The 165,996-nt window shown below is 40.8% G+C and carries 186 protein-coding genes, 18 tRNA genes, 1 rRNA gene, 1 pseudogene and 3 other annotated features (1 of these 209 running past the window's edge); of the genes and pseudogenes, 39 read left to right on the forward strand and 167 right to left on the reverse strand.

The window, feature by feature from the left end:
* On the forward strand, nucleotides 1–824 hold the 3' portion of the coding sequence (locus PBAT_RS01975) for a DMT family transporter (protein ID WP_068646053.1). The gene continues 88 nt to the left of window position 1, outside the view; only the last 824 of its 912 coding nucleotides appear in the window; its start codon lies off the left edge, out of view; the stop codon is at nucleotides 822–824.
* Between the two features lie 125 nt (nucleotides 825–949).
* Here the strand turns inward: PBAT_RS01975 and PBAT_RS01980 are convergent, their stop codons facing one another.
* Entirely contained in the window at nucleotides 950–1,318 is a 369-nt protein-coding gene (locus PBAT_RS01980) for a hypothetical protein (protein ID WP_068646054.1), read from the reverse strand.
* Nucleotides 1,319–1,497: 179 nt separating this feature from the next.
* Nucleotides 1,498–2,544: a 2,3-butanediol dehydrogenase gene (locus tag PBAT_RS01985; protein ID WP_068646055.1), complete on the reverse strand. Its 1,047-nt coding sequence runs from the start codon at nucleotides 2,542–2,544 to the stop codon at nucleotides 1,498–1,500.
* A gap of 237 nt (nucleotides 2,545–2,781) precedes the next feature.
* Here PBAT_RS01985 and PBAT_RS01990 point away from each other — a divergent pair, with 237 nt between their 5' ends.
* Complete coding sequence (locus PBAT_RS01990) at nucleotides 2,782–3,810, forward strand: LacI family DNA-binding transcriptional regulator (RefSeq protein ID WP_068646056.1); 1,029 nt, start codon at nucleotides 2,782–2,784, stop codon at nucleotides 3,808–3,810.
* A 151-nt stretch (nucleotides 3,811–3,961) separates the two neighbouring features.
* On the opposite strand, the gene PBAT_RS01995 is transcribed toward PBAT_RS01990, so the two are convergent.
* The 6 genes from PBAT_RS01995 to PBAT_RS02020 all read right to left on the reverse strand — a co-directional run bounded on the left by PBAT_RS01995 (nucleotide 3,962) and on the right by PBAT_RS02020 (nucleotide 11,977).
* A complete protein-coding gene (locus PBAT_RS01995) occupies nucleotides 3,962–6,061 on the reverse strand; it encodes a methyl-accepting chemotaxis protein (protein ID WP_068646057.1) in 2,100 nt (699 codons plus the stop codon).
* A 65-nt stretch (nucleotides 6,062–6,126) separates the two neighbouring features.
* Nucleotides 6,127–7,326, reverse strand: coding sequence for a CynX/NimT family MFS transporter (locus tag PBAT_RS02000; protein WP_338045652.1), 1,200 nt, complete (start codon nucleotides 7,324–7,326; stop codon nucleotides 6,127–6,129).
* A 414-nt stretch (nucleotides 7,327–7,740) separates the two neighbouring features.
* Complete coding sequence (locus PBAT_RS02005; RefSeq protein WP_068646058.1) at nucleotides 7,741–8,562, reverse strand: carbohydrate ABC transporter permease; 822 nt, start codon at nucleotides 8,560–8,562, stop codon at nucleotides 7,741–7,743.
* Nucleotides 8,562–9,428: a carbohydrate ABC transporter permease gene (locus tag PBAT_RS02010; protein WP_068582228.1), complete on the reverse strand. Its 867-nt coding sequence runs from the start codon at nucleotides 9,426–9,428 to the stop codon at nucleotides 8,562–8,564. The genes PBAT_RS02005 and PBAT_RS02010 overlap by 1 nt, the downstream gene beginning before the upstream one ends.
* Nucleotides 9,429–9,499: 71 nt before the next feature.
* Nucleotides 9,500–10,738 carry an ABC transporter substrate-binding protein gene (locus tag PBAT_RS02015; protein ID WP_068646059.1) on the reverse strand — a complete coding sequence of 413 codons (1,239 nt, stop codon included), beginning with the start codon at nucleotides 10,736–10,738 and terminating at the stop codon, nucleotides 9,500–9,502.
* 216 nt (nucleotides 10,739–10,954) lie between these two features.
* A complete protein-coding gene (locus tag PBAT_RS02020; RefSeq protein ID WP_068646060.1) occupies nucleotides 10,955–11,977 on the reverse strand; it encodes a LacI family DNA-binding transcriptional regulator in 1,023 nt (340 codons plus the stop codon).
* 912 nt (nucleotides 11,978–12,889) lie between these two features.
* Here PBAT_RS02020 and PBAT_RS02025 point away from each other — a divergent pair.
* Nucleotides 12,890–15,337 carry a hypothetical protein gene (locus tag PBAT_RS02025; RefSeq protein ID WP_068646061.1) on the forward strand — a complete coding sequence of 816 codons (2,448 nt, stop codon included), beginning with the start codon at nucleotides 12,890–12,892 and terminating at the stop codon, nucleotides 15,335–15,337.
* A 299-nt stretch (nucleotides 15,338–15,636) separates the two neighbouring features.
* Here PBAT_RS02025 and rlmD read toward each other — a convergent pair whose 3' ends face one another.
* The gene (rlmD, locus tag PBAT_RS02030; RefSeq protein WP_068646062.1) at nucleotides 15,637–17,031 is read right to left on the reverse strand and encodes a 23S rRNA (uracil(1939)-C(5))-methyltransferase RlmD; all 1,395 of its coding nucleotides are present in this window, start codon (nucleotides 17,029–17,031) and stop codon (nucleotides 15,637–15,639) included.
* A 367-nt stretch (nucleotides 17,032–17,398) separates the two neighbouring features.
* On the opposite strand from rlmD, the gene PBAT_RS02035 reads away from it, so the two are divergent.
* A complete protein-coding gene (locus tag PBAT_RS02035) occupies nucleotides 17,399–18,376 on the forward strand; it encodes a tRNA dihydrouridine synthase (protein ID WP_068646063.1) in 978 nt (325 codons plus the stop codon).
* A gap of 456 nt (nucleotides 18,377–18,832) precedes the next feature.
* On the opposite strand, the gene PBAT_RS24580 is transcribed toward PBAT_RS02035, so the two are convergent.
* The 4 genes from PBAT_RS24580 to PBAT_RS02060 form a co-directional block, all read right to left on the reverse strand.
* Nucleotides 18,833–22,129, reverse strand: coding sequence for an InlB B-repeat-containing protein (locus PBAT_RS24580; RefSeq protein WP_149466396.1), 3,297 nt, complete (start codon nucleotides 22,127–22,129; stop codon nucleotides 18,833–18,835).
* A gap of 425 nt (nucleotides 22,130–22,554) precedes the next feature.
* Nucleotides 22,555–22,878, reverse strand: a complete 324-nt coding sequence (locus tag PBAT_RS02045) for a hypothetical protein (protein ID WP_149466397.1) — start codon at nucleotides 22,876–22,878, stop codon at nucleotides 22,555–22,557.
* Nucleotides 22,875–23,522, reverse strand: coding sequence for a hypothetical protein (locus tag PBAT_RS02050; protein WP_157091285.1), 648 nt, complete (start codon nucleotides 23,520–23,522; stop codon nucleotides 22,875–22,877). Before PBAT_RS02050 ends, PBAT_RS02045 begins: the two co-directional genes overlap by 4 nt.
* Nucleotides 23,523–24,107: 585 nt before the next feature.
* Nucleotides 24,108–24,683 carry an acyltransferase family protein gene (locus PBAT_RS02060; protein WP_068646067.1) on the reverse strand — a complete coding sequence of 192 codons (576 nt, stop codon included), beginning with the start codon at nucleotides 24,681–24,683 and terminating at the stop codon, nucleotides 24,108–24,110.
* A gap of 481 nt (nucleotides 24,684–25,164) precedes the next feature.
* Here PBAT_RS02060 and PBAT_RS26345 point away from each other — a divergent pair, with 481 nt between their 5' ends.
* Entirely contained in the window at nucleotides 25,165–25,338 is a 174-nt protein-coding gene (locus PBAT_RS26345) for a tyrosine-type recombinase/integrase (RefSeq protein ID WP_420848720.1), read from the forward strand.
* Between the two features lie 462 nt (nucleotides 25,339–25,800).
* On the opposite strand, the gene PBAT_RS02065 is transcribed toward PBAT_RS26345, so the two are convergent.
* Nucleotides 25,801–26,736: an AraC family transcriptional regulator gene (locus PBAT_RS02065; protein WP_084402757.1), complete on the reverse strand. Its 936-nt coding sequence runs from the start codon at nucleotides 26,734–26,736 to the stop codon at nucleotides 25,801–25,803.
* Nucleotides 26,737–26,799: 63 nt separating this feature from the next.
* Between PBAT_RS02065 and PBAT_RS02070 the strand changes: the two genes are divergently transcribed.
* A complete protein-coding gene (locus tag PBAT_RS02070) occupies nucleotides 26,800–28,335 on the forward strand; it encodes a sulfatase family protein (RefSeq protein ID WP_068646069.1) in 1,536 nt (511 codons plus the stop codon).
* A gap of 248 nt (nucleotides 28,336–28,583) precedes the next feature.
* Nucleotides 28,584–28,775, forward strand: a pseudogene (locus PBAT_RS25855) (tyrosine-type recombinase/integrase); the annotation flags it as partial.
* A 279-nt stretch (nucleotides 28,776–29,054) separates the two neighbouring features.
* Here the strand turns inward: PBAT_RS25855 and PBAT_RS02080 are convergent.
* From PBAT_RS02080 to PBAT_RS02095, 5 genes are all read right to left on the reverse strand, one after another.
* The gene (locus PBAT_RS02080) at nucleotides 29,055–29,447 is read right to left on the reverse strand and encodes a replication-relaxation family protein (protein ID WP_248912396.1); all 393 of its coding nucleotides are present in this window, start codon (nucleotides 29,445–29,447) and stop codon (nucleotides 29,055–29,057) included.
* A gap of 200 nt (nucleotides 29,448–29,647) precedes the next feature.
* Nucleotides 29,648–30,874 (reverse strand): FtsK/SpoIIIE domain-containing protein, encoded by a 1,227-nt coding sequence (locus tag PBAT_RS02085; RefSeq protein WP_068646072.1) that lies wholly within the window; start codon nucleotides 30,872–30,874, stop codon nucleotides 29,648–29,650.
* A gap of 152 nt (nucleotides 30,875–31,026) precedes the next feature.
* On the reverse strand, nucleotides 31,027–31,242 hold the full coding sequence (locus tag PBAT_RS25095) for a hypothetical protein (RefSeq protein WP_149466400.1): 216 nt from the start codon (nucleotides 31,240–31,242) through the stop codon (nucleotides 31,027–31,029).
* A 140-nt stretch (nucleotides 31,243–31,382) separates the two neighbouring features.
* Nucleotides 31,383–31,598, reverse strand: a complete 216-nt coding sequence (locus PBAT_RS02090) for a hypothetical protein (RefSeq protein ID WP_068646073.1) — start codon at nucleotides 31,596–31,598, stop codon at nucleotides 31,383–31,385.
* Complete coding sequence (locus tag PBAT_RS02095) at nucleotides 31,591–32,379, reverse strand: ParM/StbA family protein (protein ID WP_068646074.1); 789 nt, start codon at nucleotides 32,377–32,379, stop codon at nucleotides 31,591–31,593. The genes PBAT_RS02090 and PBAT_RS02095 overlap by 8 nt, the downstream gene beginning before the upstream one ends.
* 542 nt (nucleotides 32,380–32,921) lie before the next feature.
* Here PBAT_RS02095 and PBAT_RS02105 point away from each other — a divergent pair.
* Nucleotides 32,922–33,353, forward strand: a complete 432-nt coding sequence (locus tag PBAT_RS02105) for a nuclear transport factor 2 family protein (RefSeq protein WP_149466401.1) — start codon at nucleotides 32,922–32,924, stop codon at nucleotides 33,351–33,353.
* 52 nt (nucleotides 33,354–33,405) lie between these two features.
* On the opposite strand, the gene PBAT_RS02110 is transcribed toward PBAT_RS02105, so the two are convergent.
* The 31 genes from PBAT_RS02110 to PBAT_RS02250 all read right to left on the reverse strand — a co-directional run bounded on the left by PBAT_RS02110 (nucleotide 33,406) and on the right by PBAT_RS02250 (nucleotide 55,460).
* Entirely contained in the window at nucleotides 33,406–33,738 is a 333-nt protein-coding gene (locus tag PBAT_RS02110) for a YolD-like family protein (protein WP_068646077.1), read from the reverse strand.
* A 16-nt stretch (nucleotides 33,739–33,754) separates the two neighbouring features.
* Nucleotides 33,755–33,997 carry a hypothetical protein gene (locus PBAT_RS02115; protein WP_169810074.1) on the reverse strand — a complete coding sequence of 81 codons (243 nt, stop codon included), beginning with the start codon at nucleotides 33,995–33,997 and terminating at the stop codon, nucleotides 33,755–33,757.
* A 253-nt stretch (nucleotides 33,998–34,250) separates the two neighbouring features.
* Nucleotides 34,251–34,967, reverse strand: coding sequence for a C39 family peptidase (locus PBAT_RS02120; RefSeq protein WP_068646079.1), 717 nt, complete (start codon nucleotides 34,965–34,967; stop codon nucleotides 34,251–34,253).
* Entirely contained in the window at nucleotides 34,960–35,367 is a 408-nt protein-coding gene (locus PBAT_RS02125) for a phage holin family protein (RefSeq protein ID WP_246168304.1), read from the reverse strand. Before PBAT_RS02125 ends, PBAT_RS02120 begins: the two co-directional genes overlap by 8 nt.
* Before the next feature lie 108 nt (nucleotides 35,368–35,475).
* The gene (locus PBAT_RS26165; RefSeq protein WP_276326513.1) at nucleotides 35,476–35,610 is read right to left on the reverse strand and encodes a hypothetical protein; all 135 of its coding nucleotides are present in this window, start codon (nucleotides 35,608–35,610) and stop codon (nucleotides 35,476–35,478) included.
* Entirely contained in the window at nucleotides 35,610–35,915 is a 306-nt protein-coding gene (locus PBAT_RS02130; protein WP_068646080.1) for a hypothetical protein, read from the reverse strand. Before PBAT_RS02130 ends, PBAT_RS26165 begins: the two co-directional genes overlap by 1 nt.
* An 11-nt stretch (nucleotides 35,916–35,926) precedes the next feature.
* Nucleotides 35,927–37,453 (reverse strand): hypothetical protein, encoded by a 1,527-nt coding sequence (locus PBAT_RS02135; RefSeq protein WP_068646081.1) that lies wholly within the window; start codon nucleotides 37,451–37,453, stop codon nucleotides 35,927–35,929.
* Nucleotides 37,454–37,455: 2 nt separating this feature from the next.
* Nucleotides 37,456–38,541: a siphovirus ReqiPepy6 Gp37-like family protein gene (locus PBAT_RS02140; RefSeq protein WP_068646082.1), complete on the reverse strand. Its 1,086-nt coding sequence runs from the start codon at nucleotides 38,539–38,541 to the stop codon at nucleotides 37,456–37,458.
* Nucleotides 38,542–38,545: 4 nt separating this feature from the next.
* Nucleotides 38,546–39,403 (reverse strand): phage tail family protein, encoded by an 858-nt coding sequence (locus tag PBAT_RS02145; RefSeq protein ID WP_068646083.1) that lies wholly within the window; start codon nucleotides 39,401–39,403, stop codon nucleotides 38,546–38,548.
* Between the two features lie 11 nt (nucleotides 39,404–39,414).
* Nucleotides 39,415–43,740, reverse strand: a complete 4,326-nt coding sequence (locus tag PBAT_RS02150; RefSeq protein WP_211267812.1) for a phage tail tape measure protein — start codon at nucleotides 43,738–43,740, stop codon at nucleotides 39,415–39,417.
* A 113-nt stretch (nucleotides 43,741–43,853) separates the two neighbouring features.
* Nucleotides 43,854–44,366: a hypothetical protein gene (locus PBAT_RS24590; RefSeq protein ID WP_084402763.1), complete on the reverse strand. Its 513-nt coding sequence runs from the start codon at nucleotides 44,364–44,366 to the stop codon at nucleotides 43,854–43,856.
* A gap of 55 nt (nucleotides 44,367–44,421) precedes the next feature.
* Complete coding sequence (locus PBAT_RS02160; RefSeq protein ID WP_068646085.1) at nucleotides 44,422–45,177, reverse strand: hypothetical protein; 756 nt, start codon at nucleotides 45,175–45,177, stop codon at nucleotides 44,422–44,424.
* Between the two features lie 22 nt (nucleotides 45,178–45,199).
* On the reverse strand, nucleotides 45,200–45,598 hold the full coding sequence (locus tag PBAT_RS02165) for a hypothetical protein (protein WP_068646086.1): 399 nt from the start codon (nucleotides 45,596–45,598) through the stop codon (nucleotides 45,200–45,202).
* A gap of 112 nt (nucleotides 45,599–45,710) precedes the next feature.
* The gene (locus PBAT_RS02170; RefSeq protein WP_246168305.1) at nucleotides 45,711–46,295 is read right to left on the reverse strand and encodes a major tail protein; all 585 of its coding nucleotides are present in this window, start codon (nucleotides 46,293–46,295) and stop codon (nucleotides 45,711–45,713) included.
* A 5-nt stretch (nucleotides 46,296–46,300) separates the two neighbouring features.
* Complete coding sequence (gp17, locus tag PBAT_RS02175; RefSeq protein WP_068646087.1) at nucleotides 46,301–46,666, reverse strand: tail completion protein gp17; 366 nt, start codon at nucleotides 46,664–46,666, stop codon at nucleotides 46,301–46,303.
* Complete coding sequence (locus tag PBAT_RS02180; RefSeq protein ID WP_068646088.1) at nucleotides 46,666–47,052, reverse strand: HK97-gp10 family putative phage morphogenesis protein; 387 nt, start codon at nucleotides 47,050–47,052, stop codon at nucleotides 46,666–46,668. The genes gp17 and PBAT_RS02180 overlap by 1 nt, the downstream gene beginning before the upstream one ends.
* Nucleotides 47,045–47,410 (reverse strand): phage head closure protein, encoded by a 366-nt coding sequence (locus PBAT_RS02185; protein WP_084402765.1) that lies wholly within the window; start codon nucleotides 47,408–47,410, stop codon nucleotides 47,045–47,047. Before PBAT_RS02185 ends, PBAT_RS02180 begins: the two co-directional genes overlap by 8 nt.
* Nucleotides 47,391–47,702 carry a hypothetical protein gene (locus tag PBAT_RS02190; RefSeq protein WP_068646089.1) on the reverse strand — a complete coding sequence of 104 codons (312 nt, stop codon included), beginning with the start codon at nucleotides 47,700–47,702 and terminating at the stop codon, nucleotides 47,391–47,393. The genes PBAT_RS02185 and PBAT_RS02190 overlap by 20 nt, the downstream gene beginning before the upstream one ends.
* 5 nt (nucleotides 47,703–47,707) lie before the next feature.
* On the reverse strand, nucleotides 47,708–47,896 hold the full coding sequence (locus PBAT_RS02195) for a hypothetical protein (protein ID WP_084402766.1): 189 nt from the start codon (nucleotides 47,894–47,896) through the stop codon (nucleotides 47,708–47,710).
* 34 nt (nucleotides 47,897–47,930) lie between these two features.
* A complete protein-coding gene (locus PBAT_RS02200; protein ID WP_169810075.1) occupies nucleotides 47,931–48,965 on the reverse strand; it encodes a phage major capsid protein in 1,035 nt (344 codons plus the stop codon).
* 142 nt (nucleotides 48,966–49,107) lie between these two features.
* Nucleotides 49,108–49,866: a head maturation protease, ClpP-related gene (locus PBAT_RS02205; protein WP_068646092.1), complete on the reverse strand. Its 759-nt coding sequence runs from the start codon at nucleotides 49,864–49,866 to the stop codon at nucleotides 49,108–49,110.
* On the reverse strand, nucleotides 49,859–51,010 hold the full coding sequence (locus PBAT_RS02210; RefSeq protein ID WP_338060037.1) for a phage portal protein: 1,152 nt from the start codon (nucleotides 51,008–51,010) through the stop codon (nucleotides 49,859–49,861). The genes PBAT_RS02205 and PBAT_RS02210 overlap by 8 nt, the downstream gene beginning before the upstream one ends.
* A gap of 7 nt (nucleotides 51,011–51,017) precedes the next feature.
* Entirely contained in the window at nucleotides 51,018–52,694 is a 1,677-nt protein-coding gene (locus PBAT_RS02215) for a terminase TerL endonuclease subunit (RefSeq protein ID WP_068646094.1), read from the reverse strand.
* A gap of 1 nt (nucleotide 52,695) precedes the next feature.
* The gene (locus tag PBAT_RS02220) at nucleotides 52,696–53,025 is read right to left on the reverse strand and encodes a P27 family phage terminase small subunit (protein ID WP_068646095.1); all 330 of its coding nucleotides are present in this window, start codon (nucleotides 53,023–53,025) and stop codon (nucleotides 52,696–52,698) included.
* 104 nt (nucleotides 53,026–53,129) lie between these two features.
* Nucleotides 53,130–53,465: an HNH endonuclease gene (locus PBAT_RS02225; RefSeq protein WP_068646096.1), complete on the reverse strand. Its 336-nt coding sequence runs from the start codon at nucleotides 53,463–53,465 to the stop codon at nucleotides 53,130–53,132.
* 14 nt (nucleotides 53,466–53,479) lie between these two features.
* Nucleotides 53,480–53,827 carry a hypothetical protein gene (locus tag PBAT_RS02230; protein WP_157091288.1) on the reverse strand — a complete coding sequence of 116 codons (348 nt, stop codon included), beginning with the start codon at nucleotides 53,825–53,827 and terminating at the stop codon, nucleotides 53,480–53,482.
* 213 nt (nucleotides 53,828–54,040) lie between these two features.
* Nucleotides 54,041–54,250, reverse strand: a complete 210-nt coding sequence (locus PBAT_RS02235; RefSeq protein ID WP_068646099.1) for a hypothetical protein — start codon at nucleotides 54,248–54,250, stop codon at nucleotides 54,041–54,043.
* Entirely contained in the window at nucleotides 54,243–54,569 is a 327-nt protein-coding gene (locus tag PBAT_RS02240; protein ID WP_068646101.1) for a hypothetical protein, read from the reverse strand. The genes PBAT_RS02235 and PBAT_RS02240 overlap by 8 nt, the downstream gene beginning before the upstream one ends.
* Before the next feature lie 2 nt (nucleotides 54,570–54,571).
* Nucleotides 54,572–54,778: a hypothetical protein gene (locus PBAT_RS25100; RefSeq protein ID WP_157091289.1), complete on the reverse strand. Its 207-nt coding sequence runs from the start codon at nucleotides 54,776–54,778 to the stop codon at nucleotides 54,572–54,574.
* A 111-nt stretch (nucleotides 54,779–54,889) separates the two neighbouring features.
* Nucleotides 54,890–55,186, reverse strand: coding sequence for a hypothetical protein (locus PBAT_RS02245; protein ID WP_068646102.1), 297 nt, complete (start codon nucleotides 55,184–55,186; stop codon nucleotides 54,890–54,892).
* 73 nt (nucleotides 55,187–55,259) lie between these two features.
* Entirely contained in the window at nucleotides 55,260–55,460 is a 201-nt protein-coding gene (locus tag PBAT_RS02250) for a hypothetical protein (RefSeq protein ID WP_149466232.1), read from the reverse strand.
* 772 nt (nucleotides 55,461–56,232) lie between these two features.
* Here PBAT_RS02250 and PBAT_RS02255 point away from each other — a divergent pair.
* On the forward strand, nucleotides 56,233–57,081 hold the full coding sequence (locus PBAT_RS02255) for a hypothetical protein (RefSeq protein WP_068646107.1): 849 nt from the start codon (nucleotides 56,233–56,235) through the stop codon (nucleotides 57,079–57,081).
* A gap of 69 nt (nucleotides 57,082–57,150) precedes the next feature.
* A complete protein-coding gene (locus PBAT_RS02260; protein WP_068646109.1) occupies nucleotides 57,151–57,630 on the forward strand; it encodes a hypothetical protein in 480 nt (159 codons plus the stop codon).
* 57 nt (nucleotides 57,631–57,687) lie between these two features.
* On the opposite strand, the gene PBAT_RS02265 is transcribed toward PBAT_RS02260, so the two are convergent.
* The 27 genes from PBAT_RS02265 to PBAT_RS02365 all read right to left on the reverse strand — a co-directional run bounded on the left by PBAT_RS02265 (nucleotide 57,688) and on the right by PBAT_RS02365 (nucleotide 69,636).
* The gene (locus PBAT_RS02265; RefSeq protein ID WP_068646111.1) at nucleotides 57,688–58,143 is read right to left on the reverse strand and encodes an ArpU family phage packaging/lysis transcriptional regulator; all 456 of its coding nucleotides are present in this window, start codon (nucleotides 58,141–58,143) and stop codon (nucleotides 57,688–57,690) included.
* 4 nt (nucleotides 58,144–58,147) lie between these two features.
* Complete coding sequence (locus PBAT_RS02270; RefSeq protein ID WP_068646113.1) at nucleotides 58,148–58,354, reverse strand: hypothetical protein; 207 nt, start codon at nucleotides 58,352–58,354, stop codon at nucleotides 58,148–58,150.
* Entirely contained in the window at nucleotides 58,351–58,599 is a 249-nt protein-coding gene (locus PBAT_RS02275) for a hypothetical protein (protein ID WP_068646115.1), read from the reverse strand. The genes PBAT_RS02270 and PBAT_RS02275 overlap by 4 nt, the downstream gene beginning before the upstream one ends.
* Nucleotides 58,592–58,762, reverse strand: a complete 171-nt coding sequence (locus PBAT_RS02280) for a DUF6877 family protein (RefSeq protein ID WP_338045679.1) — start codon at nucleotides 58,760–58,762, stop codon at nucleotides 58,592–58,594. The genes PBAT_RS02275 and PBAT_RS02280 overlap by 8 nt, the downstream gene beginning before the upstream one ends.
* Nucleotides 58,755–59,111 (reverse strand): hypothetical protein, encoded by a 357-nt coding sequence (locus tag PBAT_RS02285; RefSeq protein WP_068646120.1) that lies wholly within the window; start codon nucleotides 59,109–59,111, stop codon nucleotides 58,755–58,757. The genes PBAT_RS02280 and PBAT_RS02285 overlap by 8 nt, the downstream gene beginning before the upstream one ends.
* 6 nt (nucleotides 59,112–59,117) lie before the next feature.
* The gene (locus tag PBAT_RS02290) at nucleotides 59,118–59,375 is read right to left on the reverse strand and encodes a hypothetical protein (protein WP_068646122.1); all 258 of its coding nucleotides are present in this window, start codon (nucleotides 59,373–59,375) and stop codon (nucleotides 59,118–59,120) included.
* Entirely contained in the window at nucleotides 59,375–59,536 is a 162-nt protein-coding gene (locus tag PBAT_RS25105) for a hypothetical protein (RefSeq protein ID WP_157091290.1), read from the reverse strand. The genes PBAT_RS02290 and PBAT_RS25105 overlap by 1 nt, the downstream gene beginning before the upstream one ends.
* A 215-nt stretch (nucleotides 59,537–59,751) precedes the next feature.
* Nucleotides 59,752–59,964: a hypothetical protein gene (locus PBAT_RS02295; protein ID WP_068646124.1), complete on the reverse strand. Its 213-nt coding sequence runs from the start codon at nucleotides 59,962–59,964 to the stop codon at nucleotides 59,752–59,754.
* A gap of 103 nt (nucleotides 59,965–60,067) precedes the next feature.
* Nucleotides 60,068–61,015 carry a phosphoadenosine phosphosulfate reductase domain-containing protein gene (locus PBAT_RS24595; protein ID WP_084402768.1) on the reverse strand — a complete coding sequence of 316 codons (948 nt, stop codon included), beginning with the start codon at nucleotides 61,013–61,015 and terminating at the stop codon, nucleotides 60,068–60,070.
* Nucleotides 61,016–61,039: 24 nt separating this feature from the next.
* A complete protein-coding gene (locus tag PBAT_RS02305) occupies nucleotides 61,040–61,297 on the reverse strand; it encodes a hypothetical protein (protein WP_068646126.1) in 258 nt (85 codons plus the stop codon).
* A 179-nt stretch (nucleotides 61,298–61,476) separates the two neighbouring features.
* Entirely contained in the window at nucleotides 61,477–61,800 is a 324-nt protein-coding gene (locus tag PBAT_RS02310; protein WP_246168306.1) for a DNA-entry nuclease, read from the reverse strand.
* A gap of 66 nt (nucleotides 61,801–61,866) precedes the next feature.
* Nucleotides 61,867–62,370, reverse strand: coding sequence for a Holliday junction resolvase RecU (locus tag PBAT_RS02315; RefSeq protein ID WP_068646130.1), 504 nt, complete (start codon nucleotides 62,368–62,370; stop codon nucleotides 61,867–61,869).
* Nucleotides 62,367–62,636 carry a hypothetical protein gene (locus PBAT_RS02320; RefSeq protein WP_068646132.1) on the reverse strand — a complete coding sequence of 90 codons (270 nt, stop codon included), beginning with the start codon at nucleotides 62,634–62,636 and terminating at the stop codon, nucleotides 62,367–62,369. The genes PBAT_RS02315 and PBAT_RS02320 overlap by 4 nt, the downstream gene beginning before the upstream one ends.
* Nucleotides 62,609–62,776: a hypothetical protein gene (locus PBAT_RS25110; RefSeq protein WP_157091291.1), complete on the reverse strand. Its 168-nt coding sequence runs from the start codon at nucleotides 62,774–62,776 to the stop codon at nucleotides 62,609–62,611. Before PBAT_RS25110 ends, PBAT_RS02320 begins: the two co-directional genes overlap by 28 nt.
* Nucleotides 62,769–63,740 carry a Lin1244/Lin1753 domain-containing protein gene (locus PBAT_RS24600; protein WP_084402769.1) on the reverse strand — a complete coding sequence of 324 codons (972 nt, stop codon included), beginning with the start codon at nucleotides 63,738–63,740 and terminating at the stop codon, nucleotides 62,769–62,771. The genes PBAT_RS25110 and PBAT_RS24600 overlap by 8 nt, the downstream gene beginning before the upstream one ends.
* 19 nt (nucleotides 63,741–63,759) lie before the next feature.
* Nucleotides 63,760–64,074 (reverse strand): hypothetical protein, encoded by a 315-nt coding sequence (locus PBAT_RS02330; RefSeq protein ID WP_068646134.1) that lies wholly within the window; start codon nucleotides 64,072–64,074, stop codon nucleotides 63,760–63,762.
* Between the two features lie 11 nt (nucleotides 64,075–64,085).
* Nucleotides 64,086–64,502 (reverse strand): single-stranded DNA-binding protein, encoded by a 417-nt coding sequence (gene ssb / locus PBAT_RS02335; RefSeq protein WP_068646136.1) that lies wholly within the window; start codon nucleotides 64,500–64,502, stop codon nucleotides 64,086–64,088.
* Between the two features lie 15 nt (nucleotides 64,503–64,517).
* Nucleotides 64,518–65,330: a PD-(D/E)XK nuclease-like domain-containing protein gene (locus tag PBAT_RS02340; RefSeq protein ID WP_068646138.1), complete on the reverse strand. Its 813-nt coding sequence runs from the start codon at nucleotides 65,328–65,330 to the stop codon at nucleotides 64,518–64,520.
* Entirely contained in the window at nucleotides 65,311–66,078 is a 768-nt protein-coding gene (locus PBAT_RS02345) for a RecT family recombinase (protein WP_068646140.1), read from the reverse strand. The genes PBAT_RS02340 and PBAT_RS02345 overlap by 20 nt, the downstream gene beginning before the upstream one ends.
* 3 nt (nucleotides 66,079–66,081) lie before the next feature.
* On the reverse strand, nucleotides 66,082–67,710 hold the full coding sequence (locus PBAT_RS02350) for an AAA family ATPase (RefSeq protein WP_068646142.1): 1,629 nt from the start codon (nucleotides 67,708–67,710) through the stop codon (nucleotides 66,082–66,084).
* A gap of 24 nt (nucleotides 67,711–67,734) precedes the next feature.
* Nucleotides 67,735–67,965 carry a hypothetical protein gene (locus PBAT_RS02355; protein WP_068646144.1) on the reverse strand — a complete coding sequence of 77 codons (231 nt, stop codon included), beginning with the start codon at nucleotides 67,963–67,965 and terminating at the stop codon, nucleotides 67,735–67,737.
* Nucleotides 67,931–68,131: a hypothetical protein gene (locus PBAT_RS02360; protein ID WP_149466233.1), complete on the reverse strand. Its 201-nt coding sequence runs from the start codon at nucleotides 68,129–68,131 to the stop codon at nucleotides 67,931–67,933. Before PBAT_RS02360 ends, PBAT_RS02355 begins: the two co-directional genes overlap by 35 nt.
* Nucleotides 68,132–68,224: 93 nt before the next feature.
* On the reverse strand, nucleotides 68,225–68,371 hold the full coding sequence (locus tag PBAT_RS25115) for a hypothetical protein (RefSeq protein WP_157091292.1): 147 nt from the start codon (nucleotides 68,369–68,371) through the stop codon (nucleotides 68,225–68,227).
* Nucleotides 68,372–68,381: 10 nt separating this feature from the next.
* The gene (locus PBAT_RS25515) at nucleotides 68,382–68,534 is read right to left on the reverse strand and encodes a DUF6906 family protein (protein WP_169810076.1); all 153 of its coding nucleotides are present in this window, start codon (nucleotides 68,532–68,534) and stop codon (nucleotides 68,382–68,384) included.
* Nucleotides 68,531–68,698: a hypothetical protein gene (locus PBAT_RS25120; RefSeq protein WP_157091293.1), complete on the reverse strand. Its 168-nt coding sequence runs from the start codon at nucleotides 68,696–68,698 to the stop codon at nucleotides 68,531–68,533. Before PBAT_RS25120 ends, PBAT_RS25515 begins: the two co-directional genes overlap by 4 nt.
* Before the next feature lie 14 nt (nucleotides 68,699–68,712).
* Entirely contained in the window at nucleotides 68,713–68,865 is a 153-nt protein-coding gene (locus PBAT_RS25125; RefSeq protein WP_157091294.1) for a hypothetical protein, read from the reverse strand.
* 15 nt (nucleotides 68,866–68,880) lie between these two features.
* On the reverse strand, nucleotides 68,881–69,636 hold the full coding sequence (locus PBAT_RS02365; protein WP_068646148.1) for an ORF6N domain-containing protein: 756 nt from the start codon (nucleotides 69,634–69,636) through the stop codon (nucleotides 68,881–68,883).
* A gap of 97 nt (nucleotides 69,637–69,733) precedes the next feature.
* On the opposite strand from PBAT_RS02365, the gene PBAT_RS02370 reads away from it, so the two are divergent.
* Nucleotides 69,734–70,006 carry a hypothetical protein gene (locus PBAT_RS02370; protein ID WP_068646150.1) on the forward strand — a complete coding sequence of 91 codons (273 nt, stop codon included), beginning with the start codon at nucleotides 69,734–69,736 and terminating at the stop codon, nucleotides 70,004–70,006.
* A 15-nt stretch (nucleotides 70,007–70,021) separates the two neighbouring features.
* Here the strand turns inward: PBAT_RS02370 and PBAT_RS02375 are convergent, their stop codons facing one another.
* The 5 genes from PBAT_RS02375 to PBAT_RS02390 form a co-directional block, all read right to left on the reverse strand.
* The gene (locus PBAT_RS02375; protein WP_068646152.1) at nucleotides 70,022–70,246 is read right to left on the reverse strand and encodes a hypothetical protein; all 225 of its coding nucleotides are present in this window, start codon (nucleotides 70,244–70,246) and stop codon (nucleotides 70,022–70,024) included.
* 141 nt (nucleotides 70,247–70,387) lie between these two features.
* Nucleotides 70,388–70,615: a hypothetical protein gene (locus PBAT_RS02380; protein WP_068646154.1), complete on the reverse strand. Its 228-nt coding sequence runs from the start codon at nucleotides 70,613–70,615 to the stop codon at nucleotides 70,388–70,390.
* A 106-nt stretch (nucleotides 70,616–70,721) separates the two neighbouring features.
* Nucleotides 70,722–70,871, reverse strand: coding sequence for a hypothetical protein (locus PBAT_RS25130; RefSeq protein ID WP_157091295.1), 150 nt, complete (start codon nucleotides 70,869–70,871; stop codon nucleotides 70,722–70,724).
* The gene (locus tag PBAT_RS02385; RefSeq protein WP_068646156.1) at nucleotides 70,868–71,065 is read right to left on the reverse strand and encodes a helix-turn-helix transcriptional regulator; all 198 of its coding nucleotides are present in this window, start codon (nucleotides 71,063–71,065) and stop codon (nucleotides 70,868–70,870) included. Before PBAT_RS02385 ends, PBAT_RS25130 begins: the two co-directional genes overlap by 4 nt.
* Nucleotides 71,052–71,276 (reverse strand): helix-turn-helix domain-containing protein, encoded by a 225-nt coding sequence (locus PBAT_RS02390; protein WP_068646158.1) that lies wholly within the window; start codon nucleotides 71,274–71,276, stop codon nucleotides 71,052–71,054. Before PBAT_RS02390 ends, PBAT_RS02385 begins: the two co-directional genes overlap by 14 nt.
* A 236-nt stretch (nucleotides 71,277–71,512) precedes the next feature.
* Here PBAT_RS02390 and PBAT_RS02395 point away from each other — a divergent pair, with 236 nt between their 5' ends.
* The 3 genes from PBAT_RS02395 to PBAT_RS02405 are packed head-to-tail and all read left to right on the forward strand — an operon-like array spanning nucleotide 71,513 to nucleotide 73,709.
* Entirely contained in the window at nucleotides 71,513–71,950 is a 438-nt protein-coding gene (locus PBAT_RS02395; protein ID WP_084402771.1) for a helix-turn-helix domain-containing protein, read from the forward strand.
* An 18-nt stretch (nucleotides 71,951–71,968) separates the two neighbouring features.
* Nucleotides 71,969–72,382: an ImmA/IrrE family metallo-endopeptidase gene (locus PBAT_RS02400; protein ID WP_068646160.1), complete on the forward strand. Its 414-nt coding sequence runs from the start codon at nucleotides 71,969–71,971 to the stop codon at nucleotides 72,380–72,382.
* 22 nt (nucleotides 72,383–72,404) lie between these two features.
* Complete coding sequence (locus tag PBAT_RS02405; protein WP_068646163.1) at nucleotides 72,405–73,709, forward strand: site-specific integrase; 1,305 nt, start codon at nucleotides 72,405–72,407, stop codon at nucleotides 73,707–73,709.
* Between the two features lie 89 nt (nucleotides 73,710–73,798).
* Here the strand turns inward: PBAT_RS02405 and groL are convergent, their stop codons facing one another.
* From groL to PBAT_RS02445, 7 genes are all read right to left on the reverse strand, one after another.
* Nucleotides 73,799–75,430: a chaperonin GroEL gene (gene groL, locus PBAT_RS02410; protein ID WP_068646165.1), complete on the reverse strand. Its 1,632-nt coding sequence runs from the start codon at nucleotides 75,428–75,430 to the stop codon at nucleotides 73,799–73,801.
* 53 nt (nucleotides 75,431–75,483) lie between these two features.
* Complete coding sequence (gene groES / locus PBAT_RS02415; protein ID WP_068528071.1) at nucleotides 75,484–75,765, reverse strand: co-chaperone GroES; 282 nt, start codon at nucleotides 75,763–75,765, stop codon at nucleotides 75,484–75,486.
* 389 nt (nucleotides 75,766–76,154) lie between these two features.
* Nucleotides 76,155–76,910 carry a twin-arginine translocase subunit TatC gene (gene tatC, locus PBAT_RS02425; RefSeq protein WP_068646169.1) on the reverse strand — a complete coding sequence of 252 codons (756 nt, stop codon included), beginning with the start codon at nucleotides 76,908–76,910 and terminating at the stop codon, nucleotides 76,155–76,157.
* 91 nt (nucleotides 76,911–77,001) lie between these two features.
* Nucleotides 77,002–77,229 carry a twin-arginine translocase TatA/TatE family subunit gene (locus tag PBAT_RS02430; RefSeq protein ID WP_068646171.1) on the reverse strand — a complete coding sequence of 76 codons (228 nt, stop codon included), beginning with the start codon at nucleotides 77,227–77,229 and terminating at the stop codon, nucleotides 77,002–77,004.
* A gap of 213 nt (nucleotides 77,230–77,442) precedes the next feature.
* On the reverse strand, nucleotides 77,443–77,928 hold the full coding sequence (locus PBAT_RS02435; RefSeq protein ID WP_068582158.1) for a MogA/MoaB family molybdenum cofactor biosynthesis protein: 486 nt from the start codon (nucleotides 77,926–77,928) through the stop codon (nucleotides 77,443–77,445).
* Between the two features lie 36 nt (nucleotides 77,929–77,964).
* On the reverse strand, nucleotides 77,965–78,438 hold the full coding sequence (gene moaC / locus PBAT_RS02440; protein ID WP_068646173.1) for a cyclic pyranopterin monophosphate synthase MoaC: 474 nt from the start codon (nucleotides 78,436–78,438) through the stop codon (nucleotides 77,965–77,967).
* Nucleotides 78,416–79,195: a 5-formyltetrahydrofolate cyclo-ligase gene (locus PBAT_RS02445; RefSeq protein ID WP_084402773.1), complete on the reverse strand. Its 780-nt coding sequence runs from the start codon at nucleotides 79,193–79,195 to the stop codon at nucleotides 78,416–78,418. The genes moaC and PBAT_RS02445 overlap by 23 nt, the downstream gene beginning before the upstream one ends.
* 147 nt (nucleotides 79,196–79,342) lie before the next feature.
* Between PBAT_RS02445 and PBAT_RS02450 the strand changes: the two genes are divergently transcribed.
* On the forward strand, nucleotides 79,343–81,286 hold the full coding sequence (locus PBAT_RS02450) for an ABC-F family ATP-binding cassette domain-containing protein (protein ID WP_068646175.1): 1,944 nt from the start codon (nucleotides 79,343–79,345) through the stop codon (nucleotides 81,284–81,286).
* 555 nt (nucleotides 81,287–81,841) lie between these two features.
* Here PBAT_RS02450 and PBAT_RS02455 read toward each other — a convergent pair.
* The 7 genes from PBAT_RS02455 to PBAT_RS02485 all read right to left on the reverse strand — a co-directional run bounded on the left by PBAT_RS02455 (nucleotide 81,842) and on the right by PBAT_RS02485 (nucleotide 87,910).
* The gene (locus PBAT_RS02455) at nucleotides 81,842–83,389 is read right to left on the reverse strand and encodes a 2-isopropylmalate synthase (protein ID WP_068646177.1); all 1,548 of its coding nucleotides are present in this window, start codon (nucleotides 83,387–83,389) and stop codon (nucleotides 81,842–81,844) included.
* A gap of 184 nt (nucleotides 83,390–83,573) precedes the next feature.
* Nucleotides 83,574–83,845: a binding site (T-box leader), on the reverse strand.
* A 45-nt stretch (nucleotides 83,846–83,890) separates the two neighbouring features.
* Nucleotides 83,891–84,216 (reverse strand) — a binding site (T-box leader).
* Between the two features lie 98 nt (nucleotides 84,217–84,314).
* A complete protein-coding gene (gene tsaD / locus PBAT_RS02460) occupies nucleotides 84,315–85,370 on the reverse strand; it encodes a tRNA (adenosine(37)-N6)-threonylcarbamoyltransferase complex transferase subunit TsaD (protein WP_068646179.1) in 1,056 nt (351 codons plus the stop codon).
* Complete coding sequence (gene rimI, locus PBAT_RS02465; RefSeq protein WP_068646181.1) at nucleotides 85,363–85,884, reverse strand: ribosomal protein S18-alanine N-acetyltransferase; 522 nt, start codon at nucleotides 85,882–85,884, stop codon at nucleotides 85,363–85,365. The genes tsaD and rimI overlap by 8 nt, the downstream gene beginning before the upstream one ends.
* Nucleotides 85,885–85,903: 19 nt before the next feature.
* Nucleotides 85,904–86,704: a tRNA (adenosine(37)-N6)-threonylcarbamoyltransferase complex dimerization subunit type 1 TsaB gene (gene tsaB / locus PBAT_RS02470; RefSeq protein WP_068646183.1), complete on the reverse strand. Its 801-nt coding sequence runs from the start codon at nucleotides 86,702–86,704 to the stop codon at nucleotides 85,904–85,906.
* A complete protein-coding gene (gene tsaE, locus PBAT_RS02475; protein ID WP_068646385.1) occupies nucleotides 86,701–87,189 on the reverse strand; it encodes a tRNA (adenosine(37)-N6)-threonylcarbamoyltransferase complex ATPase subunit type 1 TsaE in 489 nt (162 codons plus the stop codon). Before tsaE ends, tsaB begins: the two co-directional genes overlap by 4 nt.
* Before the next feature lie 271 nt (nucleotides 87,190–87,460).
* Nucleotides 87,461–87,646, reverse strand: a complete 186-nt coding sequence (locus PBAT_RS02480; protein ID WP_068646185.1) for an H-type small acid-soluble spore protein — start codon at nucleotides 87,644–87,646, stop codon at nucleotides 87,461–87,463.
* A 33-nt stretch (nucleotides 87,647–87,679) separates the two neighbouring features.
* The gene (locus PBAT_RS02485; RefSeq protein ID WP_068646187.1) at nucleotides 87,680–87,910 is read right to left on the reverse strand and encodes a hypothetical protein; all 231 of its coding nucleotides are present in this window, start codon (nucleotides 87,908–87,910) and stop codon (nucleotides 87,680–87,682) included.
* Nucleotides 87,911–88,099: 189 nt separating this feature from the next.
* Between PBAT_RS02485 and ku the strand changes: the two genes are divergently transcribed.
* Together ku and ligD are read left to right on the forward strand one after the other, a co-directional pair.
* The gene (gene ku / locus PBAT_RS02490) at nucleotides 88,100–88,996 is read left to right on the forward strand and encodes a non-homologous end joining protein Ku (RefSeq protein WP_068646190.1); all 897 of its coding nucleotides are present in this window, start codon (nucleotides 88,100–88,102) and stop codon (nucleotides 88,994–88,996) included.
* A gap of 25 nt (nucleotides 88,997–89,021) precedes the next feature.
* On the forward strand, nucleotides 89,022–89,915 hold the full coding sequence (gene ligD / locus PBAT_RS02495) for a non-homologous end-joining DNA ligase (RefSeq protein WP_068646192.1): 894 nt from the start codon (nucleotides 89,022–89,024) through the stop codon (nucleotides 89,913–89,915).
* 56 nt (nucleotides 89,916–89,971) lie between these two features.
* Here the strand turns inward: ligD and PBAT_RS02500 are convergent, their stop codons facing one another.
* Both PBAT_RS02500 and cls read right to left on the reverse strand, forming a co-directional pair.
* A complete protein-coding gene (locus tag PBAT_RS02500) occupies nucleotides 89,972–90,814 on the reverse strand; it encodes a YitT family protein (RefSeq protein WP_420848721.1) in 843 nt (280 codons plus the stop codon).
* Between the two features lie 165 nt (nucleotides 90,815–90,979).
* Complete coding sequence (cls, locus tag PBAT_RS02505; protein ID WP_068646194.1) at nucleotides 90,980–92,410, reverse strand: cardiolipin synthase; 1,431 nt, start codon at nucleotides 92,408–92,410, stop codon at nucleotides 90,980–90,982.
* Between the two features lie 231 nt (nucleotides 92,411–92,641).
* Here cls and PBAT_RS02510 point away from each other — a divergent pair, with 231 nt between their 5' ends.
* Nucleotides 92,642–93,628: a M23 family metallopeptidase gene (locus tag PBAT_RS02510; protein ID WP_068646196.1), complete on the forward strand. Its 987-nt coding sequence runs from the start codon at nucleotides 92,642–92,644 to the stop codon at nucleotides 93,626–93,628.
* 179 nt (nucleotides 93,629–93,807) lie between these two features.
* A complete protein-coding gene (locus tag PBAT_RS02515; RefSeq protein ID WP_068646198.1) occupies nucleotides 93,808–94,224 on the forward strand; it encodes a bactofilin family protein in 417 nt (138 codons plus the stop codon).
* A 144-nt stretch (nucleotides 94,225–94,368) separates the two neighbouring features.
* On the opposite strand, the gene PBAT_RS02520 is transcribed toward PBAT_RS02515, so the two are convergent.
* The 9 genes from PBAT_RS02520 to PBAT_RS02560 form a co-directional block, all read right to left on the reverse strand.
* Nucleotides 94,369–95,154 carry an ABC transporter permease gene (locus PBAT_RS02520; RefSeq protein WP_068646200.1) on the reverse strand — a complete coding sequence of 262 codons (786 nt, stop codon included), beginning with the start codon at nucleotides 95,152–95,154 and terminating at the stop codon, nucleotides 94,369–94,371.
* Nucleotides 95,147–96,058: an ABC transporter ATP-binding protein gene (locus PBAT_RS02525; RefSeq protein WP_068646202.1), complete on the reverse strand. Its 912-nt coding sequence runs from the start codon at nucleotides 96,056–96,058 to the stop codon at nucleotides 95,147–95,149. The genes PBAT_RS02520 and PBAT_RS02525 overlap by 8 nt, the downstream gene beginning before the upstream one ends.
* Before the next feature lie 420 nt (nucleotides 96,059–96,478).
* Nucleotides 96,479–96,961 (reverse strand): DUF1854 domain-containing protein, encoded by a 483-nt coding sequence (locus PBAT_RS02530; protein ID WP_068646204.1) that lies wholly within the window; start codon nucleotides 96,959–96,961, stop codon nucleotides 96,479–96,481.
* Nucleotides 96,962–97,015: 54 nt separating this feature from the next.
* Nucleotides 97,016–97,984 (reverse strand): LCP family glycopolymer transferase, encoded by a 969-nt coding sequence (locus PBAT_RS02535; protein WP_068646206.1) that lies wholly within the window; start codon nucleotides 97,982–97,984, stop codon nucleotides 97,016–97,018.
* 166 nt (nucleotides 97,985–98,150) lie between these two features.
* A complete protein-coding gene (locus tag PBAT_RS02540) occupies nucleotides 98,151–98,399 on the reverse strand; it encodes a hypothetical protein (RefSeq protein WP_068646208.1) in 249 nt (82 codons plus the stop codon).
* Nucleotides 98,400–98,453: 54 nt separating this feature from the next.
* A complete protein-coding gene (locus tag PBAT_RS02545) occupies nucleotides 98,454–99,206 on the reverse strand; it encodes a sugar phosphate nucleotidyltransferase (protein ID WP_068646211.1) in 753 nt (250 codons plus the stop codon).
* 199 nt (nucleotides 99,207–99,405) lie between these two features.
* Nucleotides 99,406–100,569 (reverse strand): DUF1972 domain-containing protein, encoded by a 1,164-nt coding sequence (locus PBAT_RS02550; RefSeq protein ID WP_068646213.1) that lies wholly within the window; start codon nucleotides 100,567–100,569, stop codon nucleotides 99,406–99,408.
* 67 nt (nucleotides 100,570–100,636) lie between these two features.
* Nucleotides 100,637–101,335, reverse strand: coding sequence for a sugar transferase (locus tag PBAT_RS02555; protein ID WP_084402775.1), 699 nt, complete (start codon nucleotides 101,333–101,335; stop codon nucleotides 100,637–100,639).
* A 529-nt stretch (nucleotides 101,336–101,864) separates the two neighbouring features.
* On the reverse strand, nucleotides 101,865–102,269 hold the full coding sequence (locus PBAT_RS02560; protein WP_068646215.1) for a hypothetical protein: 405 nt from the start codon (nucleotides 102,267–102,269) through the stop codon (nucleotides 101,865–101,867).
* Nucleotides 102,270–102,472: 203 nt separating this feature from the next.
* Between PBAT_RS02560 and PBAT_RS02565 the strand changes: the two genes are divergently transcribed.
* A complete protein-coding gene (locus tag PBAT_RS02565; RefSeq protein ID WP_068646217.1) occupies nucleotides 102,473–102,841 on the forward strand; it encodes a helix-turn-helix domain-containing protein in 369 nt (122 codons plus the stop codon).
* A gap of 84 nt (nucleotides 102,842–102,925) precedes the next feature.
* Here PBAT_RS02565 and PBAT_RS25135 read toward each other — a convergent pair whose 3' ends face one another.
* The 4 genes from PBAT_RS25135 to PBAT_RS02580 all read right to left on the reverse strand — a co-directional run bounded on the left by PBAT_RS25135 (nucleotide 102,926) and on the right by PBAT_RS02580 (nucleotide 111,371).
* Complete coding sequence (locus PBAT_RS25135; RefSeq protein ID WP_157091297.1) at nucleotides 102,926–103,072, reverse strand: hypothetical protein; 147 nt, start codon at nucleotides 103,070–103,072, stop codon at nucleotides 102,926–102,928.
* A gap of 253 nt (nucleotides 103,073–103,325) precedes the next feature.
* Complete coding sequence (gltB, locus tag PBAT_RS02570) at nucleotides 103,326–107,924, reverse strand: glutamate synthase large subunit (protein WP_068646219.1); 4,599 nt, start codon at nucleotides 107,922–107,924, stop codon at nucleotides 103,326–103,328.
* A 368-nt stretch (nucleotides 107,925–108,292) separates the two neighbouring features.
* On the reverse strand, nucleotides 108,293–110,635 hold the full coding sequence (locus PBAT_RS02575; protein ID WP_068646221.1) for a YhgE/Pip domain-containing protein: 2,343 nt from the start codon (nucleotides 110,633–110,635) through the stop codon (nucleotides 108,293–108,295).
* A gap of 142 nt (nucleotides 110,636–110,777) precedes the next feature.
* Nucleotides 110,778–111,371, reverse strand: a complete 594-nt coding sequence (locus PBAT_RS02580) for a TetR/AcrR family transcriptional regulator (RefSeq protein ID WP_068646223.1) — start codon at nucleotides 111,369–111,371, stop codon at nucleotides 110,778–110,780.
* A gap of 318 nt (nucleotides 111,372–111,689) precedes the next feature.
* On the opposite strand from PBAT_RS02580, the gene PBAT_RS02585 reads away from it, so the two are divergent.
* The gene (locus PBAT_RS02585) at nucleotides 111,690–112,850 is read left to right on the forward strand and encodes an MGDG synthase family glycosyltransferase (protein WP_068646225.1); all 1,161 of its coding nucleotides are present in this window, start codon (nucleotides 111,690–111,692) and stop codon (nucleotides 112,848–112,850) included.
* A 142-nt stretch (nucleotides 112,851–112,992) separates the two neighbouring features.
* On the opposite strand, the gene PBAT_RS02590 is transcribed toward PBAT_RS02585, so the two are convergent.
* Both PBAT_RS02590 and thpR read right to left on the reverse strand, forming a co-directional pair.
* Nucleotides 112,993–113,781, reverse strand: coding sequence for a cell wall hydrolase (locus PBAT_RS02590; protein WP_068646227.1), 789 nt, complete (start codon nucleotides 113,779–113,781; stop codon nucleotides 112,993–112,995).
* A 91-nt stretch (nucleotides 113,782–113,872) separates the two neighbouring features.
* Complete coding sequence (thpR, locus tag PBAT_RS02595; RefSeq protein ID WP_068646229.1) at nucleotides 113,873–114,454, reverse strand: RNA 2',3'-cyclic phosphodiesterase; 582 nt, start codon at nucleotides 114,452–114,454, stop codon at nucleotides 113,873–113,875.
* 400 nt (nucleotides 114,455–114,854) lie between these two features.
* Between thpR and PBAT_RS02600 the strand changes: the two genes are divergently transcribed.
* The gene (locus tag PBAT_RS02600; protein ID WP_068646231.1) at nucleotides 114,855–115,826 is read left to right on the forward strand and encodes a D-2-hydroxyacid dehydrogenase; all 972 of its coding nucleotides are present in this window, start codon (nucleotides 114,855–114,857) and stop codon (nucleotides 115,824–115,826) included.
* 83 nt (nucleotides 115,827–115,909) lie between these two features.
* Here PBAT_RS02600 and PBAT_RS02605 read toward each other — a convergent pair whose 3' ends face one another.
* The 11 genes from PBAT_RS02605 to PBAT_RS02655 all read right to left on the reverse strand — a co-directional run bounded on the left by PBAT_RS02605 (nucleotide 115,910) and on the right by PBAT_RS02655 (nucleotide 127,349).
* Nucleotides 115,910–117,673: an ABC transporter ATP-binding protein gene (locus PBAT_RS02605; RefSeq protein WP_068646233.1), complete on the reverse strand. Its 1,764-nt coding sequence runs from the start codon at nucleotides 117,671–117,673 to the stop codon at nucleotides 115,910–115,912.
* 17 nt (nucleotides 117,674–117,690) lie between these two features.
* On the reverse strand, nucleotides 117,691–118,083 hold the full coding sequence (locus tag PBAT_RS02610; protein ID WP_068646235.1) for a hypothetical protein: 393 nt from the start codon (nucleotides 118,081–118,083) through the stop codon (nucleotides 117,691–117,693).
* A gap of 187 nt (nucleotides 118,084–118,270) precedes the next feature.
* On the reverse strand, nucleotides 118,271–119,680 hold the full coding sequence (locus PBAT_RS02615) for a deoxyguanosinetriphosphate triphosphohydrolase family protein (protein WP_068646237.1): 1,410 nt from the start codon (nucleotides 119,678–119,680) through the stop codon (nucleotides 118,271–118,273).
* Nucleotides 119,681–119,839: 159 nt separating this feature from the next.
* Entirely contained in the window at nucleotides 119,840–120,136 is a 297-nt protein-coding gene (locus PBAT_RS02620) for a hypothetical protein (RefSeq protein WP_068646240.1), read from the reverse strand.
* 106 nt (nucleotides 120,137–120,242) lie between these two features.
* Nucleotides 120,243–121,397, reverse strand: a complete 1,155-nt coding sequence (locus tag PBAT_RS02625; RefSeq protein ID WP_169810077.1) for an anti-sigma factor — start codon at nucleotides 121,395–121,397, stop codon at nucleotides 120,243–120,245.
* A 16-nt stretch (nucleotides 121,398–121,413) separates the two neighbouring features.
* The gene (locus PBAT_RS02630) at nucleotides 121,414–121,923 is read right to left on the reverse strand and encodes a sigma-70 family RNA polymerase sigma factor (RefSeq protein WP_068646242.1); all 510 of its coding nucleotides are present in this window, start codon (nucleotides 121,921–121,923) and stop codon (nucleotides 121,414–121,416) included.
* Between the two features lie 164 nt (nucleotides 121,924–122,087).
* Nucleotides 122,088–122,921, reverse strand: a complete 834-nt coding sequence (locus PBAT_RS02635) for a carbohydrate ABC transporter permease (protein WP_068646244.1) — start codon at nucleotides 122,919–122,921, stop codon at nucleotides 122,088–122,090.
* A gap of 104 nt (nucleotides 122,922–123,025) precedes the next feature.
* Nucleotides 123,026–123,916: a carbohydrate ABC transporter permease gene (locus PBAT_RS02640; protein ID WP_068646246.1), complete on the reverse strand. Its 891-nt coding sequence runs from the start codon at nucleotides 123,914–123,916 to the stop codon at nucleotides 123,026–123,028.
* 91 nt (nucleotides 123,917–124,007) lie between these two features.
* Entirely contained in the window at nucleotides 124,008–125,414 is a 1,407-nt protein-coding gene (locus PBAT_RS02645) for an ABC transporter substrate-binding protein (RefSeq protein ID WP_068646248.1), read from the reverse strand.
* A 289-nt stretch (nucleotides 125,415–125,703) separates the two neighbouring features.
* Nucleotides 125,704–126,855: a transglutaminase domain-containing protein gene (locus tag PBAT_RS02650; protein WP_068646250.1), complete on the reverse strand. Its 1,152-nt coding sequence runs from the start codon at nucleotides 126,853–126,855 to the stop codon at nucleotides 125,704–125,706.
* Nucleotides 126,856–126,896: 41 nt separating this feature from the next.
* Complete coding sequence (locus tag PBAT_RS02655; protein WP_068582047.1) at nucleotides 126,897–127,349, reverse strand: hypothetical protein; 453 nt, start codon at nucleotides 127,347–127,349, stop codon at nucleotides 126,897–126,899.
* Nucleotides 127,350–127,567: 218 nt separating this feature from the next.
* On the opposite strand from PBAT_RS02655, the gene PBAT_RS02660 reads away from it, so the two are divergent.
* Together PBAT_RS02660 and PBAT_RS02665 are read left to right on the forward strand one after the other, a co-directional pair.
* Nucleotides 127,568–128,749, forward strand: a complete 1,182-nt coding sequence (locus tag PBAT_RS02660; protein WP_068646252.1) for an MFS transporter — start codon at nucleotides 127,568–127,570, stop codon at nucleotides 128,747–128,749.
* A gap of 426 nt (nucleotides 128,750–129,175) precedes the next feature.
* Nucleotides 129,176–129,526, forward strand: a complete 351-nt coding sequence (locus PBAT_RS02665; protein ID WP_068646254.1) for a toprim domain-containing protein — start codon at nucleotides 129,176–129,178, stop codon at nucleotides 129,524–129,526.
* 80 nt (nucleotides 129,527–129,606) lie between these two features.
* Here the strand turns inward: PBAT_RS02665 and PBAT_RS02670 are convergent, their stop codons facing one another.
* Complete coding sequence (locus tag PBAT_RS02670) at nucleotides 129,607–130,224, reverse strand: SCO family protein (RefSeq protein WP_068646393.1); 618 nt, start codon at nucleotides 130,222–130,224, stop codon at nucleotides 129,607–129,609.
* Nucleotides 130,225–130,284: 60 nt separating this feature from the next.
* Complete coding sequence (gene cyoE, locus PBAT_RS02675; protein WP_068646256.1) at nucleotides 130,285–131,220, reverse strand: heme o synthase; 936 nt, start codon at nucleotides 131,218–131,220, stop codon at nucleotides 130,285–130,287.
* 213 nt (nucleotides 131,221–131,433) lie between these two features.
* Here cyoE and PBAT_RS02680 point away from each other — a divergent pair, with 213 nt between their 5' ends.
* On the forward strand, nucleotides 131,434–132,423 hold the full coding sequence (locus PBAT_RS02680) for a metal-dependent hydrolase (protein WP_068646258.1): 990 nt from the start codon (nucleotides 131,434–131,436) through the stop codon (nucleotides 132,421–132,423).
* Between the two features lie 176 nt (nucleotides 132,424–132,599).
* Here PBAT_RS02680 and PBAT_RS02685 read toward each other — a convergent pair whose 3' ends face one another.
* Entirely contained in the window at nucleotides 132,600–132,815 is a 216-nt protein-coding gene (locus tag PBAT_RS02685; protein WP_068646259.1) for an alpha/beta-type small acid-soluble spore protein, read from the reverse strand.
* 118 nt (nucleotides 132,816–132,933) lie between these two features.
* Here PBAT_RS02685 and PBAT_RS02690 point away from each other — a divergent pair, with 118 nt between their 5' ends.
* A complete protein-coding gene (locus PBAT_RS02690) occupies nucleotides 132,934–133,119 on the forward strand; it encodes a hypothetical protein (RefSeq protein ID WP_068646261.1) in 186 nt (61 codons plus the stop codon).
* Here PBAT_RS02690 and trpS read toward each other — a convergent pair.
* Nucleotides 133,116–134,111: a tryptophan--tRNA ligase gene (gene trpS, locus PBAT_RS02695; RefSeq protein ID WP_246168307.1), complete on the reverse strand. Its 996-nt coding sequence runs from the start codon at nucleotides 134,109–134,111 to the stop codon at nucleotides 133,116–133,118. The genes PBAT_RS02690 and trpS overlap by 4 nt on opposite strands.
* 50 nt (nucleotides 134,112–134,161) lie before the next feature.
* Nucleotides 134,162–134,414 (reverse strand) — a binding site (T-box leader).
* A 137-nt stretch (nucleotides 134,415–134,551) separates the two neighbouring features.
* Here trpS and PBAT_RS02700 point away from each other — a divergent pair.
* Together PBAT_RS02700 and PBAT_RS02705 are read left to right on the forward strand one after the other, a co-directional pair.
* Entirely contained in the window at nucleotides 134,552–135,523 is a 972-nt protein-coding gene (locus tag PBAT_RS02700) for an aldose 1-epimerase (protein WP_068646266.1), read from the forward strand.
* Between the two features lie 131 nt (nucleotides 135,524–135,654).
* Nucleotides 135,655–135,894, forward strand: a complete 240-nt coding sequence (locus tag PBAT_RS02705) for an alpha/beta-type small acid-soluble spore protein (RefSeq protein WP_068646268.1) — start codon at nucleotides 135,655–135,657, stop codon at nucleotides 135,892–135,894.
* Nucleotides 135,895–135,996: 102 nt separating this feature from the next.
* Here PBAT_RS02705 and PBAT_RS02710 read toward each other — a convergent pair whose 3' ends face one another.
* Nucleotides 135,997–136,401, reverse strand: a complete 405-nt coding sequence (locus PBAT_RS02710; RefSeq protein WP_068646269.1) for an O-methyltransferase — start codon at nucleotides 136,399–136,401, stop codon at nucleotides 135,997–135,999.
* A gap of 252 nt (nucleotides 136,402–136,653) precedes the next feature.
* Nucleotides 136,654–138,456: a M3 family oligoendopeptidase gene (locus PBAT_RS02715; RefSeq protein ID WP_068646271.1), complete on the reverse strand. Its 1,803-nt coding sequence runs from the start codon at nucleotides 138,454–138,456 to the stop codon at nucleotides 136,654–136,656.
* A gap of 125 nt (nucleotides 138,457–138,581) precedes the next feature.
* On the opposite strand from PBAT_RS02715, the gene PBAT_RS24605 reads away from it, so the two are divergent.
* Both PBAT_RS24605 and PBAT_RS02720 read left to right on the forward strand, forming a co-directional pair.
* Nucleotides 138,582–138,752, forward strand: coding sequence for a YycC family protein (locus tag PBAT_RS24605; protein ID WP_084402780.1), 171 nt, complete (start codon nucleotides 138,582–138,584; stop codon nucleotides 138,750–138,752).
* The gene (locus tag PBAT_RS02720) at nucleotides 138,749–138,979 is read left to right on the forward strand and encodes a hypothetical protein (RefSeq protein WP_068646273.1); all 231 of its coding nucleotides are present in this window, start codon (nucleotides 138,749–138,751) and stop codon (nucleotides 138,977–138,979) included. The genes PBAT_RS24605 and PBAT_RS02720 overlap by 4 nt, the downstream gene beginning before the upstream one ends.
* Before the next feature lie 86 nt (nucleotides 138,980–139,065).
* On the opposite strand, the gene PBAT_RS02725 is transcribed toward PBAT_RS02720, so the two are convergent.
* A complete protein-coding gene (locus PBAT_RS02725) occupies nucleotides 139,066–139,773 on the reverse strand; it encodes a DUF2225 domain-containing protein (RefSeq protein WP_276326514.1) in 708 nt (235 codons plus the stop codon).
* A gap of 484 nt (nucleotides 139,774–140,257) precedes the next feature.
* Here PBAT_RS02725 and ylbJ point away from each other — a divergent pair, with 484 nt between their 5' ends.
* Together ylbJ and PBAT_RS02735 are read left to right on the forward strand one after the other, a co-directional pair.
* Nucleotides 140,258–141,511, forward strand: a complete 1,254-nt coding sequence (ylbJ, locus tag PBAT_RS02730; RefSeq protein WP_420848717.1) for a sporulation integral membrane protein YlbJ — start codon at nucleotides 140,258–140,260, stop codon at nucleotides 141,509–141,511.
* 80 nt (nucleotides 141,512–141,591) lie between these two features.
* Nucleotides 141,592–142,398 carry an NAD kinase gene (locus PBAT_RS02735; RefSeq protein WP_068646395.1) on the forward strand — a complete coding sequence of 269 codons (807 nt, stop codon included), beginning with the start codon at nucleotides 141,592–141,594 and terminating at the stop codon, nucleotides 142,396–142,398.
* A gap of 40 nt (nucleotides 142,399–142,438) precedes the next feature.
* Here PBAT_RS02735 and PBAT_RS02740 read toward each other — a convergent pair whose 3' ends face one another.
* Both PBAT_RS02740 and lipA read right to left on the reverse strand, forming a co-directional pair.
* On the reverse strand, nucleotides 142,439–142,750 hold the full coding sequence (locus PBAT_RS02740; RefSeq protein WP_145939455.1) for a YutD family protein: 312 nt from the start codon (nucleotides 142,748–142,750) through the stop codon (nucleotides 142,439–142,441).
* 43 nt (nucleotides 142,751–142,793) lie between these two features.
* Entirely contained in the window at nucleotides 142,794–143,675 is an 882-nt protein-coding gene (gene lipA, locus PBAT_RS02745; protein ID WP_420848718.1) for a lipoyl synthase, read from the reverse strand.
* A gap of 195 nt (nucleotides 143,676–143,870) precedes the next feature.
* Here lipA and PBAT_RS02750 point away from each other — a divergent pair, with 195 nt between their 5' ends.
* Nucleotides 143,871–144,944, forward strand: a complete 1,074-nt coding sequence (locus PBAT_RS02750; protein WP_084402781.1) for a M23 family metallopeptidase — start codon at nucleotides 143,871–143,873, stop codon at nucleotides 144,942–144,944.
* A gap of 117 nt (nucleotides 144,945–145,061) precedes the next feature.
* On the opposite strand, the gene yunB is transcribed toward PBAT_RS02750, so the two are convergent.
* From yunB to PBAT_RS02760, 3 genes are all read right to left on the reverse strand, one after another.
* Nucleotides 145,062–145,868 carry a sporulation protein YunB gene (gene yunB / locus PBAT_RS02755; protein ID WP_068646283.1) on the reverse strand — a complete coding sequence of 269 codons (807 nt, stop codon included), beginning with the start codon at nucleotides 145,866–145,868 and terminating at the stop codon, nucleotides 145,062–145,064.
* 111 nt (nucleotides 145,869–145,979) lie between these two features.
* Nucleotides 145,980–146,090: a response regulator gene (locus tag PBAT_RS24610; protein WP_338045653.1), complete on the reverse strand. Its 111-nt coding sequence runs from the start codon at nucleotides 146,088–146,090 to the stop codon at nucleotides 145,980–145,982.
* A 46-nt stretch (nucleotides 146,091–146,136) separates the two neighbouring features.
* The gene (locus PBAT_RS02760; protein WP_084402783.1) at nucleotides 146,137–147,111 is read right to left on the reverse strand and encodes a formylglycine-generating enzyme family protein; all 975 of its coding nucleotides are present in this window, start codon (nucleotides 147,109–147,111) and stop codon (nucleotides 146,137–146,139) included.
* A 255-nt stretch (nucleotides 147,112–147,366) separates the two neighbouring features.
* On the opposite strand from PBAT_RS02760, the gene PBAT_RS02765 reads away from it, so the two are divergent.
* The 5 genes from PBAT_RS02765 to PBAT_RS02785 are packed head-to-tail and all read left to right on the forward strand — an operon-like array spanning nucleotide 147,367 to nucleotide 152,669.
* The gene (locus tag PBAT_RS02765) at nucleotides 147,367–148,089 is read left to right on the forward strand and encodes a GntR family transcriptional regulator (protein WP_068646285.1); all 723 of its coding nucleotides are present in this window, start codon (nucleotides 147,367–147,369) and stop codon (nucleotides 148,087–148,089) included.
* Between the two features lie 29 nt (nucleotides 148,090–148,118).
* Complete coding sequence (locus tag PBAT_RS02770) at nucleotides 148,119–149,477, forward strand: ABC transporter substrate-binding protein (RefSeq protein ID WP_068646286.1); 1,359 nt, start codon at nucleotides 148,119–148,121, stop codon at nucleotides 149,475–149,477.
* Nucleotides 149,478–149,504: 27 nt separating this feature from the next.
* Nucleotides 149,505–150,398: a carbohydrate ABC transporter permease gene (locus PBAT_RS02775; protein ID WP_068646288.1), complete on the forward strand. Its 894-nt coding sequence runs from the start codon at nucleotides 149,505–149,507 to the stop codon at nucleotides 150,396–150,398.
* Nucleotides 150,399–150,411: 13 nt separating this feature from the next.
* Entirely contained in the window at nucleotides 150,412–151,257 is an 846-nt protein-coding gene (locus PBAT_RS02780; RefSeq protein WP_068646290.1) for a carbohydrate ABC transporter permease, read from the forward strand.
* 50 nt (nucleotides 151,258–151,307) lie between these two features.
* Nucleotides 151,308–152,669 (forward strand): sulfatase family protein, encoded by a 1,362-nt coding sequence (locus tag PBAT_RS02785; protein WP_068646292.1) that lies wholly within the window; start codon nucleotides 151,308–151,310, stop codon nucleotides 152,667–152,669.
* Nucleotides 152,670–152,743: 74 nt separating this feature from the next.
* Here PBAT_RS02785 and PBAT_RS02790 read toward each other — a convergent pair whose 3' ends face one another.
* Both PBAT_RS02790 and PBAT_RS02795 read right to left on the reverse strand, forming a co-directional pair.
* Nucleotides 152,744–153,532, reverse strand: coding sequence for a TrmH family RNA methyltransferase (locus tag PBAT_RS02790; protein WP_068646293.1), 789 nt, complete (start codon nucleotides 153,530–153,532; stop codon nucleotides 152,744–152,746).
* A gap of 31 nt (nucleotides 153,533–153,563) precedes the next feature.
* The gene (locus PBAT_RS02795; RefSeq protein ID WP_068646295.1) at nucleotides 153,564–154,226 is read right to left on the reverse strand and encodes a potassium channel family protein; all 663 of its coding nucleotides are present in this window, start codon (nucleotides 154,224–154,226) and stop codon (nucleotides 153,564–153,566) included.
* Between the two features lie 122 nt (nucleotides 154,227–154,348).
* Here PBAT_RS02795 and PBAT_RS02800 point away from each other — a divergent pair, with 122 nt between their 5' ends.
* Nucleotides 154,349–154,582, forward strand: a complete 234-nt coding sequence (locus PBAT_RS02800; protein WP_068646297.1) for a small acid-soluble spore protein SspI — start codon at nucleotides 154,349–154,351, stop codon at nucleotides 154,580–154,582.
* A 52-nt stretch (nucleotides 154,583–154,634) separates the two neighbouring features.
* Here the strand turns inward: PBAT_RS02800 and PBAT_RS02805 are convergent, their stop codons facing one another.
* The 29 genes from PBAT_RS02805 to PBAT_RS02945 form a co-directional block, all read right to left on the reverse strand.
* Nucleotides 154,635–156,218: a peptide chain release factor 3 gene (locus PBAT_RS02805; RefSeq protein ID WP_068646299.1), complete on the reverse strand. Its 1,584-nt coding sequence runs from the start codon at nucleotides 156,216–156,218 to the stop codon at nucleotides 154,635–154,637.
* 111 nt (nucleotides 156,219–156,329) lie between these two features.
* Entirely contained in the window at nucleotides 156,330–157,874 is a 1,545-nt protein-coding gene (zwf, locus tag PBAT_RS02810) for a glucose-6-phosphate dehydrogenase (RefSeq protein ID WP_068646301.1), read from the reverse strand.
* A gap of 172 nt (nucleotides 157,875–158,046) precedes the next feature.
* Nucleotides 158,047–158,805, reverse strand: coding sequence for a YwmB family TATA-box binding protein (locus tag PBAT_RS02815; protein ID WP_068646303.1), 759 nt, complete (start codon nucleotides 158,803–158,805; stop codon nucleotides 158,047–158,049).
* Between the two features lie 165 nt (nucleotides 158,806–158,970).
* Nucleotides 158,971–159,627 carry a response regulator transcription factor gene (locus tag PBAT_RS02820; RefSeq protein ID WP_068646305.1) on the reverse strand — a complete coding sequence of 219 codons (657 nt, stop codon included), beginning with the start codon at nucleotides 159,625–159,627 and terminating at the stop codon, nucleotides 158,971–158,973.
* Nucleotides 159,599–160,681, reverse strand: a complete 1,083-nt coding sequence (locus PBAT_RS02825; protein ID WP_068646307.1) for a sensor histidine kinase — start codon at nucleotides 160,679–160,681, stop codon at nucleotides 159,599–159,601. Before PBAT_RS02825 ends, PBAT_RS02820 begins: the two co-directional genes overlap by 29 nt.
* 17 nt (nucleotides 160,682–160,698) lie before the next feature.
* Nucleotides 160,699–161,346, reverse strand: coding sequence for a cell wall-active antibiotics response protein LiaF (gene liaF, locus PBAT_RS02830; RefSeq protein ID WP_246168308.1), 648 nt, complete (start codon nucleotides 161,344–161,346; stop codon nucleotides 160,699–160,701).
* Nucleotides 161,347–161,476: 130 nt separating this feature from the next.
* Nucleotides 161,477–162,175: a PspA/IM30 family protein gene (locus PBAT_RS02835; protein ID WP_068646309.1), complete on the reverse strand. Its 699-nt coding sequence runs from the start codon at nucleotides 162,173–162,175 to the stop codon at nucleotides 161,477–161,479.
* 3 nt (nucleotides 162,176–162,178) lie between these two features.
* Nucleotides 162,179–162,616, reverse strand: a complete 438-nt coding sequence (locus tag PBAT_RS02840; protein ID WP_068646311.1) for a PspC domain-containing protein — start codon at nucleotides 162,614–162,616, stop codon at nucleotides 162,179–162,181.
* 4 nt (nucleotides 162,617–162,620) lie between these two features.
* Nucleotides 162,621–163,295 carry a PspA/IM30 family protein gene (locus tag PBAT_RS02845; protein ID WP_068646313.1) on the reverse strand — a complete coding sequence of 225 codons (675 nt, stop codon included), beginning with the start codon at nucleotides 163,293–163,295 and terminating at the stop codon, nucleotides 162,621–162,623.
* A 42-nt stretch (nucleotides 163,296–163,337) separates the two neighbouring features.
* Complete coding sequence (locus PBAT_RS02850) at nucleotides 163,338–163,637, reverse strand: LiaF transmembrane domain-containing protein (RefSeq protein WP_068646315.1); 300 nt, start codon at nucleotides 163,635–163,637, stop codon at nucleotides 163,338–163,340.
* A gap of 397 nt (nucleotides 163,638–164,034) precedes the next feature.
* Nucleotides 164,035–164,116, reverse strand: a tRNA-Leu gene (locus tag PBAT_RS02855).
* A 9-nt stretch (nucleotides 164,117–164,125) separates the two neighbouring features.
* Nucleotides 164,126–164,202 (reverse strand) — tRNA-Arg (locus PBAT_RS02860).
* 18 nt (nucleotides 164,203–164,220) lie between these two features.
* Nucleotides 164,221–164,309, reverse strand: a tRNA-Leu gene (locus PBAT_RS02865).
* A gap of 8 nt (nucleotides 164,310–164,317) precedes the next feature.
* Nucleotides 164,318–164,391: transfer RNA gene (locus PBAT_RS02870), tRNA-Cys, on the reverse strand.
* A gap of 10 nt (nucleotides 164,392–164,401) precedes the next feature.
* A tRNA-Gly gene (locus PBAT_RS02875) sits at nucleotides 164,402–164,476 on the reverse strand.
* 7 nt (nucleotides 164,477–164,483) lie between these two features.
* A tRNA-Gln gene (locus PBAT_RS02880) sits at nucleotides 164,484–164,558 on the reverse strand.
* An 18-nt stretch (nucleotides 164,559–164,576) separates the two neighbouring features.
* Nucleotides 164,577–164,652 (reverse strand) — tRNA-His (locus PBAT_RS02885).
* A gap of 38 nt (nucleotides 164,653–164,690) precedes the next feature.
* A tRNA-His gene (locus PBAT_RS02890) sits at nucleotides 164,691–164,766 on the reverse strand.
* 25 nt (nucleotides 164,767–164,791) lie between these two features.
* Nucleotides 164,792–164,865: transfer RNA gene (locus PBAT_RS02895), tRNA-Trp, on the reverse strand.
* Nucleotides 164,866–164,875: 10 nt separating this feature from the next.
* Nucleotides 164,876–164,960 (reverse strand) — tRNA-Tyr (locus tag PBAT_RS02900).
* A 7-nt stretch (nucleotides 164,961–164,967) separates the two neighbouring features.
* A tRNA-Thr gene (locus PBAT_RS02905) sits at nucleotides 164,968–165,043 on the reverse strand.
* Between the two features lie 27 nt (nucleotides 165,044–165,070).
* Nucleotides 165,071–165,146 (reverse strand) — tRNA-Phe (locus PBAT_RS02910).
* A 16-nt stretch (nucleotides 165,147–165,162) separates the two neighbouring features.
* A tRNA-Asp gene (locus PBAT_RS02915) sits at nucleotides 165,163–165,240 on the reverse strand.
* A gap of 33 nt (nucleotides 165,241–165,273) precedes the next feature.
* Nucleotides 165,274–165,347 (reverse strand) — tRNA-Met (locus PBAT_RS02920).
* Between the two features lie 26 nt (nucleotides 165,348–165,373).
* Nucleotides 165,374–165,449 (reverse strand) — tRNA-Val (locus PBAT_RS02925).
* A 74-nt stretch (nucleotides 165,450–165,523) separates the two neighbouring features.
* Nucleotides 165,524–165,598: transfer RNA gene (locus PBAT_RS02930), tRNA-Glu, on the reverse strand.
* Between the two features lie 10 nt (nucleotides 165,599–165,608).
* Nucleotides 165,609–165,700: transfer RNA gene (locus PBAT_RS02935), tRNA-Ser, on the reverse strand.
* A 3-nt stretch (nucleotides 165,701–165,703) separates the two neighbouring features.
* A tRNA-Asn gene (locus PBAT_RS02940) sits at nucleotides 165,704–165,779 on the reverse strand.
* A gap of 129 nt (nucleotides 165,780–165,908) precedes the next feature.
* Nucleotides 165,909–165,996: ribosomal RNA gene (locus tag PBAT_RS02945) — 23S ribosomal RNA — on the reverse strand; the annotation flags it as partial.

The following is a 165,996-nucleotide window of genomic DNA, read 5'->3' on the forward strand; positions in this document are numbered from 1 at the left end:
CATTCTTCTCAGCAGGACTGCGTTTTTTCCTAGCTGGTACTATTCTGTTCCTATGGATGGTATGGAAACGCAAGGTAAGCTTCTCCCTGCTGTTACGTAAAGAGATGCTATTTACCGGAGCAACATTGACGTTTGGCACCTTTACTACGCTATACTGGGCCGAGCAATATGTATCTTCCGGACTCGCTGCCGTTCTATCCGCTACAGGACCGATGATGATATTAATACTTCAAACGGCTTTCCTTCGTCAAAAAGCTCCCGTACACTCGCTATACGGTTGCATTATTGGCTTCATCGGTGTGTTGCTACTCGTCTTGCCCAATCTTTCGATGGACGTCTCTACATTGTGGCTTATCGGTTGTGTCGCCATACTAATCGGGGAATTCGCTTATGCAACAGGTACACTCTATTCTAAAAAAGTAATCAATAGCATGTCCGAAGTCTCACCGATCGCAATGAATGCAGCCCAAATGATGTATGGCGGAGCGATGATGTTCATTCTATCTTTGTTCACTGAAGATGTGCATCCTGCATTTCTTCTATCATTCCAGACCGCAGGTTCCCTGCTCTACCTAATCGTGATCGGTTCTATGGTCGGACATACCCTGTTCTATTGGCTCGTAGCCAAGACGAATCCGGTCTTCCCTTCCACCTGGCTCTATATTTCTCCTCCGATTGCGGTTGGGGTAGGTGTAATCTTTTATCATGAGACCGTCTCTTTGATCACACTTCTTGGAGTAATCACGATCATTGCTGGAACGGTCCTTGTGAACGCGGGCGCATTGAGGCAGTTGATATTAAAGCGCAGATTCAGAGAGGGTTGATTCAATAGAAATATACAATGACTTATTCTACAGGAAAAAGGCATCCCAACGGTTCAGAGAACCATGAGATGCCTTCAGAGAATAACGTTATCTATTATGCCTTATATAAGGTGATCCTCTATCTATTAAAGATTATTCTTCAAAAATAGTAACGCTTCTTCATAACTCTCCCAATGTGATTCGGTACTATGTAATGCTTCTTTTGCCGTACGCTTCAGCTGCATTTTTGCTATAGCCCCAGATACAATAACCGCAGCCCGCTTCATTCCGAAATCCTTCAATGCTTTTTGATGCTCCACAAGTTTCCCTTGAGATTCAGGCATAAATGCTTTTACTGTTCTCATATCAACGATGACATCAAAACTACCCCCAAGCTCTTGAGAGAACGTCTGCACTTCTTTCGTGACTCTATCGAAATCTTCTGGTTTCGCTCTCGCGTCCCATACAATTTCAATTATTTTAGCCTTACGATCTAGTATTTTAGCTGTCGACATACATATCCTCCTAAAGTTATTTATTCTGTGAATTGCAGATATATTAGTCGAGTATACCAGTAAGGCTTGTTAATGAATAGGACAAAATGCCTATTAATGAAGAATTTAAAAAGGCGAAACCAGTTGTCTGGCTTCGCCTTTTCATGTTGTTTATGTTAAACCGATTTAGAAGCTGTTACTTAAGCTTTCACAAGGTTTTTCACATGATTCTTCTCTTTCAGAAGCGCTTCAAATCCTTCTTCAATAACATCATCAAGCTTAATTCGTTTCGTTACAAGTTTCTCAGCAGAGAAGTAACCCTGATCCATCAAGCTAATAACAGCAGGGAATACGTTGCGATAACCGATAATTCCCTTGATGGTGCGTTCCATCATCACGATGTTATTCGGTTTAATAGATGCTTCTTTCCCGAAAATGCTGACAATCATCAACTCACCACCGACTTTTGTCGAGTTAAGAGCCTGTGTAAGGACAGGAGGCACACCAGTAACTTCATAAGCGACGTCTGCACCGCCATTCGTGCGTTTGTGGATTTCCTCCACCACATCATATTGTTTAGGGTCAATAACGATTGCGCCCAGTTCAGTCGCCTTTTGCTTGCGTTCTTCGGACAGCTCAACAGCATAGATCTCTGCTGCACCGGAAGCTTTCAACGCTTCAATAACGAGCAAGCCGATAGGACCTGCACCAAATACTACAGCTTTATCGCCAACTTTGAGTTTGCTTTGACGAACGGCATGGAGTGCAACGGCAGAAGGTTCTACAAGTGCACCTTGCTCATAAGAGACGCACTCTGGAATCTTGTGAACCATATATTCTTCAGCAGCCACGTATTCGGAGAAGCCTCCGCCACCTCCTGCAAGACCAAGGAAGCCCATTGTCGAACAAAGGTTATAATATCCTCCCTTACAAGCATCACATTTACCGCATGAATATATAGGTTCAACAACGACACGATCACCAACATTCACTTTGGTTACGCCTTCTCCAACCTCTACAACTTTCCCGGAGAATTCATGCCCCATAACGATAGGTGCTTTTTCTCCAGTGATTGGATGTGGTGCACCTTCTGGAATAAAGATTGGGCCTGCTGTATATTCGTGCAAGTCGCTGCCGCAAATACCGCACCATTCGACTTTAATTTTCACTTTACCTGGTAGAGCGATTGGTTCTTCAATGTTCTCTAAGCGCAAATCTTTCAGTCCATGCCATCTTAATGCTTTCATATGTGTCATCTCCCTAGTCATGTAGAATTACGAATAATACGCTAATAATTACGGAAATATTATAATTAATTCGGAAACGTTTCCATGACTATTATGTCACTATATCGACACACAGTCAATGTTATTATCGTATAATTACGCCAACGATCTTCAAATAAGCCAATTATGTTATAATTAATATGTATTTTATGTATACTATTGTGGAAACAATTTCATATCAGTTGGGAAGTGCCAATATTGGGAACTCATAAAGTTACAATAGAAGATGTAGCTACATTAGCGGGGGTTGGGATCGCTACCGTCTCTAGAGCTATTAATAATACGGACGGCATTAGTCCAAAGACAAAGGAAAAAGTGCTGGCTGCTGTCGAGGAGCTTGGATTTATTCCAAATTCATTTGCACAGAACTTAAAGTTTCGTCAGACCAAGCAGATTGCATTAGCTGTTCCTGATATTCGTAATGCCTTTATTCCGGAAATTGCCTATTCAGTCGAACAAGTGGCTAAGCATTATGGCTATCGCGTCGTTCAGATTAATACATTAGGGAATATAAGATCAGAGCTAGAATTACTGCGTGATATAAAGAAACTTCATGTGGATGGTCTTATTATCCTACCTCTTGCTTATCCCAAAACACTCAAAGATCTCATTAATAAAGCCAGTCTTCCCATCTCCATCATCAATTACGGGAAAACATTAGATAACGATGTTAAGGCTGATATTGTAAGTCTCTCCACGCCAGAGGGGAAGCTAGTTATGGAGCATCTGATTAGTATCGGGAGAACAAGAATTGGTTATGCTGGTGCGCCAAAAGAAATCATTGAAGAGCGATTCTTTGCCTATGAGGATGCATTAGATCAAATAGACCGATCATTAGTCTATTTCGGGGATGATTTCTCATTACAGACAGGAGCAAAAGCAGCAGATTATTTCGTTAATCTGACTCATATGCCCGATGCTATCTATGCCGGAAATGATATGGTTGCTGTTGGCTTGTTGAATCGATTCAAGGAATTAGGTATTCGCGTACCAGAAGATATCGCTATCGTCGGAGTCGATAACAATTTATTGTGTACAATCACAACTCCAAAGATCAGTTCAGTATCCATTATGGGTACGGAAGTAGCTAAGGTGGCTACGGAGCTTCTACTAGAGCGTATAGAAGAGCAGAAGAAAGGTGTTTTTGAAAGGGTTCAGTTCGAACCAAGACTGATCGTTAGAGAATCAAGCTTAAGTCGAACCCGCAGCACTCAGCACATTGAATAAAGCGACATGAAGAATAGTATCTTAGATCACATGTATATATGAACTTTTTTTACTTCAATCGATTAAAAAAAGAGGCTACTCAATAGTTTTCACTTTTGAGCAGCCCATTTACGGTATGATATACGATTTCGATCTTTGCTGGATGCTCTAGTCAGAGTTTGAAACGTTCGACAACTTCTTGTAAATCTTGTGCAATTTTGTTCATATGTTGAATAGAGTCGGCTACTCTCTCGAGTTCTGCCTGCTGATCTGTGGCTGAAGCACTTACTTCTTCCGCTGAAGCAGCTGTTTCTTCTGATATAGCCGAAATACTCTGAATAGCCATTATCGCTTGGTTTTTATGTTCCAACATATTAGAGAGTTCAGAGACCAACTTATCAATTGCCGCTGCAATTGCAATAGAGAGCTCATAATTATCTTTAAAAGCCGATTCTGTACTACGTACTGATTCATTTTTTTCCTCTACTAATCCACCATTAGAAGCAATCAATACAACCGTTTGTTTAGAATCTTCTAATATACTTTCCACTGTTTGTTTAATGACTTCCGTTTCACGCTTTGACTGCTCTGCCAGTTTTCTAACTTCCTGCGCTACGACTGCAAAACCTTTGCCATGTTCGCCAGCTCGAGCAGCTTCGATACTGGCATTAAGTGCAAGCAAGTTTGTTTGCTTCGAAATACCTTGAATGGATGTAATGACTTGATTAATATTAGCTATGTTTGATGTTAAAGATTCAATTTGTTTTTGTACCTCTTCATTCATTTCATTGGTTACCACATTATGTTCACGCAAACTTTCAACTTCACGCATTCCTTTTTCTGTCGTTGCTCTTGTTCTGTTCGATAACTCATCAATCTGAGAAAATAGGACGGTTAGTACATCAATTTGATCGGATAAATCAATCATTCGACGATTCGTCTCTTCCGTATCTTCTGATTGCTTAGAAGCTCCTACAGCAATTTCAGCCGTCGCCATTGAGACCTCTTGGCTAGATGCTACAATTTCATCAAATGCTTCATGTACATGGTTAGACGATTTATTGAGGAGTATCGTAGAATTAAATACAGTCTGTATTGCATCATTCGTTTTATCTATCATATTGTTATACGCTAATGCAACAGCACCAATTTCATCTGGTTTGATCCATTTCCCATCCACTTTTTCAGTTAAATCTCCATCGGCTGCTGTTTCCATAGCTTCTCGCAGGAACTTCAATGGCTTTAATTGTTTGAATATAAACCATGCACTGGCGAGAGCCATCACAATTGCCATTAAAATCGCTGATACAATATTTAACCACAGAATTTCATTATACGTTTCTAAGATTTTAGATTTAGGTAAGACCAGTTGAACTGACCATGTCTCATCGATTTCATCTAGCACCATTGGTGCAAAAGCATTAAAAGATTGTTCTCCTAGTTGTTTGGAATCTACATAGGTACTATCTGGCATGTTATTTTCCAGTGTTTTTTTAATAGATGCCCAATCAATAGCGTCTTGCATATTGGTTCCATTTAACTTCTCATTAATACTGTTGACAGTAAGCATTCCTTTTTCAGTAATAATCCCCGCATAACCACCATCAGGCTTAATAGAGCTAGCCAAATCTGTTAAAAACTCAATAGATACATCAGCAGTTAGCACCCCAAAAAAAGTTCCATTAGAGCTGATTAGAGGAACGCCAATTGTGGTCATAGAAACCTTTTTCCCGTTCAAATTATAATCATAAGGTTCTGTTAGAATGGCTCTTCCCTCTTTTTTAGGAATCCAGTACCACGCTGCAGTCTCCGAATCTTCATATCCTTCTAAAGAAGTTACTACTATTTTATTTCCGTCTTTCCATAAATAAGGTATAAACCGCTTATCACGATCTGTAAAATTCGATGATACGGTTGGTTCTATTTCTAACGAACCCTGTTCTAAGATTGCAGACACGCCAAGTAAATTCTCATTATCAGCTAAATTTGTTTCTAATATGCTTAGTACTTCTGTAGCTGATAAGTCACCCTTTGACTGCATCGTTTCTACAATACGCTTCGTTGTCTGTAACATATCGTTTGCTTTCTTGAATCGATCGCTCAACTTTGTAGCAGCAAATTGAGCGTTTTGAAGTGTTGCACTCTCCGAATTCTCTATATTTTGATTATATAAAATGATACTTGTCACTACGGTATACGTAAGAAATAATACTAGAAATAATCCAATAATTAGTGATGATAGCTTCTTTGCAATACTTTTTGATTTGTTCATTATCATATCTCCTAAGGCATCTGTGTATGCATTATTGTGTAGTACCCTGATTTGAATCATAACTCTTATATATATTGATCTCTACCGGACAACATCCCGAACGTCATGACTAATACAGATACAATCATGAGTGTGATGATTGGAACCGTCCACATGTGGGACATATCATACAAATATCCAATAAATATAGGTCCAACTGCTGCGAGTAAATAACCAGTTGATTGTGCCATTCCCGATAACTCGGCAGATTGACCTGCATTCCGAGTACGGATTCCGATATAGCTTAGAGCCAATGGGAAATTCCCTCCCAAGGCAAGACCAATCAAAACAATACTCATAATTAAAATAGGATAAGAAGAACCAAGCAATAGTCCTCCATAACCAACAATCGAGCACATCCCCAACACGCAGGCAATCCATACTTGCGAACGTAGACGTCCAGCAATGATAGGCACTAGGAAACTAGCAGGTAGTCCAATGATTTGTGTCAACGAAAGCAACCACCCCGCTGCCCCTCTACTAATGCCATAATTATGTATGATTTCAGGCAACCAAGACATCGTGATATAAAATAAGCAAGACTGAAATCCCATGAATAAGGCTATTTTCCAAGCAAGAGGTGAACGCCAAGTTCGATTAGCACTAGTACTAACATTCTTCACTTTATTACTATGGGCAGGATTCCCCTTAATAAGTAAAACCCAGACGATGATCGCGATGACTGCTGGTATACCCCATACAATCAAGGCCCCCTGCCACCCAAATTGCAGATCATGTGCTAGAGGAATACTAATTCCTGATGCTAATGAAGCAAATAATCCCATTGAGGATGAATATACACTTGTCATCAGACCGAATTTTTGTGGGAATTTCTCTTTTACAACGACCGGCAACAGAACATTTCCAATGGCTATACCTACCCCAACCAATAGCGTTCCAGAGAAGAGAAACACCGTCATTGAAATGGACCGAATGCATATACCGATTAAAAGAATGACCAATCCTAACAGTAACGTCTTCTCATTGGTTAAACGATGAGCGATTTTAGGAACAAGCGATGACATGACGGCAAAGGATATTAAAGGTATACTCATCAATAAACCTGCGCTCCAATGAGATAACCCAACATCCTCCTGAATGATACCGACTAATGGACCTACGGACGTAATTGCTGGCCGTAAATTAAATGCTACCAGTACGATACCCATGATGAGTAACACGAAATATAACGATTTCTTGTTTCCTTTAGATTGTTGCAACTCCACTAACAAAATCCCCCTTCAATAATCAAACTTTCAAAAATGATTCATAGAAACCTATACCAACACATAACAATAAATCCCAATATAATTCACTCTAATGGGATTCTAGATCTTATAAGGGTAATTATGTCACCTATGGGCTGGCTTACCTTGTGAGATTACATTTATGCTGTCCATATGTACCCGCCAGTGTAAAACTAGTTATAACATATAAGAACAGAGAATAGAAGTACAAACTAAAAACAAAGAAAAAACAAATAAACAAAGCTATCTTTCAATAATATAACGAGCGAAGAAGCCATAAACCCCAACTTGTCGTTGTGCGTTCATGGCTTCATAGGCAACCGTTTCAGATAAGAGAACAACTGTATTTACTTAACAGATGCGAATAATACTCTTCCTTATTTTACGTAGGGTTTATGATTTAATCGCACCCTGAGTAATCCCACCAATAATCCATTTCTGTGCGAACAGATACACGATGACCATCGGCGTTAAAGCAAGTAGATAAGAAGCGAATGCTAGATTGAAGTCAGTACCGAACTGTCCTTGGAACACATATTGCACAAGTGGAAGTGTGTATGAATTCTGATCTCCCAGCAGAATAAGTGGCAACATGAAGTCATTCCAAGTGGACAAGCAAGATAGAATCCCAATCGTTGCGCTGATCGGTGCAAGGAGTGGGAAAATGATTTTCCAATACGTCCCCCAAGTCGAAGCACCATCCATCGTCGCCGCTTCTTCAAGCTCATACGGAATCGAACGGATATAACCAACATATACAAAGATATTAAAGGCAAGGCCATACACGACATAAAGAATAATTAGCCCAACAATGTTATTCATATGAAGGTCCGTCGTTACCTTAACCACAGGCAGCATAATGATCTGGAAAGGAATGAACATCGCGCTGATGAAATAGAAGTACAATACTTTGAAGAATTTGTCCTTCATATTTCGCGCAATGGCATACGCCACCATCGAGTTGGTTAGAAGAATGAATACCACCGAAATCACGGTAATCACCACGCTGTTCTTTAAAGCATTGAAAAAATTGGTCGCTTCGATTGCATTGCGGAAATTCTCAAAATGAAGCCCCGTCGGAAGCGAGAAGATAGAAACCGCCATTTCCTCTGGGTTCTTCAATGCAATGCTGATCGTCATATAGAGCGGAAACAAGATGAGCAGTGAGCCCAACGCAATAAGTATCGTACTGGTCCAATTCGTTGTTTTTCTCATCACATATCCATCTCCCGTTTCTGTAAAAATTTAAGCTGTAGCACCGAGATTACGATGATGACAATAAAGTAAATAACAGCGTTCGCCGATTGGTAGGCAAATTCTCCACCTTGGAACCCGCCAGTATAAATAAGCAGTGCAATGGATTGTGTCGAGCGTCCCGGACCGCCTCCTGTTAGAGCAACGATCTGATCGAATACCATCAGTCCACTCTTCATAGCAAGCACCATATTTATAGTGAAGAAGGAAGCTAGTAAAGGAAAAGTAATACTTATGAATTCTCTGAACTTGCCTGCTCCATCCAGATTCGATGCTTCATACAAATCTTTTGGAATCGTCTGGAGTCCAGCCAAATACAAAATCGTATTAAATGCTATACCCTGCCATACAGCAACTATAACAATCCCGATCCACGCCCAATCAGCGTTACCGAGAATATTTTGCGAGAGAAATTCACTACCCATTTTCGCTCCCCAGGTCGTGAGAACATTAGAGAACAAGTAGTTAAAGATGAAACCAACAATAAGTACGCTGAGAATGTTAGGTAAGAAATATACGCCACGAAAAAAGTTCTTGAATTTGATCTTGGCGTTCAATCCCAAAGCAATAAGCAAGCTTATCACATTAATTAAGATGGTCACGACAATCGCATATTTAAAAGTAAAGATATAGGAATTAATCACATTCTCATCTTTAAAGAGGTTTACAAAGTTCTTAAATCCTACAAAATCGTAGCTCTCGCCAAATCCATCCCAGTTCGTAAATGCATAAAAGATCCCTTGCAACGCAGGGAAGGTATGAAAAGTAAAGAACAGCAACAAAGCAGGTATAGTCATCAGGTAAAAGGCAATGCGGCGTTTAGCCATATGTTGGTTCTCCCTTCTAAAGAAACAGCGGAGACAAGAGCACTTCATACTTATCTCCGCGCATTTCTGTATTATTTACGGTTACTAATTTTATCCCACTCGGTATCGAATTTAGTCAGATACGCGTCAATATCTTTCTTTTGCAAGAATTCTTGAAAAATTGTCTCTACTTTCATACCAGCAGGGATATAGTGATCCGCGAAATCGACCAAATTACCACTTTCGAATGATTCCTTCAGATCAGCCACACTAGCATCGTCTTGTGTCACACCTGTCACAGCTGAGAACGCTTTTTGTTCGGAGATATATTGTTTAATGTTATCTGGTTGAAGCAAGAAGGCTACAAATTTCTTGGCCTCTTCTTTATGCTTCGAGCTCTTAGCAACCGTTAGCAATGTATCCACCCCGGAAACAAGCTTATTCTTCGTTGCATCATTTGTGCTTGGGAATGGGAATACACCTAATTCAATAGCAGGGTTTGCCTTTTGAATTTCTGGAATAGCCCATACGCCTTGTAGGTACATCGCAGACTCGCCTTTAGCAAAAGCAGTGTTACCGTCATTATAATTCTTACCAAACACATCTTTCTGAGCAAAATCCAGTACCTTAAGCTGCTTCTCAGCAACTTCACGATACGTATCCTTGAACGTTACCGTGCCTGCTGCACGCTGTGCGAAGAAATCAAGACCAACGATATTACTTTCTAGAGGATTGAAAATGGAAAGTGTTGTCCAAGCATCCTTTAGAGTGAGATAAAAAGCATTTTGGCCGGAATCCTTAACCTTCTGAGCAACTGCCATGAACTCATCCCATGTTTTCGGAATCGTAAGGTTCAGCTCTTTGAAGATTGCTTTGTTATAAATAACACCGTTCGCATTGGTTGAGAAAGGAACACCATTCATCTCCGTCAACCCAGTCATATTTGTCAGCATTTCTAGATATGCGGGTTGGATATCCTTAATTAATGGATCATTTGTAAAATCTTCGAACAGTCCACTTTTGGAGAGTGTCGAGAACGTATCCGTTGCCCCCATTCCCACTACATCAGGAATATCCTTCTTCGCTACGCGTGTCTTCAGAACTGTTTCTGCATCCGGTGGATTCACTTGGGTTACCTTAATTTCTGGGTTAGCCTCGTTGAACTTGGTAATCAACTTGTCGAAAGTTGCTTTAGCTTCAGCTTTACCCTGGAAGAATTCAACTTCGACCTTGCCGCTTGAAGCTCCTTCAGAATTACCATTATTACCACATGCACTAAGTAAAGAGATCGCTAGTACGCCTGCCAACATAGGTTTAATTACTTTTTTCATCATCTAATCCCCTTTAGAAAATTTATGGTTATAGTTATTATTCCAGCTCGTAGTTATTTCTACTTATTTAATTAATCAAGTCATAGGAGTAAACGTTTACGTTGTATTCATGTGTTAATCTTTCCTCTTATTTCAAGTCCCCTCTCTCAAATACATTACGTTTAATATCGTTTAATATCCATGCAGTAAACGTTTACGTTATATCGATAAAAGGAATCAAGTAAGTCTCCTTACCGTCTGCCTTTCAACAATCCTATGAGGCATAATAGTACTATCGGCCACGCAGTGATTCTCAATCATATCAATTAGTTTCCCAGTAGCTAATTTCCCCATGTCATACAGCCGCTGATCCACCGTTGTTAAAGGCGGCACTGCCATTTCAGCAAGCTTCAGATTATCGTAGCCAATCACAGAAATGTCATCAGGAATCTTGAGACCATGCTTAGCAGCAACAGCCAGAACTGCAACCGCCATTTCATCACTTGCCGCAAAGATAGCCGTAGCCTCCGGCGCATTCTGAATCAGCTTCTCCATAGCTATACATCCCTCATCAAACGTGAAATTTCCATAGACTAGATAATTCTCTTTAAAAGGAATACCATAATCCTGTAACGCTTTCACGTAGCCTTCAACTCTGGGAATTCCAGCCATTGTATCCGTTTCGGTTCCGCTAACCATAGCAATTTCACGGTGACCATGTAAGATCAAATATTGTACCGCATCATACGCGGCCTGCTTATCGTCCACTTTGATATAGGGTACGGAAGCATAATCCGCTTTGGAGGATACCAGCACCACAGGAACTTTCATAGCTTGTAGCACTTCATAATACTCTTCCTTCAGCATTTCACTGGAGAATATAATACCATCTACCTGCTTTTCTCGCAATACATGCAGGTATTTCATCGTACGCTTGCCATCCTCATCCGTATTGCAGACAAAAACACTATAGTTATGGTCATTAGCGTACTCTTCAATACCATGAAGGATGTCCGCTGAGAAATAACTCGATACATTCGGGAACATAACCCCGATCGTCTGCGTTCGTTTATTAATCAGGCCCCGAGCAATTGCATTGGGTTGATATCCTATTTCTTTAATAATCTGTTTTACCTTTTGCTCCGTTTTGTCCGAATAACCAGACAAATTATTAAGCACCCGAGAGACAGTTGCTATAGAGACATTGGCTTTCCTTGCTACATCTTTAATCGTTGGATTATTTGAAGCGTTTGGATTCATGTCGTTTCCTCTTTTACCTGTCATAAACAATAATATATAAGCGATAACTTAGCAAATTGATTACTTACCATCTGAATAAATTTCATAACTCATTAAAACAATGAATTGGATTCATCTAAAAGAATTTATTCAATATAAGCAACTTTAAAGGTAAACGCTTACCTAAAATATAAATCTTGCTGATATTTTTGTCAACTACAGACCACTATTGAAATAACCCTTATGCAAATACTTCCTTCCAATCTAACTGAAAGGATACTTTTCAAATAATACATATCGTCCATTAATTCTCTCAACGGTAAATTCCGAAAATCCAGATCATATTTATTGCTAACCTTAAGTATTTAAAAGTCGAGCCGTTATCCTTCGTCTTCACCTGGTATACGGTATATAAATCTAAATTCAATACGAGTACAGTCTTCATTGTTGTCGAAAATACGAATTGACCCCGCTCCCACACCACCGTACGTGAGACTAAAAACTTAAAATGGCATACTAATTCTCTAACTCCCATTATGTTAATCAATCTGCTCAAATTATAGACAAGGCAATAAAACTACCCTCGGTGTTTACTGAGTCGAGTCCCATTGTTAAAAAAAAGTATAACCGAAGTGTCGTTTTATAGCTTGTTAACATATAAAAGATACGAATAATAAGTATAATCATTCTTTTATATCGATAATTCACCAAATTATTGTAGAAAAATCGTAGTTTAATCTATATAGGTCTAAGAATTGTCTATGTACTCAATTAAATGAAAGCGCTTTATAATTAATATAAGATAATTTTACTAAATTTAATTTCAAGAAAGGAGTATTCTTAGATTCACAATTAATAATACCTTACGGAAGAACAAATTTACCGAGAACAGCAAGCCAACGCCTAGCCAATTGATCCGAAGGAGTGAATTAGATGACTATGTTTAGAAAGATCTTATTATTAATGACGATTACAATTATGGTATTGGCATCCTTATTATTAAGTCCCACCAAAGGAGAAGCTGCTGAAACTATGATTTATCAACCTACCGAAAAAACAACAGGCCTTATAAGAAATCCAGGAATGGGCTGGGTGCTCTATTGCGATGCATTCGGTCAAATGACCGACAGCACAATTCCAGACATCAACAAATGCGTGAATAATCCGACCTTGTTCTGGCAGGCATTTGATAATTCCGGGGCCACAGCAAAAGCGACCACCTTCTACATTCGTGCGCCTTGGTCCTTCTATGAACCTGCAGCCGGGCAATATAGTTGGAATAATACAAGTTCGAATTTTTCTGTTCTAGTGCAAGGTGCACTCGATCGCGGATTAAGGATTGCCTTCCGTGTGTACGTGGATAGCCAGGATTCCTATCAGCAGGCGACTCCGGAATACGTGCGTGTTGCAGGTGCAAAAGGGTATACTAATACGTTCTGGACTCCTTATGTGAACGACCAAGTCTTCTTAAACAAGCTGAACACCTTCATCGCAGCATTCGGAGCAAAATATAACGACCCTACGAAGGTAGATTTTATTGATGCTATGGGTCTAGGCGCTTGGGGAGAAGGCCATAACATGCGTGTCGACAGCACTCAGCCGGGCAATATCAATTCCAGCGTCATGACGATTGCACAATACTACCGTGACGCCTTCCCTAGCATATTGCTCGGAGGTCAACAGGGTGGCCCACTAGCAAGTGCAGCAGAATCTTTAGCCCAATCGAACAAATACGATATTCTTAGACGCGACAGTATCGGAATGGCACAATATTTTACTCAAGCTGACAAGAATTATTATGTAAACAGATTGCTTACTTTTGGTATTCCATTATTCTCAGAGAATGGTTGGAACTACTTCGCACATGACTTTACAGGGTATATGAATCGGAACGGAAATCCTTTCTCCAACATTCGAGATATGCTGGCTTACAGCTTGAACGACGCAAAAGCCGCACGCGCGAACACATTTGATCTGCGCGTTCCTGAGGATGCGATCGAATGGATGAAGAATGTAGATTTGGTGGACGACTTCATCGTCAATGGTGGATATCGATTCGTACCGGTTAACTTTACCGCACCTACATCGATTGTCTCAAATGAATATATTACGGTACAAAGCAATTGGAAAAACACTGCAATTGGAAAACTTCCAAACGATCGAACGGCTTGGAATTATAAGTATAAAGTCGCTTACTCCCTACTGAATAAGTCGACCAAACAGCCGGTATTTACGAGTGTGACCAACATTGATCCATCAGAATGGCTTAAGGGGAACAATTACCAATATGACACGCCTATCAGCTTCGGCAATGTTGCTAACGGTGTTTATGATTTAGCCTATGCGATTGTCGATACCTCGAGAGGGAACGTACCGGCGATCAACCTTGCTGTTACTGACCCGGTTACCTCTACAGGATGGTACCTAATCAATCAAGTCAGCGTCTCTGGCATTCAGTCAGTCGCTCAGAAGCAAGACTTACCGAACTATCGATTCTCGGAAGACTTTAGCAGCGTACAAGGAAACAAGCAGTGGTATTACATGCAAGGTAGCGGTTCGAGCTATACTAACATGACATGGGATGCTGCATCGAACAAGTGGATCGGTGCAAATCAATGGAATCAAATCGGTGTGAATGCACTCATCCATCCAGACAAGAACGATACAGTGGTCGCCTGGAAAGCACCTATGACAGGCAATATTGTTATTAAGGGAAAAGCGGCCAAGCAGAATAACACATGTGGTGATGGTGTACGAGTCAAGATTGTAAAGAACAGTACCCAGGTATGGCCAGCAAGCGACTGGCAAGTAATCGGTGCGGCTGATATTACGGGAAATACACACAACATCTCCACATCAGTCTCCCAAAATGATTACATTTATTTCGTCCTAAACCAGAATGCGAACAATTCATGTGACGGCAGCAGATGGAATCCAACGATTGAATACATGCCATCCATTAACGTTGCACCTCAGGCTGTTGTAACAACAACTATGGGGACAAGTGGCGGTAATATTTCCAATATTAACAATGGGATAATTACAGATGCTTGGAGCAGTGGTAATGGTGTTGCTCTTCCTGGTTATATTACACTTGATTTGGGAACAGCCGCAAAGATGACGAATAGTATTACCCTTGTAACGCACTACGGGATAGGGCAAGGGATTACAAATGTAGATATCGAATATGATAATGGCGGAATATGGGTACCTGCTGCGACACAAGTTCCTATTACATGGAGTTCGAATTCGGATGATGAAGAATTCAGGAACATTCCCTTCACACCTGTTCTAACAAACAAAATCCGAATTAAAGTAAACAGTGGAAACCTACTATGGGGACACGTTGCTTTAAACGAAGTTCAATGGTTGACGTATTAAGTCCTATTTGAATATCCTAACGAGATATTTCCAAAAATAGAATAATGTTTACCTTTGACAGTTGGAATAATCAAAAAGAAAAGAGGCATCGTATGAGTTCTCAAACTCATACGATGCCTCTTTTTACAAAATGTGGACAAACGGAGTTTCCCTTGTATAAAACCCTTGATGCACAAGGGTTTATCGCCTTTATTATATCATGCCGCCCATAACATTAGGTGAGTTTTAGGTCTTATCATATGTTTGGTATGCGGGAACATATTAACCTAGAGTTTGAGCAACTCAAGTTATTCAAAAGACTATATTGTCAGCTCCAGCCAAGCCACACACTCCACATGAACGGTATGAGGGAATAGGTCGACAGGTTGAACGGTTTGAAGCGTGTAACCGAATGGCAACAATTCAGCTACGTCTGTTGCGAATGTGTCAGGATTGCATGATACATAGACGATCCGTTTTGGTTTGGAGCGTCCAATTCGGCGCATCACTTTCCCGCCAGCTCCGCTACGTGGTGGATCGATCAACAGAATATCAGCGAATCCGAAATGATCATGCATCTCATCTAGTCCTCTACGTGCATCACGTGCAAGGAATGTCGTGTTATGCAAATCATTATCGATGGCATTGCGTTTGGCCGATTCAATCGATGTCTCGACAATCTCGATTCCCGCCAATTCCTTCACACGCGCTGCGAACGGTAATGAGAATGTGCCGACACCACAAAATAGGTCGATCATTTTCTCGTCTTCCCTTGGTTTTCCCATTTTGAGCGCAAGATCCACAAGCTTTTGGGCCTGTAAAGGATTTGTCTGGAAGAATGTATCGAACCAAAGACGATAGCGATAGTTTGCCATTTCATCATAAATGAAATCACGACCCGCTAACAGATGCGTATCCTCAGATTGTGTGCGATCCGCCCAATCTGTGTTCACAAGCCAAAGTAGGCTTTTCACATTTGGTAATTTCTTCGTGATCCGCTCGATAAGATTGTCAACTGCAGACGCCAATTCACCATCAGGCGTTTGTGTAGCAAACAATGCCAACATCATTTCGCCAGTAGCAAACGATTCCCGCACCATCAAATGACGAAGAAGCCCCTCATGTGTATCTTTATCATAACCTTTAAGTTCGAACTCTTTCACCCATTCGCCTACTTCCAACATGCCATCGACCATATTCCGGCCTGCAATCAGACACGTTTCCAGTGGAATGATCTTTCGGAAATTCCCTTGTTCATGCATTCCGATATCCCCTTCAGGCGAAAACGTGAACTCCATCTTATTACGGTAATGCCAAGGGTCGTCCATACCTATCGTGTCCAGTACCAGTTCAGAATCTAATCCTTCGCGTTCTAATGCGTTCTTCACATGGTTGGTCTTATGCTTCAATTGACCTTCATACGTCCAGTGTTGCCATACACAACCTCCGCAAAGCTCAAAATGAGGACAAGGCGCATCCGTCCGTTCGGGGCTAGCAGCTACAATCTCTATAGGCATTGCCTTTCTTCTTTTCTTATCGGGATGATCGACGACGACCTGAACTGACTCCCCTATGAGCGTCTGCGGAATCGTCAGCTTCAGCTTTCTAGGATTGGAACCTTTATCACTCTCACGCCAAATCACGGCTTGTCCATTGCCTTTATCATCTAAATAATCAATTTCTGCTAGAAGCGTTTCTTCTTTTATAACAGTCAAGGAATGATTCCCCTTTCAATAGTCAACTCTTGTAGTGAAGGATTATTTCCACAATACTTGCTACCTCTTCAAAACAGACACACCTTGTCATTATAATGAAAATGTGTCTGAATGAAAATGCACTTCTTACAAATTCAACAACATGAAGTGTAGTGGGTGATAGACACAAAAAAACATTTACATTAACTGGTGAAAGTCGCTCACATAATTAATTCAGTGCATTAAACGTAAATAATTGATACTATTTATGATGGGTTACTATAGCAAAAAAAAGTTTTATATGGTAAGCCCATGCTTCCGATGCGACTTTTCAGTTGCGGGATGCTTAGTCAAGATGTACAACTGAAAAGTATAAGGAGAAGATAATATGAGTAACGAACAAAATTTTTGGCTTGATTTACCGAAGCCATTTTTTATATTAGCACCAATGGAAGATGTCACAGATGTTGTATTTCGTCACGTCGTTAGTGAAGCTGCAAAGCCCGACGTATTTTTCACGGAATTCACAAATACAGAAAGTTATTGTCACCCTGAAGGAAAAAACAGTACACGTGGTCGATTAACGTTCACAGAAGATGAGCAACCGATTGTCGCTCATATTTGGGGCAATAAACCTGCATTTTTTGAACAGATGAGTATTGATATGAAAAAACTTGGATTTCGGGGTATCGATTTAAACATGGGATGTCCAGTACAAAATGTCGCAGCTAATGGAAAAGGTTCCGGATTAATAAACCATCCTGAAGTTGCGGCAGAAATCATTCAAGCAGCAAAAGCAGGAGGATTACCGGTTAGTGTTAAAACAAGATTGGGGTACTCTGATATTGAAGAGTGGCGCGATTGGTTAGGACATATATTGAAACAAGATATTGCGAATCTTTCCATTCATCTTCGTACAAAAAAAGAGATGAGTAAAGTAGATGCACACTGGGAACTAATCCCTGAAATAAAAAAATTGCGTGATGAAATTGCTCCAAATACGTTGTTAACCATTAATGGAGATATTCCTGACCGCGCAACAGGATTAAAATTAGTAGAACAATACGGCGTTGATGGTGTCATGATTGGCCGTGGCATTTTCACCAATCCATTTGCTTTTGAAAAAGAACCTAAAGAACATAGCGTGAAGGATTTTCTCAATTTATTACTTTTACATTTGGATCTTCACGATAAATATTCAATGGAAAACGAACCACGTCCATTTAAACCACTTCTTCGCTTTTTCAAAATCTATGTTCGTGGATTCAAGGGCGCAAGCGAACTAAGAAATCAATTAATGGATACGGCGTCAACAGATGAAGTACGTCGTTTAGTGAAACCTGTTTTAGAACAAGGATTAGATTGAAGCATATCCACCTGTACATGATTTAAAAGACTTGCTGTTAAAACAAGTCTTTTAAAATGCACCCTATAGAATAGACACTTGAATGGATACTGACCTTTTTATACAACGTAGACTTCCCTCACATGAGGAAAGCCTACGTTATTTTTGATGATGAATGGAACTTTCCATTTACCGAGTATTCCAGAATCCAAATATTTAGATTTTACGCCGCAATGTTCGCGAAATCAATATGACTACATGAAAAATAATGAGAGACCTCCCAAAAGTTCAATGAACTCATGAAAGGTCTCTGATTTTTGCACTATGTTTTCAAACGGTGTTTCCTCTCAAGGAAACACCTGAAGCAAAAAGATTTATCACCATGATTCGTTAGACAACCCCTAAGAAGTTATTTGGCCTAATCAGTATAAATGATATAAAAGCCCTTCGCTAGAAGGGCTTTTATATTACTCCTCTTTACTTTGTCAGATTCAAAGCTCTGTATATCATTGCGACAAACTCTGCCCGTGTCACGGGTTCATTCGGATTAAATTTGCCGTTATCACCTAGTACAATCTCTAGTTCTGCTAGTGCAGTGATATAAGCATGGCTCCAATGCGTTGAAGGTACGTCTTGGAAAGTACTTGTTCCACCTAGTTCTATCTTAAGGGCAAGCGCAACAATTTTTGCCATCTGAGCACGTGTCACGGGTTCAGTTAGATTAAATCTACCATTTGATCCGTCTACAATTCCTGCTTGTTGTAATAAAGTAATGGCTTTATAGGACGGATGGCTTGGTGATACATCAGAAAAAGCTATCGCCTCACGTGTTGGTTCGAACTCGAAAGCACGCATGAATATCAGGGCCATATGTTGCCGCTGGATTGATTCATTCGGATGGAACGAGCCGTCTGGATACCCCGTAATTATACCTTGACTAGCTAATTCTTCAATCATACCTTGTCCCCAATGTCCCGAAATGTCATCCAAACTCAACGGAAGCTCAGATTTCGATCCATCTGGGGCTGGCTCTGATTCTTGACTCGGCTCCGGTGCTGGGGAATTTCCGCCATTGGTTTCAAAATAAACCGTTGAATTTGGTGGTGGTGTTGGAATAGAACCTCCTCCATTACTTCCAGAGGAACTATTAGCAATCCACTTCGCATACAACGTCATATCCGCTGTGACCATATCCTTCGTGAAGATCCATTGGTTCGTTAATGTTATCTCTTTATACCATCCACCAAATGTATAACCTGACTTCGTTGGTGTACTCGGTTCGGTTGCCGTTTCGTTGTATGATTTATTCTGAGTCGCTACGACACTTCCTCCATTTGACTCAAAAGACAATGTATAATGATTAACATCCCACATTGCATACAACGTGACATTTGCTGTGCTTATATTGAATATATCCTTCGCTGCATAGCTTGTCCCACTTCCATCTGCTTCGCTATTCCAACCCTTAAATGCATATCCCGTTTTCACTAGACTTCCAGTATTATCAGCTACTGTTACACGATTCCCAGTCTCATAGGTTTGACTATCTATGGGTACAAGTCCTCCAGTAGCTCTATTTCCGTCGTAGCTTACTCTATATTTGAGAATGTTGAATGTAATGGTACTCGAGTTACCTGCGGCATCCGTAACAATAAGTATATAGGAGCCTTCATCGCCCACAGACGAGCCATTTATAAAGGAATTGCGATTCAATGTTGCGGTACCTTCATTAAAATTAATTGTTCGTGAGGAACTATAGCTCTCTCCATCGGTTACACCTGTGACGATCGGAGCTGTCATATCCAGAATAATGCTATCTTGAGCTGATCCAACAGTACCTGCATGATCAATAAACTGTACATAAACCGTCTTGTAATCATCTACTGCTGGCAATGTAAATGTATATGTCTTGCCTGCTATATACAATTCATTAGCTGACCACGTCAGATTGTCACCAGAGAATTTTACATACACGACATCAGTCACTCCTACCACGGGTGTGAGCGCAAGATTTACCTCTCGCTCTGTTGTATACGCATCTCCGTTATTAATAACGACAGTACCCGTTGGGGCTACAGTATCTAGTGTAATGATTAATGTGTATGTGGGAGATACATTTCCTGCCCCATCTATTAGCTGTATCGTAACTGCGTTTTCTCCATCGACACTTCCTATATTAATCTCAAAGCTATTACGATAAGCAATCGTCGTTGGTGCTGATCCATTGATTGTATATTGGATAGCAGTAATATCGGTTACACCTGTTGCTGGTGTCACTTCAACTAATACATCCGAAAGATTCGTATAGGAATTGCCACCATTTATAACTACTTTGCCTGTTGGGGCAATACGGTCAAGTGTTACTGCCGTTGTAAGTACCGTTGTGTTTCCAGCTAAGTCCGACAGACGAACCTGCAAAGTTTTCACGCCATCTTCCACTATATCTTTCAGCGTATACGACTGTGTACTTCCACTGTATGCTACCTTTGTTCCGTAGCTCTCACCTACTTCACCGAGCTCCATATAATCTGCATTACTGCTAGTAACCGTTAGAGGTACGACGGTGGAGTTCGTTATGCTTGATCCAGTAGCACTTATTGTACCTGTCGGTGGTGTCGTATCTAAGATAATACTATCCTGAGCTGATCCAACTTGAGCTGGTGGTCCAACATTACCTGCACGATCAATAAAGCGTACATAGACCGTCTTGCTACCATCACCTACTGGCAATGTATAGTTCATACTTGCGCTATATTTTTTTTCATCTGACCATGTAAGATCGTCATTAGAGAACTGTACTCTAGCGACATCCGTCACTCCTGGTCCTAGCGTAAAATCAAGAGTTACCTGTTGACTTGTTGCATACGCAGCTCCAGAGTTAATGGAAACTGTCCCTGTCGGCGAAGTTTTGTCTATTGTAAATTGTACCTTTTCTGATTTATTTTCTACTGTAACAATTAGAGTGTATGAACCTTCTGCTGAAACTGGTAAACCACTCAAAAAAGCGGCTCCATTCAACGTTGCCGTACCAATATTGAATTTTGGAGTAACATTAGATTTATAACTCACTCCGTTCTCAACGCCTGTTATTTCAATATTCTGAATCTCTGAATAGGTAATAATTAAGTGTGGTTTAGCCAAATGACTATTAATCTCTCCAGTATTTATATAATGATCCATATTAGTAATATTTGAAGCTACGGCATCTGCATATGAAAATGCCGATAGAATAAGTGTTGCTTTTGGGGTAGTTTTAAGAGATTCCTCTATAATATAGCGAGTAATATCAATCGGTCCAAGTATCGGTTTATCTATATTTACATTATTAGGAACAGGGATACTTTGTGTTGACCCTATTGTCGGTTCTGGAACAGTGGCGGAATTAACTAACCCTGCAACCCAGGAATGATTGGTACTTGTTGATACTTTTAATGAGAATGGAACTATTGATTGAGTATTAGCATCTGTCACTGGGAAGTAGAGACTAGCGCTTTCAATTTCATATCCGGAAGGGATTGTTGGAAGAGTAAAATTTAATAAAATTTGTGCTTCTGTTTTATTATAGAAATCCATGTATCCTACACTTAGAACACCCTCCCCATCCTCATCAAGAAAATTACCAGAGCTTTCATATACTAACGTTGTGTCCTCTGTTGCATAAATCGACTGTTGATCACCATCTGCTGCAAAAGCATCCTCAGTATTAAAAACTCCTATTATCGAACTTACCGCTACTATTAGCAAACTTACAACCGAAACAAGCTTCTTTCTCACCACACACGCACTTCCTTCCCATACTAGGTAATTTTATCGAGTGGTTCCTCATCCGTCTTCCTACTCAGGATTAATTTAAATAAAAAATACCATATTTATACATTGCAGTAATTACTATACTTCAAAATATCTCCTTGTCATAGTGACTGCTGTCATCAATGTTGTCATGTGACAAAAAGTAAATTTTTGTAAGATTATTATGATGTGAATGTATCAGCGTGAATTTCAGGTCATTGGACAAAGAGAAATGATTCTCCTTCAACAGGAGAATTAAACATAAAAAGACTCCCTCCTGTTTTTAGGAAGTAGTCTTTACTGTAATAAATAGTTTTTAACGTGACTCTCACTATGCGCGAAACACCTACTTGCTCACTCTGCAATTCTAGCGGGATACTTCATTTCAACTTTCAGGTTAAGTTATGATACTAAACGATAATTGCTGTTTGGCTTTGATCCAACTTGTAACATATACATGCTATTACACATGCCGATATCGCCAAGATGGCAGCAGCTACAGGAAGAGAGGTTAATCCGCCATGTTGGACTACCACGCCACCAATCGCGGATCCACCTGCGATTCCTAAGTTAGAGGCTACTGGATTCAATGATGCAGCAAGGTCCTTCGCTTTTGGTGAAGACTGCTTGGCCAAATCAATCAAATAAAGCTGAGCGGGTGCACTCACAATACTCGACATTGCGCCTAGAACAATGAGTACGATCATTCCTAGAATCGAGATCGATGCGGTCAAAGAGGATATAGACCGAAGCTTGTATAAGAAATACGGTTCATTAAGTCCTCGGCAACGATTGGATATAATTCTTCTTTTAATTCTTTGAAATTATCCTTATCACGCCCAGCAACCAAAATATAAGATGTGTTGGCGTTTCTTAATTCTTGTCTCATATGAGTTAGTTGATTGATGTAGTGACAGCTTATAATAGGCTTCATAACGAATTTGGCAACTTGATACAGCTTGAAAGTTAGGTATTGTTCCGTATGAGCCACTTCGTATATTTCATCTACTACTAAATTAACTTTTGTCCGTTTAGATCTATCTGGTATTCGACTTGCTCTAACCTGTAACGAAAGCATCACCTTAGACATCCAGTACGTAGTGGCGATATCTCTTTCTTCTGGAATCAAGAATATAACTTCGGGCATCCTTATAATTATCAATTGGTTCTTGTGCATCTCAATGCTAAGATCAATGTTTTTAGTTGTGTCTTTTTTAAGCATTAATTCCAGAAAGACGTTCTTCTTCAGTACATTCAATCGATTTACGATCCCAATATGCTCCGACTTTAATAGAGATGTAAGCGCTAGCAGCAGTGTATCAGCATGTGCCTTGTCGTCAGGCATCATTGCACGACAGATAAAAGAGGAATCAAGCAAGAATGGTTAGTCAAAGAGACTGGTTTAGGTAGGAATACGATAACGTGGGTTTGTGGTGATCTAGGGTATGTACCCACAGGAACAACTATGAAAAAGGTTTTGGGAGCCGTAAGGAAGGTCGCTCCGCATGCTTCGGCTGTAGATTTTTGGTCATTATAAATAGAATAGGAACGCAACTCTCATGAGGTCGCTCCCAAGCGCACCGTATGTCACTAGAATTTTACATAATATTTGACCTCAACCAAGACTGATAAATATAATTCTTCCTCTAGCTCAGGTCATTTTAGCGTTCTCCTGTAAAACTACCTTCTCGCTGTTCATCATCCCTTTTACGAGATCCAACAGAAAAAAGTGGGTTAAGTACATTGAAAAACTTAATTTACCGATAAGCATTGTGACCTTATTTACTATAAAGTAGAAATCATGCTTACTCAGAATTAACGTGAGTACTATGAATAGTAAACTATAAAAAAAATGCTCAATCGGTATATGTAATTCTGCAAAAGTGATCATTAATATGACACATGCACCGATTCCTAAAAGTGAAATCTTTTTTGAAATAAGAAATTTTGAGAAGTTATTTTTTTAAATTAAGAAGAACAATATGATGCCTAATGCGAAGATTGGGAATTGATTCGGAAACCATGAGTACAAATAAATCTTCCATGTGAACGGATCATTTATTACGTGGATTCGAGATAAAACAACTTTTATTTCCATGCAGATAATGAATGATGCACCTAGAAATAATACTGACTTTTTGAGATCCTTAATTAATCTGAAAAGAAGTGGAACAAACAGATAAAAAGTCATTTCCACCGTAATCGACCAACCACCTGGCACCAAACTGTTTATCCAGTAAGGACTAAAACCATTGCCTATGAATGACAACGTGCCAAAAATGTTACCAATACTAATATCCTTTAAATTCATGAAAAACGGATAAAATAGGAGTCCTATATAGAACATTGGAGCTATCCTGAAAAATCTTCTTATGTAGAAATCCCTAGAACTGTCTCCTAATTTGGATCGGTGATCTAATGATAAAAATAAGGTCAGGGAGCTTAAGATGAAAAACAACTGAACTCCTCTACCACCTTGGTCTGTTATGCTGCGAAACCAGTCTGGTAACCCTATGACATTTTGACCACTATGGAACATAATTACACCTAAATACCGCCCAACCCCTTAGGGCGTCAATGTACCCAAACTTAGACAACAATTCTTCATCCTCTCTTTAAATAGAGCAATTTATTTGATCCACTCAAAGTCATTGTCGAAGCTTAGTTTAACTTGTTTGTAATAAGAGTCGACCCTTGTAACAGTAAAATTGAACAATATCCTCAATAACTTTTTTTCTAAGTCGGCTAAATCACTTTTTTGCAAAGATCCCAATCAAAGATATAACCAGAAGACAATACCAGAATGCTCTTAACAAATTGAAAGAAAAAAGTTACGCAGAGAACACTATTGATGGAGTACACCGCACCAAAAGAATGATTTTAAAAAGGCTATAGAGATGGAAATTATCAAAAATGACCCTACTTCCTATGCTGTTGTGCCACGTACACAAAAGACAGTAGAACAACTTGAGAGTGAGAAAAATTGTTGAATACCTCCAGAAAGCGAATTATCTCTGTTCCTGGGAGCGGCCAAAGATTTTGGATTGGCGTACGATTATGTCACATTCATGTTACTTGCTTACACAGGGATGCGCGCTGGAGAGTTATGTGCGCTCAAGTGGTCAGATATAGATTTCGATGAGCGCACAATCAGTATCGCTAAACACTCTACAATCCAACTAATAACACAATGAAGTATTCACTGCTTACACCCAAGACAAAGAGTTCAGTTAGGACGATAGAGATAGACGACGTGTTGTGCGAGGTCTTAAACAACAATCGTGTGGCACAAAAAGAACTTTAAATGCGGTATCGTAAAACTTAACACAATAAAGCTTTTCTAATTGTAAAGACAAGCGAGAATCATGCAGGGTATCTAGAGCAAATAAAGAAACTCGAAATTCGCATGCACAGATTACTAAAGCTAAGTCATTTTAATACGCATCTCACACCTCACTCAGACATACTCACACCTCATTACTTGCTGAAGTTGAAGTTTCAATCGAGGCCATCATCCAAACACTCATACACTAAGCTCAATCCGATTTCCTTTAGAAATCAGCCCTATATACCTAGGTGAATATGATCTGTCCGTAGAGTACGTGGTCAAGTGGTAGTCATGGAATTATTCAGGCGTATGCTTGACGCAATACACGCTAATTTGCGAGATCATTCAGATCCACAGGCTCGCCAGTTCCGCACCCATTAACATTTAATCGATATTCGCTAGGAGAACACCCGGTATGCTTTTTAAATGCACGCGAAAACGAATATAGGTCTGGATATCCAACAGTCAGCGAGATTTCCGAAACCATCAACGATTGGTCGTAGAGAAGCTTTTTCGCCCGGTCCATCCGCAGCCGTTGTACGTACTGTTGAGGTGACATGCCTATTCTTTGAGTAAACGTCAGCGTAAAATGAGAGCGATGTACGCCGATCATTCTAGCTACACGCTCGATACTCAATTGCTCTGTGTAATGAAATTGAAAAAATTCAACTGCCTCGTTAACCCAATTTTCTTTATGTCCATAGTTTAGGTCTCCGCCTCCTCCTACTTCGCATTCAAGCAACACAAACAATTTGAGCAGCATACTGTTCCGGGACAGAACATGCACCTTTCTTTCCCATAAAGAATCCTCAATCTTGTTAAGCATGGACCTCACTGCCAAATCCATATGGTTTCGGCTATATGGCTTCGCTTTGGATAAGCCGCAGCCTGCAAGAAGTAGTGGAGTTTGCGGTCCATTCAGCGTTAGCCATATCATCTTTAACCTTTCAACTGATAAAACATAGTACCTGTACGTCAAATTGGGCATTAAGCAGAATAAATCTCCCTTCTGAAGATCAACCGCTTCTCCCTCATACTCCAATCGAATCCTTCCGCTCACAATAAAATGCAGCCCGTAGTGTTCAATCTGCTTAGGCCCAACCTCATAATTAGGCTTAGCTACATTACGACCGGCTCTTACCAGCCATATGCCTCCCAGTTTTTCAATGGATGTGGGGATATTGTGCCAAGTATCAGAAAACTCGAGTAAATCTTCCTGCATATTCTCCTCCATTGTGGTGACCCAACATTTTGCTAAGTACATTATGTCATTCCTTTTTCATAAAGAACAAGTTAAAATTTTTGAAATGGAAGGAAGTGTCTAACTTTGAAGAGACCTAACATTTTACTAATTACAAGTGATCAGCAGCATTGGAATACGATTGGCGCCTTTCAACCAGAAATTAATACTCCTAACCTCGATCGGCTCGCTCGCGAAGGAACGGCCTTCTCCCGAGCTTATTGCCCGAATCCTACGTGTACGCCATCAAGAGCTTCGATCATAACCGGTATGTATCCTAGCCAGCACGGCGCATGGACACTTGGCACCAAGCTGCTTGAGGATCAACATACGGTTGGTGAGGATTTTAGCCAGGCTGGATATCGGACTGCCCTAGTTGGCAAGGCACATTTTCAACCATTGAAAGGCACCAAAGAATATCCTTCACTTGAAGCTTATCCAACACTACAGGATCTGGAATTTTGGAAAAACTATAACGAATCATTCTATGGTTTTGACCACGTTGAGCTTGCTCGTAACCATACGAACGAGGCTCATGTAGGCCAGCATTATGCAGCTTGGATGGAGGAAAAAGGTTGCTCTAACTGGCGTGATTATTTCTTAGCTCCGACAGGTACGATGGATTGTGCGCAAACTTACAAATGGCCGATCCCTGAAGAATATCACTATAATACGTGGATTGCGGAACGATCTAACGCTTTATTGGAACAATACAAAGAAAACGATGAAAGCTTCTTCCTATGGTCCAGCTTCTTCGATCCTCATCCGGAATATTTAGTTCCAGAACCATGGGACACGATGTATGACCCCGAAGAATTAACCATTCCAACGATAACTCCGGGCGAGCATGAGAAGAACCCGCCACATTTTGGAATGACACAGGAGGATCAACCAGACTTTTCGGGTTTTAATGAAACCGGCTTTGCAATTCACGGGTACCGTTCCCATCATTACTATGAATATGGAACCAAATTAAAATTGACGGATTACGACAAAAAGAAGCTAGTCGCCGTCTACTATGGCATGATCAGCATGATGGATAATTACATCGGTAAAATTATTAATAAGCTGGATGAGCTGGGTTTGGCGGAAAACACTATTGTCGTGTTCACGACGGATCATGGTCATTTTTTCGGGCAGCATGGGTTGCAAGCTAAAGGCGGATTCCATTACGAGGATTTGATTAAGCTGCCGTTCATCGTGCGTTGGCCGGGTCAAGTGCCTGCAGGCCGTAAATCAAGCGCAATCCAATCGCTTGTCGATTTGGCGCCGACCTTCCTTAAACAGTGCGGAATCAAGATACCGATTACGATGACGGGTGTTGACCAATCTGCTGTCTGGCTCGGACAGAAGGAGAGCGCGCGCGATCATGCGATCTGCGAGTTCAGACACGAGCCAACGACGATTCATCAGAAGACTTATGTGAATGAACGTTATAAAATTACTATCTACTACAATCAAACGTATGGGGAAATATTCGATTTGCAAGAAGATCCTGGCGAAATTAACAACCTATGGGATGCTTCCGAGTATGCCCAGCTTAAATCAAAGCTTCTACTGAAATATGCATGGGCCGAGTTGGGCAAGGAGCCATTAGCGATGCCTCGGATTTATGGTGCTTAAAGTGAAACCAGCCTCATCAGTACGATGCAAGAAAAACTGATTAGGTCCGATAAAAACAGTAAAACCAGTCCGCTTTGTACGGACTGGTTTTATGTGTGTGATAATTATGTGGGCAAATAAACTCCAAATCCCCTTACTACTATAATACTAAACGTTTTTCAAATTAAATAGTAGATCCATTCCCTTACTTGGAAACGTAATGCAGGCATCCAAAAATCAACTTCATCCCAACCCTTTTCTTTCAAACCGCTCTAACACCCCATTTGTTAAGACATACTCATACCTCACTACTTGCAGAAGCAGAAGTGAGCTTGGAACAAATGATGGATAGGCTAGGTCACGGTGATGATGAAGTTACAAAGCTAATCTACCTCCATATAACAAAAACCAAAAAGAAAGAGGCTTCTCAAAAGTTTGGTGAACTAATGAGAAACCTCTAAAAAAATATCATCTAAGTTAACAAATCGTTAACAAATTTAATTACGAAACCCCCAAACCCTTGCTACACCAGGGTTTTTTGGCTTTATTACATCATGCCGCCCATTACGTGTACATTATATTGTCGTTTCCCACGAAGTAATCATGTTTCCCGTAAACCCTTGTATATCAAGGGCTTGCGGGATATTTTTGTTCATAGAAATCATTTTGTTTAATTGTGTTTCCCATAAAGAAATGTCGATCCTGTGGGATGAGTGTGGGATGAAGTCGATTTGAGTCGATTACTTCACTTGTTTCAACATTTCTTCCACACTATTTTGGATCACTCTAAATGGTCGTATCCCAGTCGAGTATTTACCCACACCTATGATCCAAATATAAGGGAACACTTTTTTATCTTTGGGTTGCCACGGCTCACGCTGCCACTCACCTGAATTGAAATATAGTTCATACCTGTCAATCTTAGCTTTCATAACTTTATCTGTATAAACGGTTCGCTGGACCTCGACAAAGAACGGTGTGCCTTTCCATATCATAAAAATGTCAGGCTCCATAAACTTAGATCCGTACTTAGGTTCCACTATGAATTCTTTAGGAATAGAGCTCTTACGTACATCCTTGTAAAATTGAGCTATTAATAGGAAGTGATTTATTTTTTGTGAATCCTTTTTCATGTTTAAAGCATATGGAAAGTAAATGTACTTCCTTCGTTCAGTTGAACACTTAATCAGTCCATCCCTACGCATTCTCTTAAGTACGATGTTAGCTTGAGTTATAGGCTGTTTAGTATGCGAAAAGTGTAACTCAGCCACGTCATCACGAGTTAAGCAACGGAAGCGCTCTAGGTCATTCAGAATGATCTTATCCCTCGCATTCATCCGAGCATCCCCATTTCGATTACATCCTCATGATTGTCAAGCTCCTGTGATTCCTCTGTGATGTCTACACGTTCGTCACTATCAATTCCATCCTTAGACCATTTGAAAGGCGCTAACAACTCCCTAGCATGTTCTACACTCAACAAAGGACCTTGAACCTTGGTGAGTCCGTCAAACTTCATATACATTTCGCCCTTATCGCTGTTTTTAATAGTGGCACACTCTCCGCTATCTATTACAATGCGACTGTTGATTTCGTTACTCTGCCGAAACCCGAAGCGTACCGTTAGATTGTTCTTAAGTTTACCGTCCAGAACTTGTGCGTCCGGTCTCTGCATAGATAGAATCGGATACACTCCTAAAGCTCTGCCTATTGTGCTGATTTCCTCAATGACTTCCATGATCGCTGTTTCTTTCTTTAGTAAAGCCACTTCATCGATGGCAAGAACAATGTAAGGCGGTCTAATGGCTTTGGGGAGCTGATTAACATGTTCGACCTCATGGGATTCAAGTACTTTTTCCCTTCTCATAAGTTCCCTTTGAATGTGCATTACCACTCTTAGGATCTCTCCACTTGTGGTTACAACCTCTTTGGCTACCCCTTTGAAAACATGAAACTCTGACTTTTTAAGATCCGCACAATACAACTCCAAATCGTCAACGGTATTGATTAATGTTGTTAGGACTGAACGTAAACATGCTGATTTTCCGCTCCCTGGTTCGCCTGAAATGATTAGTCCGGGATTAGGAACCATATCGTAAAAGACATACCCCCTACGATCCTTCCCAGCGTAAATCGGTAGTTCCATTCCTTTAACGTGTTCCCGAATGGCTTCAAGATCGTAATTATAATGACTAATCGAATTGATGTAAGCCTTCAAAATGAATGTGCGCGAATCGTCATTCATGTGTAACTCCGCAAACTCGCCGAACGTTTGTTTAAATAGCCACGCCTTCCCATGAACTACAGAAGGATCTACACCGACCGGAAGAGTGAACACCGCTTCTCTCCGATCGAAGTATGTTTTGACCCTTTTGATTTTTGGATAACTCCGAAGCTCCTTCTTTTTATATCCGATGATTTTCAAATATATTTCACCTGTTCTAAATAACCCTTCTAGTTTCCTTCTTATGACGTTTTCAGGTAAACCACGATACACCATATATGCAGATGTCGCACTCCCCACAGCCCCCGCAAGAAATGTTGTTGAACTCGTGATCATTCGCTTCCCTCCTTCACTTCGTTCCTTCGCTCCGCTCTAACATTTCTTTAAAACCTTATCAAATCAATACTTTTTGCTTGTATTACATGAGTACTGATACATGATTAGTTAATCATGTAATTAATAGATTGATACATGAGTAAGTGCATATGTCACCAAATGCCGTTTATATGCCAGATCATCCCCGCGTATCGAAACAAATCACGCCAAGCGGACAAACAGATAGCGGCACAAGCTACATGTGTTGCTATCCTTAAACAAATCACGTAACCACCATGTCCCGCATACTCCATGCGTCTTTCGATCACATGTGATGCAACGCCTACAGCAGCAAGCCCGATAAACGGTGTCCAACTTAATACCAACATTTCATTCACCGACCTTTATGAATTCTTCACAAGGTCCACATAGACGGTAACTATGTTCTTCAATGACTGTTAACTCACGATCCATCTCAATAGCTTCTTGGCATCCTTCACATTTACACATCCCGACCATCTCCTTTTGGTTATACAAATCCCATTAAATCGAAATCAGCACTTACATGCTCTATAGGCTCCTGAATTACAGGCACTTCCCCGCGTAACTGATCAATATCCCTTTGGATTAGTCGCTTGATAAAGCCGGATTGGTTAGGTCTACGTTGTACATACTCATAGAACTCTCGCTGATCAGGGTCCAAGATGTTAAAAGCAACCTGGACTATCTTGATTTCTTTAGCCATATAACTTCCTCGCGATCATGTGGAATGCCCGAACGTTAGCAAATTCAGGAGACCCATCGATTAACGTGGCTCCAGTGAAAAATTGTTTAATGTGGGATGAAAGAACCTCAGCTCCACCGCCACAAAGATAAACCGTATCTCCTGCTTTCCAACCGTTCGCCAATGCTCGAATTGCGATCTGTCGGGCGAATGCTGCAGGTTGAGTTGATCTTACTGTCTCCATACCGCTTCCCAACGTGAAGCTGTGCTTGTCGTTGAACTTCCTATCAATGACCGTACCGAAATTAACAGTGCCACTTCCGATGTCGATTACACGAACAACGCCACCGCCAGGAACCAACAACCCAACACTAACTCCTTCAGCAGCCACCTCACACCGTTTAATTATGATGGTCTTTTTCTTTCCGTTTACCGTCATTTCGTGGCGACCTAATAACATTTCCTTAATCACTTTCTTTTCAATTTCCGTATGGCCACTAATTGGTTGCCCGACAACAATACTATGCTCTGTTCCTTCTGCGTACTGGTGTAGCGCAAGCAGGACCCGTAACCTCGCGTCCGGATGTGCTTTCGTCTCTCCTTTCTGACTTTCCACGAATTCACTTTCCAACAACGCTAAGGATCCAGCAAACCCTCGCAAGCCGTTGTATTCAAATTCGATACCTCCATCACTTTTTAAATTACGTTCCCTGTATTCACCGATCGCTGATAAAAATTTGTGAAACGTATTACCGTCATAAAACTCAGTTTCAAAGTTACCCGCATCAATCGCCGCTATCATCTGGCACCCCTCCTAGTTGTATAACCAGTTGCCTAACCAATCTGTTTTGAAGCTCTTAGTTATGTTTCTAGTTCTATATCTATGGGGTACGGCTTGGACGATATAACCCAATGATTGAATAAATTTTCATAGAGTTGTCCACCCTAGAATTAGGGGTGATCTTATGGGAGTGTATCAATTCAAGAAAAGAACTAGATTAGGTAGATGGTTAGATCATAATAATCTCAGTCAAGAGTGGTTAATTAAAACTATTCCGTTAAATAGAAAGACCGTTTACCAGTTGTGCAACGATACAGACCACGAACCAATTGAAACAACTCAAATTAAGATTATTGGTGGATTGCGAAAACGTGGATATGATGTACGAGTTGTAGATTTTTGGCCATGACTTTTCATGGTAACATTTCCCTACTTCTGATAGACTATGTTCAAATAGTTCTATAGAAGGTTGGTGATGTAATTTGAAATCTTGCCCTTATTGTGCTGAAGAAGTAAAAAACGAAGCTATCAAATGTAAACATTGCGGGAGTATGATTGAATCCGTGCACCAACAACAAGAAGCAGCGACAACGGAAACTTATCCAAAGAAAAAAACACTTAACATCAAGTTTATGGTTGTTGGATTAATAGCCGTTATTGTGGTTCTCGGAATTGTGTTTTTCGGCATGCGTGATACATCCGGGCCTTTAGAAATATCACAGGGTTTTGTTATGGATGTGAAAAAAGGGGATTATTCGAGTGCTAAAAAGTCTTTTTCCACTGATGCTAAAAGTACATACACCGATCTTGATTTAAAACGGCTTAAGGAAAAGTTTAGTTCAGGGGTTGCTTATACAGCTCAAAACAATTTAACCATGACAGGAGACAACGCGGTCCAGATTGTTGAGCACACCGGGATTGATGGCAAAACAACAAGGCATATGATTTACTTAGAAAAAGACTTTTGGGGATGGAAAATCATCAGTTTGAATTAGCAAAATAGACCACCGAGGCATAAGCCAAAGTGGTCTTTTGTGTTCCTTATGACTATGCCTCTGCTGCTATAATATCCTCATACTTGATCCACTCATAGTCATCTTCAAAACTCAACTTAACTTGCTTGCGGTATGTGTCAACTCTAGTTACCATTCCAGTGACTTCCCGATTTTCAAAAGCTCCAAAGACATGGATTGCAATAGGTACATGCTCCCTAATTGATTCGGAAAGTGCTTGCTCTACCATCTCCCACTGCTGTTCGTCGAGTGATGGCTTCTTCCTTCTGTGTACCTCTTGTGCTTGCCGTATGGCCGCTTCTTTGTGTTGTGGGATTATAAAGCGAGAAGACTCATAGACCCCATTTCCTTGCAGTTTCTTGCTCACTATTTACCTCCTCCCACTACGATGTCCAATACGTAATATCATTTTGTATCAAAGGCGGCGATGGCGGTGTTACTCCATCTCGATCTTCATCTTCTAATATAACAATCCCACTTAGTTTAGTTTTATCTTCCCAGTATATGTAGCGTTGTTGTTCGAGTTCGGTCAGTGCTGACGTTAAATCCTTTACGCTTCTACCTGTCTTTATTACTATCTCATCCATTGTAGGTATCCGGTATCGCATGACCTTAAAATTGCACATTATTCTCAATAGTTTTCTTTCCAAGTCTCCCATCATACTCCGCATCTCCTATAAGAACATTTGTTTGTATTATAACCAAACATCAGTTCCATAATCAATGTAATTATTATCCTTCGGCATCTAAACAAAAAAAACACCCCACCGACCAATTAAGGTTGATGAGGGTATTTTACCGATGTTTTCGGATTGCATAACGATGCTTCCGTATATGTTAATGCTAATATAATCTATTTGGGACAAGTTGTAAACATAATTATCCGTTTTGCTTTGCTTGTCCAGAAGCTTCACGCACTGTATCAGCTAACCTTCCGATTTCCTTCTTCTCAGCCACCGTTTTTGCAAATCCATGAGCTAGTTTTAGATAAGCGATAATCCCATCTGCATCTGCTTTTTTCATCTCTGGTTCCTCCTTAACTAATTTGCTAAATATCCAATATTGTTTGGCTTCATTTTTGAATACAGTTTCCTTTGCGGTGACTTTTCCATCATTACGTATACCCTGATTAATCAACCCATCTGAGCCGTATTTCGTGTTGTCGTGGTTTGGATCGTAAACATCAATCCACGCTATCCCTTTTTCTGTATTGATCCCTACAAGTAGAACGTAGTGACCGCCGCCTGTGAAGTGACCTTTACCCATAGATGCAATAACTAATTTTCCAGCACCTAAGGCTTCCTTCACCTCTGCAAGGCTCCCTGTTTGCTTACAAATCAGACCGTATTGTTTGGCGATGCTTCCGAAATAGCCCCACGATGTACCGTTGTCAGGTGTTCGAAACCCCTTAGCGATCGCGTATGTTGCTGCTGTTGTCGGCAACACCGTGTTACCTGACAATGTGCTGATAGCCATAGCTGCACTCGTTGGACCACAAGCGGATGTTCCAATGGTCTGTGTTTTATCATTCCTAATCGAATACAGCACATTTTTCCAACGAGCATCTTCTTGACTGTAATATACTAGTTTACTCATTAGTACCACCCTTCCGCTTAAATATCGCTATGATTTCCCTAATCCAGTTAGGTAATGGCAATCCAAGTCGCCCGTAGTTTTCCGTGACCGATATAAGTTCGTTAGCAAGATAAAAATATATGGATCCTATCATGATCACATCGGTCCCCATCAATACGTCTAGCCTGTGTGCCAGGATAACGACAAGAAGCATCAGTCCCTTCCTAGCCAATCCCCAAAATCCAACTTTACTGCTAAGCCCATTACCTTCCTTAATCGATGCAGCGAGACCTGTGACATAATCGATCACGATCGCAAGAAGGAAAACTGAAATTAATTCTGACCATCCACCTAAAAGATAAGTCCCTACCGATCCTAAAAGAGCTATGCCCCACTTCAATACCAAATCTAATCTTTCCACGTTACCTATCCCCTTTTTAATTAAAATAGCCCCCATATAGTTATGAGGGCAAAATAAAAACACCTTCTAGGGTGCTGTTGATGTTGCGTATAATCGTCCGTAAGCGAACTATCCTATTAAATCAGCTCGCCCCTGTCCGGTAAGGTAGCTATCAATTCCTATTTTCAAATCAGGACGTTTCGTTATTGCTACTGTGTAATCCGTTTTTCCATCTATGATGCTCTGTGCAACTAATTTAGCCATTAAATAACCCCCCCGTTTAGAATTATATCCAATACTGCCTCTTCAACCATCGCGATTTTATCCTTGAGAATTAGGTTGTCCATTAAAATAGATTGGATAAATGGCGTTTGTCTTACCGCGGAATAATGTGAGTATACACCATAGTCATCAAAACTTAGCACAATATAAAAATTGATTTCATCCCCTTCAACAAAATCAATATCTTCGGGTAACTCTACTACGGAAAGACCCTCGTTTGTGATTGTTATTGGTTCTCGTTTAATTTCCAATACCTCTCGATTTTTATTAATTAATGCATATTTCAAATCAATCACTCCTACTTATTATTTTGATAAAGAATAATCTCGGCGACATCTACGTAAGTGTTTGAGTTGACGTTTCCACAGACAGCCTCAGCCTTTATATAAAACATACCACTTAAAGCAGAGACGTTAAATTGATATGTTCTATATTCTTCTGTTACTGTAGGGGTACTGGTAGTAGTTATCGCTGTGTAACTGGTGTTTCTGTCATCCTTACCAATGGTAGCGCCAAACCAAACTCTAGCCCCCGCGTCTCCTGCTGTTCTATATGCAGCGGCTCTCACTGATATCACGTCTACATTTGTTAGATTAATACTTACATCCGTCGCGAAAGAACTAAAACCAACCCCCTGAGCAATAAGGCGTACATACGCCGCTTTAGTGAAATAAGAATTTCCGACACTTCCCACAGACTGTACTATTGGTGTGAAGTCAATTGTTCCGAAAGCAGGATGAAGACTGCCAACTGTGCTACTCCCCGGCAACATGAGGATTAAAGGCTTTTCTATCCCACTAAGTAGTGCCCCCGCGACCCCATCAATAGTGACCCCATTTCGGATATTACTGGGTATAAGCGCTGATAAATCAAGACCCCCTTGTACTACCCCGGAATCCGTACCTAATGTCTTTTCTTTTCTTACATCATTAGCAGATGCCGTACCATATTCACCTCCTTCACCCAATAACTGAAAAGACGTTCCATCCCAAAATAAGGTATACACTCCTATTTTTAAGGTCGCGCTTGTTCCCCCTACTTTTTGGATGGATTTGGCTGCACCGCTAGCGATTGAAGAAACCTTGAGTGTTGCCGCCCCCGTAGAAGCCGCATTGATTTTTGTGGTGAATTTCTGATTTGTAGCTATGACTTCCGCGGTGGTTATACTATAAACATTACCAGCATTTGTAGTTGTTCCTAAATGTGGTATGTGTTTCGCATTATCCGCTTTATGCGCATTAAAGGCTGTTGCCGTAACAAATCCTTGACTCTCCAAAGATGCCATAAACAAATCCCACTGTTGTTGAAATGTGGTTGTATCAACTTGGATCAATGAGTTTACCAACCCACATACAGCACTGTTCATGCGCTCATCTGTTATTTTTGCTTGAGTGACGATAATTGAGTTGGCCACTACTCGTACTTGCGCTAAGCTTAAATCGTAAATATCACCCGACCGCACCAATGCTGGCGGTACAGGGTTGGCATTCGGCACACCTTGCAATACTATTGCTTTAATAGACCTAACAGGTGTGCTTGTGTCTAATCTCAGTACAATTCTATCTATCCTATCCAGTGTTGTAGCTGGTGTTACAGGTAATGCTATGGCCTCATCGTAAACGCTGTATGCATACCCTTTAATCCAAGCGGCTCCAGGGGATATGCTGACGTATGAATTTGTTCCTGTTGCGGTCACCTGTAGGTATTGCCCACCGTTGAAAACACCATTTGTTAACATTCGTGCAAAGTATTCCGCAAACTCTCGGGCGGCATATTCCCGCGGATCGTCAATGGTTGAGTCAAACATTCCTGATTTTTGTGGCACTATCAATCACTCCTTTTTACGTTGCTTCGTAATTGTTTAATAAACTCAGTTATCGTTGGGATCTCATTACCAAGAACAATTTCTAATGTGGATGAGGGCTCATAAACTTCTGTTACCTCTGTGATGCGGCTATCCATCGTAACTCCCCACTTTTTATTTTGGAGTGTAACGATGTCTCCTAGGTCCCAATCTTGTTCATAGATAAAACTTCCAGTGTCGAGGACCTTACCGTTATAGGTCACAATCTGTTTTTGTTCAGCAAGTTTTTGTTTGCCTAGATAATCCAATTCAATTGCATCAACAGCGGATGAGCAATCAAGAAATGTTTCTCTGCGATTAAGCCCCGAACCATTACCTACTATTTGGATGAATCTATCTTCGTCCTCCCCTTTACCCCCTGCATAGCCCACATTCTTATATTGTAGATCAGAGTCCAAATAATCTTGAGACTGGATGTTATCAAATTCATGACTGAATATAACAGGTGGTAAAAGTGATTGCCCTGCGGTTAGATTCCTACCTGTTACCACATCAAAAACCCATTTCTTAGTTAAGAAATCCAACGCCACTTGCCAACCAATATCACAAAACTCAGCTATCTCCTGCTCAACTTTGTCCAATTGTTCAAACCGAGATTGCCACGGCGTGACTTTTCCACGCCCTTTATTTGTGGCAACAGCAAAAAAAGGAATGTTGCGATCTGCATACACTCCGTTTACGATGTGGTTATTAACGTAATGCTTCATTACTGTTTCTGCGTTACCTGATATACGGTCATAGCTATCAGTGACGGTTAAACGTCTGTCAAACACACCTCCAAGCGTAGGACCTTTGATGATGAGTGTTTCAATGCCGTTATCCTCTATGATTTGCCTACTCATGATTAAACCTGACTTGTGCGGTTGATTATTTACGACAATGACGCGTTCTTTTATCAATTGATCCACGCTTTGTTTTCCTAATGCAATGTGCATTTCGAATTCTCCAGGACGGTAAAACCTTCGCTTTAACTGCAAGCTTTCACAGTTGTCTATTTCACCATGTAAATTAAAATTCGTGTCTAATATTCGAACTGATGGAGCTCCCAATTTATCACCCTCCTAAGAACCGATTACTCCAAGACATAGTTACAGTGGCTGGTAATTGGTCTGAGTCTTGACTACTTCCATAACGTAGGATGTTTTCGCCTATTTTGAGTTGAAAAAATGTACTGCCTAAATCGATCCAGTGGAATACATTTTTTTTAGACCCATCGGCGTTTAATATTTCTACTCGTTTGTTTCCGCGTTCTGTAGTTATAAACAAAGTGTCAGTAGCTAACAATTCACAATTAACTTTTATGAATTCTCCTGTCGTCTCGTTAGTTACAATAGGGTTTGTTGCTGGGCCTTTATAGCGGATCTCTACAGGCGTTTCAACGTCTCCTGTGTTATGAAATACACCCCGATAAGACGCAAGGGCAAATCGCGTTGGAAGGCGTAAAGGAAAAGTTAACCCTCCTACCTCAGCACGCAATGCCTTGGTTGCTGTTTCAATATCCCTCCAATATGGATCATTGGCGATAAAGTTGATTACAAACAGATTAGCGTGAACAAAACGTTCCCCGAATACAGGACCTTCAAGAGCTATCGCGTCTATTGCATAGCTCCTGAATGAATTTTCATACACCAGTTTTCCAGGACCAAGTTTAGGGTTAAGGATCCGAGTGAGCTCACGGCGACGTTCATAAAGTTCCTGTTGGCTAATTGAATTAATAAATCCTTGGATTGGGATATCACGGTCATCCAATTGCGCTCCCGCAAAACTGCTACCATCCTGATATGGTGATTTGGTACTCTTTATTTCTGTGGAAACATTCGCCGTTCCGTCTATTTTTTGCAACACAAAAGGCCCGAAGGAGTCGAACACAACCGATTCGCCTCGAGTGTTTGTAAATGTGGCTATTTGCAATTCGACACCTCCTAGAATCCTGCTAACTTTTGTGCTGCTTTTACGCCAGCCTTGGCAACTGCACTTGGTGATGTAACTGGTGTATTAATGGTGATGTTGACGGATGTTTTACTTGCACCACTTGTTGATCCTCCACTAGATGAAGCAGATGTAGCTGCTGTTGCTGATGCTGCCAGTGCCATGGTCTGTAGTACCGCTGATCTAGCTGAATCAATCTGAGAGATCAATCCGGCAATCATAGATGACATTTCATCTACCTTCGGTTTAAAGCCTGCAACCATCTTTTCTCCTAGAGTTTGTCCGGCGGCTTGGTACCCATCACCGAACTTCTCAAGCAACTTCAATATTTCTTCTTGCTGATTCTGTATGATCATTTTTTCTGCCTCGGCTTGTAACGCCTTGGCTTCTAAGAGAGCCGCATAGTGCAATTGGGAATCTAATAATTGTTGATCAAGTGAAGCCTTCTGACTTGCGTAGATGGCGTTAATGTTTAACTGCTGCGCTTCATACTCTTCTGCCATAATCTCTTTCTTGATCACTAACTGATCCTTTATGGCTTGCGTTTCTTCAGAGAGTTTATCTTTTAAAACCTGTTGTTCTTCTTTGAGTGCGTCCTTTTTATCTGCTAGTTCCTCTTGTCTATGTCGCTCGTTTTGCTCGGCAATAACGGTATTCAATTGTTTTTCAAGTTGAGCGCGGTTGAAGTCATCTGGTTCGTATTCAATCTTTGCTTTCAGGCGATCTATCTTCTTCTTGTCGTCTGCATCTAGTTCTTCTCGGCTCTTCTGTTTCTCCGTCTGGTCCATTGCGTCCAGTTGCTTTTGGATTGCTTCCATCTGAGCATTGTAAACGGAATTGATTGCCTTGATTTCAGCATCAGCCGCTTCTTGTGCCGCTTTAGTACGGGCGTCGTAAACGGTTTTAATGCTGTCTAACTGGCTTCTCTTCCATTCCTCATTGGCACTCTGTGAAGCTTTTATACTTTCCTCTGCCGCCGCTTTCTCTGCCTGATATTTAGCCTTCAAAGCATCCTGAATGCCTTTGGATAGGTCGTTAATCGAATCGATCTGTGACTTTCTAACTTCTTCGGCATAGTCCCTTTGTAGCTGCATACGTTCGTTGGTCTGTTGTCTGATCTCTTCGGTGGTTTCTCTTTCAATAACCTTTTTTTCAGCTGCTGTATATTTGGTGTCCGCAAGGACTTTTTGAAGGTAATTCTTGTTAATATAAATCTGTTCGTTGTAAAGTTTGTCCTTTAACTTAAAAGCTTCTTCATCAGATAACTTCTCACGCACCACACGATCCTCGTATGCGGCTTGCAACTGTTGACTGGTGTATTTAACAACATCAATACGAAACTGTTTCTCAGCTTCAATCACACGTTTCTGTGCTTCATAGATTTTATCGTCCATGTCGGCACGTTCATCAGCCGAATTCGCATAAAGCTTTTTAATCCGTTGTAGACGAGCGACTTCTTCAACTTCCGTAAGCTTGCCAGCTTCTTTGGATCGTTCATAATCCTTCAAAGCTTTTTCAAGTGATGCGTCGCCTAAAGCTTTTTTAACGCTGTATATCTTTTCTTCGATGGCCATCTTTTCTTCTGCTGTTTTAACATACTTAGATTTGATTGTTTCTAATGATTTTAATTCCTGTTCATCTGTGAGTTGATCAAGTGCTCTGAGGTGTTCGAGTTGCTTGTAGGCTTCATCAAGAGCTTTGTTTTGATATGCTGCCGCTTTTGGTGTTTTTGTCTTTGGCTTTGTTCCTGTATCTATTTTTACAGGCGCTACATTGACCGTAGGTATTACTATGTCTCCTGGCTTCATGCTGGCGAGAGCTTGTAAGCTTGCAGCCTCCCCGCGTAGGCGAGTGAGTTCGTCGTTCATTCGCCTTACAGCTACTTCAGCAAGCCCACCCGCACCTGTGATAGTCGCGATAGCTATTGCAATTTTTATAGCCGCTTCTTGTTTAACGATAGCCGTATTTTTTTCCTGCACAGCAGCCGTTGCTTTGGCTTGGATACTTGCCCATTCAACCGCAAGTTCTTGTTGCTTGATCAGCACTAATCCTTTTACTGCTTCAATGTTAATACCTGTTGCCGTAGCAAACTGTGGGAACTGATTTAGTAATTCTTTCTGAGCGGCGGTCCAATCGTTTGAACCTTTTTTAGCAGATCCATATGTTTTTATTAGGTTCCCAATGCCGTTGAGTTCTTGATTTCGGATAGCAATTGTTTTAGCTTTATCATTTAATTCGGATGTCGTCTCTTTATTTGCATCTTTAATGGCTTTGGTGTAAATAGCAGTTGCGTCTTTGAGTTCTTTCATGGACTTTGTTGTTAACTTGCCGGAATCATCAACGAACTCTAGCGTAACCCCGAATTCATTAGCTGTTTTTTCTAAATCCTCTAGCTTAACGTCTAATTGATCAGCCGCACCGTATAGAGCACCCATGTTGTTCCCCATTTTAGCCCCATCAGAAGCGGAAGCAACATCAATAAGTTTCTGATACGTTTCAGTTAACTCTTTAATTTTGTCTATCTTTTCTTGTGCGGCTTCTACTTCACTGCGAGATATTCCATTTTCTTGTACTTCCTGTAAATCCAACTGCGCTTGGGCTAAGTCCTCTGCGGCTTGCTTCGACTCTTCCATACTGTGCTGTATCGCAAAGAATGCCGCAGTTACAGCGATTGCGCCTGTGATAATTAAGCCGAACGGTGTTGTCGTCAGCCATATCGCCGCAACAGCAAGGCCTTTAATAACAGGTATGAGCGCCGCAAAGCTAGTGATTAGTTTTCCTGTGACAATTAACAAAGGACCGGCTGCCGCCGCCACTGCAAGCATTGTAAGCACAGTCTTTTGCATTTCAGGATCAAGAGCCGCGAACCATTCAGCACCTTCCTCGACTGATTTTAACATTGGTTCTAAAGCATCAAGAGCAGACATTAATGCAGGTACAAGAGCGTCACCCAATGTTATAGCTGCATCTGTTATTCGATTGCCTAGTATCTTGAGTTGTGACGCTGTTGTTTCGTATCTAGTAGTCGCTTCTTTAGTGAGTGCTGTGTTGTCTTCCCATGCCTTTGAACCGAGTTCTAAGCTAGTTCTAAACAAATCCCCCGCACCAGAAGCACGAAGCAAGGCGTCACGCACACGAATTTCAGATAAGCCCAATGCATCAAGGACTCCAAAGGTATTTTCTCCCGCCTTGGACATTCGACCTAAGCCCTCAATAAATGAGGTCAATGCGCCCGCCGCGTCCTTCTGGAATAACTCTTTAAATTGTTTTGCAGACATGCCAGCTACTGCGGCGAAGTTGTTTAAGTCCTTACCGCCATTCACCGCCGCCTGTGCCATATCTATCATAACCCGCGAGAATGACGACCCACCTGATTCAGCTTCGATACCCACAGAAGACAATGCCCCTGCAAACGAAAGTATCTCAGCTTCTGTCAATCCGACCTGTTTACCCGCCCCTGCAAGCCTTAAAGCCATTTCGGTAATTTCAGCTTCAGTTGTGGCAAGGTTGTTACCGAGCGCTACAATTGTGGACCCAAGCTTATCAAATTCACTTTGCGGCATCTGAGTGATGTTGGCTAATCGAGCTAGTGACGTAGCCGCCTGATCAGCGCTCATATTAGTTGCAACGCCTAGGTCTACCATAGTGCGAGTAAAGCCCATGATGGCTTCGTTTTTGACACCCAATTGACCAGCCGCCGCGCCTACTTCTGCGATTGCCGTTGCACTTGCTGGCATTTGTTTGGACATGTCACGAATACTTGTTTCAAACTGTTTGAATTCTTTTTCCGTTGCATCTACCGTCTTTCTAAAGGATGCCATGGAAGTTTCAAAGTCTATACTGGATTTAACTGATGCAGTACCCGCTGCAACTAAGGGAACTGTCACCCCGAGAGCCAAGCTTTGCCCCGCCGAGGACATTTTCTGACCTGCTGATTCCATTTTCTTGGCAGCCGCATCTAATGCAGTTGAAGCTTTTTGCCATGCTGTCGTTTGTTTGTCTACCTCGACGGTAGTACTTTTCAGTTTGGTGTCCATCTTGCCTAGCTCTGCGGTAGTCTTCTTTAACTCGGTATCCATCTTGTTGTACTGAGCAACTGCCTTGTTCAGCTTGGTTTCAAGGTTTTGGGTCTCTCTTGCATCCTTACCCTTTGCTGTGGCGGCTTCTTCATGCTGTTTTTTAAGACTTAGGATCACCTTCGCTTGGATATCCATCTGTTTATTTAGTCCGTCTGTCTTTGTCTTAAGAACATCTTGAGAGCTTGCATGATCTCCTAACTTAGAAGATGCCGCCTGAAACTCCGATTGTACGACTCTCATCTGCCGCCCGAGTTTAGCCATCGATTGTTCTACGCCCGAATCATCAATCGATAGTTTGGTGACCAGATTGGATACTTCAATTTCATCAGCCATTTTTAATTCTCACCCCCTCGTCACATGTAATTTCTTATGAAGTCATCCGAAGCAGTCGCTTGCTCTTCATCCGCTTTGTCCAAACCGTTATATCGTTTATGTACTGCCCATAAGGAGATCAATTTTCTTAACGTACAACACCAAAAAACCGTCTCTTGCATCTCCAAGAGTACGGTTCCGATATAGTAGAGCCAATCCCAATCCAAGCCTTTATCTGCTTCGGTATTAGTCGCTACTTTGTTTTTATGTTTATCAGGATCAGGCAACGCTAGTTCTAGAGCCTGTAATATCTGTTTTTTTAATGTATCTCTGTTGGTTAGATCGACTAACAATTCTAAGTTTTCAATCGGCACTACCTCTTCATGAGCTAGCCCGAGTTGTAAAATGTGAGGAATATTATCATCGTTAAAGTGGAGTGCTTGCATGGCTTTGTTGATTGATCCGTATGTTTTGTCAAATTCATAGAATGAACTGAGGTCAAATAGCAGATGTTTAGTTCCGTTTAATTCAATTGGGGTTTTCTCGGCTTTCATTATTCAGCCCTCCAAGCATTAAAAAGAGAGTCGATATAATCGACTCCCTGTGGTGTTACCATGTCGTTAAAGGTGATCTCTTCCAAGTGTTATCTGCAATGCAAACATAAATAAAGTTTGCATCCCAACAGATATCGCCAGTCTTGCCAGTGTCGATTGCACTAATGGGAGAGTGTGACTTACGGATTCTAATACTGTTGTCACCAGATATGTCCAATGTTGCCGATGTTTCGAGGATTTGAACGTTTTTCTCCACCCCATCCGCGCTAACAAATACGACTTGGTCTTCCCAAAAGATTGCTGCCGGATCTCCCCCGGGTGTCTTGCCTGTCCATAGCTCGATTGGTTGGATACCATCCCAGTAAAAATGGACTTCATACCATGCCCAATCAGTAGATATTTGTCCAGCTGAAAGCTGTAATACTGCTTCTACCGCGCTATCTTTTGATACCTTAAAGGGGTCAACGTTTTGAACGACAATTGCAAAATTTTTGTAACTTAGATCTGTAGATCCGGACTTTTTCAGCCTACATCTCACTGTGTACTGTCCCGCCTTATTACCAAGAAGATTCTCGATGACTTTACCTGTTGTACCTCCGTAAGTAGCCTTACTGTTGCCCGTTGCATGAAGTACAAATTTAACACATCTTCCACCGGTTGCCCCTACTTGTGTATCGTCATAACTCCCACCAAACCCGCTATTAAGAACTAGGTTCTTAGCTTCGACAATTTGGCGTATTCGCGGGCTTGTAGTAATTTCGTTTCGCGGTGTAACTAACCCTCGGAGTGGGACTGACGTATATCTGCTCATTATTAATCGCCTTCCCTCCTAATTAAGTTGCGATATACGAGATTCCTTCACCACCAACTGATGCATTGATGAATATTAAATTCGCGTTGTTTACAGTGAGAGTTATCGCGCTGTCTGCTTTAAGCTTTGCACCGTACGAAGTTGAGAGCACGCCTGTTCCACCAATAAAAATATCACCGGTGTTTATATCCTTAGCGATGATCGTTACCTCACGACATGGTAAGGTTGGTAGTTGTACGGCGGTACCCGCAGCGGCAACGCTCACTAGTCCATGTTTTAACTGGTGACTGCCTACAGGGGTTACAAAAGGAGCTCCATCCCTGCCCTGTGCGTAGTTATATTTATTAGTTGCTATATCGTAGTACTGTGGAGCTATTGTGCCATCCTTTGTTTTCACTAATGATTCAGTTTCACCTGACATCTTATCCCCTCCCTAAATATTAGGCGGCGTATATAGCCGCCTTGGTTGTTTGATACGGCTTCCCTGCAAGTAGATTAGATAGAGATCGGTTGCAGTGGAGATAGGAAAGCCGTTAAGGGTTTGGGATTTCAGAAGGTACCGTAGTAAACCACGATGCAATCAGAGATGCGCTTGCAACGTCAGCACTATCAGCACGAAATCTCCAATTACCATCGAATAAACGTTTCAAGAAGACACCATTGATCGTTGGTGTTTGGTATGTTGGTGTCCCTTCCTTTGTCTTCGCTTCAGAACTCGGCAAACTAAATTTACCTTTGAGCAACCAAGTGTAAAGGAACGTCCCATCTGACATGCTTATTCTGTAACCTAGTGCAACCTCTGGTGCTTGGTCATCAGCATTATCGACCAACAATCCGTTAGCACTTAGCGTTGATCCTAACAACTCAGCTTGTGTAGCGAATGGAATATCAGCTACTCCAATAGCGACAGCTATTTCGCCAAGCGCATTAGTTGTAAGGATAGGTCCGTCATTCCCAAATAGTGTTGCTGAATTCACTGATGGGGTAACATTTGCAGTTATCGCAGGTAACATTAATTTTGGTGTTCCGTATGTGGCCCCTGTTTTGTCATCTTTAATTAGAAGGGCATAATAAATATCTTGTAAACCGACTGGCGTAGCTATGTTTTGTCTTGGCAAATCAATCAACTCCCATATTTTATAGTTTTGTATCGTAAAACTTTGTGGTACGTTTTTGTTTCTTTTTCGAACAGGTCATTAGAACCGGAACGTGTGAATCCGATTTCTTCCATGGTTTTATTGACCTCTTGAGCGATGGGTCCAGTGTTACCTGGTGTCCATATGTCAACTTGGAAATGGATCTCGCTATTTAGCGCAACATCACTTGCATAAAGTTTGTCAAAGTTGACGAGTTCAAAAAATGTAATGTAAGTAAGCTTTAATGCATCCGGTGATACTTCAGGCCAAACATATTTACCGCCCAACAGCAAAACAAGCGCCGAATTATTTCTCAGCGCTTGCGTTATGGTGGGTTTAAGATCAATTAACATTACTGCATCCCCTTTCTAAATTCTGCCGAAAGGAATTGGGATACGCGACTTTTGTTTTCATGGAAGCTTGGGTAAATGAAGGGACGGGCTGAATGGTTCTTCGTTCCATACTCGTCAAAGTGAGCTCTCCATTTCGTCTTATTGCCTGGACCGATTGTTACAAATCGTAGTCCATCCTCTCGCCTTACAGGGCTAACATTAATGTCATCCCTCATATGGAGATGGTCAATTGAACTAACAGAAACCTTTTCTCGTTGTCCCTCAGCGAAGATTTCCCCACCTTCACGCAATCCTTGATTCTCCAAACGAAAAATGCCTGAATTCATCTTTCTACGGATGGACTCAAGCATTTGATCAACACCTTGTAATTCAACGCCGCTACCCATTGGTTACCTCTATAGCCATTAGGTGTGTTTCTGTTCGGTCATCAAATACATCATCTAACGGTACTGTTATCTCGTAGATCCGATTGTCCTTCAGGTCGAGAAGGCGCATGTCAGAGGTAATCCCTGCTCGGTAACGGATTTTATATCGCACCGTTTTTTCAGCTTGAGCAGCAGCGGCCTCAAAGAATTCACGTCCTCGTAATGGTTCGCGTGAAGCCCATACGGTAGCAACTTCTTCCCATGGCGGGTTGGTTATTGGATACCCCGCTGCATCCTCGGAAAGGCCTTTTTTTTGGATTGTGATTCGTCTGTTCAGCTTTCCGGCATTCAATTTAGGCTTATACCTGTGTGGTTGCATTCGGCTCACCTTCTGCCACGTTAGATTCAAGTGCTTTTCCTAGGTTCAGATTGTTGATTTGAGTCAGGAAGTTCGTATAAAAGTATTCTAGTGCGTCGTTGTAGGCATAGCGCGAACGTTCAAAAACAAGCTCTTTGAATACTTCGTGAGTTTGAATGTCGTAGTCTCCACAAATCCTAGTTAGATCCTCGTTTGAAGCTTTAAGGATTCGTAATAGGTTTTCACCCTCGTCACCATCTAAGTGCATACGGTCCTCAAATTCCTTAACGATTGCTGGAGTGATTTCAGTCATCTAAATCACTCCTTCACTTTTGGGACTTTTTTTACTTCCTCGATATAAATTTCTTCGTATTTATTGTTCTTGGTAGACAATTCGTCAAGACGTGCTTTAGTAGCCTTTTCACCTTGTTTTGGGTAATCATCTCCAACGTTATAAACGTACCCATCATGGTTTTTCTCCCTGAACCTACGTACTACTTTGTACATGATCATCACCTCCTAGAAATAAGACACCCCATAATTAAGGGGTATCTGTAGTTATGTTTAACGTATAGATAGCAACGACTTTATTATCACGAGGTTTACCGAATGCGAACGTCTTTGCAATATGAACGTTGCAATCTTCAAGTGCTAACGTCTCTTTGTATTCAGTAACCTCTACACCGCCTCCGCGGTATGCATCGTAACGATCTTTTACGAACGCCACCACTTCACCAGCAGTTGCGAATACAGAAGGAATAATAGTGAAATCGAATGGCACGTTTGTGATATAAGCTCCTGCGGCATTTCGCGTGGTGAATTTAGCCCGAACTTTCCATGAATCGGAAGGATTAATCAGTAGTACGATTTTTCCATCTACATTCAATGGCTTTCCATTTTGTTTAATTGATAACAATTCACCGATTTCAGCAAATTCTTCAATGATTTTTGCATCATTCGCTAATGTCATTACTCCTGCAGCAACTTTTTTAGCATGACCATTCGTTGGATCAACAGCGGCAGCCAAGTCGCGAATCAAACCAATTGGCTGGTGTTTCACTGGACCAGCTCCGTTGATTACCGCACTTTCAAGTGCAACAGCATATGTCTCGGTGATTTGTGCACGTACGTAAGCCTCGATCCATTTAGGACCAAACTTTTTAAGGTCTTTCGGAAGCACCACAAAGGCTGTAAGTTTAGATTGTGCAATACTTTCTTGTTTGAATGCAGCGTCAAGTTGACCTTTAATGTCACCGAAGATAGGACCCCAAACAGCAGCACCTTCATACTCAGACGTGATGGCCGTTAATGTTATAGTGCCGAGGTTTTGGAAGTTAATAACTGATAGCAAAGGATGCTCAGTAGTTAGGTCCTCATAGATACGCTCAACGATTGTTTCTGGCAATATTAAATCGTCTTTAAATCCTTCAGATTGCACTACTGAGTTGTAAAATTTGCTCTCTTCTGCTGTTAAAACATTTGCGCCACGATTGGCCAGTACCACATTATCAAAATTTGCATTAGCTACTTGATTCGTGATTTGTGTTGTCAGTGATGTTACAAGCGAATCCTGCATCGCTACCCACGCTTTTTCTACTTCTTCCGGCGTTGAAACTTCGTTTTTCACTACGTTTGCATAGTTCAACTTTGCTGTTTCGTAAGCATCTGTGTGTTGGTTTAATTTTATTGTCATTTTCCATGACCTCCATTAATTTTAATTAAAAAAGAACCCTACGCTTTTTCACCGTGTTAAGTGGTGCGGGCGCTGGTTCTTGATTTTGGTTTTTGTGCTGTTCAAATTCAGTTTGTAAACTAGTTAGTTGCGTTTTTAGTTGGGCAATCTCATCATCTTTGTTGCTCGCAGCAGTCGAGGTGGCGAAACCATTTTCAATCGCCTTTTGTGCGCTGAACCATGTTTCGTCATCAACCATTTTACGGATTTCTTCACGACTAACATTTGCTTTAGTCATGTAGATGTCGATGATTCCTTCTTCTAGTTGCTCGAGTACATCTGCTTCTTTTCTCATGTCTCGCTTAGTTCCCCAAACGACAGTAGATGCTTCATGAATCATAATCATAGAACCAAGTCCCATAACCACCTCATCAGCAGCAAGAGGGAATAATGAAGCGGCAGAACAAGCCCAACCATCAACACGAATAGTAACTTTGGCGTTATGTTTTTCTTTATGGTTAATTAAGCGATTGAAGATCGCTATACCGTCTGTTGCATCGCCCCCAGGAGAATTTAGGTGAATCAAAATATCGCCTGTAGTATTTTTCAACGCTTCGTCAATATCGGTAGCTGATATCGAATCCTCCCACCACGAATTACCGATAACACCATAGATTGTTAACTCAGTTGTGTTCGTAGCTTCAATGTGACGTGATTCGAACTTGCGTTCAATCTTTTCTAGTTGATTAACATACGTCTGATTCTTAAACGATTTGAAAAAATCTTGCTTCGTCATATTACGCATTCTCTTCTTCACCCCCTTTCGAAGCTCTTTCATAGTTCTTCGTTAACACATATTCATCCAATGCTGGATTCTCCACTCGTTCATACCCCAACATGAATCGGATATCATTGCCGCTAAAAGTTCCGCTGCCGACTAACTTGTCCACTGCTACAGCGACCTCAAGTGGATTTAATTCAGCTACACCGCGAACTTCGATGCGCTTTCCTTTTAAATATTCCGATTTTTCAATGATTTTAGCGTTTAATTCATCTTTAATTTTCTTGATCAGTGGAGCTGCACAAAATTTGATATAAGCCTTTATAGCCGTTTCGTACTCTGCCATATCCCCATGGATCAAGCTATTTGGGATGCCTAAGATATTCGCTACATCATTGGTTAAATCACGTTTCAACTTCGTCAGTTCATCCACTGACTTGCCGTTGTTTGACCCGTCGTTTACTTCGGTGTACTCGAATCCTTTAAGTTTAGGAACTAGAGCCACTGCGTTTTTCTTGAAAGCCGTAAATAATTTATCAATGAATTTTTGAAGTTTGGCCATGTTTCCTTCGTCTAGTGATTGCGTTGCATCAAGACTAACAACACCGCGGACCTGATTGCTCAGTTTTTGCGATTCCATCATTCGCGTAAATAGGTCTGAGTAGTCCTCAAAAGCACTATTCAAGAATTGTGACAACTTCTCATTGTTGTACGTCAGATATATGACCTCATCCATCCTAAAGGATCGGGTGAACCTATAATTCTTCACAACTACATCCTTGAAGATATCGGGATATACTGCAAATTCCTCACGGTAGTAACTATCAGCAATTAGTAAATTGTTGTCATCTGTCAGTATTACAAGCACTTCATTGTCATCGATCAACCTGTATACGAATCGTTGCCAAAAGTCTGCGGAAGATTGATCTGTGTTAGGTCTGACATTCAATAAATAATCCCAATCGTTCTTAATTCGTTTCTTATCCTGCATGATTCTGAATTCACATTGACTAATCGTTCGACCAATGAAATTGATGTTCGTTTCAAGCGCGATCTTTTTGAGATAATCACGAGTTGAAACTTCGTCAAGCAAGTCAAGATCGTAATTATTGCTTATCTCACTGTTACGTTTCCAAACGCCATCCAGAAAACCCATTCTCTTATTCACCCCCTCTTTAGAAGTTCAATAGTTCAAGCGCTCCTAGTGCGTCCTCTAAAGTGTCCTCGCTCAGCTCTTCAATTCGATACAGTCCGCAAACCAATGCTTGGAAACCATCTGTTTTCCTTCGTATCGGCTCCTTCTTGCCGTACACCTTATTTCCGTCTCTTTTGATTGTTACCAGTACATTATTGGTGTACCAGCGCATTAATGGGTTATCCCCCCACACAAACATACCCTTAGAAAAATACATCTCCACACGAGGTGCTAATAGCCCGTGAATCGCTTCTGGTCTTCGGATCACTTCAACCTCAAAACCAACAGCTTCAAGCATAGGTTTTAGCATTTCCATCCGGTAGTTATCGCCTATAATTTTCGTGATGTAATATTTCAATCTCATGGTGACAAACCAATTGACAATGTGTTCCATATTGATCATTTCCTCATCCAAGACGGTCAACAAGCCTTTGCTTTCCCATTCTCGGATAGGAGCAAACTTTTGCGTCTTCTCTACTTCCCTCATGGAGTAACCGTAGTATTTATCGACGAACTCCTTTCTTGTGTAGGAATGAGAAATGAAAGGTACTTTTCCGTCATGCTTAAATACCAACCCAACTGAAGCAAAGTCCCTGATCTGAGCAAAGTCGATACACCCAATACACTCTTTACCTTCAAGGTTAGGAAGAGGTTGATTCGTGCCGGAGATTTCTTCCCACTTGGCAACCGATCGTTCCAAGTCAGTCAATGGCAAGTTCATCCGTTTAGTCATAAACTCTTCACGGTTGGATGGATCATCTGCTAAATCTTCATATTCTTCTTTAATGGTGTCGAATAAGCCTTGTGCATATTCATTTCGCGGCTCACTTAACATCGGGTTAGAGAGTTCCCAATTGTCCGGATCGTCCACTTCATTCTCATTGTTCAGTTTGCAGATAAAAGGAAAAACAGCGTTGGAACGAGCTTCGCCTTTTAATACCTTCTGAGCTTTTTCCTTGAACTTGTCCAAGAAACCTTCACGCACGTATCCATCCGTACCGATATAAAACTCTCGCGGATTCTTTTTCTTACCTAAACCCGAAATATGAACTCGCACGTCTTTGTTGGTTTCAAAATAGTGAATTTCATCAAACACTACAGCACCGTCACGCAAGCCATCCTTCGTGTTTCCGTTTGAAGTACGGAATTTAAAAATGCTGTCCGTTATTTTGGACAGCACTTGCATTGCTGTAGGTTTAAAATGTTTTAGAAGTGTGGGTTCGCGCTTGATGGTTTTTGCAGCTTCTTCAACAGATGTCTTAGCTTGTTCTTCTGAGTTAGCAATGACGGATATGTTGTACTCTCGTATGCCATGTAGTTCACTTATCAAGAAATGACATACAACCGTAATAAGCCCGTTCTTACCTCCACCTCGCCCCATCATCCAAAGAAATTTACGGTAAAACACCCGACTATTGTCTTTGAAAAACAAAAAAACGAAAGCAATTAAGAACTTTTGGAATGGCTGCAGTGGGAAATACCACTTTTCAGCAAACTTGATACAGTTCTCAATCATTTCGTTATCGAAATATAGATCGTCACGAGATAGCACATCTCGTTCAAGGTAATCAATTAATAGAACACGTTCTTCATTAAACTTAACTTTGCCCTCTCGATAAAGAGCGATATAGCCATCTACATACTTCTGTTTTAACATGCTAGATCAAATCGCTTTTACTTTTATCTGATCCGTTGGTGTTTATTTCACCACTGCCAATAGGAACATCCAAGCCCAAATCTTTACCGAGAGCAATCAACGAACTGTTAACCTTATTCTTTTCGGCGATAGCTGGATTCGGTTTGGTGAATTCCTGAGATCCGTTAATTGTCGTGATCATAATGCCGTGGTCTTTGATAGCGCCATCAAGTGAATAGTAAATTTCAACCAAGTTAATATAGCGGTCAATCTTCTCAAGTTGTACTTTTTTCTTTTTATCGATCCGCTTAAGCAGCTCACTCTTTAACGCTTTGATCTTCTTCTCATCCATCCCTACCCCCCCTATCGCGCAATAACTTCAAAAAAACTCGACAGAACACCCCTCCCCGGTCATTTAGATTTTTCATAATCGTTGAAATATTTTGACGGGGGGTGTTACCATTTTTCATCCATCCATTTTCCTTGACTGTCTTCAGGTACTCGACCATGTACAACGTTGTGATGGTATAAACATAGAGTAATTGTGTTATCCAACACCAATGCCAACTCTGGGTGATCTTCTATCTCCTTGATGTGATGTACATTTAATTCAATGCTCTTACGTTCTCCATCAACCTTTTCTGAGTCTAGATGTATCTGTCCAAGCTTCTTACACTCTTGGCATTCATAGTTGTCTCTCTTCAATGCTTGATGTCTTATACCATCCTTGCCTGTCCATTCTGCTCCATTGTAGAACTTCTTCTTTTGTTCTAGAGTTTTGTATTCAGCCACGCTATCGCCTCATACTACTTTGTTACTTCCCTATTGAATGTAATCTCTCCAATGGATCCTACATACTTGTCTATGTGCTTGATGCATGCGTTGTGTATGCCATCCCCTGTGTCGTCACGTGTTAACCATTCATAGGAGATTGATACCTTACCTTGTATGTCTTCCCCTTTGTATGTAACAACAGGTACGCTGTCTATGTCTTGTACAGTTATGGTTAGTAGTGGATCTTTGGTCTTGCTTCTTGTATATCTCTTCACTCCTTCATTTAGATACAAATCAGCGCTTCCTATTGCATAGCACCACTTGCCACACTCAATACAGGCCAGTCCATCTACTCCAATGCGTATATCCTCACGGCTCACGATAAACCTATGCTTATCAACGCATCTAAACAATATGTCACCCTTCACATTAATCACTCCTCCAACTCCATTATCACTATTGGAATCCCATCGTTATATAAGGTAACCGTTCTAAGTTCTGGCACATATCCCTTCCTTGCATTCCATAGAGACATGTTCTTCCGTGTATCATCCTCTGTGGTGTATATGTTATCCATTGGGATCACCCTTTCGCTATCGCCTGAACTCTAACAACGCTGTTCCAATGTTGATTGTCTTTCCGTTATCCATGTTCACACATTGTACGTTGGATGCTTCTATATACTTTCTGGACATGATCTTATTAACTTCATGCATAGCGCCAGTGCTGTTTGTGTATCCACCTATCCACGCACTTGTAACACTCTCTATATCTTTCAGTCTACGTTGATCAGCATTATCCATTAAGCCCACCTTCTCCCTCAACCTTTAACCTCAACGCATCCATTCGTTCTTTGATCTGCTGTTGTATCTCAGTTTCCTGCCTTGCTGCCTTAGCATGATCAGCATGAGGATTGGCGAACTTCTGTTGCACTCTCCTGATCTTAGCCTGTAACCGCCTTACCCCAATGTCAGAATAGAACGCTGCATACTTGTGATTGCAATGAGTGCAGGCAAAGTATATCTTGTCTACTCCGTTACCTATCCGTTCAGTTGTGAATTGATCTACTGTGAACTGTTGGTTACATCCTGCATCACATGTTGTTGTTTGTGGGTTGCTCATGATCACCCTTCCTTCCCTTGTACCGCTTGCCATTCAATATCCCCTACCTTAAAGCTCATCGAACGATCGAGTAACTTCTTGTGAATCGCAATCCCTTTATCCACACCGATGATGTCGCACTTCATTAGGCATAATAGTAACCTTCTACATATACGATATCTAAGAGTTACTTTGATTCTGACGTTAGCCATTAATTGTTCAGCTTCCACTTCATTTCACCATCCTTTCTTATATCCAGTCACATAAGCGAGTGACTAACGCAGATAGTTTGATCACCTTAATCCTTTCTGCACATGACGTGCTGTGGATTGAACTGATGTCTATTGCTTCATATATCTGAACCTAAACCACCATGCGTCACACTTGCTTAGTAGTTTAGCTATAAGTGTTGGATTTAGCATCTCACGACTTCTCTTGTTGTCTTTAAGCAATGCATCAATCGAATGTTTATTTAAGTAGTCATCAGAGTAAAACATTGGTGTGTCCCCATACATTTTGTAATACTTTTGTTCACTCATGTCTTGCCCTAGTAATTCCCATTGTCTTAGATGTTGTAGATACACTTTTTCGTTAACAGGTTGTATGTTTAGTTTCTTCATCTTCTCCTGTACGTTCATGTCTATCACCATCCTTTATGTAATATAAAAAAAGCACCCACAATGTGAGCGCTTGATGTGTCCTATTTATTCATTATCCAGCATTAAAATTTTTATGTATCACACCTTCTTCACCATCTACCTGTACCTCTTTAACTGTTGTGTATTCATCACTAAAGTCATCACTTAATTTCATAGCTATCTCTAATGCTCTATTTTCATCTTCCGCTCTAACGATTACTGATTCATATTCATCATATGCGTAGTGTTCTCTAATTACTAAATACAATTTCATACGTATCACCTCGCATAGATAATAACATTTGTAATAACAAAAGGCACCAAGTCCATAGACCTGATGCCTTATCTGTTTATGTGGGCAAGGATTTGCACCTTGCATATCATGCACACCTTGATTATGACCCGATGCATGATTACTCCGTCTGAGTCTTGGGCCGAGTTTATTTAGCGTCTACCTATTCCGCCACCACATCTTATATCATCCCCTATTCAATGTATTAGCACAATATATCGATAGGTTGTAGGGAATGGATTGGAATTTCACCAACGGCATATTAAGTCGGTTACAAGCCTCTTCATCACTGGCTTGACCGCTTTAGAGTTGAGATATTCATATCTCTTTGGTGTCCAATCTCATTTACCCACAATTACATTATATATCGCTTATCTCCTAATTCCCTGCCAACTTCCTGCCAATATCCTGCCAAGATTTATGGCGAGGTATCTTCGTACTGCGTATTAACCTTCTTTCTCCATATTGCTCTTTTTTCTTTGCTTGAACTCCAAAGTCGTAAAGAATATACTCAATCAAACTAGACAAACGATCAGAAAACATAAATGAAATTCGGAAATGGTTTCCGATCTATAATTTGATCTCCTTCTCCTTCTTGTATATTAGCAACTATATTATCGAGTTAAACAACTTCGACAAAAAGTTAGCTATTGCTACACTAATTGAATCTATCTTTTTACAAAATCTAGCAATACTAATATACTAATGTTAGTATTTGTAAACAAATGCTAATATTCCCTGGAGGTGGCAAATCATGAAAAAGAACTTTGGCAAGGTTGTTAAGTTATTTGCAGTTCCTTTTTTAGCTCTAAGTGTTGTGATTAGTGGAGCCCCCGTTTATGCAGCTCAAGATAAGACAGATCAAATTGATTCTATGACAGGATCTAGTACAGTTTCTTTCGAATACATTAAAGAGAAAGCGCTTAAAGAAGGCAAGGCATTAGATATCAATAAATACGAAGAAGAGTTAAGTAAATCGATGGAATTGAATCCTACTCAACGCTCTCTACAAAATCAAGATTTACTTAAAGATTATGTTGTTTATAGCGAGACAGTATATCCTAACGGCAATCCAGAAATAGGTAGTAGAGCAGTGTCAGGTGATACAAGAATAACTGACAAATTAACCTATGGTGCACAAACGGTGTATAATGATACGGCTGGAGATCTGCAAGTTTTAGCAAAGAAGGCGTTTGAGTTTGCCGTGGGTATGACCCATCCATATGTGGGTATTTTCCAGTCAGTTCTTGGTCTTGTTGTCAACCCGCCTGAATATACATCATATAACAGTACCATCACACGCTCTCTTCTCGATTACGTAATAATTACCAGGGTAGTCGAAGTGTATAGAAACGGTATCTGGGAACCTATGGCAACTTCAACAAAGAAAAATACATCCGCTCAGTTAAACGTTGTTTATTACAAAGGCACTGTTCGTTACACACCATCAAATTTAAATATAGGCCAAATATCAGGGCAAGCTGCAGAATATTTTTATGATACAGCTAAACTTACATCTTTAGCAAAAAGCACCACCTCTCCATTATATTATTCATATAACTATGGTGCTATTGTTAAAGTAACCCCATATTTCCCATTCTAGAATTTATTTAGAGAGGGCTAGGAGGTGACTCTTGGCTCTCTCTCTTCAAAAAAAGGAAGGTGAAATTTAATGAAAAACAGTCCTTTGCTTAAAACTCTTATTATAGTTATTTGGTCTCTTACACTCATAAGTTGTACCGATTCTAAGAAAGAGATTAATATCAAAAATGCAGCATTTATATATGGAAGCGAAACAGAAAAAATTATAGAGGTATCAATGAAAGGTGAGTATGACACTAAAGATCACAATTTCATCGGATCTCTGGTTATTGGAGATGAAATTAAGCTTGAAAATGTACTCTTTTCTTCTGGAACAGGATTAATCAGCTACATCAAAACATCAAGATCTTATCTTGGCCAAATCTTTTTTGATTATCAAAGTCTGAAATTTACTATTGAAATTACAGATCAGGATCTTTATCACAAACTAACCAAATCAAACAATGATGGAAATAAGAAGATCACTATCACTTCACCTGCTAAAAATATTGAAGAAGCAAAGCGAATTAATAAGGAGCTAAAAGACATAAAGCTTCCTTTTGAGAAATAGTTTGAGTGTCCACCTATTTTCTCATTTCTTCTTCTCCTGTGACACAGTTTGTGTCTACTATTCAATAATTACCTCTAATCTCAAGGCAAAGGCTAATTCGCTCATGGCTTCTTTTTTCAATCTATAGTAAGTCCTTTCGGACAGGTTAAGGTTGAGCCACACATTTAAATCAGACACCTCAGGATCGGTCATGTATCTTTCCGTTATGATTCGTTGTTGTGGATGTTTTAACCAACTAACAGCTAACGTCACGCGGTCATAGGTGTTCTTCGATCTATCTTCTCCGTCTATGTTGTGAATAGCTATATTCTCCGTTTGTTTGGAGACGGTGCGCGCTGAATTTGTGCCACCTTCTTTGAGGTCATAACTTGGAGTCGTGACTGCTTCTCTGCGTATAAATCCCAATCTTTTATATAAAAATGCCGTTTTCAACTCTTTTTCCAGTTTAGTAAAGGTTGCGTCCTCGTCTATGGTCATACCTGGGAAAGCGATTTGAAATACTTCATTATCCATGTGGTCACCCCATTAAATCGAATATGCTCATTTGACCTTCTTTGTCCACATCTCCGGCATCTTGAATCAATCCTTGATCTATCATCCATTGTGGAGCTTCATATCGTTTATCTTCCCATATTGGTTCACCTGATCTGCTACGTGCTGGGTTCTTAGCTTCTGCTTTATCTGTCCAGACCCAAAAGGTTTTAGCTTTTACCGTTTCACTCATGCTCTGGACCCCACGGAGTTGGCTTCTTGGTACCCGTGCACCTTTTTACCACAGATCGGACAGTACTTAGGTGGTATATCCTTGTGTATCACCGTTTTGGATAGCCGAGCACCCTTTTTATCATCAAATGTATAGGGTCTGATTGTGATGTTAATATTCACACTTGTTTGAACCTCTGCATCCCTGCGGTTCTGGCGACTACTCTTGGAATGTTGGTTGGCTAGTTCCTTTAGGCATTTACACATTACCGTTATCCTCCCTTACATACCTTTTCGCGTATCTAAGTTGTTGGGCAATGTATGGATCATCTTGTTTACCACCCATAGCTAACCAGTCGCCTATACGTCGATTTATATCTTGTAAAGGTTCAAAAGGTATTAGGTGAGAAATCTTGAGTAGTTCATCCATTGGATTCAATGTTTGTATCCTCCCTATCTAAGGGATAAAGGGTTGAAATAGCGTGTCTAGCAGTCACATAACAGTTATCAAGATGCTTTGATATTCCATCATGCTTGGAATACTCAATTATCTCTTGCAATGCTTTATTTGCTCTATTCACTTGTTCCCTAAGCTCCGCTATCACATTAGACTGAGTAAGATACTTTTGCTCTGCTCCGTTCCATTGACATGTCCAACGTGCGTTATCTTCTGCGAGTTGTTTTGCTTGTTTGTTTAAATCAATGATTCGATTATCTTTTAATGCGATGATGTGAATGAGTTCCATATCTGCTTGCCAGTCTCTTGGGTCTCTACTCATTAGGGATCAATCCTCACCTTCGTTATGCTCAGCGATTAGGTTTGTTTCAAGGTGTATGTTTGTCCTATCCTCGATGCGCTCAATTACCTTATCCTCGTAATCAACCGTGAAGTGCGTGCCTGACAGTATAATTTGTTCTGCGTAATGATTGATTTCTATTTTGTCGATTAACACTAAGGCGCAATCGGCTTTTGTTTGTCTGAAGAATCTTTGATCCGGTTCAAGGTTGATTACAATGTTTTCAAATGTCTGTCGTTTATCCATTACTCTCTACCCTCCAATTCATTCACTTTATCCGTGAGTTCATTGACCTTATCCGCAAGCTCGTTGCAAAACTTCGCTAAGGCAGCCACGTCTTCACGAGAATTGTGAAAGAATCCTCCATCATTAGACGGTCTGAAACGTTTTGTTATTTTCTTGATCATTTTCTTCTTCCTCTCAGGAATATTTATTGGAATAATTTACGGAATAATTTACAGAGATTTTGACAAGTATCCTTTACACTCCTTTTAGGTAGGGAGAGAGGTTATACTATCCCTTTAATTGCTTTATACGGCTTGGGCCTGTGCGGTCGATTCGAAGGATTACTTATAACCCGCATCCGTGCTGCGCTTTATCTTCGCACTACTACATAACAGCTTTATTTGTCTTTATAGTGCTTGTACAATTCAATAGCATTTACAAGAGCATCTTCTTTGTTATCGTATTCGATAAGACCGCTCTCAGTTGTCTCGTCAGGGAAATGACATAACTCTCCTCTGAACATAGCTTGTGGATGATAAACAGTTCTTGTAGATTTCTTATCCTTAGTTAGATAAGTCTGTTTTTTTGCTCTATATGATTGTGCTGACATTTAACATACCTCCTTCGTATAATGTGTCTTTTGCGCCCTTGACCTTACTTCGTCCCGACCGAATATGCTTAACGTTAGTGGCGGCCGTATCAGGGTTAATCTTTCATAAATTTGCGAAAAATGATGCTCCATTACGTTTGGATACCTGTTTAACGATCTCTTCCCAGCGTGCAATTCTTGCAACTTCTTCCGGATATCTTCTTGCTATTTCAAAGAGCTCCGCTTTACCGGTATTGATGCATGGCATACATCCGACACGTCCCATACCTTCTTTATAGAGTGGGTTAGGTTCAATGCCATGCTTGTCGTGCATCGCAAACACTTCTTCAACTTTCCAGTTCAATAGCGGACGATATATCTCATACCCTTCAGGCGTGCCTTCTCTTTCAGGTAGCTTAGATCGTGCATAACTTTCTTGCGCCCTAACTCCTTGCCAACTGATTATGTGGTGCCCCCCCTCAATCAGAGGTAAGTAGACTTGATCAAAAAATGGTCTAACCTTCAGCTCTACCGTGCAAAACCTAGCCTTTGTTGATGGAAACCTGCCCTTCCACATACATAGATCTAAGAATGGATTTCCTGTGGGGATTAGAGCTTCTAAGACTCTATTAATTGTTTCCTCAGCTTCTTGATTGCTCATTCCATTTATAGCCGGTCTCCATATCCACCCGTATACACCTTTATATTCCTTTAAAGGATCATTAGGCTCAACTTCTGGAGGATCATCTAGTAGTACACCATCTAAGCCTTCTGTTGGTACGCCGGGATCTATAACCCATTTACCAGGTATATCTTTTCGTAATTTATCCGGCCAATAGTTCGTTACATACTGCCTACGGTTTTCTATCTGTTCTGTAAAGCCAGCTTTGATTCTTCGGATCGGTCCAAGTTCCTTTTCTAGGTACTCAATATATTCATATGTTTTCTCATGTTCATTACCTGTATCAGCGAAAACAGGCATTAAATCCACTCCTTGTTCCAGTGCGTACAGCCAAAGAGCCGTACTATCTTTTCCACCTGATAGAGATATAACGTTTATAAGTTTTTGCATGTGTGTCTGTCTCCCTTCCTCTAGCTAAATAATTGATAGGGCTTCACGGGCATTCTCACCTTTATCAAGCGCGATAGAGCTATATAATTTGTCTGCGTCATATACTCCGCCACAATCACCATCTGTATATTTTTCTTCATCCGCATAGAACTCTAGTGCTTTAATCAACGGCTCTACTAGTTGTAGAAGGTATGTGATGTATTCAATTTCCGTAGTGTGTTTGTAGTTAGTTTTATTACGCATTTCTGCATATGCTTTAATCTCTGTTATCTTGTCGTTCATTGTGTAACCTCCCAAGACTCAACGTCGCTAAATTCTATATCTTTTATATATCGACCCATATAATTCCAAGTGAGTGTTCTGGTTATGAAATCTATTGATGTTACCTCGATTGGCTCAGCGTAATTTCTTAGGATAACTTTTATAATTGGTACTTTCATATTGTTCTATCTCCTTATAAGTTAAATAGGGATCGTTTCCCAAGCTTCATCATCGAAGTTTTTGTAATAATCCCATTTTCCTGATTGCCTTAACTTCCACACCGTAGAAGTGATTGATTTAATCGTTTTACCGATCGCCAGTGACATGTTTCGTCTTCCATCAATCTCGTAATATTTGCAGATATATATGAGTTCTGATGTTGTGTAATGTTTTCCGTGATTAAAGTGGAATAAAGGGTTGTATTCCATCCGACCTTGCCTGTCGTAAGTTATCCCATCAATGATGTCTTGCTCATCAGGTTCGTATTGCATTTCATGTTTACCGATGACTACTCCCTCCTCCATTAATTGTATTTATGGGTACACCAGTTCTATTTTTGGGTTGTAAGTGGTCACGGATTTATTGTTTTCCTAACTGATCGCTGATAGGTAATCTAGTACAATACCTTGGTTTTGATATCCACCTTTTTCTATCAACCTTCCAGACTCCTGAAACCACTTGTAAGGGATACTCTTCCTGCCCCCTAACATTTGCTCGTCCCACATCCTAAGAAGGTTTATACGATCAATTAGATAGGTCTCGTTATGAGTTTCGAAGTGTATGAGAGCGAACGATTCACCTTTCCAACTTCGAATGAACTCAATTTGATGCTCTTCAAAGTTGCTGAATGGGAAACTCTTTTCGTTTTTCGTGCTCTTGGCTTCGAAACAGATCGACTTACCTTGCCAGTCGCCCATGAAGTCCACTGTGCTTGGACCAGATGGAAATGCACTGGTGATTCTTTTCCCTTGTCTCAATACTGTCCAAGGAGTAGAAATCTTCTTGATATTCGCTATGCCTTTTGCTGTATATTGATCGTTTGCATAATTTATGAGTTCTTCGAATTTCATCCCGCGATTAGCAAATGTATTCATATCGGCAACCCCATTAATCCATTTGGACGTTTGATGATAAGTTTATTGTTTCTTGCCCGATCAATAAGCAATATCAAGACCTCATCGGGATCTCGTTCAAGTTCCCCTGCGATTTCCCCTATACCTTCACCTTGTAACCACATATCTTCAAACTTTTTAACTTCGTCATCACACCATGTAAAATCCATTTCCTCGCATGCTAGATGTATCTTACGTCTGCTCTTAGCGTTTAGTGGATTTATAATTGCTTGGTTTCTAGCCCCCATGTTTTTCCCTCCTGTTCTAAAGCTCTGTATTGCCTTTCTGCCGACTCTATTACTCTAGTCAACCAATCCTTTGAATCATCGTCCGAAGTGCCTAGGATGATCTCCTGTTTGATTTGGTTGGGTATTGTTGGGTTAGTCATGCTCACGCTCCTTGCTAGCTTGTAGTTCAGCAGCTTCTTGCATAAGCCGATCATATTCATCATCACTTACCGCTGGTGCATCCTTACCATCAGTAATGGGGATGATTGCCTTTTGATTGCCTCGGTAGTTATTTTTAGAAGGTGGTGCTTCCTTTTCCTTTGTCCAAGGTTCATCTATGCCTACCGTTTTCCAACGAGTTAGTATTCCATTAACGTAAGCCATAGATCGTTTCCCTGATAAAACGGCCGTCTTCATCGCTTCCAGGTACCAACGGTCTCCATAGGTTTCAACGAGATCGTCAATGTTGTCTTTAAGCGTGGAACTAATTGTTCCGAATCCTTCTTGTTCAAAAATTCTATAAGGATTAAAAGGAATCTCAGGTACACCGCCTATAGGTTCTTGTGTTTGGTTTTCTTTACTATCTATTTCTATTTCCTTTACTTTACTTTCCTTTACTTTACTTTGTGGTGTTTGTGTTGACTGTCCGTTACATTTATCAGGGTTAATGTAAACATTAACTACGTTACCGTTAACATTAACTACGGTAATGCTATAAGAGACGTTTTTACATTCCTCGGTAGGGTCAACAAGAAGATAATCATCGATGAATGTTATAGACTTTCGGCGCTTCGCTGCTTCGATATATCGCCGTTGAAACCCCTTAGATGTAAGTACGCCGTGAGTTTCAAACACGCTTTGGTTAAAGAACCTCCATTTTATGCACTCATTAACGATGTCTTTAACAAGGTTTATGTCAACATTAACTCGGTTACTGAATACATAATGTTCACGTTCAGTCCATGGGTAAAAGTATCCACTGCGGTATACCTCTCCCATGAGCTTGACGATGATTCCCAAACCTTCCATACCATACTTTGCTAAAGTGACAATCATTTTATCGTCTTGGTCAAAATCAATATCTAGAGGAAAATAATCTAAGCTTTCCTTTAATGGTCGCGCCACTCATACCACCACCTACTCACTAGCTTTTTTGTAATACTTTACTGATCACCGTCACTATAAAGTTTCTAGACCTAATCCCTTCTGGTGTTTCGTCTAACCAGTCATGGCATTTGGAACAAAGGTGTATCAAGTCAGTCACTGTTGTCTTATGTTTTAAATGTGGACGTCCAGTTAGGTGAGCTCTTTCGGTTGCTAGTGCCTTTTCGCACATTTCACACAAGCCATGAGAGCGTTCTTTAAGCTCTGTATCTACTGCTAGGCTAATTTCACCCATTTGCTTCTGTGTCAGCTTCACTCTGGTACTCTTTGGAGATTTAGGAAATCCTATAGTCATCAGTGCACCTCCTAGAATGGTAGATCATCATCTGAGACATCTATTGGTTTTCCATCATCCGAGAATGGATCCTGATTGCTTTTTGATGAGTCACTACTGTTGTCCTTTTTAGATGATTCCAAGAAGCGCACGTTATCAGCTATAACCTCTGTTACATACACTCTCTTACCTTCGTTGTTTTCGTAGTTCCGAACCTGTATGCGACCTTCTACAGCTGTTAGGCGACCCTTCTTTAGATAATTAGCGCAAGTCTCGGCAAGCTGCCTCCACGTAACTATTGGAATGAAATCTGCTTCTTTTTCCTCGCCTGCTTTTGTGAATGGGCGATCTACAGCGAGTGTGAATTGGGTTACAGCTACACCTGATGGTGTGTATTTAAGGTCAGGATCACGTACAAGGCGACCAATTAATATAACTCGATTTAACAATTTGATTCCCTCCTATTAATACAAACTCAATTCTGAAAAGTGTTTGATCGTTTGGATCTTTTTCGTCTGCCGGCAATACTCACATTTCTCACATCTCACAGGTTCAGCAAGCCCTGCCTTGACTGCTTTCACACGTTCTATATTGTTCTTCACGATATTTAAACTTTGTTGGATAACCTCATAATCAAAGTAAATAATTTCATGGTCAGGTGGGTTCTGCTTAGTCACGATGACCATGTGTGGTAGTAACCACTGTTCACGACCTGTTGCAAGCTTCTCAACCTCTGTATATACAGACATTTGTATCGTGTACCCGTAGTGATCTAGGAAGTTTTCATAAGCCTGAGCATCCTTGTTCCACCACTTACCATCTATTTCTTTCAAGGCCTTTAGGTCTGCAAATATACCAACAGCAGGATTGTAGCTATCAAGCATTACCTTCCAAGGTATCCCGAACAATTCAGCAGTTAAGATAACTTCCTTTTCTCCGGCCAATGCCTTCGTGACTAATGGATCATTCTCTAGGACCTCTATCATCGTGTTGCAGTGTTGAAAGTTAGATTTAAGCTGTCCGGCGGTTGCCCCTCTGCTGCTGTATAGATCAGGGTTATCAGCTTTGAATTCATCAAGTGTGCCTTCATTCCAAGCATGTACATAGTGTCCTTCCATGAATGCCATGACTGAGGATCGTTCGTATGTTCCGTTAAGAGTGGCGACCGCCTGAGCTTCACAGCCCCCATATGAGGGCAGGAAACTTTTGAACTGAGATACGGACATGTAGTGACGATTGGCTTCTTGGCTGAAGTAATTACTCTTGGTTAGTTGCATCTGCGACCACCTCGTATTCCACATCGATTGGATTCAGAGGGCTCACTTGCTTGACCTCTTCTTTCTTATTGAAGTCCATTTCAGCAGCATCTTCGAATGCTTGTTTTTGTTCGATGGTGTCAAAGTCTAGTTCAATATTCTTGCAAAGCCTTCTCAGAACAGTTTTCTTATACATTTCTCCAGGTGTTATTCTCCAAGCCTTAGAGAATTCACCGCTATCTCTCGATTTCTGAGAAAAGTTCTCTTTGATGATTTCGATTTCTTTTACACTCATAGTGTCATAATTCATCGATCCATCTTTAAACATGACTATTGCAAAAGCTCCAATTATTTCTCCATCGTTAAAGGGCATAGGTTTAAAGGTTATAGACTGTTGTCCAGCTATAATTTCTTCTGTGAACTCGTCACCTTTTCTAACTACTTTTGCATATATGTCCTTGATCGAATTGATACTGTATAGTTTGGCAAGTTTGACTTCACCTTTGTAATCCGTCCGGAACTCAACCTTGCCGGCGTAAATGATGGCGTAACACTCTTTGTTGAAGAAGTCTAAGCCAAGGAAGGCGCCCTTTAACATCGTTCTAGCTACGGTTGTTGAATCGGCTTTATCTATGTCCTTAACATCCTGTAGTACCGCCATACAGTTTTGGAGGAACCTTGTTTTGTTAAAGTTGGAGGGCATTGCTTCACGTTTACTTTCAAGTAAACCTTCTAGATTTTTATGAATTATAGCTAATTTATCTGACATGGTTTATCCCTCCACAATCTCAATGTTTAAATCTTGACCGTCAATAGTCTCGAGAACAAAATATTGATAATCATCATGCTTAGAGGATTCAATGATCTCTTGTTGTCTGCTTCCAAGGTTCTGCCAACCATCAACGCAGATTACTTTCAATTCCCCTGCTTGGGCCTTAGCAAGCTTGAAGGCAAACTCTAATGACTCTCCTTCTGATAGTCCATCAATTAACGTATCATCAATTCTAATTCGCCCTTGTTCATCTACCGACAATCCTTCGACTGGCAATGATGCTGTTTTAAGCAACTCTTTTGGAAGTTCTCTAGCCTTTTGGATCTTGTTTGTAAGCTCGGCCGATCTAGCTTCTTTAGGTGATAATTTTTCCTTGATGATTTCATTCATGCGTTCCCATTCACGTAAATACTCTTTCATTTCAGCAGCCTGATTCGCCGATTCCTTGAGTGGTTCAACATCGATTAATACAGATTCATCAATGATTTTCTGAGCATTACCTGACTTCTCATTTTCTGAGGTAATCAGATTTGCTTCATGGTCCTCGATCTTTTCAAGGTCCTTCTTTTCATGCTCGTCAATATTTGCTAGAGTGCTTTTCTTATCAACGAGCTGTTCTTTGTACTCGTTAATGAACACGGCTGATTGTTCGCCTTCCTGCTGAATCGATTCCTTGGATGAGTGTTTTTTTGCTTGGTATTGTAATTTCAATCGTTCAATAGCTTGTTCTAATTCAGAATCCAATCTGATAGATTCATCATTGATTCTACGAGAGACATCATCTACTTTTGTTTTCTCGTCATTTATGTTTTCGTCCAATCGTTTAATAGAAGAATTTAATGTTTCGCGCTGCCTACTGTATTCCAACACCTTTGATTCTCTAGCATTAGCAGATCGTTGTTTGATGTCGTCAATTCTGATATTCAAACCATCAATCAGCTTGACAGCTTCATCCAGTTTGTTATTGGACTCTTCTGCATCGGACAGCTTCTTATATAAGGCTTGAAGATTAACGTCTTTCCACTCAGCTCCGTCATAGTTCTGCGGTAGATCACGCTTGATCCCTTCAATATTGGCTCTTAACAGGTTTATTTCTCCGTTGATAGAAGTTCGTTCGGTGAAGTACCCTGTCTCAATCTCCTTCAAAATTTGCAGAATATGCAGCTGGTAATCAGCTTCTGGCATTTCTCCAAACCAACTTTTTATATCCTCGACTGTCCATTCGATTGCAAGCATATTAAGGATAATTTCCGTCTGTTCTTTTGCGCTCTTTTGGACAAACTCAATAGGTCTGAATATATCGCCACTGATCAGTTTCTTAAGGAATGATTCCGTACTACTAACCGCTTTGGAATCGTGTTTCACTTTCAAATAATCGGCTTTCTCAGAACGGATTTTTCTTGTTGTTTGCAAACCATCATCCAGTTCAACGAACAGTTCTGCTTCATCCTCACCATGCTGAATAACCTCTGTTCTACGGCTTTTGTTCGTGAACAACTTTTCTAATCCTTCGACAAGGCTTGTCTTACCTGTTCCCGAATCGCCTGAAACCTTATTAAATTTACCTGGACTAAACATTAGTTCTTTGATACCTAACCAGTTCTTTATCTCAATTCGTTTAATATGCATTTTGACATCCTCCTAATATTTGTGTTATATTGACCGTGAAATATTTCTAAAGTGTTTAATTCTAGTGATCTCGGTTGCCGCCGTGGTCACTTTTTCGTTTTTTAAGGAATTATGGACATCTTTCAAGTTGTCGATTACGACCTGCAGATCATGCCGCATGAAGATAATGATTTCATCCCCAGCACCAACGAATGACCCTTTGCTCGATTGCTGTAGATCCTCAAGCTTTTGTATCGCTTCTTGCAATGCTTTCAAGTGATTCTCCTCCTTTAAGCCGTTTCCGAATTTCGTTATATCTATTGCGTTGGATATCACTTCTAAAAGCGAACCTCGGATGCTTCCCTTCTGTCACTTGACCACCAACCATATTCAGTGCAAGCAAGTCGATGAAGTCACCGGATGCTTTAATCCGAATGCCCATGATCATGGTTCAACTCGACTGCTTGTTGATTTATTTTTCAATACATAGGTGCTAACTGGATAAGCATCATTAAGTAAATCCCTAAGCTTTAAATTATTCTTGATTCCCCAAAGCAATGAAAATTGGTTTAGTCTGCAATGTTGTATGTATCTCTAAGAGGTTTTGAGTCTTGTCCAACACTGCCGTTTCAGATTTCCCGAAGCATACCGAGAAAAAGTTCACTCTCTTATTAAATTTCATAGCTACCCTCCTATAACCAAATGATTTTAGTTTGTTTGGCGTAACGATGTACCAAGTGAAGCTCGTTAGAAGTGGATTTACTTACTAGCCAATCTGCAGGAGTTGCAACGCTTTCTGAGATAATGGATAATTGCCGACGTGTTGGTCTTTTACCGTTTTTCATACTGCTTGTCCCTCCTTACTGTGTAAGAATGTTTCGAGATCAGATATTTCTTTATCTAACCAATCGTTTCCAGCATCTAAAATCTTCTTATCGCGTCTAACCTTGATTAGTTGTTGAAGCCGAGCGTTAGCCTTTACACGATCCATTAGTCTAGCGTCCGTCATGGGTATCATCCTTTCTATTCAGTTTCTTGAAGTAAAACAGCTTCTACAAATGCACGTTTGTACGTCTCGTGTTCAGAAGCTCTCTTGTATCCGTATTTTTCGTTGTAGCTAACTTCTGAGGAATCGACAACGATAACGTCATTATCTTTGGTCATTATTGTGTACATGGGTTATCCCTCCTTTCAGATTAAAGTCCCAATCGCCAATTCCTTAACAATGGTTGTATAGATTTCCTTAAGTCGTGGTTCAGACTCAATCACATCTAAACGGTTGGTATCTTTAATCTTCGTTTTTGTGACTCCCTGCTCCGTAAGGCGTTCATGCAAGTTAGTAAGGCGTACTCCAAGATTACATTTGGCTCGTTCTTCTAGGAGTCGATAACTTTCTCTTCTAACTTCCTGATGGCCTCCCATTCGATTGGCAGATCCATTCAACATTCCGTTTATCTTTGATCTCCAATTCTCATCACGTTTCAGGAAGGTTTCTTTGATGGTTGTAAGCTGTTGTTCTGTTTGCTGTTGGCGTTGTTCGATTTGCTTTAATCCTTGCTCCATGTTGATTAGGAGTTGGAGTTGAGGGCTTAATGCGCTTGTGTCTAATGCTTGTACATCTTTGATGCGATAATAATCATCTACAAGTGATTCGTAAGCTTCCCAAGCCTTATCTGTGTTTAATGATTTAGCGTGAAGCCATGCTCCTTTTTCAGTCCAGAAGTACAAGCAATTGATATTTGGCGAAACGTCATTTTGACGACTTGCTTTAAATGCCCTTAGTTCATCACCTTCAAGCAAGAAAAAATGTTTGTCTTTTGAATACCGACTTTCGTTTCTCTCAAAATTCTTGCTGATAATCTTTGTTTCAGTTCCGAATGATTCAGCAAGTTGAGCAGTGCTTAAAACTCTTTGACCGTTGTGGTTAATAACTTGTAATTGATTCATTTGATTACCTCGCTTTCTGTCGAATATTTCCTATCCCTCTGCTAGAATGAAAGTTGTCTAAGCTTATCAATTCGTATAGAAGGGAGAAATTGCATTAATGGATAAAATTAAAGTTACATTTTCTGATGGCTCAACCAAAACATTTAATGAAGAACAAACGTTTATGGCGATCGATTTTTTCCCAGATAAAGAAAATCCTAATAAAAACTACCCATCTCAATCTGGAACTTACGGCTTATGGAGTCACATTCACGATGGTTTAACCCCAAGTTTTCTAGAAATTCTCGCTAACTCAAAATTCTTTTTTGATGTCAAAAACCCTGAAATCACTTACAGTGCTCAATCGATTGTGAAACTAGAAAACATTTAATCATTTTCGATGTAATCACGATTTTGTGGTTGCATCGATTTCTTTTTCTAATTGCCTTTTCGCTTCGGTAATCACCAACAAATAGGGATTTTCTGCGCTTCGCCATCTTGCTGATCGTTCACAACTTAAAAGATTTTCTCTAACCTCTCCATAAGTTGATACATTGCTTTTGACATCATTCAGCAGGTCCGCCGCTTGATTACTGACAAAGTTATTAAACCTCACTTCTCTTTCATCCATTTTGCTTCACCTCACTTTCTTTTAGTGGTTAATAACTTGCATTCGGTTCGTATGGTTGCTCATTTCAGATAGGTATTTGGTACACATTAGGCGATTTATACAAAGTTTATTTAAATGAATACGATACTCATCTCACATATATCAGAAGCTCACTTCTTGCTGGACCCGTTCAATCATAACGGCATCTCTAATCAGATCATTGAAATTGTTATCTATTTTTGTATAGTGCATCATTTGGAATTTAGCCGTGTTCAACAAGTCGCAAGCTTGGTTAACACTTAATCCATTTTCAGAAAGTAAAAGAATAATTTTTGTCATGAGTTCGGCGTTTTCCACGGCCTTTATTTCATTGTTATTATTATGGTTCATTTGATATCCCCTTTCTTAGCTCGTCCTTTTAAAGGATGATTCCATAGTGCAAATACGAATAATGTGTCGATGGTTAATATTGCAACAATGATCCATAATAGCGTTATCATCTTTTTGTCCGGTAAAGAATGAATTCTATATTTCCTAATCCGTCAAACAATTCGTGTGCTATTTTCCACTTTCCAGTGCCAAGCATGTCATTCACATCATCGATATCGTATGTTTTACAAATCTCCATTACATCACCAAGATTCATTTCCCCACCCCTTTCATCCGCTCTCCCCACGCCTTGAAATCAACTGGATCAATCAGAATCATTCGTTTACTAAGTCGTATACAAGGTAAACCTCCGTTTTCTAATGGCTTTTTTAATAGTTCGCTTACATACTGATTAGAACAACCGAGAACCTCACATATATCCTTTACACGAAGGTACTTACTCGTCCCCATCAACTCCACTTCCCTCTGTCTTATTGGTAGTAAATTCAAGCCCTAGTCCCAATGCGAAACAAGTCTTATCAATAGTTGTTTCATTCCACCGACGGTTGCCATCTAGCAAGTTATGTACATACTGTGGTGTGTACCCAATCATTCTCGCTAAGTCAGAAGGATTTAATTTCTTATCCTTAAGCACTTTTTTTATTGTGTCTGATATGTTCACTGCTCTCACCTCCATGGATAAAATATTAATCCATTTGATTAATTTAATCAAATAGAGTAATTACTCAAATAGAGTCATAATCTAGCATTTAGCTATATTAATCTCGTAGATTAAAGATAATTCTTCCATTTGCTTAATTTATCTCTATTTTAATCAAATAGAGCTTGTTTTTTAATCTATTTGTTGATAATATGTAAATAGAATTAAATAATCATTTAGTTGAAAGGTGAATTCCAGTGGACTCTATAATAAAAAGTATTCGGAAAGAAAGAAAAATGAGTGGAACAGAGGTGGCAGATCGGATTGGTATTTCTGCCCAGTATTATTACGACATTGAAAAGGGAGCTAAGAAGCTAAGTGCGGAAAATGCAGCTAAGTTGTCAGAAGTTTTTGAAGTGACAGTTGATCACTTATTGGGGCTAAATTCTGAAGGTGCAGTTGCAGAGGAACGAAACCCGTACTATACATTAACTCGTAAAGACGATTCTGATATTGCCAAAGAGTTAGAAAACTTAATGGCTGCGCTTGATCATAACAAATCTTTAGCATTTCATGGCGAGACGATGGATATGAGTGAGGAACAGCGTGAACTTCTACGTATATCTCTTGAAAATTCAATGCGCGTAGCCAAACAGATCGCAAAAAAGAAGTTCACTCCGATTAAACATAGATAACTCTTTGGGGGATCATACATGGGTCAAGTACAGCGAGAAGTTTCAAAGTTGCTTCAAAAGCATGGAACAAACAATCCTTGGGAAATTGTTAATCAAAAAGGAATATTACTTTTTTTCGATGAATTAGGAGATATATGGGGTTACTACAATCGATTTGTACGTGTTCCAATGATTCATATTAATAATGAGCTTACAGAATTCAACTCTCGCTTCACTTGCGCTCATGAACTTGGTCATCACCTCTTACATCCAAATGTAAACACTCCATTTTTAAAGAAAAACACATTGTTTTGTGTTAGCAAGATAGAACGCGAAGCAAACCATTTCGCAATCCACTTATTAACCGGTGGGGACAAGCCATATCCCGATGAAACTAAACAACAATTTCTATTGAGGAATGGAATCCCGGTTGATATGCATTGTTTTTATTAAAAATAGAAAGGAGCTTAACCACATGGCATCTTTTCGCCAAAACAACTGCAAGTGCATAAAAACGGAAACAAACAAAAGATGTAAATGTGGCGCTGCGTGGAGTTATCGCATCCGCGCTGGAGTTGATCCCAAGACTGGGAAACGCAAGTTAATTGAGCGAGGTGGATTTCGCACTAAAAAAGAAGCTGAAATTGCAGCAGCAGCGGCAGAATTAGAGGTACACAGTGGGTCGTTTATAGAAGAGAAGAAGATAACTTTCGAAGATTTCGCCAAGGAATGGTACTCCATTTACATGGGCACGGGCAAAGTTAAAATCAGTACAGGCAGGGTGAGACTCCATGAAATCGGTAGGCTTAATCATTTTTTTGCAAAAATACCGTTAAAGGATATAACTCGCAGACAATATCAAAATGCCCTTAATAAGCTAAAAGAAGAAAAGGTTAAGAAAAAAGAAATAACAACAAAGAAAACAGAAGAAACAGTAAAAAAAGCAGATGGCGAAATAGTAAAAGGTTATTCAGAAAATACGATTGACGGAGTACACCGCACTGGGAGAATGATTTTTAAAAAGGCGATAGAAATGGAAATCATCAAAAATGACCCCACTTCCTACGCTGTTGTACCACGTACACAAAAGACTGTAGAGCAACTTGAGAGCGAAAAACAAATTGTTAAATACCTCGAAAAAGAAGAATTATCTACATTCCTAGGAGCAGCCAAAGACTTTGGATTGGAGTACGATTATGTCACCTTCATGTTACTCGCTTATACAGGGATGCGTGCTGGAGAATTGTGTGCACTCAAGTGGTCAGATATAAATTTTGATGATCGCACAATTAGTATCACTAAAACTCTCTACAATCCAACTAATAACACGTTAAAATATACATTACTCACTCCTAAGACAAAGAGTTCAGTTAGGACGATAGAAATAGATAACGTGTTGTGTGAAGTCTTAAACAATCACCGCGTGGCACAAAAAGAACTATACATGCGAAATCGTAAAACTTACCACAACAAAGATTTTATAATCGTTAAGACAAATGAGAATTACGCAGGGTATCCAGAGCAAATAAAAAAGATCGAAATTCGCATGCTCCGGTTACTAAAGCTCTGCGAACTAAACACCGATTTAACGCCGCATTCACTTAGACATACTCACACATCGTTGCTTGCAGAAGTTAAAGTTACACTTGAGGCCATCATGGAAAGGTTAGGTCACCAAGATGACGAAACAACAAGAAATGTATATCTCCATGTCACAAAAACACAAAAGAAAGAGGCTGCACACAAGTTTTCTCAACTCATGCAAAGCCTCTCCCCTTAAACAACTTCATGACCAAAGTGGGATGAATGTGGGATGACACTCCCGCTTAACTATCCGAACCCCGATACATCAAGCTTTTATTGATTGAATTACATCATGCCGCCCATTCCACCCATGCCGCCCATATCAGGCATTCCGCCTGCTTTTTCTGGCTCTGGCTTGTCAGCGATGACAGCTTCAGTAGTCAAGAACATTGCAGCTACAGATGCAGCATTTTGCAATGCGGAACGAGTTACTTTAGCAGGGTCAACGATACCAGCTTCGAACATGTTTACCCACTCATCAGTAGCAGCGTTGTAGCCGATACCGATAGCTTCTTTCTTCAAGCGTTCCACAATAACAGAACCCTCTTGACCAGCGTTAGCTGCGATTGTACGGATTGGTTCTTCAAGAGCGCGTAATACGATGTTTACGCCAGTTCTTTCGTCACCAGTCACGTCTACAGCATTTACTGCGTTATATACGTTCACGAGTGCAGTACCACCACCGGATACGATACCTTCTTCAACCGCAGCGCGAGTTGCGTTCAAGGCATCTTCGATGCGTAGTTTGCGTTCTTTAAGTTCTGTTTCAGTTGCAGCTCCAACTTTGATAACTGCTACACCGCCGGACAATTTAGCCAAGCGCTCTTGCAATTTCTCTTTGTCGAACTCAGAAGTTGTATCTTCCAATTGAGATCTAATTTGGCTTACACGAGCATCGATATCGGATTTGTTACCAGCACCATCAACGACGATTGTGTTTTCTTTCGTTACACGCACTTGACGTGCAGTACCTAATTGCTCAATTGTTGCGGATTTAAGGTCAAGACCAAGTTCTTCCGTAATCACTTGTCCGCCAGTCAATGCAGCAAGATCTTGCAACATTGCTTTACGACGATCACCAAATCCTGGAGCTTTAACAGCAACTGCGTTGAATGTTCCACGCAATTTGTTAACAACTAGCATTGCTAGTGCTTCGCCTTCGATATCTTCAGCGATAATAACAAGTGGCTTAGCTTGTTGAACGATCTTCTCAAGCAATGGCAAGATTTCTTGTGTGCTTGTGATTTTCTTATCTGTGATTAGGATGTATGGATTCTCAAGAACAGCTTCCATTTTGTCCGTATCTGTAATCATGTATGGAGAAATGTAACCGCGGTCGAATTGCATACCTTCCACGACTTCCAATTCAGTAGCGAATCCACGGGATTCTTCAACAGTGATAACACCGTCATTACCCACTTTTTCCATAGCTTCAGCGATCAATTCGCCTACTTCTTCGTCAGCAGCAGAGATCGATGCAACTTGTGCAATAGATTGTTTGCCTTCGATTGGTTTAGCAATGTTCTTAAGTTCGATTACAGCTGCTTTAACAGCCTTCTCGATCCCTTTACGGATAACCATTGGGTTAGCACCTGCAGTAACGTTCTTAAGACCTTCACGAATCATCGCTTGAGCCAGAACTGTTGCTGTAGTTGTACCGTCACCAGCTACGTCATTCGTCTTTGTAGCCACTTCTTTAACGAGCTGTGCACCCATGTTCTCAAAAGCGTCTTCAAGTTCGATTTCCTTAGCAATCGTTACACCATCATTGGTAATAAGCGGGCTACCGAATTTCTTCTCAAGAACGACGTTGCGGCCTTTAGGTCCCAATGTTACTTTTACTGCATTTGCCAAAGCATCAACCCCGCGCAGCATAGAGCGGCGAGCGTCTTCACTAAATCTAATATCTTTTGCCATAGTGATGTATTCCTCCTTAAGGATTATATATTACATACGTTCATTTATGATAATTAACCTACAATCGCATGGATGTCGCTTTCTTTCATAATCAAATATTCTTTACCTTCATATTTGATTTCTGTTCCGGCATATTTAGAGAAAAGAACCTTGTCGCCTTCTTTTACTTCAAGAGCAACACGTGCCCCATCTTTTACCGCACCGCTTCCTACTGCAATAACTTTACCTTCTTGCGGCTTTTCTTTAGCGGAGTCTGGAAGGACGATTCCAAATGCTGTTGTTTCCTCTTGCTCGATTGGTTCTACCAATACGCGGTCACCTAAAGGTTTGATCATGAAAAATAGCCTCCTTATTAATATAGTATGTTGTGATACAGTAACATCTGTCGAAATATGTATTAGCACTCGACATGCCTCAGTGCTAACAACCAATTTTTATGATACTCAACTTGGGCACATTTTTCAAGTCCTTTGATGCCATTTTTCAAAATAAAATGTGTAAGCTCTCATCCATTCTATCCACCCACAGGTTAAATATGCCTCCGATATCATTAGAACATTTCCAAATGATTACTTTTAAAAAGACATAACCTATTCGCTGGATTAGCGTATCTCTTTGTAGTATAGAAAAGATAACCATTGCTAATGTTGCGGCAAACGGCTTTATCATCCCGTAATGGACAATAAAGCCGTTTGGCACTTCATTATTTGATTGTATCCGTAGGTTACCTATATTTCTCTTCAAGCGCCTCATCAGCTGCTAACTGTTTACGATATATAAGTGCTGATACAAACACACTGAACTCATACAGCAATAGGAGTGGAATCGTTACTAAAAAGTCAGAGATGAAATCCGGTGGTGTTATTACTACAGCTATAAATACAAGCACAAAATAAGCCATTTTACGCATTTTGCGTAACCGTAGTGGATTCAAGATTCTAATTTTGGTTAAAAACATTACAACCAGTGGTAGTTCAAAGAGAAGAGCTAACGGGATTACCAGACTAAACATAAAGCTGAAATATTGCGTAATGCCATACGTTTCTTCTAGACCCATGCTAGTGGTCACTGCCGTTGTAAAAGATAACGCCATCGGAAACACAATATAGTATGCAAAGGAAATCCCTGCTAAGAAAAGAATCAACACAAATGGCACATATCGTAATGCCGCTTTACGTTCTTGGTCCCTTAAACCTGGGCCAACAAACGCCCATAATTGATACGCAATCCATGGGATAGATATCACTAGTGATACAACCATGGAAATCTTCATATATATTCCAATAGCATCCCAGAAGGAGAAGGCATGCAGTACAAAATCCTTTGCAGTATCTGCATTCAGTAAATACTCATAAATAGGCTTGGCCAGAAACAACCCCATGATAAGTCCCAGAATAAATACAATTAAAATATAAATAATTCTTTTACGTAGTTCACCTAGATGTTCAAAAATCGACATCTCATCCTGCGCTACTGACATGTATGTCACCTCCGATTTATACGTCTATTTTGGACAGAACAAAATCCCTCCCCAGAGGAAGGGATTATACTGTCAGTAGATTTCTGACGTACTATTCAGGAAGTCGTTTATTGTCCGATTCATTCTGAGAATTGTCAACTTTCTTGACTTCAGTCTTCTGTGGAGCAGAATCATCCATGATGTCACGTGCCCCATTCTTAAATTCGCGGAATGTCCGTCCTACAGCACGTCCTAGTTCAGGTAATTTATTGGGTCCGAACAATAGTAGCGCTAATATAACAAGCAAAATAATACCTGGTGTTCCAATTCCACCTAACATTATAAATTCCTCCTTGTTAGTAAATTTTATAACGATAACAAATGAACTAAGAATGAGAATAGACTTTCGTTCATTCTATATATTTCCTTATGTAGATTCTAAGATGATCTATTCCTTCAATGATAAACAAATATTCAATATACGAATTATACCATAACTTAAATCACATAAAAACAGCAATTTTAGTTGTAAATTCGCCATAATTGATAGGATTTATTGCCGATATTGACCCGTCACCATCAGGAGTGCTTCAGGTAGCTGATCCATAATTGCTGCTAGACATTCGTGTACGCCCTTAGGGGTACCTGGTAGATTCACTATAAGTGTTCTCCCTCTTATGCCACAGATACCACGAAATAACATGGCAGATCGATTACGTTGCATCACAGCTTCTCTCATCGCTTCCGACATCCCTGGTACCTCACGTTCAATAACTTTCCTTGTGGCTTCAGGCGTTACATCTCGGATGGCAAGTTCTGTTCCTCCTGTAGTTAGAACGAGATCCGCCCTGAAATAATCCGTTAGTTCAATAAGTGATGCCATGATTTCATCCTGTTCATCAGGCACGATGCGGTATTCTACGATCTCTCCGCCCAATTCCTCTTCTATTAACTCCCGGATGACCTGGGCACTCGTATCTTCACGCTCACCCCTGGCTCCTTTATCGCTAGCCGTTAAGATCGCTGTTTTCCATACCATGTGATCACCCTCCTCCTTCTCTACTTTATTCTATCTCTACGCTTTAAGCTGATAATCCCCATTCTTTCCACCTGTCTTAGCGTGAAGCAACGTTGGTCCAATGACTATATCCTTTTGCAGAGCTTTACACATGTCATATACCGTAAGAGCAGCAGCAGATACAGACGTCAGTGCTTCCATTTCAACACCTGTCTTTCCGGTCGTCTTAACAGTTGCCTCTATGTATAGTTCATTATGATCATTATCAGTAAAATGAATATTTATGCCCGTAAGTGGTAAGGGATGGCACATTGGAATCCAATCGGATGTTTTCTTCGCAGCCATAATACCTGCTACTTGAGCTACAGCTAGTACATCACCCTTGCTAATTCTACCCGTCTTGATCCTCGTTAGCGTATCTGCATCCATCGTAACTGTTGTGTGAGCAACTGCCGTACGTACGCTCACGTCTTTGTCGGACACATCCACCATACGCGCTCTACCCTGTTCATTGAAATGAGTCAATTCCATGATTACTCTCCTTCTCACAATTCACAATGCCGTTTTCTGTAACCAGAATATCTAGCTTTGCATCATGCCTATCCATAGGTACTTTATTCACGACCTGCATTTCATAGCCAAGTCCCATCAAGATCGGAGCTCTCTTATGATCAACATATGGCTGTAACCGCTCATGCAGTCGATCATAATAACCTCTACCATAACCTAATCTGCCTCCTAGCCTATCATAAGCAAGACCCGGTACTATAATCACCTCTGGCACATACTCATGTCCAAGAGCGCTTGTCCGCAAAGGGTTCGGTTCCTCTATACCATATGATCCTGAAGCCAATTCATCCCAATCTTGAAGAGGATGGATATCCATAGAATAATCATTAGGGTCACATCTTGGAACTAGCACTTGGAGTCCCTGATTCCATCCCCATTGTATTAAAGATCTTGTATTAAGTTCAGATCGAAATGAAATATAGACTAAAAAATTATTAATTCTCATGGATTCTAGCTTTTGAGTCATATGACAAATAGCCTCACTAGACCACTGTTCACGTTGAACATTTGTTAATGCATTACGCGCATTATTCATATTGGATCGTAGGTTTTTTTTGATATCGGATAATGGGTTGTTATTCCAGTTCATTCCCATACTACCGCCTTCTCTATACTTACTTAAACTTGTGATTTGCCTATAGTGTAACACTGTTGGTTTCTTTTCGCCAAGAATGGCCAGAAGTCCTGCTACGAATGTCGCGCATTGTGAGCTTTTCATGTAAAATAGCTATCAAGTAGAAACGGTCGTGCTGTCCTTTTTACAAGAGCAGAACCCGTTTTAGCAGAAATAAAAGGAATCGCGTATCAAGTGAAACTTAAACTTTCTTATATTTTAAATAAGCACAATGATGGAGGTTTCTACCGCATGTTACTTCAAGCTACTGGAATTAGAAAATTATACGGAGTTCATCCGGTTCTCGATGGTATTAATATACAAATCCTTGAGAAAGAGCGCGTCGGACTCGTTGGCGTAAATGGTGCAGGAAAGTCTACCTTCCTACAGATTCTAGCAGGGGAAATATCCCATGATGGAGGTCAGATCTTCAAAGCAAAAGAAACGACCATAGGATATCTAGCCCAAAATAGTGGTCTGCATTCGGATCGGACACTCTGGGAGGAAATGCTAACCGTATTTACACCATTGATTAATGCTGAACAAGAACTGAGATTAATGGAGAAGCAGATTGCTGATCCGATATCGATGGAGAACCCTAAGAAATATCAAGATCTATTAGATCGTTATGCACTGCGTTCCGATTGGTTCAAAGATCATGGTGGTTATGAAATGGAGACCAAAATACGCAGCGTACTTCATGGTATGGGGTTCGGTGATTTCGCACCAGATACACCCATTACGACCCTTAGTGGTGGCCAGAAGACCCGGCTTGCGTTAGCGCGAATCCTTCTGCTTGCACCCGATCTACTTATGCTCGATGAACCTACGAACCACTTGGACATCGCTACGTTGACGTGGTTAGAGGATTACTTACGGTCTTATTCCGGCTCCTTATTAGTCGTATCCCATGACCGCTATTTCTTAGATCGATTAGTAACGACAATCGTTGAGATTGAGCGGCACCAGTCCAAACGTTATACCGGTAATTACAGTCGATATATTGATCTAAAGGCTGCAGAATACGAGTCACAATTGAAACAATATGATAAACAACAAGGCGAAATTGCACGTATGGAAGACTTTGTCCAACGCAATATTGTACGTGCCTCTTCCACAAAGAGAGCGCAGAGTCGCCGCAAATCGCTTGAGAAGATGGATCGCCTAGACAAGCCCCTCGGGGATCTGAAAAAAGCACATTTTTCTTTCGAAGTGGAATATTCGTCAGGCAAAGAAGTGTTACAGGTACGTGAATTATCCGTTGCATTTAATCCTTTAGAACCCTTATTCCAACATGTGTCTTTTGATATGCGTCGTGGTGAAACAGTTGCATTAATTGGCCCCAACGGGATTGGGAAATCGACATTGTTCAAATGTATGCTCGACACACTCGTGCCAGCTGCCGGTAATATCCAGTGGGGCACGAAAGTGAAAATTGGGTATTATGATCAAGAGCAGACTAACTTAAATTCAGCAAATACGGTTCTGGAAGAGTTATGGAGCGAATATTCACATATGGATGAATCCCGTATTCGGACGGTACTTGGGAACTTTCTATTCAGTGGAGAAGATGTCCTTAAGAAAATCTCGTCACTTAGTGGTGGAGAGAAGGCTCGGGTTGCGCTAGCCAAGCTCATGTTGCTCGAAGCCAATATGTTAATCCTTGATGAGCCTACTAACCATTTGGACTTATATAGTAGAGAAGTGCTTGAATCTGCCTTAATCGATTATGAAGGGACTCTTCTTTTCATTTCACATGACCGTTATTTCCTGAACAAGATGGCAGAACGAATTGTAGAACTATCTCCAACAGGGACTGAACAGTTTCTTGGTAACTACGATGATTACACAGAGAAGAAACAAGAGTTGGCCGAAATACAACAAGAAGCCCTTGCAGCAAAAGCTACATCGAAATCGGATTCTAGTTCCGATCTTGGAGACAAACCTGGGGCATCCTCATTTGAAGCGGATAAACTAGCCAAACGTGAAGAACGTAATCGTCAGCGTAGACTGGTTACTTTGGAAGAAGAAATTCACGTTCTAGAGGAAGAGATTCAATCTATTGAAACCAAAATGGCCCTTCCTGAAATTTTTCAAGATTACATGGCTTTGCAAGAACATCAACAGATGGCCGATTTGAAGAAAACAACGCTCGAGGCTGTTTACAGCGAATGGGAAATCCTTGCTGTAGAATAAGCAAAAAATGCTCGTAAATGCAATGATAAAAGAAATACAAAAAAAAGTCATATTCTAATATTTGGAGTTATACACAATGTTATCCCCGTAAAAAGTGCATAACTCCAACTTTCAAATAGCCTTTAGGGCTATTTTTTTGGGCTTTTTTGCGTTTTTTTAGAAAAATACACTTTTATCCACGAAGTTATGCACATTATCCACAATTTTCTTGAAAAAAGTATCCACGGTTTCAAAATTCATTCAAAGCTATATATATTCCTAATTGAAGGGATTTGTACACAATTCGACATGGATATGTGGATAACGTTGTCCACATCTTGACAAGCTAGTTTATCCTTCTATATAGACGGATTTCTTAGTGAATTGCTGTTCCACAATTAATCATTCTCAATCTAATGGTTAGTAGCTCAGCTGTCTCCCCATCGGATCTAAGCAAAATTAGACTGAGCGCAACAAAATACTGCGTGTCTTCGGACACGCAGTAGCTGAAATAATAACCAAGCCTACATCATCGTTAACTATAATTTAAGGTTGTAATTAGAGCTATTAGGCTGACTAGGCTATAGAGATTTCAGAGAGTGCACTGTTACACGCGGCAACATACGCTAATCCCCCAGCCATGACAATATCTTGATGAATGGCCGTACCCCGATAGGTCTTCCCTTCCCATTCCACCATGACGCAAGCCTCAGCATGTGCTTCTTCTCCAGTACTAAGAGAATGCAATTCCAAGTCACCAAAGACGATATCTGCCTCTATCCCTTGACTTATCGCTGTAATCAAAGCTTCCAATGGGCCTTTTCCGGTAGCCATATGTGTAGATTCACGATCTTCATGAAGGTGGCGTAGCGTAACGGAAGCAACACGTTCTTCTGCACTACCCGATTGCACCTGAACTTCCCCGAGCTCAAAATTCTGCATCCTTTTACCTGTCGTCTGACTCACCATCTTCAACAACAGGTCATCACTGACAACTTTTAAACGGTCCGCTGTTTCTTTAAAGACACTGTACAGTACTTCTAACTCTTCTTCTGTCATCTGCATCCCGTACCTTGCGATACGATCTTTCAGAGCATGTCGACCCGAATGTTTACCTAAGATGATCATGTCACGTGGAATACCTAGTGATTCGGGGTTCATAATTTCATACGTACTTCGATCCTTAAGCAGGCCATCTTGATGGATACCAGACTCATGCTGAAAGGCATTACGACCAACGATAGGCTTATTGAATGCCATTGGGAAATGCATAGCACTACTTACCGCCTTGGATGCTCCGTATAGCTTCTCCATCGCAATGCCTGTTGAGTAGTTCAGTACATCTTTTCTCACATCCAAAGCCATAACAAGCTCCTCTAGCGCACAATTCCCGGTTCTCTCTCCTACCCCGTTTACGGTTACTTCGATCTGAGATGCACCATTCTGAATAGCAGCAAGGCTATTCGCTACTGCAAGCCCCAAGTCATTGTGGCAGTGAGCGCTATAGAGAACGCTTGAGCCTCCTCTTGCGCCTTCACGGACTTTACGGAACATATCCCCATACTCTTGTGGGAGTGCGTAACCAACGGTATCTGGGAGATTGATCATGGTTGCTCCTTCTTCAATCACTGCTTCTATCATCTCAATGAGATCATCTATCCCTGTACGTGCTGCATCCATCGCTGTGAATTCAACCTGATCACTGAATTGCTTAGCATAAGCTGTCATCTCCCGGGCCTTAGCCACGGCTTCTTTACGGCTCATACGCAATTGGTACTTCAAGTGAATATCAGATGATGACAGAAAGAGGTGAATTCGGCGACGCTCAGCATCTCTTGTAGCACGAACTGCAGCATCAATATCTCCCTTCACCGCTCTAGCGAACCCACATATCTCTACTTGCTGGAACTGCCGTGAAATGGCCTCTACCGCAGCAAACTCCCCTGGACTAGAGATAGGAAATCCCGGTTCTAACACATCTACACCAAGCTCTACAAGCTTTGCTGCAAGCTGAATTTTCTGGTCTGGTTGAAGACTTGCACCTGGTGCCTGTTCTCCATCACGTAGCGTTGTATCAAATATAATAATCTTTGGTCCAGTTGATATGTTTGTTATGTTAGTCATTTTAAAAAACCTCCTGAAATATTTTTGGAGCGATGCTCCTTGAATTTACTACGAACAAAATTCTTATCGGAGGGATAGGCTCCCCTGTGTAATCACGTTTTCAAAAAATAGCATCGTAAGCATAAAGCACTGCCTTCATTTTCTAAATCCCAGAGAACGAAAAAAAACCTGCCATCTCTTATTTATAAGAGACGACAGGTTTTCACCTTCCGCGGTACCACTCTTGTTGGCGCTATCTCGCTAAGCACCCCACTTTGTTCTTTACATACGGTTGCGCGACCGTACATAAAGAGATCCCTTTAACGGTGGACAACCGAACTCGTGTACACTTCTTTACGAAGTTTCCACAAACTTAACTCCCGGGCGAGATTCAAAGGGGTCTGCCGCTGTGTCACACCAATTCCACAGCTCTCTGAAAGACATTGTCCTTTTACTACTCCCGATCATAGTTTGTGTTGATATATCAATTTGTGTATACAAAAAAGCCCGTCATCTCTTAAATCAAGAGACGACAGGCTGTTCACCCATTCGCGGTACCACTCTTGTTGTCCTTCCTACCCATGTAAACATAGGATTATGGGAAGAACCCCTCAAACGCCTTCAGCCAAAACTAACGTAAAGAAATGGACTAATGGCTTGCCCTCTTACGGAGGCTAACGTAACGGTATACTCCCCAGCGTGCACTTACCAGGCCTGTGACGACTCATTCCTCACAGCATTCCACCGTTCCGCTCCCAAGCGAGTTCAGGTTCCTTCGTCTGCGTTGCACCAACCCGCAGCTCTCTAATATCCCGGATAACCTTACTACTCTTGTTCATCACGTTTATCACAATCTGAAATTTAAATTGATTATATCTACCCTAAATACAATTGTCAATAAGCGAATGCCCACATGACTCTTATCCCAATGAATGTATACCCTCATTTAATCTAGGCTATTACTACCCCAAGCTTCCAAAGAAAGTTGTGGATCTGCCTTCATATCAAGGGATGTGAAATATTGTTCACGCCACTTAAGATAGGCTGCAGCACCGATCATTGCAGCATTATCAGTACAATAGTCAAATGGAGGAATAGAGAGATCTATCCCTTCTTTATCACATTGTCGACTAAGTTCTGCTCGTAGTCCACGGTTAGCAGCAACACCACCACACAACAGAAGTTGCTTCACATCATAGGCTTTCACAGCACGTATCGCTTTGGTCACAAGGACCTCCACGACTGATTCTTGGAACCCACGGGCAATAGCAGCCGGATTCATTTCATCTCCACGCATTTTACGCTGATTAATAACGTTCAATACCGCTGACTTCAAGCCACTGAAGCTGAAATCATAAGATCCTGGTTCTAACCATGCACGGGGAAGAACAATAGACTCCTCTGACTCCAAAGCCATCTTATCGACATGCGGTCCTCCAGGGTAAGGGAAACCAAGTGATCGTGCCACTTTATCATAAGCTTCCCCTACAGCATCATCCCTCGTACGTCCGATCACTTCGAACTGACCTTCTTGCTTCATATATACAAGCTCAGTATGACCACCAGATACCACTAATACCATACATGGATAATGAATTTCTCCAACTAATCGGTTAGCATAAATATGTCCTGCGATATGATGTGTACCAATCAAAGGCTTAGCTAAAGCCACAGAGAGACTTTTCGCAGCTACAACACCTACTAATAGGGCACCTACAAGTCCAGGACCCTGCGTTACTGCAATTGCAGACAAATCACTCATTGTGATTCCTGAAGCAGCTACGGCTTCATCAAGCATGAGGGTAATATTCTCAACATGCTTACGTGAGGCAACCTCTGGTACCACTCCGCCGAAAGCTTTATGTGTCTCAATCTGGCTTGCAATCAGATTGGACATGACTTCATGTCCATCTTTCACGATAGCTACAGCCGTTTCATCACAGCTTGTCTCAATCGCCAAAATATAACAGGGTTGTTCTTCTTCAATCTTGTGTTCACTCATCAATCTCTACGCTTCCTTCCCTACTTCCGTACTCCTCGTATTGTGGCAAATCTGCCCACATGATCATAGCATCCTCATGATTGTCTGAATAATAACCTTTACGGAGTCCTGCCGATACAAATCCCTTTTTCTCATACAATCTTTGGGCAATGGTATTTGACACACGTACTTCCAATGTCATCCGAATCATTCCCATATTAGCAGCCGTCTCTATCAATTCGTCCAAAAGACGCTCACCTAATTTGCGTCCACGATATGCCTTCAATATAGCAATATTCGTCACATGTGCTTCATCAACAATCGTCCACATACCCGCATATCCAATAGGTTTCCCATCGTTCTCCATAACCAAATAACGTGCAAAGAGATTGTTCATTAATTCGTTACGAAAAGCTGTATCTGACCACGGTAGTGTAAATGCCTCATGTTCAATGACCATCACATTAGGGATATCATCTATTGTCATGAGACGAAACGAGAATTCTGCTTGTGCTTCATTGTTCCTCTGTTCCATTAACTTCACCTAACTCCCTTCATGGTTTGCGAAGGAGATTGGCTTCCGCCTCAGCAAGCTGGGTATAATTTGGTACCAGTGAATGCATATCATCTTGTTCGCCAGCAAGAAATTTCTCCGTCCCTAACATCCCAACGTATCGGCCCTCTAAATCGTATGAAACGATATGAAGAGGAAGCGTATCGCCTAGACGTGTACTAAGTCGTTCAGCCGCCTCTTTATGTAGATTAACGTCCCCTACAAACCAGATAGCATGTGGCTTCTCTTCCTTAGAGGTAGCTTCAATTCGCTGTGCTAACTCTTCTGTCCATTTCTCCATTAGGCGGATAGCATCTTGCTCAATACGATTCGGCGCATTTAATTCAGATGAACTAAACAGTGCTGTATACACTTGACCACGTCTAGCATCAATAAGAGGAACAATCCAAGTGATCTGGTCTGATCCGATCCTTTCCTCTTGAGCATTTATCGCATGAATAAAGCCACCATATGCTAATGAATGAAGCGTTGATATGCCTACGACCGGAACATTCCATGCCCAAGCCAATGTCTTCGCTGCTGTAACGGCAATACGAGTGCCCGTATAAGATCCTGGACCGACGCCTACTGCAATACCTTGCACATCTGTATTTAATGTAGAAGAAGCTTTCAGTACCTCTTCTACGATCGAGAGAATACGAATGGAGTGATTTCGTTCGCCAAATTCATTGATCTCGTGTAGTACCTTGCCATTATCCATAATAGCTACAGATAATGACGTTGTGGATGTATCCAATGCCAAAATCCGTTGCAAGGACTCTGACTTCTGTGGTTTGTTCATGATTTAAAGACTCCATTCTTATTCAGGTTACAACACCATTCCTCATAGGGACTTCCAAAACCTCGGATCGTAATCTTACGTTGATCAATACCCATGGTCTCCATAAATAAATGTAAATGAGGTTCTGGTAGGAGATCACTTATGATCTGGGACCATTCTACCAAACATACACCTTCACCATAGAAATACTCGTCCAGCCCAAGCTCATCCGCTTCATCTATAGAAAGGCGATAAACATCCATATGATAAAAAGGTACTCTACCTTCATATTCTTTAATAATTGTAAACGTAGGACTGTTCACGATCCCTTTCACACCTAAATGCTTAGCGAATAGTTGTGAGAAAGCCGTCTTCCCAGCACCTAAGTCACCATCAAGTCCGATCACAGTACCAGCTATTGCAGCATCAGCAAGCCAAGCCGCCAGCGCTTCCGTATCCTGTAAATGATTAGAAGTATATATGTATTGCTCTTTACCATGACTCATTTCCAATATAAACCCACCTTTACGGCCATTTCCATCATAACTTGACCTTTATTATATCGGTCAATACAAAGACCCGCAAGAAGCGACAACTTCTATCCTATATCAGAAAGAGCCTCCATAACACAGATTGTAGAATATACTCATTCCCTTCATTCCATAATATGTATAATTTTTAAATTTATAAAATTACAAAAAAAGATTCAATCCGCTATTTAATCACGGATTGAACCTCTTTGAAGAGTGTACGAATATTTAAATTTCAAATTTACGGTTAATGTCCCTCTTCATGGAGACGATCCACACTCACTGTATGCGTATTGGTCGGACGTGACCCTAACTGAACGGTAGCCATCCCATTCGCTTCATCCACTTGCTCAATCCATACCGGCTTACCATCTAATTTTACAGCATAATTCTCTTTATCATTAAAAATATCAACCGCTCTTCTGATATCCATTTATTATTGCTCCTTTTCACTTCCATAGTCAGATCAACCCAGATCATCCGTATTTACAAACTCGTCCTCCCGATCCATATACAACTTTTCTTGTGGGATATCACCAATATATCCATTAGATATCGTAACCTGTCCACCACCTAGACCCTCATTCACCATACGATCTACATCCATTAGATAAGCTTCTTCATCATTGTCCGTCTCAGGAGCTGTAACGTTGTTCCAATCAACGGTGTTTGCATCAATTTTATCTTGATCGACCATGACTTATCACTTCCTCCTGTGTAGTTCAAGATGCTTTCCTGACTGGCCTTTTTAAATATGCCCCTCAGTCTATCCTGTCATGCATAGGTACATAGGCATTAGATTGTTTCAGCTAAAACAAACGTAAGTTGGACATACTACCTGTTAACTCAGCAAGAAATTTAAGCACAGTAAAAGGAGCTGTTATTCATGCATACCGTATGGAAAGGTGCCATCAGTTTCGGATTAGTTCACGTCCCTGTCAAAATGTTCTCAGCAACAGAAGATAAGGATATTTCAATGCGATATGTCCATAAAGTATGCGGAAGCCCACTTTCATACGTTAGAAAATGTCCTGTATGTGAGAAAGAAGTGGAGTGGGAGGAAATATCCAAGGGATATGAATATGAGAAGGGTAAATTTGTGTTATTTGAGAAAGAAGAACTTGAGCAATTATCCGATCAAAACAATAAAAATATTACCATTTTAGATTTCGTGGATTTGAATGAAATTGATCCTATTTATTTTCAAAAAACGTATTATTTATCTCCAGATCAAGCAGGTTCTAATGCCTATATGCTTCTTATGGAAGCCATGCGTCAATCCGGTAAAATAGGTATCGCTAAGATCTCCATCCGGTCTAAGAGTAGCTTAGCCGCCATTCGTGTACTCGATAAATGTTTAGCCATTGAAACGATCTTTTATCCCGATGAGATTCGCCCGGTCTCTCAAGTACCTAATCTCCCCGAAACGGCTATTGTAAATGATAAGGAAATGGATATGGCTAAAATGCTTATTGAACAGCTCTCAACCCCATTCGATCCCGAGAAATACACTGATGATTATCGCGTAGCGTTGCTCCAACTTATTCAGAATAAAGTCTCCGGCGAAGAAGTTAAAATTGCCCCAGCTCGACAAGAGACCAATGTCATTGACCTCATGGCAGCACTTCAAGCAAGTATCGAAGCCGTGAAACCCATGGTCACAGATGCCGGTAAACCTAAGCGGAAACGAAGTGGAAGCACAAAAGTGGAAGGTGCAGGCGTTGAAAGTAGCATCAAGCCCAAGCCACGTGCCCCTTCTAAGAACAAAAAGACGGTATCTTAGACCAAGAAGAGAGGGTTATTGAACCATGTCATCTGCTCGCCTTAAAGGAAGTATTATCGTGGAAGGTCAGCAGATCGCTGTATCCAACCCCGACAAACTACTATGGCCCGAAATGGGAATTACCAAGGCGATTTATTTGCAAAAGCTTGCATTTCTTGCTCCTTACTTACTTCCTTACTGTAGAGACCGTCTGTTGACGACGATCCGATATCCCAATGGTGTGAATGGGGACTTTTTCTATCAAAAGAATGCGCCTTCCCCGCTACCACCTTATGTATCCACAGTTACACATGATGATATTTCGTATATTGTGCTTCATGGGTTACCTGATCTTCTCTGGCTTGGAAATTTAGCAGCATTGGAATTCCATCCCTCTCTTCATTATGCTCATAGTGATCTACCTTGTGAGTGGATGATTGATCTAGATCCGTCACTTGAAATCGAGCCACGAATCATGGAAGCGACAGCACTCGTAGGTGAGGTTCTTTCCTCATTAGGAATACGGTCAACTCCCAAGACATCTGGAGCAACCGGTGTTCAGATTATCATCCCTGTGGAAGAAGGAATCACTTTCGACAATCTACGGAAGATTGGGCATTTCGTGGGACGTTATGTTGAGGAGCGCCATCCCGAGCTATTCACGCTAGAAAGGCTGAAGAAACATAGAGGGGATAAAATATACTTTGATTATCTACAGCATTATGCAGGAAAAACATTGGCAGCTCCTTATACTCCCCGTGCTAGACCACACGCTACAGTGTCTACACCTCTAACTTGGGAGGAAGTCCATAACAATGTCTCTCCGATAGACTTTCATCTATTGAATATTGAAGCAAGGCTAAGGGAACAAGGGGATCTACTTCGTCTTATCCCTCCACAATCTCTTCAGCACATACTGCATCATTTAAAGCACAGATAAGCCCGGAGAGAAACACTCCGGGCTTATCACCTATATATATGTCATTAATTTTAGATTTAATGGATTGCTTTCTTCTTAAAGCGTCCGCCTTTGACATCATGAATGTTACCGATCGCTATAAAGGCATCTTTATCCCAATCTGCAACAATCGTCTTCAATTTGGCTTCCTCAAGTCGAGTAATAACAACGAAGATAACCTTCTTATTCTCACCAGAATAGGATCCTTCACCTTCGAGATACGTTACACCACGTCCAAGCCGTTGTGTTAAGGCGTCACCGATATCTCTATATTGTTCACTAATGATCCAGACTGATTTCGATTGATCCATACCTTCATTGGTAACGTCAATCAATTTGAAAGCAATATAATACGCTATTAAGGAATACATGGCATGGTCCCATCCAAAGACGAACCCCGCACTACTAAGTATGAAGAGATTTATAAACATAACAACTTCCCCAACTGAGAAGGGAGACTTCTTACTCAAAAGAATAGCAACAATTTCTGTCCCATCTGTTGATCCACCTGCACGAATGACAAGCCCTACCCCAACTCCAAGGATAACACCACCAAATACAGCTCCAAGAAGGGGGTCAGTCGTAAGTGGGGCAACTGGATGTAAGAAATAAGTTCCTACTGACATTACGATAATAGAGAACAATGTAGACAAGGCGAACGTTTTACCAATTTGCTTGTAGCCAAGGAATAGAAAAGGAAGGTTAAACAGGGTAAGAAATATCCCTAGAGGTAATTCCGAAAAGTGTGAACCCATAATGGATATCCCTGTTATTCCTCCATCAATGATTCTATTTGGTACTAGAAAAATTTCTAGTGCCACGGAGACAAACAGCGCTCCAATAATCATCATAACCACTCGGAGTAACTGAACTGACTTCAAAACTGGTGCTTTGGGTGGAAAATTTGGTATCTTCACAATATCATCATCAATAATGTTTGTACTTTTACTCACAAAACTCCCCCTATTCAATTAATCCATGTTTCGTCTATGTTTTATATTATACCATAGAGTTTATTATGAATAATAAAAAGGAGGATTTTTTTTTCATAATAAAGGAGACAACATGCGGCTTAACATCTCTCCTCCCTTATGTAAACGAGGCCTTTTTGCAAATTCAATTGGGTCTATTTCTGTACAATGATGAAGATCATTCTTGAAATCTTTCACAATACGTTGGATGGCTAACTCATCAAATAATACCGCAGTCAGTTCGAAGTTACAGAAAAAACTCCGCATATCCATATTCGCTGTACCCACAGACGCTAGCAGGTCATCTACAATTAGGATTTTGGCGTGTACGAACCCTTTCCGGTATTGAAAGAACCTAACACCAGCCACCATCAATTCCTCTATATAAGACAAGGAAGCATAATGTACCAACTTTGAATCTGGCTTCCAAGGAATAATAATTCGCACATCCACCCCACTAACCGCAGCGGACTTTAATCCCTCATAAATACCTGGATCAGGGATGAAATACGGGGAAGTAATCCATATCCTTTCGTTCGCAACTGATATTGCACCAAAACACATCTCCTGAATGGCATCCCATACTTGATCAGGACCACTGCTAAGAATTTGAATTTGCTGTTCTCCACGACATGCATGCGCTGGGAAAAGGTCGGGATCAATAATTCGCTCACTTGAAGCTAATTTCCAATCCTTAAGGAATATATTTTGTAGAAAGTAAACCGCATCACCCGCTACTTCTAAATGTGTATCCCTCCAATATCCTACTTCTGGATATAATCCTAAATAGTCATCACCTACATTAAGTCCTCCTACAAATCCCTTTTTGCCATCTACAATTAGAATTTTACGATGATTTCTGTAATTAATACGACGATCAAGGGTAGCAATAACGGGTGGAAGGAAGAAATAAAATTCAATACCCGCTTCTTTAAATCGATTAATAAACCGTTTCTTTAAGTGATGACTTCCAACCCCATCACAAACAACACGTACCTTTACTCCTGTCTGTGCCTTTCGAATCATAACGTCCTGAAATTCAGTTCCAATCATATCGTCCCTAAAAATATAAAATTCAATATGAATATGACTCTCTGCTGACTCCATCGCTTCCAGCATGGCATGATAGGTCTCTTTCCCATCCGTTAGAACCCGGCTTTCGTTGCAACCCGTTATAGGACTCTCTGATATATTCGATAGCAAATTAAACAAGCGCTGTTGCGTGTGAAATTTGTGATTCTTCATCCCCTCCACATGCTCTACAATTGCAGCTTCCTTCCATAATTGATCGCGTATTTCTCGAAATAATCTTGATCCTTTTGAACGAAGCTTCTTACGTTTACTATATTCCTGAGCTACAAAGTAATACACTATAAAGCCTACCAGTGGAAAGCAGAATAATATAAACATCCAAGCTAACGCTTTAGCAGGATTTCGGAATTCAAGGATTAGTATTGTTGCCATTTGAAAAATAAATACAAACAATGCAATAAGCACCCACATCATACAGCTGACCTCTTTCACAAAAAAAATTATTATCCCTAAATAATTAAATCCATCTATTTACTATGTAAAGTACATCATCGGCCAACCGAATAGGGGTTTATTCAGTACATAACCACATTTAAGTAAAATTTAACCATTAAACTCAAAATATATTTGACATGTTTAGAGATTTCTACGAATAAATAGAATATAACCAAGCTATCCACATCCAATGCCTAGAAAGGAGTTGCCATGAAAAGTACGAAGACCAAACAACCCATAACCCTACTTGTTCTACGTGATGCACAGCATTCCGTTAAGCAAATTCAACTCTCTAAACCGTTACTTATCGCCGTACCTACTATTGCTATTCTGTCCCTTTCTGGCCTGATTATCTCCATGCAAGTTCATTCTTCTCAAGTCGTCTCCAAAATGGAGCAGCAATTGCAGCTTCAGACGATGACAAACAATAAGATGGAGATCACGGTAAGTAACCGTGAAGAAGCTATCTCTAGATTACAGAACGAAATCATTAACCTTTCCTCTGACGCACAAGATATGAAGGGCAAGATGCAACGTGTCAATGATCTTGAAAAAGAATTACAAAAATTTATTAATAATAACAACACCAGCATGAGTTCTGAAAAGACAAAAACTACCCCAACCATAACAAGTGATGATCCTAATCATGTGGGGGGTGAATTTATTGCTGTAGATACGAATGATATTCTTGACCTTACACGAGAGACAAAGGATGACTTTGAAGAGCTTCGGAAGTTACTCGATTCCATGGAGGACAATATTCCACGTATGCTTGAAAAGGCCCAAGAGACACAAGATATGCTAGCTGGTATTCCTAATATGTGGCCAACCGAATCCCACGTCATATCATCTAGCTTCGGATATCGAAAAGATCCATTTACTGGCGTAGCCGCCTACCACGCAGGCCTTGATATTTCAGGTAATACAGGAGATCCTATCTACGCCGCTGGAGCTGGCAAAGTCGTTGAGGCTGAACAAGGAGGCGCACGGGGTCTTTTTATAAAGATTGAACATCCCGAAGGTTTGAAGACGACATACATGCATTTAAGCAATATTAATGTAGCTGTGGGGGATTCAATATCCAAGGGCGATCTCATTGGTAAAATGGGAAGTACCGGCCGCAGCACGGGTGCTCATCTTCATTTCCAAGTTGAGAAAATGAATGAAGTCGTAAATCCACTTCCATATATCAGGTAGTTTGGGACAGCATCGCTTCACAAAACTTTTAGCTTATGCTTTCGATGCTAGTTTTGTTACGAAGTAAATCAATGAAGCATCGCCCCACAAAACTTTTAGCTTATGCTTTCGATGCTAGTTTTGTTACGAAGTAAATCAATGAAGCATCGCCCCACAAAACTTTTAGGAGGTTAACATACATGGCACGACGAGCACGAAATTCAAATCGAAGAAATTCAGGGACGGATACCCTTATTGGACAAGGCTGTGAGGTTACTGGAAAGTTACAATGCGAAGCTAACTTGCGGATTGAGGGTTCTTTTAACGGAGAAATTGAGTCCAAAGGGGATATAACGGTTGGAGAGCATGCAATAGCTCGATCTAATATTCATGCAAGAGAAGTTGTTATCGCAGGTAAGGTATACGGGGACGTTGCTACAACAGGTAAACTCACCATTACAGCAACTGGACAAATGTTCGGGGATGTATCCGCCTCTTCTCTCATTATTATGGAAGGTGGCGCATTAAGTGGAACGAGTACAATGAGTCAACCGGAACCTGCGACTGCGAAGTCGCTAGATATCCATTCGCACTATTTACAACCTGAAGTAAGTTAACGCTCCTCTGACCACTATTGCAATCTTATCTTATACTACATGTAACCCTGTCATTCTATTCGGATCACAATTCAATAAAGCCCTGAAGAATAGACTGCAATCCTATTCTTCAGGGCTTTATTGTTCAAACATCAGACTACCTTATTATGTTGCAACATCTCGTTTGTTAAAAATAATCCATGTGAGCAGTAAGAAACCAATATAATATGTTGCCAGCACAATCAACGAGAAAGCCAACGTCGAACCTCCAGGACCTTCTGGAGAATCTATATAACCTCTTAAATCCATTTGCGTGAATATAACATATTTCATCCACACATATTTATCCGGATTCAAAAGAAGCAGAAAGATATCTTTAGAGAATAAGACGACCAATGATAAGACAATAGCAAAAGTGCTAGAACGAAATAGCGTAGAAATCATAAAGGCTATGGTCGTAATCAATATAAGTTCAACATATTTACAGCCTAGAATCACGAGTGTATACGCCATCCCACTCCAAGAACTTGGGATTAGTCCTGTATTACCCACATCATAAGTGAACCATATATTTGCGAATAGAAAGGTAACTCCAAACATCACAAGTGTACTTAATATCCCAAATAATATCACCGATATATACTTGGACAATAGAATTTTTGAGCGACTCCATGGTCGGATCAGAAGTAACTTAATCGTTCCCCAAGAAAATTCACTAGCCACAGAATCCGCTGCAATGACACCTGCAAATATAATATTCATGAAAAATGTAAAGGTCATCGTTAATAAGGAAACTTCCCAGACACTAGGATTTTCTTGTGAGTCCGCCATGAAAAATACAAATGGCATAAGAATACTTACAATAGCTAGAATACTTAACATAATCCAAGTACGAGCGCGACGGTATATTTTCATATTCTCATTTAAAACCAATTTATAAAAGTTAGCCAATTTGTTCACTTCCTGTCATTTCTAAGAATTGATCCTCAAGCGAACGCGTAACTTCACGAATACCGTATACTTTTATCCCCGCCTGAACGAGTCGTGCATTAATATCAGCTACTTCTTCACGAGATATCCGCATAATAAGTAAATTATTCTCCACACGATCCACGCCAAGTATAGCCGCAGCCTGTTGAGGATGATCTACATCGAATGCTATCTCAGCAGCGGAGACGGCAACCCCATTCTCGTTCTTTAACTGTCGTACATCAATGAGTTGTCCATTCTGAATAATGGCCACTCTATCGCACATCAGTTCCATCTCAGAGAGTAGATGACTCGATACGAAGACTGTAGTCCCTTCGACCCTACAAAGATGTCGTAAATAGTCCCGTAATTCTCGAATACCTTGAGGATCAAGTCCATTCGTAGGCTCATCCAAAATAAGAAGCTTGGGATTGTGTAGAATAGCCTGAGCAACGCCTAGTCTTTGTCTCATACCCAGTGAGTAGGTTTTTACTTTGTCATGAATTCGGTTATCCAGCCCTACAAGAGCAATGACCTCTTGAATTCTTTGCTTCGTAATTCCAGGCATCATACGAGCGAAATGCTGCAAATTCTGATATCCAGTAAGGTACTTATACATTTCCGGGTTTTCTACAATAGCCCCTACATTTGCTATCGCCTCTTCAAATTGATTCCTAATGCTCTTCCCACATATAAGGATGTCTCCTTTACTTATAGATATTAAACCAACCATCATACGGATTGTCGTGGTCTTTCCTGCCCCATTGGGACCCAGAAATCCAAACACTTGCCCTTGTGAAATCTCTAGACTCAGATTATCTATTATGGTCTTAGAGGAGATTATCTTTGAGACATTTTCTAAGCGAACAACTGGTTCCTCTTGCAATTAATACACCCCTTTAAGTTAACAAATATGATCCTAGCATATTTCAATTCTAAGTATACATTAAACAATGTTCAGAGTATCTGCTCCACAATATGAGAATCTACATATAATTCATTTTGAGTTAACACACATGCCTTACAATACCCCATAGATGTGTTATATCTGTAAAAACAAGTTTTGAAAATGGCACTTTCCTGATTCCCATCTACAATCTGCTCACAGTAAACACAATAGAATTGAAATTGCTCAATCATACGAAAAAACCTACCCCTCACAGGAATCATCATGTTATTCGACAAAATATAATCATTCACCTCAAAAAAAGATACACTATGTATCGTTAACAGTAATGTACTCGACATTTATTGCAATGTCAAGAATTCCCTTAATTTGAACAGGATAGGATTCTCTGTTATTTGTTCATATCTTATCAAGAAAATAATGGTTATTAAGTTTCTCCCATTGCTTCATACTACTTTCGTCCAGTTCATGAATATTGGAAATGATAAACCTCCGTCCTTCAATATCGCTTAGAATCCAGCTAACTAAGCTCAGCGGATGTACACTTTCATATTTCTCACTCGTTCTAAAATTCATTATGCCATTACTACTATCTACTACCCATAACCACTCGCATCCAATCTGATCTAAAGAAATTATCCTTTTAATGGTAGGAGTCATATAATACCGTTGGAGTTCCTGCTCTGCTACCCTTCTACTTTCACCTTCTAACAATGAGAGATCTGCAATCATTATGAGCTCCTCATCTGTGTCCGAGCGAACTGAAATATATTGTTCGGGCATGGTCAATGGAAATAATCGAATCAGTCTGACGTCCTTATGCTTTTTTCCATCATCGTAAGCTTCAAGTACGTTATCGGAGTTTCTCAACAATTGTACCATATGTCCTTCTACCTCCCTTGGCTCTTCATTTAATAATGAGATAGAAATTACTCATTAATTTCTTGCCTTTTGCTGGTGTTCTTTTATTAAATGATGAATTCGTTCCTTCTCTTCATTATTTATAATGTAATAATAAATTCCATTTATTCTCTTACCTTGCCCATTGAACTCCAAGCTTTCAATCGTATCCAGATCAGTGCGATAATCCGTTATAAACTTCTTCATTTCATTAAAGGTAATATCTGTTTTCACATTGTTTCCCACTTCAGTAAGCATGGATTGAACATGAAGGATATTAGAGACCTGTAGAGCATTCTTCATCGTCTGTTTCAATACCTCGCGTTGTCTAGCGTTACGTCCAAAGTCTCCTCGAGGGTCATCATAACGCATACGAGAATAGGCAAGAGCTGCAGTGCCGTTCAGCTTCAAATGTCCTTCTTTGAAATCATAACCTTCATATTGAAAAGAAAATGGATTCTCAAGCTCCACTCCACCTAATAAATCTATAATTTGACTAAACCCCTCCATGTTTACTTTGATGTAATAGTTAATGGGAACTTGCAAGAGATTCTCTACTGTTTGAATGGACATATTAACTCCACCAAAAGCATAGGCGTGATTAATTTTATCTATCGTTCCATGCCCTATAATCTCCGTTCGAGTATCCCTTGGAATATTGAACATAAGAATAGATTCCTTGGATGGGTTCACGCTCAACATAATCATAGAGTCTGATCGACCAACATCGTTCTCTCGTTGATCTACGCCCATGACAAGCACAGTAAATGGGTCTCGTTCATCCATTTGCACAGATCTATCACTATTGAGTTCTGTGCTAGATAATTCTGGTTTAGTCGCTTCCAATGGATCTTGCGTAATCGCTACAGCTTTAACTGCTTCTCTTGGTTCATAGATTGCTTTAGCAGTCGATTTCACAGATGTATACAAATATATTCCATAGCCCACTATAAGGAAGCTACTTAAGGATACGGCAATTAATGCTACTTTTACCCATCGTCTCATTCGGTGTACCCCTTTAGTTCATATAGTCAAATCGAACTCTTCATACATCGATCGATTGTCCATTCCTCCAATATTTTTGGATCACCTAAGAATAAGAGATCTCATCTCATCCGTAAGCGCGTATTCCGCCTCCATAGGTCCTTTCATCTCCCATCACATGGCGTAACTACCAATGCTCTACTTTCTCTATCACTTGATAATTAAAGCTAGTCTTCATCATTACTGCTGCTGCTTCGTGTGGTTTCGCAAGAAATTGTTTAATTTCAGAATAATCTACCGGGCAACCGTCCTCTATGTATAATTCAGGGATAATGTAACCATATTTCTTAGATGGATACGTTGGTCTCACTCCGATAAGCGCTATAGCTGCTTGTGATTGTCTAACGGAAATATATATCGTTTTATTTATCCTCACATTCGTTCATCCCTTATTCTCTTACCATGGCCTAATATGAGATTTATGTGTTGTCTAGTGTACGAAAGCAGCCCTTTTACCAAAACTCATATCAAACTCCTGATCACGGACCAATTCATTCGAATAAGCTAATGACTCGTGAGTACCGGCATCTGTCCACCATCCGGATAAAATATCATACGTCAACAGTCCTTGAGAGATATAGGCATTATTAACATCTGTTATCTCCAATTCCCCTCTTCCTGACGGCTTCAAGTTTCTAATAATATTGAATACTTCAGAATCGTACATATATATACCTGTGACAGCGTATGAACTCTTCGGCATCTTAGGTTTTTCTTCAATGGATGTGATATTCCTACCTTCCAATTCAGCCACACCGTAGCGCTCTGGATCGGCTACCTCTTGCAGAAGAATTTTCGCCCCTTTATTCTGTCTTCTGAAATTATTCACATAAGAGGTTAACGAATCAGAGAATATGTTATCACCTAAAATAACCGTCATTGTCTGTCCTTGTGCAAAGTCTTCTGCTAACCCTAAGGCTTGGGCAATCCCTCCAGCCTGATCCTGAACTTTGTACGTAAAGTTGACTCCGAATTCATATCCACTCCCTAACAAATTAACGACATCTCCCATATGGTCACGTCCCGTGACAATGAGGATGTCGTTAATATCAGCTTCTCTTAGTTTATAAATGGAATGGTAAATCATCGGATATTTACCTACGGGAAGTAAGTGCTTGTTCGTCACCTTCGTTAATGGATAGAGCCTTGAACCAGTACCGCCTGCTAAAATGATTCCTTTCATTGCTTCACTCCTCTAATTATTATATTTACTGAAATCTGAATGTTTTCGGACGTACAATTCACATACTTTTAATACACATGTCCTAATATGGAATTCACTCTTGAACACCATATTTCACTAATTGGATTTTATCTTCTTATTTCTTCTATCCCCTTATATATAGGAACGATTACATCGATCATAATACACTTCCTTACTATCAAATTGAGTTAGACGAAAATTCTATTTCCGCATTTCTCTCTACTTGATTGCGATAACTTATCGATTTAGAAGTCATTAACTCCCTGTAAGATCTTGCAACTGCGTCCCATTGATAGTTACTATACAACCGATCTTTCATTCCTAGCCCTTGATCTTCCATGCTAATAACTTGTCTAAATTGTTCAGCTAGTCGTTCTATGGTAAACAGTTGTCCATATTCACCTAACACCTCTTTACTAAATGGACCATCAATAGCCATTACTCTCTTGCAAGAGCCCATTGCCTCTAATAAAGCAGGGTTTGTTCCTCCAACGGAATTCCCATGGAGATAGCATTCAGCATTCGATCTCAACACCGCAAGTTCTTCTTGATTATAATTAGCTGGCAGAATACGAATACCATTCTTTCCATCATGAGATCTCAGCAATTCGGAATACGTCGTTGAATCTCTATACCCAACTAATATGAATTGATATCCTTCTTCGTATAACTTAGATTTAATGAAACCTTCTATGATCTTTAGAGGGAGATTGTCGAGTTCAAATCTAGTAATTTGAATGAAGTATTTCTCTTTGCTTAGGTCATACTTTCTCAAAATATCTATTTCGTTCTCTTCCTTCATTGCCGAAATGACGGGAACTCCATATGGAATGAATTGTGTTTTTCTAAAAAAGATAGATTTGTAATAGTCTTGAATGGCAACAGAATCTGAAATTAGCTTTTTGCAAAACATACATATGAGTAATGAAGACAAAAAATAATATAATTTGAACGGCCATGACCATTTCATTCTTCTCCATTCTAACCCGTCTGTATTTACAGCCATCGGAATTCCAGCCAATCGAGTAAGTAAAATGCCAGGTAAATTAGCATTATTAAACCAAAACACGAAATCATATTCCTTTCGATGTTTAAATAGGTATTTCCCCGTATTTATGGATGAGACAAAAGTATCCAATGTTCTTGATGAGCTTCCTTTTACATTGATAATTCTCCTAGCATCAACTGAATCACATTCACCCTCTATGTCAGATCGTCCAAACACATGGCAATCGAGACCCTCTTGAACGAGTCTTAAGCTAATCTCATCAACAGCTGTCTCAAATCCTCCATATGCAGCAGGTATTCCCCTCGTACCGCAAAAAGCGACCTTTGCTTTCATATTCGCACTCCTTTCAACTTAACTTTTTTTACATACAGGCTCTAGGTTCTGCTCCTTTGAACGTTCTTTAGAATGCGTCTTTATCTCCAAATAGCATTCGTATGGTTTTGAAAATAATTCTGAGATCATATGTAATACTTCTTCGATCTATATATCGAATATCTAGTTCTACCATCCTCTCAAATCCAACATTATTTCTTCCGCTCACCTGCCAAAGACCTGTACAACCTGGTGTTACGCGAAGCCTTTGTTTATCATATGAGGAATAATCTGCAACTTCTCTCACAAGTGGTGGTCTAGGTCCCACCAGGCTCATATCTCCACGTATTACGTTCCATAATTGAGGTAATTCATCCACACTTGTTTTTCGGATAAACTTCCCTATTCTAGTGATACGGGGATCATTCTTCATCTTAAACATCGCACCACTAACCTCGTTCTGATCGAGTAACTCTTCAAGCAACTCTTCAGCATTTGAGACCATCGACCTGAATTTGAACATATGAAAATTCTTTTCGTTCTTACCTACTCTGATTTGATGAAAGAACACAGGACCCCTTGGATCCTCTAATTTGATAAGCAATGCAACAATAGCAAACAATGGAGACAATAGGAGTAGTCCAAATATTGCTCCCATCACATCCATAATTCTCTTTACGAATAAATACGATTTAGCCGATCGAGAATGATTAGGTACGACATGTGGATAAACCACTTTTTTTTCAAGGAGTATTTTACCTTCATTGTTTTGAGATGTTGGAATCATTTATACTCTCCTCTATCCATTTTATTTATTTGAAGGCATGAGTTGTATTGGTTTATATGAAAGTAAACCCTCACAAATCTTACCTTCAATATGTAAAGGTGGGCATTCAACCCATCCTCACTCCACACCCTTGATGATTCACATCTAAGGTCCGGGGACCCACAGTATGACCGAGTACCTACATTGATAGAGGTATAGTAGGCATTACCTATAATTACACTACAACGCTGCTATTTATTACTCCCCATAGTAATAAGGAATTTCTTTTTAGCTTTAACGTCATCCTTCCTTATTCTAGTAGTCATAGCCAGTGTAGGAATTTAAGCATGGGTCATGATTCGCCACAATTTCTTCCGAATGATAACTACATATTCCTTTAATTCCATTCGTCGGTCCTCCTATATATTTTCGAATCTCCACAACAGACCTCATCCATTTAAAATTTATGTAATTTTTGGGTTTATTGTCCTAATGCACAATGTGACAATTTATAGTAAAATAAAATTAGCTGTATTTAAATTCTTACTTTTCATATAGATAAGTTGATATTCCTATGTATGCCGTGTTTGTTTTTTGTGATTAAGAAATAATTTAAATTTATTAACATTTTTTTTAAAAGACTCATATTATATAACTTATGCTCTTTAATATCAGGTAATTTAACTCGATATTGAAACATATTTTCATATAATCCTTTAGCTTCTATTTTTCCAGAGAGCTTAACTTTAGAACTGGAATCCTCAATATCAAATCCAAAGACGACATTGTTTATCATCGGTAAATCTAGATCACTTAAGAAACATAATGAGTTGTTACCTAACTCCATTAAGAATATCGGACGTCTTTTGCTGTTCACCTTATTGCCTCTCACTTCTCTAATATAAATATGTGCTTTTAGAGTAAGATTGGCCCAATCATTGACATTGGAATTCATAACTTCATTCCTTTTTAATAGTTTGTGATGTTTAAAGATAATGAATTGGGGTAATATACTAATGATACAATATGTATCTCTTGGTTCTAATTTACGATACATATTGTATCGTGTCAAGACTTAAATTAACTGTTTCTTTTTTGCTTCCAATTTCATTAGACCATTGAAAGAACTAGATAAGATCGCCAACAGGAGGGAAATTCATGAATCACCAGAATCGCATAGCGGAATTACGTGAGGGAAGAGGATTGACACAAGAAGAGGTAGCACAATCTATTGGTATTACGAGAGCTTCCCTTTCCCATTACGAGAAAAATCGGCGTAAGCCCGATTTCGAGATATTAACCAAACTCGCTGATGTGTTCGGTGTGTCTATTGATTACCTGATTGGCCGAACCACCCATTCTGAAGTCGTAATGGATGACGACGTAAGGCATTTCGTAGATGATTTGGAGCTATCTGATGATAAGCTTTTGGAAAGATTTAATCTTACGATTGATGGGCGTAGTATTTCGGAGGAAGAAGCTAAACGCTTTATTGCTTTTATTCGTATGGAACGGAATATGAAATAAGTTCCTAATCAAAAAAGCCTTAGTACCCAAATTGATTTCTTTGGGTACTAAGGCTTTTTTGATTTTATTTTTTGAATAAATCCGTCACTTATGCTGTGCGCCTATGTAGTCTTTCCATTTTTCAGGAGGAATACCACATTGTTTCATAATGTTAAGAATGTCTACACGTACCTTCTTAGGTAGCTCACGGTTGGATCCTACTTCGGTTCCTACCTCTCTTGTTTCCTTCATTAAAGATAACCTCACTCTATTTTTCATTGTTAGTATCCAGCCCGCACAGCCAATTCACTACTTAATTAGTATTATATATTAACCTTTTTTTTTATGTTGTCGTCTTGTGTTATTTTTATAAAATAATAGAGTTCTTATTTTGTCGAAAAAAAACTTACTTACAGGGCTCTCAAACCATGCCCAGTAAATAAGTTTTATTCTAGATCCGGTATACATTTTCATGTCGTGACAATTCATCTATAGCTTGTTGAATTTAGTTACCACCAGAACGTGCAAGTTCACGCATATTCGCTTCGAATGCTGCTAGAAGCGCAACTTCTCCCGTCAATCCACTCGCATGAACCTTCTCAATCTGCTGCGTCATCTTTTTATAATCTTTCGGAATAACGCGTACGAACCTACCCAGACTCTCTGTCCAATGATCTAATACCCATTGTCCTTTGGTACTTTGCGTATAGGAAGCATGATTGAGAATCATCCCGCGTAACTCTTCCACTTCTGTTGCATTTTCTACCCGTTCAAGTAATACCATTTCTAGATTACATCGATCAATAAAGGTACCGTCATGGTCGTAGACATAAGCAATACCACCTGACATCCCTGCTGCAAAGTTACGTCCAGTCTCACCAAGTACAACGACACGTCCACCCGTCATATACTCACAACCATGATCGCCTACACCCTCTACGACCACATTGACTCCAGAATTACGAACAGCGAATCGTTCACCCGCAATCCCACGGATATAGGCTTCACCACTAGTTCCACCATAAAATGCTGTGTTACCAATAATAATATTCTCTTCCGCTTTAAAAGTAGACTTCGGTGAAGGCTTCACAATCAATTTACCTCCAGAGAGACCTTTACCAACGTAATCATTTGAGTCACCTTCTACAGTCAAGGTTACTCCCTTCGGTACAAATGCACCAAAACTTTGACCTGCTGTTCCTAGGAAGGTAAATTGAATGGTATCATTCGGCAGACCAACAGCTCCATATTTACGTGTAATTTCACTTCCAAGTATCGTTCCAACAGCGCGGTTAACATTCGTAATCGGAAGAACACCTTGTACAGCCGTTCCATTCTCTAAGGCTGGTGCTGCAAGATCTAACAACTGCTGAATATCTAGTGTTTCATCTAAGCCATGATTCTGCTGTTTACTATTGAATCGGGTGCTACCTTCAGGAAGGGTAGGTGAATGAAGTAGAACAGACAAGTCGATTCCTTCCTTCTTCCAATGACCCACTGCCTTAATTTCATCCAGACAATCTGTACGGCCTACCATTTCTTGAATGGTACGGAAACCAAGACCAGCCATGATCTCACGTAAATCTTGAGCAACAAATGTCATAAAGTTAACTACATGTGCTGGATCTCCCGTGAAATTCTTACGTAACTCTGGGTTCTGAGTAGCGACCCCTACCGGACACGTATCCATTTGACATACACGCATCATAATACATCCAAGAGCGACTAGTGGTGCAGTAGCGAATCCGTATTCTTCTGCCCCTAATAACACAGCAACAGCTAAATCACGTCCATTCAGCATTTTACCATCTGTTTCAAGAACAACACGATCACGCAAATTATTTAGAATGAGTGTCTGATGTGTCTCTGCAAGCCCAAGCTCCCATGGAAGTCCAGCATGACGGATGGAACCTTGTGGTGATGCACCTGTCCCGCCATCATATCCACTTACAAGGATAATGTCCGCACGTCCTTTAGCCACACCTGCAGCAATCGTTCCGACACCAACTTCAGATACTAATTTCACGTTAATACTCGCACGTGGATTAGCGTTCTTAAGATCATAGATCAATTCCGCTAAATCTTCGATCGAATAAATATCATGATGGGGTGGTGGAGAAATCAGGCCTACACCTGGTGTAGATCCACGAACTTCTGCTACCCAAGGATATACCTTACGACCTGGAAGCTGCCCGCCTTCTCCCGGCTTAGCTCCTTGAGCCATCTTGATCTGAATCTCATCTGCATTAACTAGATAATTCGACGTTACGCCAAATCGCCCTGAAGCAACCTGTTTAATAGCACTACGACGAGAATCTCCATTGGCATCTGGAATATATCGAGCCGGATCCTCTCCGCCTTCTCCCGTGTTACTCTTTCCACCGATACGATTCATCCCAATGGCTAAACTTTCATGCGCCTCTTTACTAATTGAACCGAATGACATTGCCCCTGTCTTGAACCGTTTCATGATAGATTCTACAGATTCAACTTCATCAATAGATATTGCATCACCTACTGGCTTCAATTCGAGCAGTGAACGAATGGTCATACGTTGTTCATTCTCACCTTGAACGAGGCTCGCATATTTTTTATAAAGACCGTAATCATTTGTACGAACCGATTGTTGTAGCAAATGTATGGTTTGAGGGTTGAAGAGATGCTCCTCCCCATCTTTACGCCATTGATATTCCCCACCAGAATCCAGTTCTTTATCATTTCCATCCTTATCCGTAAATGCACGATTATGATGGATTAGTGTCTCTTTAGCTACCTCTTCTAGACCGATACCCTCGATCCGTGAAGGTGTACGTGTAAAGTACTTATCTACAAAATCCGAATTCAATCCAACGGCTTCAAAAATCTGTGCACCGCGATATGATTGAATCGTTGAGATACCCATTTTAGATAATACTTTAACTACGCTTTTCGTCGCAGCTTTAATATAATTCTTCACAGCTTTCTCATGTGAAATACCACGTAACATCCCTTGGCCGATCATATCATCCAAGCTCTCAAATGCAAGATATGGATTTACTGCACTTACACCGTATCCTAATAGAAGAGCGTAATGATGTACTTCACGAGGTTCACCCGATTCCAATAGAATACTAACCATCGTCCGAGTACCCTGACGGATCAAATGATGATGTAGACAAGATACCGCAAGGAGTGCGGGAAGTGCTGCATTATCTTTGTCGACACCTCGGTCAGAAAGAATAAGAATATTATGACCCTTATCAATAACACGATCAGCCGCTTTGCAGAGTACCTCTAATGCTTCACGCATACCTTCTGCTCCATCAGCAGCAGCAAATAGCGTTGGGATGGTCATGGATTTGAACCCTGGACGATGCACATGACGGATTTTACCGAAGTCTTCATTCGATAATACCGGTGTATCTAGACGAATCTGGCGACAACTTTCCGGTTCTGGATGCAACATATTACGTTCTGGTCCAATCGTTGTTCCAGTAGACGTAATGATCTCCTCACGAATCGCATCAATAGGAGGATTGGTTACTTGCGCGAACATTTGTTTGAAATAATTATACAGACGTTGAGGGCGTTCTGAGAATACAGCCAAAGGAGCATCGTAACCCATCGATGCAATTGCTTCAGCCCCTGTGGAAGCCATGGGTTCCAGAACTTTACGAAGCTCTTCAAAAGTATAACCAAACGACTGCTGTAATTGTTGAACATTATCATGCTTAGGATTCGGAAGCTCTGGTGCATCTGGTAACTCATCCAGATTAATCAAATGCTCATCCAACCACGCACGATAAGGCTTCTCAGCGGCAATTTCAGCTTTCACTTCCTCATCAGAAATGATTCTGCCTTGCTTCGTATCTACCAATAACATACGTCCTGGACGTAACCGATCTTTGTAGAGGATATCTTCAGCTGGAATATCCAATACGCCTGCTTCAGAAGATAATACGATTAGATCATTCTTCGTTACATAATAACGGGCTGGGCGTAGTCCATTCCGATCAAGCATGGCACCAATCTGTATACCATCGGAGAATCCCATGGCTGCTGGTCCATCCCAAGGCTCCATAAGCGTACTATGATATTCATAGAAAGCCTTTCTTGTATCATCCATCGTCTCGTGGTTATTCCAAGGTTCAGGAACCATCATCATCGCTACATGTGGTAACGAACGTCCACTCAAATATAAGAACTCAAACGTATTGTCAAACATCGCTGTATCTGAACCATCGGGATTGATAACAGGCTTCACTTTCTCCAGATCATCACCGAACACTTCGCTTGCAAAAAGAGACTGACGTGCATGCATCCAATTCACATTACCACGAAGTGTATTAATCTCTCCGTTATGAATCATATAACGATAGGGATGGGCGCGTTCCCAACTCGGAAACGTATTCGTGCTGAATCGAGAATGGATCAGGCCGATAGCAGATTCAAACAATTCATTCTGTAGATCAACGTAGAACTGACCTACTTGAATCGTCGTTAACATACCCTTATATACAATTTTACGGCAAGAAATACTGGTTAAATAGAAGCTTTCGTCTTCTTCATTACCACTATAACGGGTAGCTAATTCAATCCGTCTACCAATCACATACAACTTCCGTTCAAACGCCATTTCATCTTGCAATGCACGATTACGACCAATAAACACCTGACGTACAAAGGGTTTAGCATCCTTAGCCGACTTACCAAGTGTATCGTCTACTGTGGGAACGTCACGAAATCCTAGAAAAGTCTGACCTTCCTCAGCTATAATAGCTTTTAGTTTATTCTCATGAGCTTCACGGATCAACGGATCTTGGGAGAGAAAGATCATCCCTACACCATAATGTCCTGGACCCGGAAGACTAAATCCTAATTTTGTTGCTTCCGCCTCGAAAAAACGATGTGGAATTTGTACCATGATACCGGCACCATCACCTGAGTTCGGTTCACTTCCCTGTCCACCACGATGTTCCATGTTAACTAGCATAGTCAAAGCTTGACTTACAATTTCGTGAGAGGCTTTCCCCTTAATATTAGCTACAAATCCCATTCCACATGCATCTTTTTCATGTTGTGGATCGTAGAGTCCCTGTTTCGGCGGGAGCGCTGTATGTCTCATCGTTCGCAACCTTTCTATATATCATTTGAATTCACAAATAAACGAAATCAATCTTCTTTAAACATGGAATATACATCAAACTTCTGAACGTACTAAATTGGTTATGTTATTTTATCATCAAGCCAACCCTCTGTACCATTTAAACTTTTTTATAATAGTGATAAGAATTGTTTTACATGAATGCTTTAACGCACGGAAGCCTATTTTTTAATAATTATGCATAAAATAGATTCAATATTCAATAGATTATCAAGTAGAACAGCGATAGAATTTTTCTTTCGATTATTATAGAAAACAAAAAAAAGGACCTGATCCCAAAGGTCAAATTTCTGACTTTTGGGACCATTCCTTTTATCATATGCCCTACATTACACGTTTAGGGATTGTTCTTGAATAATGTTCTTAGGTTGACGTATGAAGTATATGAATGTGGCTAAGAGGAAGACCCCTGCAAATATAGCCAGAATACCTACGTCAGACCACATAGCGCCGAAATTACCCGTAGAAATAACTGCTTTGTATCCTTCTACGCTATACGTCATAGGGAACCATGGATTGAACACTTGCAACCAACCTGGAATCAATTCTTTAGGGAATGTCCCAGCACTTGTTGTAAGTTGTAGAATAAGAATTACAATAACCATGAATCGTCCTGGTTGATCGAACCATGTTACAAACGTCTGCACTAAGAACATGAACGTAAAGCTTGTGAGTAAGGTAAATAAGAAGAACAGTGGCACACTTTGAACTTCCAGACCTAATCCATACAACATCACTACTGCTGCAAGAATAGATTGAATAATTCCTATGCTACAGAATGCAAATGTGCGACTTACAAATTTATTGAATCCTGAAGCATTTGGTACGCTAGAATCTCTGCTTGGTAATACAATGGTTGAGATAAGTGCACCTACAAACAATCCTAACGATAAGAAGTACGGCGCGAATCCTGTACCGTAGTTAGGTACCTTGCTTACTTTTTCTTCTTGAACGGTTACTGGCTCAGCAAACATATTATACGTCGCTTCAGTTCCTTTTACTTCTCCAGTTGTACCCGCTGCTTCATTTAATTTAGAAGCAAGTTCATTAGAACCGTCTTTCAACTTCACTAGACCATTTTCTAATTCCCCAGCTCCATCAGTTAACTTCTTAGAACCATCAGTAATAGTCCCCACACCGCCGCCTAATTGACTCATACCGCCAGATAACTGTTCTGATCCTGAAGCGATCTTCTCAGCTCCGCCTGCCAATTGTTGACTTCCGGTTACAGCATCACCCATCTTGCTACCAAACAATTTAAGACCATCAGCCAATTTTGTTTGCCCTGATTCTAATTGTGTAACACCTTGAACCAATTTCTCTTGTCCCGCATGTAACTCGGTACTACCTTGTAACAATTGTTGTGCACCTTCACTCAAAGCACTTGCACCACCATGAAGTTTCTGTGCCCCTTGATGAAGCTGTGTAGCACCTTGGGCCAATTGTGTTTGCCCTTGGTTCAATTGCGTAGCACCCTGCAATAATTGTTCCTGGCCTTGACTTACCTTTTCACTACCTTGAGCAACTTCTTGGCTCGCTGCTAACAATTTCTGAACATCAACGTTTGCAGCTAGTTCAGGGTTAGATGCTGCTAATTGCTTCAATCCTTGTGCTACTCCCGCTGCTCCTGTCGCTACTTGCTTACTACCCGTAGCAGCATCCTTTATACCTTGTTCTAGCTTAGTACTTCCCTCAACGGAAGACTCAAGCCCACTTTCCAATTTCGCTGATCCATCTACAGTAGATTGAAGTCCAGTTTCCAATTGTTTAGATCCATCTACAGATGATTGTAGACCTGCTACAATTTTAGCACTCCCCTGTTCGGAAGATGCTAGACCCGCTTGCAATTGAGTAGTCCCCTGTTGAGCTTGTACAGCGCCCGTCTCCAACTGTTTCTGAGCTGCTTGTAGTTGCGTAAGTCCACCTGCAAGTGTTGAGGAACCTTCCTTCAGTTGTGTCGCACCTACACCAAGATCATTTACACCTTGGGTAAGAGGCTTAATACCATCTTGTAACTTTATGGATCCGTCAACCAACTTAACTAAATTATCTTTTAGCAAAGTGGCTCCATCATCCAATTTGCTTGCACCTTCATTAATCTCACTAGCACCATCACCGGCTTCTTTAAAGCCAGTAGAAACCGTTTTGATCTGATCAAATAATGTCTCCGTATATACTTGAGTCACTTTCGCAGATACTTGTGCTCTGATCCGTTCAACTGCAGTACCACCAATTTGTCCTGCCAAGAAGTTATATCCTTCATTAGGCTTAAAGATGATTTCAGCAGGTTCTGGTGTCTCATTCAATAACGTAGTAGCTTTAGAAGAGAAATCCTCTGGAATGAGAATAGTCATATAATACTTATTATCGCTCATTCCAGCTTCTGCTTCTTTCATCGTCACGAATTCCCATTTGAAACCGTCCGTCGTTTCCAGTTCCTTCATTAGATCATCACCGGCATGAAGTGACACACCTTCATAATCAGCACCTAGATCCGTGTTAACTACAGCTACTGGCAGATCTGCCATCTTGCCATAGGGATCCCAGAAGGCCCCTAAGAACATGCCGCTATACATTACAGGAATAAACAGAATAGCAATCATGCTCACCAATAATTTACGGTTTTTGATGGCCGATCCCGCATCTTTCAAGAATACAGATACTGACTTCATAATCATTTTCTCTCCTTAAATTTAACTAATACAATATGACTGCTTTCCTCATTCGGTCATTTTAGAGCGTAGAAAAACTTCTCTACGAATTCGATGCCCCACTAATTTCTACGCACCGCTTCCACAGGAAGTTCGTTTCTAATTATACATTTACATTTCTCACTTCTGCCAACCCTTCTGAGAGAAACAAGCGAAAGTAATGCTTAATCTGTTCCTTATTTAAGGGCTCAGAAGACTTTCTAGATTCTGTAGTTAATGTAATGTACAATCTTAATATGACATTCGCTACAATTTTTGGATCACAAGGTTTTATTTCCTTATTATCCAACGCAAGCTTTAATTCCCGCTCCATATACTCCAATATGACATTCTCTACTTTATCGAGCGCTTCAAGCGCTTGTGGCGTTCCAAAGTCCCGCACCTCATGCGATAACTTAATGAATAGCTCATGTTCTCTACGAAACTCAAGTAAACGATCAAGCACTCTATAAAGGTTATCAAAAAAATCCTTGTCTCTACTGATTTCCCGATCTGAAATCTTCTTCATATCTAAGATGGCTCCATAGAGAATTTCATCAAAGAGTTCTTCCTTATTCGCAAAGAACGTGTAGATCGTTCCCTTACCTACATTTGCAATCTTTGCTACTTGATCCATGGTTGTTGCTTTGTATCCAAATGTTGCAAAGGACTGGGCCGCAGAAGTTAACACTTGCTTACGCCGATCCGTCACAGCCATTATCTCGCCTCCTTCTATTATGATGTTGTTCTTCTAAAGTGACCACTTTTCACTAACGGTCACTCGGTCATGAATCATTCTAACATGCTCATATTTAAATATCAACATCAATTTCATAATTAATTATTTATAAATATTTCCATACTCTTGTCCATATATATTCAATAAATCTATCCCCGTCCAAAGTCTAGGAAGAAAAACCTCCTACAGTCTATTTAGAAAAGTTTGCATCTGACTTATAATAAATACATAATTACATAACAATGCCCCATTTATTGTAAGTGTAAGTTATAGAACGATAAAGAAATAGGTGATCTCATGAGAAAAAAGAGAGTATTACTGTTATCGGAAGGATTCGGAACAGGACATACGCAAGCTGCTCATGCCTTGGCCAACGGAATGAAGATGCTTCATCCACATTTACAATGCAGAGTTATCGAGCTTGGCAATTTCTTAAATCCAACCATTGGGCCTTGGATACTATCTGCGTATCGTAAAACGATAAATACATCGCCAGCCATCATAGGCATGTTCTACCGAAATAAATATGACAAATCGTTGAATAAGCTCACTCAACTTGCTCTTCATCGTATTTTCTATACACATGCTGCTCAAGTCATTTCACAACTTAAACCAGACGTGATTATATGTACACACCCTATTCCAAACAATGTCATTGCGAGATTAAAAAAACAGGGGATTGATGTTCCACTTATTACACTTATCACAGATTATGATGTTCACGGAGCATGGATCAGTCCAGAAGTGAGTCACTACTTAGCATCCTCACCGAAGGTCAAGAACCTGCTGATTGAACGTGGTGTACAACCCGACAAAATCCAGACAACAGGTATACCTGTCCATCCCGATTTCTGGAAGATAGGTGATAAAAACCAACTTCGTAAAGAATTGAAGCTAAAAAGTATGCCCACCGTACTCATCATGAGTGGAGGCTGGGGTCTAACGCTTAAACCTGAGTTACTGCGGCAGTTAACTTCATGGGCAGACCGAGTCCAGCTCATTTTTTGCACGGGTAGCAACATGAAACTTCAAGAAAAAATGGAAGAGAATTCGATGTACGACCACCCGAATATCACAATTCTTGGATATACAGATCAGATTTATAAGCTCATGGATGTATCAGATCTATTGATTACGAAACCGGGTGGTATGACTTGTACAGAAGGTCTCGCTAAAGGAATTCCAATGTTATTCCATGAAGCTATCCCAGGACAAGAAGAGCAAAATAGTCGCTTTTTTGTAAATCAAGGGTTTGCAGAAACGATTCATTCGCCAGATGTTATTGAAAAGTGGTTTCACTTAATAACGGACCACTATGAACAGTTCGAAGCCCGCAGACAACAACCTAAACGTATCGAACCGTACCTACAGCCCGCATACTGCGCTCAGACCGTCTTAAATATGGTTATAGAGCAATCCCATACCCCAACCGCTTGGACGACAGTAAACAACCCTTAGGATACACCAAACAACTCCCCACTATAACAACAGGGGAGTTGTTTTTGGTGATGACATCCTTAATTCAACGAATATGACCATATCAGGACATAAGGAAATACATCTTCGTAGATACACAACAAGATCTAGAGATTAAACAGGACTACTTATAGAAGGAATGATTGCCGATCCTTTTACTAAATGTACGCGTGTTGTGCACTGTTAAATCATCAGCCAGCTTTAAAGATAGGAAATAATACGTATCATCACTAACTTCCTTAAGTCCATTTAGAGCCTCATTAACCGCATGAATCGTATCCTCATTAGGTTGAACACGATCAAATCGCCCGTTAGCTACAGGACTGAACTGATATTTCTGATAAATTACTTTATAAATAGTATTTGGGAAGTTGGCTGACCGCAGCCGGTTTAAGACAACATTGGCAACTGCCACTTTGCCTTGGTACGGTTCACCTTCTGCTTCTGCCATCACGATTTTACGGAGCAGGAGCAGTTCTTTATCCGTTACAGCGTATTGCCAAGTCGAAAGATCTTTCTCATTCTGACTTAACGTCTGGGTCCGAGTAAAGAATAATGCTTTTGGGGGGTTGAGCCGAGAGTTAACCTCGGTCGATTTGTTCACTTGCTCAACTTTTTCCGTTGTCAGTTTCTTACTGTCGGTTGATTTCCCTGAAGTGGTCGCCACTTCTTTTTGCTTCATAAACAATTGTTGATTGTCTTTCAATACGTGAAATGATTCCTGATTTTCTATAACGGACATTAGCAAAGGATTAGATCTATGAATATCTGTTCCTTTGATAACAACAGGCTTGTACAATTTCCCTATATCTTGCTTTTCTTCTATCTGCAACAGCAGACATATCGCAGAGAAACACACTAGAATAACACCAATCAAGAGTGCAACCCAGCGGTTTTGTCTAATTAAATTCATATTTACCTCCCAAAATTCCGGCACTTCCCTAAAATGTAACCGAAAATATAGGTTTTAAATACCCGTTCTAACTATTTTCGAAACATTATATTCAAAAGGAAAATTTGTCCACGACTTCATACATAGGTTGAGAACCCATCTTCGTGGAGAATAGTACAAATTCACTGATATACCAAGGTAATGACTCCAAGGACGGTATAGACGACAATAATGCTTGTCCCTGAAAAGTAGATTCACCTTCGTATTTACGTGCCAAAGTGATATGGGGCCGGTACTCACGTGTTTCTTTATGAAATCCTAATAATTCTGTAGAATTAGTTACTGATTGTTGAAGATGTTCAAGCCGCTCTAGGCTACCTGTGACACTTGCCCACAACACTCTTGGTGATTCCGCTAAGCCAAAGGTGGACCAAGATCCAATGCCTAATGTAAAGGGTGAAGCTTGCGATGCACTATGCCGTAACGACTCACATAGATCTGGAATCCTCTTGGACTCTACATCTCCGAGAAATTGTAGTGTAATATGATAGTCTGCAGGAAATACCCATTTACGGAAAGGAAGATGCTCCTTCCAAAGGGTGCACTGTTCCTCTAACATCCATCGCAGTTCCTCTGTTACTCTTACAGCTACAAACAATCTTTGCGAACCAGTATTTGTTGGATGTGTTCTCATATTTTAGGCTCCTATGCCTGACATAAGATAACTAACATTTGTAATTATAACTGTTTCAGTTCTAATGCTCAACCCGTGTATCTACGCGATGCCACTAAAAACCCCCTCTTACTCACACCACAATTACCTCTCCAAAATATTACAATTCTCAGTCAAATCCAGTAGAACCAAGGCTTCAGAGTGTTCGTATTTTTTAATAAATACCCAATTAAATGTAACCTTTTAGAATATATTGGTCAGATCATATTTTTTTATTTATTATTTTTTCAGCTTTTTACGATGATTTTTTCCCATTAAATCCTATATATATCCTGAAATATCCCAGATGATATGATATATATGGTTCAATCTGTTATGATTTTCATACAGAGTTCACGATCTATCATAGGAGGTTGAAATCATGCATCAAATCATCAGTCTACATCAATTATCACCTCAGCAACTTAACGCAATCCAAGAGATTGCTCCGGGGTACACGATTACGGTAGGGAAAAGCAAAGATTTGGATCCAGAACTTCTCAGAAAAGCAGAAATATTGATAGGATGGTCTAAAGTCATAGAACAACATGTTATCCGTAAGGACAGTCCATTAAAGTGGATTCAATCTTGGTCTGCTGGTGTAGATAAAATGCCTTTGAATCAGTTCTCAGAACAAGGTACCTTATTGACGACTTCCAGTGGTGTGCATGCTGTCCCTATTTCTGAATCCATCTTCGCCATGATACTTGCCTTCTCCCGTGGTATCCAACAATCGATTCAGAATCAACAAGCGAATCGTTGGGATCCCAATGTGGGCCCAGATGGATCCGCCATATTGACAGAATTACGAGGTAAAACCATCGTTATTGTCGGTGTTGGCGAAATTGGTAGTGAGACGGCAAGAATTGCCAAAGCATTTGGTATGAATATTGTTGGCGTAAGACGTTCTGGCAAGTCTGATTCGAACGTTGATACGATGTATACCATGGAACATTTACACCATGCATTATCCCAAAGTGATTACATTGTTAATATTCTGCCTCTTACCGAAGAGACTTATCACATGTTCGATACAGCGGCCTTTAATAGTATCAAACCAGGTTCTTGCTTCATTAATGTAGGACGCGGTCCTACCGTGATTACTGATGCTCTATTGGAAGCATTGGAGATTGGCATTATTCGTTACGCAGGTCTGGATGTATTTGAAGAAGAACCTTTACCAACAGATCATCCACTGTGGAACATGAAACAAGTCATTATGACTTCGCATATTTCGGGAAGCACCGAACATTACAATAAACGTGTCATTGATATTTTTATAGATAATTTAAAGGCTTATATAGAAGGACAAGTTCTCCCACGAAATCTAGTCAATTATAATTTGAAATACTAAGAGCTGAAATATGAGAAGAGCCGAAGGGAGATGGCTCCCCTCGGCTCTAAATATATGATTTAACGAAAAATTTCTAGATTCAGCTAATCTTGTTCAAGCATCTCTTGATGATTTACTTCTTTTTGCAATTGAGTTGTATAGAGTTGATAGTACCTTTCTCTCTGTCGCATGAGTTCTGTATGATGACCACTTTCCACAATCCTGCCGTTCTCCATCACAAGAATTCGATCTGCATGTGTAATGGTAGACAACCTGTGTGCAATGACTAACGTCGTGCGTCCTGCCATCAACTTCAACAGCGCATCCTGAACAAGACGTTCACTTTCGTTATCAAGTGCGGCCGTAGCCTCATCAAGCAATAATACAGGTGCGTTTCTCAAAATGGCTCGAGCAATAGAAATCCGTTGTTTCTGTCCACCTGACAGACGAGTTCCCCGTTCTCCAACTTGTGTATCTAACCCTTCCTCCATTCCCATAATGAAGTCATAAGCATTAGCGCTACGAGCCGCATTTATAATTTCATCCTCTGACGCATCGGCCTTTCCATCTGCAATATTATCTCGTATGGTGCCCGTGAAGAGATGGTTCTCTTGAGGAACATATGCGAAGTAACCTCTCAATTCATGTAAGGACATTTCCGCAATATTGATACCATCAATAGATATCTTGCCTGTTGTTATAGGATAGAATCCAAGTAACAATTTGAATAAAGTCGACTTGCCCCCTCCACTTGCTCCCACAACGGCAACAACCTCACCGCCGGTAGCATGAAAACATACAGAATCAAGGACTGGAATACTGGAACTTGAATATTGAAAGATAACATCACTCATCGTCAAACTACTAAACACCTTATTCGCGTATCCTTCTTCAGGTAAATTTTCAACTTCCGTTGGTGCATCCAGTAAAGAAAATATACGATCTGCACGCCCGAGTGAGCCTTGAAATGAAGCCCACTGGCCCGGCAATTGCATAAACGGTCCTACTAAATAATTCATCAATTGAATGAATGCTAACATCGCACCAACCTCTAAGGAACCTTTAGCAACCCAAAATGCAGCAACTAATATGGCGATCAAAAAAGTTAGATTTCCAAAAACCTCGGAGACTGAAGTCGCTGCACCTTCAACCTTGCCTCCATTTGTCTCCAATTGAACTATCGTAGCATTGTGTCGACTGAATTTACGCAGCAACTTACGCTCTAAACCAAAAGTCTTATACACTGCTACCCCACCCAGTACATCCTGTAGAAAAGCTGACATATGTCCTAACGTTTCCTGTAGTTTCCCTGTATTCGATCTCATTAATTTACCAAATATGCCACCGATCAATACCGTCAAAGGTCCAATGGCTAGACAGATTAATGCTAACTGCCAATGAATGAGAAGCAGATATACGAAGGAGGCCATAATTAGAATAGGATTCTTAATTAAAGACATGAGCGTATGCCCACACCCATCCCCAACCGCTTGATTATCAGTTGTTATACGAGATAATAATTCTCCTGAATGGTTATCATCCCGGTATGGAACACTCACCTTAAGTAATTGCTCCATCGTATCATTACGCATGTCCTTTCGGATGTTCACAGATACTTTCGTTTTCCAATAATGATCTAAGTAAGAATTTAATCCTATGAAGAGTAGTACGACTGTACCTAACCCGATGAAGAATGGCCAACGCTCCATTTCTCCTGCTGATGCAGCATTGGTCACACTCGATAAGAACCAAGCTATCCATAAATCTAAGGCGACACCTAATAACATCGTGAACGTCAGACCCGTATAAAGTAGCCGTTGTCTTTTCATATAAAAGAATAACCTGTTCATCGTCTTACTTTGACTCATCACGAATTCCTCTTTTCTTAGGAAAGATCACGTAAGGTCTGCAAATAATTCTTGATGTCTGTTCTTGCTTTAATAATTCCGAATACTTTAACGCTCTTGAATGTTTCTTGTACTAAGGCAAGAGGGACATTCTGATCAATGATTAGCGTACCAATCACTTTAAGTTCCAATTTCTTATTTCCCCGTTGTAACTCTTCTAGTTCATCTAAAGAATATTTAAACACACCTAACGCACTATATTTGTATGTTGTTGTTTGTTTTATCTCTCCAGAATGAACGATAAGCTGTTGCCGTATAGACTGGCGAATAAAATCTGTCCGATTCGAATAAAACCCTTCCTCCACCAATAAATCAATCTGACCTAAATCCACTGCCCCTAAGTTGATCGTAACTTTTTCTAATTCCGACATCATAATTCCCCCTGTTCAATTAACATCCATATAGCATCCAATAACCATCCCTATGGATGTTATTGTAATATAAAGTTCCTAAAATATCCATCTATTTTTTAAAATAAAAAAAGGATACCATCCATATAGCGGACAATATCCCTCTTCGCACATTATTAACTAAATTATATCTACTATTAACCTATCCTTAATCCAAGTCGTAGATCGAACCTACCTTCAACCCATACAATTCATTGTATATCTTCTCTGCAAAAGCATCTGTCATGCCCGCGATATAATCAATCACCATATGCTCCCATGTCCACATCGGTTGATCTTTCAGCTGATCTTTCTCATATCGTTGTAACCAGTCTGAAGGAATAATCGACTTAGATACTTCCGGATCTAAGAACGCATCCCAGAGTCGCTTGATGATCCATTCGCTTCTTTTTTGCAAACGTTGTACCCGCAAGTCCTTAATCATCGTGACCCACGCAAAACTCTTTAGTACACTAACGGTTCGAAGCATGTCCTCGTTCTCTGCATTGTCCTTCACAAATGTTGCTTTCTTCCAATTACCATCGGCTATAACACCTAGATTACTTACGAAATAACTTACCCAATACGCTTTCACTTCACGTCTTGTACGTGAATAATCATTCTCACATAACGGCATTTTCTCTTTCCATACTTGTAGAAATGAAGACAGCACTTCTTCCACCTTCGGCTGTATCTGTTCTTTCTCCATACCATCCCAGAAAGAATCCTCAAGTGTCGTAATCTTCTCTACAATTAACCGAATAATATAGGGCTCAAATAAGAAATGCTCGTGTACCTCTATCTTCCCCGCTTTAATTCCATCTTCTAAGTCATGGGATGAATACGCAATATCATCGCATAAATCCATTAATTGAGCTTCCAACGTCTTCTTACCATACGGAATTCCCCAACTATTTCGAATCTCCGAAATATATTGCCATTCATGCTGATATAATCCCTTTTTAAGTTCAGTACCTGGAAATGGATATTTGTTTATGCCCAGCAATACCGCATCCGATAGATTTAGACCGTCCACATTCTCTCTTTTCTCAAGGAACATGATTAACCGGAAATTATGTGCATTGCCCTCGAAGTGTTCATATTGCTTCTCAAATCCACTACGAACCTTCATAAGCTGTTCTGGCGAGACGTGTCTGCCCTCGGTTGCAACCTTTACTTTCTCATCAATAAAACGCTCGAGGATGCCATCCAGCACCTCTTCTCCTTTATGCCCAAACGGCGGATGTCCAAAGTCATGTGCAATAGATGCGCATTCAACCACTTCAGGATCGATAACAAGGCCTGGATTATCTGCCATTTCAAGCGTAACCTCTGGATAGGAGCGTAGCAGACTTCTTGAGGCCTCACGGGCTATTTGTGCAACTTCAAGCGAATGCGTCAACCTCGTTCGATAATAATCACCTGTTCCGGCGCCAAACACTTGTGATTTCCCTTGAAGTCTTCGAAACGTCGGAGAGTGTATGAGTCTAGAATAATCTCGTTCGTAGGTAGCACGTGAAGCATCTACCTTCGTTTGTTCGGGATATTGCCGATGTTCTCTTTTCTCTTTGAGTGTCATATTTGAGTCTCTCCTTACTCCGTCATCCATTTCGTATTTGCTATATATCATTATAATGCTCTATTATAAGCGTTTTTGTGCAATGTGCATAAAAAAATGCCTACCCTCGTCTTCACATTGCAGGGTAGGCATATCCTTTCTATAGTAAATACACTAATTTCACTTACACTTTTCTTTACGTCTTGATAGAGAAATACCGCCAAATCCGCTAATAATAGCAATATAAAATCCTAAGTCATACCACCAACCACTATTATAGATTTCGTAGATGCGAATATCCTCCTTAAAGAAGCCAATAATTAATGAGATGGGTGCAATCCATCCATGCCATACTCCCCAGAAGAATCCTGCAGGATCGTCGACGGAATTCTTCCCATCCCCAGGGACACATCCCGTTAAGGAGATGATAAGGAGTAACATTAACGGCATGAGAATCCAGAACTTTTTATTCTTCATCTAGAACACCTCCTATTTTCATGAAGCTTCATTAAATAACTATTATAGATATTCCAGAAGCAAGAGGATCATCCTTAATTCTTTCATTCCACCATGTCCCTGAAACTTATTTATCGGTCCAATCCCAGAGTGTAACTTCACCTATACGTATGCCGGATACAAGTGGATCATCCTTTAACTTCAGTAATTCTTTCGTAGGCCCCGTGACGACAGCACCAAATATTCGAATGCCGTGTTCTTCAACATATGATATCGCACCTTCAATATCATGAAAAGGTGCCAATCGCTTCGTAATCGATGGATATTGTTGGATTAACTTTAATGTTTTGATGAAATTAGCGTTACGAAGATCACCATCCCCATTCGTATCAACAGATGGAGCGGTTGCTGAGCGCATCGTTACCTTCATACCCCACCCTTCCTTACTCTCTGAGATATCCGTAACCGTCATATCATCTGAATGCCAAATAGGACTGCTAGGAAAACCAATAGGCTGGGTAATAACTCCGTTGTTATGATCGAATTTGTTATTGTTCCCAACATCTACAGCAAACCAAACAGCTTCCAGGTTCTTGTCTTTGAACTGAGCTAACAACTCATCTGTTGTAAAGTATTTATGATAGGACACATAGGCTTCGGCTACCGTCCCCTCAGGTAGCTTATTCAGCCGGGTCCAGTCAGCATCACTATTGAAGCCTTCAGATTCAGGTAGCTGAAATATCACGTTATTATATTGTCCCTGCTTATTCCATGCAAAATCATATGTGCGTAAAAAATTAAAAAAGAATGAGCCTGTAAATTCTCCGATGGCAAGACGAGCTGCACCAACCTGCTTCTTAATCTCTCCCGTAAGTTGCATCCCCACATAAGGTCCTGCATTACTACTCAAATTCAGATCCATATTGGGCTGGGTAACCCTCACTGTAGAGATAACGACATCTCGATATTGTTCCCCACGATCAGGTTCACCCCATTGATAGAATACCATTGTACCGATGGAAGTTATCACCGTAAAGACCAGAAACATACTGATCAGCGTGAAAGCTGTGCTCAATCGTGCTTTCCATTTACCTTTTCGTAGAATCCTCGCTTCATTCAAACGGGGTGAATCTGAATGCCATTGTCGAAGTTTAATGTCAGTCTTTTCCCCATCTCCCATCATTTCTTCCATATATGATTGGTAGAGTTCCATCTTCTCAAGCTCACTCTCCATCACGATACGCTCCTCTTCTGGTAACGTACCCTCCATATAGCTTTTCATCTTTCGCTTGAATTCCTCACTCAACTTCATCACTCCTTTCGCGATTCCTCCTCAATCCTTGCCTAGCCCGAAACAGCAATATTTTAAAATGAGATAAAGTCACACCCATAATATTCGCAGCTTCCTGATAACTAAATTGGTTCATATCAAATAATAAGATTGCCTGTTGCTGTAGGTCCGGTAAGGCTGAAATCCATTCTTCAACCTCTTCCATAGTCTCTTTAAGTAAAGTTAGTGCTTCTGGACGTGAAGCTGATGAGTCTGCCAATCCGTGAAAAAACGTATTATCCCGCACTACGCTACGACTTTCTTTTCTCAACATATCGATAAAAGCGTTATAAGCCACTCTGAATAACCATGGTTTTACGTTCTCATCTTTATAATTCTCCAAATGGATATAAGCGCGATAAAAAGTCTCCTGAACCAAATCTTCTGCTGTCGCATCGTCATGGCAAAGCAACCGTAAGTAGCGGTAAACATCCATCATATATTTCCTATACACTTCATCTAATGTGCTGGGTTTCATATTATCTCCCCTCACCCCTATCAACGTACGAAATTCAGAAAAGTTACAACACCTTACAATTGGATCTGTAAATTGTTCAAATAAAAAGAAGAACTTCCCCCCTCTCGTACAGGGTGAAGTTCTTCTTTCACTGACAATTATCACAGTCAACATAATTGAGATTCCTATCCTTTCATCCCACCCTGCAGTCCGAACCCCTTGGACATATACTGCTGAGAGAGGATATACATAATTACGGAAGGAATCGCATATAGCACAGAAAACGCGGCTAATTTACCGTAATCCGCCATACCATATTGACCGAAGAATTGGTATAGCTTCAAAGAAGCTGGGAAGTTCTCAGGGGTTTGCAATAGAATATAGGGGACAAAAAAGTTACCCCAACTTCCGGAGAATGTAAAGATGGCCACCGTACAAATACCAGGAACCATCAACGGTGCGACGACCGTTCGAATGCCAACTAAGACAGATGCCCCATCGATCCATGCTGCTTCTTCCAAATCACTTGGTACTGCATCCATGAAGTTTTTCAGCATCCAAATACCATATGGCATAGATGATGCGACAAAGAATAAAATGACCCCCACGATGTTGTCATATAATTTGATACTTAAGAACAATTGATAGACAGGTACCATAACGGCTGTAATCGGCAAAGAAGTCATAAATAAAATGGTCAACATGAATGACTTCTTATATTTCAATTGATAACGTGACAAAGGATACGCGGCAAGTAATGCTAATATAACAACGATAACAGCTTGGCCAACGGACATAATAAGACCAATGATAAATGCACGTTGATTCACACTATTTGTAATCACATCAACATAGTTGGCCCCGGTAATACGACTAGGAACTTTAAGTGATTGCATCGCATTCGAATCAATAGATGCGACAAAAACCCATAGAAGAGGTAGTAAGAAACAGATTCCGATCACAGCCAGAATCAAATACGGCATAATTCGATAAATGATTAAACGTTGTTTCGTATTCATATGAATTCTCCTCAAAGTTTTGTGAGCGTTACTTCAACGATTATTCTTCTAACAAAACTCGCTACGGAAGCATAAACTTTAGTTTTGTGAGCGTTACTTCAGTTTCACTCTTTCATTGAACGAATATAGAACAAACTCAGGATAATACCAATAAGTAATAGCAATAAGGATATTGCAGTCCCATAGCCTAATTGATAATTGACAAAGGCTTGATTATACATAAAGATCGGCAATGTTGTGGTTGAAGTTCCTGGTCCTCCACCGGTCATCGCATAGATCAGTCCGAATACCCCTAGCGTCTGCAGAGTAACGAGCATCATATTCGTTGTAATAGTATCTTTAATATATGGGATGATGATCTTCGTGAGAATTTGCCATTTAGATGCCCCATCTACAACTGCTGCTTCTTCAATCTCACTCGGCACATCATCTAGTGCAGCTTGGAATATAAGCATAGAAAATGCCGTACCATGCCAAATGTTCGCAAGTATGATGGTAATCATAGGAACGGTATACAACCAAGTAACTTCCGGTATACCAAAGAATGCAATGATGGCATTCAGGGTGCCGTCATCTCCGAAAAAACTATATAGACATAACGCACATACTATTTCAGGGGTTACCCAACCTGCTAACACAATCGTCCCGATGACGCGTCGAAACATCTTATTCTTATGCTTCATCAAGAGAGCAATAAGAAATCCCAACACTTGTTGACCAATAACAGCAGAACCAATCAGGAATATTAGTGTATTCCATATGCTGACTCTAACCGTCGGGTCTTCGAACATACGAATATAGTTATCAAATCCAATAAATTTCAGTTCCTTTGCAGCTTCTCCAGTTAACGCAAGATTCGTGAAGGAATAATAAAATGTTAACAAAATAGGATATATAAAAAACACGAGCATAATGGCTATCGAAGGAAGCAAAAAATATAGCCATGTATATGTTTTTCTTTTCTTATAGGAAACATCAACTGTCACACTACTCATGCATCGTTCTCCTCCCGTACATGAAGATCAGAAAAAACTTCTCGCCCAAGCACGCCTACTCACTAGGTCTGCTTGAGCAAGATTTCCGCTATTATTTTTCCATCACATGATCGTTGCCAGCAATTCTTGTTACGTCCTGAGCGTATTTTTTCATCGCATCCGCTGGAGACATACCCGTAGCGACAGATTCAACCATGGTTTGTATTTGTGTAGACACTTCAGGGTATTTATCTTGTGCTGGTCTAAATTCAGCATTCTTTAAATATTCCGTCGCAATTTCATTGAACGGCAATTTGGTATAACCTGGATCCTTCGCAACATCTGCACGGACCGTTATATTTCCAGATGCAATAACAAGTTTCTGAGTATTCTCTTTATTGAGTGCATATTTGATGAAATCAAATGCCTCGTCTTTGTGCTGCGCATTGCTAGGAACCGATAATGCCCAACCTCCAGCTAATGTGATCGATCCCGGTTCTTGACCTTTGTTTGTTGGCATTGGCGCAAACCCTAACACGTCTTTATACTCCGGCCAAGGTGCCGCACCATTCTCGAAATAATTACCCGTAATCCATGAACCATCAAGTGAGATGGCTAGCTTGCCTTTAGGTAAGTATTCACGAGAAGACGTATTTCCTGCTTGCCCGTTCAATACTTTAGATAAGGGTGGACCTAGTTTTTCTTTGTTAACACTCTCAATAAAGCTCAGTGCATCCAATATCCCCTGACTTTTAATAATCCACTTGCCACTTGCATCATCATAGAGTCTATCCCCTGTTCCATAGAGCAACATTTCGTAGGTCTGCATGGATGTAGCTTCTCCTGTAGCCTTGCCCATGTTCATCCAGATCGGAACGATATCCTGACCAGCCTTTTCCTTGATTGTTCTTGCTGTCTTTAAGACATCATCCCATGACTTTGGTTGCCAATCTTCCGGAAGACCTGCTTGTTTAAATATCTCTTTGTTATACCAGAGTCCTCTGGAATCGGTATTATAGGGAATACCGTATACCTTCCCATCACTCGCTGTAACCCCTTTTTTCATGGCTTCAATAAAGGAACCATTCGTCCAATCTTCCCAACCCTTTAATCGCTCATCTAGGGGTTCAAGAAATCCTGCACTTGCGTCAGAATTCAATATAAACGTGTCTTCCGTTACGATATCTGGCGCCGTATCCTTGGATTTCAGTGCTAAAGCGATCTTTGCGAAATAATCTCCTTCGGATGCTTGAATCGGCGTTGGCTTAATTTCTACATCCTTGTTCGGATAACTGGCCGATACTTCCTTAATCCATTTATAGAACACGCCCTCCTCACCAATTCCGTCATCTCTATAAGTAATCGTGATGGTTTTCTTAGTTGTCTGAGTACTGTTCTTCCCTGTTCCTGCATCACCAGTATCTGTTGTTTTCTCCTTGTTATTTGTACAACCAAATAACAACGATGCACACAATAAAGTAGTTGTGATGAGTAACAACTTTCTTTTACCGTTCCCCATGAATTTCCCTCCCTTGTTTTGCTTGCAGTTAATCAGACTATGACGTCTACTTTTGTATGCGCTTTCTTTGAGTGTTATTTAACATATTGATATAACGATATCTTTATTCAAACTATTTAATAGCCCAAGCATCAACCGATATTCCTTATTCCCCTCACATACTACTACCTATGGGTTTGCAGCTTCATCAACATGCAAAAAAAAATCATTATTCCTTAAAAAACAAAAAAAGAGAATTCCCTTATTAAAGGAAATCCTCTTCAATATTCCATATATTTCAATCATGTTACTATAATGTCTGTTCCTTAACATGCGTCTGTGCAAATTGAGGAGGATTAAACCAATTCCCACTTTTAGCCCAAGTCGGGTCAAGAGGAATCCATTTGTTCTCATCCGTCAAAAAAACTTCATTCCATGCGTGAGGTCCATAGCCACCTTGTCCGTTGTACCCAAGTCCAGTGACCACTTTGACCTTGAGGCCTTGTGATCGTGCCATGACAGCATATAATCTAGCATAATCTATACATACGCCAAGTTTCGTGTCAAAGGTATTCTGTGGTGTCTGTTCATGCCATATGCCCTTTTGTTCATAGTCATCCACTTTACGATTATCATAAGAAATACGCGAGCCTACCCAGTCATATAATAGACGTGCCTTCTTTTCCTCACCCTTAGCTTGACCAGCAATCTTCTCAGCTGCTTGCTCAATATCAGCCGGAATAGACCGGTCAATCAAGTCATATTTACGCTGAAGAATACCACCTAGCTCTTTCTCTACGGCCTTCGTAAACACTGGAAGTTTTTCTTTCACCAGATTCCCCGATAGTGGTTCAATAATCATCTTCGCGCCATCTTGATAGATTGGTGAATCCTCAACATAATGACTAAAGGTCTGGTTGGGATATAGCGTAACGAATATGAACAGAAATGCTACAACGAGAATGCAACGAGTCATACCCATTATTCCGCCAATCGCGAGACCCGCTAGACGACTCAGTAGGTTAGCTGGATTTTTGTGGCGACTAGAGAACAACGACATCCTTCTACCAAATATCAAAGAGATGAGGACATTGAACAATAATCGAATCAATGAATAAATAATAATAAACAACACGGCAAAGCGCATTAACGGGAAATCTGCCATGGACGTCATAAACGTATAATAGGCCTGTTCCCACCCATTCAAGTCTCTGTTGGGCAATTTCGTAGCATAATCTACTAGCCACAACTGCAAACGAGATGATAACCATATGGTAAAAGGAACGGATATCGCCAATCCAAGGAGCGTAAGGATAACGCCACACAGCAGCGTAAACAATCTACCTGCCGAATTGGATGCTCCCCTACGCCAGCCTTGGAATAACGATATCCCTAAAATACACACTAGGAATATAGTGACTATATTGAAATCTTGTAAACTTTGAAACCATGTGTAGAACACGTTATTGATCTCCCCTTTATTTATATGCAGGGATGGACTACTTACTTAGATGTGGTTGATCCGTTACTCTGCGCACTCTCAATGAATGTAATGATGGTATCATTTACTTTCCATTCTCCCAAAGGAACCCCTTTGAAAGTAACCTCTACCGTTTCAGTTCCAGTCTCACCTTTCAGACTCACATTAGGTGTCGTTACGGCATAGCTCCCATCAGCGTTCTTTGTATACTTTGCATCTTTAGCTTCTTTTAACATCATATTCATAGCTTCGCTTTTAACCGTATCTACGGTCTCATCTTTTATTGTTGTAACAACTTCTCCGATCTTATCCAGAGAGATACCACTATAAATAAGCAGCCCTGCCACAATCACAATTGCAAGTACCCATTTCACCATGGTCTTAACTAGATTAAGAACGACAAAGAGCACAACGAGCGCGATGACAATCACTAGCCAATTTTGTTGCAAAAAGTCAGTCCATACCTGTACGTTCATTTAATTTAATACACTCCCATCGACTAAGCTAACTTACGACCATCTATTTAATAGAGAGTCATTTCTTAATTATACATGATTCCCAGATAACCTGTAAGCTTAACCCTACTTTCATAAAAAAAGGTATATGCAGGTCTGTTTCAACGTACAAGTAGTAGATAGGGATAAGCGGTTGGTTATCGACGTCATTTAACAATATGCTTAAAAGGAGTGATGATGTGAAAACGGCTTTTTGGCTCTATCTATTTCTTTTCTTGGCCTTTTTTGATCTCCATGCCCAGTATCCTATTCTTACCCCATTTGCCATTTCCATTGGAGCAGCTCCCGTCTTTATTGGATGGATGATGGGTATTTATGCACTTACGCATCTCCCTGGCAATATCATTGCAGGGAAGGTGATCGATCGCCATGGGAGCCGTCGTTACATCATCTTCAGTCTTCTATCTGCAGGTGTTATCCTTCTTCTCCAATCATATGTTCAGTTCCCTTGGCAACTGCTGGTATTACGTTCTCTCAGCGGTTTTGTACTAGCCTTTCTATCGCCAGCTTGTCTAGCCCTTCTGGCCTCACTATCTCAAGACCCTGTCACTCAAGGGAAATACATGTCAGGACATGGAGTTATACACACTCTAGCCTCGGTCATTTCACCTGCCGCAGGTGCGTTTATTGTCGCTAATGCAGGATATTCGGGGACTTTTCAGAGTCTTGGATGGTTGCTAATCGCCACTGGTGTGATGGCTATCTTCATGGTTCCTTCGTCGGCATCCATGTTGAAATCTGCGCCCAAAGATGGAATAAGGGATCATACACTTCTATCCGATCCACTCTCACAGACACAACCTGCTCCAATCTCTTGGCGCTACTTCACGCTTCCATTCGTCGTGGCCTTTGCACAAGGTATTCTTTTCTTTGAGCTTCCCCTCCGGAATACAGGGATATCGGGAATCATGTCCACAGGTATTCTATTCTCAATAATTAGTGTAGGCGCACTTCTTACGCTATGTTTGTTCTTTCTCAATCGTTACTCTCCTGTAAAACGAGTCGTTAGTGGAATTATGATCATGGCTTGTTGTTTCTTCACTCTAGCAGCATTACCAGGAATCCCTTTAGTCTACATCCTTTTTGTGTTAGGTGCATCGAAAGGGATTATTTTCCCTGCCATGGCCTTATTATTCATCAAACTTAGTGGAGGCGGTCAATTAGGCCGAGTATTCTCTTTCCAATCCATCGCTATGTCCCTAGGTTCGTTCATTGGGCCAGTTACAGCTGGACAGCTTCGTGGTCATCTTTCACCCTATTTTATTGCTTTTCTACTATTAATGGTTGGATTGATGATGTTGCCTATTCCTCGTCAGACCATTGCAACACGTTATCCACACAGCAACCCTAAGGTTCTATAGGCAAAAGTACAAACAACTTCGGATAGGCCATTACACAATCCCTTTGCCCCCCTACACATAGGATACTGTGTGGTAAACAACTACGAAGGAAAGCGAGGTGAATTATAATGAGCCATTTTAATCACTGTTGTCCTCCCGTACCACAACCCCTACCGATCGCTGTCGCTCCTTGTGTTGGAGGGAGTACGACAGGAATGATTCTAGTTCTTTTTATATTATTAGTCATCATTTTGCGTACATTCCCATTCTTTTGTTAATCATTTTATAAAAGCAATATCTGGGTCCGCCATACTATGGGGGACCTATATCTTCTGTTTTGCATGTAACTCGTAAAAAAAGATACACTAGGATTACCCGTACGATTCATTCTAACATTTCCCGGGGAATTCTGAGGAATCTCTCCTCTCGTCATGAGGTGAACCAGCTATGTCTATATATATTATTGTCGAAGGAAAGAACGATCGCAGTAAGCTGAGACGCCTACTTATGCCTGATGTAAGCATTCTGTGTACATTCGGTACTTTGAACTCCTTGAAGTTGGAGTCCTTACTTAACAAGGTACAAGACGATGAAGTATATCTTTTTATGGACAATGATAGTTCAGGAAAGAAAATACGTGGTGTTTTGCGTGATTCTTTACCTGATGCTGCTCATATGTATACACGCCGTGGTTATGCAGGGGTTGAGGGTACGCCTGATGAGTATCTCATTGCGCAATTGGAAAAAGCATCACTTCATGAATTCATCATCTATTCAAACATACCCGATAGCTTTTGAGGGGTGACATTCATATACAAAAAAATCCTCATACCTACCCAGGGGTAAGTATGAGGATTCCTATGTAAAGGTATGTTCAGTTACTCTTTTGCAAGATCCTTTATATCATTAACTAGTGTATCCACCGAGACATCTTCCGGGTCATTCGCGTTATACAAGTTACGAACCTGATTATTCCGATCCACCAAAGCAATGAGATTAGCGTGCGAATAGTTACCATCTTTATCGCCTATAATCATCGTTTTAAATGATTTCTCTGCTAAATCCCATATCTGTTTCTTATCTCCCCGCAGGAAGTACCAGCCATTATAATCTACTTTGAACTTATCCCCGAACGCCTTGATCTTATCTACCGTATCCACTTCAGGATCAAATGAAATGGAGACAAACTCAACATCTTCACCAAATGTTCCGTCTTCCACCAACTTCTTCTGTGCTTGGCTAAGCATAAAGGTCGTAATCGGGCATACATCAGGACAGCTGGTAAAAAAGAAGTAAAACAATCTCACCTTGCCCGTAGTATCTTCAAGCGTGACCGTCTTCTTATCAACATTTTCCAATGAGAAATCCTGAACCGTTCCAATAACAGGCCACTTATCTTTACCTAGCCCTAAGGATGAAACCAATAAATATGCTGCGAAGATCAAAATGATAATGATAGAAATCCATGTCCATTTATAACGTTTTAACGTTTGCATGAGAAACACAAAACCCCTCTTTCGCTCAACCATATTTCACTAGGATTATCATTGCACAATCTAATGTGTTGTGTTGATGATTAAAATAATAAGACTCAATGTTAAGTAGTTAATAGAAAATAAGAATACTTTCTTAGCCCAAACCTCATCATTCTTCGCTTTGAAGCCTTGTAAAGAAAGATAAAGCCAAACCAAGGACAACACCAGTGAAATAACCATGTAATAAATACCCGCGTATCCATACACATACATTAGGATGGGTACTGGAATCAGAGCAATAAGATAAGGAATCATTTGGATCTTAGTGCGTTTGATCCCCTTAACTACAGGCAGTAATGGATAGCCTGCTGCTCGATACTCTTCTACACGACGTATCCCTAGTGCCCAGAAGTGCGGAGGCTGCCATAGAAATAATAACGCAAATAACAATACAGCTCCCATATCTACTTTGCCTGTGACAGCAACATAACCAATAACTGGTGGCATAGCTCCTGAAATCGCACCAACAGATGTACTCCATGTCGATGAGCGCTTAAGCCAGAGTGTATAGATCAATACGTAGACGGCCATACCTACAATACCGAACAACCCAGCAAGGACTCCTGAGAATGCAAATAGTACCGTTAGGCCTAAGATTCCTAATATGATCGCATACCACAGTACAACTGTAGGCTTCAATCGACCCATTGGCAACGAGCGGTCACGCGTCCGTTCCATTTTCAAATCAAGTTCCCGGTCAAAGTAGTTATTAAATACACATGAGGATGCCATCACTAAAATGGTACCCAGTAGGGTCATGATCATTTTTCCATATTGAAAATCCCATTGGGATGCTACCCAAAATCCTGCAAAAGCAGCGATTAAGTTGGAGCGAATAATACCTGGTTTCGTTATATTATAGAAATCTCTCCAGGTTCCTGATTCGTTAGATGGTTTCTTATTTTCAGAAATCGCTACGGAATCCGAAGAAACTGGATAACTTATATGATTTTCCACGCCTAAAGTTCCTCCTCTTTTCTGTGTTAAAGAGAACATAAAAATCCTCTGCTATAAAGTTTATCATATACGAAGTAAAAAGTATTCGACAATCAGTGCTATTTAACTTTCAATTTGACAATTTGATGACATTTGTCACTGCACTATCCGATAGAATGACTAAGAATTGGGTATTTACTATATAGTAAGGTTATCACAAAGGAGAGATTGCATATGGATACAGGCACACATCTAGTTATGGGAATCACCCTCGCAGGCTTAGCGCATATCGATCCTGCTGTCGCAGCAAGCCCTTCTCTTGCAATTGCTGTAGCTTTCGGAACTGTCATTGCATCACAAGCTCCAGATATCGATGGCGTCCTTCGTTTGAAGAATAATGCTGTATATATTCGTAATCACAGGGGGATTACACATTCCCTTCCCTTTTTACTTCTATGGACCGTTCTCATTACTGCGGTCATTACATTGGTATTTCGCGATGTATCTGTGCTCCACTTAGGCTTGTGGACCGGTATAGCTGTATGCGTTCATGTATTTAGTGATATGTTTAATACGTATGGTACACAGGCATTTCGCCCCTTTACTGAACGATGGATTTCATGGAATATTATTCACATTTTTGATCCATTCATATTCGGAACTCACTTAACCGCAATCTTGCTATGGGTTCTTGGAATGGTACAACCTGCACCTCTATTCACAATTCTGTATAGTGTGACTATCTGTTATTATGCTTGGAGAACCATTGTTCATTTCCTAAAAACAGCGGAAGTCGCACGACTGGACCCCAGTTATCTTGAAGGTGATAAATATTATGTGCTCCCTACGGTGTATCTGCGGCAATGGCATCTGGTCAAATTACGTTCTGACGGAAGTTATGACATTGGAAGAGTGAACCGTAGCGATCTACAATGGAGTCAACAATCTGTAATCTCTTCAAATCATCCGGCAGTTGTGCACTCTAAAGAGCACGCTAACGTGAAAGCTTTCCTTTATTTCACTTCTTTTGCTGTAGCAGATGTAGAAATAATTATGAATGGTTATGTTGTTCGATGGGTCGATGTACGTTATCTTCACCGAACGCAGTATCCTTTTGTAGCTGTAGTCGTTATGGACAACCATTTCACGCCGATCAGTTCATATATTGGATGGCTTAGCGAAGAAAAGATGAATGAACGCTTGTCCATTGATTATTCTTCTTGACAAGAGGAATACACCCGAGTCTAATATACAAGTAGAAGGATGTTACCGCCTATACAAAGGCGGTATCCTTTTTATGCGATGCCACAATAAACATATGCTAAAAAACCTAGAGCAATCGCTCTAGGCTTTCACAATGGAATTCATATATCAATCGATGCGTTACGTACGGTGAACATTTATTTACCCGATAGAGATTGTTCTGCTATTTGGACTAAGCGTTTCGTAATATACCCTCCGAGAGAACCTACTTCTCGTGAAGTATAGTTACCATAATAGCCATCCTGCGGAATCGTAACACCGAGTTCTTGAGCAGCCTCCATTTTAAGTTGTTGTAGCGCTGCTCTTGCCTGAGGAACCACGAGATTGTTGGAACTTGATTGTCCTTGTGCCATAATAATAATCTCCTTTCACTTCTGTTTCTGTAATGAAGTGCAAGCTTGCAAGCTTAGTATGGCTACATCGTGAGACATTATTCTTTAATTCCCTAAATAAACACTGGAGGTTTTTGACATGAATAAAGGTCTATCATTATGGTTCGCAGCGTCCTCAATCATTATCCTAGCTGTAGCAGCTATCGCTATTACATATTCAGGATGGATCGCTTTACTATTAACCCTCATCGGTATTTGTAATATTGGATGGGGTTTTGTTATCAAAGCCAAACAAAGAAGAGCATCCCTTAAGAGTTCTAACTAATGTTTCTTTGAAGACAGGAAACCCATGCGTTGCTTCACTTCATCCAACGTTTGCGTTGCAATTTCACTGGCATTCTGCGCTCCTTGAGCTAGGATGTCTCGAATTTCACCTGAGGATCGAATGTCATAATAGCGATTTTGTAATGGCTCTAGTGTAGCAACAATAACTTCAGCAAGATCCTTTTTAAAACCACCATACATTTTACCTTCATATTTCACTCGAATGTCTTCAAGAGACATATCTGAACATTGAGAGTAAATACTCATCAGATTGCTTACCTCAGGTTTGTTTACCACATCATATCTTACTTCTGCACCAGAATCCGTTGTAGCTCTGCTGATCTTTTTACGAATAACATCAGGTTCATCTAATAGTGCAATGAAACTACCTGGGACAGCACTACTCTTGCTCATCTTTTTAGTACCGTCGTCTAGAGACATGATCCGTGCTCCAACTTCTGGAATGTAAGGTTCAGGAGCCGTAAAGTATTTTCCAAAGCGACTATTGAAACGTCCTGCTAGATCACGCGTCAGTTCCAAATGCTGCTTCTGATCATCACCTACTGGAACTAGATCGGCGTTATAGAGTAGGATATCTGCAGCCATCAGTGACGGATATACAAACAAACCTGCCCCAATGGATTCTTTTCCATTCGACTTATCCTTAAACTGAGTCATCCGTTCCAACTCACCCATAGTTGTTAATGTAGTTAATAACCATCCTAGTTCCGCATGCTGTGGTACAGCTGACTGCAAGAACACATTCGATTTAGCAGGATCAATCCCTGCAGCAATAAATAAGGCCGCATTAGCTTCCGAAAGATCGCGCAGTGTCTCTGGTTCTTGTGGCACCGTAATTGCATGCAGATCAGCAACCATGAAATAACATTGATGAAGATCCTGTAACTTCACGAAATTCTTCATTGCACCGATATAATTCCCTAACGTTAACCGTCCACTAGGTTGTATGCCTGAAAGTACTCTTTTTTTCAATTTAACCCCTCCTAAATAATAAATAAAACAACAGAAAAAGGCCCACATCCGCAAGGGACGTGAGACCGTGGTGCCACCCTTATTTATCGTAAAAAAGCTGATTGTTCTAATGAAACAACAATACACTTACGACCTTAATTCCCGTAACGTGGAAAATACGGCCTGCCTATTAAGGAACTTACCATTCCCGTTCAACTCGGCACTCAAGGGTCCATTCGGCACATCGGCTCCACCGGTTCGCATCAACCACCGGCTTTCTGAAGGTCATCCGTCTAGCTTACTTGTCCCTATCATCGTGTTCATGATTTTAATGAAATACTTAAATGCAATGATAAGACCGAAGGCCTATGATTGTCAAACTCATTTTTACCAAATTATAATTAATCTGTTATGATGACAATAGATTCTTTCAGATTATAACTGGCAAAGGAGCTTAACCAATGAAACAATTAACCAAAGGAACCTGGAATGGTTATGACACGTACATCCTTCATAGTAGCGACCTTCAAATCACCTTACTTCCGAGACTTGGTAATAATGTTATTGCCATCTGGGACAAGCATGAAGAGCGACATATACTCAGAGAACCTGATGAACAAGATCTTGATTTCTATTTACTGAAACCTTACCATTTCGGGATTCCTCTATTGTTCCCTCCAGGTAGACTTCGTAATGGGCAATTCAGTTATGACGGCGTGGATTATCAATTCAATCGAAACACAGCAAATGATAACCACATCCACGGATTGCATAAGACTCAGAGTTGGTGTGTAAGTGATATTGAAGAGGATGAGGATGGTTGTTCAATCACAACTGAATTCTTATCAAGTGATGATAGTCAATGGATGGCTCAATCACCAACCCCTCTTAAGTTCCAAGTTATTTTCAAATTACAAGGATCGCGTTTTACTCAGCAATTAAAAGTAACAAATCTAGGTGAACATGCTTTTCCAGTTGGCCTTGGATTTCATTCATGGTTCTTATTGAATGGACAACCTCAAGATTGGACATTGAAAGTACCTGTTGAGTCTATTTACGAACTCGATGAAGCATTAATTCCTTCCGGAGGATTAGCCCCCTTAGGTTCTCTAGAAGATCTCAATGTGGGTCTTAATTTAGCAGGCACTAATCTTGATACGCTATTTCGAATCGGCGAAGGGCAACCTGTAGAAGCCGTATTGTCTCATAAAGATGGTTACGGACTTAGATATGTTGCAGATGATCGTTATTTCAAACATTGGGTTCTCTACACTAAGGGAGAAGCAGAAGAATTCCTGTGTATAGAACCGTACACTTGGTTACCCAATGCTCCTAATCTTCCACAAGGACCAGAATTCACTGGGTTAATCCGACTTGAACCGCAACAAACCTTTGAAACACAGCTTTATCTTGAGTCAATACACCGTTCTTAATATTTGCTCCATTCATTGCAGTAGCTCGTTCTAAAAGCAATAATTACCACTTCTAGACTACCTATTTTCCTGTATGATATTAATTGTTTTGATCCATAATAACCTCATTAAGTACAAAGGAGGTGAAACACATGGGTCAAGCAGGTCAACAAGGTCGAGGTAGTCGTTCCAACAACTTGGTAGTCCCTCAAGCGACAGCTGCTCTACATCAATTGAAAATGGAAGCAGCACAAGAGCTAGGCGTTCAAATTCCTCAAGATGGTTACTATGGAAACTACACATCCCGTGAAACTGGTTCTTTGGGTGGGTATATCACTAAACGTCTAGTACAATTGGCTGAGCAACAATTATCAGGTCGTTCCAACTCATAATCTTGCTCTTCAAATGATATTCAAACTAAATGATTAAAAAGGCGGCCTTGCTATCAAGGTCGCCTTTCTTTGTTGTTTAATAATAAATTAATAATATTAAGATTATAAGTCCGATGAAGCTTCATGATAGCTTTGACGAGGATAACGGATCATCAAATTTGCCATGTTATAATTGGATTCGAGAACAGCATCTACCATGATAATACCCTGACGTATCATGAAATCATAAGTAATCTCGCCATGTGTCCAATGATGCTTGTATTTCAGACTTTCTATAGCCATGTTTCGAAAGGATAGTTGGTGTACAGCAGATAGACCTTCTTCGGAGAAAGTAAATTGTCCATTTCGTCCTGCAATAGGATTGTGACGAATTCCAAATTTGCCAACTGCATTGTTGCGTATTTGTACAAATAATGTGCCCGCAGTTAATCCAGCTAATTCTTGTTCTACCTCTTTAAAAACCATGTCCATCTGCCTCGGCAACGATAATTGATCAATTCTTATCATCTGACCTTCTCCCCCTAATTTCACCCATGACATAGGGCTTATGACTCATTATAAATCGTCTCGAAGGACGATTCAACAAATTCAAACATAATTGGGTATTTATTCCTAATTATTGCGCAATTCCCACATTTTATTTTCCATCATTAGTCATAATACATCTAAATACGACAAAATTTACCCTTTGTTTTTCAACAAAAAAGATCCCCATTTCGGGAATCTTCATCTTTTTTCTACTTAATATTCTATTTTACCTTAAATTACCAGATTTTTCGTCAATTCCATGAACTCTTTCACATCAGCAACACACAAATCCATCGCACTCTGCCAGAATTCAGGACCTTCCAAATCTACATTAAGATGTTTAAGCGCTAAATCTTCTACTGTCATTACACCTGTATCCTGTAATAAACGATCATATTTATCCGCAAACGTTGCTCCTTCCTGCTGTGCACGTACATAGAGCCCTGTACTAAACATATATCCGAATGTGTACGGGAAGTTATAGAACGGAACACCTGTGATATAGAAATGAAGCTTAGAAGCCCAAAAATGTGGATGATAAGACGAAAGCGCTCCACAGAAAGCTTCTTCTTGTGCTTCTTCCATAAGTTCACTTAATTCCTGTGCACTAACAAGTCCGTTCTTCCGCTTATCATAAAAGCGAGTTTCAAATAAGAATCTCGAATGAATATTCATAAAGAATGCAATACTGTTCTGTATTTTCTCTTCAAGTAAAGCAAGTTTCTCCTGTGGATCTGTGGAGGCCTTAACCAATGCATCCGCTACGATCATTTCTGCAAATGTTGAAGCTGTTTCAGCTACGTTCATTGCGTAATTTTGATTAAACATATGCAGATCTTTCATAAGATGTTGGTGATACCCGTGCCCAAGCTCATGAGCTAGCGTCGATACATTAGAAGCTGTCCCGCCAAAGGTCATGAAGATCCGCGTTTCTTTACTCACAGATAGTGAGGTACAAAATCCACCTGGACGTTTACCAGAACGATCTTCTGCTTCAATCCACTCTTTATCAAAAGCCATCTCTGTAAATTCAGCCAACTTCGGACTGAACGTGCGGAACTGCTTCACAATATTTTCTGCTGCTTCCTGATAGGTGATTTTACTTGAGATATTACCTATTGGAGCTTCAACATCAGCCCAACTTAATTTATCTACTCCAATAATGGCAGCTTTGCGATTCAAATACTCTACAAAAATAGCTTTATTAGCAATAATGACATTCCACATGGCATCTAACGTCTGTTTCGACATCCGATTAATCTCTAGGGGCTCTTTAAGTATTCCATCCCAACCACGACGCTCATATAATTTAAGTCTGAATCCTGCTAAGTGATTCAATGTATCTGCACAATAGTCCTCTGCATCTGTCCATGTATCTTCCCATTTGGTCAACATGGTCTCTCTCGTATCGCGATTTGGATCATGCAGTTTATTCGAAGCTTGACCTGCCGATAACATCACTGTCGTACCGTCTTCTTCAAATGGAATTTGAATATGACTGACAATCGTATCGTAGAAATCTCCCAAACCATGATAACCGTCAACAGCCAAATCAAGCGCCAGACTTTCAAGTTCGGGACTTAATTTCTCTCGGGCTCGATCACGACTCTCACTTAAGACAAATGATAGTTCACGTACGTCTTCTCGCTCCATCCATCCCTTCCATGTCTCATCATCTGTACTACGAAGTAAATGTTCGAATTCAGCATCAACACTCATGATCTGAGCTTGTAAATTCGTCACACTACCCGATAACTGAACTGCCTTCTTATCTTGCTGATCCTGTGCACCTAAACAGGAAACAAAAGAACTAGCCTCCGATATTCGCTCATAGCAGCTTGCCAACTCGGTAATAAATGCATCAAATGTTTTAGTCCCCTCCATATCCGTAGGCGCGATCGCTTTCTTGATTTGCTGTTGAACCTGCTTAATATCAACTTCTAAGGTTTGCAAAAATGTAGCGAATTCTTTGGAAGAGGAACCTCCTGGAAAGATCGACTCTAAATTCCATGTTAATGATAAATTAGATTTCAATTCGTAAATCCCCTTTCATATTTCGTCTTTATTTTGTAATATGATTTGAATTGGCGTTCGAGAAACGCTATAACTATAATATACGATTGTATTACAACCAAACCTATATTGAAGGAGACCAGACTATGAGACCATTACAAATTTCAGCCGAAACGGCCATTACACTATCCAAAAAACTAGGCGTTCCTATCGAACACCTGATGCATATGCCACAACATATTTTATTGCAAAAGATTGCTGAACTAAGTAAAGAGGACACATCCTCCGAGCCTACCATTGAGAAGGATCCATCGTGATTCCATTCCAAAACACTTGGCCCTATGACATTATAATGGGTGACATTTATGTTCAGCGGTGTCCCTATTGCTCTCAAACGAATGTCCTCATCCCTATGAAACCACAAGAACTCGTCATCATTCATGAGGGAAAGAAGAAACTGCTTGTCTTTCCTTGTTGTCATAACAAGATAACCATCATTGATACCGACTCAGATTATTTATTGTGTGATCAACCGATCCGTTAATATATCACCTAAGATTTGAAAGTAACCACGTTTAGAGATGAACGAATTGGCTTTGTGCTATCCCGTTCATCTCTACGCGTATCGAATTATCTGCGATCTTTCATTTCTTCAGGTAATTCCATTAGTTTCGCATTCATTTCTTCCCTTAATACACTCCATTGTTCTCTTGAAGCACGAATCATAGCCGCATCGATAATTTTCTTATCATTAATAACACGAGAGAACCATTGAACAGCTTCATTATAATTTCCTACTCTTCGGTTAAGTTCCCCTATTAAGTATAATAATTTGGCGTTATTGGCACCCACGCCTTCTTTTTCATACACCTGTATGTAAGACTCTAGACTGAACTTCAAGAACCGCAGTTCCTGCTCATGATCACCCTTGTAACGATATAACCACGCAATATGCTGAAGCAGGCTTGCAATAATCCGTTCTGTATCCCCAATTGTTTGCGCACAAAGTAGTGCCAACTTATACGTCTCAAGAGCCGTATCCCACTCCCGTTGTCCTCCGAAATCGCGTTCAATCCAACGTACATTTATTTTATCCTTAAAAATGGCTCTTTGTTTGTCTGATAACTTCACAGCTGAATTTTCTGTTGAAGAAAATCCACATTTCGGACATACCCTTACCACATAGAAATCAGGATTTTCATTCTTATAATAGGCACAAAAGTCAGCATCCGTACGCACAGCCTTCTTGAAGCTAGGTCTAACGCGCGAAGTCATAAATTCGTGTTCGCAGCTTAGGCAAGTTACTTTGATAGAGTATAGCGGTTCCAAAGTACTCAATATTCTGACTTCCCTTCATTTGTGTCCTGAATTCTTAGCAAAAAATTTGTTCTTCTCCAAGATTACCATAGATACTCTGATTAGGATTCATAGGGTCGCAACATTCATCTCGATAAATAGGATCCTTTATATTATAACAAAAAAAGGTGCTAAACGGATGTACCGTTTAGCACCTTAACATCATATTAGTAACTTTTCCAATCCTCTTCACCTGAACGAATTAATGAGGCGCGAATGACATACACGAAAGCGCAGACGAGAATACCGGCGACAACACCCATGATCTATTCACTCCATCCATTTCATATATACTGAGAAAAGATAAGCCTTTATAATATTTACTTTAACATAATATTCATTAAAATACACCACCATATGTAAACGCTTTCTATTTATTTTTTGTACTGTTTGTCCTCCCTAGATCATACAACTATTGACAGAAGGTTTATTCCGCAGTTAACGCAGGATGGAGAGGTGGCCGTTCGTGACACTAAAATCGTTCGCAATTCCAACTTTCATAACTGTACTTATGGGATTATGCGTCCTTATGTTTATCTATCCCGCTGCATACCTTGCTGCCGCCTTACGCGGACTGGCTATATGGTGGGATGTATTATTTCCTTCGCTCTTTCCCTTTTTTATCATATCTGAAGTTCTATTAGGATTTGGCATCGTTCATTTAATTGGAACATTGCTTGATCCGTTTATGAAGCCTATCTTTCGGATACCGGGGAGTGGTGGTTTTGTTGCGGCTATGGGATATGTATCAGGCTATCCTATCGGTGCCAAATTAACAGCGAAATTGTGGGAACAACAAATGGTAAGCCGCGATGAAGGGGAACGTTTAGTTGCATTTACTACGTCCTCTGATCCTATCTTCCTCATTGGTGCTGTTTCTATAGGCTTCTTTCATAATCCTGGCATTGTTCCTATTTTAGCCATTGCACACTATGGGGGTGGTTTTCTTGTCGGAATCATCATGCGTTTTCACGGGGATAGACCATTACAAGAAACACATTCGGTATCCCCCTCCTCTTCTAAACCTCGCAGTAACCGTCTACGAGATGCGATACGAGCAATGCATAAAGCACGTGTCGCAGATGGGAGAAACGTAGGGGAGCTCATTCAAGAAGCCATACAGTCTTCTTTAAAGTTAATCATTGTCGTTGGAGGACTCGTTGTCTTTTTTTCTGTGTTTCTGGAGCTACTCACGCAAGCAAATATCATGATGGGATTATATTTCATTATTGAGCATGCACTGTCCTTTATGGGAATGCCCCCTGCATTATCTAAGTCATTAGTTGGGGGAATATTCGAAGTCACCTTAGGTGCACGTTACGCGGGTGAGCCTATAACATCCATTCCTCTGTCTTTCAAAGTTGCTTCAGCAGCCTTTATCCTTTCATGGGGAGGCTTATCCGTTCATGCACAAATTGCAAGTATCCTTCATTCCACAAACCTTCGATACTGGCCCTTTATGATGGCACGTTTCATCCATGGTATTCTAGCAGCATGTCTGGTGCTTGTGCTGTGGAAACCGATCGCAGGAGGACTTGACTCACAGAGCACGATGGTACCCTTTGATATGCCCATCCAAACCAACTTCCATTCACCTCAAGGCTTTATAAACAATCTTGTCATCTTTATCATCCTACTCTTTGCTATGGCACTATTATCCATTATCTTCAACGTGTTTATATCCTTATTGATAAGACTTCGACATGCTTTTGGTAAATGAAACGTTGTGTTCTGGTGAGATATTGATTATGATCGATATAAACTCATCGCAAAGGAGCCTTATTACCCTTGAGACCACCCTTGAGATATTATGTTCTGGACCGTGGGGATCAGTTATCGGTCGACTTAGCAGAACAATTTCATACCCTTGCAGCACAGCATCATTTTGAAATGGATGCAGAATCACCCAATATTGTCATTTCCATTGGCGGAGACGGCACTATGCTGCACGCTTTCCAAACGTTTATTGACCGAATCTCTGATATTGCGTTTGTTGGGGTACATACCGGACATTTAGGATTCTATTCTGACTGGAAAGCAGACGAGCTACCCGAATTGGTTGAACTTATGAGTAACAGTATACTATCAGAGGATATCCCACCACGTATCGTGAAATACCCTCTCCTAGAACTTACTATCCATAAGAAATCAGGAACCACTTCTCACATTGCATTGAATGAATTCACGCTTAAGGGTGTGGATGGAACACTTGTTGCACAAATTGATATCAACGACCAACTTTTCGAAATGTTTAGAGGCGATGGTATTTGTATTTCAACACCTTCAGGAAGCACAGCTTATAATAAGAGCCTTGGAGGTGCGATGGTCCATCCTACCATTGAAGCCCTACAGATTGCAGAAATTGCTTCTATAAACAATCGTATTTACCGTACAATGGGATCGCCACTCTTACTTCCTAAGCACCATCATTCCGATATTTATTCCCGCAAAGATCAACGTCTTTTACTGACCGTTGATCACAAAAACTTCACGATAGACGATTTGATTTCCGTTAGCTGTCAAGTCTCGAAGCAAAAAATTAGTTTCGCAAGATATCGACCTTACCCTTTTTGGAATCGTGTCAGATCCGCTTTCCTAGAAGAATAAAGATTCAATATAGTTACAAAAAAAAAGCAGCGCCTGTTAATCAGGAACTGCTTTTTTCCATTTCTTTCGGTTGCTGTGACTCCCTAGTCTTCTGAAGAACAAAATACGCACAACCGAAATTACAATATTCATTTATATAGTCCACCATACTCGATATAGCCGATTCTTTAGTTGCCTTAGGATGGTTGTCCCGATAAAAGCCTTTCAAACGCAATTGACTATATCCCCAGTCACCGATTATGTAATCGTATCTTTCCAGTACATCGCTGTAACGATCACGGAAAGCCTCTGGATTCCAACCATCTTTGTGATCTTTCAATATTTCATAGTTTTTTCCACCTGCTAGAATCAAGCACCATTCCCCTGCCTTTCCTCATGAGTAACCTCATATTATATTATGAACGTTCAGCAGCTGACTTCACCTGTGCATGCGCGTTATAAGAACTCCGAACAAGCGGCGCCGATTCAACGTGACTAAACCCTCTTCTCAATCCTTCTTCTTTCAAAATTGCAAAATCAGCGGGCGGGTAATACTTCTCTACATTCAAGTGCTTCGCTGATGGTTGTAAGTACTGACCCAGCGTCAGAATATTACAATCAACCGCACGTAAATCATCCATGGCTTGTAGAATTTCGTCCCATTCTTCACCAACCCCAAGCATTATGCTTGATTTCGTCGGTATCGTTGGTTGTAACACCTTCGCATTCTGCAGTAATTCCATAGAGCGTCTATATTTAGCCTTAGCACGAACACGATCGGACAAACGTTCAACCGTTTCAATGTTGTGATTCAGAATGTCGGGTTTAGCATCCATGACAACCTTCAGTGCATCGGGATTCCCCAAGAAATCAGGAATGAGTACTTCAACACTACAAAGGGGAAGACGCTTACGGACAGCATGAATACTTGCAGCAAAAATAGATGCCCCTCCATCTTTCAAATCATCACGTGCTACGCTAGTAATGACGCAGTGTTGTAGATTCATACTTTCAGCCGCTTCTGCTACGCGTTCTGGCTCATCTAAATCCAGTTCTGTTGGCATACCTGTATTTACCGCACAAAAACGACAAGCGCGTGTACAAATATCACCCAATATCATAAATGTTGCCGTTCGATTAGCCCAGCATTCATATATATTCGGACAGCGTGCCTCTTCGCACACGGTATGAAGAGTCTTAGAACGCATCATGTTCTTAATTTCCTGATAATTATCACCAGTCGTTAATTTTATCTTAATCCAGTCCGGCTTAGGCTGCTTCGTGGTAGTTCTCGACAATGACATATACCACCTTTCATACATGTTTTGACATCATATATTCCATATTATATCACGAACGCAAGGTGATTACCTTACTTTCAGGCTTAGAATAAACAGTTTGGATAAAATCATCCATCTTGATTCAACCTAAGACATACACGCTTGATGATTACAATTCAACGGAGTTGTTTTCATAAATTAGGAGGTACATTGATGATTCCCCTTCGTACTAACAAGAACATACAACGTTGCAGATGGATTTGTGCCTCAGTTGCAGTGACTTTGACACTATCTTATTGCACTCCTTTAGAAGCTTCTGAAGTTCCTAAAGTATCGAAAGGCAGTCAAACGTCTCAACCAGAGGATGTGTATACTTCAAGAAAACTACTGTATGAGAAAATAAGCACAGTCACGCAAATTCCCTGGTACCGAATAGCCGCCATTGATCAATATGAACGTACCCTAACGAAAGCACATCCTACAGACCGGGCGCACCTCCCCCGTCTGACTGCTGTTTTCATGCCTCCACCCACTTGGTCTGGTGTGCTAAATCCTGATCAATTAGATACGAATCCTTTGTCCATTTCCATATTTGCTGGACTAGGTAGAGATGGCACAGGTGACAAAGTAGCGGATGCCAATAACGATATAGATGTTCTCTACAGTATGGCTAACCACTTACTCCATTACGGACAATCAAAGAATGATTTCAACATAGCTCTTTGGGAATATTACAACAATAGTCGAGCTGTACAACGCATCCAACAATTCTCCAAATTGTACGAGAAGTTTACTCCATCAGATTTAAACCGCCATGCCTTCCCGCTTCCTCTAAATAGCGTGTATTCTTACCGAAGCACTTGGGGTACTGGACGTAATTGGGGTGGATTTCGTATCCATGAAGGAACCGATCTCTTTGCGGGTTACGGCGTTCCTGTCCGTAGTACCAGTTATGGAGTTATTGAAATGAAGGGATGGAATGCATTCGGAGGATGGCGGATCGGTATTCGTGATATCAATAACCATTACCATTATTACGCACATCTTATGGGCTTTGAAAAAGGACTCCAGACCGGAGACGTTGTCACAGCTGGACAAGTCATTGGTTATGTAGGTAGCTCAGGTTATGGTAAACCAGGTACACAGGGCAAATTTCCTCCACATCTTCATTATGGTATTTATAGAGACAGCGGTTTGGTGGAATGGTCATTTGATCCTTATCCGCAACTTCACCAATGGGAACAAGCAGAACGAAAAGCACTTAAACATGCAAGAACAAATGGCTGATCCTTCTCTTGTAAGATATAAGAAATCGCCTAACAAGAAGCAATGTATACGTTCTACTATTCACAAAAAGAGTACCTCATAATGATGAGCGTACTCTTTTTATTAAGTTAATATACTTTATGGCTGTATCTCCGAATTCTGATCCTGCATACTACTTGTGCCAGGCTGCTGAGTAGTTGCGTTTGTATCATTAGTAGATGTACTTTTGGAGTCAAAGGGTATCGAAATGTTAGGAGCCTCTGCCCCATTCCCACCAACAGGTTCACCTTTTGCATTGTAATAATACATAGGAACGTCCCCTACAACCAGCAGATACGATAAAGGAATTTCCGTCTCAACATGTTCATTTTCCATATCAAACGGAATGACTACAGCTACGTCTACATTTACATCAATATATACTTCCACCAAGATCATATTAATCCCAGCATCCCGTTGCCTTGTTGATAACTCTACCTTAGCCGCCCCTTGCGGTTCGATTCTCACTGGAATCTTTGGGCCAAACGAAGCTAATACAGGACTTCCTAGTGCCATCCCCACAGGAATATGTTCTGATAATTGATTCACATCATTTAACGTAGCTTGCACGACCTTAAACGTATTGGATGTAATCTTCATCTGTTCTGCGTAATTCATCATAAATCCAGACACTTTCCCAGAAGTGTCCATCTTCCAATTAACTAGCTTATCAAAGTCTTGTTGCTGTGCAACCTGTGCTGTAATAGCCTCATTGATTGCTTCAGTTGCCACCTGTTTAATTCTAATTTTGGCCAGATTCATAATTGGCGGTTTTAAATTACGATCCACATAAGCAAATCCCTGAAATAAAATGATTAAGAAAACAAGAAAACCTACAAGCCACAACCGGCGTCTGCTTCTAGGTCTACTGCTTCGTTGGCTATGCCATCTTGCTTTTCTTATCATGGATCCCCCCCCTAACGCCGACTCTCTATACAAGCATATGATGAGGTTGACCAAATAAGAAGAAGATCGCAGTTCACATTTCCTCAATAGATACACACTATGAATAGCTTCTTATATACATAATCGCTCCTGTGCTGTTAACATGAGTATCGCAACATTGTCCGTCTGTCGAATCTCCTTGCATACCTGCCAACCATCCAAATCCGGCATCATGACATCCAAAAGTAATCAACTGCTCATTATGGGCTCTGAGGTCATTTATTTAAGCTTACCTAACACAATCTGCCGCACAACGAAACCCAATATTTCCTGTAGAACTGTCAGGCGTATTCGAGCTTCGAGCCGCAACTCGGTAGCGATTACAGTACACCCGATGGCATAGATAAGATCCACCTCGCATCGATCTTACCGAACCACTCATAGGTCCATGAGGATCAATAGATGCACTTTGGCTATGATAATCTGGGCTGAACCAATCCTCACACCATTCCCACACATTACCTGACATATTATACAGTCCATAACCATTAGGCTTGTACGTATCGATCGGGCAAGTTCCAATGAAACCATCCGAGGCATTATTCTTCACTGGAAATTTCCCCTGCCAAATATTGCAGTGATGCTCGCCATCTTCCTTTAATAGATCTCCCCATGGATATGCCTTACGGCTAAGGCCGCCCCGGGCTGCGAATTCCCATTCTGCCTCCGTTAATAGACGCTTACCGCTCCACTTGCAATACGCTTGTGTGTCATTCCAAGATACATGAACAACCGGATGATCTAGTCGATCTTGAACATTTGAGCCTACGCCTTCTGGAGAACGCCAAGTTGCCCCATCCACCGCGAGCCACCATGGTGTTTGTTGCGGAAATCTGGGATTATCCCGCTTCATTTCCTCTGAAAGGAATAAATGGAATACGTACGACCAACCAAATTGCTCTGCTTCTGTCATATAACCAGTATCTTGTACAAATGCTTCAAACTCAGCATTCGTTACTGCGTAACGGTCAATATAGAATGGAGAGACCGTGACTTCACGGGATGGACCTTCCCCATCATCAGAGAATGAACTTGGGCTTTCTGTTCCCATCCAGAACTTGCCTCCATCTAATCGAATCATATTAGAAAGGGATATCTCACATTTAGAAATGATATTCTTTACGGATAGACTTGCTATATTTATGTGCTGAGAATTAGAAGTTCTACGCGCAGTACAGCAAATTGATGGAATCGATTCTTGCATGATGAACCACCCCATTTCTCATTTTTCGCTCATTATACGCTTTAGAAAGGTAAGAAAGAAAGATATTGACGATCATAAAAAAACAGGATATAATCCCTACTAAATAGATGCGCTTTATATAATTAAATTAAATGTTGACCAGATACCTGGAGACGCTTAGATGAAAAGTGTCTCTTTTTTATTTTTTTCACTAACTGGTAATTACCACATTACCAGTTAATCAGTGCTCATTATTGTCTAGGAGGAAGGTGCTCAGTGGAACTGCTACAAAGTCATGCCCCGCTATATTATCAGCTGAAGACCTTCATTAAGAACAAGATTGAACTTGGAGAATGGGAAATCGGAACAGCTATTCCAAGTGAACGCGAGCTTGAGAAATCACTTGGTCTTAGCCGGACTCCTGTGCGCCAAGCTATTGGAGAGCTCGTCGTCGAAGGAATTCTAGAGAAAAAGCATGGGAAGGGTACCTTTGTTGCGGAGCCAACAAATACACAAACAACAACGACGCTAGTTGGACTACTAGAAGGCCTGAAGCACAAGAGTCTCCAACCTACAGTGAAGATACATGAGTACAAGATACGGGTGGCCCCTATCGAAGTGACAAGTAAACTACACTTGCCAGAAGGTAGCCAGATGATTATGGTTCGGCGACAAATTTCTGTTGATCATCGTTGTCTGATTGTAGATGAGAATTATTTCAACCTAAATCTCACTACATTTATTACCGAAGATAATTTGAGCAATAACACGGTGTTCGAGCTCTTGGAGAAGAATGGTATACACATTAGGAAAGGCTCTCAGATCTTCTCTTCTTCGCTTTTGAGCGGATTAAATGCAGAGTTACTAAATCTTTCGGAAGGTTGCCCTGCTCTCGTAATCAAGACACTCTTATTTAATGCTCGAGAACTACCACTGCAATATTCTATTTCTTACTGCAACCCAGATACATACGAACATGAGATATTACTTTCACGCTAACCCTAACCAAAAAGAGGAGATGACTCGTTATGAAATTTAAACAATTTTCAATGGTGTCCATGTCATTAATACTGGGGACTACACTTGCTGCTTGCTCTAGTAATTCAAATACTTCTAATAACAAGGCATTACCATCTAATTCGTCTACTGCAGACACTTCTACAACCTCAGATGCATCCAAAGAGAAAGTTGAACTTACTTTTGCCAACTGGATTTCCACAGAGGATGCAACGAAGGAAGCCTATAATCAGCTAATTGAGGGCTTTGAGAGCACTCACCCGAATATTACAATCAAGTCCCTCGGTATTCCCTTTAATCAATACAAAGATCAAGTTCTAGTCAGCGCAACAGGTGGTAATGCCCCTGATATCATGATGGCTAATCAGGCCTTCACACCAGCTTTTGTTGGTGCGAGTATTGTCCAGCCACTCCAATCACTTCTAGGTGAGACAATCGCGAATGATATCCTCCCTAGCAGTAAAGCGGGTGTAACCTATGATGGTCAACTATTCGCAGCTCCGTGGACACCACATCCCAACGCGCTATTCTGGAACAAGACATTATTTCAGAAAGCAGGACTAGATCCCAACACACCTCCAACAACATGGGATGAGCTTCTCAAGAACGCAGAGAAAATTGCTGCACTCAAAGCAGATGAGAACGGGAATCCCATCTATGGCATCGGCGAAGCGACAAAAACCGGCTCTTACACCGGACAAATGCTGTATCGAATTGGTCTTTCACATGGTGGTAAGTTTGTAGATGACCAAGGTAAACTTGTCTTTGGTGAAGGGACTGCACTTACAGATTCACTTACTTACCTCCGTGGATTGGCTGATAAGAAGCTAACTCCCATCGGTGCTGAAATCAAAGATCTTCGAGGAATGTTCGCTAATGGCTCGCTCGGATTCCTAATTGACGGCGATTTCGGTCGCAATAACTTCCGTACCATGAGTGGTAAAGGTGAAGCGTTTGATAACGAGTGGGGTGTAGCACTTGTACCTGTTAACCAAACAGGTCGTTCTGAGACCATATTCACCGAACACCAATTGCTGATTTCTAAGGCAACCACACACGCTGATGCAGCAGCTGAATTCGTGAAATATCTCCTATCTAAGGATGCACTTGTTCTGTACCATAAATTGAATGGAGTTATGTCTTCCCTTACCTCTATCTCATCTTTACCAGAGCTTAATGAAGATGACTATGCCAAATTATTTAATGAGCAGATGAAAACAGCTTCACCATTCCCAACAGCTAACCCGAAATTTGATAATGCTATGAACGAAGCCTCCAGTCTCACGGTTCTCGCTACGACTACCAAAGACGATATCTCCGCAATCATCGCGAAAGTCCTCCCGAATATTCAAGCACTTTATCAAAAGTAAAAGTAACCTACAATGGAGCTGGAATTCATGACAATTCGATGGTCCCGTAAAAGAAAGAACCAACTGTTCGGTTTGATACTCATCCTTCCTGCTTCACTATTACTCTCGATTACTATATTAACGCCATTATTTCGTTCCATTTATACGAGTTTCCTGGATGATTCGCTGCTTTCAGCGCTTCATCCTTGGAACCATTTTGCCAATTATAAGGCCGTTCTATCATCAGGAGCCTTCTATCATTCGCTCCAAGTAACACTCACCTACGTCATCAGTGTTGTCGTGATCGAGCTCTTAGTCGGTATTGCACTAGCCTTAATACTACACAGTAACATTATTTTACGAGGTTTCTTCCGTAGCATTATTCTAATCCCATGGGCCATTCCAACAATCGTTGCCTCTGTCATTTTCCTGCTTATTTATAACAGCGATTACGGTGTCCTCAATCAATTACTTATAAGTAGTGGACTTATTAATGAAAAATTAAACATATTAAATGATGCCTCACTCGCGCTAATTGGTATTATGGGTATTGCTGTCTGGAAACAAACACCTCTCATGACCATCATGATTCTTGCTGGCTTACAAGGAATATCCAAAAGCATCTATGAAGCCGCTACAATTGATGGTGCCGGTGCGACCAGGTCCTTTTTCCATATTACTTTGCCTGCCTTGAAGCCTGTTCTAGCCAATGTAGCATTACTCATGACGGTAACTAACTTCCAGATGTTCACCCTGTTCTATTCTCTTACCAATGGAGGCCCTGTCGACGCAACCAAATCACTTGCGATTCTGACCTATGAGACAGCCTTTCAGAAATATGACCTTGGTCAGGGTGCAACTATAGGTGTTATTTGGATGTTTGTACTTCTTCTTTTCTCTATTCCACTATATCGAATCGCGCATAGACCGCAGGAAAGCTAGGAGGCTTGCAACAATGACAGCAACCCATATCAAGCGTGTTTATCGACATTTTCTCATATATGGACTATTGATTGTGCTCTTAGCACTATTTCTATTCCCTATATACTGGATTATTAATGTTTCCTTACAACCCAATAATGAATTGTTCCGATTTCCACCGAGGTGGCTACCTTCGCATCTATTTCTAGGAAGCTATAAAGCCGTACTCTCCTCTGCGGATTTTCTGATCTTTTATAAGAATACATTCCTCGTTGCGAGTGGCTCGACCCTACTCTGCGTCGTTGTCTCCATACTTGCTGGTTACGGCTTCTCTAAATTCCGCTTCCCTGCAGCAAGCCTTATGCTCGTCCTGTTCTTAAGCACTCAGATGTTCCCTGCCGTCACACTACTCATTGGGCTATATTCATTGTATAGCTCGCTTCACCTGTTAAATACCTATACGGCACTTATCTTGGCATCCACAACGACCGCCTTACCGTTCTGCATTATGTTGATGAAAACATTCTTCGATCATATTTCTAAGGAGCTTGGAGAGGCGTCCGAAATAGATGGAACATCGCAACTGGGTACATTGATACGCATCATTTTGCCACTATCAACACCTGGTATTACAGCAGTATCGATTTATACTTTTCTTGTTGCATGGGATGATTTCCTATTCGGCCTTACACTTGTTAGTGATTTGAACAAGCGTACGCTTAGTCCAGGACTTTCGCTGCAATTTCTGGGCGAGTTTAGCTACAACTGGTCTGGCGCGGCGGCGGCGGCCGTTATTGCCACCCTCCCTCTACTCGTCGTTTTCCTATTCCTTCAACGTTTCATGGTTGCAGGCTTAAGTGCTGGAGGCGTCAAAGAATAACCTAACCACTAATCTACCTGGTCATCCGGGAGAGGAGACTCAGAAATGCTATGACAACAAAACGCAAACCGAATGTCATCGTGTTCTTCACCGATCAGCAACGCTGGGACACAACAGGTGTACACGGCAATCCTCTACATCTAACGCCCAACTTTGATCGAATGGCGACTGATGGAACGAATATTCACCATTCTTTTACTTGTCAGCCCGTATGCGGACCCGCAAGATCATGTCTGCAAACAGGTCTGTATGCGACAACATCCGGCTGCTTCCGAAATGATATTCCTTTGCCCGAGCATTTGAACACGCTAGCCGATTATTTTCAAGAAGATGGCTACCAAACAGGTTATATTGGAAAATGGCATCTAGCCGATGAAGATCCTGTACCGATACATAAGCGAGGTCGATATAACTATTGGCTTGCCTCTAACATTCTTGAGTTTACATCCGACGCTTATCGGACCGAGCTATATAATAATGATAATGAAATCGTTCGATTGCCGGGTTACCGAGTCGATGCCCTAACGGATGCTGCCATCCGATATATAGATGCTAATCAGAGCGATCCATTCTTCCTGTTTCTATCCTTTTTGGAGCCTCATCATCAGAATCATATCGACGACTATCCCGCTCCAACAGGCTACCGAGAGAAATATACCGGAGCCTGGCTCCCACCTGATTTGGCGACATTAGGTGGAACAGCACCTCAGCATATCGGAGGGTACTATGGTATGGTGAAACGTCTTGATGAAGCACTCGGTCGACTTCTTGATAGTTTAAAAAGTCTTCAGTTGGATCAAGATACCATCATTTTGTATACATCCGATCACGGTAATCACTTCAAGACTCGCAACGGTGAGTACAAACGCTCTGGACATGATGTTTCCATTCGTGTTCCAACAGCCATCACAGGTCCCGGCTTCCACGGAGGCGGGAAAGTTCAGCAACTTATCAGTCTAATCGACCTGCCACCAACATTGCTTGACGCAGCAGGAATTACAGTGCCAGAACATATGCAGGGGCGATCCATCATGCCCCTTCTTCAAGGAGCGAAGGTTCGTAACGAAGCCAATTGGCCTGAAGAAGTATTCGTACAGATCAGCGAAAGCCAAGTAGGACGGGCAGTACGCACACGCAAATGGAAATATGGCGTTATCGCACCAGACGTAGATGGGTTCACAGTACCCTCTTCAGATTCTTACGACGAAGCCTATCTGTATGACTTAGATTCAGATCCATACGAGCTGACTAACCTTATCGGATTTGATTCGCACGCAGAAACAGCGAACGTCATGCGAAGTAGGCTCCTCCGAAGAATGACAGACGTAGGTGAAGCCATTCCGACGATCAAGATCGCTGAAAGTAAAGACGGTGGTCAGCGGAGAGTGACCCCGCAAGAAGCTTTATCTTAAGCACTAATTAAATACAAAAGAGACGCAAGCGATAATCCGCTTGCGTCTCTTAACCTATTCACCATTCAACATGGTTACTTTGTATAATGACGTTGTCGCATAGCCTCGAACATTAACACAGATGAAGCCATCCCCACGTTCAGTGACTCTGCCTGTCCACGCATAGGGATTATTAACGTATCATCGACTAACTGCTGTACACGCTCTGACACACCCTTAGCCTCGTTGCCGACAAGCAACCACGTAGAACCAGCGAATCGATACTCATAACATGTATACTCGGCTTGGAGACTCGTACTAACCAATCGAGCTCCACCCTGCTTAGCTTGTGGCAAAATATCGAGTAAATCGCCCTCAACCACTGGTAGGTGAAAAAAGGATCCCATCGTAGAACGAATGGTCTTAGGATTGTACAAATCTACACATCCTTGACCTAATATCACACCATCCGCTCCTGCCGCATCCGCACTGCGTATAATCGTACCTACATTCCCTGGATCTTGGACACCGTCTAGTACCATCACCAGACTATTCTCTATAGAAAGTAACTGAGCAAGATCAACAGGGCGCTTACGAACAACCGCGAATACGGGTTGAGGCGTAACCGTATCTGTACATTTTGCTATGATCGCTTCCGTTACACCAATCCATTCAACATCATTTGAGTGTAAATGCTTCAACTCCGCAGGAATCCCTTTATCCATATCATAAGCAACACATTCAATATCTGCTTCAGATTGAAAAGCTTCCAGTACTAAGTGAACGCCTTCTACAGCAAATTTATGACTTTTATCCCGATGTTTCTTCTCTAACAATTGCGTCCATTCTTTCACTCGTGCATTGTGTAGGGATGTAATATCCATCTTAAACCCATCCTTATCTTCGTATCCCTATTTATTTGGAGAATTCTAGTTCTAATTTAACTAAATCGTCTTTTTGTCCTAAAATAATGAGCACATCATCTTTGTCCAAAGGATCATTCGCATTTGGGGAGATATTCATCTTCGTCCCCGTCTTAATAGCCATGACATTACATCCATATCGAGCTCTAACATCAAGATCTTTGAGATTTTTACCGATCATCTTATCTGATGTTTTCATTTCCACAATACTATAATCATCAGACAGTTCAATATAATCAAGAATGTTTGGCGAGGTCAAATGGTGAGCAACTCGGAGCCCCATATCCCGTTCCGGGAAAATAACTTTATCTGCACCTATTTTGTTTAGCACTTTCCCATGCAATTCATTCTGTGCTTTAACAATAAGCGTAGGAATACCCAAATCCTTTAATATCAATGTCGTTAAGATACTCGACTGTATATCTTGTCCAATAGCCACAACCACGACTTCGAAATTACGAATACCGAGGGCACGCATGGCTTCTTCATCTGTTGAATTAGCAGACACCGCATGAGTTACAATGTTGGATATCTCCTGAATTCGTTGTTCATTGGAGTCAATTGCCAAGACATCAAAACCCATGTCCGTCAGTGCAGTTGCTACACTAGATCCAAACCGGCCCATTCCAATGATGGCGTACTGTCTTTTTGCCATTGTTCAACCTCCGTTTGTTCAAATATATGCAATGATTATATCATATCGGTACCCAAACTTGAATTACAGCCAGATAAGAGGGGAATATTAAACAATGACTCACTAAAGTAGGAGGGGATAACATGCCAATTGTACTCGACTTACGTCAAGCAATTGTACACAAGGTTCACAATAAGACCGATGCAGATCTACGTGACATGATTGAAGGTTCAGTTGATGGTCCAGAAGCAGCTCTACCTGGACTTGGTGCCATATTCGAAATGATATGGAAAAACATTGAGACCAAACAACAGGATGAACTAATTCAAATCGCTCAACAACACCTTCAATCCGTTACCCCCACGCCACTATCCTAAGTCAAGAAAATCCCTCTACCCCATAAGGGTGGAGGGATTTCTCTATTAGCTATTAGGGTGCAATTTCAAGGAACTTAGCGGTTGGATTTTTTTCCATCGCCGTTCTCATCGCATACTCATTCTCAAACAACACTACATAATTACCTTTTTTATCTTTTACAAGTGTCGAGTTAATTCGGAATTTACTCGCATCAATGTTATCGTCCACAAGCCATCTTGCGAATTGATACTGCATACGCTGAAGTTGCACGTCCACTCCATACTCGCCTTTCATGCGGTATTCAAATACTTCGAATTGAAGTTGGCCAACAACGCCAAGAATTGTATCATCAAAGCTCACGGTCTTGAACACTTGAATGGTACCTTCCTCTGTTAACTGGTCAATTCCCTTCTGATACTGCTTGTGTTTAAGGGCATTCTTAACTGTGACTTTTGCAAAAATCTCAGGTGAGAATGTCGGAAGCTCTTCGAACACCATGTCACTTTCCTGACTCAATGAGTCTCCGATTCTAAAAATACCTGGATCAAACAATCCAATAATATCTCCTGGGAATGCCTCTTCCACAATATCACGGTCCTGGGCAAGGAATTGTTGCGGTTGCGACAATTTAATGTCCTTTCCTACACGAATATGCTTAACACTCATCCCACGCTGGAACTTACCTGAGACGATACGAAGGAAAGCGATTCTATCGCGGTGAGCCGGATTCATATTCGCCTGAATCTTGAATACATACCCAGAGAATTTCTCATTTGTTGGATTCACAAGACCACCTATACTACGACGTGGTTCTGGTTTAGGCGCAAGTTGTAGGAAGTTTTCTAGGAATGTTTGAACGCCGAAGTTGTTAATTGCACTCCCGAAAAATAAAGGAGTTAATTCTCCGTTGTTTACTTTCTCTAGATCAAATGGATCTCCTGCAACATCAAGCAACTCTAAATCCTGACATAATTGATCATGTAAGTATTCGCCAGCCATCTCACGAATAATAGGATCACGGTAGCCAGAGACCTTCTGCACTTTAATCGTAGAGTGATCATTACCTTGGAATAGTTCCACTTGATTCTTCATCCGATCGTATACACCGCATAGTTCGCGTCCTGTACCGATTGGCCAGTTCATAGGAACGGAACGAATTCCAAGTACCTGCTCTAGCTCTTCCATTAATTCAAAAGGAGTACGGCCTTCACGATCCAGTTTATTTACGAATGTAAAAATTGGAATACCTCTTTGGGCGCATACTTGAAACAGTTTAACGGTCTGCTTCTCTACACCTTTGGCAACGTCAATTAACATCACTGCGCTATCTGCTGCTGTAAGCGTCCGATAGGTATCCTCACTAAAGTCTTGGTGACCTGGCGTATCCAGAATGTTAACACGATGTCCACTATAATCAAATTGCATAACGGAAGAAGTAACCGAGATACCCCGTTGCTTCTCAATTTCCATCCAGTCACTCGTAGCATGCTTACTAGCCTTACGGGCTTTAACTGTACCCGCCAGACGAATAGCACCACCAAATAGGAGTAGTTTCTCCGTTAAAGTTGTTTTTCCAGCATCCGGGTGGGAAATAATCGCAAAGGTTCTGCGCTTATCCACTTCCTTCTGCAACGTTGGGTCTAATACTTCGCTCATTTCTCATTTCCCTTCATCACTAAAGTCATGTCTATTATTGTACCACATTCTATACGCAAATCATCCTCATACACTGAGGTATGAGGACGATTTATTATGGATTTTCTAATTTTATTTATTCCACACAACGTTATCTTCATCCTGACCATTCACAGGCCACCAATGGAATCCGTCTTTTTCCAAAAGCTCATCCGCTTCTGTCGGACCCCATGATCCAGCTGGATATGTTGAAAGCTTACCTGGATCTTCTGCCCAAGCCTCAGCAATTCGATCTACAAAGGACCACGCAGATGCCACTTCATCCCAACGCGTGAAGTATGTAGACTCTCCGCGTACTGCATCATGTAGAAGACGTTCGTAGGCTTCAGGAGAATTAATGCCAACCATACAACTTTGGCAGAAATCCATCGCTACCGGTTGTATATCGCTCTCGGAACCTGGTTTCTTCGCGTTAATCTTGACATAAATCCCTTCCATTGGATTCACTCTTATCACCAATAGATTGGGCTCAAGCTTATGCTTCTGACCTAGGTATACATTCGTTGGCATACTGCGGAACTCGACTACGATTTCAGTTGTTTTAACTGGTAGTCTTTTACCTGTTCGAATATAGAATGGTACGCCAGCCCAACGAAAGTTATCTACGAATAATTTGGTTGCGAAGTACGTCTCCGTATTCGAATTAGGATCAACTTTATCCTCAGCACGATACGCCGGCAATTCTTGTCCATTCGCACTTCCCGCGATATATTGTCCACGTATCACGTTCTTCTCAACTTCTTCGGCATTAAGATATGGACGCAATGAACGAAGAACCTTCACTTTCTCGTCGCGAATATCTTCTGGTAACAAGCGACTTGGTGGCTCCATAGCAATCATCGTCAGCATCTGAAGCATATGGTTCTGACCCATGTCCTTCAATGCACCTGCATGGTCATAGTAGCCCCCGCGCTCTTCAACCCCAACCGTTTCACTTAGTGTGATCTGGATGTTAGCAATGTGCATGTTATTCCACAAAGGCTCAAAGAATGCATTTGCAAAACGGATAACCTCTATATTTTGCACCATTTCTTTACCCAAATAATGATCTATCCGATAAATATCTTCTTCTCTAAACACTTGACGAATTTGTTCATTGAGTGTTTCTGCTGATTTCAAGTCATATCCGAAAGGCTTCTCAATAACAAGACGCTTCCATCCTTGGCCTTCTAGCATGCCACCCTTTTGTAAATTGAATGATACACTCCCGAATAACTCTGGAGCTAAAGCCAAATAGAACATACGGTTACCAGGAATATGATAACGTTCTTCAATTTTCTCTGTTTGTTCCTTTAATTCACGGAACCCGTTAACATCGTTAATATCTAGTGCTTTATATTCAAAATGCTGAGCAAATGCATACCATTCTTCATTTGCTTCTGCCTTATAACGACAAAACTCTTGAATGGATTGATACACATCTTCTCTGAATTCTTCTTGTGTACGTGGGCGACGCGCAACGCCAATCACTGCGAAATCATCTGCCAATTTTCCTTCACGGTATAAGCTATAAATAGCAGGGAATAGCTTTCTTCTTGCCAAATCTCCGGTTGCACCGAATAAAAAAAACACCGAACTTGGGGTCTGTAATTGTTCAAGATTTAAGTTTTCAGCCATGGCTCCTCATTCTTTCTATGTAATATAGTGTATTTTTATGCATGATAGCACTTATAACTTCTTGAAAGAAGCATAAATGATGTGATGTTATTTTAGCATATTGTACTTCATCATGCCATCTTATTCCTGACAAAAATACTCAGATATCTCGAACTAATGAACCACTATACATTTAGTATTCAATGGTGATGATAGGAAACCCTAGAGAAACCCTACTCATACCCGTAATTTCATCCAGATGAACCGCAATCTGAAGATCCATATTATGGTCTCCACTGACTAAGTCAAATCCAAGAGACGGAGCCTCGTAGGAGCGACTAATCGTCATTTCATCGGTATAACTTTCTACCTGACTAAATTTCAGGTGGGATTGTAGCTTCATTTCTACTTCCTTTATGGTTGTTGTTACAGCCTGTCTTTCTTTAACATTCCCCTGAACGGTGGCATTCCATACAGCATCAATGTGCATAAGATTGATATGAGTTCGATACATATCCTGTAAACGTAACAGGGTAGCATGATCGTTTGTATCCATCGATTCCATCTTCACAATTAAATAACTCTTCTCTTGAGAAATAACTTGCCAGCTAAAAGTAACTCTAATACCTTCAATCAAAGTGATAGACCGATAGGTTTCATGATCTATATTGGATACTGCTTGAGGTATAGGTAGTCCCATAAGATTCGCAAGGTGTTGCGCTGCTTCTAAAGAACTTAGCTCCCCTTCATTCGTCCATTCACCTTGCCATTTAACCACAACTTGAAGAGGCATTTCTACCAACTCTTGACCCCATTGAATTAAATTCTCTAGTCTCTCGTCCTCTTTATTTGCTTCTTGAGCTGCAAATGCATTCCATCCAAATCCTATGAATACAACAATGATCGATATTAGTATAAGTCCGATTCTTGTGATCCTTCTTTGATTACTCATTATGAATTCCTACCTTTCAATTCTAAATCTATGAATCTACTAAATAGGATGACCTTTTTACTATTCTTTTATACCTTCATGTTTTTGTAATAACAAAGAAACCCGTGATGCACCATCATAAATGGGCTTCACGGGTTCTAATTGAATAGGGCGAACATTTCTATATTACTCTGTTAGTCCATTCTTATAAGCATAAATCGCGGCCTGTGTCCTATCATCTACATTTAGCTTAGATAAGATATTGGTTACATGGAATTTCACTGTCTTGATCCCGATGATAAGGTCATCAGCTATTTCCTGATTTGCTTTACCCTGCGCCATTAGACGTAGAACTTCCATCTCTCTGTCCGTTAACTCTTTATGAGCTGCTTCCACAATCTGAGGATGGCGTAAACGATTCATCATTTTTGATGCAACTTGCGATTCTAGGACGGATTGACCACGGGCTGCGGCACGGATCGCTTCTGCAATCTCACTTGCTCGTGATGTCTTAAGTAAGTAACTGAACGCACCCGCCTCTATTACCGGATACATCTTCTCATCATCTAAGTAACTTGTAAGTACAATTACTTTGCAATCGGGATAGAGCTTTAATAGTTCACGCGTCGCTTCTATCCCATCCATCCCATCCATGACAAGATCCATCAAGACTACATCAGGGTTGTACTCTATAGCTAATCTAATTCCTTCTTCACCACTGCCTGCTTCTCCAACCACTTCTATACCATCTTCCGTGCCTAATACTGCAGCCAGGCCTATACGTACCATTTCGTGATCGTCCACAAGCAATACTTTAATTTGTGATTCGTTCTCGTTCTCCATGAATCTCTTCCCCCATATCTTCGTGCACAATTGGAATTGTGATTTCAATACGTGTGCCTTTATTTAATGCCGTAATAAACTGTAGTGAACCACCAATTTCGCTCACGCGTTCGTTCATATTTGATAGACCATAGGATGTCTGCTTCTTGTCATCTAATTCAAATCCCACTCCATCATCATAAATCATCACCCTTACGGTCTCTTGTCTAAGATGAATACGAATCTCCAGCTTGTTTGCTTTAGAATGACGTAGCGCATTAGACATAGCCTCCTGCACAATTCGGAATAAATGATTCTCGATTCCCTTCATCAAATGGATACCCTTATCCATTTCAAACACAATTTCCATGGGAACCTTCAGCTTCAATTCATTCACTAACTCCATTAGACCTTGTTCTAAAGGTTTCCCTTCCAAATATACAGGTCTTAGATGAAGTAAAAGTGCACGCATTTCAGATTGAGCTACCGCCGCCATTTCCTCAATTAATGCCACTTGCCTTTGTGCTTTGTCAAAATCCTTATCTAATGTTCTGCCTACCGCGGTAGCTGTCATTGAGATCGCGAACAACTGTTGTGACACGGCATCATGTAGTTCGCGTGCTAGTCGCTGTCGCTCCTCTATGATTGCAGTTATTCTTGCTTGTTCTGCTAACTGTGCATTATGTGTAGATAAACGTTGTAGCGACGTAACCTGGTCCTCCCATTTCTTGCTTATCCGTCCAAGTTGTACACCAAGACGTCCAATTTCGTCTTCTCCAAGAGCAGGCATAGAACGGGCCACAATACCCTTTTCCCATGAAAGCAATGTTTCACGCAAGAGTACCAGCTTACGTTTCATACGGTAGCCTTGGTAGAAGCCACTCACCGTACCTATGCCAATAGGAATTAACACAAGCGCGGCTACTGACTTCAATCCTATACTCCACGATTCAAACGGTGCCAAATAATCGTAGGTATATAGTAAATAAAGAATGACAAGAAGCAAGACAAAAGAAAGAAGGGCTCCTTCGCCCATGCTTCTTGATAGCATGTTGACAGACTTCTTTGTCTTCACTAGGGAACCCCTCCAATTTATATTAAACGTATGTCAATATCTCCAACGATATAAGACACTATTACTTTCACTTTATAGTCAGTATCCATATAATTCGCAGATTTCCATGTCAATCGATTCATCATACCACTGTCTTTTTTTCCATCGAAATCAATGGAACCAAAGAGAACAAACGCTTCAATCTCCACTCCATAATAATCAGGAATATCCAAATCCATATCACCCATAACGCCCTGAAAGACGATGATGGTCTCTCGTTCTTCTGGCATCCCAAGGGATAAATCTAAGTCACTCTCTCCAAGTACATGCCATACACTCATACTTTTCATCACCCATGGTGATTGATCCCAGTCAAAGTTAGACATAAAACTCATTTTTTGTATGAAACCCTCATTCGGATGCATTTTCTTTGATTTACCATAAAACAACCCTAATGAGATCAGGCTTATAGCTACGACGAGGATCAAGTTGTCCAGAAGAATCAGAATAGCTCCAATTGCCAGAAATGTATATCCTTTTTTAATATCACCATTACGAATTTTATAAATTCCAAATAGCAGTAAGAGGAGAGCAACAAGGCTTAGAAAGCTGATCCACTTGCCTGAAAGCATAAGCATACCAATGCATATCATTCCAATAGCTATGATTCGATTTCTTTTTCCCAAGGCGTTGCCCTCCTTTGATTAGTAGATTCCATACGTTGTGGAGTTGGAAAAGCCATATCAGTATGGAATTCCATACTGTATGGCTTCGCCTTTCATAATATATCATACCAACCGTGATTACGAATACATATTATTTAGTTTCACTCTTTGTTACTGCTGAGCCATTCATCTTACTTTTCAAAGCCTTTAATTGTTCTTCTACCTTAAGCGATTTCTCTGCATCAACTGAACTCACAAATCCTGCATGAGCTGAACGATATGGAACTTGCATAACATCTGCTTCCGCTTCTAATTGCATAATCTTCTCTTCCATACGGTGGAAACCAAGTGAAGCACTTCCACTTTCAATACTATGAATGCTATTCACTTGAGACATCTGTTTCTTCGCTTTGGCCATTTGTGCACGTGATACCAATTCATTACGCTTATTACGCATCTTGTAGAATTCATCTTTCATTTCGTGCAACTGTTGTACCAAGTCCTTAGCTTGAGCCTCCGCTTGAAGGTGTAACCCTTGATATTCAGTGTGCTTCTGATCGAAATAAATTTTCTCCTCCAAAAGCTTGCGAGCCACTTCTTCCTGTCCATTCTTTAATGCCAACTCAGCTTGAGCTTCACGTTGTTCACCCATCTTCACGGATTCATCTACGCGTTGTTTCATACGACGTTCATTTGCCATTTGTTTAGCAACTGTAACCTCTGCTTCGTGTATTTCCGCCTCCATATCACGTAAATACTGGTTCAACATCACAATTGGATCTTCTACCTTATCTAGTACCTCATTAACCGATGCTTTTGTCATATCTTTCAATCTTTTGAATACTCCCATATCTTACACTTCTCCCTTCTCATATCTAGATAGTTTAATTTTTAATTCTTCCACTTCTTTTTTCAAAGCCTTTTTCTCAATATCCTTCATCATGTCATCCAGATCAGAGTTACGAGCATTGTTGTAACCACCTGAATTAGTGTTGTTAAATTCGGAACCATATCCTGCATTGTTATTTCTGTATGAATCTCCGTTAGTATAGTGACCACCAGGGCCATGATTCGAATGTCCATTTCCATATGAATTAAATGGAGGAACGCCTTCCTTCGGAATAACAAGTGATGCTATTAGATAAATCACCACTACAGTAAAACCACTGAAAGGAATACTAATCGCTACAAGAATTCTCAGTATAGTTGCATCAATACCAAATACTTCCGACAGTCCACCACATAGACCAGTGACCATTTTATTACGTGATGAACGGTACAATTTACTCATGAGGTTACTCCTTTCCGCCGTTGCTCAGCTTTTGTTTCAGTCTAGCCATTTCTTTTTCCAGAATACTGGATACCGAGGAACTAGCTTGATCAAGATAATCTTGACCTGCCCGCCGTAATTCCCGTAGACTACGTGCTTCTAACTCCCAGTCCGTAATTCGATCTTCTAGTCGATCAAACATCTTCGGAACATCTTTCCCACCAAATTCACCCATGCGTTGGTTCATTCGCTGTTGTAACCGTATGTTCTCCATACGAGCTGAATAATATTGACGTTTACTATATACAGTCTGATATTCAAGTTTCAGTTCATTCATCTGATTCTCGAGCTCACGAAGAGATAATCTACTATCTTCAAGCAACTCTCCATATTGCTCCAACTTTTCTTCATATATAATCTTCTCTTGAAGCGCCAGCTTAGCTAAATGATCCTCTCCTGCTTTGAGGGCCAATATTGCCTGCTCTTCTCGTTTATCCTTCATCAAGGATGCCTGATCTACCTGTTGCTTTAATTGTTTCGTATGTGATGCATACTGTTGAAATAATTTCTCAACCTCTGTAATATCGTCTCGTGTAGCCCTCAGAAATTGATCAATTAACTTTACTGGGTCCTGACTTTGCTCCAAACGCTCGTTCAATGTTGCAACGGTTATATCTCTCATCCGCCGAAAAACGCTCATACTTATTTACTCCCTCCTTAAGCAATCTGCACCTAATTTGTTTTAGTACGTATTTCTCTTCTTTCTAAGCAATGATACTCCAAATATAAGTATCGCAACTCCTAGAAGTGGTCCGATTATCCATGATAATTTAGCAAACAGTGCCAGTATCCCAATCACTAAGATAACCCATCCAATAAACACTTTCCCACGACGAACTCCATAATATCCTAACGCGATTAATATGATTGGAAATACTAATCCAAGCAAACCACCAATCAATGGTCCTAATATACCCATTAGCATTAGTGCTCCAATAACGATCAATACAACTGCTAGACCATTACCTCGTTTTAAATTCATGTATTCTCACCGCCTTTCATCTCATCACCTTATGTACTTATTGTAGGTTAACCGGAGATATTTCAAAACAGACCTCCGACGGTTTTTGTTCCTAGACCTTAGGCGGGGGACTACTTAGTCTCAGGGAGGGTAATGAGACATCGACGATTGGGTCTCACCACATAAAGTTCTAAGAAGCGTCCTGGTTAGTATACCCTTAGGTACTGCTTAGCCTCCTATAATTACTATTGAACCCATTCCTCGCCAAAGTTATGATACAACAAAACGACAGATCAGGACTTTCCCATTCATCTGTCGTCGCTTACACCGTTATACAATTGTTAAAATACATGTTAATAACAGAAAAAGGTTTATAAGTTTGCTTAGATAAGCAATCTTATAAACCTTTTATGCTGTATACCGATGGCCGGACTCGAACCGGCAAGCCTCGCGGCACCGCATTTTGAGTGCGGCGTGTCTGCCAATTCCACCACATCGGCAAAACTTAATGGTGCGCCCTAAGAGATTCGAACTCCTGGCCTTTTGATTCGTAGTCAAACGCTCTATCCAGCTGAGCTAAGGGCGCAAACACTTTAAAATAACTTGGTGCGGAAGACCAGACTTGAACTGGTACGATAGTCACCTACCGCAGGATTTTAAGTCCTGTGCGTCTGCCGATTCCGCCACTCCCGCATACATGATGGAGGCGCCACCCAGATTTGAACTGGGGATAAAGCTTTTGCAGAGCTGTGCCTTACCACTTGGCTATGGCGCCGTGATAATAATGGAGCGGACGACGGGAATCGAACCCGCGACCCTCGCCTTGGCAAGGCGATGCTCTACCGCTGAGCCACGTCCGCATAAAAATGGCTGGGAATATAGGATTTGAACCTATGCGTGACGGAGTCAAAGTCCGTTGCCTTACCGCTTGGCTAATTCCCAACAACTTAATTAAAAATATGGGGCGACTGATGGGACTTGAACCCACGAATGCCGGAACCACAATCCGGTGCGTTAACCCCTTCGCCACAATCGCCATAATAATTCTAATTTCAAACATATACTCAATAAAAATGGGGCGACCGATGGGTCTCGAACCCACGAATGCCGGAACCACAATCCGGTGCGTTAACCACTTCGCCACGACCGCCATACTAATGAGTAAAAATTCTTTTTGGCAGGGGCAGCAGGAATTGAACCCACACTAACGGTTTTGGAGACCGTTGTTCTACCCTTAAACTATGCCCCTAAAAAAGAAATGGTGGAGGATGATGGATTCGAACCACCGAACTCGTAGAGAGCAGATTTACAGTCTGCCGTGTTTAGCCACTTCACTAATCCTCCAAAACAATGGTGCCGTCGAGAGGACTTGAACCCCCAACCTACTGATTACAAGTCAGTTGCTCTACCAGTTGAGCTACAACGGCGCACCTTAAAACTTACTATCAAATCAATGGTGGCTCGGAACGGAATCGAACCGCCGACACAAGGATTTTCAGTCCTTTGCTCTACCGACTGAGCTACCGAGCCATACAAGGTAAAAAAATGGCGGAACCGACGGGATTCGAACCCGCGATCTCCTGCGTGACAGGCAGGCATGTTAGGCCAACTACACCACGGTTCCATAGTAATCTATTCCTTAATGGAATAAAATTAATTGCGGGGGCAGGATTTGAACCTGCGGCCTTCGGGTTATGAGCCCGACGAGCTACCGGGCTGCTCCACCCCGCGTCATTGATAAGCATATTAAATCATTATGGTGGAGGCTGAGGGGATCGAACCCCCGACCCTCTGCTTGTAAGGCAGATGCTCTCCCAGCTGAGCTAAGCCTCCATGAGAAAGACATTCATTATTATACCATACATCTTGATGTAAAATCAAGTACTTACAAAATCTTTTTTTAAAAATGGTGACCCGTAGGGGAATCGAACCCCTGTTACCTCCGTGAAAGGGAGGTGTCTTAACCGCTTGACCAACGGGCCTTACATATTATGGCGGAGAGAGAGGGATTCGAACCCTCGAGACGCTTTTGGCGCCTACACGATTTCCAATCGTGCTCCTTCGGCCAGCTCGGACACCTCTCCATATGGCTCCCCGAACAGGGCTCGAACCTGTGACAACTCGATTAACAGTCGAGTGCTCTACCAACTGAGCTATCAGGGAAAAGTACAAGGTTTAATCCTTGAAAACTAGATACGAATGAATTTGCAGTTCAAAACTTGCATTTGCTCCTGAAGCCTAAACTTCAGAATAAGCATTTGCTTACGAAGTAGTTTTACTTCGTAAAACTTGTAGGATAAGCCCTCGACCGATTAGTATTGGTCAGCTCCATGCATTGCTGCACTTCCACCTCCAACCTATCTACCTCGTCGTCTTCAAG

It is taken from the genome of Paenibacillus antarcticus (assembly GCF_001637225.1).
GTDB classification, from domain to species: Bacteria; Bacillota; Bacilli; order Paenibacillales; family Paenibacillaceae; genus Paenibacillus_AQ; species Paenibacillus_AQ antarcticus.

What these genes read in the sequence shown, in the direction of transcription:
- PBAT_RS01980 (WP_068646054.1), bottom strand. Translation starts at nt 1,318, where the DNA reads ATGTCGACAGCTAAAATACTAGATCGTAAGGCTAAAATAATTGAAATT.
- PBAT_RS01985 (WP_068646055.1), bottom strand. Translation starts at nt 2,544, where the DNA reads ATGAAAGCATTAAGATGGCATGGACTGAAAGATTTGCGCTTAGAGAAC.
- PBAT_RS01995 (WP_068646057.1), bottom strand. Translation starts at nt 6,061, where the DNA reads ATGAACAAATCAAAAAGTATTGCAAAGAAGCTATCATCACTAATTATT.
- PBAT_RS02005 (WP_068646058.1), bottom strand. Translation starts at nt 8,562, where the DNA reads ATGAGAAAAACAACGAATTGGACCAGTACGATACTTATTGCGTTGGGC.
- PBAT_RS02010 (WP_068582228.1), bottom strand. Translation starts at nt 9,428, where the DNA reads ATGGCTAAACGCCGCATTGCCTTTTACCTGATGACTATACCTGCTTTG.
- PBAT_RS02015 (WP_068646059.1), bottom strand. Translation starts at nt 10,738, where the DNA reads ATGAAAAAAGTAATTAAACCTATGTTGGCAGGCGTACTAGCGATCTCT.
- PBAT_RS02020 (WP_068646060.1), bottom strand. Translation starts at nt 11,977, where the DNA reads ATGAATCCAAACGCTTCAAATAATCCAACGATTAAAGATGTAGCAAGG.
- PBAT_RS02025 (WP_068646061.1), top strand. Translation starts at nt 12,890, where the DNA reads ATGACTATGTTTAGAAAGATCTTATTATTAATGACGATTACAATTATG.
- PBAT_RS02035 (WP_068646063.1), top strand. Translation starts at nt 17,399, where the DNA reads ATGAGTAACGAACAAAATTTTTGGCTTGATTTACCGAAGCCATTTTTT.
- PBAT_RS02060 (WP_068646067.1), bottom strand. Translation starts at nt 24,683, where the DNA reads ATGTTCCATAGTGGTCAAAATGTCATAGGGTTACCAGACTGGTTTCGC.
- PBAT_RS02065 (WP_084402757.1), bottom strand. Translation starts at nt 26,736, where the DNA reads ATGTACTTAGCAAAATGTTGGGTCACCACAATGGAGGAGAATATGCAG.
- PBAT_RS02080 (WP_248912396.1), bottom strand. Translation starts at nt 29,447, where the DNA reads ATGAAAAAGGATTCACAAAAAATAAATCACTTCCTATTAATAGCTCAA.
- PBAT_RS02085 (WP_068646072.1), bottom strand. Translation starts at nt 30,874, where the DNA reads ATGATCACGAGTTCAACAACATTTCTTGCGGGGGCTGTGGGGAGTGCG.
- PBAT_RS25095 (WP_149466400.1), bottom strand. Translation starts at nt 31,242, where the DNA reads ATGTTGGTATTAAGTTGGACACCGTTTATCGGGCTTGCTGCTGTAGGC.
- PBAT_RS02090 (WP_068646073.1), bottom strand. Translation starts at nt 31,598, where the DNA reads ATGGCTAAAGAAATCAAGATAGTCCAGGTTGCTTTTAACATCTTGGAC.
- PBAT_RS02095 (WP_068646074.1), bottom strand. Translation starts at nt 32,379, where the DNA reads ATGATAGCGGCGATTGATGCGGGTAACTTTGAAACTGAGTTTTATGAC.
- PBAT_RS02115 (WP_169810074.1), bottom strand. Translation starts at nt 33,997, where the DNA reads ATGTGCAATTTTAAGGTCATGCGATACCGGATACCTACAATGGATGAG.
- PBAT_RS02120 (WP_068646079.1), bottom strand. Translation starts at nt 34,967, where the DNA reads ATGAGTAAACTAGTATATTACAGTCAAGAAGATGCTCGTTGGAAAAAT.
- PBAT_RS26165 (WP_276326513.1), bottom strand. Translation starts at nt 35,610, where the DNA reads ATGGCTAAATTAGTTGCACAGAGCATCATAGATGGAAAAACGGATTAC.
- PBAT_RS02150 (WP_211267812.1), bottom strand. Translation starts at nt 43,740, where the DNA reads ATGAGAGTCGTACAATCGGAGTTTCAGGCGGCATCTTCTAAGTTAGGA.
- PBAT_RS24590 (WP_084402763.1), bottom strand. Translation starts at nt 44,366, where the DNA reads ATGAAAGCCGAGAAAACCCCAATTGAATTAAACGGAACTAAACATCTG.
- PBAT_RS02160 (WP_068646085.1), bottom strand. Translation starts at nt 45,177, where the DNA reads ATGAGCAGATATACGTCAGTCCCACTCCGAGGGTTAGTTACACCGCGA.
- PBAT_RS02165 (WP_068646086.1), bottom strand. Translation starts at nt 45,598, where the DNA reads ATGTCAGGTGAAACTGAATCATTAGTGAAAACAAAGGATGGCACAATA.
- gp17 (WP_068646087.1), bottom strand. Translation starts at nt 46,666, where the DNA reads ATGTTAATTGATCTTAAACCCACCATAACGCAAGCGCTGAGAAATAAT.
- PBAT_RS02180 (WP_068646088.1), bottom strand. Translation starts at nt 47,052, where the DNA reads ATGGGTAGCGGCGTTGAATTACAAGGTGTTGATCAAATGCTTGAGTCC.
- PBAT_RS02185 (WP_084402765.1), bottom strand. Translation starts at nt 47,410, where the DNA reads ATGCAACCACACAGGTATAAGCCTAAATTGAATGCCGGAAAGCTGAAC.
- PBAT_RS02190 (WP_068646089.1), bottom strand. Translation starts at nt 47,702, where the DNA reads ATGACTGAAATCACTCCAGCAATCGTTAAGGAATTTGAGGACCGTATG.
- PBAT_RS02195 (WP_084402766.1), bottom strand. Translation starts at nt 47,896, where the DNA reads ATGTACAAAGTAGTACGTAGGTTCAGGGAGAAAAACCATGATGGGTAC.
- PBAT_RS02200 (WP_169810075.1), bottom strand. Translation starts at nt 48,965, where the DNA reads ATGCAGGATTCGCTTGTAACATCACTGACAACACAAATCACGAATCAA.
- PBAT_RS02205 (WP_068646092.1), bottom strand. Translation starts at nt 49,866, where the DNA reads ATGCGTAATATGACGAAGCAAGATTTTTTCAAATCGTTTAAGAATCAG.
- PBAT_RS02215 (WP_068646094.1), bottom strand. Translation starts at nt 52,694, where the DNA reads ATGTTAAAACAGAAGTATGTAGATGGCTATATCGCTCTTTATCGAGAG.
- PBAT_RS02220 (WP_068646095.1), bottom strand. Translation starts at nt 53,025, where the DNA reads ATGGATGAGAAGAAGATCAAAGCGTTAAAGAGTGAGCTGCTTAAGCGG.
- PBAT_RS02235 (WP_068646099.1), bottom strand. Translation starts at nt 54,250, where the DNA reads ATGGATAATGCTGATCAACGTAGACTGAAAGATATAGAGAGTGTTACA.
- PBAT_RS02240 (WP_068646101.1), bottom strand. Translation starts at nt 54,569, where the DNA reads ATGAGCAACCCACAAACAACAACATGTGATGCAGGATGTAACCAACAG.
- PBAT_RS02245 (WP_068646102.1), bottom strand. Translation starts at nt 55,186, where the DNA reads ATGAACGTACAGGAGAAGATGAAGAAACTAAACATACAACCTGTTAAC.
- PBAT_RS02250 (WP_149466232.1), bottom strand. Translation starts at nt 55,460, where the DNA reads ATGAAATTGTATTTAGTAATTAGAGAACACTACGCATATGATGAATAT.
- PBAT_RS02255 (WP_068646107.1), top strand. Translation starts at nt 56,233, where the DNA reads ATGAAAAAGAACTTTGGCAAGGTTGTTAAGTTATTTGCAGTTCCTTTT.
- PBAT_RS02260 (WP_068646109.1), top strand. Translation starts at nt 57,151, where the DNA reads ATGAAAAACAGTCCTTTGCTTAAAACTCTTATTATAGTTATTTGGTCT.
- PBAT_RS02265 (WP_068646111.1), bottom strand. Translation starts at nt 58,143, where the DNA reads ATGGATAATGAAGTATTTCAAATCGCTTTCCCAGGTATGACCATAGAC.
- PBAT_RS02270 (WP_068646113.1), bottom strand. Translation starts at nt 58,354, where the DNA reads ATGAGTGAAACGGTAAAAGCTAAAACCTTTTGGGTCTGGACAGATAAA.
- PBAT_RS02275 (WP_068646115.1), bottom strand. Translation starts at nt 58,599, where the DNA reads ATGTGTAAATGCCTAAAGGAACTAGCCAACCAACATTCCAAGAGTAGT.
- PBAT_RS02280 (WP_338045679.1), bottom strand. Translation starts at nt 58,762, where the DNA reads ATGGATGAACTACTCAAGATTTCTCACCTAATACCTTTTGAACCTTTA.
- PBAT_RS02285 (WP_068646120.1), bottom strand. Translation starts at nt 59,111, where the DNA reads ATGAGTAGAGACCCAAGAGACTGGCAAGCAGATATGGAACTCATTCAC.
- PBAT_RS02290 (WP_068646122.1), bottom strand. Translation starts at nt 59,375, where the DNA reads ATGGATAAACGACAGACATTTGAAAACATTGTAATCAACCTTGAACCG.
- PBAT_RS25105 (WP_157091290.1), bottom strand. Translation starts at nt 59,536, where the DNA reads ATGATCAAGAAAATAACAAAACGTTTCAGACCGTCTAATGATGGAGGA.
- PBAT_RS02295 (WP_068646124.1), bottom strand. Translation starts at nt 59,964, where the DNA reads ATGTCAGCACAATCATATAGAGCAAAAAAACAGACTTATCTAACTAAG.
- PBAT_RS24595 (WP_084402768.1), bottom strand. Translation starts at nt 61,015, where the DNA reads ATGCAAAAACTTATAAACGTTATATCTCTATCAGGTGGAAAAGATAGT.
- PBAT_RS02305 (WP_068646126.1), bottom strand. Translation starts at nt 61,297, where the DNA reads ATGAACGACAAGATAACAGAGATTAAAGCATATGCAGAAATGCGTAAT.
- PBAT_RS02310 (WP_246168306.1), bottom strand. Translation starts at nt 61,800, where the DNA reads ATGGAGGAGGGAGTAGTCATCGGTAAACATGAAATGCAATACGAACCT.
- PBAT_RS02315 (WP_068646130.1), bottom strand. Translation starts at nt 62,370, where the DNA reads ATGAATACATTTGCTAATCGCGGGATGAAATTCGAAGAACTCATAAAT.
- PBAT_RS02320 (WP_068646132.1), bottom strand. Translation starts at nt 62,636, where the DNA reads ATGGGGGCTAGAAACCAAGCAATTATAAATCCACTAAACGCTAAGAGC.
- PBAT_RS25110 (WP_157091291.1), bottom strand. Translation starts at nt 62,776, where the DNA reads ATGACTAACCCAACAATACCCAACCAAATCAAACAGGAGATCATCCTA.
- PBAT_RS02330 (WP_068646134.1), bottom strand. Translation starts at nt 64,074, where the DNA reads ATGACTATAGGATTTCCTAAATCTCCAAAGAGTACCAGAGTGAAGCTG.
- PBAT_RS02340 (WP_068646138.1), bottom strand. Translation starts at nt 65,330, where the DNA reads ATGCAACTAACCAAGAGTAATTACTTCAGCCAAGAAGCCAATCGTCAC.
- PBAT_RS02345 (WP_068646140.1), bottom strand. Translation starts at nt 66,078, where the DNA reads ATGTCAGATAAATTAGCTATAATTCATAAAAATCTAGAAGGTTTACTT.
- PBAT_RS02350 (WP_068646142.1), bottom strand. Translation starts at nt 67,710, where the DNA reads ATGCATATTAAACGAATTGAGATAAAGAACTGGTTAGGTATCAAAGAA.
- PBAT_RS02360 (WP_149466233.1), bottom strand. Translation starts at nt 68,131, where the DNA reads ATGGGCATTCGGATTAAAGCATCCGGTGACTTCATCGACTTGCTTGCA.
- PBAT_RS25115 (WP_157091292.1), bottom strand. Translation starts at nt 68,371, where the DNA reads ATGAAATTTAATAAGAGAGTGAACTTTTTCTCGGTATGCTTCGGGAAA.
- PBAT_RS25515 (WP_169810076.1), bottom strand. Translation starts at nt 68,534, where the DNA reads ATGAAAAACGGTAAAAGACCAACACGTCGGCAATTATCCATTATCTCA.
- PBAT_RS25120 (WP_157091293.1), bottom strand. Translation starts at nt 68,698, where the DNA reads ATGACGGACGCTAGACTAATGGATCGTGTAAAGGCTAACGCTCGGCTT.
- PBAT_RS25125 (WP_157091294.1), bottom strand. Translation starts at nt 68,865, where the DNA reads ATGTACACAATAATGACCAAAGATAATGACGTTATCGTTGTCGATTCC.
- PBAT_RS02365 (WP_068646148.1), bottom strand. Translation starts at nt 69,636, where the DNA reads ATGAATCAATTACAAGTTATTAACCACAACGGTCAAAGAGTTTTAAGC.
- PBAT_RS02370 (WP_068646150.1), top strand. Translation starts at nt 69,734, where the DNA reads ATGGATAAAATTAAAGTTACATTTTCTGATGGCTCAACCAAAACATTT.
- PBAT_RS02375 (WP_068646152.1), bottom strand. Translation starts at nt 70,246, where the DNA reads ATGGATGAAAGAGAAGTGAGGTTTAATAACTTTGTCAGTAATCAAGCG.
- PBAT_RS02380 (WP_068646154.1), bottom strand. Translation starts at nt 70,615, where the DNA reads ATGAACCATAATAATAACAATGAAATAAAGGCCGTGGAAAACGCCGAA.
- PBAT_RS25130 (WP_157091295.1), bottom strand. Translation starts at nt 70,871, where the DNA reads ATGAATCTTGGTGATGTAATGGAGATTTGTAAAACATACGATATCGAT.
- PBAT_RS02385 (WP_068646156.1), bottom strand. Translation starts at nt 71,065, where the DNA reads ATGGGGACGAGTAAGTACCTTCGTGTAAAGGATATATGTGAGGTTCTC.
- PBAT_RS02400 (WP_068646160.1), top strand. Translation starts at nt 71,969, where the DNA reads ATGGGTCAAGTACAGCGAGAAGTTTCAAAGTTGCTTCAAAAGCATGGA.
- PBAT_RS02405 (WP_068646163.1), top strand. Translation starts at nt 72,405, where the DNA reads ATGGCATCTTTTCGCCAAAACAACTGCAAGTGCATAAAAACGGAAACA.
- groL (WP_068646165.1), bottom strand. Translation starts at nt 75,430, where the DNA reads ATGGCAAAAGATATTAGATTTAGTGAAGACGCTCGCCGCTCTATGCTG.
- groES (WP_068528071.1), bottom strand. Translation starts at nt 75,765, where the DNA reads ATGATCAAACCTTTAGGTGACCGCGTATTGGTAGAACCAATCGAGCAA.
- tatC (WP_068646169.1), bottom strand. Translation starts at nt 76,910, where the DNA reads ATGTCAGTAGCGCAGGATGAGATGTCGATTTTTGAACATCTAGGTGAA.
- PBAT_RS02430 (WP_068646171.1), bottom strand. Translation starts at nt 77,229, where the DNA reads ATGTTAGGTGGAATTGGAACACCAGGTATTATTTTGCTTGTTATATTA.
- PBAT_RS02435 (WP_068582158.1), bottom strand. Translation starts at nt 77,928, where the DNA reads ATGGTATGGAAAACAGCGATCTTAACGGCTAGCGATAAAGGAGCCAGG.
- moaC (WP_068646173.1), bottom strand. Translation starts at nt 78,438, where the DNA reads ATGGAATTGACTCATTTCAATGAACAGGGTAGAGCGCGTATGGTGGAT.
- PBAT_RS02445 (WP_084402773.1), bottom strand. Translation starts at nt 79,195, where the DNA reads ATGAAAAGCTCACAATGCGCGACATTCGTAGCAGGACTTCTGGCCATT.
- PBAT_RS02450 (WP_068646175.1), top strand. Translation starts at nt 79,343, where the DNA reads ATGTTACTTCAAGCTACTGGAATTAGAAAATTATACGGAGTTCATCCG.
- PBAT_RS02455 (WP_068646177.1), bottom strand. Translation starts at nt 83,389, where the DNA reads ATGACTAACATAACAAACATATCAACTGGACCAAAGATTATTATATTT.
- tsaD (WP_068646179.1), bottom strand. Translation starts at nt 85,370, where the DNA reads ATGAGTGAACACAAGATTGAAGAAGAACAACCCTGTTATATTTTGGCG.
- rimI (WP_068646181.1), bottom strand. Translation starts at nt 85,884, where the DNA reads ATGGAACAGAGGAACAATGAAGCACAAGCAGAATTCTCGTTTCGTCTC.
- tsaB (WP_068646183.1), bottom strand. Translation starts at nt 86,704, where the DNA reads ATGAACAAACCACAGAAGTCAGAGTCCTTGCAACGGATTTTGGCATTG.
- tsaE (WP_068646385.1), bottom strand. Translation starts at nt 87,189, where the DNA reads ATGAGTCATGGTAAAGAGCAATACATATATACTTCTAATCATTTACAG.
- PBAT_RS02480 (WP_068646185.1), bottom strand. Translation starts at nt 87,646, where the DNA reads ATGGATATCAGAAGAGCGGTTGATATTTTTAATGATAAAGAGAATTAT.
- PBAT_RS02485 (WP_068646187.1), bottom strand. Translation starts at nt 87,910, where the DNA reads ATGGTCGATCAAGATAAAATTGATGCAAACACCGTTGATTGGAACAAC.
- ku (WP_068646190.1), top strand. Translation starts at nt 88,100, where the DNA reads ATGCATACCGTATGGAAAGGTGCCATCAGTTTCGGATTAGTTCACGTC.
- ligD (WP_068646192.1), top strand. Translation starts at nt 89,022, where the DNA reads ATGTCATCTGCTCGCCTTAAAGGAAGTATTATCGTGGAAGGTCAGCAG.
- cls (WP_068646194.1), bottom strand. Translation starts at nt 92,410, where the DNA reads ATGATGTGGGTGCTTATTGCATTGTTTGTATTTATTTTTCAAATGGCA.
- PBAT_RS02510 (WP_068646196.1), top strand. Translation starts at nt 92,642, where the DNA reads ATGAAAAGTACGAAGACCAAACAACCCATAACCCTACTTGTTCTACGT.
- PBAT_RS02515 (WP_068646198.1), top strand. Translation starts at nt 93,808, where the DNA reads ATGGCACGACGAGCACGAAATTCAAATCGAAGAAATTCAGGGACGGAT.
- PBAT_RS02530 (WP_068646204.1), bottom strand. Translation starts at nt 96,961, where the DNA reads ATGGTACAATTGTTGAGAAACTCCGATAACGTACTTGAAGCTTACGAT.
- PBAT_RS02535 (WP_068646206.1), bottom strand. Translation starts at nt 97,984, where the DNA reads ATGAGACGATGGGTAAAAGTAGCATTAATTGCCGTATCCTTAAGTAGC.
- PBAT_RS02545 (WP_068646211.1), bottom strand. Translation starts at nt 99,206, where the DNA reads ATGAAAGGAATCATTTTAGCAGGCGGTACTGGTTCAAGGCTCTATCCA.
- PBAT_RS02550 (WP_068646213.1), bottom strand. Translation starts at nt 100,569, where the DNA reads ATGAAAGCAAAGGTCGCTTTTTGCGGTACGAGGGGAATACCTGCTGCA.
- PBAT_RS02555 (WP_084402775.1), bottom strand. Translation starts at nt 101,335, where the DNA reads ATGATTCCAACATCTCAAAACAATGAAGGTAAAATACTCCTTGAAAAA.
- PBAT_RS02560 (WP_068646215.1), bottom strand. Translation starts at nt 102,269, where the DNA reads ATGAATTCCAATGTCAATGATTGGGCCAATCTTACTCTAAAAGCACAT.
- PBAT_RS02565 (WP_068646217.1), top strand. Translation starts at nt 102,473, where the DNA reads ATGAATCACCAGAATCGCATAGCGGAATTACGTGAGGGAAGAGGATTG.
- PBAT_RS25135 (WP_157091297.1), bottom strand. Translation starts at nt 103,072, where the DNA reads ATGAAGGAAACAAGAGAGGTAGGAACCGAAGTAGGATCCAACCGTGAG.
- gltB (WP_068646219.1), bottom strand. Translation starts at nt 107,924, where the DNA reads ATGAGACATACAGCGCTCCCGCCGAAACAGGGACTCTACGATCCACAA.
- PBAT_RS02575 (WP_068646221.1), bottom strand. Translation starts at nt 110,635, where the DNA reads ATGAAGTCAGTATCTGTATTCTTGAAAGATGCGGGATCGGCCATCAAA.
- PBAT_RS02580 (WP_068646223.1), bottom strand. Translation starts at nt 111,371, where the DNA reads ATGGCTGTGACGGATCGGCGTAAGCAAGTGTTAACTTCTGCGGCCCAG.
- PBAT_RS02585 (WP_068646225.1), top strand. Translation starts at nt 111,690, where the DNA reads ATGAGAAAAAAGAGAGTATTACTGTTATCGGAAGGATTCGGAACAGGA.
- PBAT_RS02590 (WP_068646227.1), bottom strand. Translation starts at nt 113,781, where the DNA reads ATGAATTTAATTAGACAAAACCGCTGGGTTGCACTCTTGATTGGTGTT.
- thpR (WP_068646229.1), bottom strand. Translation starts at nt 114,454, where the DNA reads ATGAGAACACATCCAACAAATACTGGTTCGCAAAGATTGTTTGTAGCT.
- PBAT_RS02600 (WP_068646231.1), top strand. Translation starts at nt 114,855, where the DNA reads ATGCATCAAATCATCAGTCTACATCAATTATCACCTCAGCAACTTAAC.
- PBAT_RS02605 (WP_068646233.1), bottom strand. Translation starts at nt 117,673, where the DNA reads ATGAGTCAAAGTAAGACGATGAACAGGTTATTCTTTTATATGAAAAGA.
- PBAT_RS02610 (WP_068646235.1), bottom strand. Translation starts at nt 118,083, where the DNA reads ATGTCGGAATTAGAAAAAGTTACGATCAACTTAGGGGCAGTGGATTTA.
- PBAT_RS02615 (WP_068646237.1), bottom strand. Translation starts at nt 119,680, where the DNA reads ATGACACTCAAAGAGAAAAGAGAACATCGGCAATATCCCGAACAAACG.
- PBAT_RS02620 (WP_068646240.1), bottom strand. Translation starts at nt 120,136, where the DNA reads ATGAAGAATAAAAAGTTCTGGATTCTCATGCCGTTAATGTTACTCCTT.
- PBAT_RS02625 (WP_169810077.1), bottom strand. Translation starts at nt 121,397, where the DNA reads ATGAAAAGCTATATGGAGGGTACGTTACCAGAAGAGGAGCGTATCGTG.
- PBAT_RS02630 (WP_068646242.1), bottom strand. Translation starts at nt 121,923, where the DNA reads ATGAAACCCAGCACATTAGATGAAGTGTATAGGAAATATATGATGGAT.
- PBAT_RS02635 (WP_068646244.1), bottom strand. Translation starts at nt 122,921, where the DNA reads ATGAATACGAAACAACGTTTAATCATTTATCGAATTATGCCGTATTTG.
- PBAT_RS02640 (WP_068646246.1), bottom strand. Translation starts at nt 123,916, where the DNA reads ATGAGTAGTGTGACAGTTGATGTTTCCTATAAGAAAAGAAAAACATAT.
- PBAT_RS02645 (WP_068646248.1), bottom strand. Translation starts at nt 125,414, where the DNA reads ATGGGGAACGGTAAAAGAAAGTTGTTACTCATCACAACTACTTTATTG.
- PBAT_RS02655 (WP_068582047.1), bottom strand. Translation starts at nt 127,349, where the DNA reads ATGAACGTACAGGTATGGACTGACTTTTTGCAACAAAATTGGCTAGTG.
- PBAT_RS02665 (WP_068646254.1), top strand. Translation starts at nt 129,176, where the DNA reads ATGTCTATATATATTATTGTCGAAGGAAAGAACGATCGCAGTAAGCTG.
- PBAT_RS02670 (WP_068646393.1), bottom strand. Translation starts at nt 130,224, where the DNA reads ATGCAAACGTTAAAACGTTATAAATGGACATGGATTTCTATCATTATC.
- PBAT_RS02680 (WP_068646258.1), top strand. Translation starts at nt 131,434, where the DNA reads ATGGATACAGGCACACATCTAGTTATGGGAATCACCCTCGCAGGCTTA.
- PBAT_RS02685 (WP_068646259.1), bottom strand. Translation starts at nt 132,815, where the DNA reads ATGGCACAAGGACAATCAAGTTCCAACAATCTCGTGGTTCCTCAGGCA.
- PBAT_RS02690 (WP_068646261.1), top strand. Translation starts at nt 132,934, where the DNA reads ATGAATAAAGGTCTATCATTATGGTTCGCAGCGTCCTCAATCATTATC.
- PBAT_RS02700 (WP_068646266.1), top strand. Translation starts at nt 134,552, where the DNA reads ATGAAACAATTAACCAAAGGAACCTGGAATGGTTATGACACGTACATC.
- PBAT_RS02705 (WP_068646268.1), top strand. Translation starts at nt 135,655, where the DNA reads ATGGGTCAAGCAGGTCAACAAGGTCGAGGTAGTCGTTCCAACAACTTG.
- PBAT_RS02710 (WP_068646269.1), bottom strand. Translation starts at nt 136,401, where the DNA reads ATGATAAGAATTGATCAATTATCGTTGCCGAGGCAGATGGACATGGTT.
- PBAT_RS24605 (WP_084402780.1), top strand. Translation starts at nt 138,582, where the DNA reads ATGAGACCATTACAAATTTCAGCCGAAACGGCCATTACACTATCCAAA.
- PBAT_RS02750 (WP_084402781.1), top strand. Translation starts at nt 143,871, where the DNA reads ATGATTCCCCTTCGTACTAACAAGAACATACAACGTTGCAGATGGATT.
- yunB (WP_068646283.1), bottom strand. Translation starts at nt 145,868, where the DNA reads ATGATAAGAAAAGCAAGATGGCATAGCCAACGAAGCAGTAGACCTAGA.
- PBAT_RS02760 (WP_084402783.1), bottom strand. Translation starts at nt 147,111, where the DNA reads ATGCAAGAATCGATTCCATCAATTTGCTGTACTGCGCGTAGAACTTCT.
- PBAT_RS02770 (WP_068646286.1), top strand. Translation starts at nt 148,119, where the DNA reads ATGAAATTTAAACAATTTTCAATGGTGTCCATGTCATTAATACTGGGG.
- PBAT_RS02775 (WP_068646288.1), top strand. Translation starts at nt 149,505, where the DNA reads ATGACAATTCGATGGTCCCGTAAAAGAAAGAACCAACTGTTCGGTTTG.
- PBAT_RS02780 (WP_068646290.1), top strand. Translation starts at nt 150,412, where the DNA reads ATGACAGCAACCCATATCAAGCGTGTTTATCGACATTTTCTCATATAT.
- PBAT_RS02785 (WP_068646292.1), top strand. Translation starts at nt 151,308, where the DNA reads ATGACAACAAAACGCAAACCGAATGTCATCGTGTTCTTCACCGATCAG.
- PBAT_RS02790 (WP_068646293.1), bottom strand. Translation starts at nt 153,532, where the DNA reads ATGGATATTACATCCCTACACAATGCACGAGTGAAAGAATGGACGCAA.
- PBAT_RS02795 (WP_068646295.1), bottom strand. Translation starts at nt 154,226, where the DNA reads ATGGCAAAAAGACAGTACGCCATCATTGGAATGGGCCGGTTTGGATCT.
- PBAT_RS02800 (WP_068646297.1), top strand. Translation starts at nt 154,349, where the DNA reads ATGCCAATTGTACTCGACTTACGTCAAGCAATTGTACACAAGGTTCAC.
- PBAT_RS02805 (WP_068646299.1), bottom strand. Translation starts at nt 156,218, where the DNA reads ATGAGCGAAGTATTAGACCCAACGTTGCAGAAGGAAGTGGATAAGCGC.
- zwf (WP_068646301.1), bottom strand. Translation starts at nt 157,874, where the DNA reads ATGGCTGAAAACTTAAATCTTGAACAATTACAGACCCCAAGTTCGGTG.
- PBAT_RS02815 (WP_068646303.1), bottom strand. Translation starts at nt 158,805, where the DNA reads ATGAGTAATCAAAGAAGGATCACAAGAATCGGACTTATACTAATATCG.
- PBAT_RS02820 (WP_068646305.1), bottom strand. Translation starts at nt 159,627, where the DNA reads ATGGAGAACGAGAACGAATCACAAATTAAAGTATTGCTTGTGGACGAT.
- PBAT_RS02835 (WP_068646309.1), bottom strand. Translation starts at nt 162,175, where the DNA reads ATGGGAGTATTCAAAAGATTGAAAGATATGACAAAAGCATCGGTTAAT.
- PBAT_RS02840 (WP_068646311.1), bottom strand. Translation starts at nt 162,616, where the DNA reads ATGAGTAAATTGTACCGTTCATCACGTAATAAAATGGTCACTGGTCTA.
- PBAT_RS02845 (WP_068646313.1), bottom strand. Translation starts at nt 163,295, where the DNA reads ATGAGCGTTTTTCGGCGGATGAGAGATATAACCGTTGCAACATTGAAC.
- PBAT_RS02850 (WP_068646315.1), bottom strand. Translation starts at nt 163,637, where the DNA reads ATGAATTTAAAACGAGGTAATGGTCTAGCAGTTGTATTGATCGTTATT.